The following is a 185,705-nucleotide window of genomic DNA, read 5'->3' as shown; positions in this document are numbered from 1 at the left end:
TAGTAGCCGCTGGCCAGGTTGCCTTCGAGCTTCTCGACGCTGCCGCCGGTGAGCACTTCGGCGCCTTCCTGCTGGGCGATGTCGAGGTAGGAGAGGATCTTCTCGTACTGCTGCTGGGAAGCCTGGGCGCCGACCATGGTCTCGGTGTCCAGCGGGTCGCCGCGCTTGATCGCCCTGACCTTTTTCAGCACCTCTTCCATGAACGCCGGGTAGATCGACTCCTGGACCAGCGCGCGGGACGGGCAGGTGCACACCTCGCCCTGGTTGAAGAAGGCCAGCACCAGGCCCTCGGCGGCCTTCTCGATGAACGCCGGCTCGGCCTGCATGATGTCTTCGAAATAGATGTTCGGGCTCTTGCCGCCCAGCTCGACGGTGGAGGGAATGATGTTCTCCGCCGCGCACTTGAGGATGTGCGAGCCGACCGGGGTGGAACCGGTGAAGGCGATCTTGGCGATGCGCTTGCTGGTGGCCAGGGCCTCGCCGGCCTCCCTGCCGAAGCCCTGGACGACGTTGAGCACGCCCGGCGGCAGCAGGTCGCCGATGAGTTCCAGCAGCACGCAGATGCCCAGCGGGGTCTGCTCGGCCGGCTTGAGCACCACGCAGTTGCCGGCGGCCAGCGCCGGGGCCAGCTTCCAGGCGGCCATCAGCAGCGGGAAGTTCCACGGGATGATCTGCCCGACCACGCCCAGCGGCTCATGGATGTGGTAGGCCACGGTGCTGTCGTTGATCTCGGCGGCGGAGCCTTCCTGGGCGCGGATGCAGCCGGCGAAGTAGCGGAAGTGGTCGGCGGCCAGGGGAATGTCGGCGTTGAGGGTCTCGCGCACGGCCTTGCCGTTGTCCCAGGTCTCGGTGACGGCGAGCAGTTCCAGGTTCTGCTCGATGCGATCGGCGATCTTCAGCAGGATGTTCGAGCGTTCCTGCACCGAGGTGCGGCCCCAGGCGTCGGCGGCGGCGTGGGCGGCGTCGAGGGCCTTGTCGATGTCCTCGGCGGTGGAACGGGGGAACTCGGCGATCGGCTGGCCGTTCACCGGCGAGGTGTTGGTGAAGTACTGGCCCTTGACCGGAGGCACGAACTCGCCGCCGATGTAGTTGCCGTAGCGGGCCTTGAAGGAAACGATGGCGCCTTCGCTACCGGGATGGGCGTAACGCATGATGGTATCTCCTGGCTCTTGTGCTTATTAGGGGAGGACGCGCTGTCGCGCTTGTCGTAAGCCTGGAGCAAGGGCCGGGCCAGAGTGGCGAAAGGCCCGGAGTAGAGCGTCCTGGAGGTTTCGCAGGGGAGCTTGCGAATGCTCCCTGTCACGCAGGCGGGACGCTCGTGAGTGACACTCTGTACCGTTTTTGGCGCAGCGCATGACTCATCGGTCAGTCCGTCGTTGCATTGCGCCCCGGCCTGTTGGATGCTGCACCGATAGCCGTCCGGAGAGTCGCGGACCGATCCACCGCGCCCAGGCAAGAGACGGCCCGTCCCTCGCGGAGAACCATAACAATGCCTGCCAGTTCCATGAGCCGCCACGCGCGGCAAGTGCTGACCGTCGCCCAGGGCAAGATCCCGCCGGGCGGCCCTGCGACCGATCCGTCCATCGCCCGCTCCTGGCTGCGCTGCCTGGAACAGCACCATCTCGATCCCGGCCAGCCGATGGCGCCGATGGTGCTGGAGCACGCGCGCATGCTCGAACGCCGCGAGCGCCTGCAACAGGTGCTGGAGATCGCCGATGGCGAGATGCACAGCCTCTACCAGCAGCTTTCCGGCAACGACCATGCGGTACTGCTCACCGATGCCCGCGGGGTGATCCTCAATTGCGTCAACGCCGACGCCCAGCGCCAGACCTTCGAACACGCCGGCCTCTGGCTCGGCGCCGACTGGAGCGAGCCCTGCGAAGGCACCAACGGCATCGGCACCTGCGTGGTCGAGCGGCAGGCCCTGACCATCCAGCAGGAAGAGCACTTCCGTAGCCGCCACACCGGCCTGACCTGCTCGGCGAGCCCGGTGTTCGATCCGCAGGGCGAGCTGATGGCGGTGCTCGACGTGTCTTCGGCGCGCCAGGAAGTCTCGCGGCAGAGCCAGTTCCACACCATGGCGCTGGTCAACCTGTCGGCGAAGATCATCGAGGGCTGCTATTTCCTCCGTCGCTTCGAGGGCTCCTGGCTGCTGCGCTTCCATGTCCAGGGCGACTATGTCGGCCTGTTCAGCGAAGGGCTGCTGGCCTTCGAGGAAGACGGGCGGATCCGCGCGGTGAACCAGAGCGCGCTGAACCTGCTCGGTTGTCCGCGCCAGCGCCTGCTCGGCCAGCCGGTGGAGACCTTCTTCGATTGCCGTCTCGACGACCTGCTCGGTCGCGCCTCGCCGCAACCCAGCGCCAGCTGGCCGCTGCGCACCCGCGAGGGACGGACCCTGTACGCCATGCTGCGCGGCGCGCCGCGGGCGATACCCCAGGGCCTGGCGGTGCCCACGGCAGCGAAGCCGGCGCCTGCCGCGCCCGGCCTGTGCCTGGGCGACGCCGAGCTGGCCGCCGATTTCCGCCGGGCGCTGAAGGTCTACGCGCGCGACGTGCCGCTGCTGCTCAACGGCGAGACCGGTTCCGGCAAGGAGGCCTTCGCCAAGGCCGTGCACCTGGCCGGCCCGCGCGCGGAACAGGCGTTCGTCGCGCTGAACTGCGCGGCGATCCCGGAAACCCTGATCGAGAGCGAACTGTTCGGTTATCGCGGCGGCAGCTTCACCGGCGCGCGCAAGGAGGGCATGCGCGGCAAGTTGCAGCAGGCCGACGGCGGCACCCTGTTCCTCGACGAGATCGGCGACATGCCGCTGGCCTTGCAGACCCGCCTGCTGCGGGTGCTGGAAGAGCGCCGGGTAGTACCGCTGGGCGGCGAGCCGGAGGATGTCGACGTGCGCCTGATCAGCGCTACCCACCGCGACCTGGCCGGGCTGGTCGCCGATGGACGCTTCCGCGAGGATCTCTACTACCGCCTCAATGGCATGGTCGTGAGCCTGCCGCCGCTGCGCGAGCGCAGCGACCGCGAGGAGCTGCTGGACTACCTGCTGGCCGAGGAAGCCAGGGGCCAGCGCATCCAGCTCGACGGCGAGGTTCGCCAGGGCCTGCTGGCCTACCGCTGGCCGGGCAACGTCCGGCAGATGCGCACGGTGCTGCGGACCCTGGTGGCACTCTGCGAGGACGGCCGGGTCGGCCTGCGCGACCTGCCCGCGGATATCCGCCAGGCCCTGGCGGCGCTGCCGCCCGCCGCAGCGGCGCCCGCCCCGGCCGCGGGCAACAGCCTGGACGACGCCGAGCGAGCCGCGTTGCTGGCGGCGCTGGACGGCCAGCGCTGGCACGTGAGCCGGGTGGCCGAGCAACTGGGGATCAGCCGCAACACCCTGTATCGCAAGCTGCGCCGGCACGGCCTGGTGCGCGGTCAGGCCTGACGGGCGGGACGGCTCCAGGCCCAGGCGGGCCGCCGCGAGGCCGGCGGGAACCCCGCCGGCGCCGCGTCGTCTGATGCCGCGACGCCGGGCGGCCGGCGCCTCCGCTGTGCTAATCTGCCGCCCATTCACAGCGCCTTCGACGGCTTGATCTGCAGGAGTCTGCATGCACATCCACGTACTCGGCATCTGCGGGACCTTCATGGGCTCGCTGGCCGTGCTGGCCAAGGAACTGGGCCACCGGGTGACCGGTTCCGACGCCAATGTCTACCCCCCCATGAGCACCCAGCTGCAAGCCCAGGGCATCGAGCTGATGCAGGGCTACGATCCGGCCCACCTGGAGCCGGCGCCGGACCTGGTAGTGATCGGCAACGCCCTGTCGCGCGGCAATCCGGCGGTGGAGCATGTCCTGAACAAGGGCCTGCCCTACGTTTCCGGCCCGCAGTGGCTGGCCGACCACGTGCTGCAAGGACGCTGGGTGCTGGCGGTGGCCGGTACCCACGGCAAGACCACCACCACCAGCATGCTCGCCTGGGTCCTGGAGCACGCCGGCATGAGCCCGGGCTTCCTGATCGGCGGGGTGCCGCAGAACTTCGGGGTTTCGGCGCGCCTGGGCGGTACGCCGTTCTTCGTGGTCGAGGCCGACGAGTACGACAGCGCCTTCTTCGACAAGCGCTCGAAGTTCGTCCATTACCGCCCGCGCACGGCGATCCTGAACAACCTGGAATTCGACCACGCGGATATCTTCCCCGACCTCGCGGCCATCGAGCGGCAGTTCCACCATCTGGTGCGCACCGTGCCGGGCGAGGGCCTGATCATTCGCCCGAGCGCCGAGAAAGCCCTGGAGCGCGTACTCGGGATGGGCTGCTGGACCCCGGTGCAGACCACCGGCGAAGGCGGCCAGTGGCAGGCGCGCCTGCTCGCCGAGGACGGCTCGCGCTTCGAGGTGCTGTTCGACGGCATCGTCCAGGGCGAGGTGGACTGGCCGCTGACCGGCCTGCACAACGTCGCCAACGCCCTCGCCAGCCTGGCGGCGGCGCGCCATGTCGGCGTGATGCCCAGCCAGGGCGCGGCGGCGCTCAGCGAGTTCCGCAACGTCAAGCGGCGCATGGAGAAGGTCGCGGAGGTCCGGGGCGTGACCCTCTACGACGACTTCGCCCACCATCCGACCGCCATCGCCACCACCCTCGACGGCCTGCGCAAGCAGGTTGGCGCCGATACCCAGGTGATCGCCATCGTCGAGCCGCGTTCCAACTCGATGAAGCTCGGCGCTCATCGCGACGGCCTGCCGGACAGCGTGCGCCAGGCCGACCAGGTGCTCTGGTACGCGCCGCCGAACCTGGGCTGGGACCTGGCCGCCACCGCCGCGCAATGCGCGATACCGTCGCAGGTCTGCGATACCCTGGAGGCGATCATCGAGCAGGTGCGCCAGCAGGCCAGGCCCGGCGCGCAAGTGGTGATCATGAGCAACGGCGGCTTCGGCGGCTTGCACGGCAAGCTGGCCGCGGCGCTGGCCGAGTGAGGGGCGCGATGAGCGGTCCGGAACGCATTACCCTGGCGATGACCGGCGCCTCCGGCGCCCAGTACGGCCTGCGCTTGCTCGATTGCCTGGTGCAGGAAGAGCGCGAGGTGCACTTCCTGATCTCCAAGGCCGCGCAACTGGTGATGGCCACCGAGACCGACGTGGCCCTGCCGGCCAAGCCGCAGGCGATGCAGGCCTTCCTCACCGAATATTGCGGTGCCGCCGCCGGACAGATCCGCGTGTTCGGCCAGAACGACTGGATGGCGCCGCCGGCCTCCGGCTCCAGCGCGCCCAATGCCATGGTGATCTGCCCGTGTTCCACCGGCACCCTGTCGGCGGTCGCCACGGGGGCCTGCAACAACCTCATCGAGCGCGCCGCCGATGTCGCCCTGAAGGAGCGCCGGCCGCTGGTGCTGGTGCCGCGCGAGGCGCCGTTCTCCAGTATCCACCTGGAAAACATGCTCAAGCTGTCCAACCTCGGCGCGGTGATCCTGCCGGCGGCGCCGGGCTTCTACCACCAGCCGCAATCGGTGGAGGACCTGGTGGACTTCGTCGTCGCGCGAATCCTCAACACCCTGGGGATTCCCCAGGACATGCTGCCGCGCTGGGGGGAACAGCACCTTGTCAGCGACGAGTAGGGTGCTGCTGCTGGTCCTGGCGGTGCAGTTGGGCGGTTGCGCCACCGTGCGCACCCTGGATGCGGCCAAGCCAGGGGCGCCGGTGGTCTACGCCGGCACCCGGCTGGACTGGTACAGCCTGCACGGCGGCTGCTGCCCGATGGAACGCTTCGGCGCGGAGGCGCCGGCCCATCCGGGGCTCGACCTGCCGGGCAGCGCGCTGCTGGACACCCTGTTGCTGCCGTTCTCGCTGGCCACCGCCATCGGCCTCAACCTCGGCGTCAGCGGCGGCATGTAGGGCGGGACCCGCCCCAGGCTCATTTCCCCAGCTTGCGCAGTTCGTCGGACTCGACGATGCGCACGCCCTTGCCTTCCTCCAGCGCCAGGCGCCAGAGCGCGCGGGCCAGGTCGCAGGCCTCGATGCCGTGGTACTTGCCGGGAAGGATGCGGGCGATCGGCGCGGCGAGGATCTCGGCCAGGCGGAATTCCTCGCGCGGGCCGAACAGCAGCGATGGCCGGGCGATGGTCAGCTGTGGCCAGCCCTGTTCCTGCAGGGCCTGCTCCAGTTCGCCCTTGACCCGGTTGTAGAAGATCGACGACTTGGCGTCGGCGCCCAGGGCGCTGACCACCAGGTAATGCCGGGCGCCCATTTCCAGCGCGCGCTTGCCCACCGCCAGCGGCAGGTCGAAATCGACCGCGCGGAAGGCTTCCTCCGAGCCGGCTTCCTTGATCGTGGTGCCGAGGCAGCAGAAGGCGGTATCGATGCTGCCGTTGAGTTGCGGCAGCAGCTCGGCCAGCGGGCCGACCGGGTTGTCCAGCCGCGGATGCTCGGCCAGCGCCTTGCGGGCAGGGGCGATGACCTTGGCCAGGGTCGGCTCGCTCAATATCCGATCCAACAGGTGCTCGCCGGTAAGACCGGTCGCGCCGGCGAGCAGAACGCGCTTGGGCGTCGAGTGCATGTGTGTTTCTCCCCTTCCACACCAATGAGCGTAGTGCGCGGCGTATCTATTTGCCCGTCGCGCCCTCGCCGGTTTTTCCTTCCCGGGACGCGAGCGCGCGCTCGGCTTGCTGCCCCCGCAGCGTCCGCCAGTGCGCGAGCACGCGTTCCGGTAACCAGGCTTGCGGTTCCGAAGCTTCGAAACCTTCCTCCTTCTCCCTTTGACGCACTTCCTCTTTCGCCAGTTCGAACGCTTTGGACAGATCGTCGGTGCGGTTCAGCGCATTGGCCAGCAAGGCGCGGCCGAAATAGGTGAAGTCGGCGTCGTCGGAACAGCCGAACGAGACCCGGTCGGCACGCGCGGCGGTCAGGATCAGGGTACGTTCGTCCTTCAGCGGCGGGATGAAGCCCCCGCTGTAGCAGGCCGATACCACCAGCACCTTGTCGCGCTGGCGCAGCGGCGCGAGCAGTTCGGCCAGTTCCGCGGCCGGCAGGTCGCCGAGGTTCAGGCCGGGCATGTCCAGGGCCAACTGGTGGTCGCTGGAGCCGTGGCTGGTCAGGTAGATGAAGACCAGGTCTTCCGGCCCGCTGCGTTCGGCCAGGGTGCGCACGGCGCGGGACAGGCTTTCCCGGGTAGCCAGCGGGCGGTCGCCGAAGTGGTCGCGGTGGTTGACCAGGCGAATCACGCCACGAGCGGCGAAACGCTGGCCGAGCAGGTCGCCGGCGTAATCGGCCTCGCGCAGGAACACGCCCTGGCGGCCATCGCCGCCCAGGCTCAGGGCATAGAGTTCGCTGGCCGGCGTCGAGGCCGGGATCTTGCGCAGTTCTTCGTCGAGCAGGCGACCCTGGGCCAACAGGCCGATCTCCAGGGTGTCGGGCAGGGCCTTGCCGGCGGCGTCGCGGATGCGCTTGCCGTCGGCCCAGAGTCCCTGCTCGCGGCTGCCGTCGGCGCGGTCCAGGGTGCCTTGGCCGGCATAGGCGCCAGCGGCGAAGCCGCCTTCGTAGCGGGTGCCGTCCAGTTGTTCGAGCAGGCCCTGGCCATGGAAGCGCCAGAACTGGAAACCGCCGCGGTAGCGGCTGCCGTCGGCGCCGAGAAGCTCGCCGGGGCCGTTCAGCGCGCCTTCGCTGAAGCGGCCGATCCAGACATCGCCGCTGGCGCTTTCGTAGCGCCCCTGGCCATGGAACTGGTTGTCCTTGAACTGGCCGACGTAGCGGTCGCCATCGGGCCCGCTCCAGCGCCCCTTGCCGTTCAGTTGCCCGTCGCGGAAGGTACCGGCGTACTGGTTGCCCTGGCTGTCGCTGAAGCTGCCTTCACCTTCCAGGCGACCCTGGCGGAAGCTGCCCTGGTAGCGGCTGCCATCGCTGCCGTCCAGCGTGCCCTGGCCGCTGTACAGGCCCTTGCGGAAACCGCCGCGGTAGCGAGTGCCCTGTTGTTCCAGGCTGCCTTCGCCATCGAACAGGCCCTGGCGGAAGCCGCCCTGGTAGACACTGCCATCGGCCATCGCCAGGCGTCCCTGACCGTCGAACAGGCCGGCCGCGAAGCCACCGCTGTAGCGGCTGCCGTCGGCACCTTGCCAGGTGCCATGGCCGTGCAGCAGGCCATGCTCGAAGCGGCCGGCGTACCAGGCGCCGTTGTCGTAGTCCAGCCGGCCCTGGCCTTCCAGGCGCCCGTCCACCAGCTCGCCGCGATAGCGCGCGCCGTCCGGCAGGCGCGCATCGGCCGGGAGCAGCGGTTCGCCCTCGCCGCAGGCGGCGAGCAGGATGACCAGGGCGGAGCAGAGCGAGAGAGACCTGGCGGGGCGAAGCATGCGGCGTTCCCGATGAGTGGTTCGGTCCGAGGGTGGAGGGGAGACAGTGTGGCGGAAAAATCGTTGCCTGGCAGTAGGGTATTTCCCCTGCCGGCCCAGAGCGCCCCCGCGAGCGGGGGCTTTTGGAGGGGGGAGAGGGGCGCGAAGGCGCCTGGCCGTCAAGCGAACGGCAGCGCTCGCTGGGGCGGGCTCAGACGAAGCAGAGGCTGAGGGTCTCGGCGATGTAGGCGGGTTTCTCCTGGCCTTCGATCTCCAGGGTGGCGCGCGCCTTGATCAGCCACTGGCCGGGATTCTTCTCGTTGACGTCGAGCAGGGTCAGGCCCAGGCGGACCCGCGAGCCGACCCGCACCGGCTGGATGAAGCGCACCGTATCGAGGCCGTAGTTGACCGCCATCTTCAGTCCTTCGGGCAGCACCAGCAGGCCTTCCATCAGCTTCGGGATCAGCGACAGGGACAGGAAACCGTGGGCGATGGTGCCGCCGAAGGGCGTCTTCGCCGCTTTCTCCGGATCGACGTGGATGAACTGGTGGTCGCCGGTGCATTCTGCGAACTGGTCGACCCGCTCCTGGTCGATGGTGAGCCATTCGGAATGGCCGAGATCCTTGCCGACATGGTCCTTGAGCGCTGCTACGGGTACGAATGGCATAAGTCCTCCGGGAGGATGGCTGTTGTTCTCGAGGTGCAGGAAGATCAGCACGCGTTGGCGACCGGGTCAAGAAACCATCGGCCTGGCGAATATCGCGTCATGCGGTGCCGCGACTGCGACTGATGGATAGGCGAGGAGCGTGCCAATGTCCCGGCGGGCTGGGCATAATGGTCGGCCCTTGCTGGAGGTGCCCATGTTGCTTCGTGGTCTGACCTGGCTGGTGCTGTTCCAGTTGCTCGGCACAGGTCTGAACGTTCTGTTGTTGCCCATGCTGCCCGGTCCGATCATCGGCCTGGTGCTGCTGTTCGGTTATTTCCTGGCGCGTGGCGAGGTCGGCAAGCCGCTCAACGAGGCGGCCGGCTCGTTGCTGCGCTACCTGCCGTTGCTGCTGGTGCCGGCGGCGGTCGGGGTGATGGCCTATGCGCGGGAGATCGCCGCCGATTTCTGGGCCATCGTCGGCGCGCTGGTACTGTCGTTGGTGCTGTCGTTCCTGTTCGCCGGCTGGATGATGCAGAAGCTCATCGATCGCCAGCAACGTCGCCGGGAGGAGTCCTGATGGCCTGGCAGGCCGCCCTCGAGGCGGTGATCCACCATCCGCTGTTCGGCGTCGGCGTGACCCTGGGCGCCTACCAGTTGGCCCTGGCCGCCTATGAACGGACCCGCTGGGTGTTCCTGCAGCCGGTGCTGGTATCGATGCTGGTGGTGATCGGCGTGCTGCTGCTTTGCGGCATCGACTACGACGAATACAGTGCCAGCGCCAAGGTCCTGACCATTCTCCTCGGCCCCGCCACGGTGGCCCTGGCGGTGCCGCTGTTCCTCAACCTGCGGCGTATCCGCCAATTGTTCTGGCCGACCCTGCTGACCCTGGTGGTCGCCGGTACGCTGGCGACGGTGCTGGGCATCGCATTCGGCTGGCTGTTCGGTGCCGAGCCGCGGATGCTGATGAGCATGGCGCCGAAGTCGGTGACCTCGCCGATCGCCATGCTGGTGGCCAGCCAGATCGGCGGCGTGGCGGCGCTGGCCGCCGTGTTCGTACTGATCACCGGGGTGCTCGGGGCGATCCTCGGGCCGGAGCTGCTGCGCGCCATCGGCGTCCGGCACCCCGCCGCGCAGGGCATGGCGCTGGGCATGACGGCCCACGCGGTGGGCACTTCGCGGGCCTTGCAGGAAGGCGAGGAGTGTGGTGCCTTCGCCGCCCTGGCGATGAGCCTGATGGGCGTTGCCACCGCAGTGCTGCTACCGTTGGCGGTAGCGCTGGTTGCCTGACGATGCCCGAGGAGTCGCGATGAAGTTGCCGTTGTTCCCCCTCAACGCCGTGCTGTTCCCCGGTTGTCGCCTGGACCTGCAGATCTTCGAGGCGCGCTACCTGGACATGATCAGCCGCTGCATGAAGCAGGGCACCGGTTTCGGCGTGGTGACCATCGGCGAAGGGCGGGAGGTCGGCGAAGCGCCGAGCCGCCTGGCGATGGTCGGCTGCGAGGCCTCGGTCCGCGACTGGCAGCAGCGCCCGAACGGCCTGCTGGGCATCCGCGTGGAGGGCGGTCGGCGTTTCCAGGTGCTGTCGGTGGAGGTCCAGGCCGACCAGCTCAGCGTCGGCGAGATCGAGTGGTTCGAAGACCTGCCGGAGCAACCCCTGACCTACGAACACAACGATCTCGCCGCGTTGCTCAGCGTGCTGGCCGAGCATCCGATGGTGGCCGCGCTGGAGATGGGCGGCGAGCCCGGCGGCCAGCAGGACCTGGCCAACCAGTTGGCCTACCTGCTGCCGTTCGATACCGAACGCAAGCTCGAACTTCTCGCCCTGCCCGACGCGCAGATGCAACTGGCGCGGATCCAGGTGCTGCTGGAGCACCTGCAGGGCGAGTTGGGTATCGACTGAGCGCCAACCCTCACAGCGGCCGGTAGCGCGCAATGGCTTCCGGCAGGGCCCAGCCGGCGGCGATCGCCAGGGTCGCCACGCAGACCGGCAACAGCAGCCACCAGACCCGCTGCGGCAGCGCCGGCAGCGACTCGCGGCGCTGGCTCAGCCACAGGCTGGCGGCGCAGACCGTAGTGGCGAGCAGGGCGCCGGCGACGATGTCCGACGGCCAGTGCACGCCAAGGTAGACCCGCGACAGGGCGATGCTCAGCGACGGGATCACCGCCAGCAGTACCCAGGTCAGGCGCCAGCGCGGCGGTTGCTGGCGGCTGGCGAGGACGCCCAGGGTGAGGAAGAAGGCGAAGGACGCCGAGCTGTGCCCGCTGGGGAAGCTGAAGCTGCTCAGCGGTTCGGCCAGCACTTCCGGGCGGGCGCGGGCGAACAGGGTCTTCAGGGTCTGGTTGGCCAGCGCGGTACCCACCAGGGTGCCGATGGCGAAGATGGCCGGACGCCATTGCCGGGTCAGCAGGAGGATACCGCCGAGCAGCGCGCCGGCGATGAACTGGGTGCGGAAATCGCCGAGCCGGGTGACCACCACCATCACCGGGTTCAGGTCGGCGTTGCGATGCTCCTGGACCAGCGTCATCAGGCCCTGGTCGAGGTCCTGGAGGTACGGCCAGGCGACGGTCATCGCCAGCAGCAGGACCAGGCTCAGCGCGGCCGCCACAGCGGTTGCCCAGCGTTTGCGTCGCAGGCTGGCCTGGACTACCACGCCGACCAGCACCGCCAGGCAGGCCGCGACGATCCCGGCTTCGCTCCAGAAGCCTTCCGGCAACGGCAGGCGCAGGGCTGCGCCGGTGGCCCAGCCGGGCAACAGGTAGGCGACCGCCCAGCCGGCGGCGGCGATCAGCGAAACGCCGAGAAAACGGCCGAACGGCATGTCGAGCATGCCGGCGACCATTGGCAGCATCGGCCGCAGGGCGCCGATGAAGCGGCCGACCAGCAGGCTGGCGATACCGTAGCGCTCGAAGTACACCTCGGCGGCGGTGATCCACTGCGGATGGCTGCGCAGGCCGGGCAGGCGGCGGATGTTCTGGTGGAAGCGGCGGCCGATCCAGTACGAGCTGAGGTCGCCCAGCACCCCGCCGGCGTAGGCCAGCAGCAGGGTTTCGCCGAGGCTGAGGGCGCCGCTGCCGGCGATCACCGCGACGCCGAACAGCAGCACCACGCCGGGCAGGACGATGCCGACGATGGCCGCGCATTCGAGGAAGGCGATGAGGAAGATGGCCATCCCCAGCCACTCGGGGTTGGCGGCCATCCAGGCGTTGAAGCTGTCGAGACTCATTGCAGGTGCGGGTCCTGGTGTCCGAGTAGATGATAGTCGCGCCCGGCGACCTGGCCGCGGCGCAGTGGGTTGCGGGTGCAGAAGGCGGCGAAGGTGGCATCGACGAAACGGTACGGCAGGTGTTCGTCGCGCCCCTTCGGAATGCCCAGCCGAGCGGCCTGGATCACCTGGCTGGGGCGCTCGCCGACATCGTCGACGAACAGTCGCTGCGGGTCGAAGCGCTGCGCGTCCCACTCCGGCACCTTCAGCCCCATGGCCTTGCACAGCAGGGTCTGGCCGGCGCACAGGCGGCCGATCTCGCGGGGCCGGCCCTGGCTGTCCGGGTTCAGGCTCTGCATCCGCTCCAGCGCCGCGTGGTCGCTGATGCGATCCAGCCAGGGATGGCCGGACTTGATCAGCACCGCATTGCCCGGCCCGCCGGCGCTGAAGTTCAGCGAGTCGCCGCCGCGCGCGTAATACATATAGATGTGCCCGCCGTCGAGGAACAGTGCCTTGCGCTTCTCGGTGTAGCCGAGCGAGGCGTGGCTGCCTTTCTCCTCCAGGTAGTAGGCCTCGGTCTCGATGATTCGCGCCGCCAGCCAGAGATTGCCCTGGCGATGGCGGATCACCTTGCCCAGCAGCTCGCGGGCGACCAGCAACGCATCGCGGTCGAAGAAGGTGTCGGGGAGTGGCCGGGCGTCGGGCCAGGGCAAACTAAGGATGGGATCGCGGGACATGGGATTGTCGCTGGGACCATGGCAGTCATAGGCTGGCGAATGATAACAACAAGAGCCTGAATCATGGTTGAACGAGAGCGTGTCGACAGTGCCCACATCACGCCCAGCGCCCATTACACCGGCTACGTCTGGTTCCGCCATCGACTCGCCGAACCGGCCTTCGCCACCGTCTTCGGCCGCTGGGTACACGGCTTCGTCGCGCCGATCAACTGGGGCGCGCAGCTCGGTTTCGGGCTGAACATCGAGGATTTCCTGTTACAAAGACACCTCATGATCGACGCGCGCCTGACCCAGGCCGTCGAACGCGAGGGAGTGGTCCAGGTGGTGGAAATGGCCTGCGGGCTCTCGCCGCGCGGGCGACGCTTCCGGCAACGCTATCCACAGTTGCGCTACCTGGAGGCCGACCTGCCGCCGATGGCCGCGCGCAAGGCGGCGCTGCTTCGCGAGCAGGGTTGGCTGGGCCCGGAGCACGCGGTGGCGGCTGTGGATATCCTCGCCGAGGACGGCGAGCGCAGCCTCGCCGCGCTGTTCGCCGGGCTCGACCGCGAGCGCCCGCTGGTGGTGATCACCGAGGGGCTGGTGAACTATTTCCAGCGCCCGGTGATCGAGGCCTTCTGGAGTCGCCTGGCGACCGAACTTAAACGCTTCCCCCAGGGCACCTACCTGACCGACCTCTATCCCGATCTCCGCGAGCACCCGCGCTACCGGCAGATCCGCTGGGGAGTGGGGATCATCGGGCGGCTGACGCGGGGAAGCTATCCGTTGCACTACCGCAATGCCGCGGAAATCGAGGCGGCCTTCGCCCGCTGCGGCTTTGCCTCCACCCTGGTGCTCGACCCGCAGCGCGAAGGCGCCGCCCTGGGCTTGCCGCAGGGACGCCTGCCGAGCCTGGTGCGGGTGATCGAAAGCCGCACGGCATAGCCGCCTCTCAGGCGACCTCCGCTCGCTGCCAGGCGGCGAGGAGGTCGGCCAGTCCGGCGCTGGCCGCCGGATCGGAGTGCGGGAAGATGAAGGCGAAGCCGCCGGCGGTCGAACGCAGGGGCAGGATGTCCAAGTCCGCCAGGCCGTCGTAGCACAACCGCCAGCCGCGTTGCGGGCGGGATTCGGGCAGCTCGGCGTGCAGCCGCCCGCCGAAATAGCCGAGTTCCACCAGTTCCGCCGCATAGACGCCGAGCTGCGGATGTTCCAGCCGAGCGTGCCCCTGGGCTGGCCGATGGCGGACCTCGAAGCGTCGCTCCAGGCCGAGCAGGCGCGTGCGCGGGATCCGCGTGCTGCCCTCGGCGCGCTCCGGCAGCGCCTCGCCGCGCAGGAACGGGCCGTAGAGCCGGGCGCAGGCCTCGCGTCGTTCGAACTGGGCAAGATGGTCGGCGTCGTGGATCAGGGCGAACTCGGCGTTCCCGCAGGCATGGGCGAACACCGCATGTTCCCAGGGCTGGGTGAAATGGTCGTACTCGCCGGCGAGCACCAGGGTCGGGCAGGTCGGGTGCCGCTCGAAGCCGCCGAAGGCCAGCAGGCGCCGGCTATTCTGCCGGTAGCGTTCGATCTCCGCCGCGGTCAGGCGTTGCAACTGGCGCAGCATGGCCTTGCGAAACACCGGGGAGACGCCGGTACGTTCCAGCTGTAGCGGGTTGATCAGGCCGGTCAGTACGCCGTGGGCGAAGGCGCTCTGGTCGCCCTCGTCGAGCCGGGCCAGCGCTTCTTCCAGCAGCAGACGCGCACCGGGGCGGCCGAATGCGGTGATGCCGGCCAGTAGCAGGCGCGCGCAGCGGCGCGGATGGCGGGCGGCGAACAGCGCGGCCAGGGCCGAGCCGTAGGACAGGCCGATGGGCATCAACGGCGGCAGGCCGAGCCGTTCGGCGAAGGCCGCGATCAGGTCGGCGAGGTCTTCCAGGCTCAGTTCCGCCGCCAGTTGCAGGTTGCCGCCCTGGCTCGGCAGGTCGAGCAGGATCACCGGGTGCTCGGCGAGCAGTTCGCTGACCTCGCCGGCGAACGAACGGAAGCTCTGGAAGGCGCCGCCCAGCAGGAGCACCGGCGGGCACGGGTCGTCGGCACGGGCGGCGAAGGCCTGGTAGCGCAGTTGCCAGCCGTCGAGGAGGAGGATATCCGGTTCGCTGCTCAGCGACTGCGCGCTGTAGTCGGTACGGTAGCGCATGGCGAGGCCCCGCGGTGTGTGCGTCGTTATTGTTGTTCTGCCGAGCGGGTGCCGGTGGGTGGCAGCGGCCAGGCTCGCTTCGAAGGTAAACAGAGGTAGCAATTTTGTTTACCTATCCTTCGGCCGGCGCCTGCGCCCGGGTGTCACCGTCTCGCGCACAGGCCCAGGCGCAGCGGGGCCGCCGCGTTACCGCCGGGGGCCGCGGAACGCACTGTCTACCGACCGGCTGTTGCGGCTGGGCGCGCCGGGGCTGGCTCGCTATAATCGCGCATTTCCCTGACGCCAGATGCCGAGACCATGACCGAGTCCGTCCTCGACTATATGAGCCGCCTTGGCCGCGATGCCCGCGCCGCCTCGCGGTTGCTCGCGCGCGCCGCCACCGCGCAGAAGAACCGCGCCCTGCTGGCCGCGGCCGATGCGCTGGACGCCGCCCGCGCGGAGTTGTCCCACGCCAACGAGCAGGACCTCGCCGCCGGCCGCGCCAATGGCCTGGAGCCGGCGATGCTGGACCGCCTGGCGCTGACCCCGGCGCGCATCGACGACATGATCGAGGGCCTGCGCCAGGTCGCCACGCTGCCCGACCCGATCGGCGAGATCCGCGACATGCGCTACGTGCCCTCGGGCATCCAGATCGGCAAGATGCGCGTGCCGCTGGGTGTGGTCGGGATCATCTACGAGTCGCGGCCGAACGTGACCATCGACGCCGCCAGCCTGTGCCTGAAGTCCGGCAACGCGACCATCCTGCGCGGCGGCTCCGAGGCGATCCACTCCAACCAGGCGATCGCCCGCTGCATCCAGCAGGGCCTGGCCGAGGCCGGCCTGCCGGCCGCCGCCGTGCAGGTGGTGGAAACCACCGACCGCGCCGCGGTCGGCGCGCTGATCAGCATGCCCGAATACGTCGACGTGATCGTCCCGCGCGGCGGCAAGGGCCTGATCGAGCGCATCAGCCGCGAGGCCAAGGTGCCGGTGATCAAGCACCTGGACGGCATCTGCCACGTCTACATCGATGTCGCCGCCGACCTGGACAAGGCGATTCGCGTCGCCGACAACGCCAAGACCCAGCGCTACGCGCCGTGCAACACCATGGAGACGCTGCTGGTGCATGCCGGTATCGCCGAGCGGGCGCTGCCGCCCCTGGCCACGATCTACCGCGAGAAGGGCGTGGAACTGCGCGGCGACGCCGCGACCCGTGCGCTGCTCGGCGCAGACGTGCTGGAGGCTACCGAGGAGGACTGGCGTACTGAGTACAACGCGCCGATCCTGTCGATCCGCATCGTCGACGGGCTGGACGCGGCGATCGAGCACATCAACACCTACGGCTCGCAGCACACCGACGCGATCATTACCGAGAACTTCAGTGATGCGCGGCGTTTCCTCGCCGAAGTGGATTCCGCTTCGGTGATGGTCAACGCCTCGACCCGCTTCGCCGACGGCTTCGAGTACGGCCTCGGCGCCGAGATCGGGATTTCCACCGATAAGCTGCACGCCCGCGGTCCGGTCGGCCTGGAAGGCCTGACCAGTGAGAAGTACGTCGTCTTCGGCGACGGTCACGTGCGCACCTGATGGGCAAACGTATCGGCCTGTTCGGCGGCACTTTCGACCCCGTGCATATCGGACATATGCGCAGCGCCGTGGAAATGGCCGAGCAGTTCGCCCTCGACGAACTGCGCCTGCTGCCCAATGCGCGGCCGCCGCACCGGGAAACCCCGCAGGTGTCGGCCGCGCAGCGGTTGGCGATGGTCGAGCGGGCGGTGGCGGGAGTCGAGCGATTGACGGTCGATCCCCGCGAACTGCAGCGCGACAAGCCGTCCTACACCATCGACACCCTGGAGTCGGTGCGGGCGGAACTGGCGGCCGACGACCAGTTGTTCATGCTGATCGGCTGGGATGCCTTCTGCGGCTTGCCGACGTGGCACCGCTGGGAGGCGTTGCTGGATCACTGCCACATCGTCGTGTTGCAGCGTCCGGATGCCGACAGCGAGCCGCCGGAGTCGCTGCGCGACCTGCTGGCGGCGCGGAGCGTGGCCGACCCGCAGGCCCTGAAAGGGCCGGGCGGGCAGATCACCTTCGTCTGGCAGACGCCGCTGGCGGTGTCCGCCACCCAGATCCGCGCGCTGCTGGGTGCCGGACGCTCCGTGCGTTTCCTGGTGCCGGACGCGGTATTGAACTACATCGAGGCGCACCACCTGTATCGTGCGCCACACTGATAAAGAAACAGAGACCGACTCAATGCAAACCGAACAACTCGTCCAAGTGGCCATCGATGCCCTGGAAGATCTCAAGGCCCAGGATATCGTGACCCTCGATGTGCGGGACAAGACCAGCGTCACCGACTACATGGTGATCGCCTGCGGCAGTTCCAGCCGCCAGGTCAAGTCGCTGGCTGACAACGTCCTGACCAAGGCCAAGGAAAACGGCGTCAAGCCCCTGGGCAGCGAAGGCCTGGAGTCCGGCGAATGGGCGCTGCTCGACCTGGGCGACGTGGTGGTCCACGTGATGCTCCCGGCGACCCGCCAGTTCTACGACCTGGAGCGCCTGTGGCAGGGCGCCGAGCAGAGCCGCGCCCAGCACCAGCCGGAAGAGTGACGCCGGCATGCGGTTGCGCCTGATCGCGGTTGGCTCGCGCATGCCTCGCTGGGTCGAGGAAGGCTGGCAGGAATACGTCAAGCGCCTGCCGGCCGAGCTGTCCCTCGAACTGGTGGAGATCCCGCTCAACACCCGCGGCAAGAACGCCGACGTGGCGCGCCTGATCCGTCAGGAAGGCGAGGCCATGCTGGCGCGCGTGCAGCCGGGGGAACGGGTGGTGACCCTGGAGGTCGAAGGTCGGCCCTGGAGCACCGAGCAACTGGCTCGCGAACTGGATCGCTGGCGTCTCGACGCACGCACCGTGAATCTCATGGTCGGCGGCCCGGAAGGGCTGGCGCCGGAGGTCTGCGCGCGCAGCGAGCAGCGCTGGTCGCTGTCGCCGTTGACGCTGCCGCACCCGTTGGTGCGGATCCTGGTCGGCGAGCAGATCTACCGGGCCTGGACCGTATTGTCCGGGCACCCCTACCACAAATAGTCCCCAGTCCCGATGCCGCAGCCGATCCACCTGAAAGACCACGAGAAAGACGCCCGCCTGGTGCGTCGGCGCGTCATCGTCGGGGCGGTGGCGGTGGTCTTGCTGACCCTGGTGCTGGTGGCGCGCATGTACCACCTGCAGGTGACCCAGTACGAGTACCATTCGACGCTGTCGGAGAACAACCGGGTCCATGTGCAGCCGATCCCGCCGACCCGCGGGATCATCTTCGACCGCAACGGCGTGATCATCGCCGACAACCGGCCGAGCTTCAGCCTGACCATCACCCGCGAACGCACCGAGGACCTGCAGAAGACCCTCGACACGCTGGTGGAGATCCTCGGCCTGACCGAGGACGACCGGGCCATCTTCGAGAAGCGCATGAAGCAGGGGCGGCGTCCGTTCGAGCCGGTTCCCATCATGTTCGAACTCAACGAGGAACAGATCGCCCGCATCGCGGTGAACCAGTTCCGCCTGCCGGGCGTCGACGTGGCGACTCAGTTCGTCCGCCACTACCCGCTGAAGGAGCACTTCGCCCATTCGGTCGGGTATGTCGGGCGGATCAACGAGCAGGAACTGAAGAACCTCGACCCGATCAACTACAGCGGCACCCACCATATCGGCAAGACCGGCATCGAGCGCTTCTACGAGAGCGAGCTGCATGGCACGGTTGGCTACGAGGAAGTCGAGACCAACGCCCGCGGGCGGGTGCTGCGGGTGCTCAAGCGCACCGACCCGATTCCCGGCAAGGACATCGTCCTGAGCATCGACAGCCGCCTGCAGGAGGCCGCCGAGAACGCCCTGGCCGGGCGGCGGGGCGCCATCGTGGCGATCCAGCCGTCCACCGGCGACGTGCTGGCGATGGTCAGCCAGCCGAGCTACGACCCTAACCTGTTCGTCACCGGCATCAGCTTCAAGGCCTATGCCGAGCTGCGCGACTCCATCGACCGGCCGCTGTACAACCGCGTCCTGCGCGGGCTCTATCCGCCGGGCTCGACGGTGAAGCCGGCGGTGGCACTGGCCGGCCTCGACGCCGGGGTGGTCACGCCGACCTCGCGGGTCTTCGACCCCGGCTACTACCAGTTGCCCAACTACGACCACAAGTACCGTAACTGGAACCGCTACGGCGATGGCTGGGTGAGCCTGGAGTCGGCGATCTACCGGTCCAACGACACCTATTTCTACGACCTCGCGCACAAGCTGGGGATCGACCGCCTGCACGCCTTCATGAGTCGCTTCGGTTTCGGCCAGAAAGTCGCCCTGGACATGTTCGGCGAAGCCGACGGGCTGATGCCCTCGCGCGAATGGAAGCGCAAGACCCGCCGCCAGGTCTGGTACCCGGGGGAGACCCTGATCCTCGGCATCGGCCAGGGCTACATGCAGGCGACGCCGATCCAGTTGGCGCAGATGACCGCGCTGCTGGCCAACAAGGGCCACTGGATCCGCCCGCACCTGGCCAAGACCATCGACGGCCAGCCGCCGGTCGACCCCGACCCGATGCCCGACATCGTGCTGCGCGACCCGGCCAACTGGGACCGCGTCGACTACGGCATGCAGCAGGTGGTGCATGGCGCCCGCGGCACGGCGCGCAAGGTCGGCGCCACCTCGGCCTACCTGATCGCCGGCAAGAGCGGTACCGCCCAGGTGGTGGCGATCAAGCAGAACGAGCGCTACGACCGCTCCAAGCTGCTCGAGCGGCACCGCGACCACGCCCTGTTCGTCGGCTTCGCGCCGGCCAACAACCCGCAGATCGCGGTGGCGGTGATGGTGGAGAACGGCGAGTCCGGCTCCGGCGTCGCCGCCCCGGTGGTCAAGCAGGTGATGGACGCCTGGCTGCTCGACGAGCACGGCAAGCTCAAGGCCGAATACGCGGAACCCGTCGCGCCGCTCGCGGCGGCGGTGGCCAAGCCCGAACCCACGGCAGCCGAGCCGGAGGCGCCCGCCCTTGAACAGTAACTTCGACCGCACCCTGTCCAACGAAGACGTGATGCGCCGGCGCGCCAGCCTGTTGCAGCGCCTGCACATCGACGGGATTCTCCTGCTGCTGTTGCTGATCCTCGGCGCCACCGGCCTGTTCGTCCTCTATTCGGCGAGCGGCAAGAGCTGGGACATGCTGATGAAGCAGGCCACCTCGTTCGGCCTGGGACTGGGCATGATGGTGGTCATCGCCCAGATCGAGCCGCGCTTCATGGCCCGCTGGGTGCCGCTGGGCTACCTGGTGGGGGTCGCGCTGCTGGTGGTGGTCGACGTGATCGGCCACGACGCCAAGGGGGCGACGCGCTGGATCAACATCCCCGGGGTGATCCGCTTCCAGCCCTCGGAGTTCATGAAGCTGCTGATGCCGATGACGGTGGCCTGGTACCTGTCCAAGCGCAACCTGCCGCCGGGGCTCAAGCACATGGTGATCAGCCTGGCGATCATCATCACCCCGTTCGTGCTGATCCTGAAACAGCCCGACCTCGGCACCGCCATGCTGATCCTCGCTTCCGGCGGCTTCGTGCTGTTCGTCGGCGGCCTGCGCTGGCGCTGGATCGTCGGCGCGGTGTCGGCGGCGGTGCCGATCGCAGTGGCGATGTGGTTCTTCATCATGCACGACTACCAGAAACAGCGGGTGCTGACCTTCCTCGACCCGGAAAGCGACCCGCTGGGCACCGGCTGGAACATCATCCAGTCGAAGGCGGCCATCGGTTCCGGCGGGGTATTCGGCAAGGGCTGGCTGCTGGGCACCCAGTCGCACCTGGATTTTTTGCCGGAAAGCCACACCGACTTTATCATTGCGGTCCTCGGCGAGGAGTTCGGCCTGGTCGGCGTCTGCCTGCTGCTGGTGCTCTACCTGCTGCTGATCAGTCGTGGCCTGGTGATCACCGCCCAGGCGCAGACGCTCTACGGCAAACTGCTGGCCGGTGGCATCACCATGACGTTTTTCGTTTATGTCTTCGTGAATATCGGTATGGTGAGCGGGTTGTTGCCGGTGGTGGGGGTACCACTGCCTTTCATTAGTTATGGCGGAACTTCGCTGGTTACCCTGTTGTCAGGGTTCGGGGTTCTGATGTCGATCCATACCCATCGGAAGTGGATCGCCCAGGTTTGAGACCAAGAGTGAAGAACGCAATGCAAGTACTGCGTACATGGGCGGCCAGGGGCGTCCAATGGGTCGGCGTAGCCGGCGTCATTGGCCTGTCCGGGGCGGCCCAGGCGGGGGACTACGACGGCTCGCCGCAAGTGGCCGAGTTCGTCAGCGAAATGACCCGCGACTACGGCTTCGCCGGAGAGCAGCTGATGGGGCTGTTCCGCGACGTGAACCGCAAGCAGTCGATCCTCGATGCGATCTCGCGCCCGGCCGAGCGGGTCAAGCAGTGGAAGGAATACCGGCCGATCTTCATCAGCGACGCGCGCATCAGTCGTGGTGTCGACTTCTGGAACAAGCATGCCGAAGACCTGGCGCGGGCAGAGAAGGAATACGGCGTGCCGGCCGAGATCATCGTCTCGATCATCGGCGTGGAAACCTTCTTCGGCCGCAACACCGGCAGCTACCGGGTGATGGACGCGCTGTCCACCCTCGGCTTCGACTACCCGCCGCGGGCCGACTTCTTCCGCAAGGAGTTGCGCGAGTTCCTCCTGCTCGCCCGCGAACAGCAGGTCGACCCGCTCAGCCTGACCGGCTCCTACGCCGGCGCCATGGGCCTGCCGCAATTCATGCCGAGCAGCTTCCGCGCCTACGCGGTGGACTTCGACGGCGATGGCCACATCAATATCTGGAGCGACCCGACCGACGCCATCGGTAGCGTCGCCAGCTACTTCAAGCAGCACGGCTGGGTCACCGGCGAGCCGGTGGTCTCGGTGGCCGAGATCAACGACGAGAGCGCCGAGAGCGCGGTGACCAGGGGCGTCGACCCGACCATGAGCCTGGGCGAGCTGCGTGCCCGCGGCTGGCGCACCCATGATGCGCTGCGCGACGACCAGAAGGTCACGGCGATGCGTTTCGTCGGCGACAAGGGCATCGAGTATTGGGTCGGTTTGCCGAACTTCTACGTGATCACCCGCTATAATCGCAGCGCCATGTATGCCATGGCGGTTTATCAGCTGGCGGGCGAGATTGCCCGCGCGCGAGGTGCCCATTGAGCAAGCGTGTCCGCTCCTCCCTGATCCTGCCCGCCGTCTGCGGCCTCGGGCTGGCGGCCGTGCTGTTGAGCAGTTGCTCCAGCAAGGCGCCCCAGCAGCCGGCCAGGCAGGCGGGCATTTCCGGGCCGGGCGACTATTCCCGTCCGCATCGCGACGGCGCCCCCTGGTGGGACGTCGACGTGTCGCGGATCCCCGATGCGGTGCCGATGCCGCACAACGGTTCGGTGAAGGCCAACCCCTACACCGTGCTGGGCAAGACCTACTACCCGATGAACGATGCGCGGGCCTACCGGATGGTCGGCACCGCGTCCTGGTACGGCACCAAGTTCCACGGCCAGGCCACCGCCAACGGCGAGACCTACGACCTCTACGGCATGACCGCCGCGCACAAGACCCTGCCGTTGCCGAGCTACGTGCGGGTGACCAACCTGGACAACGGCAAGAGCGTGATCGTCCGCGTCAACGACCGCGGCCCGTTCTATTCCGACCGGGTCATCGACCTGTCCTTCGCCGCGGCGAAGAAGCTCGGCTATGCCGAGACCGGCACCGCGCGGGTCAAGGTCGAAGGCATCGACCCGGTGCAGTGGTGGGCCCAGCGCGGCCGGCCGGCACCGATGGTCCTGGCGCAGCCCAAGCAGGCGGTGGCCCAGGCCCCCGCTGCGACGCAAACTCAGGCGGTGGCGATGGCCCAGCCGATCGAGACCTACACCCCGCCGCCGGCGCAGCACGCGGCCGCCGTGCTGCCGGTGCAGATCGACTCAAAAAAAAACGCTTCATTACCAGCCGATGGCCTGTATCTCCAGGTGGGCGCCTTCGCCAACCCGGATGCAGCGGAGCTGCTGAAGGCCAAGCTGAGCGGCGTGACGGCTGCGCCGGTGTTTATCAGCTCGGTCGTACGCAACCAGCAGATTCTGCACCGGGTGCGGCTGGGACCGATCGGTTCGGCGGACGAGGTTAGCCGCACCCAGGACAGCATCCGCGTGGCCAACCTTGGCCAGCCGACGCTGGTACGCCCCGACTGAGCGCCTACTCACGCAGGGAATTCCCGCAAGGGATTGTTTGACCATTGGTAGAACCAGAGAGACGGATGAACATCACCACTATCGCGAAACGCTTGTCACTGCTTGTCCTGTTCATCGCCCCTACGGCTGGCTGGGCTGCTGAATCCATGGTTCCGGCGCCGCCGCAACTGGCCGCCAAGTCGTACGTCCTGATGGACGGCGAGAGCGGCCAGGTTCTGGTCGAGAACAACGGCGACCAGCGCCTGCCGCCGGCCAGCCTGACCAAACTGATGACCGCCTACATCGCCACCAAGGAGATCGAGGCCGGCCGCATCGGCGAGAACGACCTGGTCACCGTCAGCGAACATGCCTGGCGCACCGGCGGTTCGCGGATGTTCATCAAGGTCGGCAGCCAGGTATCGGTGAGCGACCTGCTGCATGGCATCATCATCCAGTCCGGCAACGACGCCAGCGTCGCCCTGGCCGAGCATATCGCCGGCAGCGAAGACGCCTTCGCCGACATGATGAACACCACCGCGCAGAAGCTGGGCCTGACCAACTCCCACTTCATGGACGCCACCGGCCTGCCCAACCCGGACCACTATTCCTCCGCCCGCGACATGGCGGTGCTGGCCCGCGCGATCATCTACGGCGAGCCGAGCCACTACGCGATCTACGCGCAGAAGGAATTCCTCTGGAACAACATCAAGCAGCCGAACCGCAACCTGCTGCTGTGGCGCGACAAGACCGTCGACGGCCTGAAGACCGGCCACACCGACGAAGCCGGCTACTGCCTGGTGGCTTCCGCGGTACGCGACGGCCAGCGCATGATCGCCGTGGTGTTCGGCACCAACAGCGAGCAGGCCCGCGCCGCCGAGACCCAGAAGCTGCTGACCTATGGCTTCCGCTTCTTCGAAAGCCGCAACTTCTACAAGAAGGGCACCGAGCTGACCAAGGGCCTGGTCTGGAAGGGTTCCGAGCATGAAGTGAAAGCCGGCCTCGCCGAAGACCTGACCATGACCCTGCCGCGCGGCCAGATGCAGAAGCTGCAGGCCAGCATGGTCCTGGAGCCGCAGCTGATGGCGCCGATCCAGCAGGGCCAGGTGATCGGCAAGGTGGAAGTGAAGCTGGACGACAAGGTCATCCGCAGCGCCGACCTGGTCGCCCTCAACGCCGTCGAGGAGGGTGGTTTCTTCCGCCGCCTGTGGGATAGCATCCGCCTGTTCTTCTACGGTTTGTTCAACTGACCGACCGGCGCCCGCCCGCTCACGAGGCCAGCGGGCGCCCGTCCCCGCGGACCACGGGTCCGCCGCCGCCATGACCGATACCCCTGACGTTCAACCCCCGAAAATCGAATTCCCCTGCGAGCGCTATCCGATCAAGGTGATCGGCGACGCCGGCGAAGGTTTCTCCGACCTGGTCGTGGAAATCATCCGGCGCCACGCGCCGGATCTCGACGTCGAGACCCTGGTGGTCCGCGACAGCAGCAAGGGGCGCTTCCTCTCGGTGCAGGTGCTGATCACCGCCACCGATGTCGACCAACTGCAAGCCATCCATAACGACCTGCGCGCGACCGGACGCGTGCATATGGTGCTCTGATGGGACTCGAGCTGGGCTTCCGTGAGCTCGGCGAGGTTCCCTACGAACCGACCTGGCATGCCATGCAGCGCTTCGTTGCCGAACGCGACAAATCGGTAATGGACGAAGCCTGGCTGTTGCAGCACCCTGCGGTCTTCACCCAGGGGCAGGCCGGCAAGGCCGAGCATGTGCTGTTCCCCGGCGACATCCCGGTGATCCAGGTGGATCGCGGCGGCCAGGTGACCTACCACGGCCCCGGCCAGTTGGTCACCTACCTGCTGCTCGATGTCCGTCGCCTGGGACTGGGCGTGCGCGAGCTGGTCAGCCGGATCGAGCAGAGCCTGATCGGCCTGCTGGCGTCCTATGACGTGCAGGCCGTGGCCAAGCCGGACGCGCCGGGTGTCTACGTCGACGGGGCGAAGATCGCCTCCCTCGGCCTGCGCATCCGCAACGGCTGTTCCTTCCATGGCCTGGCGCTGAACCTGGACATGGACCTGCGACCGTTCCAACGAATCAATCCCTGCGGCTACGCCGGGATGCCCATGACCCAACTGCGCGACCTGGTTGGGCCGGTGGATTTTGCCGAGGTGTGTACCCGATTGCGCGCTGAGCTCGTCTCACGCCTTGGCTACGCTGAACAGAAGACCCTTACGGGCGGGATCGAACTGACATGAGCACTGTTGTGGAGAAGTCCGGAGAAGCCAAGCCGGGCAAGGTGGAAGTCGGCGTGAAGCTGCGCGGCGCGGAAAAGGTCGCGCGGATTCCGGTGAAGATCATTCCCACCGAGGAACTGCCGAAGAAACCCGACTGGATCCGCGTGCGCATCCCGGTTTCCCCCGAGGTCGACCGCATCAAGCAACTGCTGCGCAAGCACAAGCTGCACAGCGTCTGCGAAGAGGCGTCCTGCCCGAACCTGGGCGAGTGCTTCTCCGGCGGCACCGCGACCTTCATGATCATGGGCGATATCTGCACCCGGCGCTGCCCGTTCTGCGACGTCGGCCATGGCCGGCCGAAGCCGCTGGACGTCGACGAGCCGACCAACCTGGCCATCGCCATCGCCGACCTGCGGCTGAAGTACGTGGTGATCACCTCGGTGGACCGCGACGACCTGCGCGACGGCGGTGCCCAGCACTTCGCCGACTGCCTGCGCGAGATCCGCAAGCTGTCGCCGGGGATCCAGCTGGAAACCCTGGTGCCCGACTATCGCGGTCGCATGGACATCGCCCTGGAGATCACCGCCAACGAGCCGCCGGACGTGTTCAACCACAACCTGGAGACGGTGCCGCGCCTGTACCGCTCCTCGCGGCCGGGCTCGGACTTCGAGTGGTCGCTGGACCTGCTGCAGAAGTTCAAGCAGATGGTTCCGCACGTACCGACCAAGTCCGGTCTGATGCTCGGCCTGGGCGAGACCGACGACGAGGTCATCGAGGTCATGCAGCGGATGCGCGAGCACGACATCGACATGCTGACCCTCGGCCAGTACCTGCAGCCGTCGCGCAACCACCTGCCGGTGCAGCGTTTCGTGCATCCGGACACCTTCGCCTGGTTCGCCGAGGAAGGCGAGAAGATGGGCTTCAAGAACGTCGCGTCCGGTCCGCTGGTGCGTTCGTCCTACCATGCCGACCAGCAGGCGCACGGCAACAAGATCGGCTGATCGACGCCGCGCCAATGCCTTCCGACGCCGCGTCCCTGCACAGGGACGCGGCGTTTTTCATTGGGCAGCCACGAAGCCTCTTCGGACGTAGGACGAACAACCGCTTGCGGTTATCCGCCGGCGCGTAGGTGAATGCCGTTTGCGCTCATCCCTGCGCGGTAACGAAGCGACTGCGCTGGCCGAGCTGCCGCACCGCCTCGATCAGTGCCTCGGCCGCCAGGCTGGATTGGCGCGAGAAGGCGTAGAAACGCGCCTCCGGCAGCGGCGGAAAACCCTGTTCCGGGCCCAGTTCGCGCAGCCCCTCGCGCATCTGGCTGCGCGCCACCACCGTCACGGCGAAACCGGCCAGCGCGGCGGACAGGCAGCCGGCCATGCTGGCGCTCTCGAACACCAGGCGCCAGGGACGCGCAGCGGCGCCGAGGGCTGTAATCGCCGCTTCGCGGTAGACGCAGGGTTCGGGGAACAGCGCCAGCGGCAGCGGTTCGCCCACGGGCAGCTCGATCGCGGTCGCCGCGGCCCAGACCAACGGTTCCTCCCAGAGCAGTTCGCCGTCGTCTCCGACCCGCCGGCACTGCTTGCCGAACACCACGTCGGTGCGCCCCTGGGCCTGCTGGCGGAGCAGGTCGGTGGTGATACCGACCTTGAGTTCGATGGATGCTTCGGGGTGCCAGCGGCGAAAGCGTTGCAGGACGCGTGGCAGCCAGGCGCTGGCGAAGTCCTCCGAAGCGCCGATGCGCAGGCGGTCGCGGATCGGCGTGCCGTGCAGCCTGGCGCGGGCCTCGCGCTCCAGCTCGACGATATTGCGGGCATAGGCGTAGAGCGTCTCGCCCGCCTGGGTCAGCTCCAGGCGGCGAGTGGTGCGGCTGAGCAGGCTGACGCCGGCTGTCTGTTCCAGGCGCTTGATATGCCCGCTGACTGCGGAGGGGGTGAGCGCGAGATTGTCTGCGGCGAGGGCGAAACCGCCGCTGTCGACCACTTCGAGAAAGGTACGCAACAACACGATATCCAGGGATTGGGAGGTGGGGACGGCAAGCTCCATGAGGTCTTCCATTCATCTCGTTTCATGAATAGTAGACGCTAACTATTCATGAATCATCCTTGGCAAGCGTCCTAGGATGTCCCTTCGCTTTCTCTTGGAGAGGTCCGATGAGCCGCTATGCCTTCGTTTCCACCGATGTCCTGGATATCGCCTACCTGGAGTGGAATCCGCAGGGGGCGCGCAGCGCCGTCTTGTTGCACGGTTGGCCGGACAGCCCGCATGCCTGGAAAGACCTGGCGGAGTCCCTGGCGGACGCCGGCTATCGGGTGCTGGCACCAGCCCTCCGGGGATTCGCCCCGACCCGCTTCCGCGATGCGTCTACTCCGCGCAGCGGGCAACTGGCGGCTCTGGCTTGCGATCTGCTGGCATTCGTCGACGGCCTGGCATTGCAGCGTCCCCTGCTGGTCGGCCATGACTGGGGTGCCCGCGCGGTGGCCAGTGCCTGCGGACTGCGCGAGGGCTTCGCCTCGCACCTGGTGATGCTCTCGGTGGGGTACGCCAGCAACGATCCGCAGCAAGTTCTTTCCCTGCCGCAGGCCCGTAGCTTCTGGTACCAGTGGTTCATGGCCACGCCACGCGGCGAGCGCGCGCTGCGCGAGGAGGGCGAGGCGTTCGCCCGGCAGATGTGGGACACCTGGTCGCCGCCGGGATGGTATGCCGAGCGCGATTTCCAGGAGGCCGCCCAGGCCTTCTCCGGGCCGGACTGGGTCGCCGTGGTGCTGCACTATTATCGGCATCGCTGGGGCTTCGTCGCGGGGGAGCCGCGCTACGGGGCGGCGGAACAGCGCTTGCTCCCGGCACCGCGCCTGGCGCTGCCGACCCTGGTGCTGCACGGCGGCGCGGATGCCTGCACCCACCCCGACGGCTCCCGCGGACGCGAGCACTACTTCAGCGGGCGTTACCAGCGGCTGGTGCTGGAGGGCGTCGGCCATTTTCCGCAGCGCGAGGCGGCCACCCAGGTGGCGGACGCTATCCTGCGGTTCTGCGCGGATGACTAGGTTCTGGACGCCGCAGCGGCGGATAACGCCCATGGCGTTATCCGCCCTACGAACCGGTGTGCCGCGAGCGGTCGCGGCGGACGTGGGGTCGTAAGCTCCGCCGGCGGCCCTATGGCGTCCGCAGGCGGTCGAGCAGCGCCTGGGTCGGATAGCCGTCCGCCGGCCAGCCGAACTCCTGCTGGCAGGCGCGGATCGCCTTGCGCGTATTGGCGCCGATGATGCCGTCCACCGCGCCCGGATCGTGTCCGCGGGCGGCCAGTTGCCGTTGCAGCTCGATGCGCTGCGAGCGGCTCAGCGGAACATCCTCCAGTGGCCAGGCGCCGACTATCCGGCCGCCGCCCTTGAAGCTGTCGGCGAGCAGGCCGACGGCCAGGGCATAGGCACTGGAGTTGTTGTACTTGAGGATGGCGCGGAAGTTGTGCAGCACCAGGAAGGCCGGGCCGCGGTGCCCGGCCGGCAGCAGCAGCGAGGCCTGTTCGCCGGAGAGCCCGGAGGGCAGGGGGCCGCCGTTGACGCCTTGTACGCCCATCCCTTGCCACTCGCCCAGGGGCTTGCGGATGGTGAGTTCCGCCAGGGAATAGTCGAAGCCTGCCGGCAGGCGGACTTCGAACCCCCAGGGTTGTCCGGCGATCCAGCCGGAGGCTTTCAGGTAGTTGGCGGTGGAGGCCAGGGCGTCGCCGGGCGAGCCCCAGATGTCACGCTTGCCGTCGCCGTCGAAGTCCACGGCATACTGGTTGTAGGTGGTCGGGATGAACTGGGTCTGGCCCATGGCGCCGGCCCAGGAGCCGATCATGAAGGAGGCCGGAACGTCGCCGTGCTGGAGGATCTTCAGGGCGGCGAGCAACTGGGCGTGGGCGAATTCCGGGCGGCGTCCTTCATAGGCGAGGGTCGCCAGGGAGCGGATCACGTTCTTGTTGCCCATGTGCGAACCGTAGTTGCTCTCCATGCCCCAGATCGCCACCACCGCATCCGCATCCACCGCATAGCGCGCGTCGACTTCGCCGAGGATGCGCGCGTGCTGCGCCAGGCGCGCCTGGCCCTGGCGAACGCGCAGCGGATCGAGGGCGCCTTCCAGGTATTTCCATACCGGCCGGGTGAATTCCGGCTGGCTGCGGTCGGCTTCGACCACGGCGGGATCGGGCTCGACCCCGGCGAAGGCGCGATCGAAGGTCTGCGCATCGATTCCACCGGCCAGCGCCTGTTGACGGAAGGCGTCGCGCCACTGTTCGAAGCTCTGCCCAGGCTGTGCCTCGCTCGGCGCGCCAGCGGACACCGAGGCAGCCGTGCCGGCGCCGGTGAAGGGCGCCTTGGTCTGCAGGGGAGCGGAAGGCTGGTTGTATTCGATTATCGGGTTCTTCTGCGCGCAGGCACTGGAGAGGCCAAGCCCCATGGCGACGACGGTGCTGCCCAGCAGCCCGCTCACCTTCAGCAGGGCGGATCGTTCGGGGTTACGCATTGCTCTCCTCAGCAGGGTCCTCGGGACGGGCCACCTTAGCACGCCGGCCAGAACGCGTCTGCCGTCGTTGGACGCGCCGGCAGGGCCCCGGGTTCGCCAATACGGTTCCATCGGCTTCGACATAGGTTCGGTCACTGTCGGGCGGCCAATGGTTTCGTCCGTACCGCTCCGCCGCCTGTCGAAGCCTCGCGGCGCACCCGAGTCGGGATCGGCGACGGGCCGCGCGGCATGCTCGAGGCCTTCGACTTCTTCTTCCTGGCCTTCGTTCTGCGCGACATGGCTACCCGCTTCGGCGTCGGCATCGAACGCCCGAGCCTGGTTCGTGCGCTGCAATGGCCAGAGGGTTGCCAGTCGGCCGCGCGGGATGTCGAGGCCGCGGATCATGATGGAGGAACCATTGGCTTTTCGCCCAACCCGATGGGGCCAGGGCTTGCGCGCCGACGATAGTGTGCCCATGGGCGGCAGGCTGGCGGTGGGGTTGGTCTTGTCGACGGGCTTCGGGCGGGGTAGGCGGGGCGCGTGGGTGAGGAGGGCATTGCGGGAGGATGGACCAGCGGCTGTTTCAGGCCGCCATAACGAAAGAAGCCTCCCAGTTACGGGAGGCTTCGCGGCGGTAGCTGCCTTTGCCTTTCTTCGCCTGTTCCTGGCGGCTGCGGAACAGTGGCTGGGCGACCAGGGATTTGGCCTTGTTCGGCCGCTTGCTTTTCTTTGCCATGGCATAGGTCCTCGAAGGTGATCGGGCTGGCGCTCGCCAGCGCGCGCATCATCTGCCTGTCGCCGCGGATTGTCCAGTGCCGGTTGCGCCTTCAGGCTGCCGGCAGGCCGAGGCGCTGGCCGGCGAGGGTCAGGGCGAGAAGCGAGAGACCGCTCCAGGGGCTGCCGGGTGCCTGTCCCTTGATCTGCGCGTCGATCAACTGGGCATCCCGCAGCATCTGGTTCCAGCGGCTGCTGGAGTGGCGTTGCAGGGCACGGGTCAGCAGCGGACGGCGCTTGTCCCAGACCGGCGGACGCGCCTGGGCGAAGGCTTTCTCCAGCGGGATGCCCTGGCCGTATTGCTGGGACAGGCCAGCCAGCAGGCGGATCTCGCGAGCCAGGCCCCAGAGGATCACCGGCGGCTCGATGCCTTCGCCGCGCAGTCCTTCCAGGATGCGCAGGGCGTGGGCCGCTTCACCGCCAAGGGCAGCGTCGATCAGGCCGAAGACATCGAAGCGTGCGCTGTCGGCGACCGCGGCCTGTACGGTGGCGGCGTCGATCTGGTTGCCCTCGGCAAGCAGCTTGAGCTTTTCGATTTCCTGGGCGGCGGCGAGCAGGTTGCCTTCCACGCGCGCGGCGATCAGCTCCAGGGCTTCGGGGCTGGCGGACAGGCCGGCCTGGGACAGGCGCTGGCGAATCCACTGCGGCAACTGGTGGACGTCGACCGGCCAGACCTGGATGAACTGCGCGGCGTTGCCATCGATCAGGGCCTTGGCCCACTTGGTCTTCTGCGTGCTGCCATCGAGCTTGGGCAGGCTGAGCAGGAGCACGGTGTCTTCCGGCGGCCGTTGCAGGTATTCCTGGAGAATCGCCGCGCCTTTGTCACCGGGCTTGCCGGAGGGCAGGCGCAGTTCGATCAGGCGCTTCTCGGCGAACAGCGACAGGCTGGCGCCGGCCTCCAGCAGCAGGCCCCAATCGAAGTTGGCTTCGGCATTGAATACCTGGCGCTCGCCGAAGTCGCGCTCGCGGCAGGCCTGGCGAATGGCATCGCAGGCTTCCTGGCAGAGCAGCGGTTCATCGCCGCTGACGACATAGACGGGCGCCAGGGGGCCCTGGAGGTGCTTGGCGAGTTGCGCGGGAGTCAGCTTCATAGGAGAAGACGGGGCCGGCGAAACCGGCCCCGGGGCATCACGGGGTGGGGAACTCGATCGGCGACTGCTGCGGCTCGGCGGCGCGGCGCTGGCGCTCCGCCTCGTCGGCGGCGCGCAGGGCTTCGGCTTCCGCCTTGGCCTTGGCTTCTGCCTGGCGCTGGGCTTCGTCGAGTTGCGCCGGGGTCAGCGCCTGGAGGCGCATGGACAACTGCTGGATCAGGTCGCGCCGCATCTCGCTGCGCAGCTGCGCGGCTTCCTGGTCGGAACCGATCAGGTTGTTTTCGTCGTGCACGTAGACCTTCTGCACCTGTACCTGGTTGCTCATCAGGACCAGGTCGTTGGAGCCGACGATCTCGTAGTTGATCGTGTTGGTCAGCTCGAACTCCGCGCCGCGCGCGGAACCGGTGTAGCTGACGGTGCGCTGCTGGTTGTCCTCGCGGACCAGCACCAGGTGGTAGGGCGCGTTGCTGGTGACCTTCACGCCGCTGTTTTCCAGGGTTTCCTTCAGTTCGCGCACGGTCGGGCCGTAGGCGTTGCGCGCGGACACGTCGATTTCCTTGAGCGCGAATTGCGCATCGCCCAGGCCGCGCAGTTGGAAGCCGCAGGCGGCCAGCAGGGTGGTCATACCGATCAGCGCGGCGCTGGTCAGGATACGTTTCATCAAGCTTCCCTCACTCCTGTTGATCAGCGCCCCCGGATGGCCGGGGGCGTCCAATGGAATCGCGTATCAGTTGGCGACGATGTTGACCAGTTTGCCCGGTACCACGATGACCTTGCGGATGCTCAGGCCTTCGGTGAAACGCAGCACGTTCTCGTTGGCGCGCGCGGCGGCCTCGACATCCTCGCGGCTGGCGCTGGCGGCCACGTCGATGTGCCCGCGCAGCTTGCCGTTGACCTGCACCACCAGTTGCAGGGTGTCCTGCACCAGTGCGCTCTCGTCGACGCTCGGCCAGCGCGCATCGATCACCGCTTCGGCATGGCCGAGCTGGCCCCAGAGCACGTGGCAGATGTGCGGAGTGATGGGCGCCAGCAGCAGGACCACGGTTTCCAGGCCTTCCTGGATCAGGGCGCGGTCCTGGGCGTCCTGGTTCGGCGCCTTCTCCAGCACGTTCATCAGGGTCATCACCGCGGCGATGGCGGTGTTGAACTTGTGGTGCTGGCCGACATCCTGGCTGGCCTGCCTGATCGCCAGGTGGATGGTGCGGCGGACCTGCTTCTGCGCGTCGCTCAGGGCGGCGACGTCCAGCGCGCCGGGGAGGCCGGCGCTGACATGGGCGTGAGCCAGGCGCCAGACGCGGCGGAGGAAGCGGTTGGCGCCCTCGACGCCGGCGTCCGACCACTCCAGGCTCATGTCCGGCGGCGAGGCGAACATCATGAACAGGCGGCAGGTATCGGCACCGTACTGGTCGATCATCGATTGCGGGTCGACGCCGTTGTTCTTCGACTTCGACATCTTCTCGGTGCCGCCGATCTCGACCGGCTGGCCGTCGCTCTTCAGGCGCGCGCCGACGACCTTGGCCTTGGCGTCACGCTCGACCTCGACGTCGGCCGGGTTGAACCAGTCCTTGCCGCCGTTGGCGGTGGTCCGGTAGTAGGTATCGGCGACCACCATGCCCTGGGTCAGCAGGTTCTTGAACGGCTCGTCGCTGCCGACCAGGCCCTCGTCGCGCATCAGCTTGTGGAAGAAGCGCGCATAGAGCAGGTGCAGGATGGCGTGCTCGATGCCGCCGATGTACTGGTCGACCGGCAGCCAGTAGTCGGCCGCCTTCTTGTCCAGCATGCCGCCTTCGAACTGCGGGCAGGCGTAGCGGGCGAAATACCAGGACGACTCGACGAAGGTGTCCATGGTGTCGGTTTCGCGCTTGGCCGGCTGGCCGCATTTCGGGCAGCTGCATTCGTAGAATTCCGGCATCTTCGCCAGCGGCGAACCGGAGCCGTCCGGTACCACGTCTTCCGGCAGCACCACCGGCAACTGGTCGGCCGGCACCGGGACGTCGCCGCAAGCCTCGCAGTGGATGATCGGGATCGGGCAGCCCCAGTAGCGCTGGCGGCTGATGCCCCAGTCGCGCAGGCGGAACTGGGTGCGCGCCTGGCCCAGGCCCTTGGCCTCGAGGTCGGCGCCGATGGCGTCGAAGGCGGCCTGGTAGCCGAGGTTGTCGTACTTGCCGGAGTTGACGGTGAGCACGGACTCGTCCTTGGCGCCGTACCACTCCTTCCAGACGCTGGACTCGAAGTCGTCGTCGCCCTCGACCTTGGCGATCACCTGGCGGATCGGCAGGCCGTACTTGTTGGCAAACTCGAAGTCGCGCTCGTCATGGCCGGGCACCGCCATCACCGCGCCTTCGCCGTAGTTCATCAGCACGTAGTTGGCGACCCATACCGGCAGCTTGTCGCCGGTCAGCGGGTGTTCGACGAACAGGGAAGTGGCCATGCCTTTCTTCTCCTGGGTGGCGATGTCGGCCTCGGCGACGCCGCCGCGCTTGCATTCGTCGATGAACGCCTGCAACTGCGGGTCGTTCTGCGCGGCCTGGGTGGCCAGCGGGTGTTCGGCGGCGACGGCGACGTAGGTGGCGCCCATCAGGGTGTCCGGACGGGTGGTGAACACCTTCAGTTGGCCGGCGTGGCCGATGGAGGCCTGGTCGTAGGGGAAGCCGATCTCCATCCCGCGCGACTTGCCGATCCAGTTGCGCTGCATGGTCTTCACCTGCTCCGGCCAGCCGGGCAGGTTGTCGAGGCTCTCCAGCAGTTCCTCGGCGTAGGCGGTGATCTTGAAGTAGTACATCGGGATCTCGCGCTTCTCGATCAGCGCGCCGGAGCGCCAGCCGCGTCCGTCGATCACCTGCTCGTTGGCGAGTACGGTCTGGTCGACCGGATCCCAGTTGACCGTGCCGTTCTTGCGGTAGATCACCCCTTTTTCGAACAGGCGGGTGAACAGCCACTGCTCCCAGCGGTAGTAGTCCGGCTTGCAGGTGGTGACCTCGCGGCTCCAGTCGATCGCCAGGCCGAGGCTGTCCAACTGCGACTTCATGTAGGCGATGTTGTCGTAGGTCCAGGCCGCCGGGGCGACGTTGTTCTTCATCGCGGCGTTTTCCGCCGGCATGCCGAACGCGTCCCAGCCCATCGGCTGCAGCACGTTGCGGCCCTGCATGCGGTGGTAGCGGCTGATCACGTCGCCGATGGTGTAGTTGCGCACGTGGCCCATGTGCAGCTTGCCGCTCGGATACGGGAACATCGACAGGCAGTAGAACTTCTCCTTGTCGGGTAGCTCCCTGACGAGGAAGGACTGGTGTTCTTTCCAGTAGTTCTGGGCCTGGGTTTCGATCTCGAGTGGCTGATATTGCTCGTGCATGGCGCTACTTAGACGTGACTGTTCGAAAGCCTCGTAGCATACATGACCCCCACTCCTGTCGATAGCCCGCGCCGTTTGTCGCCGGGGGCGGTTCAGCCGAACGGGAACGCTAAGCTTGCCCTATGGGCCGTCGATGGCTGGCTGCCCAGTGGTACCTTCAGAGGTGTTCGATGGCTGAGCTGCAACGCGCGAGTGTGACGGGAGGTGGGCTGTACGAGAGGCTGCTGCAGCGTCTCGCCCTGGCTCTGGATGAAGCGGATACGGCCGAGCGCCTGCGTGACGAGCATCCCACGGAGCTTGAGTTGCGTGGTTTGAGCGAAGCGGAGATGGGGCTGATACGCGCCTATCTCGACCAGGACCTGCACTGGTTGCGCGGCTGGCATGCGGCCGCCGAGGAGCTGGCGCTGCTCGAGCGCCAGCCCGGCAGGACACCCCGGCCGCCCCGGCCGCAACCGCCGGCGCCGCGTCGGCACGTCTCGTTGAAACAGCGGCAACTGCTCTGTGCGCTCTGCGGTGCGCCGGTGCAGTGGAGCAAGGGGCATGGCGTGTTGCCGTGCGGCCATTGCGGCTCGCAACTGTTCCGTTCGGGCAACGACCGCTAGGGTCTCCTTCCGGGAAGTTTCGCCAGGCGTCGCGCAATCCTTTAGATTGCCTCTTCCGACAGGGAGGGGGCGATGCCGATCCGTTATTTCTTCAAGCAACTGCTGCTGCCGCCGGGCGGCCTGTTGCTGCTGCTGTTTTTCGCTTTCTGGTGGCGCACCAGCCGACCGCGGCTGGCGCGGCTGTGCGGTGTCTGCGGGTTCTTCGGTCTGTGGCTGATGAGCATGCCGCTCAGCGTGGAGTGGATGGGGCGCTGGCTCGAAAGCGAACCGGCCCTACTGGCGGAGGATCTGCCGGGCCTGGCGCAGCGCGCCGACGCCATCGTCATCCTCGGTGCCGGCCGGCAGACCAACGACCCGGCCTGGGGCGACGATGCGCCGAGCCTGCTGGCGGCCGAGCGGTTGCGCTATGCCGCGCGGCTGGCCAAGACCTCGGCGCTGCCGGTACTGATCAGCGGCGGGTTGCATTACGGACGCCCGCCCAGCGAGGCGGCGCTGATGGCCAATGCCCTGCTGCAGGACTTCGGCGTGCCGACGCGCTGGCAGGAAGGTCTCAGCCGTACCACCTGGGAAAACGCCACCCTGAGCGCCCCGCAGTTGCGCGAGGCCGGCGTGCGCCGGGTGGTGCTGGTGACCCAGGCCTGGCACATGCAGCGGGCACGCTGGAGCTTCGAGCGCCAGGGGTTCGAGGTGATCCCGGCGCCGGTCGGCTTCCTCGGCGGGGCCAACCTGCGGCCCTTCGGCGGCTGGCTGCCGGAAGCGCAGGCCTTCTGGCAGAGCGGCATGCTGCTGAACGAGGCGATCGGCCTGGTCGGCTATCGCCTGTTCTACCGCTGAGACGCAACCGGCGCCGCAGGGGCGCCGGTCTTTCCAGGAGGGGCTGGTTTCAGCCGAACAGGCGTCGCTCCTGCGGACGCAACTGGCGGCCGAGCAGAGCCCATAGCAGCAGCACGCCGGCCAACCCGGCCAGCGGCCAGACGCGGTATTGCAGATAGGGCGTCAGGCCCTGCATGGGAATCACCTCGCCGCGCAGGATGCCCTGCTGGAACTGCGGGATCTGCCGGACGATCCGGCCATAGGGATCGATCAGGCCGGTGACGCCGTTGTTGGTCGCGCGGATCATCCAGCGACCGCTTTCCAGGGCGCGCATCTGCGCCATCTGCAGGTGCTGCAACGGGCCTATGGAAGTGCCGAACCAGGTGTCGTTGCTCACTGTCAGCAACACCTGGCTCTGCGCCGCGAGCGCGGCGGCGAACTCCGGGTAGACCACTTCGTAGCAGATGTACGGGGCGATCTCGTAGCCCTTGGCCTTGAGCAGCGGCTGGTCGGCCGGGCCGCGAGCGAAGTCGGACATCGGCAGGTCGAAGAAGGCGATCAGGCCGCGCAGCAGGTCCTGCAGCGGTACGTACTCGCCGAACGGCACCAGCTTCTGCTTGAGGTAGGTGCCCGCGCCTTCGCCGACCACGGTGATGCCGTTGAAGTAGCGACTCTTGCCGTCGGTGAGACGTTCGCGCACCGGGACCCCGGTGATCAGCGCAGCGTTCTTCTCGTCGGCGACCTGGCCCATGGCGCCGAGGTAGCCGCTGGCCATGTCCTGGAGAATCGGCACCGCGGTTTCCGGCCAGACGATCAGGTCGACGTCCTGCTGCGGCAGGCTCAGGTCGCGGTAGAGGTCGAGTTGCGCGCGGACCTGATTCGGGTCCCATTTCAGCTCCTGGGCGATGTTGCCCTGGATCGCCACTACCCTCAGCGGTTCGCCGGCCGAATGGGTCCAGGCGTGGCCCTTGAGATAGAGGCCGGCCGCCCACGGGCCGAGCAGCAGGACCAGCCCCAGAAGCAGGCTGGCACCGTGCGGGAAGAGGCGCGGCAGGTTCACCAGCAGGGCCGCGCTGAGGGCGATGACGAAGGAGGACAGCCATACGCCACCCACCGGCACCAGCCCGGCCAGCGGTCCCTGCAACTGGCTATAGCCGGCGTAGAGCCAGGGGAAACCGGTAAGGAACCAACTGCGGAACAGCTCCAGTGCCAGCCACAGGGCGGCGAACGCCAGGGCGTCGCCCAGCGGCGCGTTGTCGCGGCGCAGGCAGCGCGCCCACAGCCAGGCCGGCAGGGCGAAGAAGAAGGCGACGCCGGCGGTGAAGCCGAGCATGAGGAAGCTCGCCAGCGGCACCGAGGCGGCGCCGTAGTCATGGATACTGACGTAGATCCAGCTGGTGCCGGCGCCGAACGCGCCGAAACCGTACCACCAGCCGCGCCACAGGGCGGACTTGCCGGGAAGGCCGCGCAAGCCGAGATAGAGCAGGGCGATCGAGAGGATCGCCAGCGGCCAGTAGTCGAAGGGCGCCAGGGCCAGGGGGGTGAGCGCGCCTGCGGCGAGTGCCAGCAGGTGTCCGGGCCAGCCGGGACGAGAAATCCAACGCATCGAATGTCCTTAGAGCCTGTTCAATGTCCGACTGCGCAGACCGGGGCCGCCTTCGGCTGCCGGACGGCAACGTCCGCGGCGACAGGGGAGTCTGGCGCAAGGCGCAAGAGTAAAGGAGGGGCTGGCGAGACGCCAGAAGGACGGCGCGGGAAGATGCCCCCTCCGCCGCGGCGGAGGGGGCGCGCTCAGTTCTGCAGGGGAGACAGGCGCAGCAGATGGACGCGGCGGCTGTCGGCGTTGAGTACGCGGAAACGGAACTCGCCCAGCTCGACCACTTCGTTGCGCTTGGGCAGGTGGCCGAAGGCGCTCATCACCAGGCCGCCCACGGTATCGAATTCCTCGTCGGAGAATTCCGAGCCGAAGAAGTCGTTGAAGGCGTCCACGGGGGTCAGCGCCTTGACGATGAAATCGCCGCTGGGCAGCGGCTTGATGTAGCTGTCCTCCTCGACGTCGTGCTCGTCCTCGATATCACCGACGATCTGTTCCAGCACGTCCTCGATGGTCACCAGGCCGGCCACGCCGCCGTATTCGTCGATGACGATGGCCATGTGGTTGCGGTTGGCGCGGAATTCGCGGAGCAGCACGTTGAGGCGCTTGGATTCGGGGACGAAGGTAGCCGGACGCAGCAGTTCCTTGATGTCGAAGGGACGCTCGTCGTTGTGCAGGATCAGTGGCAGGAGGTCCTTGGCCAGCAGTACGCCCATGACGTCGTCGAGGCTTTCGCCGACCACCGGGTAGCGCGAGTGGGCGGCTTCGATGATGGCCGGAAGGAATTCCTTCGGCGTCTGGGTCGAGCGGATGCTCATCATCTGCGAGCGCGGCACCATGATGTCGCGCACCTGCAGGTCGGCGACCTGGATCGCCCCCTCGACGATGGACAGCGCCTCGCTGTCCAGCAGCTTGTTGTCGTGGGCATCGCGCAGCAGCTCGAGTAGCTCCTGGCGGTTTCTCGGCTCGTGGGCAAAAGCCTGGGTGATCTTGTCCAGCCAGGACTTGTGCCCGTTGCTCGATCGGTCTTCGCTCATTTTTCCTTGCTCGGTGGCTCTTCGTCGTCGCAGGCGTACGGATCGGGATGACCCAGTTCCGCCAGCAATTCACGTTCCAGTGTTTCCATTTCTTCCGCTTCGGCGTCGTCGATGTGGTCGTAGCCGAGCAGGTGCAGGCAGCCGTGGATCACCAGGTGGGCCCAGTGGGCCTGCAACGGCTTGCGCTGTTCCAGGGCTTCGCGGGCGACCACCGGGGCGCAGATCACCAGGTCGCCGAGCAGCGGGATATCGAGAAGCTCGTCCGGGACATCGGCGGGGAAGGACAGCACGTTGGTCGCGTAGTCCTTGTGCCGGTAGGTGCTGTTCAGTTCCAGGCCTTCGGCCTCGTCCACCAGGCGGATGGTCAGCTCCGACTCTGGACGCTGGCGCAGGGCCAGTTCGCACCAGGCGCGGAACTGCGCTTCGGAGGGCAGGTCCGGGGCGGCGCTGGCGACCTGCAGGTCGAGCTCAAGCGGCATCGTGACCGCCCTTGCCCGTTCCCTCGACCGGCCGCACCTGGCCTTGCTGGCGGCTCTCGTGGCGCTCGTAGGCTTCGACGATACGCTGCACCAGCGGGTGGCGGACCACATCCTTGGGCTTGAAATGGGTGAAGCTGATGCCGGGGACGTCCTGCAGGACCTCGATCACGTGCTTGAGGCCGGAGCGGGTGCCGCGGGGCAGGTCGACCTGGGTGACGTCGCCGGTGATCACCGCGGTGGAGCCGAAGCCGATCCGGGTGAGGAACATCTTCATCTGCTCGACTGTGGTGTTCTGGCTCTCGTCGAGGATGATGAAGCTGTTGTTCAGCGTGCGCCCGCGCATGTAGGCCAGCGGCGCGACCTCGATGACGTTGCGCTCGATCAGCTTGGCCACGTGTTCGAAGCCGAGCATCTCGTAGAGCGCGTCGTAGAGCGGGCGCAGGTAGGGGTCGATCTTCTGCGACAGGTCGCCGGGAAGGAAACCGAGCTTCTCGCCGGCCTCGACCGCCGGGCGCACCAGCAGGATGCGGCGGATCTGCTCGCGCTCCAGGGCGTCGACGGCGCAGGCCACGGCGAGGTAGGTCTTGCCGGTGCCGGCCGGACCGATGCCGAAGTTGATGTCGTGGTCGAGGATCGCCTTGACGTAGCGCTGCTGGTTGGCGCCGCGCGGGCGGATGTGCGCCTTGCGCGACTTCAGGGTGACCTGCGGCGCGCTCTGCAATTCCTCGAGGTCTTCCAGGCCGGACTCCTGCAGGTACAGGTGCACGGTGTCGGGGGTGAGATCGGTGCCGTTCTGCGCCTCGCGGTAGAGACGCTGCAGCAGGCGTTCGGCGACCTTGGTCCGGCGCGGTTCGCCGGCCAGTTCGAACTGGTTGCCGCGGTTGCGGATCTCGATGTCGAGGCGTTTCTCGATCTGGTGGAGATGCTCGTCGAACTGCCCGCAAAGTGTCGCGAAGCTGCGGGCGTCGAACGGCTCGAGGATAAAGCGATGAAGTTCCTGGGGGGCGTTCAAGGTGTTCTGTCGTACTCGCCAGTGGCTGATTGATAGGGAAGAGAATAACCGCTGGATATCGTCGCGCAAAGTTGCCGTATCGCGGCGGCGCTTTCCCGGTTCCCGCTGAAACGTTGGTGCACCGTGGCGGCGGGAAGGTTCAGCGAGCCCGCCGTACGGTCGTCGGCCTCAATGCAGGGTGCTGTCGATCAGGGTACCGCGCAGCGAGTGCGGCAGCGCGTCGTCGATGTGCACCTGGGCGAACTGGCCGATCAGGCGTGGATTGTCGCAGCGGAAGTTGACGATCCGGTTGTTCTCGGTACGCCCCTGGAGCATGCCCGGGTCCTTCTTCGAGAAGTCGGTGACCAGGATCCGCTGGGTGCTGCCGACCATGCGCCGGCTGATCTCGTAGCCTTGCTGGTGGATGCGGCTCTGGAGGATCTGCAGGCGCTGTTTCTTCACTTCTTCCGGCAGGTCGTCGGCGAGGTCGGCGGCGGGCGTGCCGGGCCGCGCGCTGTAGATGAAGGAGAAGGAGAAGTCGAAGCCGACGTCCTCCACCAGCTTCATGGTCTGCTCGAAGTCCTTCTCGGTTTCGCCGGGGAAACCGACGATGAAGTCGGAGCTGATGCAGATGTCCGGTACCGCGGCCTTCAGCTTGCGGATACGCGACTTGTATTCCAGCACGGTATGGTTGCGCTTCATCGCCGCCAGCACGCGGTCGGAGCCCGACTGCACCGGCAGGTGGATGAATTTCACCAGCTCCGGCACCTCGGCGTGGGCCTGGATCAGCGCGTCGGAGAATTCCAGCGGGTGCGAGGTGGTATAGCGGATGCGCTCGATACCGTCGACGGCGGCGACCACCCGCAGCAGTTCGGCGAAGTCGGCCAGGCGGCCATCGTGGGTCAGGCCGCGGAAGCCGTTGACGTTCTGTCCCAGCAGGGTGACTTCGCGGACGCCGTTCTCGGCCAGGTGGATCACTTCGGCGATCACGTCGTCGAATGGTCGGCTGACTTCCTCGCCGCGGGTGTAGGGCACCACGCAGAAGCTGCAGTACTTGCTGCAGCCTTCCATCACCGAGACGAAGGCGGTGGGGCCATCGACCCGCGGTTCCGGCAGGCGGTCGAATTTCTCGATTTCCGGGAAGGACACGTCGACCTGCGGCTTGCGCGTGCTGCGCGCGGCGTCGATCATTTCCGGCAGGCGGTGCAGGGTCTGCGGGCCGAAGACCACGTCGACATAGGGCGCGCGCTCACGGATCGCGGCGCCTTCCTGGCTGGCCACGCAGCCGCCGACGCCGATCACCAGGTCGGGATTCTGCTGCTTCAGCTCGCGCCACATGCCGAGCTTGGAAAACACCTTTTCCTGGGCCTTCTCGCGGATCGAGCAGGTATTGAGCAGGATGACGTCGGCCTCGGCGGCGTTTTCGGTCACCTCGAGGGCTTGGTGTTCACCGAGCAGGTCCGCCATTCGCGACGAGTCGTACTCGTTCATCTGGCAGCCGTGGGTTTCGATGAAAAGCTTCTTGGCCATGCGCTTCGTCGGACAGTTCGAAAAGGACCGCGCATTATAGAGGGCGGGGCCCCCGGTTCCTAGCGTTGCTGGCCGAAAGGCTGTGCTATGATTCGCGCCCTTCATTTTCCGGCATTGCTTTCCCCGCCATGAACAAGCGCGAAAACCCCATCTACAAGGTGATTTTCCTCAACCAGGGCCAGGTCTTCGAGATGTATGCCAAGCAGATCTACCAGAGCGATCTGTGGGGCTTCCTGGAAATCGAGGAGTTCGTCTTCGGCGAGCGCACCCAGGTGGTGGTGGACCCCAGCGAGGAGAAGCTCAAGGCGCAGTTCGAAGGCGTTCTGCGCAGCTTCGTGCCGATGCACGCGATCGTCCGCATCGACGAGGTCGAGCGCCTGGGTACGCCGAAGATCAGCGAGGCCAAGGGCGCGGGCAACGTCATGCCGTTCCCCATGCCGATGCCCGGCAAGAGCGACTGATTCGCGAAAGGGACGTCAGGGCAGCGGCGCGAAGGGCGTGACGCCGCCGGCAGTCTGCAGTTCGATCAGGTAGTTGCGGAAGATCTGCCCCAGCACCCGGGTGGCGATGTCCAGTTCGTCGCGGTTCATCTGCTCGGCTACCAGGTCGGCGCTGTCCAGGGCGTCCTCGGCGCCGTTCACCGCTGCCATCTTCAGCACGATGTAGGCCTGTACGTTGTTCGCCGGAACCCCTTCGCCACGGAAGAACATGGTGCCGAGGTGGTACTGGGCCTGGGCATGGCCCTGTAGAGAAGCTTTCTCGAACCAGTTGAGGGCGGCCTGGAGGTCGCGCGGGATGCGCTCGCCGTCGTAGAAGAATTCGCCCAGTTCGTATTGCGCCTCGGCGTCGCCGCCATTGGCGACCTGCTGGCAGGCGGCGAGCGCCTGTTGCAATTCTTCGGGAACGGTGTTCAGCGCGCAGCGGCCGGTCGCTGGAATCAGCAACGAGTTGCCTCCCGCCTGCGCGAGCAGCGGCTGGAGGATCAACAGGCAACCCAGGGCGAGGGTGCGGCCGGTACGGAACATGAGGGGAAGACACCTCCTGGATCGGGGCGGGCAAGGGCTGCCCGGCCAACGAAATGCGCTGACCCTCACATTATGAAATAAGCCGACGCCTCCTTACAAAGTCTTTACTGTCTTTTCGGGAACTTTGTCGGCGCGTTTATGCATTTCGGCTAGGAAGGCGTTCCGGCGGGGAGGAGGGCGGCGCCTGGGAAGGGCGCCGCGAAGAGGATCATTTCAGCGCGGCGAAGGCTTTTTCGGCGGCGTTCAGCGTGATTTCCAGCTCCTTGTCGCCATGGGCGATGGAGGTGAAGCCGGCCTCGAAGGCGCTAGGCGCAAGGTACACGCCACCGTCGAGCATCAGGTGGAAGAAGCGCTTGAAGCGCTCGACGTCGCTGGCCATCACGTCCTCGAAGGTGACGATGGCGTCGGCGCCGCTGAAGTACAGGCCGAACATGCCGCCCGCCTGGGTGGTGACGAAGGGGATGCCGGCGGCATCCGCGCGCTGTTGCAGGCCGTCGAGCATGCGCGTGGTGTAGGCGGTCAGTTCGTTGTGGAAACCGGGGCGGCTGATCAGGCGCAGGGTGGTCAGGCCGGCGGCCATTGCCAGCGGGTTGCCCGAGAGCGTGCCGGCCTGGTAGACCGGGCCCAGCGGGGAAATCTGCTGCATGATCTCGCGCTTGCCGCCGAAGGCGCCCACCGGCATGCCGCCGCCGATGATCTTGCCGAAGGTCGACAGGTCCGGGGTGACCCCGTAGTAGGCCTGGGCGCCGCCGAGGGCGACACGGAAGCCGGTCATCACTTCGTCGAAGATCAGCACCACGCCGTGTTCGTCGCAGGCTTCACGCAGGCCTTCGAGGAAGCCCGGCGCCGGCGGCACACAGTTCATGTTGCCGGCAACCGGCTCGACGATGATGCAGGCGACCTCCTTGCCGACTTCGCCCAGTGTCTTGCGCACCGCCTCGATGTCGTTGAACGGCAGGGTCAGGGTGTGCTTGGCGAAGGCTGCCGGAACGCCCGGGGAGTTCGGCACGCCGAAGGTCAACGCGCCGGAGCCGGCCTTCACCAGCAGGCTGTCGGAGTGGCCGTGGTAGCAGCCTTCGAACTTGATGATGCTGTCGCGCCCGGTGTAGCCGCGGGCCAGGCGGATGGCGCTCATGGTCGCCTCGGTGCCGGAGCTGACCATGCGCACCATCTCCATCGACGGCACCATGGAGCAGACCAGGTCGGCCATTTCCACTTCCAGCGCGGTCGGCGCGCCATAGGACAGGCCGTGGTCGAGCTGCCGGCGCACCGCGTCGAGCACGTCCGGATGGCTGTGGCCGAGGATCATCGGGCCCCAGGAGCCGACATAGTCCACGTAGCGCTTGTCGTCCTCGTCCAGTACATAGGCGCCTTCGGCGTGCTTGAAGAACAGCGGGGTGCCGCCGACGCTCTTGAAGGCGCGCACCGGGGAGTTGACCCCGCCGGGAATGTGTTTCTGGGCGTTGTTGAACAGCGTTTCGGAACGGGACATGGCTAGTTCTCTATCTCTCGGGCGAGGCGCGGAGGCGTCAGGCAGGTTCGAACAGGGCGCTGAAGGCGCGGGCGCGGCGTTCCACCTCGGCGGCGGACGCGGCGGCGAACAGCGCATGGATCACGGCGACCAGATCGACGCCGCGGGCGATCAGGCCGGGCGCGGTGTCGAGGCTGATGCCGCCGATGGCGGTGATCGGCAGGTGCAGGCGCGGCCGGGCCTGGTCGAGCAGTTCGACGCTGGCGGCGGGGGCGCCGGGTTTGGTGCTGGAATTGAAGAAGCGGCCGAAGGCGACGTAGCTGGCGCCCTCGGCCACCGCCTGCTCGGCCAGCTCCAGCCGGGCGTGGCAGGTGGCGCCGATGATCGCCTGGCGGCCGAGCAGGGCGCGCGCCGCCGACAGCGAACCGTCGGTCTGGCCGAGGTGCAGGCCGACGCCCAGGCGCGCGGCGAGTTCGGCGTCGTCGTTGACGATCAGCTGCGCGCCGTGGCGTTCGCAGAGTTCGCGCAGGCTTTCCGCCTCGCGCAGGCGCCGCGCCTGGTCGCTGGATTTGTCGCGGTATTGCAGCAGGCGCGCGCCGCCGCGTAGCGCGGCTTCGACGTAGGGCAACAGGCGGCCGTCGTCCAGTAGCTGGCTATCGGTGATGGCGTACAGGCCGCGCAATTTCATCGGCTGGCTCTCAGTGACAGAAGTCGGTGGGCAGGCGGCGTGGCACGTATTGGCCGTGGCCCGGACTCTCGGCGTCGCGCAGGGTCCGCCAGGTGTAGTCGAGGGCGCTCTGCACGGCGCCGTGCAGTGCTTCGCCGAGGGCGATGCGACCGGCCAGGGCGCTGGCCAGGGTGCAGCCGGAGCCATGGTAGCTGCCGGGCAGGCGCTGGCAGGTGAAGGTGCGGCGGCTGCCGTCGCGGCTGTACAGGCGATTGTGCACTTCGCTTTCGTCGCCGTGTCCGCCGGTGATCAACAGGTGCTCGCAGTGTTCCAGCAGGCGCTCGGCGCACTGGTCGGCGCTGCCCTCGGGCAGGTCGGCGAGCAGGCGCGCTTCCGGCAGGTTCGGCGTGGCGATGGTGGCGCGCGGCAGCAGCCGCTCGCGCATGGCGAAGCCGACGTCGCCCTTGCCCAGCGCACCGCCGCCGCCGGCGCGCAGCACCGGATCGCAGACCACCGGCAAGTGCGGGTGGGCGGCGAGGATCTCGGCCACCGTGTCGACCATCTCCAGCGAACCGAGCATACCCAGCTTGACCGCCGCGACGGGCAGGTCGGCGAGTACGGCGTTGGCCTGGGCCAGCACCCACTCGCGGTCGAGGACGCGGAAGTCGCTGACGTTGACGGTGTCCTGCACGGTCAGCGCGGTGACCGCCGGGGCGGCGTGGCAGCCCTGGGCGAGCAGGGCTTCGATGTCGGCTTGCAGTCCGGCGCCACCACTGGGGTCGTGACCGGACAGGCAGAGCACTACGGGGCGGGAAGTCGGTGTTTTCATGGCGCGTGAGCTTACCACTAAAAGCGCTCCGTGGCGGCTGCGCGGACGACCTTTCGGGCGCCGCGCCCGGGCCCTGCGTGACACGTCCCGGGCCTGATGTGGCGTGGCGTGTGCTAAAGTTCGGCGAATATTCATACAACGCTCGCCAAGGGCGGACCATGACGAGGGAGGTGGGGCTCCCGGTCCGTTCGAGGAGCACTGCGGGGCATCATGCGGCACTGGCTGATTCTCTTTCTTCTTGCGTTGCCGTGCCTGGCGGGTGCGGTGAGCTTCAACGAGCAGGTCGAGCGCCTGCCGCTGGGGCAGTCCATCGACGTGTTCGAGGACGTGCGCGGTAGCGCCGATATCAACGACATCACCTCGCGGGCCATCGACAGCAGCTTCCGCCGCCATGACAAGGACGTGCTCAATGCCGGCTATTCGCGCTCGGTGTTCTGGTTGCGCCTGGACCTGGACTACCGGCCGGTCGCCTCCAGCGATCCGCGCACCTGGCTGCTGGAGCTGGCCTATCCGCCGCTGGACAAGCTCGACCTCTACCTGCCCGATGGCCAGGGCGGCTACCGCCTCGCCCAACGCACCGGCGACACATTGCCGTTCGCCAGTCGGCCGATCCGGCAGAACAACTACCTGTTCGAACTCGGCCTCGAGCCGAACAAGCCGCAGCGTGTCTACCTGCGGCTGGAAAGCCAGGGATCGATCCAGGCGCCGCTGACCCTGTGGTCGCCCAAGGCCTACCTGGAGGAGCAGCCCGAACGCATCTATGTGCTCGGCATCATCTATGGTGTGCTGCTGGTGATGCTGATCTACAACCTGTTCATCTTCCTCAGCGTCCGCGATACCAGCTATCTCTACTACATCCTCTATATCGCTTCCTTCGGGCTCTACCAGGTCTCGGTGAACGGCGCCGGCATCGAGTACTTCTGGCCCGACAGCCCCTGGTGGGCGAACGCCGCCACGCCATTCCTGATCGGTTCGGCGGCGCTGTTCGGCTGCCAGTTCGCGCGCAGCTTCCTGCATACCCGCGACCACAGCGTGTGGGTCGACCGCGGCCTGCTGGCGCTGATGGCGGTCGGCGCGCTGGTCATGCTGATGGCGCTGACCATGAGCTACGCCGTGGCCCTGCGCCTGGCCACCTACCTGGCGCTGGCCTTCACCGGCCTGATCTTCGCCGCCGGCATCCTCGCCTGGCTGCGCGGCATGCGCGTGGCGCGCTATTTCATCATCGCCTGGACCGCCTTCCTTCTCGGCGGCATCGTCAACACCCTGATGGTCCTCGGCTACCTGCCGAACATGTTCCTCACCATGTATGCCAGCCAGATCGGTTCGGCGCTGGAGGTGGGCTTGCTGTCGCTGGCGCTGGCCGACCGGATCAACGCGATGAAGGAGGAGCGCGCGCGAATCCTCCAGGAGTCCAGCCGCAAGCTGGAAGCGCTGAACCAGGAACTGGCCAACAGCAACCGCCTGAAGGACGAGTTCCTCGCCACCGTCACCCACGAACTGCGCACCCCGATGAGCGGGGTGATCGGTTCGCTGGAGCTGATGCAGACGGTGCCGATGGACGTCGAACTCGCCGAGTACCAGCGCACCGCCGCCGGTTCGGCGCGGGACATGATGCGGATGGTCAACGACATCCTCGCCCTCATCGAACTGCAGGCCGGCAAGCTCTACCCGCGCCGCGAGCCGTTCAGCCTGCGCGGCCTGTTCGACAGCCTGCGCGCGCAGTACGCGCCGCGCGCCGAGGAGAAGGGCCTGCGCTTCGCCCTGCAACTGGACGACAGCCTGCCGGACACCCTCGAAGGCGATGCCGGCAAGCTGGCCCAGGCGTTGGGCTACCTGGTCGACAATGCGATCAAGTTCACCGCCAGGGGCAGCGTGACCCTGCGCGTCGCCGCCGGGCGTACCCATGACGGGGTGGCGCTGCGGGTGGAAGTGATCGACACCGGCATCGGTTTCGACATGGCCGCCGGCAGCGACCTCTACCAGCGTTTCGTCCAGGCCGACAGCTCGTTGACCCGTGGCTACGGAGGCCTCGGCATCGGCCTGGCGCTGTGCCGCAAGCTGGTGGAACTGCTTGGCGGCGAGCTGACCCACGAGTCCCGGCCGGGGCAGGGCAGCCGCTTCCTCCTGCGCCTGCAACTGACCCAGCCGGCCCAGGGCCTGGCGCCGCCGCCGCGGCGCGCCGGCGGGCAGGCGGTGCGGCGTCCCGAGGAGTGCACGGTGCTGGTGGTGGAGGACAACGCCATCAACCAGTTGGTGACTCGCGGCATGCTGCTCAAGCTCGGCTACCGGGTGCGCACCGCCGACAACGGCAGCGAGGCCCTGGAGTTGCTGGCGCGCGAGCGGCCGGACGGCGTACTGCTCGACTGCCAGATGCCGGTGATGGACGGCTTCGCCACCTGTCGGGCGATCCGCGCGCTGCCCGGCTGCGCGGAACTGCCGGTGCTGGCGTTGACCGCCCACAGCCACAGCGGCGATCGCGAGCGCTGCCTGGCGGCGGGCATGAGCGACTACATGGCCAAGCCGGTCAAGTTCGAAGAGTTGCAGACCCTGCTGCACGATTGGCTGCTGTGCCAGCCGATCGTCACCAAGTCCGCCTGAAGCCTTTCCGCGGCTGGCTGAAATGCCGGCCTGCGCGACCTGTATGTCTCTTTAGGCAAAGCCTGAAGCGTGATTCACTGGGAAAAAGTGAATCCGGATTCAGTCATGGTCTATCGTGTCACCGAACGCCGCCTGCAACGCGATTCCGCGCTGCGCGAGCGCATCCTCCAGCTAGGCCTGCGGCGTGTCGCGGAGGGCGGTTTCGCCGCGCTGACCATGCAGGCCCTGGCCGACGACGCGGGGATCGCCACCGGCAGCCTGTACCGCCACTTCCGGGGCAAGGGCGAGCTGGCGGCGGAAATCTTCCGCCGCGCCAGCCAGCGTGAGGTCGATGCCCTGGCCGTGGTCCTGCGCGGTCCCGGCGCGCCCGCCTGGCGCCTGGCCGAGGGCTTGCGGCGCTTTGCCGCGCGCGCCTGGAGCAGCCAGCGGCTGGCCTTCGCCCTGATCGCCGAGCCGGTGGATCCTGAAGTCGACGAGCAGCGCCTGCGCTATCGCGAGGCCTACGCCGCACTGTTCGTCGAACTGCTCGAGGAGGGCCGGCGCAGTGGCGCATTCCAGCTTTCCCTGGTGCCGCTTGCCGCGGCCTGCCTGGTCGGGGCCATCGCCGAGGCGCTGGTCGGCCCCTTGTCTCCCCCGGCGCGCGCCGCTCGCGACAGCGGCCAGCCGGAACCGAGTCTGGAGCCGGTGAGTACGGCTCTGGTGAACTTCTGCCTGCGCGCGGTGGGCGCGCCTGTCTGCGAGGAACCCTCATGAACCTGCACCAGTACGCCGAAACCCACGAAGTGACCAACCAGGTACCGTCGCTGGATGGCGCCAACCTCTACCGCCTCGACCTGCCTCTCCAGGAGTGGGTGCGTCGCTACCAGGGCGGCTGGGCCGAGGAGCGCCTGCAGCGCTACGGCGAGCTGGCCGGCGGCCCGCTGATGGCGGCCGGCTTCCTGGCCAACCAGCACAAGCCGGAGTTCCATAGCCACGACCGCTACGGCAACCGCGTCGACCTGGTGGAGTTCCACCCCGCCTACCACGAGCTGATGCGCGCCGCCATCGAACACGAACTGCCCTCGCTGCCCTGGACCGACCCGCGCCCCGGCGCCCAGGTGGCGCGGGCCGGGCTGTCCTACCTGCACAGCCAGGCGGAGGCCGGCACCGGTTGCCCGTTGACCATGACCTACGCCAGCGTGCCGGCGATTCGCCTGCAGGCGGACCTGGCCGAGAAATGGCTGCCGAAGATCCTCTCCCGCGAGTACGACCCGCGCAACGTGCCGATGGAGCAGAAGGCGGGCGTCACCATCGGCATGGCGATGACCGAGAAGCAGGGCGGCACCGACGTCCGCGCCAATACCACGCGGGCCTACCCGGTGGGGATTCCCGGGCCGGGGCAGGCCTACGAACTGGTCGGGCACAAGTGGTTCTGCTCGGCGCCGATGTGCGACGCCTTCCTCACCCTGGCCTACACCGACAAGGGCCTGACCTGCTTTCTGCTGCCGCGCCACCGGCCGGACGGCAGCCGCAACCAGTTCTACATCCAGCGCCTGAAGGACAAGCTGGGCAACTGGTCGAACGCCTCCAGCGAAATCGAGTATCGCGGCGCCCTGGCCTGGATGGTCGGCGAGGAGGGCCGTGGCGTGCCGACCATCATCGAGATGGTCGCCATGACCCGCTTCGACTGCATGATCGGCTCCAGCGCATTGATGCGTCAGGCGTTGACCCAGGCTGCCCACCACTGTGCCTACCGCAAGGTCGGCGGGCGGGTGCTGGCCGAGCAACCGCTGATGCAGAACGTGCTCGCCGACCTGGCCCTGGAAAGCGAGGCGGCGCTGGCCCTGACCCTGCGCATGGGGCATGCCCTGGACCGTGCCCACGACGAGCAGGAGGAGAAGTTCGCCCGCCTGGTCACCGCGGTGGGCAAGTACTGGATCTGCAAGCGTGCCCCGGCGATGATCAACGAAGCCTCCGAATGCATGGGCGGTGCCGGCTACGTCGAGGAAACCATCCTGCCGCGGCTGTACCGCGAGGCCCCGGTGAACTCGATCTGGGAAGGTTCCGGCAACGTGCAGTGCCTGGACGTGCTGCGTGCCCTGTCGAAGGAGCCGGGGGTGCTCGACGCGCTGTTCGCCGAACTGGGCGACGGCCATGGCGACGCCCGTCTCGCCGCGCACATCGGCAACCTCAAGGCGGCCTTCGCCGACACCGCCGACATCCAGTACCGCGCCCGCCAGCTCACCGAGGACGTGGCGATCGCCTTGCAGGCCAAGCTGTTGCTGGAAGCCGGCAACTCCGCGGTGTCCGACGCCTTCATCGGCAGTCGCCTGGGGGACGGCGGGCGGGTCTACGGCACCCTGCCGCGCGGCGTCGAGGTCGAGGCGCTGTTGGCTCGCGCCACCCCGCACCTGGCCTGAGGCGCGTCGCGATGCAGGCGCATCCGCGCTACCGGGAGCTGGTCGAGCAGGGCTTCGCCGCGGCCAGTTTCGTCGGCGACCTCGGCATCCGTCCGCTGGACTGCGGGCCGGGTTGGGTCGAAGCGGGGCTGGACATCCTGCCCCGCCACGCCCAGCAGAACGGCTTCATCCATGCCGGGGTCCAGGCGACCCTGGCCGACCATGCCGCCGGGGCCGCCGCTGCGACCCTGGTGGAGGAGGGGCAGACGGTGCTGACCCTGGAGTTCAAGCTCAACCTGTTGCGCCCGGCGCTTTGCCAGCGCCTGTTGTGTCGCGCCGAGGTGCTCAAGGCCGGGCGCCAGGTGACGGTGGTCGAGGCCGAGGTGTTCGCCGAGCGGGACGGTCGGCGGCACCTGTTCAGCAAGGCCACCGTGACCATGGCGGTGGTGGCGCTGGCCGAATGAGGTAACGGGAGAAAAGCGCTGTGTTTTCCTGTCGGTACAGGCAAGATGTTTTCCATGCGAACCGACAGGAAGCCCACCATGAGTATCGATTCCGACGACGGGTTCGTCGTCGCCCGCACGGCCGAGGAGGCCGTCGACCGTCTTGCCGAGCTGCACCGCCAGGCCACCGCGGCGCTGAGCCAGGCGCTCAAGCGCTACATCAAGGAGCGCATCGAGCCGAGCGAGGCCGAGCGGCAGAACTTCCACTACCCGCAACTGCGCATCGGCTACCGCTGCCAGGGCGAGGTGCCGTCCACCACCCGCGCCTACGCCAAGGTCCAGGTGCCGGGCGAATACAGCGTCACCGTCACCCACCCCGACGCCTTCCGCAAGTACCTGCTGGAACAGTTGCGTCCGCTGATGGACGATTTCACCGTGCAGGTGCAGGTCGGCCCGAGCCAACAGGACATCCCCTATCCCTACGTGGTCGAGCAGGGCGATGAGCTGGCCGGCTCCGGGGTGACCGCCGCCGAGCTGGCGCGGGTGTTCCCCAGCACCGACCTGTCCGCCGCTTCCGACGACATCGCCGACGGCCTCTACGAATGGGAACGCGCCGACCAGTTGCCGCTGGCGCTGTTCGACGCCGCGCGGGTGGACTTCTCCCTGCGCCGCCTGGTGCACTACACCGGCAGCGACTGGCGCCACGTGCAGCCGTGGATCCTGCTGACCAACTACCACCGCTACGTCGACCAGTTCATCCGCCTCGGCCTGACCCGCCTGCGCGAGGACCCGCGCTTCGTGCGCATGGTCCTGCCGGGCAACGTGATCATCGAGCGCGGGATGGACGAAGGCGAGGCCAACGCCATCGTCGCCGGGGTGGTCTGGCATCGCTACCAGATGCCGGCCTACCACCTGATCGCCGCCGATGGCGACGGCATCACCCTGGTCAACATCGGGGTCGGCCCGTCCAACGCGAAGAACATCACCGACCACCTGGCGGTGTTGCGTCCGCACTGCTGGCTGATGATCGGCCACTGCGGCGGCCTGCGGCAGTCGCAGACCATCGGCGACTACGTGCTGGCGCACGCCTACATGCGCCGCGACGGCATCCTCGACCGCGCGCTGCCGCCGCACATCCCGATCCCGGCGCTGGCCGAAGTCCAGGTCGCCTTGCAGGAAGCCGCCGCCGAAGTCACCGGCGAGCGCGGCGAGTCGCTCAAGCGACGCTTGCGCACCGGCACCGTGCTCACCTACGACGACCGCAACTGGGAGCTGCGCTGGGCCCAGGAGCGGCCACTGATCAACCTGGCGCGGGCCATCGCGGTGGACATGGAGAGCGGCACCATCGCCGCCCAGGGCTACCGCCTGCGGGTGCCCTACGGCACGTTGCTGTGCGTCTCGGACAAGCCGCTGCACAGCGAGATCAAGCTGCCCGGCTCGGCCAACGCCTTCTACGAGCGCGCGGTGAACCAGCACCTGCGGATCGGCATCGCCGCCCTCGACCTGTTGCGCAGCCAGCTCAACTCGCTGCACTCGCGCAAGCTGCGGAGTTTCGACGAGCCGCCGTTCCGTTGATCGGACGCGCCCCGGTTTCCGCGCGGAAACCGGGGTTCGCTTCTACGCCTCGCGGCGCCGAGGCCCTACAATGATGGCCCTTCGCCCTGCGTGGAACCGCGGCGCCTTCTGCCGGTCGGAACGACCACGCCTGCCATCGATGTGAGCCCCATGCCGTTCAGCGCCCCCACTCATCTCAGCAACCCGCTCCGTCGCTTCGCCCGCCGCCTGGTGCCCGATGCCGCGCCGGAAGTGGCAGCGCCGTTGCCGATGCCGGAAAGTCTGGCCGGCGAACCGTGGTTCTCGGTCGGTCGGGCGGTCGACGCCCTCGGCGGCGAGCGGGTCGACGGCTGGATCCTGGAAGAATGGCGCGGCCTGGCCCTGCGCGCGCGTTTCAGCGCTTGCTGGCGCGATCCGCGCGGCAACCTGTGGAATGTCCTGCCGCAGGCGGGCGCGATCGCTTTCCTGGCCGACCCGCAGCGGCGCTACGAAGGCGTGCCGCTGGCCGACCAGTACCAGGCGCTCAGCCGCGATGTCCTGCTGGAAGACTACCTCGGCCTGCGGCGCCAACTGGCCCGCGCCGGCCTGGACGACGAGGCCCGCGAGCGCCTGGCCGGGATGGCCGCGCGCCTGGAAAGCTGGCTGGCCCTGGGCGGCCGTGGCGACCAGGCTTGTCCGTGCGGCAGCGGCAAGCGCTACCGCAACTGCTGCTCCCGCCTGGTGGCCTCGGCCTCCTGAGCGACGTTGCGCGGTGCGACGCGCCACTGCTCGCCGGGTTTCGGCGTGCCGAAGGTCGCCGGGTCCACGCCTTGGCTGCGCAGCGCCGCCTGGAGCGCCTTGGGCGGGTCGTCCTGCTGTTCGTCGGTGAGATTGAAGGTACCGAAGTGGATGGCCATGCTGGTCTGCGCCTGCAGCGTGCGATGGGCCTGCACCGCGTCGTCGGGATTCATGTGGTGGTCGCGCATGAACCAGCGCGGCTCGTAGGCGCCGATCGGCAGGGCGGCGAAACGCATCGCCCCGAAGCGCTGGTGGATCAGCCCGAACTCCGGGCCGAGCCCGGTATCGCCGGGAAACAGCAGCGGGCCGTCCGGCGAGTCGATGACGAAGCCGAGCCAGAGCGTGCGGTTGGTGTCGCTGCGGGTGCGCGACGACCAGTGCTGCACCGGTACGCCATGCAGCGTCAGGCCAGCGCCCAGCGGCACGGCCTGCCACCAGTCGATCTCCACGACGTCGGCGAAACCTGTCTGGCGGATCAGCCCGGCGTTTCCCAGGCCGCTGACCACCTTGGCCGTCGGCCAGCGCCGGTGGAGCTGGCGCAGGGTTTCCAGGTCGAGGTGGTCGTAGTGGTTGTGGCTCACAAGCACCAGGTCGATCGGTGGCAACTGGTCGAGCGTCAACCCGGGCGGATGGTGGCGCTTCGGGCCGATGAAGGCGAGCGGGCTGACCCGTTGCGACCAGACCGGGTCGGTGAGGATGTTCAGGCCGCGGTGCTGGATCAGCAGGGTGGCGTGGTTGATGTAGGTGACCCGCAGTTCTTCGCCGCGGGCGCGCTCGTTCACCCTTGGCGGCGTTGCCGTCGGCGGCAGGGCGACCCACGGGCGTTGCGGCGGGCGGTTCCACTGCCACTTGAGCAGGTCGCGCAGGCTCTTGTGCGCGGTCGGCTGGATATTGCGGAAACGTTCGCCGTCGAAATGGTCCGAAGGCGGACCCTGATAGGCGCTGCCAGCGCAGCCGGCCAGGGTCAGCAGGCTGATCAGCCAGGTGGGACGCAGGGAGGGCATGAGGGGATGCTCTTGCGGTCAGGCTCTCGGACAACCTAGCATGCCGCCCGGTACCCCGATCAAGCCAACTCGTTTCCAGTCATGTCCCGTCCCCCGCGTCCTTCCCCGCGTCATCCCGTCCGCCCTGCGCCACGCCGGGTGGCCAAGGCGCCGCCGAGCGAGCCGAAGCTGCTGCTGTTCAACAAGCCGTTCGACGTACTGACCCAGTTCAACGACGAGCAAGGGCGTTCGACCCTCAAGGACTTCATCCCGGTGCCGGGCGTGTATCCGGCCGGGCGCCTGGACCGCGACAGCGAGGGCCTGTTGCTGCTGACCAACGACGGTCGCCTGCAGGCGCGCATCGCCGACCCCCGGCACAAGCTGCCGAAGACCTACTGGGTGCAGGTCGAAGGTACGCCGGACGAGGAGCAATTGCGGCGCCTGCGCGAGGGCGTGACGCTCAACGACGGCCCGACGCTGCCCGCCGAGGCGCGTCTGCTGGATGAGCCGACGTTGTGGGAGCGGGTGCCGCCGGTGCGTTTTCGCAAGTCGGTGCCGACCCACTGGCTGGAACTGGTGATCCGCGAGGGGCGCAATCGCCAGGTGCGGCGGATGACGGCGGCGGTGGGCTTGCCGACGCTGCGGCTGGTGCGGGTGCGGATCGGCCCCTGGAGCCTGGACGGCCTGGGCCTCGGGGAATGGCGGGAAGTGCCGGCGCGGCTGGACTGACGAGAGGGGCGTCGTCCAGCGGGCGCGGAACGATCAGTAGTACGACTTGATCACGGCGATGCCGCGACCCATCACGTCGCGCCAGGCGTCGCGGGTCTCGGCGTCGCAGTCGCGGTCGTGCTCGGCGACCGCCATCAGCAGGGCGTCCAGCCACAGGTCGTAGAGTTCCGGGCGGATATCCAGCGCGGCGCGCGAATGGCTGGCGCCGAGTGCGCGCAGCTTGCTGTCGGACATGCCGCGGGCGTACATCACCAGGTTCATGATCCCGGCACGCAGCAGGTGTTTCTGCGCAGTCATGTCGGTGGTGGCGAACTTGGCGCGAATCTGCGGGGAACTGGCAAGGAAATGCCGGTAGAAATCATCGAAGAATCCGGTGCTGGCACAGCAGCGTCCATAACTCTGCATGACGCGGTCGGCGGCGTTCATGGCGACTCCCTTGTTCTAGGCAATGGCAAGGCGAGCCGGCCCCGTTGGCCGGGGCCGGCGGATGATTACGAGTGGTTGGATGACGCGCGTGGCGCCGGGGTTACATGCCCGCGCCTTCGAGGCTGCCGATGACCAGGCCCTTGATGATGAAGCCCAGTACGCCCAGGCCGAGGGCGAAGAACAGGATCAGGGTTCCGAACTTGCCGGCTTTCGACTTCTTCGCCAGGTCCCACACGATGAAAGCCATGAACAGGATAAGCACGGTCACCAGACCGGTCATCATCCACTCTTCGAACAGTTCGGGATCCATTGGCAACCTCCGGATTTTCAAGCAAACGAAGTCCGGCTCGCGGTCGGACGGAGCGTGCCATGGGGGGCGGGCAAGGCGTTTATCGTTCTACGAGCAGGCTGCTCTTTATATGCGGGGGCCACGCGGGCATGACAACTGAAACAGGCTGCCGATTATACGGCATGCCGCCTGTTCCGTGTCATGTCCCAGGTCTCGCTACGATCAATCGCGCAGGTGCTCCAGCGGCAGTTCGGTACTCGCCAGCACCTGGTTGAGGACGAAGCTGGAGCGCACGCTGGAGACCCCCTCGATGCGCGTCAGGGTACCCAGCAGGAGCTTCTGGTAGTGGTCCATGTCCGGCACCACGACCTTCAACTGGTAGTCCGCGTCCATCCCGGTGACCAGGCTGCACTCCAGCACTTCCGGGCATTTGCCGATGACTTCCTGGAAATGTTCGAAGCGTTCCGGGGTGTGTCGATCCATGCCTATGAGGACGAAGGCGGTGAGGCTCAGGCCGAGTTTCTTGCGGTCCAGCAAGGCTACCTGGCGGACGATGTAGCCGTCGTCCTCGAGCTGCTTGACCCGTCGCGAACAGGGCGATGGCGACAGGCCTATCCGTTCTGCCAGTTCCTGGTTGGAGATGCGTGCGTCGCGCTGGAGTTCTTCGAGGATACGCAGGTCGTAGCGGTCGAGTTTGTTCATGGCGAGGATTTCTTTCAGGTTGATTGCCATTGGCAAGGTGAATTTGAGTGATTTATTGCGCAATCAAGGTTCTGGTGAGCAATGTTAGCAATCATTGGTCGCGCCTGGCGACGTATTCTTTTACCCAGATTCACGGCCCGGACATCTCGTCCATCACGGCTCGCCCAATCAGGCCAGCCGTGGCCGCCGACCCTACAGGGTTGCGCCGGCCTCCGGGTTGCACACCGCCCAGAAGGTGGAGTGAGGTGAGCCGTCGCCAACAGCGCCGAGCCAGGACAGTTACCCCAGAAGGGAGGTCGACGGGCCTCCCTTTTTCTTTGCCCGCGATCCGGCCCGTGCCGCGCTTTTACCCATTCTTTACCCGGCGTTTACCCACCCTTGGCGGAAAACGGCGGAAAGTCGTTCCCGGGATCATTCGAACGTGGCCGGGCGACCAGGCCCGGGGCGAGGCAGACGATGAACGGTGGATGGTGGCGAATGCTCGGGGTGGGCGCTCTCTCGCTGAGCCTGTGCGTCCAGGCGCAGGCCGACGACGGCCGAGGGGGACGCGGCGGACCCGGCGGCGAGCGCGGTGTTGCCCACGGACAACCGGGACCTGGCCGCGGCGAAGCGTACGGCGGCAGTTGGGGACCGCATCCCGACTGGCGTCCGGGCCGGGTGGTGGAGGCCTTGCCGCGCGGACACCTGCGGGTGCCCTATCGCGGCGGCGAGTATTTCTTTCTCGACGGCTACTGGTACCGACCCGACGGCCCGCGCTATGTGTTGGTCGTGCCGCCCCGCGGGGTGCGCGTCCGCAGCCTGCCGCCCTATGCGGAGCAGGTCTGGCTGGGCAGCGTGCTGTACTTCCTTGCCGCCGGCACTTACTACCTGTGGCATGCCGACACCCGCGAGTACGAAGTGGTCAGCCCGCCGCCGCGGGCAGCGGGACCCGTTTATCCGGTCAGCGGGCCGGCCGCCAGCTACGACGTGGTGGCCTACCCCGCGCGCGGCCAGGGGCCCGACCAGCAGAGCCGCGACCGCTACGAGTGCCACCGCTGGGCGGTGGGCGAGAGCGGCTTCGACCCGGCGGGGGCGACCTACGCGCCGGCCGCCGAGGTCGCCAACGGCTACCGCCGGGCCATGGCCGCCTGCCTGAGCGGGCGCGGCTACAGCGTCAACTGACGGTTTCCTTGCCGACCACTTCCTGTGGGTCGGCATGGATCAGCACCTCGGCCTTCGGGTATTCGCGCTTGATCGCCAGCACTGCGCGGTCGGTCAGGGCGTGGGCCACCGACAGGCTCAGCTCGCCGGGCAGTTCGAGGTGCAACTGGACGAACCAGTGGTTGCCGGAGATCCGCGTGCGCACGTCGTGCGCGCCGAGCACTCCCGGCACGCTGCAGGCAAGTTCGCGCATGCGCTCGCTGATGTCGGTGGGCAGTTCCCGGTCCATCAGGATCGACACCGACTCGCGAGCGATCTGCAGGGCGCTCCAGAGGATGTACAGGGCGATGCCCAGGCCGAACAGGCCGTCGCTCTGCGGCCAGCCGTAGCGGGCCAGGAGCAGTGCCACGAGGATGCTGGCGTTGAGCAGCAGGTCCGAGCGGTAGTGCAGCGAGTCGGCGCGTATCGCGGTGGAACCGGTGCGGCGGATGACGTGGGTCTGGAAGGCCAGGAGAAGGGCCGTGAGCAGCAGCGACAGCAGCATCACCGCGATGCCCCAGGTGGCCGCGCCGAGGGGCTGCGGGTCGCGCAATTGCTCGACCGCCTGGATAGCCACCAGCACCGCGCTGGCACCGATGAACATGGCCTGGGCCAGGCCGGCCAGGGCCTCGGCCTTGCCGTGGCCGTAGCGGTGGTCGTCGTCGGCCGGGCGCAGCGAATAGTGCACCGCCAGCAGGTTGAGCAGCGAGGCGGCACTGTCCAGCAGGGAGTCGGTGAGGCCGGCGAGCAGGCTCACCGAACCGCTCAGCCACCAGGCGATGGCCTTGCCGATGACCAGGGTGACGGCGACACCGAGCGAGGCCAGGGTGGCCAGGCGCAGCAGGCGGGCGTGGGGGGAATCGGGACTCATGGGGCGCTTCTGGCAGAAGGGACGGCGCCACTGTAAACCAACCGGGCGGCGACCGGGCACTGACGCACGGTCGCGCTCGGAGGGTGGATCAGGCGGCCGGCTTCAGGCCATAGGCCGCCAGTTGCTCGACGCTGCCGCTGTGGCGGATCAGGCGCGGGTCGTCGAGCGGCAGTTCACGGCCGATCTCGCGTTCGAGGATGGCCTTGAGCTTGCGGTTGTCGACCTTGCCGTCCGCGCCGACGGCATCCTTGAGCACTTCCGGAGCGACCGAGTACTTGGCGTCGGGCAGGTATATGGCGCCGGTGGCGAAGTCGACGCCGAAGGCGATCAGGCCGGGGATGATATAGAACAGCAGGCCGATGGCGTCGAAGGCGACGATGGCCGGATCGATGCGACCGTCGATCTGGCCGCGTCGCTCGGGGTAGAACAGCGTACCGCAGGCCGACAACTGGCTCAGCAGGGCTGCACTGAGAACGGCACAGGAAACGCGGGTGGCAAGGCGCATGTATGACCTCCGGGTGAACATGACGGCGAACTATAGCAATCGACCAGCGTTCGGCAATCTTCTGCCGCGACGATGACGATAAGACCGCCGAAAGCGCCCGCCGGTTCGCCGGTATACTTCGCCGGTCAGTCCGGAGCCAGCATGATTTCCCTACCCATCGACGCCGTTGTTCCCGCCCTGCGCCAGGCCCTTGGCGCACAACACCAGGCCGTTCTGGAAGCCCCGCCGGGCGCCGGCAAGACCACCCGCGTGCCGCTGGCCCTGCTCGACGAGCCCTGGCTCGCCGGCCAACGCATCCTCATGCTCGAACCGCGGCGCCTGGCGGCGCGGGCCGCGGCCGAGCGGCTGGCCGCCGAGCTGGGCGAAAAGGTCGGCGAGACCGTCGGCTACCGGATCCGCCTGGAGAGCAGGGTCGGCCCGAAGACCCGCATCGAAGTGGTCACCGAGGGTATCCTTGCCCGTCGCCTGCAAGACGACCCGGCGCTGGACGGTGTCGGCCTGGTGATCTTCGACGAATTCCACGAGCGCAGCCTGGATGCCGACCTGGCCCTGGCGCTGACTCTCAATGGCCGCGAACTGTTGCGCGACGAGCCGCCGCTGAAAGTGCTGGTGATGTCGGCGACCCTGGAGGGCGAGCGTCTTGCGGCGCTGCTCGGCGAAGCGCCGGTGGTGCGCAGCGAGGGCCGCATGTTCCCGGTGGATATCCGCTGGGGACGGGCGGCGCAACCCGGCGAGTTCATCGAGCCGCGGGTGCAGCAGGCGGTGCTCCAGGCGCTGGCGGAGGAAAGCGGCAGCGTGCTGGTCTTTCTTCCCGGCCAGGCCGAGATCCGCCGCGTTCACGAAGGCTTGCGCGAGGCCCTTGGCGGTCGCCCCGAGGTGCTGCTCTGCCCGCTGCATGGCGAGCTCGACCTCGCCGCCCAGCGCGCCGCCATCGAGCCGGCGTCGCGGGGCACGCGCAAGGTGGTGCTGGCGACCAACATCGCCGAGACCAGCCTGACCATCGACGGCGTGCGGGTGGTGATCGACGCCGGCCTGGCGCGGGTGCCGCGCTTCGATCCGGGCAGTGGCATGACCCGCCTGGAGACCCAGCGCATCTCCCGCGCCTCCGCTACCCAGCGTGCCGGCCGCGCAGGGCGCCTGGAGCCGGGCGTATGCTACCGCTTGTGGTCGGAGAGCCAGCATGAGCAGTTGCCTGCCTACGGCACGGCGGAAATCCTCCAGGCCGACCTGGCCGGGCTGGCCCTGCAACTGGCGCGCTGGGGCGTGGCGCCGGAGGAGCTGGCCTGGCTCGACGCGCCGCCCGCGGCAGCCTACGCCCAGGCCCGCGACCTGCTCGGGCGACTGGGAGCGCTGAACGCCAGCGGCGCGCTGAGCGCCCATGGCCAGGCGATGGCCGAGTTGCCGACCCATCCGCGCATTGCCCACCTGCTGCTGCGCGGCCAGGCCCTCGGCCTTGGCGAACTGGCTTGCGACGTAGCGGCGCTGCTCGGCGAACGCGACATACAGCGTGGCGGCGGCGCCGACCTGCACAGCCGTCTCTCTCTGCTCGCCGGCGAGGCCCGCGCCGGCGCTTCGCGCGGCGCGGTACAGCGCGCCCGGCAACTGGCCCGGCAGTTCCGCGGCTATCTGCGCGGCGCCGCCAGCGAGGCGGTCGTCGATCCCGGCCATCCGCGCTGGCTGGGTTGCCTGCTGGCCTTCGCCTATCCCGACCGCATCGCTCGCCAGCGCCGCGCCGGCGGCGGCGACTACCGGCTGGCCAATGGACGCGCTGCGCAGTTCGGCGAACCGGACAGCCTGATGAAGCAGCCCTGGCTGGTGATCGCCGATCTGGGCAGCCGCCAGGGCCAGCGCGAAGAGCGGATCTACCTGGCCGCCGAACTTGATCCGAGGTTGTTCGATACGGTCCTGGCGGAGCAGGTCAGCCAGCGCGACGAACTGCAGTGGGACGAGCGCGAAGGCGTGCTGCGCGCCGAGCGCCAGCGCCGGGTCGGCGAACTGGTGCTGTCCAGCGAGGCGCTACCCGGCCTCGACGAAGCGGCGCGCAGCCAGGCGCTGCTCGGCCTGGTCCGGCGCAAGGGCCTGGAGTTGTTGCCCTGGACCCCGGAACTGCGCCAGTGGCAGGCGCGTATCGGCTTGCTACGCCGGCTGGACCTGGAAGACAAGGGTGAGAGCGAGTGGCCGGACGTCAGCGACGCCGCGTTGCTGGAACGGCTGGAGGAATGGTTGCCGGCCTACCTCGGCAAGGTCACCCGCCTGGCTCACTTCGCCAACCTCGACCTGGCTTCGATCCTCGCCGGGCTGTTGCCCTGGCCATTACCGCAGCGTCTCGACGAGTGGGCGCCGAAAACCCTGGAAGTCCCCTCCGGCTCGCGCATCCGCCTGGACTACAGCGAAACCCCGCCGATCCTCGCGGTGCGCCTGCAGGAACTGTTCGGCCTCGGCGACACTCCGCGCATCGCCCAGGGCCGCCTGGCAGTGAAGCTGCACCTGCTGTCTCCCGCGCATCGCCCGGTACAGGTGACCCAGGACCTGGCGAACTTCTGGCGCAGCACCTATGCGGAAGTCAGGAAGGACCTGAAGGGACGCTATCCGAAGCTATTCCATAAGTTAGACCCTTGGGTTGAATCGCTTAACAACAAAAAGATTGACAGGTAGCGATTGTAAACTGACGCATAACATATAGGATTGACTGATTCATCAGGGGGGGCGAATGTCCTACACCAATCCGCGTCACGAAGGTCGTCTGATTCTCATCCCGAATTTGCAGGATGCCTTCGCTATCCTGCATGTCAGTGAAGCGCCTCGCGGCTCTATTGAGTCAGCGCTTGAGGGGGCTGAATCCAATCTGCTTTATAAATGCGATGAAGTCGGTTCAGGGAATGACCGTGCCCTGTTCAATTTCCCATTTTTGTTTAGTGCTAATGGCAACCCTTGGCACGAAGCGAACGACTACTTGCTGAGTCTCATGCGTGATAGGGCTCCTGCAAGTCGACGCACTGATGATGTTAGGCGTCGTGCCAGTAAACTGTTGGATTACCTCCTATTCTGTGAGGATAACAATCTGGATTGGCTCGACTTTTCCGGTGCCCGTCCTTCGCTTCGCCCGACTTACAAGTACTTCTATCACCTGATTAAAGAAGGCCGTCGCAGTAATCAGGTCATCAATCAATATACCGCTGCGGTCTATCACTTTTATAAGTACGTTTCCGAGCATTGGCATTACCTCGATCTAAAGCGTGTTGATACGATCAAGCAAGTGCGGCTTATCGTGCAGAGCCCAAAAGGCGCGAAAATCATCGATGCTGAAAAGCGCAGCCAAACGCGGCGTACGCCGCCTAGTAGCTCCGTTCCTTTGGGATTCGTGCGTGAAGATGGCGAGGATCTTCGACCTCTCTCCAATCTTGAGTTAGGCGCGCTTTTGGAGGCCATTAATGAAAAGAAATGGTCAACGATTGAGCGGTTGATTCTTCTCACGTCTCTGATGACTGGAGCTCGTAAGCAAAGTGTTTTGACCATACGCTTGAAGCATTTGAAAGGATTTACAGAAGACAAACTAGTGCCGGAATGTGCCTATAAATTGCATGCCGGCCCGCGCACAGGCATTGATACGAAATTTGACAAAACTCAAGTTCTGTATGTTCCAAAGCAACTTGCTGAAGAATTGGTCACGCTTGCACGTAGTCCGATGATGAGGAGACGGCGGGAAAAATTTCGTGCTCAATTAGAAGTCAGTCATCCCGGTCTGTTGATAGAAGAGGACGATATGTATTTGTTTCTCTCCGATCAAGGCAATTGTTATTACATGGCTTCAAATGATCCGCGTTACGCTATTGTTAGGTCGCCACAGACAGGGCAGGTGACGGAAACAATAAAGCGAAAATTGCAGAGTACAGCTTCTAGCCAATTTCCAAAAGATTTTACATATCACTGGCTGCGAGCGACTTTTGCCTATCAACTCTACCAGCGCCTGCAACCGTTGGTTCAAGAAGGCGTTTTGAAATTAGGGGAGGATATTGATTTTATTCAAAAACGTATGCATCACGAGTCTAGGGAAACAACTGAAAACTATCTAAAGTTATTCAATATGACTCACGAAAAAGTCATCGCCCAAGAGGTGTGGGAGAAGAAATTGTTTAACGGTAACTACGAAGTCATGAAATTGACGGTCCAAGAATGAGTAGTCGGCAGCTGTTAGAGCATCGCGAAAATACAAAAATTATTACGCTAAATGAGTTGGTTCAGGAGTTTTCCGAACCTGAGCGTTTGCGATTGCAGCTGACCGTTAAGGTTAAAAAGAAGCCGTTAGATATTGGTAGTTTTGCATATCTCATTCGTGGTAAGAATAAAAGTGTTCATGATGATCGCGGGACGCCATTGGTGATTGAGTCGTTCGTTGAAAGTCGTCGTGAGCTGATTGTGAGAGTTTTGGAGTCTTTTGTCGGTCTGCGTGATAAGTCAGTCTTGGCAAATTTCTTCCATACCGAATATTTTATTGATTGGTTGAACGCTGAGGGTTACCGAGAAATATTTTCCAGTAGCGTGGATGCTCAAAAGGCATATCGAGATTATACAGCGCATCTAAATCAAAAAATATCCGATAAAAAGCTGAAGCCCCGGACCGCGTCAAGCTACCAAACTAGAGCATCCAGCCTGATCAAATTACTTTATCCAGATAATAGTGTCCATATTCTTGCTGGTGCAGTAAGGATTGTTCCAGATAGAGGTTCTGCAACAGCAGGCGCTGCTCATGTCGAGTTGTATAGAGATGTTTGCTTTGCCATTGCCCAGCAGTGCAGTGATTTTATCTTGAATAAAAAACCTTACCCGCTCGTGGTTGGAGTTAGAGATTATGAAGTTGTTATATTTCCGTCCAACCGAGGCGCGAGCAGCCCATTTAAGGATGCTGCTCCTTCATATAACTCAGCTGAGCGGCGAATTGCTACGGCCGAAGAATACTTCGCGGCCTTCGAGAGGCTTGGCCGAAAAAAGCCGAGAAATTATAATGTCGCGCGCGAACTAAGAAGCTCCCAGGCATCTTTGGATGCGGCTAATGAAGATGGGCGCAACTGGCATCGTCTTAATCTAGCGAGTCTTGCGGCGAAAGCCTATGCTATCCTTTTTTTTATGATTACAGGTGCCACTCCGGCTGAATTTGAGCAGTTTAGTTACGAAGACGCACTCAAAGTTGAAAAGTCCCCTCTCAAGAAAGAGTTGTCGGCTGTGAAATTTCGGGCTGGCGGAAAGTCAACGCTTTACAACATTGGGCGGGGCTCGGGTTTGTCGCTGCTGAAAGAGTATTTAAAGCTGCGTGCGTGGATTTTGGATGGTGCGAGACATGAGCGACTATTCTTTGCAATGCCTACGTCTGGTCAGCTTAGAACTTGCAAAAGCTTTGGTGATCTTAACGTGACAAGCTCCTTAGAAAAATTTTATGAGTTTATTAGCGGGGTCTTTCTTGATCCGACTGTACCAAGACTTTCAACTCGTAAAATACGCAAGCACAAAAGCACTGAAATGCACTCTGCACGTTTGTCGCCGTCCACGGTAGCGGCATCCCTCAATCACACCGAAGCGGTGAATCTTTCTACCTATGCAGAGGCAACACCTGAACAGCAGCAATCCGAGTTCAGCCTGTTTTGGGATGCAATACGCCACGCTGCTCATGTTGTGCGTGAGCGAAGCCGCAAGGCTGTAGCAAGTAGTGTCGCAATAGCGGCGGGTCACTGCGAGGATTTCAATAAGCCGACGTCTGCCACTGATGTGGGATTGATTATAGAGCCGAACTGCCGCACCCAATATGGTTGTTTGTACTGCGAAAACTATTTATGTCACGGCGATGAGGAGGATCTGCATAAAATTCTGAGTTTGCAATACGTGGTCAATGCCGTGCGTAAATCGGCCCCCGATGCAGCGCATACTGAGGCACTTTTCAAAGAGTTATCTATCCGGATCGAGTTTATAGTCGATGCTCTTAGTGAGCGCTCTAGCTCGGTGAAACAGACAGTCGAAAAGGTTAAAGCTAAGGTGTTTGAATACGGCGAGTTAACTAAGTTTTGGGAAGTCCGGTTGGGTCGCTATGAAAAAATGGGGATCGTATTTTGAGTGCTGCTGTTCAGTCGATAGGTAGTCTTTTTTCTAGCGGCCAGTTTCCAGTCACCAGCCAGCCAGATAGTGCGGCTCAGCTGTATGGGAAGCCCGCGTCGGATTTTGTTATCTGTCGCACTGAGTATGGCAATGCAACGGCAGTGTACGGCGAGTCTGTATGGGACTTTAACCCGTACAGGCTGAGTGCAAAAAAAATTGGCCGAATACGCTTCGATATGGTGTTCGGTGATTATGGTCATGATCAGCAAGCGCTGATCGAAGAAGCCAAATATCTTCTGTATTGTCTTATTTATTTCGCTGGCGGTGGGCGGATTGGTAAGCTGAGTGCATCTACGATTATTTCATATTGGGTTGTGCTGCGCATCGCTATGAAGTTCTGCTATGCGCAGAAAAAGAAGTCAATGGTTGGTGTGCTGTCCTTGCAGCAGCTTTTTACCGTGCCTGTTTATCTAGCGGCTTTTGTTAGTGAAAGTAATTTTGACAAGACGGTTCTTAGTGGGATATTGCACGGATTGATTAGTGTGGGCGAGGAACGCCTAGGGTATGTTGTGCTGAATCCAAGAGTTTTTGATTTGAGAAGACCTGATTCTAAACAGCATCCGGTAATTCCGACACGCCTTTATTTGAATTTAATAAATATTTGTGGCGACCTGCTCGATCATCTTTACTTGGGTGTTGGGAATATTGATTCATTTATATCGTGCTTTGCTGATGAGTATTTCGGTCTTACTCCGCACCGTCAAAAATCTTTGGGGGTTGGTGGTAAGTCGCGCTATCGCCCCGGTATTCAGCAAGCAATAGAGGAATATGGTCTGGCTGCGGTTTTTGTCGGTGAGTTTGCCTGTTCCGAAAAGAGAAAGCTGCAGCGAGTCCTTCTCAAGATGCAGTATGTGGTGAGAATGGTGATACACCTATATACCGGCATGCGTGATCAAGAGGTGATGCGTATGTCTTATAACTGCTTATCTGATCAAGTCGTGAGATGTTCAGTGGTTGATGATCAAGGTTTTATGCGCGATCAACCGCAATCAGTACACATATTATCGACTACCACGAAGTTTAGCGGTTACAAGAAAGAAAGCGCATGGTTCGCGGCAGGCGAAGTCGTCAAGGCGGTCGAGGTTGGCCAGGCGATTTGTCGTGGTTTAGCCCGGCTCTATAGGATTGAACTGGATGATCGTTGTCCGCTATTCATCAATCCGTCCGTCCTGTGTAAAACGAAGAATTGTGCAGAAGTTGGTGTAACAGACTTTACATTGAGAGCAACGATGGGCAGTGCTTTGAAATCCTTATCGATTCAATCAGAGGATTTACAAGAGTTGGCTCAGAGCGACCCTTCTCGTGACTTTTACAATGAGCCAGATTTTGCAGTAGGCCAGCCCTGGCCGCTGACTAGCCATCAATTCCGACGTTCGTTGGCCTTCTATGGAAGCAGTAGCGGCTTTCTCTCGTTACCGACTCTGCGAGCGCAGTTCAAGCATATGACCATTCAGATGGCGCGCTATTATGCGAATGGCTTTGATAACTTGCGCACCATTTTTGGCTACTATGACGAGAAGAAAATAGACTTCGTGCTACCATATAACCACTTTGCTTTCGAGTTCCAGATGGCCATGCCGATGTCGGTGGCCAATCAGTTGATTGCAGATCTGCTGTTCAAAGAAGAACCGCTGTTTGGTGGCACCGGTTCATACATGCAGAGGCAGAAAGAACGTGTTGAAGCTGGCGAGATAAAGATTGAAGATATTCGTGCCGATACAGAGCTTCGGGTGAAGAACGGTGCAATTAGCTATCGGCCAACGCTACTCGGTGGTTGCACCAAGGTGGGCCGCTGCGATTCCTTCATGCTCGGTGACTATACTGAATGTTTGTCCTGCGAGGGTGCGATTATCAAGCCCTCCAGGTTAAGTGCGGCCATTGAGGATGCGAAAAACGAGTTGTCAAACTACGCAGAAGACTCAGGCGAATATCAAATTGTGAAGGGCGATATTGAGCGCCTAATGGTTTTCAAGACTCGCCTGATCGACACTGTGGAGCTTTAGTCATGAAGTCTGGTGAAGGAATAAGCAAGGGGGTTGGTGCCTGTCAGGAAGCTTTGCAGCGCCTTCTCGATGGGAAGCCTTTTATGCCCGAGCATGTAGGGCTAGACCTATCCAAACTTACCGCGAGCATCGTCAGTCATGAGGCTGGATTTGACCGTGGTTATCTGAAAAAGTCTCGCAAAACACATTTGCCATTACTCGCAAAGATCGAGGCTTGTCGTGCTGAGGCTGACAAGGGCTGCGGCTCATCAAGTGGTAAAAGCATTAAACGTTTAGCAGATAAAGTTTTGTTTTTAGAAAAAGAGCTGGCGATGGTCAGTTCGCAGCGTGATCGAGCGCTTACACAGAACCTCCAGCTATGGGCGCGCGTGAGAGAACTGGAACTAGCTGAGCGTCAGAACAAGTCACGCCGGGTTCGGCTACATCATTGATAGATTTACGCCTCCTCGACAGCATCACAAGCGTCGGGGAATGTTCTAGCTAGTAGTCTGGATAATGAGGTTAGGGCCGACAGCATTAATGCAATTTCAAGCCTTCTTGAGCGCCAGCGTCGATCAGGTGGGCTAAAGCTCTGACGCCTGAGGCAGTAGGCCGCATGGATCGCATGCAAGCACGCTTGCGATGCGATACAGCTTCTCGACGGTGATGTTGACCTCGCCACGTTCGATCCGCCCTACGTAGCTGCGGTCGATATTGCACGCCAGCGCCAGTGCATCCTGGGAAATCCGGCAGGCCTTCCTCTGCACTCGGATGCGTTCCCCTAACGCTTTCGCCAACTTATCCATGACCGTCTCAATTCAACTTGAGGCGGCACTATCGTGCGTTTGCGGACGCACAGGCCACGGATTATAATCCGCATTTCTTTCGCGCTAACTCTTCTGGTGCCTCAATGAAATCGGCCTCGTTTATCTTCGACAGGCGTCTGTATGAGCTGCTTCAGGAGCCAGGGCGTACAACCTTTACGACCCGTGAACTGCGCGATGCCTATGCTGCTCGCCTGAATGGCACACATTTCCGTATCGCCGATGTGCGACGCTATGTGTATGAGCAGATCCGTCGACTAGTGCGCGCGGGCTGGGTTGCACTGGACGAGGACCGTCGTGTCCGAGGACAGGTCTACCACCTGCAGCCGATTCCGGCACACCTACAACTGGAACTGATCGACAACGGTTTTGAGAGCAGCCTTATGGCTGCCGGAGTGCCCGAACCAGACACGGCGGTACGCGACGTGGAGGCTTTGCCGGCCAATACGGATTTGCAGTTGGAGGCGCTCCACAAGGAAATCCGCTTGGACTTTCTCACTTCAATGGGCGAGGCAGAGCGATTCAAGCTGCTTCTGGACGAGATGCCGCATTTGCGCGACAAGGTTGAAGGCGATTACCTGGAGGCCAGGGATCGCAGTTCTCGCCTTCTGGGCCATTTACGCGCCATAGAAAAGACCCTCAAAACGCTCGCAGCGCCACGATGAGCAGATCGCTACGCAGCTGGCAGAACAGCTGCATCACCAAGGCGTTGGAGCACCTTACCGTCACGCAGCACTTCTTCTGCCAGGCAACGCCGGGAGCCGGGAAGACGCGCATGGCCGCGGAGCTGACCAGCCGACTGCTTCAGCAGGACAGAATTGACCTGGTGCTGTGCTTTGCGCCGTCCTGCCAGGTCGTGGAGGGTTTTCGTTCGACTTTTTCGGAAGTGCTAGGCAGACGTCTCGATGGCCAGATGGGTGCCGTGGGGGCGGCCTATACCTATCAGGCCATGGAATACCGTGATGAGGGATTCTGGCAGCTTCTTGATGACTACCGGGTGCTTGTGGTCTTCGATGAAATCCACCATTGCGCCGGCCACGATCCGCTCCTCAGCAATGCCTGGGGGCAGCAGATACTGCACCGGATACAGGATCGCGCTGTCTTCACGTTGGCCCTGTCTGGCACGCCCTGGCGTTCGGACGACAAGGCCATTGCCTTGGCTCGCTATTCGTCGCCCGAAGGGCATTTGATCTGCGATTACCGCTATGGCTTGAAAGACGCCATTGCCGACGGCGTGTGCCGATCCCCTCGCATTGTGTTGCTCGATAATCAGAAGGTGAAACTCACTGAAGAACTTGGCGCGGATAGCTCCGTCAGGCTGTTTCCCAGCATCGCCAAGCTTTTGGGGGAGTCACCTGTCACCTATGAGGAACTGCTGCGCCATGACGACGTGATCAATCCAATCCTCGACCTTGGCTACAGCAAGCTCAACGAGCTACGCCAGATCAAGCCTGATGCCGCCGGCTTGGTGGTGGCTACCGACATCGAACACGCTCAGCAAATAGCCCAGGCTCTGGAAACAATGGGTGAAGAGTGCCGTATCGTGACCAACAAAACCCCGGATGCGCAGCAAGTGATCAATGCATTCCGCAGCAACACCTGCCGCTGGATTGTCGCCGTAGGAATGATCAGCGAAGGCACCGACATTCCACGCCTGCAAGTGTGCTGCTATCTCAGCCGTATCCGCACCGAACTGCATTACCGGCAAGTGCTGGGACGGGTACTGCGACGCACAGGTGAATCGGATGACCAGGCTTGGCTATTCATGCTGGCAGAACCGAAGCTTCAGGGCTTTGCGGAGCGAATTGCAGATGACTTGCCGGATGACCTGGCCGTTTTGAGAGATGTGCAGATGCCTGGATTTAATCCAGACTCAAGGCCTGAACCGATGGGTGCTTCGGGCCATGTCAAGGGTATCGGCGATGCTGGGTTAGGTGGCGCAGAACCTGGTATTGGGTCGCAGGCTACGAACATCATTTCGCTGGGTGGCTTTGCAAATGAGCCCGCTTACCAGGTCAGCTTTTCCCAGCATTACCGGCAGCAGCTACTGGCTTGTTTCTGATGCTCAGCCAGTCGAGGCTGCTCGAATGATGCCGGTGTGCATGAATCCATAACCGGCCGGTGCCGCGTGGAACGTAATCGTGAGGTGCGTATGGAGGTTAGGTCGCAGGCATTGGTCGATGTCGTTGAGGATGTGATCTGCGACGTGTGCCGCTCTGGAACTCGTATCCCTGGCTATGGCCTTCAATACGGCAAGCTTGAAGCCCAATGGGGATATGGATCACAGCATGACGGAAAGCACTATCGGGTGCATCTCTGCGAGCCCTGCTTTTTCAGGGTGCTGAGTGGATTGCGTCGGGAGTGTATGGTCAATGGCATGTTCGATGATGAGCAGCCATTTTCCTCTGAGGATTTTGGCTTGGTCAGCAAGGGTAACTACTGGGAAAAGAGCTGATGACAGGACTGCGGCTGAGCGATCTTCTTGAACCCGTCATGCAGCTTGCTTACGAAGCAGGCCTACTTATTGAGTCAGAGCTTAATAGACCAGACGGCCCAAGGGGCAGTGGCTTTAAGGCAGACGTCGATGTTGAAATCGAGGTACTTCTGCGACAGCGACTGAAGCACATCCTTAATTGCGATTTTGTCGGAGAAGAAACGGGCTGCGAGCTATCAGGCCACCCATTTAGTTGGGTTGTTGACCCCAATGATGGAACAGGCGACTTCCTCAATCGTCGGCCGGGCTCTGCCATTTCTATCGGATTGCTGCATAACGCAACGCCAGTGCTGGGCGTGGTTTACGCCCCCGTCACGCCTAGTGGTCCTGACTGCATAGCATGGGCTGAGGGTGCACCGGCTTTACTGCGTAATGGTCGTCCCGTGAATAATGACCTGCAATCTGCGATCTTGGGTAAGCGTCCAGCCAAGTCACCTTCCGAACTCCAGCATTAAGGGCGATGGTGTCCGCGTATTTTTAAGCGGACGCGTTCGTCCTTAACGTTAGGATTTCCATGCGCCAACGAAGCTCTTACCCCGAACCGTTCAAGGTCCAGGTCGTTCAGGAATGCCTACAACCGGGTGCGACCGTCTCCAGCGTTGCCATCCGCCATGGCATCAACGCCAACGTCATTCGAAAATGGCTACCGCTTTACCGAGATCAGCTACCCGCGGCGTTGCCGGCGTTCGTTCCATTGAGGGCTACGCCCAAACGGCCGACTGCAGCATCGGTGATTATTGAGCTATCGCTTGGCGAGCAGTCAGTCACAGTGAAATGGCCAGTGTCCGATCCTGACGGCTGCGCCCGCTTTGTCCGGGGGCTTGCCCCGTGATCCGCATCGATAGCATCTGGCTTGCCACTGAGCCGATGGACATGCGCGCCGGCACCGAGACCGCATTGGCCCGTGTAGTGGAGGTATTCGGTGCGGCGAAGCCGCACTGTGCTTATCTGTTCGCCAACCGCCGCGCCAACCGCATGAAAGTGTTGGTGCATGACGGTGTAGGGATCTGGCTGGCCGCGCGGCGATTGAACCAGGGCAAGTTTCACTGGCCAGGCATCCACCGCGGCTCGGAAGTTGAACTCGACACCGAGCAGCTTCAGGCTTTGGTGCTCGGTTTACCTTGGCAGCGGGTTGGTGCAGCCGGTGCGATCACAGTGCTGTAGCGCCGGCCATTAGCCCATCGCTTTATCTGCGCTGATCGCCTGCTCTGGCACAATCAGCGGCATGACTTCCTCGCCCAATCTCGACCAACTGACACCTGGTGGTTTCGTCGGGGATGCGCTCCAGGTTCAGCCCGGCAAACTGGCGCAGGATCGTGGTTTCGTACAGCGCTTCCTCCATCGCTGGATCGCTGTAGCCGAACCAGTTCTGCAGCAGATGCACACGCAGCATCGCCATCAACGGGTAGGCCGGACGGCCACCTTCACCCTTCGGATAATGTGGCTCGATCAAAGCAATCAAGCCCTTCCACGGCACCACCCGATCCATCTCGATCAGGAACAACTCCTTGCGGGTTTGCTTGCGCTTGCCAGCGTACTCGGCGTCGGCGAAGGTCATCTGCTTCATCGGGAAACTCGGTGGGTGGGGTCGCGGTATTTTGCCAAATCAGAAAGTCTTTTTCAGAGTTTCCCTAGGCTGACAAGCCAAGCGCTGGATCGCAACCATCCATCACCTTATCCAGCTAGATCTGCCTCCTCCAATAAGTGCCGCACAAATCCCGGCGGGTGCAGATTTCCGGGAGGTTTGCGCCAGATCAGTTGGAGACGCTTTTCAAGCCCCGGGATGGGAAGAGCTACCAGCGCGCCACTGCGAACTTCGTCTTGTACTGCGGAAGCCATCACCAACGACACGCCGAGTCCCGCCCTCACTGCTTGTTTGACTGCCTCGGTGCTGCCTAGCTGCATACCGCTGCGAGGCACGCCCAGTTCGCCAAAGTATTCGGTCAGAAGCCGTCCGGTACCGCTACCCGGTTCACCTCCCAGCATCGGCAGGTCCACCAGACGATCACGTTCTATGCACCCTGCTTCAGCCAGCGCATGGTCGGGGCTGACGATAAGCACCAGCGGCTCGACCCGCCAGAGGCGGTGTTCGAAGTCGGGGTGAGGTAGCCACCATTCCATGATCGCGGCGTCGAGCTGGCCCGCCAGTAGCTGGTCGGCCACATCCGGGTTGGCGGCGATGCGCAGATCCACCTCGCCCCTCTCATTTGCGGTCGTCAGATAGTTGCGCACGAATGGCAGGAGAAGGTAGGTGCCGATGTTGGAGCTGGCCCCGACGCGCTCACGATTGCCATGCAGGGCTTCTAGCGCCCGGGCGTGCATGTCGAGCAAGGCGGTCGCATGCGGCATGAAGGCCAGCGCCCGTGTGGTAGGCTGGCAGCCGCTACGACTGCGCTGCACCAGCGTTACGCCGACCTGCTCTTCAAGCTTCTGCAAGTGCTGCGACACCGTCGGCTGGGCCAGCCCCAACGCCCTCGCCGCGCTCTGAAAACTGCCTGTTTGAACGATCGCTACCAGGCTCTTCAGCCAGACCGGATTCAACATGCGGCAGGCTCGGCCTTGGGCAGACGGTTCGCAGCGTTGATTGGGCGCGCACCTGCCAATGCCTGGATGATGTTCTGCGCTGCACAACGTTCAATCTCCAGGCGCACCGCGCGCACTGCCGACCCTATGTGCGGAGTGAACAGCGTATTCGGATGCGCGAGCAGCGCAGGATCGATCAGCCGCGGCCGGTCCGCGCGAGCCCAGTCTTCCATTTCGAATACATCCGCCGCATACCCGCCGAGCTGGCCTCGCTCAAGCGCCGCGAGCACGGCGGCTTCATCCACTACCGAACCACGACAGGGGTTTACAAGCAGAGCGCCCGGCCGTACGAGGGCAAGCAGCTCGGCGTTGACCAGATGCTGGGTATCGGCATTCAAGGGAAGCGCCAGCAGGATGAAGTCCGAGCTGGCGAAGAGTTCGCTGCACGCCACCCGGCGCAGGCCGAGCCGTTGCTCGGTTTGTGTATCCAGAGCCTTCGCCTCGTGGTACTGCAGGGTCGCGCCCCATCCCTGCAAGCGATCAGCCATGGCCAGTCCGATGGCGCCCATGCCAAGGATGCCGACCGTAGCGTTATCCAGCCCCGTGCCGTAGAACTGTGGTTGCCAGCCCTGGAACTTGCCAGAGCGGACGAACGCATCTGCTGCCCGCAGATGCCGCCCCAGCCCCACCGCCAGTCCGATCGCCAGCTCGGCAGTCGGGACCGTCAACAGATCAGGCACGAAGGTCAGCCAGACCCCGCGGGCAGTACAGGCGTCCACATCGAAATTGTCGAAGCCCTTGAGCGCGCAGCCGACTACACGCAGCTCAGGGCAGGCTTGAAGAAAGTCTGCATCGACCCGATCGGGCATGAACGCCATCATCGCCTGAGCATCGCGGCAGCGGCGCAGAATTTCCTCGCGCGGCAGCGTGCTGTCGGTCTGGTTGGTCATCAGCTCGCAATGTGGCGCCAGCAGTTGCAGGATCTCATCGTGTACTCGGTGAGTTATAACGAGTTTCGGCAGCATGGTTTGTCCTATTTGAAACGTTTGCGCAGCACGCCACTGAAGGCGTCTACTAGCGTGACCATGGCCAGGATGACCAGCAGGATTGCTGCAACCTCCTGGTACTGCATGATGCGCAGCGAGCCCATGAGTTCGAAGCCGATACCGCCGGCGCCAACCATGCCCATCACGGTGGAGGCGCGAAAGTTGTATTCCCAGCGGTAGATCGCCACGTCGGCGAACTGCGGCGTCACCTGTGGCAAAACCGCGTGCAGCAGCACTTGCATCGGCGTAGCCCCCGCCGCCCGAGCGGCTTCCACCGGCGCTTCGTCGACGTGCTCGATGGCCTCGGCGAAGAACTTGCCGACCATGCCGACCGAATGCAGACCCAGGGCAAGCACGCCCGGCAAGGCGCCGAACCCTACGGCTGCAACGAAGATGATGCCCATGATCAGCTCCGGCACCGACCGCAGGGCATTGAGCAGCACCCGGGCAACACCGAACACAAGGGGGTGCGGCGCCGTATTGCGCGCTGCAACGAAGGCCACCACCAGCGAGAACACCACTGCGATGGCCGTACCGGCGATGCTCATCGCCAAGGTGTCGATCAAGGGGCGAATCCAGCTTCGATAGCCCGAAAAGTCTGGCGGCATGGCCTCGCCTGCCAGGGTCGCGATGGAGGGCAGCCCGTTCAGCAGCGTGGTGGCATCGAGCAGCCCCACGTACCAGCAGGCCAACAGCACCACTCCGAATACAATCGCCACCTGCCCCAGCTGGCGCCACCAACCGAGGCCGAAGCCTCGAAGGATGTGCTCGCGTTGCTCTGCAGGCAGCGCCTGCACGTCGTAATGAGTAGACATATCGGTGCTCACATCGTGGCGAAGTCGAGGCCGAGCAGCGATCCCATGTTGCGGATCACATCGTAGTCGGCGTCGGTGATTGGCGCGAAGGCCTCGGCCTTGAAGTTGCGCAGCACTTCGGGATCGTCGATACCGACGAATACATCCCGCACCTTGGTTTTCAGCTCGGGGCTCAGGTTCGAGCGCATCGCCCAGGGGTACTGGGGGTATTCGCCGCTGTAACCAAGTACTTTCACCTTGCTCGGATCGATTAGGCCACGTTCGACTGCGTGATTGAAAATTACCTCCGACAGCCCACCCGCATCGGCGTTGCCGTTCGCCACGTTGACGGCAACGGCGTCATGCGTGCCCACAAAATGTTGTTCGTAGTCCTGCCCACCCGTCAAACCGGCCGTCTCAAGAAGCACGGCTTTGGGAATCAAATGGCTGGACGTCGATGCCCGGTCACCATAGGCCATCTTCTTGCCCTTAAGGTCGGCATACTCATTCACGCCTGACGCCACATTGGCGATAATCACCGAGCGATAGGTCGGCTTGCCGTCGATGACCATGGCAGCGAAGGGCTCGATGTCGCTTTTGCTTTTGGCCATGACGTAGGACAGCGGACCGAAATACGCCAGGTCGATACGGCCAAAGCGCATCGCCTCAATCATCGAGGAATAGTCGGTGGTTACGATCAGCTGCACCTTCTTGTCCAGATGCTCTTCCAGATAATCCTTCAGCGGCTGGTTACGCTTGATCAGCTCGGAGGCGTTTTCGTCCGGCAGCAGGGCAACCTTTAGCACATCCGGATCGGCATCGGCCGCTAGGGCGGACAAACTTGAAACAGCGGACAGCAAGCAAGTCAATAAGAGCGCGGATAAGCGTTTCATCGGGACATCTCCAGTGAAGGTTCGAGCATGACAGGTGGTTCAGCCGGAGCATTCGCTGGCTGAGTCGTAGAGCGGCCTGCATAGATGCGCTCAAGCTGCGCATCGGTGAGTTCCGAGGGCGCGGCATCGAAAACGATCTGAGAATCGGCCAGCCCGACGACGCGATCGGCGAAGCGGCGGGCATATTCGAGTTGATGCAGCGAAACGATGGCGGTGATGCCGTCTTCCTTGCAGATGTCGCGCAGCAATCCGAGAACACGGACCGAAGTGGCCGGGTCGAGACTGGCTACCGGCTCATCGGCCAGAATGATCGCCGGCTGTTGCGCTAGCGCACGCGCGATGCCTACCCGCTGCTGCTGGCCACCGGACAGTTTGTCCACCCGGCTTAGCGCCTTGTCTGCCAGACCGACCCGAGCGAGGCAACTGAGCGCAATCTCCTGATCGGCACGCGGCAGAGGAAACAGCGAGCGGAGCGTGTTGTGAAAGGCCAGCCGACCGGTAAGCACATTAGCCAGTGCGCTTTGACGTTCGATTAGCTGGTGGTGCTGAAAGATCATGGCGGTACGCCGACGATGCTGACGCAAGGCCGAGCCGCTGCCGAGTTCACCGAGTTCGCTGGTGACACTGCCGCCAGTGGGCGTGACGAGTCGATTGAGACTACGGAGCAAGGTCGACTTGCCTGCGCCCGAGAGACCAAGCAGCACGGTGAACTCACCACGCCGAAATGCAATCGAGGTATCGCGTAGGGCTGTCACGCCGCCTGGATAGACGACGCTCAACCGGTCGACCCGCAGCACGGCGTCCTGTATCGGATGGGGCGTCATTTGATCACCTTTCGCAATATTGCTGGCCGCACAATTGCGGTTCGCGATGCAAAGGGTAGAAATTCCTTGTTAACGCACTGTTTCTAAAGGATGACATTTCGATGAATACTTCGAATCTGCCGTAGCGGGGCGGCAAGCGAAGCCGTGGAAGAACGGGCGCAACGTAGCGTCTTTCTTCACGCGGGATACAGGAGGCTTTGATTGATACTGCTGCGGATTCGCTACAGTAACGTTGGGCCAGAACGTAATGCCATCCAAGCAAGAGAGCGCACACTAGGGAAACTCTGAAGAAGACTTCCAGATTTTGGCAAAATACCCGGATTCCACCCACCGAGTTTCCCGATGAAGCAGATGACCTTCGCCGACGCCGAGTACGCTGGCAAGCGCAAGCAAACCCGCAAGGAGTTGTTCCTGATCGAGATGGATCGGGTGGTGCCGTGGAAGGGCTTGATTGCTTTGATCGAGCCACATTATCCGAAGGGTGAAGGTGGCCGTCCGGCCTACCCGTTGATGGCGATGCTGCGTGTGCATCTGCTGCAGAACTGGTTCGGCTACAGCGATCCAGCGATGGAGGAAGCGCTGTACGAAACCACGATCCTGCGCCAGTTTGCCGGGCTGAACCTGGAGCGCATCCCCGACGAAACCACCATTCTCAACTTCCGCCGCTTGCTGGAGAAACACGAGCTGGCGGCCGGCATCCTCGCTGTCATCAATGGCTCTGGGCGACCGCGGCCTGTCGCTGCGCCAGGGCACCATCGTCGATGCAACGCTGATCAATGCGCCCAGTTCGACCAAGAACAAGGACGGCAAGCGCGACCCGGAAATGCACCAGACCAAGAAGGGAAACCAGTATTGTGTGTCACGAACACAGGTCAGATGACCTGTGCTGCTGTGCCGAAGATGGAAGTAGGCCTTCCGAAGTCGGCTTGCAGGAGCGGACTTCAAACCACCCGGTGCTGCTGCATCCAAAAGGTGTGGTGGTGAGCGACCGAGGAAAAGTCATCCCTGAGGATGGCAGGTGAGTATGGAGAAGATGAGCGAAAGCAAACCGTCCGATGACGCATCGTTATGCCCAAGGTGCTGCCGAAACTGAGGTGGAGTACTGGCTTCAGGACAAGTCGGGGCGTTACCTGCTTACGGACCCGATGGCAGCCGGTGTATAGGCGGCATGATCTTCATACAGGCTTTGGTACGGAACGTGAGAACCTTGTTCCAGATGCGAAGGAAAATGACAAATGGCCAACACCATGAGGAAGAATACCGATGCTGGAACGAGGGGCGGAGCTTCCCGTAGTAGCGATGAAGCCTCTGTAATGGAGGTGGAGCGAAGGGGCGGCGTTATCCGGCCGACGAGCGTTGCCAACCTCCGGGGATGAGTGGCGTGAGCTCGGCGAAACCTTATGACATAGCGAAACGCACGGTATGGGACGCCTACCAGCAGGTCAGGGCCAACCGCGGTGCTGCCGGCATCGACGATGAAACCATCGCCGATTTCGAGCGGGATCTGTCTAAGAATCTCTACAAGCTGTGGAATCGGATGTCGTCGGGGTCGTACTTCCCGCCTCCGGTCAAGCAAGTAGAAATTCCCAAGGCATCGGGAGGCACGCGCAAGCTGGGAGTGCCCACGGTTGGTGATCGTGTCGCGCAAACCGTGGTCAAGCTTCTCATCGAGCCGGAGCTGGACTCGATCTTCCACTCGGACTCCTATGGGTACCGGCCGGGACGATCAGCGAAGCAGGCGGTGGCGATCACGCGTGAGCGCTGCTGGCGATACGACTGGGTGGTGGAGTTTGATATCAAGGCAGCCTTCGATCAGATCAATCATGGGTTGCTGATGAAGGCGGTGCGCCTGCACATCAAGGAGGACTGGATACTTCTGTACATCGAGCGGTGGCTGGTTGCGCCGTTCGAAACGGATGACGGCATGCGCGTCCCACGCGAACGCGGCACCCCGCAAGGTGGAGTGCTCAGTCCCCTCCTGATGAATCTGTTCATGCACTATGCCTTCGACACCTGGATGCAACGTACCAGCCCCAACTGCCCGTTTGCCCGCTACGCCGATGATGCGGTGGTGCACTGCCGCAGTCGAAAGCAAGCGGAGTACGTGATGCGCTCCATTGCTTCACGGCTGGCTGCCTGTGGCTTGACGATGCACCCGGAGAAATCGAAAGTCGTGTACTGCAAGGACAGTAACCGTCGCGCAGGTTATCCGCATGTGAGCTTTACCTTCCTCGGCTTCACCTTTAGGCCGAGGAAGGCGCTCAGCAAACAAGACCAGCTCTTCACGAGCTTCCTTCCGGGAGCGAGTGCGGATGCCTTAAAGCGGATGCGGCAAGCGGTACGCAGGTGGCGACTCAATCGCCAAACCCACGTGACGCTGGTCGACGTGGCTCGGCTCTACAATCCAGTGATACAGGGGTGGTGGCAATACTATGGCTCGTTCTATCGGACAGCCATGCTTGGCATCTTCCAGCACATTGACCGCGCGCTTGAACGCTGGGCCCGACGAAAATACAAGGCCCTTCATAGGCGCAAGCGGCGCATTAGCCAATGGCTGGACAAGATGCGGACTGTGGTACCCCGGCTGTTTCATCACTGGCGAGTGACCGGGCAGCAAGGTTGGATAACGGGAGCCGTATGACGCGAGAGTGTCACGTACGGTTCTGCGAGCGGCTGCGGGGGCAGTTCCCGCGGCCGACTCACCATTTCGGCAGTGCGACCTGAAAGTCGCATGGGTTTCTGTTCCGCAGGTTAACGCCCGACGGAACCGACTGTTCCACCACTCGTTCCCTACCCAGACAGGCGTGGCCGGTAACAGCCGGGTCTGAAGCTCTGGGGACAATGTAACCGCCGATATTTCGGTAGGTCGAACCGCGAGGCCAGACTGAATCTGCCAGCATCAAGGCGGAGAGGCGCTAGGGATGAACAGGTACCCGCCAACTGCACGGGGGTGATGGTGCTCGCTTGGCGACTGGCTTCTTGCTGGAGGTTAGAGATTGCTTCGGCAATTGCCTTGGTCTGAGCCACATAGCTGCCGGATAGGTTGGCAATCACAATGCAGCAACGCGGTAACTCCAGAGCGGCGCTCATCAGGCAGCTGAGTGTGTAGGTGCTCACGGTAGCCAGCGTACCGCCGCCGATGACAGTAGTGCTCGCGTTTTCAAGGTAGGGCGGCAACTCATCGAGCATGATCAGGGTCGGTTTGTCCCCGATAATTTTCTTCCAGCCAGCCTGATCGACCGCGCGAGGGCCATTGACCCAGTAGGGCTTGATGGCTTCCTCTTCGCCTAGTTGGGTAGTCGCGAATGATGGGGTTGAATGTGCATGCCTGCTTGACTGTCTTGAGCATCTGCTCGACTCCCTGAGAAATACTTAATCGTTGCTCGACTGACTGGAGGGTGGGGTGGGCTGCGGAATGGAAAGCTCCTGACTCACCTGCTGCAGAAACCACTCACGCATGGTCAACCCACGCGCCTTGAGTGCGGCGTAGATCTGCTGCTTTTGGGCAGGATCAACCTCGATCACAACGCGATTGCTAGTTTTCATAGGCATGGGCACCTGGCTTAGGTTTGTAACGTGACGTGATGTTATGTTCGAAGGGGAGGGGCTGGAAGCCCTGGCGTACATTAATTTATTTTCTCTTTTAGGAGCATCTTGAGGTAGGCCCCCGTGGCCTGGCCGTTACTTCTGCCAAGTACTAAAAACGGGGTACCGGCCGGTCATCATGGCCTTCGACTGCTCAGGGTTAAGATCCTGTTGTTGCTCCTGCCAGTTGCCTGATCAGACGAAACGTCCCCGGTATGAGCGGCGGGCTGCTAGTCCAGATGCCGACTCGCCTGGGGACCAGCCCGAATTACACCGGGACTTATGGGCTGAGTGGGCAGCTATCGCAGGAACCACAGCAAGGCTTGCCGTGCATGGAGTCCCAATATTGCCGCTCAGCCTCTTCCCAGTCCCGCAATGCGAAAGCCAGTTCGGTAGCCTGCTTTGCATGGTCATGGCAGCGTCGAATTCGTTTAGGACGGCGGCGTCCATACAGGCCGCAGAAGCAGCGCCTTTTTTGGTTGATTACCCGCCGGGACTTTTCCCACACGCTAAACAAAGGCACTGTTCCGGAGATCACATCCAAGATAGGTCGCTCTTTGGACTTTCTGCGCTTGAGCCCTAGCTGATTTACCGCAAGATCGTTAGCGATTTTGCCACTGATTGCGCTCGCAGCCTTCTGCGCTCGCAGTTGATGTCGAGCTGCGTCGCCGTGTGCCCACGCGGAACCATTCGGCCATCTGCGCAGAGTGCGAGCGCGCTCTTGAAGCTTTAGGTATTTGTAGATTGTCTCAAGCCAGGCACGAGCGGACGGCTCGTCTGAGACAGGAAGCGGATTGGCGCCCGCGTAAAACAGACAGAACGTACCATCATAATTGATGTGCCGTTCCGGGCAAAAGCCTGGCAAGTGATGTGGTGTGCTTTCGCGTGCTTCTATCCATTCACCGTCTTGGCGTAAATGCAGCTTGTAGGGGAGCGTTCTCCCGTCCACCAGCCGAATCGGAAGATCAAGCGTTGCTGTCTGCGGAACGGATGTTACACAGGTACCCCCGAAATCTGGGGCGACCTGTGCAATCAGGTCGAGCGCTGTGCTCAACGGCTGCCGTCTACTTTCTGGCGGGAGTGGGGCTGCACCTGACGCTCATCTGCGCGAATGATGGCGGCGGAACCCGCATAGGCTTCCGAGCGAGCTTGCTTCGCAGATGCGTCCCCATCATCTGCCAGGGCTTCGGTAGCTTCGTTGTAGTCCAGGTGTGATGTCTTACGACTCTTCCCAAACAGGTTCTGCACAGCTTTCGATGCTGCGTCGTAAGCTACTTGCCCGATCGCGGTTTCCACCCCCGAACACGCGCATTGGCGTTTCTCAGACTCGATCACGCTACGCCCGATAGCGCACCTAACTCTATTACCCTTGGCGCCCAGGCGCGTGACGGCTATTGGGCCCAGATCGAAGCCAATCGCGAGGCCGAGGTCGCCGGTTTCAATACCTTCGGCGTTCAGCCGCTCAATTGCGAGATTGAAGCTGCTGCGCAGTGCACCTGCTAGCCGTGTGGCCTCGGATACTGACTTCTCTTCGTCAGTAGTATGCGCGGTGCCGTCACAGGATAGGGCTTGCACGCAGTCTCCGATGAAGCGCACCCGGCGCCCTTCGAAGTCGGAAGTCACGACCCGCTCCAGCTCGGAGCGGATGACATGCAAAGTCCGCACGACATCGTCGGTCTTCTCGTTGATGTGATCGGCCACGTAGGCTGTGAAGCCATCAATATCGGCGTAGAGGCTCACCATCTCCTGTCGCTTCGAGTTGGCCGGAGTCAGCGAGTAAATGTCCATATCACGCAGGGGTGGGGTTTGGCGGGAAAACTGGTAACCGCCAATGGGGTTCTTTTTCAGATCCTCACGCCACTCCTCGACGATCTCGTCGGACGTGACATCCAGCTTGGCCGCATCCTGACATGCCTTGATCTCTATCGCGGTTAGGGCAGATTTTTCCGGCTCATCGCTTTCCGCAAGGCCGATGGCCTTACGAGCATTGTTGGTCAGATAGATACCCCTGGCCTTGTTATTACTGGCCAGTTTCGCGGCATGGTTCGCTGGATCGCCCAGGAACAAGGGTTCGCGGTACCCGCTGCGGCCATTGTTTACAGCAAGAGCTAGGCCGGTATCGATGCCAATTCGAACCTTGGCTGCTGGGATTTGCTCATCGTCGTCGCCCGTCTCTGCAAGCACGTCAATGATCAATTGCGCAGTCGCAACGGCGCGTTGAACACGCTTGGTCTCAGCGCCGGACTCAGTGTTGTACGGCTTAGTGAAAAGGGAGTGCAGCCGCTGACTGTGGAAGTCGACGCGGCGCGCATCAACCTTGTTGAGAATTCGCTTGACTGCCCGGTAGTGCTGGTCAAGAAAGCGCAGCGTGCGCTTGTGACACTCTGTGCCCTCGACTGCAGTGATGTTCAGCATGTCCTCGAGATTCATGATGTCCGCATACATGTGGACCCCATCCACGCGGTACGCGGTACTGGTAGGAATCGATTCCAACGACATGTCGCGCACGTAATCCTTGATGGTGATTTCCTCAACATCAGCGATCTTCTGGTCTATGTGTTTTGCAGCGCGATCATGGTTCCAGCTCTTGCTCATCGATCACTCCTTCGGGTGATTGGGCGCGCTGCAATGCGGTAGGCAAGCGCATGCCAAATTTGCTTGTTGACAGATATCCGTTACTTCGGTCCTAGCTTGTTGAAAATGGTGCGTAGCTGATTGCAGGCTGGAGATAGGCTGGAGGGCAGCTGGTCTTCACTTTTCGTTAGGCGATATCCGATGGTTGTCAGCCCTTTCAGATCTGACGGCAGATGTACCTCGTCACCCCTAGGCTCAAGAAGGAAGGTTCGTGCCCTGCCAAGTCGTCCTACGAACAGGCCAAGCTCGAAAATGACGTTGTCGCGCGGCGTATTCTTGGTTTCCTCGCGCATTGTGACGGAGTCGTCCGGCTGTGCGATTGCGATGGCAAAATCGCACTCGTCCAGTTGCTCTTCGAGGCTTTCAAGGGCGTACTGCGATGCGCGGAAAACGCCTTGTGTCCAGGTCTTTACGAAGAACTTGTCGTGCTCAAGGTTATTCTCGATTGCCCGGGCAATAGGGAGTGCCTCGACCGAGCAAATGATGAATACGTGGGATGACTGATGGGCAGGAAGCACCATGTCGTTTCGCTGGTGTAGTCGATCGACCAGTTGCCGAGTGACCTGTCGCCAAACCGAGGGATACGCGTCCGCAATGGACTTGAAGTCTGCCGCGCTGACCTTCAAGACAATCGAGGGCTCGGTGGCCAGTACAGTAGCAGAGCGCTTCGCTGTTGGGACCAGAGCAGCCATTTCTCCGACGTGATCGCCGCCCCCTCGTGTTGCGACTTCACGATCATGGACCTTCACCTGGAAATGCCCTGTGATGATGAAATAAACCTCGGAGTCCTCCGCGTCCTCGGTAATGAGCACAGCATCCTTAGCGATCTCCTCCAGCGTTCCTACCTCTGCGAGGCGGCGTGCTAGGTCTTGATTTCCGAGTACCAGCTTCTGCTCAAGCAGTACTTCCTCAAGAACGGCGCGGCCTGACGGCCCTTCAAAGCGATCGATCAACTTCCCAGTAGTCATGATGGTGAGCATTCCCTTGCGAAGAGGTTGCGGGGGCGTTCACAGAGAAATGGGGACGTGCGTCACCCTTTCAAGGGGCGCTGAAGAAAAGATCTGGGCATGGCGGGCGCTCAGGGACGCAGGTTCAAACTCTGTTTGATTGCATTCGGGAGTAGTGGGCCGAATGTTCAGTGTCAAACATTTTGTGCTGTAAGACCTGACGTGCTCTGGTACACCTGTCAAACCTTCTCTTGATTGGCGTCAGTTTTTGTCAATCAATGGGGGTGAGTTTGACGGTCAATGGGGAGTCGCCGAAATAGCATCATAGGTAGGGATTACGGGCGATTTGGCGGTGTCAATCGAAGGAACGTAATTTGATACCTCACATTATTGGCCGGACGACCCGCTGGTGGCCGAGGCCACTGCCCGGGCCAAGCCACGCAAGTAGTCGACGGCGCTCAGAGCACCCGGGTCAGGTCGTCGTCGAGGAAGTGCCGGAAACTCAGGCGCTGGCCGTCGGCGAAGTCGAAGTGGCTGTCCAGGGTCGGGCCGTTGAGGACGAACTCCAGGGCCAGCAGGCGCACACCGACCAGGCCGCGCTGCCGGCCGAGGTCGTGCAGGCGGTACTCGCCCGGGCCTTCGTCGTTCTCGCAGGGCCGCGGCGCTTCGCCGCTGCGCCAGAACACCGTCTCGCCCTCGAAGTAGAGGCGATACCAGCGTTGCTCGAACTGCAGGTAGACCACGTTCACCGGATCGGCCGGACGGCCTTCCCACCACCATTCCTGGATCAGCAGCGACTGGCAGACCTGTCCGCGCAGGGCGGGCTGTTCGCCGTTGATCGTGCAGCAGGGGATGGCGGTATGCATCGGGCTCCTCCTCCGGGGTCGGTTCACAGCAGGGACAGGTCGGCGCCGTCGCTCCGCAACTGGTCGTAGGCCTGGTCCAGGCGGTCGCGCAGCGCTTCGGCGCCGGGAATGTGGCGCGAGACGATCATCCGCAGCGGCAGGCGGTACAGTTCCTGGCTTGCCAACGCCTGGCGGCTGGCCGCTTCCACCGGCGCCTGGTAGTCGAGCAGGTAGTCGCCGCGCCCGAGTTCGAGCATGCGCAAGGCGGCGTGGTGGGTGCCGGTGCGGTACAGGCGCAGGTGCAGGTTGGGGTCCTGGATGAAGTCGGTGACCGGTTTCCAGTAGCTGTAGCCGCTGATCAGGATCAGCCGGCGTCCGGCCAGGTCCTGGGGAACCCGCGGTGCCGGCTGGTGCGCCGGGTAGTACAGGTTCAGGCTGACGTGGCCGAGCACGCGCCGCGCCTGGAGGGTGTCGGCGGCCAGCTCCGGCTTGGCCGCGCCGGCCCACAGCGCCACGCTGCCATCCTGCAGCCCCAGGTACAGGCGCGCGCTGGGCAGGGCGCGGAACGCCGGACGATAGCCGGCCCGCTCCAGCAGCAGGCGGACCAGGCGGGCGCCGGAACCGGCGGCGTGGCCATCCCGGGCGGTATAGATGTAGGGGGGGAATTCGTAGTAGCCGACGTTCAACGACGGCCTTGCGTCCTGCGCATGGAGCTGCGGGGCGGCCAGCAGGGCGAACGCCAGCAGCGCGAGCAGGGGCGTTGTGTTGCGTAGGGGCATGGTGTGCGGCCTTGCCGTTTTTTGTTGTTATGAATGGGGGCGAAGCATGCGGCGCGCCGGGCCGCTTGTCCAGCCCGGCGCGCGCCCGGTCAATGGGGCAGCAGGAAGCGCGCGGCGAGCGGCAGGTGGTTGGAGATCTGCAGCGTATCGCTGCGCCGGACCCGGGCATCGAGACGGGTCAGCGAGGGGCTGTGGAACAGGTAGTCGAGGGTCCGATCCGGCCCCTGGACCCGTGGGTCGTTGGGGAAGTGCGTGTACCAGCGAACCTGGTCGACGCCACTGGCCTCTTCCAGCGACGGCACCATCGGGAAGCGCCCGCTCAGGACGGCCAGTTCGCTGTCTTCCCGGTAGGGCGCGCGCAGCGGCGCCAGCAGGTAGGGATACTGGCCGGGCGGCAGCAGGTTGAGGTCGCCGCCGAGCAGCCAGGGCGTGCGCCTGGCCTGCAGTTCGTCGAGCAGCGTACGGGTGGTCTCGACCTGGCGCTCGAGGGTGTCGTCGTTCGCCTGCGGGCGGTCGAAGCGGGCGTTGAGCACGGCCAGCTCGCCGCCGCCGTCGATCGGCAGGTGGCTGACCAGGATCGCCGGGCGCGGCCCGAACAGGCGGTCGAACAGCCCGCCGTCGCGTGGCGGCAACTGGCGCCGCTCGGCGCTATCGATGCGATAGCGGCTCAGGGTGGCCTGCTTGCGGCCGACGCTGCCGAAGATGTGCGGCGTCGGCACGAAGGCCGACTTCCACTCGTAGGCCTGGGCGCTGCAATGGTAGAGATCGTTGATGCGCTCCTGGATCAGTGCCAGTTGGTCCTGATCGTCGGTGGCGCTGGAGCCGTCGTCGATCTCCTGGAGCAGGACCAGGTCCGGCTGCTCGTCGCGGATCACCCGGACCACCTCGTCGAGGGTGAACGCCAGGTCTTCGGCGGTGGGACGCTGGTCCGGGCCGGTGGCATCCGGCAGGTCGTCCCAGAAGACGTAGCGCTTGCCGGCCAGGTACTGGATGTTCCAGGTCATCACCTTCAGGGCCTGCCCCGGCTTCAGCGCCGGCGCGGCGCCCTGGCAATGCAGGGGCGCGGCTTCACGATCGGCGGGTTGCCAGCTCAGCAGGTAGCTGGCGAGCAGGGCGCCGCCGACCAGCAGGAGCAGGCCGACGAACAGCAGGTTGCGTAGACGGGGCAGTGACATCGCAATCGAGACTATGCTGGAAAGGACCAGAGCATAGAGCTTGCCGCCGCGCATTTCACCCTTGCCGGTCGAATTGACGCAAGGGTTCGCGTTTTTTCGAGCGGGAGGGTATCGCATGCCGCGCAAGGTATTCAGCAGCCAGGCCTACCGCCACAAGGTGGTGCTGGTCAGTGGTGGTTGTTCCGGCATCGGTCGCGCGCTGGCGCTGCGTTTCGCCCGGGCCGGTGCGCGACTGGCGATCCTCGACCTCGACCAGGCGGCGCTGGACAGCCTGGTCCAGCACCTGCGCGACCACCTCGGCGGCGAGGCGCTCGGCCTGCGCTGCGACGTTGCCGACGCCGATGCGGTGGAGCGTGCCGTGGCGCTGGCGGTGGAGCGCTTCGGCGGCATCGACGTGCTGGTCAACAACGCCGGCATCACCCACCGCGGTACCTTCGCCGAAACCGGCCTGGGGGTTTTCCGCAAGGTCATGGCGGTGAACTTCTTCGGCGCCGTGCATTGCACCCGCGCGGCGCTGCCGAGCCTGCTCGAACGGCGCGGGCAGATCGTCGTGCTCAGTTCGCTGACCGGTTTCGCCCCGTTGCTCTACCGCAGCGCCTACAACGCCAGCAAGCATGCCTTGCACGGTCTGTTCGATACCCTGCGGATGGAGCTGGAAGGCACCGGCGTCAGCGTGACCCTGGCCTGCCCGGGATTCACCGCCACCGACCTGCGCAAGAACGCGCTGGTCGGCGATGGCTCGGTGACTCGCCAGCCGGTGCAAGTGCTGGGCAGCCAGGTGGCATCGCCGGTGGAGGTCGCCGAGGCGATCTTCCAGGGCGCCGCGCGGCGCCGGCGCCTGCTGGTGCTGTCCAACGTCAACTGGCGGGCGCGGCTGCTGGCGCGCTTCTTTCCGCGTCTCTTCGAAAAGCTGCTGGTGCCGCGCCTGTCGGGACTCAAGCCGCAACCCTGACGGCGCTCAGTGGGCGTGGTCGTGGGCGTCGAAGCCCTGGCTCATGTCCCAGTAGGAGGCCTCGACCTTGTGCCCGTCGAGGTCGCGGATGAAACACCCGTAGTAGGGCTCGCCGTAAAGCGGACGCGGGCCCGGCGCGCCCTCGTCGCCTGCGCCGGCGGCCAGGGCCGCGGCGTGGAAGGCGTCGACCTGGGCCTTGCTGTCGGCGAAGAAGCCGACGTGGCTGCCGTTGCCGACGCTGGCGGGACGGCCGTCGATCGGCGCCTGCACCCAGAACTCCGGATAGAGCTTGCCGTAGGCCACGGCGCCGGGGTATTCGAGGATCACCTTGCAGCCGAGGGCGGCCATCACCGTGTCGTAGAAGGCTCGGGCACGGGGAAAGTCGTTGGTGCCGATGGACAGGTGGGAAATGCAGCTGGGGTTGGCCGATTCGTCGCTCATGGTCCGTTCCTCGAGGCAGGGCTCGTCAAGCATAGGCCAGCGCGGCGAATCGGCGCGCGGCGCCGTTCACATCCCGTTGCGTGGCGCCGGACCGAGGCTGTAGATGCGGAAGGCGACGATGGTCAACAGCAGCTGGAAGAACCCGCTGAGCGTATGCAGGGCGACCCGCAGCACGACAGCGTCGCCGGCCGAATCGGCGAGCCAGGCTTCCAGGCTCCAGACCGGCAGCAGGATCACCAGCGAACAGGCGAGGATCAGGAAGAATCGCCCACGGGTGAACTCGAAGCTTTCCCGCAGCGCCTGCAGCGGACTACGGCCGCGCAGCACCAGGCAGAATTCGGCGAAGGCCAGCTTCACCATGACGAAGATGCCCGGCAGGATCAGCAGCGACAGGCCGAGCACGATCAGCAGCGAAGTCAGCGCCGCGAGTAGCGCGAAGGCTGGCCACAGGCGCAGCGCGGCGCTCCACAGCTGGCCGACGCGAGGCCGCTCGTCGCGCCCGCGCGCGTCCATGAACAGGATCAGGGCTGCGGTGTAGAGCGGGTAGAAGAGCAGTCCGGCGACCAGGCTCCAGGCGCCCATCTGCTGGGGGCCGACGGCTTCGTCGATCTGCTGCTGGAGCAGGCTTTCGAGGAATATCCAGGGCAGGCAGAGCGGCACCAGGGTGGTCAGGTGGCGGGTGAAGAAGAACCAGGCGTCACGCAGCGGCAGCAGAGGATTCATTGCGGGTCGGCAGATCGGATACGAGCCCGCGACTCTAACCCAGCCGGCCGCCGAGGCCAACGCCTGGCGGCCGCCGTTGCCGATCAGGCCGCTTCGCGGGCCTGGGCCTGCTCCAGTTCGCGGACCAGCGGCAACACGTGCTTGCCGAAATACTCCACTTCTTCGTGGAAGTGCAGGAAGGCCGACAGCACCAGGTCGACCCCGGCCGCCTTCAGCGCGACGATGCGTTCGGCGATCTGCCGTGGCGTGCCGATCAGGTTGGTCTTGAAGCCGTCGTTGTATTGCACCAGGTCTTCGAAAGTGGATTTGGCCCAGTTGCCATCGCCCTCCGGCGAGGCCTTGCCGGCCTGTTTCACCGCGTCGCCGAAGGCGTTCACCGCCTCGTAGTCGGCCTTGGCGATGATCTCGTCGAGCACCGCCCGCGCTTCCTCCTCGGTGTCGCGAGCAATGATGAAGGCGTTCACTCCGACCTTGACCGAATGGCCGTTGGCCGCCGCCTTGGCGCGGATGTCCTCGACCTGGGCGCGGATGCCGTCGATGCTGTTGCCGTTGGTGAAGTACCAGTCGGACACGCGCGAGGCCATGTCCCGTGCCGCCCGTGAGCTGCCGCCCTGGAAGATTTCCGGGTGCGGCTGCTGGATCGGCTTGGGTTTCAGGGTGTAGTCGTGGAAACGATAGAAATCGCCCTTGAAGGTGAAGTTTTCCTCGGTCCAGATGCCTTTCAGCACGCGGATGAACTCCTCGGAGCGCCGATAGCGTTCGTCGTGCTCCAGCCAGGGTTCGCCGATGCCGGTGAACTCTCCCTTGAACCAGCCGCTGACGATGTTCACCGCGACCCGGCCATTGGTCAGTTGGTCGATCGTCGCCAGTTGCTTGGCCACCACCGCCGGATGCCAGGGGCCAGGCAGGATCGCCGCGATCACCTTGAGCTTCTCGGTGGCCGCCAGCAGGGCGTGGCTGATGGCCACCGACTCGTGCTGGTACTCGGCGCCGTAGCCGGCGGTGAAGCGGATCTGCGAGAGGGCGTAGTCGAAGCCGTTGCGTTCCGCCAACTGGGCCAGCTTGCGGTTGTAGTCGATGTCCCAGCTGGTGCGCTGCTCGATCTTGCTCACCACCAGGCCGCCGCTGACGTTGGGGACCCAGTAGGCGAAGCGGATCGGCTGTTGCTCTTGGCTCATCGGGGGTATCTCCGGGTAGGGGCGTGGTCCGGTGTCTATGAAGGAACCGTGCCATCCCGGATTCATGTTTTCGAATCAATGGCTTATGGGGGGTATGGCGGAACCGGCCTGTCTTCTGCCGGACAGCCCTGTTGTCCCGCTGTTGCCCGGCAGACAGTCAGGCCGGCAAGCGCTGCAACAGTTCGGCGGCGCGCAGTACCACGGCGTACTCGCCGTGCAGGTTGGCCAACGCCATCGCATGTACCTCGTCGGCGCTGCGCGGGGTGCCGTGGAAATCGGGCTTGGCGAAGGTGAAGCAGGCGTCGGCCACTACCCAGGTCTGGAAGCCGAGGTTGCCGGCGCTGCGTGCGCTGGCTTCCACCGAGTTCTCCGTGGCTACCCCGACGAGCGCCACCTGGTGGATGTCGCGGACATGGAGCCAGCGTTGCAGGCCGCTGTTGACGAAGGCGTCGGGAACGTTCTTCTCGAACACCGCCTCGTCGTCGCGCGGCGCCAGCGCTGGCTGGAACTCCACGCCGGGCTGGCCGGGCGCGAAGGGCGAGCCGGGCTGCCGGGAAATGTGCCGGACGTGCACCACCGGCCAGCCGGCGGCGCGCCAGGCGGCAAGCAGTTCGACGATGCGCGCCTCGGCGCCGGGATTGTTGCGCGGCGGCAGGTCGTCGCGCTGCATGCCGCGTTGCAGGTCGACGATCAGCAGGGCGACCTGGGGCCGTGCGGAGCGCTGGGTGTGGTCATTCATCGGGAATTCACCGGAGGAACTTGAGATCGTGCAGGGTGCTCCAATATTTCCCTTTGGTGCAATCCATCCTTCCTTCTCGAAATGCAGTCGAGGCGTGCGATGAAATCCGATGAGAAAACCCTGATCGACGGCCTGTTCAGCCGCCTGCGCGAGGCCGAGGGGCAGTCCGCTCCGCGTGACGCCGAGGCCGAGGCGCAGATCAACCAGCACCTGGTGCGGCAGCCGGCGGCGCCGTACTACATGGCGCAGGTGGTGCTGATCCAGGAAGCCGCGCTGAAGCGCCTCGACCAACGGGTGAAGGAGCTCGAGGCGCAGGTCGCCCAGTTGCAGCAGAGCCGTCCGAGCAGCGGCGGCTTCCTCTCTGGCCTGTTCGGCGGCGGCGTGCGCGACGAGCCGGCGCCGAGCCAACCGGGGCGCCCGGCGGGCTGGGGCGAGACGCGTTTCTCCAATCCGGCGGCGGGGGGCGGCGACATGCGTCCGGGTATGGCGCCCGCCGCGGCGGCCGCGCCTTCGCGGGCCAGCGGTTTTCTCGGCGGCGCGTTGCAGACGGCCGCCGGGGTCGCTGGCGGGATGCTGGTGGCCGACCTGCTCACCGGCATGTTCCGCCACAGCCAACCGCAGGAAATCGTCGAGGTGATCCAGGACGTCCCGGTGGATAACCTCGACGCCAGCCAGTTTGCCGATCCCGAGCCGGCGACCGAGCGTTTCGCCGATAGCGACTATCCCACCGACGGCGGTTTCGCCGATGGCGATTTCAGCGATAGCGACTTCAACGACGACTCCAGCTTCCTCGGCGACGACGATTTGTTCACCTGACCGTTAGGGTTGCGGGCCGTGGGCTGCGATAATGGTGGCCCACTGCCGTCGTTCCGGAGTTCCCCTTGAGTCGTCCCGAGTCGCCCGCGGCGAAGAAGATCGCTGTCTTCGCCGATGTGCAGAACCTCTACTACACCGTGCGCCAGGCCTACGGCTGCCATCTCAACTACGCCGCCCTGTGGGCAGACATCGCTCGCGGCGGGAGCATCGTCGAGGCCTATGCCTACGCCATCGACCGCGGCGACCCGCGTCAGCAACAGTTCCAGCAGATTCTGCGCAACCTCGGTTTCACGGTGAAGCTGAAGCCCTACATCCAGCGTGCCGACGGCTCGGCCAAGGGTGACTGGGATGTCGGCATCACTATCGACGTACTGGATGCCGCGCCGCGGGTGGATGAAGTGGTGCTGCTCTCCGGTGACGGCGACTTCGATCTGCTGCTGGAGAAGGTCATCCGCGCCCACGGCGTCGTGGCTACGGCCTACGGGGTGCCTGGCCTGACCGCCAACGCGCTGATCCGCGCGGCGTCGCGCTACGTGCCGATCGAGGGCGGACTGCTGCTCAAGGGCTGACCGGCCGCGCGCCAGAGGACGATGGGAGACGGCGAATCCGCTAGAATGCCGTCCGTTTCCTTTTTTCCGAGCCGCTCATGACGTTCGCTTCCCTCGGTCTGCTCGACCCCCTGCTCAAGGCCCTCGAAGGGCTCGGCCACGGCACGCCCACGCCGATCCAGGCCCAGGCCATACCTCCGGCGCTCAAGGGCCGCGACCTGCTCGCCGCAGCACAGACCGGCACCGGCAAGACCGCCGGTTTCGCCCTGCCGTTGCTGCAGCGGCTGACCCTGGAGGGGCCGCAGGTCGCTGCCAACTCGGTGCGCGCACTGGTCCTGGTTCCGACCCGCGAACTGGCCGAGCAGGTCCACGCCAGTATTCGCGACTACGGCCAGCACCTGCCGCTGCGTACCGCGGTGGCCTACGGTGGGGTCAGCATCAACCCGCAGATGATGAAGCTGCGCAAGGGGGTGGATATCCTCGTCGCCACTCCCGGGCGGCTGCTCGACCTGTATCGGCAGAACGCGGTGAAGTTCGCCCAGCTCCAGGCGCTGGTGCTGGACGAAGCCGATCGCATGCTCGACCTCGGTTTCGCCCGCGAGCTGGACGAACTGTTCGCCGCGCTGCCGCGCAAGCGCCAGACCCTGCTGTTTTCCGCGACCTTCTCCGACGCCATCCGCACGCTGGCCCGCGAACTGCTGCGCGACCCGCTGTCCATCGAGGTCAGTCCGCGCAATACCGCGGCGAAGAGCGTCAGGCAATGGCTGGTGCCGGTGGACAAGAAGCGCAAGGCCGAGCTGTTCTGCCACCTGTTGCAGGCCAATCGCTGGCGCCAGGCGCTGGTCTTCGCCAAGACCCGCAAGAGCGTCGAGGAACTGGTCGGACTGTTGCAGCGGCAGGGTATCGCCGCCGACTCGATCCATGGCGACAAGCCGCAGCCGGCGCGGCTGCGCGCCTTGCAGCGGTTCAAGGCCGGCGAGGTAGACCTGCTGGTAGCCACCGACGTGGCCGCGCGTGGCCTGGATATCGAGGAAATGCCGCTGGTGGTCAACTTCGACCTGCCGATCGTCGCCGAGGACTACGTGCATCGCATCGGCCGTACCGGCCGTGCCGGTGCCTCCGGCCAGGCGGTGTCGCTGGTCTGCGCCGACGAAGTGGAGCTGCTGGCGGCGATCGAGACACTGATCGGGCAGACCCTGCAGCGCCGCGAGGAGCCCGACTTCGAGCCGGAGCACCGGGTGCCGCAGACCGCGCCGGGCGGCGTGGTGCTGAAGAAACCGAAGAAGCCGAAGAAACCCAAGGCCGCGGAGAGCGCCGGCAAGCCCGGCAAGATCCACTTGGGCAGTTGGTTCGACAGCAGCGCGCCGACGGTCAAGGCGGTGCGCAAGGCGCCGGGCTTCGGCGCGGGCGCGGCGGGCAAGCCGAAGAAGCGGCCGTCCGGCAAATAGCGAGGCGCTGGCGTACTGGCCTCTAGCCCCTGCCGCGCAACCAGGCCGCCGCGCCGAGTCCGGCTACGCGCCCGCTGGCGAAGCAGGCGGTCAACAGGTAGCCGCCGGTGGGCGCCTCCCAGTCGAGCATTTCCCCGGCGCAGAGCACACCGGGCAGGCCAGCGAGCATCAGGTTGCGGTCGAGCGCCTCGAAGCGCACGCCGCCGGCGCTGCTGATCGCTTCGTCCAGCGGACGCGGGCGCAGCAGCGTCAGCGGCAGGCGCTTGATCGCCGCCGCCAGGCGGGCCGGCTCGGCATAGGTGGCGGCGGGGGTGAGTTCACGCAGGAGGCCGGCCCGAACCCCATCGATGCCCAACTGGCTGCGCAGGTGATTGGCCATCGACCTGGAACCGCGCGGGCGAGCCAGGGCTGCCTCGATCTGCTCGCGACGCCTGTTCGGCAACAGGTCCAGCCATACTTCGGCCGATCCCTGTGCCTCGATCCGTTCGCGGATGGCGGCGGAGAGGGCATAGACCAGGCTGCCCTCGATACCGTCGCGGGTCACGACGAATTCGCCCTGGCGCGGCGTTTCGCCCGCCAGTCCCATGGCCACCGGTTTGACCGGAGCGCCGGAGAACTTGTCGCGAAACAGCTCGCTCCAGCCGCCGATCTCGAAACCGCAATTGCTTGGCCGCAGGGGCTCGACCTCGACGCCGCGTGCCCGCAGCAGGGGCACCCAGGCGCCGTCGGAGCCCAGGCGCTGCCAACTGCCGCCACCGAGCGCCAGGATCACGGCGTCGGCCCGTATCGACAGGCGCTCGGCGGCGCTCTGGATGTCCAGCGTACCGTCCGCGTTCCAGCCCAGCCAACGGCAGCGGGTATGGATGAGCACGCCTTGCTCGCGCAGGCGCTTGAGCCAGGCACGGAGCAACGGCGCGGCCTTCATGTCGGAGGGGAACACCCGGCCGGAACTGCCGACGAAGGTGTCGATACCCAGGCCGTGGATCCAGGCGCGCAACGCATCCGCGTCGAATTCGCCGAGCAGTGCGGCGATTTCCTTCTGGCGCCTGCCATAGCGGCCGAGGAATTGTTCCCTGGCCTCGGCATGGGTGATGTTCATGCCGCCGACGCCCGCGAGCAGGAATTTCCGGCCGACCGAGGGCATGGCGTCGAACACTTCCGTGCGTACGCCCGCCTGGCTCAGGACCTCCGCGGCCATCAGGCCTGCGGGACCGCCGCCGACGATGGCGACCTGGGGGGAAGGGGAGGATGCTTGACTGGGCATGTGGACGACGAGCGAGACCTGGGGAAACCGGCGTGCAGTGTAACCGAGGCGAAGACCGCCTCCGAGCCTTGTCGATGCCACCTGGTCCGCTCGCCGTGCGCCTGGTCAGGAACTGATCAACCGTCGGGAGGCCAGGCACGATGCGCTGCACGGAGCGTTTTTCGCACCTTATCCACAGGCGGTTCCACATGCTTTGTGGAAATCCGCTGACGCTCGTCGCGTGGCAGGAGCGGCTTCCGGTCGCGCTTGCCCGAAGGTGCCCTGGGCCTGGGCTTCGACAGCGAAGCGCCAGGTCAGTGGATCAGCGAATTGCGCTTGGCGAACTCCGCGAGGTCGACCAGCGAACCCAGGCCGAGCTTCTGCAGCAGGCGGGTCTTGTAGGTGCTGACGGTCTTGTTGCTGAGGAACAGCTTCTCGCCGATGGCCTTGTTCGAATAGCCCATGGCGAGATGCTGGAGGACGATCATCTCGCGGTCGGAGAGCAGGCCGATAAGCTCGCTTTCGGAAATGCGCTCCGGCGGGGTGCCGAGGGTATCGAACGTGAGCGAAGGAAAGAACGTGTAGCCAGCAATCACGGCGTTCAGGGCGTTGATCAGGTTGTTCAGGTCTTCTTCCTTGTTGACGAACCCACGGGCGCCGACCTGGATGCAGCGCTTGCAGAACGCCTCTGCGGATTGTGAAGTGAGTACCAGCACCTGGGTGCGCAGTTCCAGGGACTTGATCCGCGAGATCACGGTCAGGCCGTCGAGCTTGGGAATGCCGATGTCGAGAATCACCACGTCCGGTTCGTGCTCCCGGACCAACTGGATGGCATCCACGCCATTGTCCGTCTCGGCCACCACCTGCAAACCATGCTTTTCCAGCAGGACGCGCACGGCGAGGCGGATGACGGGGTGGTCGTCGACGATCAGGACGGTATGCATAAATTCGATTTACCTTGAGGGACCGGGGCAGGGTCGGGATTCGATTTCCCGGGCGCTGCCGCCGGTGGTCATCCATGTTGGGCGCTAGGCCGAGATCGCCGTCCAGAATAGCCTGTTGAGGCGGGGCGATTCGGTTTTTCATGTGGAACCATGCTAATCCAACCGAACCTCCAAATCAGTAGGAAAATTCCCACAAAACATGGGGACTTGTCCCATAGGTCTAGTAAGGGAAACACAGCAGTATATCGCCGGTATTTCCTGGAAACCCTGTGTGGACCGTGATGAATGATTTGAATGTTCTGGTGTTGGAGGATGAGCCTTTTCAGCGCCTGGTAGCCGTCACAGCCCTGAAGAAAGTGGTGCCCGGATCGATCCTCGAAGCGGCGGACGGCAAGGAGGCGGTGGCGATCCTGGAGTCCTGCGGACACGTCGACATCGCCATCTGCGACCTGCAGATGAGCGGCATGGACGGCCTGGCGTTCCTTCGCCACGCAAGCCTGAGCGGCAAGGTTCATTCGGTGATCCTCAGCAGCGAGGTGGATCCCATCCTGCGCCAGGCCACCATTTCGATGATCGAGTGCCTGGGCCTCAATTTTCTCGGCGACCTCGGCAAGCCATTCAGCCTGGAGCGGATCACCGCCCTGTTGACCCGCTACAACGCTCGTCGCCAGGACCTGCCGCGACAGATCGAAGTCGCCGAGCTGCCCTCCGTGGCGGACGTGGTGCGCGGCCTCGACAACGGCGAGTTCGAAGCCTACTACCAGCCCAAGGTGGCCCTGGATGGCGGCGGCCTGATCGGCGCCGAGGTCCTGGCACGCTGGAACCACCCGCATCTCGGCGTATTGCCGCCGTCGCATTTCCTCTATGTGATGGAAACCTACAACCTGGTCGACAAGCTGTTCTGGCAACTGTTCAGCCAGGGTCTGGCGACGCGCAGGAAGCTGGCGCAGTTGGGGCAGCCGATCAACCTGGCGTTCAACGTCCATCCTTCGCAACTGGGTTCGCGTGCGCTGGCCGAGAACATCTCGGCGTTGCTGACCGAGTTCCACCTGCCGCCCAGTTCGGTGATGTTCGAGATCACCGAGACCGGGTTGATCAGCGCTCCTGCCAGCAGCCTGGAGAACCTCGTGCGTCTGCGGATCATGGGCTGCGGCCTGGCGATGGACGATTTCGGCGCCGGCTATTCGTCCCTCGACCGGCTCTGCGAGTTTCCCTTCAGCCAGATCAAGCTGGACAGAACCTTCGTCCAGAAGATGAAGACCCAGCCCAGGAGTTGCGCCGTCATCAGCAGTGTCGTGGCGTTGGCGCAGGCGCTGGGAATTTCCCTGGTGGTGGAAGGGGTGGAGAGCGACGAACAACGGGTACGCCTGATCGAACTCGGTTGCTCCATAGCCCAGGGCTACCTGTTCGCCCGGCCGATGCCGGAACAGCACTTTCTCGACTATTGCTCCGGATCCTGACGCCGCCGCCCTGGCCTCGGCTGCCGCTAGCCGAACGCCGGGCCTCGCGCCGGACGCGTTTCCTTTCCATACAACTGCCGGCCCTGCCGCACAGACCTTTCATGCGATCAAAACTATTCCTACTGTTCTTCTGCCTGCTGCTGTCGGGCGGACGCCTGTTCGCCGTCGAAGCGCATCCGTCCCTGACGCTGTTCAGCCAGTTGCGCATCGAGCACGAGGACATGGCGATCGCCGAGGACGACTGGGCCTGGCTGCGCCACAAGGGTCACCTGAGGCTCGGCGCGGCGCTGGACGAGACCTCGCCCTTCAACGTCCGGCTCGACGACGAGAACTACGAAGGCATAACGGCGGACGTCGCCACGCTGGTCGGGCAGTTGCTCGGCATGCGCATCAAGGTCGTGAGCTTCGATACCCATGCGGATGCCGTGGCGGCGCTCGCTGCCGGAAAGATCGACCTGCTTGGCAGCCATTACAGCTCGGCGGGCGATTCCTCCCTGGTGCTCAGCCAACCCTATGCCCGTGATCGATTGGCGGTGTTCAAGCGGATGGGGGAAAAGCGCAACTCGCCGGAGGATCTCGCCGGACTCAGCGTGGCGGTGGCCCGGGAGCATGTCGGGGAATTGCGCCAGCGTTTCCCGCGGGCGCGTTTCGTGGTCTTCGGCAGCCATGACGAGGCCGTTGCCGCGGTGGCTTTCGGACATACCGACCTGTATCTCGACGATGTGCTCAGCGCCTACCACCGGATCAATCGATCCTATTACGGCTACGTGAGGTTCGAGCGGTTTGCCGATGCCCGCCTGGAAGGGGGCTACGGCTTCCTCCTTCGTCGCGGCGATACGAACCTGTTGCGCGTCGTCAACTCGGCCATCGGCGCGATCAACCAGGACCGTCTCGAAAGCATCGCCAGGCGCTGGGTCGGCAGCGGCTCCCTGCCAACGGGCCAGCGTATCGCGCTGACGCCGCAGGAGAGCCGCTGGATCGCTCGCCACCCGGTGGTGCGGTTGGTCATCAACGACGACCTGGCGCCGCTGGCCTTCTTCAATTCCGACGAGACCTTCTCGGGCATCGCCTCCGACCTGCTGGACATGATTTCCCGCCGCACCGGCCTGCATTTCCAGGTCACGCCTCGCAGTGGCGGCTTCCCCGAGCAGATCGGCGTATTGGCCAGGAAGGAGGCGGACCTGGCGATCATGAGCCGCAGCAGCAAGCGCGAGGAAATGCTGCGTTTCACCCGATCCTTCCTGTCCACCTCGTACGTCCTCGTCACCCGGGCGGACGACAAGGGACGCGCGGAGAGCCCCGGAAGCCTCGACGGCAAGCGCATAGCGATTCCCGCCGGCCATGTGGGCATGCAACAGGTGCGCGAGCGCTATCCGCAGGCCACGATGGTGGAGGTCGGCGTCGCGCTGGATGCCATGAACCTGGTCTACGAAGGACGGGCCGACGCGGCGGTGGTGCCGCTGGTCACCGCTCGCTACTACATCGTCCGGTTGTTCCGCGAGAGGCTGGCGATCGCCGACCTGGTTCCCATCGGCGCGGCCACCGCCCACTTCGCCGTTCGCCGAGGCGACGCCGAACTCCAGTCGATTCTCGACAAGGCCTTGCTGAGCATCTCGCCGGACGACCTGAGCGATATCGTCAATCGCTGGCGCTCGCCGCCGGGGATGAGTGGCCAGACCTGGGTCGACTACATCCTGGTGATCACCGAGATCCTGGCGATCGCAGCGGCCTTGCTGCTGTTCTGCCTGGGCTGGGTCACTTATCAGCGCCGGCAGATCAGGGCGCGCGCGCGGGTCGAACAGGCGCTCAGCGACCAGTTGCGGTTCGTCGAGGCCCTGACCGACTGCATGCCTCCGCCGCTGTATGTGCGCGATGTCAACGGACGGATGCTGTCCTGCAACCGCAGCTACTTGCAGAGCGTCGGCCTGAGTTCCGAGGAGGTGATGAACCGCACCGTGCTCGAGCTGCCCATGGAAAACTTCGAGACCGCTCCGGAGTTCCATCGCAGCTACCTGATGGCCATGCGCGAGGGCAGGACCATCGAGGCGGTCTACCCGGTGGCGCTGGGCGGCCGGGAGCGCTGGATCGACCACTGGATCCAGCCGTTCCGCGATTCCAGCGGGACCATCCGCGGTGTCATCTGTGGCTGGCTGGACATCACCGAGCACCGCCAGTTGATCGATGAGCTGGAAGAGGCGAAGAACCTGGCCGACGAAGCGAGCCGGGCCAAGACCACCTTCCTGGCGACCATGAGCCACGAGATACGCACGCCGATGAATGCGGTGATCGGCATCCTCGAACTGGCGCTCAAGCGTGCCGAGACCGGTCGGGTGGACCGTTCCAGCATCGAGATCGCCTATGCCTCGGCGAAGAGCCTGCTGGAGCTGATCGGCGATATTCTCGACATCGCCCGCATCGAGTCCGGTCGCCTCAGCCTGTCGCCGAAACGGGCCAACCTGCGCGAGCTGGTGGAATCGGTGGCACGGGTGTTCGAAGGCCTGGCCCGGCAAAAGCGCCTGAGCCTGGTGCTGGAGATCGACTCGAGCATCAACGGCGACGTACTGCTGGATGCCATGCGCTTCAAGCAGATCCTCTCCAACCTGGTCAGCAACGCGATCAAGTTCACCGACGAGGGCTCGATCCGCATCCGCATCGATGGCCGCCAGGTGGAGCCGTCGCTGTTGCAGGTCAATCTCTGTGTGGAAGACACCGGCATCGGTATTTCCCTGGGCGACCAGCAGCAGTTGTTCCGGCCTTTCGCCCAGGTCAACCGCAACCTGCAGAACACCGAGGGCACCGGGCTCGGCCTGGTGATCTCGCGCTCGCTGTGCGAAATGATGGGAGGGCGCCTGGTGATGAGCAGCGAGCTGGGGCAGGGTACGCGGATCGACGTCGAGCTGCGCCTGCAGGTGCTGGAACCGATCGTCGAGAACGTGCGGGCGATCCCGCTCGGCAGTCGCCAGGCGCGGCGGTTGCAGGTGCTGGTGGTGGACGATCATGCGGTCAACCGGCAGATCCTCCATCAACAGCTGAGCTTCCTCGGTCATGACGTGGAGGAAGCGGAGAACGGCCTGAACGCTCTCAACCTCTGGCATGGGCAACCGTTCGACATGGTCATCACCGACTGCCACATGCCGCTGATGAGCGGCTCCGACCTCGCCCGCTCGATCCGCCAGGAGGAGCGCGAGAATGGCGAGGAACCGGTGGTCATCATCGGCCTCACCGCGGACGCCCAGCCGGAGGAGATCGAGCGCTGCATCCAGGCTGGAATGAACGAGTGCCTGATCAAGCCCATCGGCCTCGATGTTCTCGAGGAGCGTCTTCTGGCCCTGGGCTTCGCCGACGACGACCTGCCCGTCACCATCGACGCCGAACCCGTCGCGATACCGTCGGACCCCCGTCTCTACGACCTGGATTCCCTGCATGCGCTGACCGGCGGCGAGCCGACGATGCTCAGGCGGCTACTCGATGAACTGCTGACCAGCAACCGCAAGGACCTGGAGACCCTCGAGGGACTGGTGCAACGCCAGGAGACCGGCGAACTGGCCGAGCTGGCGCATCGGATCAAGGGCGCGGCGAGGGTGGTGCGTGGCGAGCAACTGGTGGAAAGCTGCCGGCGCCTCGAGGATGCCTGCCTCAGCCCGAACGCCTCGTTCGCCTGGGTGGAGGAGTGCGCCGTTGGGGTGAAACTGGCGATCCTCGCCCTGGACGAGAGTCTGGTGGAAGAGTGCACGGATTGACGTGGCTTGCGCCCGTTGCCCGGGCGGTAAACCAATCGTCATCGCTTTGCCCGAGGATCGGGCATGTCCAGGCGCGGAAAAGACTACACTCCGGTTGGGTAGCCTTTTCCGCGAAGCCTGACCAAAGATCGGAATACCGCCCTCGCGGGCACCCCAGCCGATTCCTGCGGTCAGATAGTCCTTCTGGAGTGCGTTGAACGAAAGGAACCAAGCGATGGCCGACCTGACCAGCCTGAGCATCGAGCATCTGCGCTCGCCACGGCTGTATACCCACCGTCTGATCCTGCGGCCCTGGCTGGTGCAGGACCGAGCCAGGTTCGCCGAGCTGAATGCCGACCCGCGGGTGATGGAGTTCTTTCCGTCCTGCCTGGATCGCGCCCAGAGCGACGCGTTGCTGCGCCGCATCGACGCGCACTTCGCCGAGCACGGTTTTGGCTGGTGGGCGCTGCAGGTCAAGGGCGGCGATCCTTTCATCGGCTACGTGGGGCTGGAGGTCGTGGACTTCGATGCGCCCTTCGTACCCGCGGTGGCCATCGGCTGGCGTCTCGCCGCCGAGCATTGGGCGGAGGGCTTCGCCCACGAGGCGGCCGAGGCGGCGCTGAGCTACGCCTTCGATACCCTTGGCCTGGACCAGGTGGTGGCTTTCACCGTACCGGCCAACGAGAACTCCCTGGGACTGATGGAGCGCCTGGGGATGCATCGCGATCCCACCGACGACTTCGAGCATCCCGACCTGCCTCCCGGCCACCGCTTGCGGCATCATGTGCTGTACCGGTTGACGCGCGAGGACTGGCTTCGCAGATGAGTCGGCCGTTTCCGAAAAGGCCTCCCATGAACGCGAACCTTCCCCCTTCCGCCATTTCCGAACTGCATGGCCCGCGCCTGCTGCTGCGCGCCTGGCGCGACAGCGACCGCGAGGCGTTCGCCGAGATGTGCGCCGACCCGCGGGTAATGGAATTCTTCCCCAGTGTGCTCGACCGCGCGCAGAGCGACGCCTTGGTCGATCGCGTCCAGGCGCATTTTGCCGAGCGTGGCTACGGGCCCTGGGCCCTGGAGCTGCCGGGCGAGGCGGCGTTCATCGGATTCACCGGCCTGTTCGACGTGACCATGGACGTGCACTTCGCCCCGACCGTGGAGATCGGCTGGCGCCTGGCGCCCGCCTACTGGGGCCGTGGATTCGCCCGCGAAGCGGCGGAAACCGCCTTGGACTTCGCCTTCGAGCGGCTGCGCCTGCCCGAGGTGGTGGCCTTCACCACGCCGCCCAACCGCCGCTCCTGGGGCTTGATGGAGCGCCTGGGCATGCGTCGCGATCCGGCCGAGGATTTCGACCACCCACTCCTGGCAGCGGATCACCCGATGCGCCGGCATATCCTCTATCGCGTCGACGCGGCCCGCTGGGCGGAGCGGTGAACATGGGCGACGGCGGCGGCGAGGTGCTCGCCTACCATCGCCTCAGCATGCATCGCCCGGAGCGCTACGCACCCGGTCCCGGCGGACTGGACTGGGCGACCCAGCCGGCGCCGTTCCGCCAGTACCGGGGCTGCCGGCAAATCGAACTGCTGCATCGGCCGCTGGAGGAGTCGCCACCCTACGACGGGGTGTTTTCCGGGCCGGCGGCCGCGCCCTCCCGGCTCGATCGCCGCAGCCTCTCGCAGATGCTCTACGACGGATTGGCGCTGTCGGCCTGGAAGGAGGCCGGCGGTGCTCGCTGGGCGCTGCGGGTCAATCCGTCGAGCGGCAACCTGCATCCCACCGAAGCCTACCTGCTGCTTCCCGGCGGTACCCTGGAGCCGGCGCCGCTGCTCGCCCACTACCGTCCCGACAAGCATGCCCTGGAGGTGCGCGGCGAATTGCCGGCGCCGCTGGCTTCGCTGCTGGATGACTGCTTGCCGGCCGGCGGCTGCCTCCTGGCATTGACCAGCGTGCCCTGGCGCGAGGCCTGGAAATACGGTGAGCGAGCCTATCGCTACTGCCAGCATGACCTCGGCCACGCGCTGGCCTGCCTCTCGATCGCCGCGGCGATCCAGGGCTGGGAGATGCGCCTGCTGCGCGGCGTCGCCGAAAGCGCACTGGACGGCCTGTTCGGCCTCGACCGGGACGGCTTCGCCGAGTGCGAGAGCGTCGACGCACTGTTCTGGATCGGGCCGGCGCTCACGCAGGAGCCTTCCCTTTCGCCGCGCCTGTGCGAAGGGCTGGCGGCCCTGCCGTTGGCCGGCGCGCCGAACCGGCTGTCGCGGGAGTACCGGGACTGGCCGGAGTTGCAGCGGATACATGGGCTATGCCGGGCGCCGCGCCTGCCGGCACGCCCGTGGAGGGTCGCACCGGGCGAGCCCGGCAACGACAACCCCGGCCTGCCGCTGCGACCGCTGCTGCATCGGCGGCGTAGCGCGCAGCGCATGGACGGGCGCGCCGGCATCGATGTCGGGCTGCTGCGGGCCTGGCTGCGCAGGCTGCTGCCGGAGCGCTCGCCGGTGCCTTTCGCGGTCACCGGCGAGGCCGCGCGGGTCGATCTACTGCTGTTCGTCCATCGCGTCCGGGGCCTGGTGCCGGGGTTGTACTGGCTGGACCGCAGCGGCCTGCGGCGGCCGCCGATGCGCGAGGACTTCCTCTGGCAGCACGTCGATCCGGAGTTGCCGCTGTACCTGTTGCAGGAAGGCGATGCGCGCGCGCTGTCGGCGTATCTCTCCTGCCAGCAGGACATCGCCGGCGACGGCTGCGTCGCGCTCGCCATGCTCGCCCATCTCGGCGCGGCGCTCGAAGAAGGTCCCTGGTGCTATCCGCGGCTGTACTGGGAATGCGGGCAGGTCGGCCAGTTGCTCTACCTCGAGGCGGAGGCCGCCGGGCTGTCTGGGACGGGTATCGGCTGCTACTACGACCCCCTGGTGCATGAGCTGCTTGGACTAACGGATGAGTCCATGGCCAGTCTCTACCATTTCACCCTCGGCCGCGCGGTGTGGGACACTCGTCTTTGCAACATGCCCGCGTACCCGGCCTTGCGCCGCGACTAGCCCGTCGACAGCCCGAATTCGAGGAAACACCCCATGACCCAGATACTGGACAACCTGGTGGCTTTGCTGAGCCTGGAACCCATCGAGGAGAACCTGTTCCGGGGCATGAGCCAGGATCTCGGCTTCCGCCAGCTCTATGGCGGCCAGGTCCTGGGCCAGGCACTGTCGGCGGCCAGCCAGACGGTGGAGGACGATCGCCACGTACACTCCATGCACGGCTACTTCCTGCGTCCCGGCGACGCCAGCATGCCGGTGGTCTACCAGGTGGACCGGGTGCGCGACGGCGGCAGCTTCAGCACCCGCCGGGTCACCGCGATCCAGAAAGGCCAGCCGATCTTCACCCTGAGCAGCTCCTTCCAGTACGACGAGGAAGGTTTCCACCACCAGATCGAGATGCCCGAGGTGGTCGGCCCGGATAACTTGCCCTCGGAGCTGGAGCTGACCCGCCAGCGCGCCGAGCGGATTCCCGAGCGCATCCGCGACAAGCTGCTGTATCCGAAGCCCATCGAGATTCGTCCGGTCACCCAGCACGACCCCTACGACCCGCAGCCCGACGAACCGGTGAAGTACCTCTGGTTCCGCGCCGACGGCAAGCTGCCGGACGTCCCGGCGCTGCACAAGTACCTGCTGGCCTACGCCTCGGACTTCGGTTTCCTTACCACCTCGATGCAGCCCCATGCCGTTTCGGTGTGGCAGAAGACCATGCAGGTCGCCAGCCTCGACCACGCCCTGTGGTTCCACCGCGACCTGCGCGCGGACGAGTGGCTGCTCTACGCCATCGACAGCCCCTGGGCCGGCAACGCACGCGGTTTCGTGCGCGGCAGCATCTTCAACCAGAGCGGCCAACTGGTCGCCTCGTCGAGCCAGGAAGGCCTGATCCGCAAGCGCGAGGACTGGGCGTGAGGCTGGCCGACATCCGCCACTGGGTGTTCGACATGGACGGCACCCTGACCCGGGCCGTGCACGACTTCCCGGCGATCCGCCGAGCGCTGGACATCCCCGAGCAGGACGACATCCTGCTGCACCTCGCCGCCCTGCCCGAGGCCGAGGCGGCGGCCAAGCACGCCTGGCTGCTCGAACACGAGCGCGCCCTGGCCGAGGCCGCGCGGCCGGCGCCGGGCGCACTGGAACTGGTGCGCGAGTTGCAGCGGCGCGGCATGCGCCTGGGCATCCTGACCCGCAACGACCACCAGTTGGCGCTGATCACCCTCGAAGCGATCGGCCTGGGCGGCTGCTTTCCCACCGAACACATCCTCGGGCGCGGCGAGGCGCGGCCCAAGCCGGACCCGGACGGCCTGCTGCGCATCGCCCGACGCTGGAACGTGACGCCGGCGGAGCTGGTGATGGTCGGCGACTACCGTTTCGACCTCGACTGCGGACGCGCCGCGGGGAGTCGCACGGTGCTGGTCAACCTGCCGGAAAACCCCTGGCCGGAGCTGGCCGACTGGCACGCTGCCGATTGCCATGCGTTGCTCGAGCAACTGCAAACGCCGTAGGAATATCCGGCGGAAAACCTCAAGGGCGGCAGCGCCAGCGGCTCCCCGAAAACGAAAAAAGCGCAGGAGGCCAGGCTCCTGCGCTTTTTTCCTGCGCATCCGTGCGGGATGCGGCGGCCGTTATCAGCCGTTGATCGCGTCGGTCAGCGCCTTGGCCGGAACGAACTTGGCTACACGCTTGGCAGCGATCTCGATCGCCTTGCCGGTCTGCGGGTTGCGGCCGGTGCGCGCGGGACGCTCGGAGACCTTCAGCTTGCCGATACCCGGCAGGGTGATTTCGCCATCGTTCTCCAGGGCGTCCTTGACGATCTCGGCGAGCTGGTCGAGCGCGCTGCGAACGGTGGTCTTCTGCGCGTCGATGGCTTCGGCGATGTCCTGGATCAGTTGGTCTTTGGTCAGTGCCATGGTGGTGTAGCTCCTTGGTGAAAGACTGCGCGAGGGGCCTCGCACAGAAACGGGCGTGATTTTAAACAGCTTGGCGCGAATAAGGTTCCCTTTTCTCCGCTTATTTGTTTCCTCGCACGACGCGCATGACAGAGCCGTTACAGAGGTTTTCGCGGCTGTCCGGAATGATGCCGGCGTCGGTTGCCCGATGCACCCTCATGGTTCTGCCAGGGGCGCATGCCTCCGGTTCTTAGTTAAGGATTATTGGTTATTTATGGGTAATGGTTTCATCCATTAGGGTTATAAGCAGGACATCCCGTCCCTTTCCATCACCGGAGCCTGCTTCCCTCGCGCCAACGCCTGGCCCTCGCTCCCCGTTCGAGGTGCCGCATGAGCGAAGCCCGGCTCCACTCGCCCGACCCCAGGACACCGCGACCCATGGCCGGTTGGGCGGCAAGCCTGCGCGACAGCGGACTGCTGGCGCTGGCAGTGCCGCGCGCGTTCGCCGGGCTGCTCGCCTGCCTGCGCCGACAGGCCCTGGAAGCCCGTCTGCTGGGCGCTGCCCTGTAGGGACGGGGTTGCATGGAGCAAGGGCGGAAGGGCATCCGGGTGCGCATTCGCGCTCATAAACTAATTCCAAAATATTATTTATATCGCGTTTTTTATATCTGTAATCTGCATCGCACCGGACCACCGGACTCGCTGTCGCCACCCATTGCCCGTCCCTGGTCCGTTCTCCTCCGGAGCGCGGCACCGTTGCCTCCGAGGTTCGCCCGATGAAACGCCCGAATTCCCTGCACCGCCTGGTGGCAGCCCTGGCCCTTGCCGGCCTTTCCGTCGCCGCCCAGGCCGCCGACATCACGGTCGGCTACCAGACCGGCATCGACCCGACCAAGGTGCCCCAGGCCGATGGCCTGTACGAGAAAGCCATCGGCGAGAAGATCGACTGGCGCCGCTTCAACAGCGGTCCGGAAGTGATCGCCGCGCTCGCCTCCGGCGATCTGCAACTCGGCAACATCGGGTCCAGCCCGCTGGCAGCGGCGACCTCGCGCAAGCTGCCGATCGTCGCCTTCATCGTTTCCGCGCAGATCAACGCCGCCGAGGCGCTGGTGGTGCGCAATGGAAGCGGGATCGGGAAACCCGAGGACCTGGTCGGCAAGACCATCGCTACCCCGTTCGTTTCAACCTCCCACTACAGCCTGCTCGGCGCCCTCAAGCACTGGCAGATCGATCCGTCCAAGGTGAAGATCGTCAACCTCAACCCGGCCGAGATCGCTGCCGCCTGGCGTCGCGGCGACATCGACGGGGCCTTCGTCTGGTCGCCGGCGCTGGGCGAGATCAAGAAAAGCGGCAAGGTCCTCACCGACGCCGCCGAAGTCGGCCAGTGGGGCGCGCCGACCTTCGAGGTGTGGGTGGCGCGCAAGGACTTCGCCGAGAAGCATCCTGAAATCGTCGCCCGCTTCGCCCGCGTCAGCCTCGATTCCTTCGCCGACTACAACGCGCACAAGGCCGAATGGACCGCCGACTCCGAGCCGGTGAAGAAGATCGCCCGGCTGACCGGCGCCGATCCCAGGGACGTCCCCGAACTGCTGGCCGGCTCGACCTTCCCGGAAAGCCAGGCGCAACTGTCCGCCGACCTGCTCGGCGGCGGCACCGCCAAGGCTATCGCCGGCACTGCCGAATTCCTCAAGGAACAGAAGCGCGTGCCGGCCGTCCTCGGCGACTACTCGCCCTACGTCAGCGCCGGCTTCGTGCGCCAGGCGGAGCAGGTCCAGGTCGGCCAGCGCTGAATTCCGCGACTCCGCCCCGGCCTGTCGGAGCGGAGGCTTTCTTACCCTACGGAGGGCAGAACACATGAGCCGTCTGACGGCCGAGGCGATCAGCCTCTCATTCGAACAGCGCGGCCAGCGCCGCGCCATCCTCCGCGATCTCAGCCTGGGCCTGGCCAAGGGCGAGTCGCTGGTGGTGCTGGGCCCGTCGGGCTGCGGCAAGTCGACACTGTTGAACATCCTCGCCGGTTTCCAGACGCCGGACCAGGGACGCGTGCAGATCGACGGCCGGACACTCGAAGGGCCCGGCGGCGAGCGCGGCGTGGTGTTCCAGGACGACGCCCTGATGCCTTGGCTCAACGCCCTCGACAACGTCGCCCTGGGCCTGCGCATTCGTGGCCTGGGCAAGGCCGAGCGCACCGCGCGGGCGCGCCAGGTCTTGCAACTGGTGGGCCTCCAGGAGTACGCCGAGCAATCCGTCGCCCAGCTCTCCGGCGGCCAGCGGCAACGCCTCGGGCTGGCACGCGCGCTGGCGGTCGAGCCGGACTTCCTGCTGCTCGACGAGCCGTTCGGCGCGCTCGACGCGCTGACCCGCGAACGCATGCAGGTGCTCCTGCTGGACCTGTGGAAGCAGACCGGCAAGGGCCTCTTCCTGATCACCCACAGCGTCGACGAGGCCCTGTTCCTGGCTACCGACCTGGTGGTGATGGACGGTCCGCCAGCACGCATCGTCAAGCGCCTGCCGGTGGACTTCGCGCGGCGCTACGCCGCCGGCGAAACGGTGCGCTCGATCAAGGCCGATCCCGAGTTCGGCCGTTTGCGCCAGGCGTTGCTGGACGAATTCCTCGATGTCGCGGAGGCCGAACATGCCCACTGATACCCTCGGACTCGCCGCCGCCAAGCCTGTCCCGCGCAAGCGGCGCCTGCCCGGCGACCGTCGGCGCTGGGCCGCCGGCGCCAGTGTGCTGGCCCTGGCCCTGCTGTGGTGGGCGGCGACCCGTTTCGGCTGGGTCGACGTGCTGTTCCTGCCGGCGCCCGAACAGCTCTTCGAAGCCCTGCAACGGCTATGGCAGGAGGGCTACCTCGATGCCAGCCTGCTGCAACACGTCGGCACCAGTCTGCTGCGGGTGCTCCTGGCGCTCGGCGCGGCGGTGCTGACGGCGATCCCGCTGGGCGTGCTGATGGGCCTCAACCCCTTGGCCGGAGCGGCCCTCGATCCGCTGGTGGAGTTCTACCGGCCGATCCCGCCGTTGGCCTACCTGCCGTTGATCGTCATCTGGTTCGGCATCGGCGAGCTGAGCAAGGTGCTGCTGATCTACCTGGCGCTGTTCGCGCCGCTGCTCATCGCTACCGCCGCCGGCGTGCGTCGCGTCGACCGATCGCGGGTGCAGGCGGTGCGCTGCCTGGGGGCCAGCCGCTGGCAGGTGGTGCGCTACGTGATCCTGCCGAGCGCCTTGCCGGAGGTCCTCACCGGCCTGCGCATCGCCCTCGGCGTCGGCTGGTCGACCCTGGTCGCCGCCGAGCTGATCGCGGCCAACCGCGGCCTCGGCTTCATGGTCCAGTCCGCCGCGCAATTCCTCGCCACCGACGTGGTGGTGGTCGGCATCCTGCTGATCGCCGCCATCGCCCTGGCCTTCGAACTGGGGCTGCGTTGGGTCCAGCGGCGCTTCGCCGCCTGGGGTTGAGCGCGAGAGTCCCGAGTCATTTCCGAACCGACCTTCACCCACGCGGCGAAGGCCGGAGCGAGGGCGCGCAGGGCGCGCCCGCAACCTGCCCGACGAGTAGCACGACATGAGCCTGACCATCCAACCCATCAGCCCGGCCCTGGGCGCCATCGTTTCCGGCATCGACCTCGGCGCGCCGCTGGACGACGCCGGCCAGCGGGCCATCGAGCAGGCCCTGCTCGAACACCAGGTGCTGTTCTTCCGCGACCAGTCGCTGGAACCCAGGAGCCAGGCGCGCTTCGCCGCCCGCTTCGGCGACCTGCACATCCATCCGATCTACCCCAGCGTGCCGGGGCATCCGGAGGTCATCGTCCTCGACACCGCGGTCACCGACGTGCGCGACAATGCCATCTGGCACACCGACGTGACCTTCCTCGAGACCCCGGCGCTGGGGGCGGTGCTCGCCGCCAAGCAATTGCCGCCGTACGGCGGCGACACCCTCTGGGCGAGCAGCACGGCGGCCTACGAGGCGCTGTCGGCGCCGCTGCGGCGTCTGCTGGACGGCCTCACGGCGACCCACGACATCGGCAAGTCCTTCCCCCGCGAGCGCTTCGGCGTCACCGAGGCCGACCTGGCGCGCCTGGAGGAGGCCCGCCTGAAGAATCCGCCGCGCTCGCATCCGGTGGTGCGCACCCATCCGCTCACCGGGCGCAAGGGCCTGTTCGTCAGCGATGGCTTCACCACCCGCATCAACGAACTGGAGCCGGCCGAGAGCGATGCGCTGCTGACGTTCCTCTTCGCCCATGCCACGCGACCTGAATTCACCGTGCGCTGGCGCTGGCAGGAAAACGACGTGGCGTTCTGGGACAACCGCGTGACCCAGCACTACGCGGTGGACGATTACCGGCCACAGCGGCGGGTCATGCATCGCGCCACCATCCTCGGCGACAAGCCCGTCTGACGCCACCGCGCGCGGGCTTGCTCCGGCGGCCCGCGCCGGCAACTGTGCGTTCCGCCAGCTTTTCCTCTCGAAAAGGTCGCCTCTGCGACATTCGCTGTCGCGTCCCGGCGTGCCGCTCTCGCCTAAGCTTGGCGGGTCAATTGTTTCGAGAGTTTTCATCCATGCAAGAACGCATTCCGGATGAGCTGACCCTGCCAGAGCTCACCCTGCGTGGCCTGATCCTCGGTGCGCTGATCACCGTGGTCTTCACCGCCTCCAACGTCTACCTCGGGCTGAAGGTCGGCCTGACCTTCGCCTCGTCGATCCCGGCGGCGGTGATCTCGATGGCCGTCCTGCGCTACTTCTCCGGCGCCAACATCCTCGAGAACAACATGGTGCAGACCCAGGCCTCGGCGGCCGGCACCCTGTCCTCGATCATCTTCATCCTTCCCGGCCTGCTGATGATCGGCTACTGGAGTGGCTTCCCGTTCTGGCAGACCGCGGCGATCTGCTCCATCGGCGGCATTCTCGGGGTGCTCTATACCATTCCGCTGCGCCGGGTGATGGTGGTGCAGAGCGAACTGCCGTATCCGGAAGGGGTGGCGGCGGCGGAAATCCTCCGGGTCGGCAGCGACGGCGCCGAGGACGAGGAAGACGTCCGCGCGCCGCGCGCCGCCGGCAACGCACCGGGCCTGTACGACATCCTCGGCGGCGGCCTGGTGGCGGCGCTGTTCAGCCTCTGGAGCAGCGGCTTCAAGGTCCTCGCCGAAGGCTTCAGCGTCTGGCTCAGCGCCGGGCAGGCGGTGTTCCGCCTGTCCACCGGTTTTTCCCTGGCGCTGGTCGGTGCCGGTTACCTGATGGGCATCACCGCCGGCATCGCGATCCTCATCGGCGTGGTGGTCTCCTGGGGCGTCGCGGTGCCGCTGCTGACCGTCAATAGCGTGCCGGCCGACGGCCAGAGCCTGTCGGACCTGGCCACCCAACTGTGGAGTTCGCAGGTGCGCTTCCTCGGCGCCGGCACCATCGGCGTGGCCGCGCTGTGGACCCTGGCGACCCTGTTCAAGCCGATGGTGCGGGGCGTCTGGGCCTCCCTCGGGGCAGTGCGCGGCAATAGCCAGGCGAGCAGCCTGCGCACCGAGCTGGACATGCCGGCCAAGTGGATCCTGCTGATCGCCGGGATACTGCTGGTCTCGCTGTTCATGGTCTTCAGCCACTTCCTCGGTGCCGCCGCGCCGGACATGGCCAGCCCGCAGTTCTGGAGCCTGGTGGCGGTATGCGTGGTGTTCGCCTTCTTCTTCGGCTTCCTGATCGCCGCCGCCTGCGGCTACATGGCCGGCCTGGTCGGTTCGTCGAGCAGTCCGATCTCGGGGATCGGGATCATCGCGGTCATCCTGGTGTCGTTGCTGATCCTCGGCTTCGGCAGCATCGAGGGCGGCCTGCTGGACCGCCAGAACGGCAAGCTGGCGATCGCCCTGGCGCTGTTCACCACCTCGGTGGTGCTGGCCATCGCGGCGATCTCCAACGACAACCTGCAGGACCTCAAGACCGGCTACCTGGTCGGCGCCACGCCCTGGCGCCAGCAGGTCGCGCTGATCGTCGGCTGCATCGTCGGCGCGCTGGTGATCCCGCCGGTACTGGAACTGCTCTACAGCGCCTACGGCTTCACCGGGGCCCTGCCGCGCGAGGGAATGGACCCCGGCCAGGCCCTGGCCGCGCCGCAGGCGACCCTGATGACGGCGATCGCCAGCGGGATTTTCCACGACGCGCTGAACTGGAACATGATTCTCATCGGCGTCGCCCTGGGCATCGCCCTGATCCTCGTCGACCTGCTCCTGCGCCGTACCGGCAAGGCCTGCCTGCCGGTGCTGGCGGTGGGCCTGGGGATCTACCTGCCGCCGACCATCGGCATGACCCTGGTGGTCGGCGCGCTGATTTCCTGGCTGCTGGAAAATGCCCTGAAGAAGCGTGCGGCGGCGGCCGGGGTCGACGAAGAGACCTATGCCGAAGAGCCGAAGCGACGCGGCGTGCTGCTGGCCTCGGGGCTGATCGTCGGCGAGAGCCTGATGGGCATCCTGCTCGCCGGGGTGATCGGCGCCACCGGCGAGGACGCGCCGCTGGCGCTGGCCGGCGCCGGCTTCGCGGGCATCGCCCAGTGGCTGGGACTGGTGGTATTCGTCGCGATCTGCGTGCTGTTCTACCGGCGAGTGCTGGCGCGCTGAGGGATTCGCGGCTGCACGGGGATGGGATGTTGCCGCTAGCGTCATTCCCTGCGGTCAGGGACGGAGGATGAGGGAAGGGGCGCCCTGCGCGCCCCCTTTTCCTGCACTCAACGCACCAGGTGCAGGAACTGCAGGTGCCGCTCGTACTGGTCGAGCATGTCGTTGATGATCTGCTCCTTGGTGTAGCCCATCAGATCGTAGTCCTGGCTACCTTCGGCGAGATGCACTTCGGCACGGAAGTAGCGGCGGTTCTTCAGGTGCAGGCCGCCCATGCCGGCACGCGCGAAGGACGGCGTGAAGTAGCCGCGCATCAGCACCTGGTAGAGGAACCGATGCTGCTCGCCATGACCGATCTCCAGGCTCAGCGAGGCGTTGCCCGGGTCGAGCTGGGCGTCCACCGCCAGGCCCTTCTCGCGGAACACCTCGGAAACCTCGCTGATCGCCGGGCGCACCACGTCGTTCATGAAGCGGTACACCTCGTCCCGCGAGGGGAAGTGCACGGCCTGCGACAGGCGTCGCTTCCAGCCGCCGGAGCGCTTGCCGTTGCCGCTCATCAGCGGCGCCAGGGAGTGGCTCCGCGCCCGCTGGCGCTGCGACTCCATGTAGAAGGCCTTGTGCAGGCCCCACATCATCAATAGCAGGATCAGCGAGAAGGGCAGGGAGGTCAGCACCACCGCCGACTTCAGCGCGTCGATGCTGCCGGCGAACAGCAGCCCTCCGGTGACCAGCGCGGTGACCGAGCCCCAGAACACCCGCAGCCACTTCGGTCCGTCGTCGTCGGCGCTGCCGCCGTGGGCGGAGAGGGTGGAGAGGACCACGGTGCCGGAGTCCGCCGAGGTGACGAAGAAGACGAAGCTGACCAGCACCGTGACGGTGATCACCGCGCGGCTCCAGGGGTAGTTCTGGAGCATCTGGTAGAGGGCCATCGACGGCTGCTCGATGGCCACCCGGCCGAGTTCGCTGGCGCCGCCGAGGGCCTGCTCCAGGGCGCTGTTGCCGAAGATCGACATCCACGCCAGGGTGAAGCCGAGCGGGATGAACAGCACGCCGAAGACGAATTCGCGGATCGTCCGGCCGCGCGAGATGCGCGCGATGAACAGGCCGACGAAGGGCGCCCAGGCGATCCACCAGGCCCAGTAGAACACCGTCCACGAGCCCAGCCAGTCGCTGGGGCCGCCGTAGGCGTAGAGGTCGAAGCTCTTGCCCGGCAGGTGGCCGAGGTAGTCGCCGACGTTCTGCACCAGGGTGTTGAGCAGGTGCTGGGTCGGACCGGCGAACAGCACGAACAGCAGCAGGCTGCAGGCCAGCAGCATGTTGATGTCGGAGAGGATGCGGATGCCCTTGTCGACCCCGGAGACCGCCACCGAGATCGCCGCGCCCATCATCAGCACGATGAGCGCCATCTGCACCGGGTGGGTATGCGGGATGGCGTACAGGTAGTCCAGCCCGGAGTTGAGCTGGAGCACGCCGAAGCCCATGTCGGCGCCGAGGCCGAACACCGTGGCGATGATGCCGAAGCAGTCCACCGTGTAGCCGATCGGCCCGTTGATGCGCTTGCCGATCAACGGGTAGAGCGCCGAGCGCAGGGCCAGCGGCAGGTTGTGGCGGTAGGCGAAGTAGGCCAGGGCCATCGCCACTAGGGCGAACACGCCCCAGCCGTGCAGGCCCCAGTGCAGGAACAGCAGTTCCATGGCCTGTCGCGCGGCTTCCTGGGTACCGGCCTCGCCTTGCGGCGGCTGGAGGAAGTGGGTCAGCGGCTCGGATACGCAGAAGAAGAACAGGGTGATGCTGATGCCGGCGGCGAACAGCATGCCGGCCCAGGACAGGTAGCTGAATTCCGGCTCGTCGTGGTCGGCACCGAGCTTGATCTTGCCGTAGCCGGAAAGCGCGGTGACCACCACGAAGATCAGGTACAGCGTCATCGCCAGCAGGTAGTACCAACCGACGGTCTGCGAGGCCCAGGTCTGTGCGGCCAGCAACCATTCGCCGGCGCGCTGGGGGAAGCCGATGACCACCGCGGCGAACAGCAGGATCAGGATCGCCGCACCGTAGAACACCGGGGGATTCATGCGGATGGGCGTGGGGGTGGAGGGGGGGGCGGAGGGCGATTGTGCGTCAGTCAAAACAGGCTGGTCTCCTCGTCCTTAATTTGATCAAGCGTTCAATATAAACACGATCGAGGGCTCGGGAGCCAATCCTTCGGACGTATGGGAGCCTTCGGCGCCGCGCTTTTCCCGCACGTTCGCCGAAGGATTCCTTCAGTTCGCCGCCAGTCCCAGGCGCCGCCTTCCCGCCTCCTCGTCGCCGCCTGCCTGCTCGGTGGCCAGTTGCAGGAGCAGGGCCTGTACCTGCTCCAGCGACGGCGCTCCGACTTGGCCGAGCAGGCGCCGCAGACCGGCCAGCGATGGGTCTGGCGTTGCCCCGCCAAAATTCAGATGCTGCGGCAGGATTTCTTCCTTGTCGCTGACCAGCAGGGCGAAGTGGACGACGTTTTCCAGTTCGCGGATGTTGCCTGGCCAGGGATAGCTCTCGAGGATCCGCTGGGTCTCCACGCCGATGGCCGGCACCGGCAGGTCCAGGCGCTGGGCATAGACACCGACGAAGTATTCCGCCAGCGGCAGGATGTCTCCCGGACGTTCGCGCAATGGCGGCAGGCTCAGGCGGCCGTCGTGCAGGTACTGCTGCAGGCCGGCCAGGAACTTGCCGGCGCGCACCGCCTGGTCCAGGTCGACGCTGGTGGCGGTGACCAGGCGCACGTCATGGGGAATCGGCTGCTGCGCGCCGACCCGCAGCACCTCGCGTTCCTCCAGCGTCTGTAGCAGCCTGGCCTGCAACGTCAGCGGCAGGTCGCCGATCTCGTCCAGGTACAGGGTGCCGCCATTGGCCGAACCGAACCAGCCGGCGCGGCTGCCGACCGGGCCGTTGTGGGCGCCGGGGGCGTAGCCGAACAGCTCGGCTTCGGCGTGGTTGCGACTGAGGGCGCTGCAACTGACCGCGACGAACAGACCGGCGCGTTCGCTGTGGCGGTGGATCTGCCGGGCGAGCAGCTCCTTGCCGGTGCCGGTCTCGCCTTCGATCAGCACCGGCTGGCCCTGCGGCGCGAGGCGCTCGAGTTCTTCGCGGACCCGGTGCGAGCGTGGGTCGAAGAACACCAGGGCCTTGGCGCGGATGCTCAGCGGACTGCGGTCGGCGTCGGGGAAGGTCAACGGCGCGGGGCGTGGTTTCTCGCTCATGGGTAACTCCTTGACGGCACGGGGCGCCTCCAGCGCCTGCGCCGCGACGACGGACCGGGACGGCTGCGGGCGGGGGCCGTTGCGGAAAAAGAAACGCCGGTGCAAGCCATGCGACACCGGCGTGAACAAGGGGCGCTGCAACGGCGCCCAGCGTGGGAGTCGGGACGGGCTGGGGTCAGAAGGCCGGGACCACCGCGCCGGCATATTTCTTCTCGATGAAGGCTTTCACTTCCGGGCTGGTCAGCGCGGCGGAAAGCTTCTTCAGGGCGTCGCTGTCCTTGTTGTCCGGACGCGCCACCAGGTAGTTCACATAGGGCGAGTCGCGGTCTTCCAGGACCAGCGCGTCCTTAGCCGGGTTGAGCTTGGCCTCCAGCGCGTAGTTGGTGTTGATAAGGTCCAGGTCGACCTGGTCCAGCACGCGCGGCAACAGGGCCGATTCGAGTTCCTTGAACTTCAGGTTCTTCGGGTTCTCGGCGATGTCCTTGGGCGTGGCCAGGGCGTTGTTCGGGTCCTTCAGCTTGAGCAGGCCGGCCTTCTGCAACAGCAGCAGGGCGCGCCCGCTGTTGCTGCCTTCGTTGGGGATGGCGACGGTGGCGCCGTCGGGCAGCTCGGCCAGCGACTTGTATTTCCTCGAATAGCCACCGAAGGGTTCGACGTGTACGCCGACCACGGTGACCAGGTTGGTGCCCTTGCCTTTGTTGAAGTTCTCCAGGTACGGCAGGGTCTGGAAGTAGTTGGCGTCCAGGCGCTTCTCGGCGACCTGCACGTTGGGCTGCACGTAGTCGGTGAACACCTTGATCTGCAGGTCGACGCCTTCCTTCGCCAGGGTCGGCTTGATCAGCTCAAGGATTTCCGCGTGGGGGATCGGCGTGGCGGCGACGATGAGCTTTTCCGCGGCGCTGGCGGAAACGCTGATGACGGAGGCCAGGGCAGTCAGCAGGAGCAGTTTTTTCATTCTTCGATCCTTGTAGGGCGATGTCCGCCGCTGCGCGCAGGGCGGTGAAGGAGGGGCGCCAACACGCGAGGGGCGGCTTGAAGGGGAGAGTAGCGACTCTTTTTATTCCATAAAAATATTATTTGTTTATTTTTATATTCCATGAATGAATATGCGAGGACTGAGGCAATTTGTCTCGCGACAACCGACCACAGCAGGACGGTCTAGGCTAACGGGTAAGATTTTCGTACCGAATTGCTCTGCATCAAGGCGGGCGGTTCGGGAATCTGCTTGCGACCCTTCCCGCATTCCTGCCATCCAGGGCTGCGGTCGCTTTCCAATGACAAGAACGATAGCTGAAGGATGTGTTCCAAAACCTTGCGTCGCGTTGCGCGTGAGGAAGCACGGCCGAATCCGCACGTAAGCCGGAAGGGCCGAGAACCTGAAGAGGAGTTGCCATGTTCGGATTGGAGGCTATCGACCTTGCCCGCATCCAGTTCGCGTTCACCGTGTCCTTCCACATCATCTTCCCGGCGATCACCATCGGGTTGGCCAGCTACCTGGCCGTACTGGAAGGCCTCTGGCTGAAAACGAACGAAGAGGTCTACCGCGACCTCTATCATTTCTGGTCGAAGATTTTCGCGGTCAACTTCGGCATGGGCGTGGTGTCCGGGCTGGTCATGGCGTACCAGTTCGGCACCAACTGGAGCCATTTCTCCGACTTCGCCGGGTCCATCACCGGTCCGCTGCTGACCTACGAGGTGCTCACCGCGTTCTTCCTCGAGGCCGGTTTCCTCGGGGTCATGCTGTTCGGCTGGAACCGCGTGGGACCGGGCCTGCATTTCTTCGCCACGGTGATGGTGGCGATCGGCACGCTGATCTCGACGTTCTGGATCCTCGCTTCCAACAGCTGGATGCAGACCCCGCAGGGCTTCGAGATCGTCGACGGCCGGGTGATCCCGGTGGACTGGGTGGCGGTGATCTTCAACCCGTCGTTCCCCTACCGCCTGCTGCACATGTCGGTCGCCGCGTTCCTCGCCACCGCCTTCTTCGTCGGCGCCTCGGCCGCCTGGCACCTGCTGCGCGGGCGCGACAACCCGGCGATCCGCAAGATGCTCTCGATGGCCATGTGGATGGCGCTGATCGTCGCCCCGGTACAGGCGCTGATCGGCGACGCCCATGGCCTCAACACCCTGGAGCACCAGCCGGCGAAGATCGCCGCGATGGAAGGCCACTGGGACAACAGCAGCGGCGAGCCGACCCCGCTGATCCTGTTCGGCTGGCCGGACATGCAGCGCGAGGAAACCCGCTTCAAGGTGGAGATCCCGGTGCTCGGCAGCCTGATCCTCAAGCACAGCCTGACCGAGCCGATCCCGGCGCTGAAGGACTTCCCGCCGGAAGACCGGCCGAACTCCACCGTGGTGTTCTGGTCGTTCCGGATCATGGCCGGCCTCGGCATGCTGATGATCCTGGTCGGCGTCTGGAGCCTGTGGCTGCGCTGGCGCGGCCAGGACAAGCTGTTCAACTCGAAGGCCTTCCTGCGCCTGACCCTGCTGATGGGACCGTCCGGCCTGATCGCGATCCTCGCCGGCTGGTTCACCACCGAGATGGGCCGCCAGCCCTGGGTGGTCTACGGGCTGATGCGCACCGCCGACGCCTCCTCGGCGCAGAGCGTGACGCAGATGAGCCTGACCCTGCTGACCTTCGTGGTGGTGTACTTCTCGCTGTTCGGCGTCGGCATCGGCTACATGATGCGCCTGGTGCGCAAGGGCCCGGTCACCCATGAGGGACGCGAGACCAACCCGGGAGGCGCCGGGCAGAAGCGCACGCCGGCGCGGCCGTTGTCGGCCGCCGGCGAAGGTTTCGACGAAGAGCACGACGGCCACGCGCAAGCGGCCGACCGCGACCAGGACAAGAGGAACTGAGACATGGGTATCGATCTTCCCCTCATCTGGGCGGTCATCATCATCTTCGGCATCATGATGTACGTGGTGATGGACGGCTTCGACCTGGGCATCGGCATGCTCTATCCGTTCTTCAAGGACAGCGGCGACCGCGATGTGATGATGAACACCGTGGCGCCGGTCTGGGACGGCAACGAGACCTGGCTGGTGCTGGGCGGCGCGGCGTTGTTCGGAGCCTTCCCGCTGGCCTACGCGGTGGTCCTGTCGGCGCTCTACCTGCCGTTGATCTTCATGCTCGTCGGGCTGATCTTCCGCGGCGTCGCCTTCGAGTTCCGCTTCAAGGCCAAGCCGGCCAAGCAGCACATCTGGGACAAGGCGTTCATCGGCGGTTCGCTGGTGGCGACCTTCTTCCAGGGCGTGGCGCTGGGCGCCTTCATCGAAGGCATCCCGGTGGAGAACCGCAGCTTCGCCGGCGGTTCGCTGGACTGGATCGCGCCGTTCCCGCTGTTCTGCGGCCTGGCCCTGATCGTCGCCTACACCCTGCTCGGCTGCACCTGGCTGATCATGAAGACCGAAGGCCGCCTGCAGGAGCGCATGCACGACCTGGCGCGCCCGCTGGCGCTGGTGCTGCTGGCGATCATCGGGGTGGTCAGCCTGTGGACGCCGCTGGCCCATGCCGAGATCGCCGCACGCTGGTTCAGCCTGCCGAACCTGTTCTGGTTCCTGCCGGTGCCGATCCTGGTCCTGGTGACCTTCTATGCGCTGCTGCGCTCGGTGGCCAACAACGACCACGTGAAGCCGTTCGTGCTCACCCTTGTGTTGATCTTCCTCGGCTACAGCGGCCTGGGGATCAGCCTGTGGCCGAACATCATCCCGCCGGCGGTGAGCATCTGGGAGGCCTCGGCGCCGCCGCAGAGCCAGGGCTTCATGCTGGTCGGCGCGCTGTTCATCATTCCCTTCATCCTCGGCTACACCGCCTGGAGCTACTACGTGTTCCGCGGCAAGGTGAAGCACGGCGATGGCTATCACTGAGGAGGCGCCGCATATGGTCCGTACGCCGAGTCATCCCGAACGAGATAGCGCGGCCAAGCCACCGCTCTGGCGACGCCTGGCCTGGCTGGCGGGTATCTGGACCGCCAGCGTGCTGGCCCTGGGCGTCGCCGCCTGGCTGATGCGCCTGTTCATGAGCGCGGCGGGGCTGGGCGTCCCGCACTGATCGACGATCCCATCCGGGCGCTCCGGCGCCCTTTTCCGAGAGCCCTCCGCTGGAGGGCTTCTTTTTGTCCGCCGATCCGCCAGTGCTTGGTGTTGCGCCGTAGGGCGTCAATCCTCGCGTTCCCGCCTTGCACCATCCGCCCTACGGGAGCCTTGGCGGCGGATGCGCCCTAGCGGCGCCTTGGTAGGGCGAATGACGCCGCAGGCGTTATCCGCCGATTCGCGGTTGCTTGGCGTTGCGCCGTCGGGCATCAGTCCTCGCGGCCCCTGACCCGTGCCAGTTGCTCCAGTCGCCCCAGGTAGTCGCGCGGGGTTTCGCCGAGCAGGCGGCGGAACATGCTGCTGAAGGCCCGCGTACTGCCGTAGCCGAGGTCGCGGGCGACCACCTGCACGCTGTCGCCGGCCAGCAGGCGCGGCAGGGCTTCGGTCAGGCGCAGTTGCTGGCGCCACTCATGGAAGCTCATCTGCAATTCCTGGGCGAACAGCCGCGCCAAGGTGCGCGAGCTGGCGCCGACCCGCAGGCCCCAGTCATCGAGGGTCAGCCCCAGTTCCGGCTGTTTCAGCAATGCCTGGCAGATCGCCTGCAAACGGCGGTCGCGGGGCATCGGCAGGTACAGCGGCATCCGTTCGAGGTTGGCGATCTCGCTGAGGATCAGCCCTTGCAGGCGCTGGCGGAAGTCGTCCAGGCGCGGCTGGCTCTCGAGGTGGATGGCGCGCAGGATCATTTCCCGCAGCAGCGGCGTCACCGCCAGTACGCAACAGTCGTTTAGCGGTGTCGGTGTTTCGGGTTGCTCGATGAACAGGGTGCGCATGTGCACCTCGCCGGACATGAATATCTCGTGCTCCACCCGGGGCGGAATCCATACCGCGCGGGTCGGCGGGATCACCCAGGCGCCGTGGTGGGTGGCCAGGCGCATCAGGCCGCGAGCGGCGTAGAGGAACTGCGCCTGCGGGTGGAAATGCCGCCCCAGGTGATGGCCGTCGGGGAAGTCGAGGGAGATGGCGGCCAGCAGGCCGTCCGGGCGGTGCTCGATCAGCATGTCCGTTTCGATGACCTCGCTGTCCTGTCTGCGCTTTTCGGTCAACCTATCATGGCCGGGTCATGACGCCCATTCCTCACCGACCATTCAGGCCGCACGCCATGAACCGACCTCGAACCGTTATCCGCTTCATCAACGCCGCGCATGTCATCGACCACATGTTCATGCTGATCTTCCCCGCCGCCGTGCTCGGCATGGCCGGCAGCTTCGACCTCGACTACGCCGGTCTGATCGGCCTGTCGCTGGGCGGTTTCATCGCCTTCGGCGCCTGTTCGCTGCCGGCCGGCTGGCTGGGCGATACCTGGAGCCGGCGGCGGATGATGCTGCTGTTCTTCTTCGGCATCGGCGCCGCCGCGCTGCTCACCGGGCTGGCCGGTAGCGTACCGATGCTGGTGACCGGGCTGACCCTGATCGGGGTGTTCGCCGCGATCTACCACCCGGTCGGCACCGCGATGTTGGTGGCACACGCGGAGAACCGCGGCCGCGAGATCGGCATCAACGGCATGTGGGGTAACCTCGGGGTCGCCTTCGCCGCGCTGCTTACCGGCTTTCTCACCGCGCACTTCGGTTGGCGTGCGGCGTTCATCCTGCCCGGCGGGGTGGCCATCCTGCTCGGCATCGGCTTTTTCTTCTGCGTGCGCGAGGAGCCATCGCCGCACCTGTCGGCCAAGGCCGCGGCGCGTGGCGAGGACAGCGAGGGTCTGTCGATGCGCCGGGTGTTCGGCGTGCTGGCGCTGGTCACCGCCACCGGCGGGGTGGTGTTCAACGCCAGCACCGTGACCTACCCGAAGCTGTTCCAGGAGCGCCTGAGCGACTTGCTGGCGTCGCCGCAGACCCTTGGCGTGGTGGTCAGCCTGGCCTATGCCTTCGGCGCGGTGGCGCAACTGATCATGGGCCGCCTGATCGATCGCCTGAACCTGAAGTTGCCGTTCGTCTTCCTCACCTTCTGCCAGGTGCCGCTGCTGCTGGCCCTGGCCTACGGCCACGGCAGCGCAGTGGTGCTGTTCGGCGCGCTGTTCATGTTCGCGGTGTTCGGCCAGGTGACGGTGAACGACGCGATGGTCGCCCACTTCGTCGCGCCGCAGTGGCAGGCGCGGGTCTTCGCCCTGCGCTATTTCCTGTCGTTCGGTGCCAGCGCGGCGGCGATCCCGATGATCGCCTACCTGGAGCCACGGCAGGGGCTGCTGGGGTTGTACCTGGTGCTGGCGGGCTTCGCCGCGCTGACCTTCGCCGCGGCGCTGGTGTTTCCGCGTCCGGCGCGCAGCGCCGCGGTGGGCGCCTGAGGAAGAGGGCGCCCGGACAGCACGAGCCGGCCGGACGCCGATGGCTCAACGCCGTATCAGAGCAGTTCGACCGCCACGGCGGTGGCTTCGCCGCCGCCGATGCACAGCGAGGCGACGCCGCGCTTGCCGCCTTTCTGGCGCAGGGCGTTGATCAGGGTGAGGATGATCCGCGAGCCGGTGGAGCCGACCGGATGGCCCTGGGCGCAGGCGCCGCCATAGACATTGACCTTGGCATGATCGAGGCCGTGTTCGCGCATGGCGAGCATGGTGACCATGGCGAAGGCTTCGTTGATCTCGAACAGGTCGACGTCGTCCTTGTTCCAGCCGGTCCTGGCGAACAGGTTGGTCATCGCGCCGATCGGCGCCAGGGTGAACTCGCTCGGGTCCTGGCTCTGGGTGGCATGGCCGACGATTCGCGCCAGCGGCTTCAGGCCACGGCGCTGGGCTTCCTCGGCGGTCATCAGGACCAGCGCGGAGGCGCCGTCGGAGATCGAGCTGGCATTGGCGGCGGTGATGGTGCCGTCCTTGCGGAACGCCGGCTTGAGGCTCGGGATCTTCTCCAGGTTGGCGGTCAGCGGTTGCTCGTCGTCCTTCACCACGCTCTCGCCCTTGCGGCTGGTGACGGTGACCGGGACGATTTCCGCCGCCAGCGAGCCATCGGCGATGGCGGCCTGGGCGCGCTTGAGCGATTCGATGGCATAGGCGTCCATCTCCTCGCGGGTCACGCCGTACTTGTCGGCGGTCTCCTGGGCGAACGAACCCATCAAACGGCCGGTGCGGGCGTCCTCGAGGCCGTCGAGGAACATGTGGTCCTTGATCTCGCCGTGGCCCATGCGCAGGCCGCTGCGGGCTTTCTCCAGGACATAGGGCGCGTTGGACATGCTTTCCATGCCACCGGCGACCATCACCTGGTTGGTGCCAGCCTTGAGCAGGTCGTGGGCCAGCATCACCGCCTTCATCCCCGAGCCGCACAGCTTGTTGATGGTGGTGCAGCCGGTGGCGGCGGGCAGGCCGGCCGCCAGCGCGGCCTGGCGGGCCGGGCCCTGCTTCAGGCCGGCGGGCAGGACGCAACCCATGATCACTTCCTGTACGTCCTCGGCGGCGATGCCGGCGCGCTGCACCGCTTCGCGGATCACGACGGCACCCAGGTCGACCGCGGAAACGCCGGTCAGGCTGCCCTGGAAGCCGCCCATGGGAGTACGGGCGCCGGCGACGATGACGATATCGGACATGGAACGTTACCTCTTGTTCTGGATAGGGTCTGAACGATTCAGTGGGCGGATTCTATCTTGTGACCGGGAGGCTCCGAAAGGTCACGGGGCAAATCACTCTTTTGACTGATGAACAAAGCCCGCCGACGGCTCTAGAGTCGGCCTCATCCTGACAACGAACCCGCTCCCAGGTGTACGCCCCATGCTGAAGACCCGTCTCATCCCGGCCGCCGCCGGCGCTTATCAGTATCCGTTGCTGATCAAGAGCCTGATGCTTTCCGGCCGTCGTTACGAAAAGAGTCATGAAATCGTCTACCGCGACCAGGTGCGCTACAGCTACGCCACCTTCAACGAGCGCGTCGCGCGCCTGGCCAACGTACTCAGCGAGGCCGGGGTGAAGGCCGGCGACACGGTGGCGGTGATGGACTGGGACAGCCATCGCTACCTGGAACGCATGTTCGCCATCCCGATGATCGGGGCGGTGCTGCATACCATCAATATCCGCCTCTCCCCGGAGCAGATCCTCTACACCATGAACCACGCCGAGGATCGCTTCGTGCTGGTGAACAGCGAGTTCGTCCCGCTCTACCAGGCGGTGGCGGGGCAGCTGGCCACGGTGGAGCGGACCATCCTGCTCACCGATGGCGCGGAGAAGAGCGCGGAACTGCCCGGCCTGGTCGGCGAATACGAGTCGCTGCTGGCCGCGGCCAGCCCGCGCTACGACTTCCCCGATTTCGACGAGAACTCCATCGCCACCACCTTCTACACCACCGGCACCACCGGCAATCCGAAAGGTGTGTATTTCAGCCACCGGCAACTGGTCCTGCACACCCTGGCGATGGCTTCGACCATCGGCAGCCTGGACAGCATCCGCCTGCTCGGTACCAGCGACGTGTACATGCCGATCACCCCGATGTTCCATGTCCACGCCTGGGGCACTCCGTACGTGGCGACCATGCTCGGGGTCAAGCAGGTCTATCCCGGGCGTTACGATCCGGAACTGCTGGTCGAACTGTGGAAGCGCGAGAAGGTCACCTTCTCCCACTGCGTGCCGACCATCCTGCAGATGGTGATGAACGCCAGGGCCGCCCAGGGCGTGGACTTCAAGGGCTGGAAGGTGATCATCGGCGGGAGCGCGCTGAACCGCTCGCTCTACGAGGCGGCCAAGGCGCGCGGCATCCAGCTGACCGCCGCCTACGGCATGTCGGAGACCTGTCCGCTGATTTCCTGCGCCTACCTCAACGACGAACTGCTGGCCGGAAGCGAGGACGAGCGCACCACCTACCGGATCAAGGCAGGCGTGCCGGTGCCGCTGGTGGATGCGGCGATCATGGACGAACAGGGCCGCTTCCTCCCGGCCGACGGCGAATCCCAGGGCGAGCTGGTGTTGCGCTCGCCATGGCTGACCCAGGGGTATTTCCGCGAACCCGAGCGCGGCGAGGAGTTGTGGCGCGGCGGCTGGATGCACACCGGCGACGTGGCGACCCTGGACGGCATGGGCTTCATCGAGATCCGCGACCGCATCAAGGACGTGATCAAGACCGGCGGCGAGTGGCTGTCCTCCCTGGAGCTGGAAGACCTGATCAGCCGCCATCCGGCGGTACGCGAAGTGGCGGTGGTCGGGGTGCCCGATCCGCAATGGGGCGAGCGCCCGTTCGCCCTGCTGGTGGTGCGCGAGGGCCAGCAACTGGACGCCCGTGGCCTGAAGGAGCACCTCAAGCCTTTCGTCGAGCAGGGCAACATCAACAAGTGGGCGATCCCCTCGCAGATCGCGGTTGTTACCGATATTCCCAAGACCAGCGTCGGCAAGCTGGACAAGAAGCGCATCCGTATCGAGATCGCCCAGTGGCAGGAAGCCGGCAGCGCCTTCCTGTCGACCGTCTGACGGGGCTTTCCTACACCGCTGAAACGCCCGGAGGCCAAGCAAACGCTTGGTCTCCGCGTTTTCGCGACCGCCCGGTCATTCTCCATCCGCCGCAAAGGCGCGAGCCAGAGTGGTTGCGCCGCGCAAATCACACTTTCGAGGGATCAAGCGGCAGGCAGCGCTAGCTATAGTCCACGCACTCATAACAAAAAACACACATGGAGTAGCGTCGATGACAACCCGTAATCCGTTCTCGCGTCGGGCCCGGTTGCCGTTGGCCGTCAGCCTGGCTTCCTCGCTGGCGGCTCCGGCCTTTGGGGTGACCTTCAACATCGGGGAAATCGAAGGTTCCTTCGACTCGGCGTTGTCGGTCGGGGCCAGCTGGTCGACCGCCAAGCCGAACAAGAACCTGATCGGTGTGAACAACGGCGGCAAGGGACTTTCCCAGACCTCCGACGACAGCCACTTGAACTTCAAGCGTGGGGAAACGTTCTCGAAGGTCTTCAAGGGCATCCATGACCTCGAGCTGAAGTACGGCGATACCGGTGTGTTCCTGCGCGGCAAGTACTGGTACGACTTCGAACTGAAGGACGAGCACCGCGAGTTCAAGGACATCGACGACAGCGGCCGCAAGACCCTGGCCAAGTCCTCCGGCGCCGAACTGCTCGACGCCTTCATCTACCACAACTATGCCATCGGTGACCTGCCGGGCAGCGTGCGCCTGGGCAAGCAGGTGGTGAACTGGGGCGAGAGCACCTTCATCCAGAACGGCATCAGCGCCATCAACCCGATCGACGTCACCGCCTTCCGCCGGCCCGGCTCGGAGATCAAGGAAGGCCTGATCCCGGTGAACATGTTCTACCTGTCGCAGAACCTCACCGACAACCTGTCCGCCGAAGGCTTCTACCAGATTGAGTGGGACCAGACGGTGGTCGACAACTGCGGCACCTTCTTCTCCCAGCCGGACGTGGTGGCCGATGGCTGCGACCAGAACCTGGCGGTGCTGACCAACAACAAGGCGTCCATCAACCTGCTCAACAACGTGCTCGCCGGGGCTGGCCTGAGCGTTACCCCGTCGCCCTGGGACGAGGGCATCCTGGTCCGCCGCGGGCCGGACCGCGACGCTCGCGACAGCGGCCAGTACGGCTTCGCCCTGCGCTACTTCGCCGACGAACTGAACACCGAGTTCGGCGCCTACTACATGAACTACCACAGCCGCCTGCCGATCTTCAGCGGCCAGGGCGCCTCGGCCAGCACTATGGCGGCGATCAACGACCTCGCCACCCGCCTCGCCGCGATCAACCCGGCACTGGCCGCCCAGGCCGCGGCGGCGGCCACCGCCGGCAACTCCAGCTACTTCATCGAGTACCCGGAAGATATCCGCATGTTCGGCCTGAGCTTCTCCACCACGTTGCCCAACGGCACCGCGTGGAGCGGCGAAGTCAGCTACCGGCCCAACGCGCCGGTGCAACTGAACACCACCGACATCCTCTTCGCCGGCCTCGACCCGGTGAGCATCGGCGGCAACCGCCCCTACGACAACGCCTCGGTGCTGAACGGCCAGGCCGGGCAGGACCTGCACGGCTATCGGCGCAAGGAGATCACCCAACTGCAGACCACCCTGACGCACTTCTTCGACCAGGTGATGGGCGCCGAGCGCCTGACCCTGGTGGGCGAGATCGGCTGGACCCACGTCGGCGGCCTGGAAAGCACCTCCAAGGCACGCTACGGGCGTGACCCGGTCTTCGGACCGGGGCCGCTGCCGGGGACCATCTCCGGCCTGGCCAGCTGCCAGGCGCTGAACGTCAGCACGCTGGGCACCGCCGAAGCGAACAACGTCAGCCGCTACTGCGAGAACGATGGCTATACCACCTCGGACGCCTGGGGTTATCGCGCCCGTGCGATCTGGGACTACAACGACGTGTTCATGGGCGTGAACCTCAAGCCCAGCGTGGCCTGGTCGCACGACGTCGATGGCTATTCGCCCGGCCCCGGCGCCAACTTCGAGGAAGGCCGCAAGGCGGTCAGCCTGGGGGTGGACGCGGAGTACCAGAACACCTACACCGCGAGCCTCTCCTACACCAACTTCTTCGACGGCAAGTACACCACCGTGGACGATCGCGACTTCGTCGCGCTCAGCTTCGGCATGAACTTCTGATGTACGCCGGCCCGGTGCGAACCGGGCCGGCGAGCAGGACTTAACGAGGACGACGAGCGAATGAAAACAACGAAGATTCTTCTGCATACCGGTGTACTGGCCCTGAGCCTGCTGGCCACCCAGGTGATGGCGGCGGTATCCGCCGACGAGGCGGCCAAGCTCGGCACCAGCCTGACTCCGTTGGGGGCGGAGAAGGCCGGCAACGCCGACGGCAGCATCCCCGCCTGGGACGGTGGCCTGGCGACCAACGCCGGCAGCGTCGACAGCCGTGGCTTCCTCGCCAACCCCTATGCCAGCGAGCAACCGCTGTTCACCATCACCGCGCAGAACGTCGACCAGTACAAGGACAAGCTGACTCCCGGCCAACTGGCCATGTTCAAGCGCTACCCGGATACCTACAAGATCCCGGTATACAAGACCCACCGCAGCGCCACCGTCCCGGCGGCGGTGCAGGAGGCGGCCAAGCGCAACGCCACCACCACCAAGCTGGTGGAAGGCGGCAACGGCCTGGAGAACTTCGATACCGCCAACCCGTTCCCGATCCCGCAGAACGGCCTGGAGGTGATCTGGAACCACATCACCCGCTACCGCGGCGGCAGCGTCCGGCGCCTGGTGACCCAGGCCACTCCGCAGGTCAACGGCTCCTACCAGCTGGTCTACTTCCAGGATGCCTTCACCTTCCGTACCAACCTGAAGGACTACAACCCGAACAAGCCGAGCAACGTGCTGTTCTACTTCAAGCAGCGGGTCACCGCGCCCTCGCGCCTGGCCGGTAACGTGCTGCTGGTCCACGAGACCCTCAACCAGGTCAAGGAGCCGCGCCTGGCGTGGCTCTACAACGCCGGCCAGCGCCGCGTGCGGCGGGCTCCGCAGGTGTCCTACGACGGTCCCGGCACCGCGGCCGACGGCCTGCGCACCTCGGACAACTTCGACATGTACAACGGTGCGCCGGACCGCTACGACTGGAAGCTGGAAGGCAAGAAGGAAATCTACATTCCCTACAACAGCTACAAGCTCGACGATCCGAAGATCAAGTACAGCGAAATCGTCAAGGCCGGCCACATCAACCAGGACCTGACCCGCTACGAGCTGCACCGCGTCTGGCATGTGGTCGCGACCCTGAAGCCGGGCGAGCGGCACATCTACGCCAAGCGTGACTTCTACATCGACGAGGACACCTGGCAGGCCGCCGAGATCGACCATTACGACGGTCGCGGCACCCTGTGGCGCGTGGCCGAGGCGCATGCCGAGCAGTACTACGACAAGCAGGTGCCCTGGTACGCGGTGGAAACCCTCTACGACCTGCTCTCCGGCCGCTACCTGGCGCTGGGCATGAAGAACGAGGAGAAACAGGCCTACGACTTCAACTACAGCGCTTCGGAAAGCGACTACACCCCGGCGGCGCTGCGCCAGGAAGGGGTACGCTGAGAAACGGCGTTCCTAGCCACGAAGAAACCGGCCTTGTGCCGGTTTCTTCGTTTCCGCGGGCGGCGTGCCGCTCCGGCCGTCAATTCATTACAAAGTGTTTTCCCGCCTCGCCCGCGGATTCCGTCGTCGCCATCCTCCCGGCGGGCACCTGTGTGGCCGGGAAACGTTTGCCGCGCCTGGACCGCGCCGGGAAACCGGTCTTTCCTTGGTTATCGAGCTGAAGCGCCGGTGCGCTATTTCGTCCGAGCCGATGGATAGTGCTTCAAATAGCCATCACTTGTGGTTAGTCTCCGGAGCGTTCACGCCCCATACATAAACCAAGAAACCGGGTGATGACTGACTTCTCGCGTACCTTCTCGGGCACTCCATCCGCCGTCCTGCCGACGGCCAACCGCTTTTTCCGCCCCCCGCTGCCGTCGGCCCATGTGGCGCGCCCGCGTCTTTGCCGTCGACTACGCGACGGACTGGACGGTCGCCTGCTGCTGATCGCTGCGCCCGCCGGATTCGGCAAGAGTTCCCTGGCCATCGAGTTCTGCGAAAGCCTCGACCCGCGCTGGCAGAGCCTCTGGCTGGGACTGAGCAGCCGCGAGAGCGATCCCGGACGTTTCCTCGAACGCCTGCTCGATGGCTTGCGACAGTACCACCCGACCCTGGGCGAAGAGGCCCTTGGCCTGCTGAAGATGCGCCAGCGCCACCAGCCGTTCGCCTTCGAGACCTGGCTCGACGACCTGCTCGACGAACTCGGCCCCTGCCTGGACCCGCAGCGTCCCCTGCTGCTGGTGCTGGACGACTACCACCTGGCCCAGGGCGCGGTGCTCGACCGCTGCCTGCAATTCCTCCTCAACCACCTGCCCGAAGGCCTGGTGCTGCTGGTCACCAGCCGGCAGCGGCCGGACTGGCACCTGGCGCGCCTGCGCCTGTCGCGGCAATTGCTCGAACTCAGCGAACAGGACCTGCGCCTGACCGCCGAGGAGAGCGGGGCGCTGATGGCCGCCAGCGGCCTCGAACTCGACGAGGACGCGCTGGACGCGCTGCTCGAGCGCAGCGAAGGCTGGGTCGCCGGGCTGCGCCTCTGGCTGCTGGCGCGCGGCGATCCAGAGGAGCAGGTCAGTCCCGGGGTACACGGCGCCGACGAGCTGATCCGCGACTACCTGCTGGAGGAGGTGATCGAGCGGCAGCCGCCCGAGGTCCAGGCGTTCCTCGCCCAGACCGCGCGCTTCGAGCGCTTCTGCGCCGAACTCTGCGATACCGTGCGCGAGGCCGGCGACAGCGCGGCGATCCTCGACCACCTGCAGCAGCACCAGGTCTTCCTCGTGCCGCTGGACGAAAACGGCCAGTGGTTCCGCTACCACCACCTGTTCTCCGACCTGCTGCTGGCGCGTCCCTTGCCCGACTTCGGTCCGTCCGCCGGCTCCCTGCACCTGCGCGCCTGCGGCTGGTTCAGCCGCCATGGCCTGCTCGACCAGGCGGTGGAGCAGGCGCTGCGCGCCGGCCAGCCGGACGTGGCGGCGAGCCTGGTGCAGAACCTGTCGGAAGAGCAACTGCTGGCGGAGCAGAACATCGCCACCCTGCTGCGCTGGAAGATGGACCTGCCGGACAGCCTCCTGGCGAGCACGCCGCGCCTGATCCTGCTGTACGGCTGGGCGCTGGCGCTGGCCTGCCAGTTGGATGCCGCGGAAGAACTGGCCGGCCAACTGGCGCGTTTCCTGCCGGCGCCGGACGAGTCCGCGCAGCGCGACCTGCTGGCCCAGTGGCAGGCCCTGAGCGGGGTGATCGCGCGCGGCCGCGGCGATATCGACAAGGCCGAGGCGCACTGCCGCGAGGCCTTGCAGGACCTCGCCGGGGAGCGCTATGGCACCCGCCTGCAATGCCTGTCGACGCTGAGCAACCTGGCGGTGACCCGTGGCGACTTCTGGCAGGCGCGCAACTACAACCGCGACGCCCTGGAGTTCGCCCAGCGCTACGGCAACCCGCTGTTCGAGGCACTGGTCCATTACGACCGCGCCCGCGTCCTCCAGGCGCGCGGCGAGGTGGCGCGCGCCGAGGAGGAGGTGCGCCAGGGCCTGGAACGCCTCCAGCACCTGCCGGCGCAACGCCGCTATGCGGTGCGCGGGCGGCTCCTGCTGTACCGCGGCTACCTGCGCAGCCTGGCGCTGCAGCCGGACGAAGCGCGCAAGTGGATCAAGCAGGGAATCGAGGAAACCCGCAGCTGCCGGGATGTCAGCCTGGTGATCGGCTATTGCGTCCTGGCCAGCCTGGAAGGGCGCCTGGGCAACTACGCGGCGGCGTTCGCCCGGCTTGGCGACGTCGAGCGGTTGATGCATGCCTGGGATATCCCGCCGATCTACTACCTGGCGGCGATCACCCTGATCAAGTGCGAACTCTGGCTGGCCCAGGGCCAGACCGAACTGGCCGGCGTCTGGCTACAGCGCCTGGGCGGCACCTACGGCGGGCAGGCGGCCACGCCGCCGGAATGCAGTCCGCTGCTGCCGCTGCATGTGGAGTTGCTCCAGGCCGGCCTGGAGCGCCGCGAAGGACGCCCGGAGGAAGCAGCCCGGCGCCTGGACCGGCTGGCCCGCTCGACGCGGGAGAACGGCGCGTTGTTGCCGGCTCGCCTGGCCCTCGGCCAACTGGCTGCGCTGCACCTGGAGCAGGGCCGCGAGCGCGAGGCGCTGGCGACCCTGCAACAGGCCATGGAGGGCGCAGTCGGCGGAGCCTTGCTGCCGCTCCACGAATTGCTCGTGCAGCAGCCGGAATGGTTGCGCGAACAGTTGCAGCGCTTCCCTGCCTGTCCCGGCGCCCAGCGCATGCGCGCGCTGTTGCCGGAGCCGCCCGCCGAGCCCGCGGGCGGTGCGGGCGAGGTGCTCAGCGGGCGCGAACTGGCGGTGCTGGAGCTGATCGCCCAGGGGTTGTCCAACCAGGAGATCAGCGAGCGGCTGTTCATCTCGCTGCATACGGTGAAGAGCCACGCCCGCCATATCAACGACAAGCTCGGCGTCGAGCGTCGCACCCAGGCGGTGGCGCGGGCCAAGCACATGGGGTTGTTGCGCTAGGCGCGCCACCCCATGTGCCTGGCGTGCTGGCTCAGGGCTTCCAGCGTCGCAGGAGCAGGGCGTTGCCGACTACGCTGACGCTGGAGAAGGCCATCGCCGCGCCCGCCACCATCGGGTTGAGCAGGCCGAAGGCCGCCAGCGGGATGCCGATCACGTTGTAGATGAAGGCCCAGAACAGGTTCTGGCGGATCTTCGCGTAGGTCCGCCGCGAGATGTCCAGCGCCGCCGGCACCAGGCGCGGGTCGCCGCGCATCAGGGTAATGCCGGCGGCGTGCATGGCCACGTCGGTGCCGCCACCCATGGCGATGCCGACGTCGGCGGCGGCCAGCGCCGGGGCGTCGTTGATGCCGTCGCCGACCATCGCCACCACCCGGCCCCGGCCTTTCAGCTCGGCGACCGTGGCGGCCTTGTCCGCCGGCAGCACTTCCGCGTGTACGTCGTCGATGCCCAGGGCCTTGGCCACCACCGCCGCGCTGCCGCGGTTGTCGCCGGTGATCAGGTGGCTGTGGATATCCCGTTCGCGCAGGGCCTCCACCGCTTCGGCGGCGCCGTCCTTGAGGCTGTCGCCGAAGGCGAACAGGCCGAGCACGCGTTTCTCCGGAGCCAGTTCCAGCAGCCAGGACAGGGTGCGGCCCTCGGCCTCCCAGTCCGCGGCGGCACTCGCCAGCGCGCCGGGCTTGAGTTCCTGCTCGTCGAGCAGGCGGCGGTTGCCCAAGGCCAGCCGGCGACCCTCGACCTCGCCCTGGATGCCGCGACCGCTGAGGGCCTGGCTGGCGTTCACCGGCGGAACCTCCAGGTCGCGCTCGGCGCAGCGCTCGAGCACGGCCTTGGCCAGCGGGTGCTCGCTGCCGCGTTGCAGGGCGCCGGCGAGCCTGAGCAGTTGCTCCTGGTCGTCGCCGCCGAGGTGGATGATCTGCGGTCGCCCGGAGGTCAGGGTGCCGGTCTTGTCGAAGGCCACGCTGGTGACCGCATGGGCGACTTCCAGGGACTCGGCGTCCTTGATCAGGATGCCGTGGCGCGCGGCCACGCCGGTGCCGGCCATGATCGCGGTCGGGGTGGCCAGGCCGAGGGCGCAGGGGCAGGCGATCACCAGCACCGCCACGGCGTTCACCAGGGCCTGCTCCAGGCCGACCCCGGCGACCAGCCAGGCGCCGAGGGTGACCAGTGCGATGAGGATCACCACCGGGACGAAGACCTGGCTGACCTTGTCCACCAGCTTCTGGATCGGCGCCTTGGCGGCCTGGGCGTCTTCCACCAGGCGGATGATCTTCGCCAGCACCGTTTCCCCGCCGAGCGCGGTGGTGCGCAGGAGCAGGCGGCCTTCGCCGTTGATCGCGCCGCCGGTGACCTTGTCGCCGGGAGCCTTGGGCACCGGCAGGCTCTCGCCGGTGATCAGCGCCTCGTCGGCGTGGCTGCTGCCGTCGAGCACCTCGCCGTCCACCGGGAAGCGTTCGCCGGGACGCACCACCACCTCGTCGCCGAGGCGCAACTCGGCGATCGCCACCTCTTCCTCGCGACCGTCGCGCAGGCGCACCGCGCGCTCCGGGCGCAACGCCTCGAGGGCGCGGATGGCGCTGGCGGTCTGGCGCTTGGCGCGGCTTTCCAGGTACTTGCCGAGGAGGATCAGGGCGATCACCACGGTCGAGGCTTCGAAGTAGAGGTGCGGCATGTGGCCGGGCGGGGCGGTCAGCCAGAGGTAGACGCTGAGGCCGTAGCCGGCGCTGGTGCCGAGGGCGACCAGCAGGTCCATGTTGCCGGCACCGGCTTTCACCGCGCGCCAGGCGGAGACATAGAAGCGCGCGCCGATGACGAACTGCACCGGGGTCGCCAGGAGGAACTGCGCCCACGGCGGCAGCATCCAGTGCAGGCCGGCCCATTCCACCAGCATCGGCAGCACCAGCGGCAACGCCAGCAACAGCGCGGCGATCACCCACCAGCGTTCGCGGCGCAGGCGGCGCTCGGCATCGTCCTGGCGTGGTTGCCCCGCGTCGAGCAGGCGGGCCTTGTAGCCGGCCTGTTCCACCGCCTGCAGCAAGGCCTGGCTGTCCACGGCGCCGAGCAGGTCGAGGTGGGCGCGCTCGCTGGCCAGGTTGACGCTGACCTCGCGTACGCCGGGCACCTTCTTCAGCGCCCGCTCGACCCGGCCGACGCAACTGGCGCAGGTCATGCCCTCGATGGACAGTTCCAGGCTGCGCGCCGGAACCTGGTAGCCGGCCTGCTCGACCGCCGCCACCAGGGCCGGCAGGCTGTCCGCCGGGGCCTGTACGCGGGCCTGCTCGCTGGCCAGGTTGACCGAGGCGGCCGCGACCCCGGGCACTTTCTTCAGGGCTCGTTCGACACGGCCGGCGCAGGACGCGCAAGTCATGCCGCTGACCGGCAGATCGAGCTCGGTTAGCGTGGCGCTGTTCATGAGTCCTCCTTGGAATGGACAGAAGTGGCACCGCAGGCGCCCTGGGAGGCGCCGGTGAGATCTGTCGCCAGGTTCAGCCTTGACATCGTGTCAAGGTCAAGCCCCGGATTCATACAGGAAGGCGGCGCAGGGGGCAGTGGCGGCTTTATGTCGCAGGAGCAGGGGGGAGGGGGAATGGCGCTGGAAAACCGTTGCGGCACGGAAAAGCGGAGGGTTTTCACAGGGGTGGGACCGATAACACTAGACCTCGCGAAGGGCTGCGCCAAGGTATTTCGTCGCTTGCGGAAAAAAAACCTGCTGATGACGAAAAGTACTTTTTACCGTCATATTTTTTGCGGTATTTGTGGAACCGTAGACCGCCGAACCCTGCAGCACAGGTGGCGGCCCCGGCCCTCACCTCTGCTGTCAGGCTCTCCCCACCGGAAGAGAGAAGGCGGCTCGCCCCCCGGCGGAGCGCCGACCCGGCATTCCGTCGCCAGGCCCTTAGCAGAAGGTGATCGCGTATGGATGACCACGGACGTTCCCGCCCCACCCAGCCCACCCTGTACGTCCTCGATACCAATGTCCTGATCCACGATCCGAATGCCCTGTTGAACTTCCAGGAACACCGCGTCGCGATCCCGATGACGGTGCTCGAAGAGCTGGACAAGCTGAAGACCGGAAAGCACACCATCGCCGCCGAGTGCCGCCAGGCCATCCGCCTGATCGACCAGGTCCTCGGCGAGGCCACGCCCGAGCAGGTCGAGGGAGGGGTACCGATCCAGCGTGGTAAGAACGGCCCCAGCGGCAGCCTGTCGATCCTCATGAGCAAGCGTGCCGAGCCCATCACCTGGCTGCCGGAGCACCTCAACGACAACAAGATCATCAACCAGTTGGTCGAGCTGAAGAGCCGCCACAGCGGCGTACGCGTGGTGCTGGTGACCAAGGACATCAACATGCGCCTGAAGGCGCGCGCCTGCGGGGTGGACGCGGAGGACTACCACACCGACCAGTTGATCGACGACGTGGCCCTGCTGTCGCGCGGCTACCATTCCCTCGCCGGCTCTTTCTGGGACCGCGTGAGCAAGGTCGAGACCCGCCAGGACCACGGCCGTACCTGGCATCGCGTGCAGCTCACCGACAACCTGCCGGCGGTGCACATCAACGAGTTCATCGTCGACGAACAGGGCTTCGTCGGCTGGATCAAGGGCATCCAGCAGGACGAGCTGACCATCCTCGACCTGCACCAGGAGCCGCTCCTGCACCAGGAAGCCTGGGGCCTGCGGCCACGCGACGTGTACCAGTCGCTGGCGCTGTACGCGCTGCTCGACCCGGACATCCACCTGGTCAACCTGTCCGGTGCCGCCGGTTCCGGCAAGACCATCCTGGCGCTCGCCGCGGCCATCGAGCAGACCATGGTCAGCAAGCGCTACCGGCGCATCATCGCCACCCGCAGCGTGCAGGGCCTGGACGAGGACATCGGCTTCCTGCCCGGCACCGAGGCGGAAAAGATGGAGCCCTGGCTCGGCGCCATCACCGACAACCTCGAAGCGCTGCACATGGACGACGAATGCACCCACGGCAGCGTCGACTACATCCTCAGCAAGGTGCCGTTGCAGTTCAAGTCGCTGAACTACATCCGCGGTCGCAGCTTCCAGCAGAGCCTGATCCTCATCGACGAATGCCAGAACCTCACGCCGCACCAGATGAAGACCATCATCACCCGCGCCGGCAGCGGTTCGAAGGTGATCTGCCTGGGCAACCTGGCGCAGATCGACACGCCCTACCTGTCCGCCACCAGCTCCGGCCTGACCTACCTCACCGAACGCTTCAAGGACTTCCCCCACGGCGTGCACGTGACCCTGCAAGGGGTGCCGCGCTCGGTGCTGGCGGAGTACGCCGAGGCGCATATGTAACCACGCGGCGTCGCAGGCGTTGCGCTGCGCCCGGCCTCGAGCCGGGCGCAGCGGCTGGCGTTCACGGATCTGCAACATGTCCTAGACTTCGGGCTCCAGTTCCGGGAGTCCGCCGCATGGCTTTCGCCGCATCCGTGATTCGCACCGTTTCCGGCCTCGAAGTCGAGGTCATGCATGCCTATGCCAGGATCGTCGAGGGTACCGACCCGGAAGCGCTGCACGATCTGCGCGTCGCCGCCAGGCGCCTGCGCAGCCTGTTGAAACCGTTGCGCCTGGGGGCTCTGGCCGAGGACCTGGATCGCGCGGCGAAAGCCCTCGGGCAGGCCACCAATCCGATCCGCGACATGGAAGTGATGGCGGCCGAGCTGGAGCGCCATGGCCTGCTGATTCCGGCTTCGCTGCGCAGGCAGGCGGTGCTCCGCTGGTATCGGCAGGCAGGGAGCAGTCCACAGATCAAGGATTTGCTGGACGCGCTGGACGCCTGGCCGGACGGTGTCCGGCGGGCGATGACGGAAGGTCGCCTCGACGATCTCGAGGCGGAGGCGAGCAAGCGAATCAGGCACCAGTTGCGCAAGCTGCTGGCGGCGCTCGACGATCCCGGACACGATCTTCACGACATCCGCCTGTTGGTGAAGCGCGCGCGTTATTCGCAGGAGGCCTACCCGGACCTCTGCCCCCTGCCGGGAAAGGTGCTCGACACGCTGAAAACGCTACAGACCATGCTGGGGGATTGGCACGACCACCAGCAATGGTGCCTCAGGGCCGAAGAGCAGGCCGACCTGCGCCCCCTGAGCGCGGAATGGCGCAGGTCCGAGGCCGCCGCCCTGGACCGGGCCGAGGAATCCGTTCGGCGCCTTGCCAGGTTGCTGGGGAAAGCCATCGGCCGCACCTGAGCGGGTCGGCTACCTGGCCTGGCGGATTATCCGGGGCTTGGGCGAACCGGGCAGCGCGTGGGGGGCTTCGATCCGCTCGCGCAGTTTGCGCAGATATTCCCGACCTTCCCGTTCGGTATGGAAAGGGATGCGATAGGCGCCGACCAGGACGATCCATCCGCCCTTGGTCGAAGGGTGCATTCGCAGTTGCATGGGGCACCTCCCTGTGGGCCCTGTCCAGCGCTCCCGGCGCGGTATAGGTATTGACCAACGCTAGTCGAGCTTTCTCGACGTCGTCATCAAACCTTCATCTACCTGTCAGGACTGGCAGGTCGCCGGGAGGCACGGCGACTGGGGCGTCGCTGGTGGCGCGGCTCAGGAGCGTTCCCCATGGGGGCGGTTCTTCACTGCCAGGAACAGCCGGACCCGGTCGTTCAGCTCCTGCAGGACATGGCTGAATCCTTCCAGGCCTTCCTGGAGGGTCGGGTCGCTGCAGCTCCAGGCGAGGGTCTGGGCGGAGTGCGGCAACTGTGCGAGTTCGTCGGTGTCTTTGTCGCAGAGGTCGATGAGATAGTCGAAGGACTCCCCGGCGAAGGTCTCCAGCGGCTTGCTACTCAACCCTTGGGTCGGGATGCCGGCGTGTTCGAGCACGCTCAGGGTGCGCGGGTCGACGCCAGCGGGGCGCACGCCGGCGCTGAACGCGGCGAAATGTTCGCCGTCGGTGTGCCGCAGGATGGCCTCGGCGATCAGGGAGCGGGCGTCATTGGCGATACAGACGAAGAGTACGCGCAGTCGGTCCGTCATCTTTCCGTTCTCCGGAGCGGGAAGCCTGTTGCGATCTTAGTCCGATCGTCACGGACCGGCAGGGCTGTCAGGAAAATTTCACCGGGTGGTCATTCGCCAACGAGGGCATACCTCTTTCTGTATACAATCATTCCCCTTCAGAATCCGGCCAAACCATCCCCGCTCGCGTCCCAGGGCTTACAATGACTGGCCAGTACCCTTCCATCAGGAGCACCCACGTGCTGACCCATCTCGATTCCCAGGGCCGCGCCAACATGGTCGACGTCACGGAAAAGGCCGTGACCTCCCGTGAAGCCACGGCCGAGGCCGTGGTGCGCATGCGCCCGGAAACCCTGCAACTGATCCAGGACGGCGGCCATCCCAAGGGCGACGTCTTCGCCGTGGCACGGATCGCCGGCATCCAGGCAGCCAAGCGCACCCACGAACTGATCCCGCTGTGCCATCCGCTGCTGCTCACCAGCGTTAAGCTCGAACTGCAGGCCGAGGCGCCGGACGCCGTGCGCATCCGCGCGCGTTGCCGGCTGGCCGGGCAGACCGGCGTGGAGATGGAGGCGCTCACCGCCGCCAGCGTCGCGGCCCTGACCATCTACGACATGTGCAAGGCGGTGGACCGCGGGATGGTCATCGAGCAGGTCCAGTTGCTGGAGAAGCTCGGCGGCAAGAGCGGCCACTACCGCAAAGAGGAGGAAGGGCAGGCATGATCCGCGTGCAGTATTTCGCCCGTTACCGCGAAGCCCTCGGCATCGACGGCGAGCAGTTGAACTGGGACGCCGGGCTGGCGACCCTCGGCGCCTTGCGCCAGCTCCTGGTGGAGCGCGGCGGGGTCTGGGAGCGTACCCTCGGCGAGCAGAACCTGATGTGCGCGCGCAATCAGGAACTGTGCGGCCTCGACGAGCCGTTGCAGGACGGCGACGAAGTCGCCTTCTTCCCCACCGTCACCGGAGGTTGAACCCATGGCCATCCGCGTCCAGCAGGCCGCTTTCGATCCGGGGCAGGAGCTTAACGCCCTGCATGCGCAGAACGTCGGCATCGGCGCGGTGGTCGGCTTCGTCGGCTACGTGCGCGACTTCAACGACGGTCGCGAGGTCGGCGGGATGTTCCTCGAACATTATCCGGGCATGACCGAGAAGGCCCTCGGCAAGATCGCCGCCGAGGCCGGGCAGCGCTGGCCGCTGCTGCGCCTGGAGATCCTCCACCGCATCGGCCGCCTGGAGCCGGGCGAGCCGATCGTCTTCGTCGGTTGCGCCAGCGCCCACCGGCAGGCGGCGTTCGACGCCTGCAACTTCGTCATGGACTACCTGAAGACCCGCGCGCCGTTCTGGAAGAAGGAAGACACCGCTGAAGGCCCGCGCTGGGTCGAAGGCCGCTGCAGCGACCAGGCCGCCGCGCAGCGCTGGGAGGAGTGACGGCTACCTCCTCGCGCCGCCGGCTTACCTCTTCGGAGGAATAGCCAGCCGGGGGGCCGCGGTTCAGGCTGAGGCATCGCCCGTTCCGAGGACCCCCTTCCATGAGCCACCTGGCCACCTCCACCTTCCAGCCGCTGAACATCGCCATCCTCACCGTCAGCGACACCCGTACCCTGGAAACCGATAGTTCCGGCCAGACCCTCGCCGACGCGCTGCTGGCCGCCGGTCATCGCCTGCACCAGCGGAGCCTGAAGACCGATGACATCTACCAGATCCGCGCGGTGGTCTCGGCCTGGATCGCCGACCCCGAGGTACAGGTCGGCCTGATCACCGGCGGCACCGGCTTCACCGCGCGGGACAACACCCCGCAGGCGGTCGGGCCGCTGTTCGAGCGCGAGGTCGAGGGCTTCGGCGAACTGTTCCGCCAGGTCTCGCAGCGCGAGATCGGCACTTCCACCATCCAGTCGCGGGCGCTGGCCGGGCTCAGCAACGGCACCCTGGTGTGCTGCCTGCCCGGCTCGCCAGGCGCCTGTCGCACCGCCTGGAACGAGATTCTCCTGGCGCAACTGGACAGCCGCACCCGCCCGTGCAATTTCGTCCCGCACCTGAAGACCCCGCCAGCCGTGGCGCCGGTGGCCGGCTGCGGGTGCCGCTCGTGAGCGCTTGCGCCTGCGATGGCGGCCAACTGCGCCCGCTCGACGAGGCGCTGGCCGAACTGCTGGCGCGCGCGCCGCGCCCGCCAGCCTGCGAGAGCCTGGCCCTGGAGCGGGCGCTGGGACGAGTGCTCGGCGAGGACCTGCTGGCGCCGATGGACCTGCCGCATTGGGACAACAGCGCGATGGATGGCTACGCCTTGTGCTCCGCCGACCTGCCGCGCAGCGGCGGCAGCCTGACGGTCGGCGCGCGGATCGCCGCCGGCGACACCCGCGGCATGAGCCTGCCGCTGGGCCAGGCGGCGCGGATCTTCACCGGCGCGCCGCTGCCGACCGGCGCCGACTGCGTGGTGCCGCAGGAACTCTGCGTGGTCGACGGCGAGCGCGTGCAGTTGCCGCCGGTGAGCGCCGGCCAGCATGTGCGCCGGCGCGGCGAGGAGTTGCGCCGCGGCGCGCCGGTGCTGCGTGCCGGACAGCGCTTGCGCCCGCAGGAACTCGGCCTGCTGGCGAGTCTCGGCGTCGCCACGGTCTCGGTGCGTCGGCGCTTGCGCATCGGCCTGCTGAGCAGCGGCGACGAATTGCGCGAGCCCGGCCAGACACTGTTGGCCGGGCAGATCTACAACGCCAACCGTTACTGCATCGGCGCCTTGCTGCGCGGCCTCGGCTTCGAGGTGCACGACGAGGAAGTGCTCGCCGACGAACTGGTGGCCAGCCGCGATGCGCTCAGCCTGGCGGCCTCCGAATGGGACGCGCTGGTCACCAGCGGCGGGGTCTCGGTAGGCGAGGAAGATCACCTCAAGCGCGCCATCGCCGAACTTGGCGAGGTCAACCTGTGGCGCCTGGCGATCCAGCCGGGCAAGCCGTTCGCCTTCGGCTCCGTGGCCGGCAAACCTTGGCTGGGCCTGCCCGGCAACCCTGCGGCGGCGCTGGTCACCGCATTGCTGGTGGCGCGTCCGTTCCTGCTTCGCCAGCAGGGACTGTTCGACGTAGTGCCGCGGCCGCTGCCGCTGCCGGCGGCCTTCGACTGGCCGCAACCGCGGGCGCGTCGCCAGTACCTGCGGGCGCGGCTCGATGAGCGGGGGCGGGTGGAAATCCACCCGCAGCAGGGCTCGGCGATGCTGCTTGCCGCCAGTTGGGCGGACGGGCTGGCGGTGATCGAGCGCGGCGCCACCCTGGGCGTGGGTGATGCGATCGACTTTCTGCCGTTCTCCGCACTGATGGCCTGAGGCCTTCTTGATCCCGGTCAAGCGCCGACCGGGAGCGTCTTTCTAGAGTGTGGCGCTTGTGCCCCGGGGTTGCCCACTGCCGCGGAGCGCGTTTTTCGCCAGAGGAGCAACCCCATGCAACTGGTCTGTCCGGCGGGCAGCCTGCCCGCCTTGAAGTCGGCCCTGCGACAGGGCGCCGACGCCATCTACGTCGGTTTCCGCGACGACACCAACGCCCGCCATTTCGCCGGCCTCAACCTTGACGAACGCCAGTTGCAGGAAGGCCTGCGGCGAGTCCACGAGGCCGGGCGGCAGCTCTACGTAGCGGTCAACACCTATTCCAGCGCGCAGGGCTGGGAGCGCTGGCAGCGCGCGGTGGACCAGGCCGCCGACCTCGGCGTCGATGCGTTGATCGCCGCCGACGTGGCGGTGCTCGGCTATGCCGCGAAGCGTCATCCGCGGCTCAACCTGCATCTGTCGGTGCAGGGCTCGGCAACCAATGCCGCGGCCCTGGCCCTCTATCACGAACGCTATGGCATCCGTCGCGCGGTCCTGCCCCGCGTGCTATCGCTGGCGCAGGTACGCCAGGTGGCGGCCGGCAGCCCGGTGCCGGTGGAGGTGTTCGCCTTCGGCAGCCTGTGCATCATGGCCGAGGGCCGCTGCCACCTGTCCTCCTACGTCACCGGCGAGTCGCCGAACCTCTGCGGCGTCTGTTCGCCGGCCAGGGCGGTGCGCTGGAGCGAGGAACCGGAGGGGTTGACCTCGCGCCTCAACGAAGTGCTCATCGACCGCTACGCCGCCGGCGAGGCGGCCGGCTACCCGACCCTCTGCAAGGGCCGTTTCCTGGTCAATGGCCAGCGCTTCCATGCGCTGGAGGAACCGACCAGCCTGAACACCCTGGACCTGGTCCCGCAGCTGGCGGAAATCGGCGTGGCGGCGGTGAAGATCGAAGGCCGCCAGCGCAGCCCGGCCTACGTCGAGCAGGTCACCCGGGTCTGGCGCCAGGCGCTGGACAGCTACGCCAGCGCGCCGGGCGCCTATAGCGTGCAGCCGCAATGGCAGCGCGCGCTGGCCGGACTTTCCGAAGGGCACCAGACCACCCTGGGCGCCTATCACCGTTCCTGGCAGTGAGGACCGCCGCGATGAAACTGAGCCTGGGACCGCTGCTGTTCTACTGGGACAAGCGGCAGATATTCGATTTCTACGCCGAGATGGCTAGCCAGCCGCTCGACGTCATCTACCTCGGCGAGACCGTCTGCGCCAAGCGCCGGGCGCTGTCCCTGAACGATTGGCAGGCGCTGGCCCGCGAGCTGGCGCAGGCGACCCGTGCCGAGCTGGTGCTCTCCGGGCTGGCGCTGATCGAGGCCGCTTCGGAGCTGTCCAGCCTGCGCCGGCTATGCGAGAACGGCGAACTCCGGGTCGAGGCCAACGACATGGCCGCCGTCTATTACCTCAGCCAGCGCGGCGTGCCCTTTGTCGGCGGTCCGGCGCTGAACCTCTACAACGGTCATGCCCTGGCCGAACTGTATTCCTGGGGCATGCGCCGCTGGATTCCGCCGGTGGAAGTCTCCGGCAAGCTGCTGCGCGGGGTGCTCGACCAGGCTGCGCAGCTGGGCCTGGAGCAATTGCAGACCGAGGTCTTCGCCTACGGTCACCTGCCGCTGGCCTACTCGGCGCGCTGCTTCACCGCGCGGGCGGAGAACCGGCCCAAGGACGACTGTCAGTTCTGCTGCCAGCAGTATCCCGAAGGTATTCCGCTGCTCAGCCAGGAGGGCGAGGCGCTGTTCACCCTCAACGGCATCCAGACCATGTCCGGCAAGGTCAGCAACCTGCTGGCCGACTACCGCTCGCTGGAACATAGCGGCGCCGACCTGCTACGCCTGAGCCCTCGGGCGCAGGGCATGGCCGAGGTGATCGCGGCCTTCGACCGGGTACGCCAGGGTGCCGCTCCGCCGCTCGCCGTGGAAGGCTGCAACGGCTACTGGCACGGCCGGCCGGGGATGCTGCGGGCAGAGGAGGCGGGGCTATGCTGAACCGCCAACGCCTGCTCCTCGGCGTCGCCGGACGCCTGTTGCCGCTGGCGGCGAAGGTTCCGCGCGGGCTCCAGCACCTGGTCCTGCAACGGGTCGCCAACCGGCTGTTCGCCCAGCCGCTGGAGGAGGGCGCCTTCGACCTGCTGGAAGGTCGCTGGCTGCGCCTGGAAGTCAGGGACCTCGGCGTCGGCTGGTGCGTCACCCGGGTACCCGGCGGCCTGCGCCTGGTCGAACGGCCACGGGCCAGCGTGACCATCCGCGGCGACTGGCGCGACTTCCTGCTGCTGGCCAGCCGGCATGAGGACCCGGATACCCTGTTCTTCCGCCGCCGCCTGGTGATCGAGGGCGACACCGAGCTGGGCCTGGCGGTCAAGAACCTCCTCGACAGCCTCGATCCGGAGCACCTGCCGCCCTGGTTGTGGAACGCCGTGGAACGGGCCGGGCGGGCAGTGCAGGAGGAGCGCGGCGAGGCGCCCCAGGGGCCGGTCCAGGGGGCGCGGGGCGGCTGAGATCGGTGGAAAGGGGCGTATAGCGACGCCAAGGCCGCTGGGCGCGCCCCTCCGATTGGGTGTATTCCCTGAAGCCTGAAACTCACTGAAGCTCTTTTCAGCGAGGCAACGCCCGGTTCGTTGCCGCATGGGCGGCGCGGAGCGAATGGGCGTTTCCCCTGACCAAACGGATAGCCTGTCTGTCCCCGTAACGCCCCTGTCAACTTGCCCCGGTAAACCGGACCTTCGTGAAGCCTGCGGAGAACTCCGGTATGAGTGGGATGGACCTCAAGCGCCGCCGCGTCGTGCAAGGCCTGGGCGCTGGACTGCTGTTGCCGGCGCTGGGCGCGCCGGCGGTGATCGCCTCGCCCAAGGCGCGGCCGAAGCTGACCGATGGCGTGCAATCCGGCGACGTGCAGGGCGACCGCGCGCTGGTCTGGAGCCGCACCGACCGCCCGGCGCGGATGATCGTCGAATGGGACACCCGTAGCGTCTTCAGCGAGCCGCGTCGGCTGGTCTCGCCGGTCACCGACGAGCGCCTCGACTACACCGCGCGCATCGACCTGCGTGGCCTGCCAGCCGACCAGTCGATCTTCTACCGGGTGCGCTTCGAGGATGCCCGCGACGGCAGCCTGAGCAAGCCCTGGTTCGGCCACCTGCGCAGTGCGCCGAGCGAGGCGCGCAATATCCGTTTCGTCTGGAGCGGCGACACCTGCGGGCAAGGTTTCGGGATCAATCCGGATATCGGCGGCATGCGTATCTACGAAGCCATGCGCCGGCGCCAGCCGGATTTCTTCCTGCACAGCGGCGATACCATCTATGCCGATGGGCCGATCCCCGAACGCATCGAGACCGAGAGCGGGCGCATCTGGCGCAACCGGGTGACCGAGGCCAAGAGCAAGGTCGCCGAGACCCTCGACGAGTTCCGCGGCAACTACCGCTACAACCTGCTCGACGACAACCTGCGCCGCTTCAACGCCGAGGTGCCGCAGATCTGGCAATGGGACGACCACGAGACCACCAACAACTGGTCCTCCAGCAAGCAGCTCGACGAGCGCTACCAGGTGAAGGACATCGACGTGCTGGCGGCCCGCGCGCGCCAGGCGTTCCTCGAATACGCGCCGCTGCGCTTCCAGCGCCAGGGGCGCGACGGGCGGATCTACCGCAAGGTCGCCTACGGCCCTTTGCTCGACGTGTTCGTCCTCGACATGCGCAGCTACCGCGGCGGCAACAGCGCCAACCTGCAGGCGCGGCGCAGCGCCGCCACCGATTTCCTCGGCCGTGAACAGTTGCAATGGCTCAAGCGCGAGTTGCGCGGTTCGCGCGCGCAGTGGAAGGTGATCGCCGCCGACATGCCGATCGGCCTCTGCGTGCCCGATGGCAAGGACGCCCAGGGCCGCGACCGCTGGGAGGCCATCGCCAATGGCAACGACGGTGCCGCCCTCGGCCGCGAGCTGGAGATCGCCGACCTGCTGCGCTTCGTCCAGCGCGCCGGGGTGCGCAACACCGTCTGGCTGACCGCCGACGTGCATTACTGCGCAGCCCACCACTACAGCCCGGAGCGCGCCGCGTTCAAGGACTTCGCGCCGTTCTGGGAGTTCGTCGCCGGGCCTCTCAATGCCGGTAGTTTCGGACCCAACGCGCTGGATGGCACGTTCGGCCCGCAGGTGATGTTCCAGAAGGCCCCGCTGGTCCAGAACAGTTCCCCCTTCGCCGGCTACCAGTTCTTCGGCGAGGTGGAGATCGATGCGCAAAGCCGCGCGCTCACCGTCACCCTGCGCGACCTCGACGGCGAGCCGGTGTTTTCCCAGGAACTGCAACCCGACGGCGCCTGAGCCGCGGCGACCCCATTCCGATAAAGGAGTATCCCGATGCACCCCTTGCGTAACGCCGCCCTGCTGGGCGGCCTGGCCCTGCTGGGCCTGCCGGTGGCCAACGCCGCCGAGCTGATCATCTCCGAGTATGTCGAAGGCAGCGGCAACAACAAGGCGCTGGAGTTCTACAACAGCGGCAGCCAGGTCCTCGACCTCTCCGCCTACCGCGTCGAGTTCTATTTCAACGGCGCCAGCGCGGCGGGCCGCAGCATCGACCTGAGCGGCAGCCTGGCGCCGGGCAAGACCTTCGTCCTCGCCAACGGCGTGGCCGACCCGGCGTTGCTGGCGCTGGCCAGCCAGCGGGTGGAAGGCAGCTGGTTCAATGGCAACGACGCGGTGCTGCTGCGCCGGCGCAGCGGCGAGATCCTCGACAGCCTCGGCCAGGTCGGCTTCAACCCCGGCACGACCTGGGGCAGCGGCGATGTGCAGACCCTCGACCGGAGCCTGGTGCGCAAGGCCGACATCCGCGACGGCGACAGCGATCCCAGCGACGCCTTCGACCCGGCGGCGCAATGGCTGGGCTACCCGCGCGACACCTTCGCCAACCTCGGCCAGCATGGCGCTGGCGAGCCCGGCGGCGGCGAGGAGGTCGGCCTGCGACCGATCCACGAGGTGCAGGGCGCCGGCGCCGAAAGTCCGCTGGTGAACCAGCGGGTCGCCATTGAGGGCGTGGTGGTCGGCGACTTCCAGAACGCCAGCGAGCTGAAGGGCTTCTACGTGCAGCAGGAAGATGCCACGGTGGACGGCGACCCGGCGACCTCCGAAGGCATCTTCGTCTACGACGGCGGCAACGGCAGCGACGTCAAGCTCGGCGACCGCGTCCGGGTGACCGGCCAGGTCCGCGAGTTCAACGGCCTCACCGAACTGGTCGGGCCGCTGCAGGTCAGCGTCCTGGCGAGCGGCGTGGCCTTGCCGACGCCGGCCGGCATCAGCCTGCCGCTGGCCAGCGCCGATGCGCTGGAGCGCTACGAAGGCATGCGCGTGCAGCTCCGCCAGACGCTGACCGTCAACGAGGTCTACAACCTCGGCCGCTACGGCGAGGTCCTGCTGTCCTCCGGCGGCCGCCAGATGACTCCGACCAACGTGGTGGCTCCCGGCGAACAGGCCAAGGCCATGCAGGCGCGCAACGACCTCGACCGGATTCTCCTCGACGACGGCCGCAGCGGGCAGAACCCCGACCCGATCCGCTACCCGGCGCCGGAACTGAGCGCCTACAACAGCCTGCGCGTCGGCGACCGCACCAGCGCCATCGACGGCGTGCTCGACTACTCGGCCGGCAGCTACCGTATCCAGCCGTTGCAGACGCCGACCTTCGAGGCGGCCAATCCGCGTCCGGCCCAGCCGGCGGTGGAAGGGCGCCTGCGGGTGGCCAGCTTCAACGTGCTCAACTACTTCAACGGCGATGGCAAGGGCGGCGGTTTCCCCACCTCGCGCGGAGCCAACACGGCCGAGGAGTTCCAACGGCAGAAAGCGAAGATCGTCGCGGCGATCCTCGCCTCGAAGGCGGACATCGTCGGCCTGATGGAGATCGAGAACGACGGCTACGGCGAGTTCAGCGCCATCGCCGACCTGGTCAACGGCCTCAACGCCAGCCTGCCCCAGGGCCAGCGCTATGCCTTCGTCAACCCGAACCGGGCGAAGCTGGGCAGCGACGAAATTGCCGTGGGGCTGATCTATCGCGGCGACAAGGTCCGCACCTATCGATCCGCGGCGGTGCTCGACAGTTCGGTGAACCCGGAGTTCGACGATACCCGCAACCGTCCGACCCTGGCCCAGACCTTCCAGGAGATCAATGGCGGCGAACGCCTGACCATCGCGGTGAACCACCTGAAGTCGAAGGGCTCGGCCTGCGACGGCGACCCGGACACCGGCGACGGCCAGGGCAACTGCAACCTGACCCGGGCGCGCGCCGCCCAGGCCCTGGTGGACTGGCTGGCGGGCGATCCGACGGGCGCCAAGGAACCTGACCGCCTGATCATCGGCGACCTCAATTCCTATGCCAAGGAAGACCCGGTGAACGTCATCCGCGGCGCCGGCTACACCGACCTGGTGGCGCGTCAGGCGGGCGCAGGAAAGGGCTACTCCTACGTGTTCTCCGGGCAGTCCGGCTACCTCGACCACGCCCTCGCCAACGCCAGCCTGGCGCGCCAGGTACGCGGCGCGGTGGAGTGGCACATCAACGCCGACGAGCCCCGGGTGCTGGACTACAACGTCGAGTTCAAGACCCCTCGGCAGCAGGACAGCCTGTACAACGCCGAGCCGTACCGGGCCTCCGACCACGACCCGGTGGTGATCGGTATCGACCTGCGCCGGGTGGCGATGAAGAAGCACCGCAGGTAGGCAGCGGATAGCGCCCGTGGCGTTGGTCGCCATGCAGAAAGGCCACCCGAGGGTGGCCTTTCTGCATGGCACATGGGCCTGGTAGGGCGAATAACCGCCTGCGGTTATCCGCCGTCGTGGCGGGATATCGGCGGATAACGCCGGTGGCGTACTCGCCCCACGGAACGGAGCCCCCTCCAGGGTGGCCTTCCAGTGTGGCACGTGGGCCTGGTAGGGCGAATAACCGCTTGCGGTTATCCGCCGTTGTGGCGGGATCTCGGCGGATAACGCCGGTGGCGTATTCGCCCCACGGAACGGAGGTCACTCCAGGGGGGCCTTGCTGCGTGGCACGTGGGCCTGGTAGGGCGAATAACCGCCTGCGGTTATCCGCCGTTGCGGCGGGAGGTCGGGGATAACGCCGGTGGCGTATTCGCCTTACGGAACGGAGGCCCCACCAGGTTCGTACGTCGTCAACCGCGCAGCGGCGGCAGGTAGCCCAGTTCCATCAGCTTGATGTCCGCTTCGCCGACGCGCTCGAAATGTTCGCGACGGGTTTCGTCCATCGGTTCGCGGCCGTTCAGCAGCAGGGTGCCACGGCCGGGAATGTCGACCAGCTCCGTAGCCGCCGGGAAGTCCGTGGCCCTTAGCGGATGCGGGCAGAAGCCGATCCAGCCGATGCTGCGGCGGTCCGGGAAGGTCCGCTGGTGTACGAAGTACGCATGCGGAGCGAGCATGCCCCAGGTCGTCTCGGGCCAGATTTCCAGCGCCGCGAGGAAGATCGCGACGAAGGAGGAAGCCGGTGCGTCGAACACCTGCAGCAGGCTGCCGGCATCTTCCAACTGGAGCCTGGTCGAGACGGCCCTGCCGCTGGCCTCGTAGTCCAGCGACAACCCGCCCTTGAGCGGATCCTCCTCGCCGTTCCATAGCACCAGTTCCACCGCCCGGGTGCGTCGGTCACGCGACAGGGCCTTGGCGAGATCCTGGCGGTGCTCGGTGACGTTGTGGCTGAGGGCATCGCGCAGGGAGTCGCCGCACAGGTACCAGTTCTCCAGCACCGGATGGAGGGGCGCGAGGGCATCGAGGAAGCGCTCTATCCGTTGCAGGTGCTGGTCGTCGTCCAGTTCGAGGAGCCGTGCCGGATCGAAGTACAGCTCGAATATGTAGCGCCTGAAAGCCTTGGCGTCCGTCATGCGCAATACCCCGGGTTCTCTTCGCAAAACCTTTTCATCTCTTCCTGTTCCTTCGCGCGGGTTTCCTGGTAGTCGTCGTGCTCGTCCGTTCCCGGCATCGGATTCCAGAATGCCTTCAGGTTGGCCAGTCCCATGCGCAGGTACTCCGCGGCGCAGTACTCGTAGACGATCCGCTGCAGGAAGTGCCATTCGACGAACACCGGCGGGGTCGGTCGGGCCTTGTCGCTGTGGACCTCGGCCTTCTGTAGCAGGTCCGACTTCACCTTGGCCCGCGCCCAGGGCCTGGGCACGCCGAGCAGCGGGACGAACAGGAAGGCGTAGTTGGCCTTCGCCTCCAGCAGGGTGCAGCGCGGCTCGTCGAAGCCGTCCCACCAGGTGCCGCTCCAGAACCATTCGTGGGGAAACGGGAAATTGGTCACCCACTGTTGGTAGCGCGCGGACAGGTCCGACATGCTGTGGCCCTTGCCGTTATTGGCGATGGCCATTTCGCCCCGGGACGGCGGGCACTCCACGCAGTCCTTGTCGCGGCCCTGGCTCTTGCTGCAATCGCGCTCGGCTTCCCGGGTCCGGTCGCGGCTCAGCGTGCCGGTCTCGGTCCTGGGCAGGGTCTGCGGAACCGGCATCGGACGCGGTACCGGCCTGGGCAGCGCGCCGGGGGCCGGTCGCGGCAGCGGGCGCGGCGCCGGCATCGGCAAGTGCGGCCGGGGCGGCGCGGGTAGTTCGAAGGGCAGCCGCGGACCCATGCGGGGCAGCGGTCGGAAAAGCGCGCCTATGCCGCTCATGCCGGTCTCCCCGAGGTTTCGTACGCGCGCCATTTCTGGCTGGCCAGGCGAAACTCGACGATCCGTTCGTAGTCCTGGAAGCGTTGTTCCGGGCTGTCAGCCAGCGGCCGGCGCATGTGCGCGAGAAACGCCGGCGTGTCCTGGAAGCCGGGGAAGGCCAGGCCGTGCAGGAGAAAGCGTTCGATCGTCCCGGGCTCTTCGATACCCAGTTCCAGCGCCGTCGCGCGCAGCTCGCCGAGTTGCCGGATGGCGGGCAGCAGGCCGCGTCGTTCGAGCCAGGCGGGAGCCTCCCGGCGTACCTCCAGCAGGACCCGCTCGATGACTTCGTCGTCGCGGACCCGTTGCAGGCGATCCAGTTGGCCGGCATCCAGTTCAAGCATCGGCGGTTCGCTCCGTTTCCCGGTCATAGACGAGGTAGCCGCCCTGCAGGGGCTGCCAGACCTGCCAACGCTCCAGCGGCGCCATCACTTGCGTCCATTGCCGCGCGGTCATGACCTGCTCCAGCGCCCGGCGCACTTCCGGGCTGTAGTAGCGCAACAGCGCCCGGCGGCCGTCGGGCATGCGGGTGAAGAGCAGCCCGGCGAAGTGTTTCGCGAGGTTTTCGAAGGACGCCCGGCTCCACAGCCAGGAGGTCATGGGCGAGCGGCGGTCCCAGTCGCGCAGCCAGCCGAGGAATTCGCCCGATGACGAAAGCGGGGCGCTGTCCATGAATTCGATCAGGACCGGCCCGGCATGGGCGATTTCGTCCAGCTCGCTCCCGGCCAGCAGCCAGCGCGAGCGGATTTCCCCCGCGGCCTTTTCCAGGCGGGTGTCCAGGGTCAGGTAGCGGGCGCCGTCCGCCAGGGCGAACAGGCGGCTGTCCGGCGTAGGCGCCGCGAGCGCCGGCTGGAGCCGGCTCACGGTGCGCCGCCGAGGCTTTCCAGGGGCACCAGGGCCTGGTTGCGGCGTGCCGCCAGCAGCAGGCATTGCAGGCACAGCTTCGGTGGGGCGAGGGCGAGAGCGGGTGCGCCGCCGCTGTTGCCGATCAGCACCGTGCCCGCGCCGCCGACCACCAGGTTGCCGTGGGTGCCGACGCTACCTACCACGGTGGCGGGCTTGCCGTTGATCAGTACGTTGGCGATGACGTTGGCGCTGAGGGTAGCGCCGCAGGCGGTGGCGTCGCCCTGGCGGGCGGCGGACCGATGGTCGAAGAAGACGTCGGGCGAGCCGCCGACGATCGGGTTGCTGCCGTGGCCCGGCAGCGGACACGCGGTCGGATCGCCCAGGCGCGCAGCGGGTTTGCCGCTCATGCTCAAGTCCCTATGAGATAAACCCTGGCACTCTGCCGTGCCACTCGGGGGCGGACAACCTATCTGAACTGCTCAGGAGGCACCTTCGGAAACGGCTTGGGCAACCGCGTCCTTGCCTGGTTGCGCTTGAAGGGATTTCCTACCTGGAAGTCTCGTCACCCGCCTGTGAAAGGCGCAGGTGTACGGAGCGATGGGGAGGGGGAGCCTAGGAGGAGGGAAGGAGGGAAGGAGGTGTTTCGCGCAGCGTCGCGTTCGCTTCGTGCGCAGGGGCTGTCTGCCGATACCGCGCTGGAGCGACGGATAGCCGCGATAGGGTTATCCGCCCTGCGCCGAGGCCGCCGCGGGAGGAGACAGGGAGGTTGTCCCTGGCTCCTCCCGTGCGATCAGTGATGCTCGCGCGTCGCCCGGAAGCGGATGTCCGGCCAGCGTTCTTCCATCAGGCTGAGGTTGACGCGGGTCGGCGCCAGGTAGGTGAGGTGCCCGCCGCCGTCCACGGAGAGGTTCTCGAAAGCCTTGTCCTTGAACTCCTTGAGCTTCTTCTCGTCGTCGCACTCGATCCAGCGTGCCGACCAGACGTTGATCGCCTCGTAGGCGCACTCGACCTTGTATTCCTCCTTCAGGCGGCTGGCGACCACGTCGAACTGCAGCACGCCCACCGCACCGAGGATGATGTCGTTGTTGCGCTCGGGGAAGAACACCTGGGTCGCACCTTCCTCGGCCAGTTCCTGTAGGCCCTGGCGCAACTGCTTGGACTTCAGCGGGTCTTTCAGGCGCACGCGGCGGAACAGTTCCGGGGCGAAGTGCGGGATGCCGGTGAAACCGAAGTTCTCGCCTTCGCTGAAGGTGTCGCCGATCTGGATGGTGCCGTGGTTGTGCAGGCCGATGATGTCGCCGGCATAGGCCTCTTCCAGTTGCTCGCGCTCGGAGGAGAAGAAGGTCAGCGCGTCGGCGATCTTCACGTCCTTGCCCAGGCGCACGTGGCGCATCTTCATGCCTTTCTCGTACTTGCCCGAGCAGATGCGCATGAAGGCGATGCGGTCGCGGTGCTTGGGATCCATGTTCGCCTGGATCTTGAACACGAAGCCGGAGAACTTCTCCTCGGTCGGCTCCACGCTGCGTTCGTGGGTGGCGCGCGACAGCGGCTGCGGCGCCCAGTCGACGATGCAGTCGAGGACCTGGTCGACGCCGAAGTTGCCCAGCGCGGTGCCGAAGAACACCGGGGTCATCTCGCCCTTGAGGAAGGCGTCCTTGTCGAATTCGTGGCAGGCGCCCTGCACCAGCTCCAGCTCCTCGACGAAATTGTCGTAGAGATCGCCGAGGTGGGCGCGGGCTTCGTCGGAGTCGAGCTTTTCGATGACCTTGGTCTCGATGCGCTCGTGGCCGTGGCCCGGGACGTAGACGATGATCCTGTCGTCGGCCAGGTGGTAGACGCCCTTGAAGTCCTTGTAGCAGCCGATCGGCCAGGTGATCGGCGCGGCCTTGATCTTCAGCACCGCCTCGATCTCGTCGAGCAGCTCGATGGGGTCGCGGATGTCGCGGTCGAGCTTGTTGATGAAGCTGACGATGGGCGTGTCGCGCAGCCGGCAGACTTCCATCAGGGCGATGGTCCGCGGTTCGACGCCCTTGCCGCCGTCGAGCACCATCAGTGCCGAGTCCACCGCGGTCAGGGTGCGGTAGGTGTCTTCGGAGAAGTCTTCGTGGCCGGGGGTGTCGAGCAGGTTGATCATGTGCTCGCGGTAGGGGAACTGCATCACCGAGGTGGTGATGGAGATGCCGCGCTGCTTTTCCATCTCCATCCAGTCGGACGTGGCGTGGCGGTCGGACTTGCGCGACTTCACGGTACCGGCGACGGCGATCGCCTTGCCCATCAGCAGGAGCTTCTCGGTGATGGTGGTCTTACCGGCGTCGGGGTGGGAAATGATCGCGAAGGTACGGCGCTTCGCGACTTCGGCGGCCTGAGTGGTCATGGATGCGTGCCTGCTGGAATCCGTTGGCGTGGGCGCGGGACGGCCCGGAAAAACGCGGGATTATAGCGGTAAAACGCGGCGCGTCGGGATGCCTGTCATCCGGCGATCGATGGAATTGCCGGTGGACAGCGAACTTGTCGCAGTCGTGCCGTTCCAAGCAGCCAGCGGCGGCCACCGCCGGATAGACTGCTTTCATTTCACCCGATCGAAGGAAATCACCATGAACGGAGTATCCAGACTGCTCTCCCTGGCGTTGCTGGGCGCGGCGCTGCACTGGGCGCCGGCGCAGGCCGAGGAGCAGCCGCGGCTGTTCGAACTGCTCGGCCAGCCCGGCTACAAGGCCACCTGGCACGCCATGTTCAAGGGCGAGAGCGACGTGCCGAAATGGGTTTCCGACGCCAGCGGCCCGAGTTCCCCGTCCACCAGCCTGAGCCTGGAGGGCCAGCCCTACGTCCTGGCCAACAGTTGCAAACCCCACGATTGCGGCAACAACCGCCTGCTGGTGGCGTTCCGTGGCGACAAGAGTGCCGCCTACGGGCTGCAGGTGAGCCTGCCGGACGAGCCCGCCGAAGTCATGCAGACGCCGAGCAAGTACGCCACCTATCGCTGGTACGGCGAACCCTCCAGGCAGGTCCGCGAGCTGCTGATGAAACAGTTGGAGAGCGATCCGAACTGGAAGTGACGCCGGGCCTGAGGGGGACCAGGCCCGGCGGCGGGAAGGGCGGATGATCGCTGGCGATCGTCCGCCGTTGCGCCATGCGCTCCCGCGGTCTTCCTTCAGAAACCGACCGAGGCCTGTACGTACAGGGTGCGCGGCTGGCCGACGTAGAGGCCCTTGTTGTTGTCGTCGAACGAGCGGGTGTAGTAGCGGCGATCGAACAGGTTCTTCACCCCCAGGCCGAGCTTGAGGTCGTTCAGTTGCGGGCCGAAGTCGTAGGTGCCGCGCGCGCTCCAGACCATCCAGCCGGCGATCCGCCCGGTGCTGCCGTCGGCGCTTTCGCTCTCGGTGTTGGCGTTGTCGGCGTACTGGCTGGTCTGGAAGCTGCCGTCGAGGTTGTAGCTCCAGGCGCCGGTGCGGTAGTTGGTGCCAAGGGTGCCCTTGTGCTTCGAGGAGAACGGCACCTGGTTGCCCTTGTTCGGCCCGTCCTCGCGAATGCTCGCGTCGACGTAGGCGTAGCTGGCATAGACGTCGAAGCCGGAGAGCAGCGGGTCGAGATCGGCCAGGTCGTAGGCGATCGCCGCCTCGATGCCCTTGTGCCGGGTCTTGCCGCGGGCGGTCACGCTGTCGGTCTGCTGGTTACTCTCGTACTGGTTGTCGAAGTTGATCAGGAAGGCGCCCAGTTCGGCGCGCAGGATGCCGTCGTCGTAGCGGCTGCCGAGTTCCCAGGTGCGGGCCTTCTCCGGCTCGATGTCGCCGCTCTGCACCGCCTTGCCCATCTGGCTGTACTGCACGGTGCCGAACGAGCCCTCGGTGTTGGCGTAGAGGTTCCAGCTCGGCGTGAGGTGGTAGATCACGTTGAGCGCCGGCAGCGAGGCGTTGTAGCGGCCGCTGTCCTTGCTGTTCTTCAGCAGGTTCTTCTGTTCGGAGTCGATCTTCTCGTAGCGGATGCCGGGGGTGATGGTCCAGTTGCCGATATCGATGCGATCGTCGATGTAGAACGCGTTGGCTTCGGTGCTGCCGCGGGTGTCGCGGTCGTTGCGGCTGCCGGTGCTGGGTAGCTGGCCGCTGTCGGCGCGGGTCCAGTAGCGCAGCTCGTGGCTGGCTTCGTTGACGTAGCGGTGGCCGATGCCCACTTCGTGGCGACTTTCGCCCAGCTCGAAACCCTGGCTGAAGCGGGTTTCCAGGCCTCGCACCCAGTATTCGCGCGGCGACAGGGTGAGGTTGCGGCCCTGGTCGAGGTAGCCGCTGCGCAGGGTCTTGGTGAAGAAGCCGGTGACGTTGAGCTTCTGGCTGGCGTTGGGGGTGTATTCGTAGCTGGCGCTGGCCAGGGTACGGCGGCCCCAGAACTTGTCGTAGGGACGGGTCGACTGGTACGGATCGTCGCGGTAGGCCGCGGCGCTGAGGCCGCCGGGCATGTCGGCCTCGCCGTCGTAGTACTGGGTCATCGCCGAAAACGCGTGTTCGTCGCTGGGCTGGAAGCGGCCCTTGAGAATCAGGTCGTCGATCCGCGTATCGCTGTGCTCGCGCCAATCGCCGCCGCGGGTGCCGGAGTAGAGCAGGGCGCCGCCGAGGCCGTTGGCGCCGGTGCCGCCGATCAGCACGTTGTGGGTGGTCTTCAGGCCGTCCTGGCTGGAGCTGGGGCTGAGTTCGCTGTGCACGTCGAGCTTGGTGGCGAAGTCCTCGGGGATCGCACGGGTCACGAAGTTGACGATGCCGCCGACGTTCTGCGGCCCGTAGCGCACCGCGCCGCCGCCGCGAACCACGTCCACCGCGTCCATGTTGCCGATGGACACCGGCGCCAGCGACAACTGTGGCTGGCCGTAGGGGGCGAAGGGCACCGGGATGCCGTCCATCAGCACCGTCGAGCGCGACGCCAGGCGCGGGTTGAGGCCGCGAATGCCGAAGTTCAATGCCAGGTCGTGGCTGCCGGTGCCGTTGTTGAGCGGCGCGCTGACCCCGGGAATGCGCTCCAGCACTTCGCGGGTGCTGGCCGCGCCTTGGGCCTGGAACTGCTCGCGGCGGACCACGTCGCGCGCACCGGGATGCTCGAAGACGTCGGCGGCGCTGGCGTCGGCCAGCCAGTCGCCGACCACGGTGAGCGCCTGCAGGTTGGCCGGGTCTTCCACCGGCAGCGCCTCCAGGGTGTAGGCGCCGTCGCCGCGGGCGCGCGCCTCCAGGCCGGAGCCGGCGAGCAGGGCGGCCAGGGCTTCCTCCAGGGTGTACTCGCCGTCCAGCGCCTGGCTGCGCCGCGCGGCGGTCTGTTCCGGGCTGAAGGCGATCAGCACGCCGGCCTGGCGGCCTAGGTGGTTCAGCGCCTGCTCCAGCGGCTCGGCGGGCAGCCGGTAGTACTGGCGGGCATCGGTGCGGATCTCGGCGGCGCAGGCGCTGCCGGCGGAAACCAGGACGGGACCGCCGAGGCAGGCGAGGAGCAGGGCGCGGCTGAGCGGCGACAGGGCGCGTGACGGGGACATGAGGGACACTCCAGTGGATCTTTCGAGGTTGGCTTTCCTCCTCTGTCACGCGAGGTGGGGAAAAAGGCTCAGGTGCGCGGAAATATCTTTCCGCTCATTCGCGCGGGTGCACCCCGACCCAGTAGCGGGTGACGCGCCGTACCTCCACGGGCAGCACCGCCGGCAGGGTGGCGAGGATCCGCTCGCTATCGTCCAGCGGATAGCTGCCGGAAATCCGCAGGCCGCCGATGCGCGGGTCGCAGCCCAGCCGGCCGGGGCGGTAGCGCGCGACTTCGGCGAGGAATTCGTCCAGGCGCATGCCGGCGGCCACCAGCATGCCGTCGGTCCAGGCGCCGCTGCCGACCGGCAGCGGCTGCGGAGCGCCGAGTCGCTCGCGGTCGAAGTCCAGCTGCCGGCCGCTGGGCAGCAGCAGGCCCTGGCCGGCGTGGTTCTCCACCTGCACCGCGCCTTCGTGGACGGCGACGCGGGTGCGTCCGGCGAACTGGCGCACGTCGAACCGGGTGCCCACCGGTCGCAGCCGGCCTTCCGCGCTGTACACGTGCAGCGGGCGCGGGTCCTGGCCGGTGCTGAGCTGGATTTCTCCGCGCAGCAGGAGCAGGCGCCGTTCGCCGGCATCGAAGCGGACATCCACCGCCGTGTCGCTGTTCAGCTCGAGGCGACTGCCGTCGGCCAGGGCCAGGCGCCGGCGTTCGCCGACGCCGGTGGCATAGTCGGCGCTCCAGCGCTGCAGGCTGCCGCTCTCGCGCAGGCCCCAGGCGCTGCCGCCGGCGGCCAGGACCAGCAGCAGGGTCTTCAGCGCGCGCCGGCGTTGCGGCGAATGCGGTGCGTTGATGGCGGCCAGGGCCAGTGGCGTGCCTATCCCGGCCAGGCGCTGGTTGACCGCCTCGATGTGGCGCCAGGCCTGCTCGTGTTCCGGGGCCGCCTGGCGCCAGCGCTGCCAGGCCTGGCGCAGGCGTTCGTCGTCGGCGCCGCCCTGCAGCTCGACCAGCCAGCGCACGGCCTGTTCGGCCACCTGCGGCGGCACCTTGGGTGCGGCGGGCAGGCTCATGGCAGCTCGGCGAAGTAGCAGCGTTGCGCAGCCTTGAGCATGTAGCGCTTGACGCTGCTCAGGGAGATGCCCAGCTGCGTGGCGATCTCGGCGTAGCCCAGGCCGTCGAGCTGGGCCAGCAGGAAGGTCTCCTTGGCCAGCGGCGGCAGGCCGTCGAGCAGGCGGTCCAGCTCGACCAGGGTCTCCAGGACGATGGCGCGGGTCTCTTCGCTGGGGACTTCCCGCTCGGGCAGGCTGGCCAGGGCTTCCAGGTAGGCGCGCTCGACGTCCTGGCGGCGGTAGTGGTTGCACAGCACGCGGCGGGCGATGGTGGTGAGGAAGGCGCGCGGTTCGTCGATGCGCGCGGCCTGGCGCGAAACCAGGACCTTGACGAAGGTGTCCTGGGCCAGGTCGGCGGCGTTCTGCGGGCAGCCGAGGCGGCGCCGCAGCCAGCCCGTGAGCCAGTGGTGGTGGTCGCTGTAGAGGGTATGCAACGCGGCCGCATGGGCGAGGTCGGCGCTCGACACCTGGACATTCCCGGAGCAGAAGGATTAACGAATGATAATAGTTATCATTTTATGCTGCGGGAATGCCTGCCTACAACCGCAGGCTGTCGGCGCCTGGCTTTCAGGAGGCTTTCAGGGCGGCGCGGTACTGCCCCGGGGTGGCGCCATGGGCTTCGCGGAAGCGCCGGTTGAAATGGCTCGGACTGGCGAAGCCGCAGGCCAGCGAGACCTCCTGGAGCGACTGCGCGGAGTACGCCAGCAGGTCGCGGGCCCGCGCCAGGCGTCGTTCCAGCACGTAGCGGTGCGGCGGCAGGCCGAAGGAGACGCGGAACATGCGCGCGAAGTGGTACTCGGAGAGCGCCGCCAGCTCCGCCAGCGACCCCAGTTCCAGCGGCTGCTCCAGGTGGCTTTCGATGTAGTCGGCCAGGCGCCGCCGCACGTGCGCGGCCAGCCCGCCCTGCCAGCGTACGTCGGTACGCCTGCCGCACCCGGTGAGCAGCAGGTGGTCCACCGCCTGGTGGGCGAGGCTGGTGCATAGCAGGCGCTCGCCGGGTTCGTTCCAGTCCTGTCGTTCCAGGGTCCGGCACAGGGCGGCCAGCGGCTCGTCCTGGATGTAGGTGCGCTCCTCCAGTTGCAGGCTGCGTGGTTCGCAATCGAGGGTGCGTACCGCCGCGCCGGCCAGGCGTTCCGGGCTGATGTACAGGTGCATGAAGCCCAGGCCGCGTGTCACCGCCCAGTCGGAGTGGTGTTCGGCCGGCATCACGCAGAAGCGGTCGGGGCCGCCATAGAGCCCGGGACGATCGCGGCGGAAGGTCTGCCAGCCGCCCTGCAGGTAGAGCGACAGGGTGTGATGGCCGGGGTCGCTGTAGCCGAGGATCTCCGCTTCGTCGCGGTACCAATGGGCGAGCGCCAGGCCGTCGCTGAGCGTGCTGCTGCGCAGCAGGCGCGCATTGGAGGTCCGGTCGAGGGTGCGGAATACCTGGAAATCGCTGGGTTGGTGCATGCCGGCCATGCTACCCGCGCCCGGACGCTGCCGCGAGAGGCGGCGGATGAAAAGCGCAAGAATGGACAATGGTCGCGCCCGGCTTCGCCCGCAGACTGACGGCATCCTGTCGTTGCGGAGTCGCCATGAATCTTTCGCTGTACCTGCTCACCGTGCTCATCTGGGGCACAACCTGGATCGCCATCAAGCTGCAGATGGGCCCGGTGGCGATCACCCTGTCGATCGCCTACCGCTTCGCCCTGGCGGCGCTGGTGCTGTTCGCCGTGCTGCTGCTCGGCCGCCGCCTGCAAAGGCTCGACGCACGGGGCCAACGCCTGTGCATGGCCCAGGGCGTATGCCTGTTCTGCCTGAACTTCATCTGCTTCTATACCGCCAGCCAGTGGATTCCCAGCGGCCTGGTGGCCGTGGTGTTCTCCACCGCCACCCTGTGGAATGCGCTGAACGCCCGCCTGTGGTTCGGCCAGCGCATCGCGTCGAACGTGATGGCCGGTGGCGGTCTCGGCCTGCTCGGCCTGGGGCTGCTGTTCTGGCCGGAATTGGTGGGTCACCAGGCCACCCCGGAAACCTTCTACAGCCTCGGCCTGGCCCTGCTAGGCACGCTGTGCTTCTCCACCGGCAACATGCTTTCCAGCCTGCAACAGAAGGCCGGCATCCGCCCGCTCACCGGCAATGCCTGGAGCATGCTCTACGGCACCCTGATCCTCCTGGCGCTGTGCTTGTTCCAGGGCGTGCCGCTGAATTTCGACTGGAGCGCGCGCTACGTCGGCTCGCTGCTGTACCTGGCGATCCCCGGCTCGGTGATCGGCTTCACCGCCTACCTGACCCTGGTCGGGCGCATGGGCCCGGATCGCGCCGCCTACTGCACCGTGCTGTTCCCGGTGGTGGCGCTGAACATCTCGGCCTTCGCCGAGGGCTACCGCTGGACCGCACCGGCGCTGGCCGGGTTGGTCCTGGTGATGCTCGGCAACGTCTTGGTGTTCCGCAAGCCGAAGGCGCCGGCGCTGGCCGGGCCGGCGCGCTCGACCTAGCGGAGAGCGAGGCGCGCTCAGCCGCGTCGCCACACCTGTGGATTGACCAGGTCCAGCGGCCGCTCGCCGCGCAGGGCCGCCTCGAAGTTCTGCAGCGCCCGCTCGGCCATGGCCCGGCGGGTCTCGTGGGTGGCCGAGCCGATGTGCGGCAGGGTCACCACGTTGTCCAGGGCGAACAGCGGCGATTCGGCCAGCGGTTCCTTCTCGTAGACATCCAGGCCGGCGCCGAGGATGCGTTTCTCCCGCAGGGCGGCGACCAGCGCGGCCTCGTCGACCACCTGGCCGCGGGCGACGTTGACCAGGATCGCCGAGGGCTTCATCAGGCCCAGTTCGCGCGCGCCGATCAACCGCCGGGTCTGCGCTCCCAGCGGCACCACCACGCAGACGAAGTCGGCCTCGCCGAGCAGTTCGTCGAAGCCGAGGAAGCGCGCGCCGAGTTCCTGTTCCAGTTCCGGCTTGCGGTTGTTGCCGTGGTAGAGCACCTGCATGCCGAAGCCGAAACGGCCGCGCCGGGCGATGGCCGCGCCGATCCGGCCGAGGCCGAGGATGCCGAGTTTCTTGCCATGCACATCGGTGCCGAACTGCGGGGCGTCGACGGTGCGCTTCCAGTTCCCGGCCTTGACCCAGGCGTCCAGCTCGGCGACCCGTCGCGCGGCGCTGATCAGCAGGGCGAAGCCGAGGTCGGCGGTGGTCTCGGTGAGGACGTCGGGCGTGTTGGTGAGAGCGATGCCGCGGCGGTTCAGGTAGTCCAGGTCATAGTTGTCGTAGCCGACCGAGACGCTGGAGATGACTTCCAGCTGCTTCGCCTGTTCCAGTTGCCTGGCGCCGAGCGGCCGGCCGACGCCGATCATGCCGTGGGTATCGGGCAGGGCGGCGGCGTACTGGGCGTCGATGTCGCCCTGTTTCGGTTCGAGCACGCGGACGTTGAACTGGCGTTGCAGGCGTTCGAGATGCTCGGGGGCGAGGCGACTGAAGACGAAGACGTTCTTTTTCATGACGGGACTCTGCAAGCGGGAGCGAAAGCGCCGACCATACCACCGCCATCGAAGCGGCGGGCAGGGGCCCGCCACTGGGCGGGCGATTATCGGCTCAGGAGGGTCTTCCGAGTTCCAGGCCCAGCTCCACCAACGCCGCTTCGTCGCGCTGGAGCAGGCCGGGCAGGCTTTCCTTGAGGTATTCCACCCAGGTCTTGATCTTCGCGTCGAGATACTGCCGCGAAGGGTACAGCGCATAGACGTTGAGCTGTTGCAGGCGGTGTTGCGGCAGGACCCGCACCAGGGTGCCCTTGCCCAGGTCCTCGATGGCCGAATACACCGGCAGGATGCCGATGCCCAGCCCGGAGCGGATCGCCTCGGTCATGGCGTCGCCGACATTGACCTGGAACGGCGAGGCGCCGATGGAGACCATTTCCTGGCCGTTGGGGCCGTCGAACAGCCAGCGATCCAGCGGCACCACCGGGCTGACCAGGCGCAGGCAGTCGTGGCTGGCCAGCTCCGAAGGCTCGCTCGGCGTGCCGTTCAGGCGCAGGTACTCCGGCGAGGCGCAAAGAATGCTGTAGGTCTCGCCGATGCGCTGGGAAATGAAGCCGGAATCGGGCAGCTCGGAGGCCACCACGATGGCCACGTCGAAGCCCTCGTCGAGCAGGTCCGGCACGCGGTTGGCCATGGTCAGGTCGAAGGTCACGTCGCGGTACTGCTGGCGGTAGCCGGCGATGGCGCGGATCACGTAGTGCTGGCCGATGCCGGTCATCGAATGCAGCTTCAGCTTGCCGGCGGGACGGGCATGGGCGTCGCTGGCTTCGGCCTCGGCTTCCTCGACGTAGGCGAGGATCTGCTCGCAGCGCAGCAGGTAGCGCTGGCCGGCCTCGGTGAGGGCGATGCGACGAGTGGTACGGTTGAGCAGGCGGGTGCGCAGGTGCGTCTCGAGGTTGGCCACCGCCCGCGAGACATAGGCGGTGGTGGTGTTGAGCTGCTGGGACGCCGCGGTGAAGCTTCCGGTTTCCGCCACGCAGACGAAGGCTCGCATGTTTTGCAGGGTGTCCATCGACGGGGCCTCCTAGGCACGCGCAGAAGTGTGTCAGATTGTTGCGAGGGCGGATTATTTCACATTACGCAATAAACAATCGCACTTGAGCCAGCTTATCAGCAGCCGCCAGCCTCTTAAAATTCATCGGCCCCCGGGCGCACGAACGCTCGAGCGGGTTGAACGGCGCCCGTACCGTTCAAATTCCGTGCTTCGCCCCTCCAGGATCAGACAACGTGCCGCGTGCTCTCAGGAAGGAACTGACCTTGGTCGGCTCCTTCGTCGGTTTTCTCGTCGTTTTCTCCGCAATATCCGGTTGTGTCAGTACAGGCGATATCGCCCCCCAGGCCGCCACGCTCGACGCCAACGCCCTGGCCACCGACCATGCGATCCAGGCTGCCGCCCGCGAGGCCGGCTGGCCGCAGGCGCAGTGGTGGAAGGTGTATGCCGATCCGCAGCTGGACGCCTGGATCGAGAAGGCGCTGGACGGCAATCCAGGCCTGGCGGTAGCCCATGCGCGGGTACGCCAGGCGAAGTCCATGGCCGGGCTGGTGGAGTCCATCGAGTCGCCGCAGATCGAGGGCAAGGGCTCGCTGGTCCGCCACCGCTGGCCGGACGACTATTTCTACGGCCCCGGCGACCTGGCGCGGACCACTTCCTGGAACAACTCCACCGAGATCGGCCTGAACTACAAGATCGATCTCTGGGGGCGCGACCGCAGCGACAGCGAGCGCGCCGTCGACCTGGCCCACATGGCCGCCGCCGAGGCGCGCCAGGCGCAGCTCGAGCTGGAGGGTAACATCGTGCGCGCCTACGTCCAGCTCTCGTTGCAGTACGCCGAGATGGACATCGCCAAGGCCATGCTGCAACAGCAGCGCGACATCCTCGCCCTGGCCCAGCGTCGCCTGCGCGGCGGCATCGGCACGCATTTCGAGGTCAGCCAGGCGGAAGTGCCGCTGCCCGAGACCGAGCGCCGCATCGAGGTGATCGACGAAGAAATCCAGCTCACCCGCAACCTGCTCGCCGCACTGGCCGGCAAGGGCCCGGGCGAGGGCCGCACGATCCGCCGGCCAAGCCTGAACCTGGCGGCGCAGCCGAGCCTGCCCAGCGCCTTGCCGGCCGAACTGCTCGGTCGCCGCCCGGATGTGGTCGCCCGCCGCTGGCAGGTCGCCGCCCTGGCCAAGGGCGTGGACGTGGCGCGCGCCGACTTCTACCCCAACGTCGACCTGATGGCCTCGGTCGGCTTCAGTGCCGTCGGCGGCGGCATGCTGGAGTTCTTCCGCAGCGCCAAGTACACCTACAGCGCCGGCCCGGCGGTGACCCTGCCGATCTTCGACGGCGGCCGCCTGCGTTCGCAGTTGGGCGAGGCGGCGGCCGGCTACGACGCGGCGGTGGAGCAATACAACCAGACCCTGGTGGATGCGCTGAAGAACATTTCCGACCAGTTGATCCGCCTGCATTCGGTGGACATCCAGAAGGACTTCGCCGCGCAATCGGTGGCTTCCGCGCAGAAGACCTACGATATCGCCACCCTGGCCTACCAGCGCGGCCTCACCGATTACCTCAACGTGCTCAACGCGCAGACCCGGCTGTTCCAGCAGCAACTGGTCCAGGAGCAGGTGCAGGCCGCCCGGCTGGCCGCCCATGCCAGCCTGCTCACCGCCCTCGGCGGCGGCGTCGGGGCCGGCGCCGATACGCCGGCGCAGCGGAAGCTGGCGCCGGAGAACGTCCCGGTCAGAGCGGTATCTTCGCGATGAGTGGCCGCTCCGCTGGTTTCGCCCTGCCCAGCCGCGACGCGTGGCGGCGCGCGCTGGCCGAGTGGGCGCGCAGCGACGGGGCGACCTGGATCTACGTGTTCAAGGTGCTCTGCGCGGCCTTCCTGACCCTCTGGCTGGCGATGCGCCTGGAGTTGCCGCAACCGAGCACGGCGACCATCACCGTGTTCATCGTCATGCAGCCGCAGAGCGGCCAGGTGTTCGCCAAGAGCTTCTACCGCATCCTCGGCACCCTGGTCGGCCTCAGCGTGATGGTCACCCTGATCGCCCTGTTCGCCCAGGAGCGGGTGCTGTTCCTGCTCAGCTCGGCGATCTGGATCGGTCTCTGCACCGCCGGGGCCGCCCGCTACCGTGACTTCCGCTCCTACGCCTGCGTGCTCGCCGGCTACACCGCGACGCTGATCGGCATCCCCGCCACCAGCCATCCGGAAGGCGCCTTCATGCAGGCGATCTGGCGGGTCCTGGAAATCAGCCTGGCGATTCTCTGCTCGGGCGTGGTCAGCGCGGTGATCATGCCGCAGACCACCAGCGCGGCGATGCGCAATGCGCTGTACGTGCGCTTCGGCCTGTTCGCCGCGTTCGTCCTCGACAGCCTGCGCGGGGTCGGCGGGCGCGAGCGCTTCGAAAGCAGCAACGTGGCCTTCGCCGCCCAGGCCGTGGGCCTGGAGACGATGCGCGCGGCGAGCGCCTTCGAGGATCCGCACATGCGCCTGCGCAATGGCCGGCTGATTCGCCTGAGCAGCGAGTTCATGGCCATGAATACCCGTTTCCACGCCCTCCACCAACTGCTCGAACGCCTGCGCGCGCAGGGCTCCACCCAGGTGCTGGAAGCGTTCGAACCGTGCCTGGAGGAAATCACCGGGCTGCTCGAGGAGATCCGTGGCCGCGCCGTCACCGACCATGACGCCGAGCGCTTCGCCCAGCGCCTCGCCGACTGCCGCGAACGCCTGATGGCGCGCATCCGCCAGGCGCGCGGAGAACTGCTGGCGCGGGAGCCGGGCGAAGAGGCGCGGCTGGACTTCAATACCGCCGCCGAGCTGCTCTACCGTTTCGCCGAGGAGATGCACGACTACGCCCTGACCCATGCCTCGCTGGCCGCCCACCGCCACGAGCGCGAGCAGTGGAAGGACGCCTTCACCGCCAAGGCCAACGCGGTGGCGGCGGCAGTGGCGGGGATGCGCACCGGGTTGATGATCCTGCTGTTCGGCTGTTTCTGGATCTACAGCACCTGGCCCAGCGGCGGCACCTTCGCCCTCAACGCGGTGGCGGTCTCGGCGTTGGCCTCGGCGGCGCCGAACCCGAAGAAGGTCGCCATGCAGATGGCCATCGGCACCATGGCGGCGGCGCTGCTCGGCTTCAGCGAGATGTTCTTCGTCTACCCGCACATCGACGGTTTCCCGCTGCTGTGCCTGGTGCTGGCGCCGGTGTTCGCCCTCGGCGCGTTCATCTCCTCGCGGCCGCAGTGGGCCGGCTACGGTCTCGGCCTGCTGGTGTTCTTCTGCTTCGGTTCGGTGCCGGCGAACCTGACCGTCTACGACCCGGCCCACGTGATCAACGAGTACATCGCCCTGATCCTCTCGATGCTGCTCTCGGCCGCGGCCGCCGCGGTCATTCTGCCGCCCAACAGCGCCTGGCTGTGGAAGCGCCTCGAGCGCGACCTGCGGATGCGCGTGGTGTTCGCCATCAGCGGCAGGAGCAGGGGGCTTGGCTCGGCCTTCGAAAGCGGCACCCGCGACCTGCTGAACCAGGCCTATGGCGTCGCTGCCGGGCGCCCGGACGTGCAGCGCGGCCTGCTGCGCTGGATGTTCCTGGTGCTCGAGGTCGGCCACGCGATCATCGAGCTGCGTCGCGAGCAGGAGCGCCTGCCGGACGAACCCTGCTACGCCGAGGCCATGCCCTGGCGCCAGGCGATCCGCGCCATGGGGCGCGCCCTGATCCGACTGTTCGTGCGCCCTGGCGCGGAGAACCTGGAGCGCGCCCTGGCGGCCGTCGACCAGGCCATCCACGCGGCCAGGCACACCGACGAACCCTGCGCGCCGCACTTCGACAGCTCGCCGCTACGGCGGGTGCGCAGCTACCTGCACTTCATCCGTTCTTCCTTGCTCGCGCCGACCTCGCCGCTGACCGAACTGGCCGGTCGGACGAGCGGCCAAGGTACCGTCCATGCCTCGTGAAATCGCCATCCATGGGGTCTACATGCCGACCCTGACGCTGTTGTTCGTGATCGCCGCGGCGCTCACCTGGGGCCTCGACCGGATCTTCGCCTCGGTTGGCCTGTATCGCTTCACCTGGCACCCGGCGCTGTTCCGGGTCAGCCTGTTCGCCTGCCTGTACGGCGGCCTGTCCCTGACCATCTACCGCTGAGGCGGTAGCGCACCTCTTCGTTATCGTGAGCCGACCATGACCTTGAAATCCGTAATCAGCCTGCTGGCGACCCTGCTGATCCTGCTGGTCGCCGTATTCATCGGGCGGACCCTGTGGGTCAACTACATGGACACCCCCTGGACCCGCGACGGTCGCGTGCGCGCCGACGTGATCAATGTCGCCGCCGACGTTTCCGGGATCGTCGTCGACGTCCCGGTGCGCGACAACCAGTTGGTGAAGAAAGGCGACCTGCTGATGCAGATCGACCCCGACCACTACCGCATCGCGGTGAAGCAGGCCGAGTCGCTGGTCGCCTCGCGCAAGGCGACCCTGGAGATGCGCCAGCTGAACGCCCGGCGGCGCGCGGAAATGGATGAGATGGTGGTCTCCCGAGAAAGCCGCGACGACGCCCACAACACCGCCGCCGCGGCGATGGCCGACTACGAGCAGGCCAAGGCCCAGCTCGACGCCGCGCGCCTGAACCTGGAGCGCACCCGGGTGGTGGCGCAGGTCGACGGCTACGTCACCAACCTCAACGTGCACCGTGGTGACTACGCGCGGGTCGGCGAGGCGAAGATGGCGGTGATCGACAAGAACTCCTACTGGGTCTACGGCTACTTCGAGGAAACCAAGCTGCCGTACATCCGCGAAGGCGACCCGGTGGACATGCAGCTGATGAGCGGCGAACACCTCAAGGGCCACGTGGAAAGCATCGCCCGCGGCATCTACGACCGCGACAACCCGGAAAGCCGCGAGCTGACCGCCGACGTCAACCCCACTTTCAACTGGGTGCGCCTGGCCCAGCGCGTGCCGGTGCGGGTACACATCGACGAAGTGCCGGACGGCGTGCTGCTCTCGGCGGGGATCACCTGCACGGTGATCGTCAAGCCGCAAGGGCGCGACGACCAGGCCTCGGCGGCGCACGCGCCGGGGCGGGCCGGTTGAGTGAAAGAGGCATGGAGAAGCCCGGCGGATGCCGGGCTTTTTCGTTTCGGCGGGGCGGAAGAGGGCGCCACTCGCCAGGAATACGCTGCGGTTGGCGGCTGCCGGCGGTGAATATCCACCCGGCGGCCTACGCTCCGACCTGTTCGGCCGGCGACACGATCAGGCCCTTGCCGCCGCGCGAGCGGCCGGAGCTGAGGTAGTCGGCGATGGATTCCTGGGTGACCTCGCCGAGGAACTGCTGGTTCGGGTCGAGCACCGGCAGCCAGGAGCTGTTGAACTCGTACATCCGCGACAACAGGATGCGCAGGTGCTCGTCGTGGCTGGCGGTGACCCGGAACGGGGTGACGAACGGTTCGCAGGTGCCTTCCTGGCGGCGCAGGTCCTTGCGTCGCACGTAGCCCAGGCCCTTGCCCTGGTCATCCACCACGATCAGGTAGCGCCGGTCGTTCTCGTCCATCAGTTCCAGCGCCTCGGCCACCGGGGTCTGCGGCCGGGCGGTGACCAGGCTGCTGTCGGCGGCGTCCTCGGCGCGCACCAGGAGCAGGCGCTTGAGCGTGCTGTCCTGGCCGGTGAAGGCGCTGACGAACTCGTCCGCCGGGTGCGCCAGCAGGGTATCCGGGTGGTCGTACTGGAGCAGCCGGCCGCTCTTGAACACCGCCACCTTGTCGCCCAGCTTGATGGCTTCGTCGATGTCGTGGCTGACCATGATCACGGTCATGCCGAGCTTGCGCTGCATCTCGAAGAACTCGTTCTGGATCGACTCGCGGTTGATCGGATCGACCGCGCCGAACGGCTCGTCCATCAGCAGCAGCGGCGCGTCCGCCGCCAGCGCGCGGATCACCCCGACGCGCTGCTGCTGGCCGCCGGAGAGTTCGCGCGGGTAGCGTTGCAGGTACTGCTTGGGCTCCAGCTTGACCATGCTCATCAGCTCGCGGGCCTTCTCCTTGCAGCGCGCCTTGTCCCAGCCGAGCAGGCGCGGCACGACCATGATGTTTTCCTCGATGGTCATGTTCGGGAACAGGCCGATCTGCTGGATCACGTAGCCGATGTGGCGACGCAGGGTGACTTCGTCGAGGTCCGCGGTGTCCTGGCCGTCGATCAGCACGCGGCCGGAGGTCGGCGGGATGATCCGGTTGATCATCTTCAGGGTGGTGGTCTTGCCGCAGCCGGAGGGGCCGAGGAAGACGCAGATCTCGCCTTTCTCCACGGTCAGGCTGACGGAATCGACGGCGCGGAACTCCTTGCCGTTCTTCTGGGTGAAGGTCTTGCTGAGCTTGTCCAGTTCGATCATGTTCGGCTCCTGTCAGTGCGCGCTGGCGCGCAGTCCCTTGGGGGTGAGGATGCGTTGCAGCCATTGCAGCAGCAGGTCGGCGACGATGGCCAGGAGGCTGACCAGTACCGCGCCGACCACCAGCATCGGCATGTTGCTCTGGCTGATGGAAGTGAGGATCAGCACGCCCAGGCCGCCGGCGCCGATCACCGCGGCGATGGTCATCACGCCGATGTTCATCACCACGGCGGTGCGTACGCCGGCGAGGATCACCGGCACCGCGAGGGGAATGTCGACCATCCGCAGGCGTTGCCAGAAGGTCATGCCGATGCCCTTGCCGGCCTCGCGGATGCCCGCTTCGACGCCGGTCAGGGCGAGGTAGGTGTTGCGCAGGATCGGCAGCAGCGAATAGAGGAACACCGCGGTGATCGCCGGCAGCGGCCCGAGGCCCTGGCCGAATACCGAGTAGACCGGCATCAGCAGGCCGAACAGGGCGATCGAGGGGATGGTCAGCATCACCGTGGCGGCGCCCTGCAACGGGCCGGCCAGCCACGTGAAGCGGGTCATCAGCACGCCCAGCGGCACGCCGACGAGGATCGCCAGGCCTACGGCGACCAGTACCAGCAGCAGGTGCTGGAGGGTGAGCTGGCCGACCTGGGACCAGTCGAGATGGGAAAGCACGCTGAAGAAGTCCATTACTGGCTACCTCCCTGGCCGGCCTGGCCGTCGTCGAGCAGGCGGTGTTCGCGGAGGAAGTCGGCGGCGACCTTCTGTGGCGTCTGCTGCTCGATATCGACCCGCGCGTTGAGCGCCTGCATGGTGGCGTCGTCGAGCCGCTCGATGATCGGATCGAACAGCGTGGCGAACTCCGGATGGCGTTGCATGACCTCCTTACGCACCACCGGGGCGGCGTTGTAGAAGGGGAAGTACTGCTTGTCGTCCTTCAGCACGCGCAGCTTGAAATCCTTCAGGCGGCCGTCGGTGGTGTAGACGAGGCCGAGGAACACCTGGCGGTTCTTCAGCGCGGTGTAGACCAGCCCGGCGTCCATCTGGCGGATGTCGTTGCGGGTGAAGTGCAGGCCGTACAGCTCGCTCATGGGGCCGAGGCCGTCGGGGCGGCCGGCGAACTCCGGGTCCATGGCGAACAGGTGGGTGCTCCCGGGCTCGGCCTCCTGCTGTTCGGCGAGCACCCGCGCGAGATCGCTGACGCTCTGGATGCCCAGGCGCTCGGCCTGTTCCTCGGGCATGGCCAGGGCATAGGTGTTGTTGAAGCGGGTCGGCTTCAGCCAGACCAGGCCCTGGGCTTCGTCGAGTTGCTTGACCCGGCGGTAGGAAGCCGCGGCGTCGAGCTTCTCGTCGATGTGGTTGTAGACGATCAGCGACGAGCCGGTGTACTCCCAGACGATATCCAGCTGGCCGCTTTCCTGGGCGGCGCGGGCCAGGGTGCTGCCCAGGCCGGTGGTGACCGTCACGTCGTAGCCGCGCTTCTGCAGGAACTGCGCGGTGATGGCGGTGAGGATGCGTTGCTCGGTGAAGGTCTTGCCGCCGATGCGCAGGGTTTCCGCCTGCGCCAGGCCGGCGGCGAACAGGCCGGCGCAGGCCAGGCAGAGTGAGCGGATCAGTCGGTTCATCAGGCCTCCTTGGCGGTCAGGCCGCGTTCCAGGAACATGCGGCTGAACAGCACCACCAGGGCGTCCAGCAGCAGGGCGAGGAGCGCCGTGCAGGCGGCGCCGAGCAGCAGTTGCTGGTGGTTGTTCAGGTAGATGCCGGGGAAGATCAGGCTGCCCAGGCTGTTGGCGCCGATCAGGAACGCCAGCGGCGCGGAGCCGACGTTCAGCGCCAGGGCCACGCGCACGCCGCCGACGATGATCGGCACCGCGTTCGGCAGTTCCACCCGCAGCAGCACCTGGTTGGGCGTCATGCCGATGCCGGTGGCGGCTTCCTTCAGCGCCGGCGAGACATTGCGCAGGCCCTCGTAGGTGTTGCGCACGATCGGCAGCAGCGAGGCGAGGAACAAGGCGAGGATCGCCGGGCCGTTGCCGATGCCGATGATCGCCAGGGCGATGGCCAGCACCGCCAGCGGCGGGATGGTGTTGCCGACGTTGAACACCTGCATCAGGCGTTCGGCCTGGGCCTGCATGCCGGGACGGCTGAGCAGGATGCCGGCCGGCACGCCGACCAGCAGGGCGGCCGCCATCGAACTGAAGACCAGCACCAGGTGGGCCTGCAAGTAGAACAGCAGGTCCTCGCGGTAGTGGAGGATGGTCGCGGGGGTGATCCAGTGGATCAGCAAGGCCAGTACGGCGGCTGCGGCGCAGAGGCCGAGCAGGGCCTTGCCACAGGTTTTCACCATGGTCGGGACTCCCTTCGGAATGAGCGTTGGCTACGCTGTCGGGCGCTTCGTCGAAGCGCGGAAACGGGCCGGAAATCAAAGGCTTCGGATGGGCACCGAATTGCCGACCCTGAAAGGGTTGACCGTTCGTCGTTCGCGGAGGTTCAACGAAACGGCCATGCTTGTGCCATGACCGGGCCTGGGCAAGCGGCCGCAGCCGCCGTCTCGCCTGGGCTGGCGGCGAACGAAGAAATTTTCCCGGGGGAGCGGGCGAGAAGGGCGTTGCCGCGTCGGCGGCGCGCCATGCACCGTATCGGTGCGCTCGACGCCCAGGGCTTTTCTGCGGTTATGATGCGGGTTCCGAAATTTTCTCGGGCTTTTCCAGACATTCGCACCCCACGGTTCACGGATCGGCCTTTTGGGGTAGGTGTTTTACCTTCTGCTAAGGGAGTACCCCGCGTCATGCTCGATCTCGTCGCGGCATTCATTGCCTTGACCACCTTGCTCACCTACGTCAACTACCGCTTCATCCGCCTGCCGCCGACCATCGGCGTGATGGCCACGGCGCTGGTGTTCTCGCTGATCGTCCAGGGTCTGTCGGAACTGGGCTATCCGATCCTCGAGGTGGAGATGCAGGAAATCATCCGCCGCATCGACTTCTCCGAAGTGCTGATGACCTGGTTTCTGCCCGCGCTGCTGTTCGCCGGCGCACTGCACGTCGACCTCTCCGACCTGCGCAGCTACAAGTGGCCGATCGGCCTGCTGGCCACCGCCGGGGTGCTGATCGCCACCTTCGTCATCGGTGGCCTGGCCTACTACACCTTCCCGCTGTTCGGCTGGCAGGTGGATTTCATCTACTGCCTGCTGTTCGGCGCGCTGATCTCGCCGACCGACCCCATCGCCGTGCTCGGCATCCTCAAGTCCGCCGGCGCGCCGAAACCGCTGGCGACCACCATCGTCGGCGAGTCGCTGTTCAACGACGGCACCGCGGTGGTGGTGTTCGCCATCATCCTCGGCATCCTCCAGCTCGGCGAGGCGCCCACGGTCAGTGCCACGGCGATCCTCTTCGTCCAGGAAGCCATCGGCGGCGTGCTTTTCGGCGCGGTGCTCGGCTACGGCGTGTTCGTGATGATGCGCGGCATCGACCAGTACCAGGTGGAGGTCATGCTGACCCTCGCCCTGGTCATCGGCGGCGCCGCGCTGGCCGCGCGCCTGCACGTATCGGCGCCGATCGCGATGGTGGTGGCCGGGCTGATCATCGGCAACCACGGACGCCACTACGCGATGTCGGACGAGACCCGGCGCTACGTGGACAAGTTCTGGGAGCTGATCGACGAGATCCTCAACGCCCTACTGTTCGCCCTGATCGGCCTGGAGCTGCTGCTGTTGCCGTTCTCCTGGCTGCACGTGGCGGCGGCCTTCGCTCTCGGCGGCGCGGTGCTGGTCTCGCGCCTGCTCACGGTGGGGCCGGCGATCCTGGTCCTGCGCCGTTTCCGTGGCGCCAACCGGCAGGTACCGGCGGGCACCATCCGCATCCTGGTCTGGGGCGGGCTGCGCGGCGGCGTCTCGGTGGCGCTGGCGCTGTCCCTGCCGCTGGGGCCGGAGCGCGACCTGATCCTCAGCCTGACCTACATCGTGGTGCTGGTATCGATCCTGCTCCAGGGGCTTTCCATCGGCCCGCTGGTGCGTCGTATCTACGCCGGCCAGCCGCTGGAGAAAAGCGAGGGGGCGCACTGAGCGCAGCCTTCGTAAGGCGAGCGCCCGCCGTCATGGCGGGCGTTTTCGTTGGCGGCCATCAGGCGCTGTCCTGTGGCGCTTCGTTGCGATGGGTGCCGCGCAGGTTCATCGCCGCCAGGCAGACCTGCAGCAGGATCAGCGCATAGGCCTGGGCGTACAGGCCCCAGGCGATCCACAGCAGGTTGCTGGCGAGGAACACCCAGAAGCCGACCTTGCGTCTTCGCCGGTGCGCCGACGCCACCAGCCAGGCGGCCACCACCGTGACCAGCATGGCGGGCCATTGCAGGTAGTCCAGCCAATGCATGCGCGCATCCTTTTTCCGACCTTTGAGGGGTCAGACCAGCCCTGGCGCGGCAAAGTGCGGTCGGATCGGATAGCCGTGCAGCAGCGACCTGACCCGTTCCTCGTCGAGCGCCCCGTTGAACTCGGCGCCCAGGGCTTCGCGGTGGATGCCGGTGGCGCCCAGCCAGAGGGTATCGATGCGCGCGGCGAGGGCGCCGGGGACGTCGGTCACCAGCGAGTCGCCGACGAACAGGATGTGCCGCGCGCCGCGCGCTTCCAGTTGCCGCTGGGCGATGCGGAAGGCCGCCGGGTCGGGCTTGCCGTACCAACTGACCTGGCCGCCTTCCTCGCTGAACAGCTCGGCGAGCATGCCCGCGCCGTATACCGTGCGGCCGCCGGAAACCACCACGCGGTCCGGGTTGGCGCAGAGGAACGGCAGGTCGGTGGCGCCGCGCAGGGGCGCGAAGCGCTGTTCCAGTTCTTCCTGGGGAAAGCTGCCGACGCCGACGATCAGCGCCGCCTGGGTGATGTCGTCGACGAAGCGCTCGCGGATTTCCGCCGGCCAGCTCTGCTGGGCCAGGCCGACGCCGGCCAGGTAGATACCGCCACGCCGGTATTCGGCGGTTTGCAGCAGGGCGTCGATAGTCAACTGGCCGGACGTGGTGATGCCGGCGAACCAGTCGCGCCGGATGCCCAGGCGCTCGAGCCCGGCGCTCATTTCCACCACGCTGCTGGACGAGTTGCTGAGGAACCAGACCGGGCGGCCTTCGGCGTGCCGCCGGGCGAGCCAGGCGAGGGCGCCGGGGAACGCCTCGGCGCCGTCCATCACTACGCCCCAGAGATCGAGAAGGAAGCCGTCATAGTCGGCGCAGAGCGTCTCCAGTTGCGCATGGTCGAGCAGGCGGGTGCTGGTGGCGGCGCTGAAGCGCGGGGAGGTCGGGGCATCGCTCATGGGAGTCTCGTCGCGGCTGTCGAAGTGGGCCGCCGCGTGCGGCGGCGAGTCCCAAGGGTGCCAAACTTGCGTGACGGGACCAAGCCTTTCGGCCCTGCGCGTGTTTACGGCCGGTCGAGCGCCTGGGCCATCCACTCGCGCACATGGCAGAGGGCGAAGCGCGATGGGCTGCATTCGCCGTTGGCCATCGCCAGGCGCAGGCCGTCGACGTCGGCGCCGCGCACATAGGCGCTGGCGTCGCGCATGTCGTCCTCGTCGCCGAACCCGCCGCGCTGCATTTCCTCCAGCGCGGCCTGCTTGTCCCAGCCCTGCACGACGATGCGGTACATGGCGGCGAACAGTCCGGTGCGGTTGTTGCCGTGCTTGCAGTGCATCAGTACCGGGCCTTCGCGCTCGGCGGCCTGCAACTGGCGGAGGACGCTGAGCACCTCGGCGTCGTCGACCCGGTCGGCGTGGGTCGGCAGGCTGACCACCCGCACCGGAGCCTGGCCCAGCCAGGCGCGGTCGTCGTCCTTGATGAAGCTGACCACCGTCTTCACCTGCAGGCGTTGCAGCAGCGCGACGCTCTGTGCGTTGGGCAGCGCGCTGCGATAGAGGGTGGGGCTCATGCGGTAGAGGTTGATCGACGGGTCGACCGCTTGCGCCCAGGCTGGCGAACGCGGGGCGGCAGTCTCGGCGGCATGCAGCGGGCCGCCGAGCAGGAAGGCGCCGAGCACGGCGGCGAGGAGCAGGCGGAGCCAGGCGAGCGGTGAACGGTGCATGTCGGCCTCGTGCGGTGGGTGGCCAACACTAGGCGAGGGCGGGTCAAGCCGAGCTGAAGAGAATGTGAAGAATTCGTTGAGGCAGCTTCACCCGTCAGCGCAGGAAGAATCCATAGACCCTGCCGGAGAAGAACACCAGCAACAGCGCCGGATAGCACAGGTAGTGCAGCACCACGATGAGCAGTGCCGCCGGGCTGGGATCGCCTTTCAGCGAGGCGAGGCCGACCAGTAGCAGGTAAAGGACCCCGAGCACTCCGCCATACAGGGCGACCAGGCGCAAGCGCTCGCCCCAGGTCGGCCAGCGCCGCTGCGCGCGGGCGAACCACCAGGCCAGGCCGCCGGCGACCAGCGCGGCGATCAGCAGGCTGGCCGGCAGGCCGCCGAAGCGGACCACCCCGCGCAGCAGCACGTTGAGCAGGATCGCCGCGGCGATCCCGGCCAGGGCGTAGTAGCGGATGGGTACGGCAAGGCGGTCGCCCATGGCGGTATCTCCTGGCGGTTTCAGAGGCGCGTGTCGAGACCGAAGCGCTTCTTCAGCAGCCGCTCCAGCAGGCCGCGCGGTAGCCAGCGGGCCAGCGCCGGCAGGGCCCGGCTGCCATTGCCGATGCGCACCAGCGGCGGGCGCGGACGGCGCTGCACGGCGGCTAGCAACTGGCGGGCGAAGTCTTCGGCGGACGTGGGATTGTCCTGGGATGCCGCGGCGCGCGCCTGGATCTGCCGGCGCAACGGCCACCAGGGCGAGCGTTCGTCGACCACGCTGTCCAGCTCGCGGCTGGCGCTGGCGCCGAAGTTCGAGGCGATGGCGCCCGGCTGCACTTCCAGCACCTCGACGCCGAACGGTGCCAGCTCCAGGCGCAGGGCATCGCTCAGCGCATGCACCGCGGCCTTGGAGGCGCAGTAGGCGCCGGCGAAGGGCGTGACCAGCACGCCGGAGACGCTGCCGACGTTCACCACCAGGCCGGACTTGCGCCTCAGTAGCGGGAACAGTGCGCGGGTCACGCCGACCACGGCGAACACGTTGGTCTCGAACTGCCGGCGCATGGCGTCGACGCCGCCGTCCAGCAGCGGACCCATGGCGCCGTAGCCGGCGTTGTTGACCAGGACGTCGAGGCCGGCGGCTTCGACTTCCAGCTCCTCGGCCAGACGGGCCAGCGCGGCGGCGTCGTTGACGTCCAGTTGCACCGCCTGGAAGCCGGCCTCGGCCAGGGCGCGCACGTCGTCTTCCTTGCGTGCGCTGGCCCAGACCCGGTAGCCGGCGCGCTGGAAGGCGTCGGCGAGGGCGCGGCCGATGCCGCTGGAGCAGCCGGTGACGAAGGCGACGGGTTGGCTCATGGGGCGGCGTTCCTTGGCTGGGAGTTGGAAGGAGGGCGGCCTACCGTACTGGATTCGCCGACCGCGGAAAACCGCCCGAAGGCTCGGTCAGGCGTCCTTGCGCGCGATCCGCAGCGCCAGCGGCATGCGAACCCTGCGTGTCGAGGTCGGCTCGCCCCAGAGCGCGGCGACCCGTTGCAGGGCCTGGCGCACGAAAGCGTTGCCCTGCGCCTCGCGGCACAGGCGGCTGGCCGACCAGGTGGCCATGTAGTCGAACAACCGGGCCAGGCTCCATTGTTGCTCGATGACGAAGGCCGGCGCGGGGAGTTCGCCCAGCGGCAGCTCGACATCCCGGTAGGCGTTCCACAGCAGGCGGTTCTGTTGCGCCCAGTACGGGCCGATCGGGCGCAGGTATTCCTCGTCGATGGCGGCATCGATCTGCGCGTCGATGCTGAACCAGCCGTAGCCCCAGGCGGCGAACACGCCGCCGGGACGCAGCACGCGCAGCAGCTCGCGGTTGAAGCGCGAGTGGTCGAACCAGTGCCAGGCCTGGGCTACGCAGACCAGGTCGAAGGCGGCGTCGGGATAGTCGGTGGCTTCGGCGTCCTGCACGCTGTAGCGGATACCCGGATGGACAACGGCGTGTTCGATCTGCTGCGCGCTGGTGTCGCTGGCGAGGACTTCGCCGAAGTGCTGCGCCAGGCCGAGCGCGGCCTGGCCGGTACCGGTGGCGCAGTCCCAGGCGCGCCGGCGCTGGCCGCAGAGCCCGGCGAGATGGCGGTAGAGCGCATCGGGATAACGCGGGCGGGCGCTGGCGTAGGCAGCGGAGCCCTGGTCGAACAGACGGCGGGTTTCCATCGGGTCCTCCCTCGGTCAGTTGCCGAAACGCCCGTCCAGGCGTTCGGCGCGGAATTCCAGGGTGCTGGCGCGATAGCCCGGACGCAGCGGCGGCAGCGGCAGGCAGTCGTGCCAGCTGTCGCCGCCGAGCAGGGCGTTCGGCGCCCGGTAGCGCGGGCTGTCGAAGCTGGTGTCGGCCAGGTTGACGCTGTCGCCGGGGCGGTAGGCGGCGATCCTCCAGCGTAGCTCCAGCAACGGACGGTCGCTGCCGTTCTTCAGCTCGACCGCCAGCGGCCGGTCCACCGGACAGCGTTCCGGCGCATAGCTCAGGCGCAGTTCCTGGCGTTGCAGGTGGCGGCTTTCGTCGTTGTCCTGCCAGATCACCCAGGCCGCCACCAGGCCCAGCCCGGCGAGAGCCGCCAGGGAGACCGGCAGGGCCTTGGCCGGGTATCGGACGAGGAGGATGACCCAGGTGAGAACCAGCAGCGCACCGATCAGCATTGAAATGTCCTTTCTTCGAAGCCGAGGGGACATCCTAGCGCACTGCTGCGTATCGCAGGCGGTACGGGCACGCTTACGCGGCGGAGGCGCCGCGATATGCGCGAGGGAGGCCGAAAGGCGGGCGGCAGGCTGGGGATAGCCGCCGCCCCCGGCCGCGCCGTCATTCGCAGCGGCGCTTGCCGCCCGGCGTCAGCAGACGCTCCAGCTCGACGAACAGGCGCTCGGCGTCCTGCGCCTCGCAGTCCTCGCCGTAGCGCTTCTTCAGGCCGTGTTCGCTGAGGGTCAGGTGCAGGGTCGGGACTACCTCGTGGCGCGCCAGGCAGCCTTTCACGCAATGCAGCGGGCAACCGTCGAGGGCCAGGATCGGTCGCCCGGAGCGGGCCCGGCGGACCAACAGCGGGACGTCGCCGCCGACTCCGGCGATGCAGGACATCTCCGCCAGCCGGGCGCGATCCAGGCGCAGCGCGAGATCGTTGGCCAGTTGCGCCACGTTGGAGCAGCCGGAGCAGGCGTAGACCAGGGGAAGGGGATCGTCGGGGCTGCGTTCGAACATCATGACGGGCGCCTCGTGGAAGGAAGCCGCCAGTATCGACGCAGCGCCGCGGTGGATTTCTTGACCGGAATCAAGCCCGCGCGCGGCTCACACCAGGTCGTTCTCCACCGCCCACACCGCGGCCTCGACCCGCGAACGCATGCCGAGCTTGTGCAGCACCCGCTTGACATGGACCTTCACCGTGCCTTCGGTGATGTCCAGCTTTCGCGCGATCATCTTGTTGCTGTAGCCGTGGGCGATCTGGCGGAGGATCTGCCGTTCGCGCTCGGTCAGCTCGTCGAGGCTCTTCGAGCGGTCGTCGCCCCGCAGGGCCTGGGCGAGGATCTGGGTCAACTGCGGGCTCAGGGTCATCTGTCCGGTGGCGGCCTGGCGGATGTGCTCGAGCAGGCGCTCCGGCTCCATGTCCTTGAGCAGGTAGCCGTCGGCGCCGGCGCGCAGGACGTTGACCACGTCGCCCTTGTCGTCGGACACGGTGAACACCACGATGCGTGCGTCGACTCCGGCCTCGCGCAACGCGCGCAGGGTGTCCAGGCCGTTCATGCCCTTCATGTTCAGGTCCAGCAGGATCATGTCCGGGTCCAGCTCGGCGGCCAGGTGCAGGGCTTCCTCGCCGCTGCCGGCCTCGCCGACCACGCTGAGGTCGTCTTCCAGTTCGAGCAACTGGGCGACGCCCTTGCGCATCATCGGATGGTCGTCCACCAGCAGCAGGCGAACCGGTTCGTCGGCGGTGGCTGGCATGTCCGTCATGGGGTCGGCTCCTTGGCGGCGGAGGGTTGCAGGGCGGTCGGCACGAAGCTGAAGAGCACTCGCGTGCCGTGGGGCGCGCGCGCTTCGAAGCGCAACTGGCTGCCGAGGGTCTGGCCGCGCTCCTGCATGATGGTAAGCCCATAGTGGCCGCTGCGGTTCTGCTGCGGATCAAAGCCGACGCCATCGTCCTCGACGGCGATGCTCACCTGGCCGTCGGCCTGGCTGCTCAGGCGCACCCAGGCCCGTTGCGCCTGCGAATGGCGAACCACGTTGGAGAGCGCCTCGCGGACGATCTGCAGGACGTGGATTTCCTCGTTGGGGCTCAGCGGCACGTGTTGCAGGCGGTTGTCCAGTTCGATCGCCACCTCGCCGCGCTCGCCGAACTCGGCCACGGCGTTCCCCAGCGCGGCTTCCAGGCTCGGCTCGTCGAGGCTGAGGCGGAAGGTGGTGAGCAGTTCGCGCAGTTGCCGGTAGGCGCCGTTGAGGCCTTCGCGCAGTTCGTCGAGGGTGTCCTCGATCTTCTCCGCCGGCGCCTCGCGCTTGAGCAGGGTGCCCAGGCGGCTGACCTGGATCTTCAGGTAGGACAGCGACTGTGCCAGCGAGTCGTGCAGTTCACGGGCGATGGTGCCGCGCTCGGCGAACAGGGCCAGGCGGCTTTCCTGTTCCTGTTGCAGGGACAGGGCGAAGGTGCGGGCGATGTTGTCGCAGAAGGTCTCGATCAGTTGCTGCTGCCAGTTCTCCAGGCGGCCGCTGCGGCTTTCGATGAACAGTTCGCCGAAACGGTGGCCGGCGATGGACAGGGGCTGCATCAGCAATGGCTGGGCCAGGGACGAGGGTTGGTCGCAGGCGCTGGCCTGCTCGCGGCAGCTACCGCAGTCGCCCTGCAGGCAGAAGTCCGCCGGGCGCTCGGTGGTGGTCAGCGAACTGTAGGCGCGCTCGACCCCGTCCTTGTTCAGGCAGAGGGTCACGCGGCCGGCGTCTAGCACTTTCTCCAACTGGTTCAGCAGCGGTTGCAGGGTGCGGCTGTCGTAGGGGTTCTCGCCCAGCCGGCGGGCACTGGCGTAGAGCAGTTCGAGGCGCTGGTGGCTCTGCGAGAGGGCGCGGGTCTTGTCCTCCACGCGCTCTTCCAGGTCGCCGTAGATGCTCTTCAGCTCGCCGGCCATCTGGTTGAAGCGCTCGCCCAGTTGCGCCAGTTCGTCCTCGCCGCTGTAGGTGACCCGCGCGTCCAGCTCGCCGCGGCCCAGGCGGCGGGCGGTGCTGGTGAGTTCGCGCAGCGGGCCGATGACGTGATAGCTGAGGTCGTAGAGGGTGACGAACACCACCAGCAGGCTGAGGAACAGGCACAGGCCCTGCACCGTGCTGAGCAGTTGCGAGCGGCGCTCGGCCTTGGACTGGAGGATGCCGACGAAACGGTCGATGTCGCCGACGTAGGCGTCCAGCACGGCGCGTCCGGGCAGCGCGCGCGGGTCCAGGCGCGCGAGGCCCTCGCGCAGCTCCTGGTGCAACTGGCGGATCGGGTCGTCGGCGTCCTGGCGTTGCAGCAGGCGGCGGATGTCGCCGCTGTCGAGGCGTTCGCCGAGGGTCCCGAGCAGCGCCTGGCGGCCTTCCAGGCTGGGCTCCAGGGCGACCCGGTAGGTGAGCATGCGCAACGAGCCGGCGTGGTTGATCACCGCGGCGTCCTGGTGCGTGTAGTCGGCGAAGAGCAGGGCGCTGAACATCCCGATCAGCGCCAGCGATACCAGCAGGGTGAGGTAGCAGCCGAAGCGGACTACCAGGGAGCGGCGCAGGATCGGCTTTCCGGCCCTGTCACTACCTCCAAAGAATCTGTCCCGCTGGTCAGCGTCCGGCGCGGTCGCCTTGTTCATGTGAAAAGCCTTTTAAAACAGTGGGTTGCGCAATAATTCAGGCCATACCTCTTTCGAGGTAGGGGCGCGCATCTAGGCACGGAACGGCCGGTATTTCATTGATTCCTATCAAATTTGCATAGGAACACCTTCCCTAGGCTCTCGCTGAACGCTGTCCGTGCAGAGAGTTTAGCCATGGCTTCCCTACGTCAGAAACAGTACTCCGTCCTCGGTATGAGTACCTTGTCCTTCGCGGTGAATTTCGCCGTGTGGACGATGTTTTCGATCATCGGCATCCGTATCAAGGACGAGCTTGGCCTGAGCGAATCCCAGTTCGGCCTGATGGTCGCCCTGCCGATCCTCACCGGCTCCCTGGTGCGCCTGCCGCTGGGCCTGATCACCGACCGCTTCGGCGGCCGCATCGTGTTCTTCATCCACATGCTGCTGGTGGCCATCCCGATCTACGGCCTGGCCTTCGCCAGCCAGTACTGGCACTACCTGGTGCTCGGCCTGTTCGTCGGCCTGGCCGGCGGCTCCTTCGCGGTCGGCATCGCCTACACCTCGGCCTGGTTCGAGAAGGAGCGCCAGGGCACCGCGATGGGCATCTTCGGCGCCGGCAACGCCGGCGCGGCGATCACCAACCTGGTGGCGCCGATGATCGTGGTCGCCTTCGGCTGGCGCATGGTGCCGCAGGTCTACTCGGTGGCCATGCTGGTCACCGCCGTGCTGTTCTGGCTGTTCACCTGGACCGATCCGGCGCACCTCAAGGGCGCCGCCGAGGCCAGCCAGCGGCCGAGCCTGGCCAAGCAACTGGCGCCGCTCGCCGAGCTGCGCGTCTGGCGCTTCGGCCTGTACTACTTCTTCGTCTTCGGCGGCTTCGTCGCCCTGGCCCTGTGGTTGCCGAAGTACTACATCGCCGAATACGGCCTGGACCTGAAGACCGCATCCTTCATCACCATGCTGTTCACCCTGCCGTCCGGCCTGATCCGCGCCCTCGGCGGCTGGTTCAGCGACCACTACGGCGCGCGCTCGGTGAACTGGGGCGTGTTCTGGGTCTGCCTGGTGTGCCTGTTCTTCCTCTCCTACCCGCAGACCACCATGACCATCCACGGCATCCAGGGCGACCTCAGCCTGGGCATCGGCCTGAACGTCTGGCTGTTCACCTTCCTGGTGTTCGTCGTCGGCATCGCCCAGGGCTTCGGCAAGGCCAGCGTGTACCGGATCATCCACGACTACTACCCGAGCAACATGGGCACCGTCGGCGGCATGGTCGGGGTGATCGGCGGCCTCGGCGGCTTCTGCCTGCCGATCCTGTTCGGCTACGCCGCCGACCACATCGGCGTGCGCTCCTCCTGCTTCATGTTGCTGTTCGGCCTGACCGTGGTCTGCATGGTCTGGATGCACTACGCGATCAAGCAGCAACGCCGCATCGACGGCCAGGCCGCCTCGGCCGACGTCGACCTTCCTCCCACCCTTCCCACCCACTCCTGAGGTAATGCCGTCATGGGCATGATCGCCAATACCCAACTGAAAGCCGCACGGGGACCGCTGCTGCTCGACTGGCGCCCCGAGGACCCCGAGTTCTGGGCGCGCAACGGCAAGCGCATCGCCAGCCGCAACCTGTGGATCTCGATCCCCGCGCTGCTGCTCGCCTTCGCCGTGTGGATGATCTGGAGCACGGTGACCGTGCGCCTGAACAGCGCCGGCTTCGCCTTCAGCAACGACCAGCTGTTCCTGCTCGCGGCGCTGCCGTCGATCTCCGGCGCCACCCTGCGGGTGTTCTATTCGTTCATGGTGCCGATCTTCGGCGGCCGTCGCTGGACCGCCCTGAGCACCGCCTCGATGCTGATCCCGTGCATCTGGCTGGGCTTCGCCGTGCAGGACCCGAGCACCCCGTACTGGGTGTTCGCCCTGATCGCGCTGCTCTGCGGCTTCGGCGGCGGCAACTTCGCCTCGAGCATGTCCAACATCAGCTTCTTCTATCCGAAGAGCCAGCAGGGCACCGCCCTCGGCCTGAATGCCGGGCTCGGCAACCTCGGCGTCTCGGTGATGCAGTTCGCCGTGCCGCTGGCGGTGGCCGGCGGCCTGTTCGGCGCCTTCGGTGGCGAGCCGCAGCAGCTCGGCGACGGCGGTCGCCTGTGGCTGCAGAACGCCGGCTGGATCTGGGTGCCGTTCATCGCCGTGGTATCGGTCGCGGCCTGGTTCGGGATGAACGACATCGCCGACGCCAAGGCCTCGTTCCGCGACCAGGCGGTGATCTTCAAGCGCAAGCACAACTGGCTGATGTGCTGGCTGTACGTGGCCACCTTCGGCTCGTTCATCGGCTTCTCGGCCGGCTTCGCGATGCTCAGCAAGACCCAGTTCCCCGACATCAACCCGCTGCAATACGCCTTCCTCGGTCCGCTGGTGGGCGCCCTCAGCCGGCCCCTGGGCGGCTGGCTGGCGGACAAGTTCGGCGGCGCGCGGATCACCCTGTGGAACTACGCACTGATGATCGGCGGGGTGTTCACGGTGATCGCCTTCCTGCCGGGCGACGGCGGCCAGGGCAACTTCTTCGGCTTCCTTGGCGCCTTCATCCTGCTGTTCTTCTTCGCCGGCATCGGCAACGGTTCCACCTTCCGCATGATCCCGGTGATCTTCCGCAACGAGTGGGCCCGGCGGGTGCGCGACGGCCAGGCCGACGAAGCCGGCGCGGCGCGCAACGCGAGCATGGAGTCGGCCGCGGTGATCGGCTTCTCCGCCGCCATCGGCGCCTTCGGCGGGTTCTTCATCCCGAAGGCGTTCGGCACCTCGCTGCACATGACCGGCAGCGCCGAGGGCGCCCTCTACGTGTTCATCGCCTACTACCTGAGCTGCATCGTCGCCACCTGGTGGTGGTACGCGCGCAAGGGTGCGGAGAGTCCCTGTTGAGTCCGTCGGCAGCAGCCCGCGGCAACCCCTGATTAGCGTTGTAACGCCCGGCACAGACCGGGTGAGGAGATCAAGATGAGTCACCTGCTCGACCGCCTGCAGTTCTTCAAGAAGAAGCAGGGCGAATTCGCCGATGGCCACGGCGAGACCAGCAACGAGAGCCGCGCCTGGGAAGGTGCCTACCGGCAGCGCTGGCAGCACGACAAGATCGTGCGCTCCACCCACGGGGTGAACTGCACCGGTTCCTGCTCCTGGAAGATCTACGTGAAGAACGGCCTGATCACCTGGGAAACCCAGCAGACCGACTACCCGCGCACCCGTCCGGACCTGCCCAACCACGAGCCGCGCGGCTGCCCGCGCGGGGCCAGCTATTCCTGGTACATCTACAGCGCCAACCGCCTGAAGTACCCGAAGGTGCGCAAGCCGTTGCTCAAGCTCTGGCGCGAGGCGCGGGCGCAGCACGGCGACCCGGTGAACGCCTGGGCCAGCATCGTCGAGGACGCCGCCAAGGCGAAGAGCTACAAGAGCCAGCGCGGCCTGGGCGGCTTCGTCCGTTCGAGCTGGGACGAGGTCACCGAGATCATCGCCGCGGCCAACGTCTACACCGCCAAGACCTACGGTCCGGACCGGGTGATCGGCTTCTCGCCGATCCCGGCCATGTCGATGGTCAGCTACGCCGCCGGCGCCCGCTACCTGTCGCTGATCGGCGGGGTCTGCCTGAGCTTCTACGACTGGTACTGCGACCTGCCGCCGGCCAGCCCGCAGATCTGGGGCGAGCAGACCGACGTGCCGGAGTCGGCCGACTGGTACAACTCCAGCTACATCATCGCCTGGGGCTCCAACGTGCCGCAGACGCGGACCCCGGACGCGCACTTCTTCACCGAGGTGCGCTACAAGGGCACCAAGACCGTCTCCATCACCCCGGACTATTCCGAGGTGGCCAAGCTCACCGACCTCTGGCTCAACCCCAAGCAGGGCACCGACGCCGCGCTGGGCATGGCCTTCGGTCACGTGATCCTGAAGGAATTCCACCTCGACCGGCCGAGCGCCTACTTCGTCGACTACTGCCGCCAGTACACCGACATGCCGATGCTGGTGTTGCTGGAAGAACACGCCGGCGGCGCGTTCAAGCCGACCCGCTACCTGCGCGCCGCCGACCTGGCGGACAACCTCGGCCAGGACAACAACCCCGAGTGGAAGACCATCGCCTACGACGAGCGCAGCGGCGGGCTGGTCTCGCCCACCGGCGCCATCGGCTATCGCTGGGGCGAGTCAGGCAAGTGGAACATCGCCGAGCTGGACGGCAGGAGCGGTGACCAGACGCGCCTGCAACTGTCGCTGCTCGATGGCCCGGAACATGCCTGCGAGGTGGCCTTCCCGTATTTCGCCGGGCAGGAGCACCCGCACTTCAAGGGCGTCGCCAACGACGAGGTACTGCTGCGCCGGGTGCCGTTCCGCGAGATCGTCGCGGCGGACGGCAAGCGCCTGCGGGTGGCCACCGTCTACGACCTGCAGATGGCCAACTACAGCATCGACCGCGGCCTGGGCGGCGACAACGTGGCGACCTCCTACGAGGACGCCGACACGCCCTATACCCCGGCCTGGCAGGAGCGCATCACCGGCGTTCCGGCGGCGCGCGCGACGCAGGTCGCCCGCGAGTTCGCCGACAGCGCCGACAAGACCCGCGGCAAGGCGATGGTGATCATCGGCGCGGCGATGAACCACTGGTACCACATGGACATGAACTACCGCGCGGTCATCAACATGCTGATGATGTGCGGCTGCATCGGCCAGAGCGGCGGCGGCTGGGCGCACTATGTCGGCCAGGAGAAGCTGCGCCCGCAGACCGGCTGGGCGCCGCTGGCCTTCGGCCTGGACTGGAGCCGGCCGCCGCGGCAGATGAACGGCACCAGCTTCTTCTACCTGCACAGCTCGCAATGGCGCCACGAGAAGCTGTCGATGCACGAGGTGCTGTCGCCGCTGGCCGACGCCAGCCGCTTCGCCGAACACGCCCTGGACTACAACATCCAGGCCGAACGCCTCGGCTGGCTGCCGTCGGCGCCGCAACTGAACCGCAACCCGCTGCGCATCGCCGCCGAGGCCGAGGCCGCCGGCCTGCCGGTCGCCGACTACGTGGTGCGCGAACTGAAGAGCGGCGGCCTGCGCTTCGCCAGCGAATCGCCGGACGATCCGCAGAACTTCCCGCGCAACATGTTCATCTGGCGCTCCAACCTGCTGGGCTCCTCCGGCAAGGGCCACGAGTACATGCTCAAGTACCTGCTCGGGGCGAAGAACGGGGTGATGAACGATGACCTCGGCAAGGCCGGCGGTCCGCGTCCCACCGAGGTCGACTGGGTCGACGACGGTGCCGAGGGCAAGCTCGACCTGGTCACCACCCTGGACTTCCGCATGTCCTCCACCTGCATGTACTCGGACATCGTCCTGCCGACCGCTACCTGGTACGAGAAGGACGACCTCAACACCTCCGACATGCACCCCTTCATCCATCCGCTGTCGGCGGCCACCGATCCGGCCTGGGAAGCCAAGAGCGACTGGGAGATCTAC

173 protein-coding genes and 4 pseudogenes (1 of these 177 cut by a window edge) are annotated in these 185,705 nt (G+C 66.2%); 94 read left to right on the top strand and 83 right to left on the bottom strand.

Annotation, left to right across the window (positions count from 1 at the left end; all coding sequences use genetic code 11):
• Positions 1 to 1,151: aldehyde dehydrogenase family protein (locus AC4OR5_RS18995; RefSeq protein ID WP_272825068.1), on the bottom strand; the 1,151-nt coding region annotated here is incomplete at its 3' end.
• A 338-nt stretch (positions 1,152 to 1,489) separates the two neighbouring features.
• On the opposite strand from AC4OR5_RS18995, the gene eatR reads away from it, so the two are divergent.
• From eatR to AC4OR5_RS18975, 4 genes are all read left to right on the top strand, one after another.
• Positions 1,490 to 3,421, top strand: a complete 1,932-nt coding sequence (eatR, locus tag AC4OR5_RS18990; RefSeq protein ID WP_023125310.1) for a sigma-54-dependent transcriptional regulator EatR — start codon at positions 1,490 to 1,492, stop codon at positions 3,419 to 3,421.
• Positions 3,422 to 3,584: 163 nt separating this feature from the next.
• On the top strand, positions 3,585 to 4,940 hold the full coding sequence (mpl, locus tag AC4OR5_RS18985; RefSeq protein WP_003093229.1) for a UDP-N-acetylmuramate:L-alanyl-gamma-D-glutamyl-meso-diaminopimelate ligase: 1,356 nt from the start codon (positions 3,585 to 3,587) through the stop codon (positions 4,938 to 4,940).
• Positions 4,941 to 4,948: 8 nt separating this feature from the next.
• Entirely contained in the window at positions 4,949 to 5,578 is a 630-nt protein-coding gene (gene ubiX, locus AC4OR5_RS18980) for a flavin prenyltransferase UbiX (RefSeq protein WP_003093227.1), read from the top strand.
• A complete protein-coding gene (locus AC4OR5_RS18975) occupies positions 5,562 to 5,855 on the top strand; it encodes a YceK/YidQ family lipoprotein (protein WP_023094415.1) in 294 nt (97 codons plus the stop codon). The genes ubiX and AC4OR5_RS18975 overlap by 17 nt, the downstream gene beginning before the upstream one ends.
• Positions 5,856 to 5,874: 19 nt before the next feature.
• On the opposite strand, the gene AC4OR5_RS18970 is transcribed toward AC4OR5_RS18975, so the two are convergent.
• The 3 genes from AC4OR5_RS18970 to AC4OR5_RS18960 all read right to left on the bottom strand — a co-directional run bounded on the left by AC4OR5_RS18970 (position 5,875) and on the right by AC4OR5_RS18960 (position 8,948).
• A complete protein-coding gene (locus AC4OR5_RS18970; RefSeq protein ID WP_003093223.1) occupies positions 5,875 to 6,516 on the bottom strand; it encodes an oxidoreductase in 642 nt (213 codons plus the stop codon).
• 46 nt (positions 6,517 to 6,562) lie between these two features.
• Complete coding sequence (locus tag AC4OR5_RS18965) at positions 6,563 to 8,302, bottom strand: C13 family peptidase (protein ID WP_058160773.1); 1,740 nt, start codon at positions 8,300 to 8,302, stop codon at positions 6,563 to 6,565.
• 190 nt (positions 8,303 to 8,492) lie between these two features.
• A complete protein-coding gene (locus AC4OR5_RS18960; protein WP_023105916.1) occupies positions 8,493 to 8,948 on the bottom strand; it encodes a MaoC family dehydratase in 456 nt (151 codons plus the stop codon).
• Positions 8,949 to 9,141: 193 nt separating this feature from the next.
• On the opposite strand from AC4OR5_RS18960, the gene AC4OR5_RS18955 reads away from it, so the two are divergent.
• The 3 genes from AC4OR5_RS18955 to AC4OR5_RS18945 are packed head-to-tail and all read left to right on the top strand — an operon-like array spanning position 9,142 to position 10,827.
• Positions 9,142 to 9,504 carry a CidA/LrgA family protein gene (locus tag AC4OR5_RS18955; protein WP_058160771.1) on the top strand — a complete coding sequence of 121 codons (363 nt, stop codon included), beginning with the start codon at positions 9,142 to 9,144 and terminating at the stop codon, positions 9,502 to 9,504.
• Complete coding sequence (locus AC4OR5_RS18950; protein ID WP_003093214.1) at positions 9,504 to 10,214, top strand: LrgB family protein; 711 nt, start codon at positions 9,504 to 9,506, stop codon at positions 10,212 to 10,214. The genes AC4OR5_RS18955 and AC4OR5_RS18950 overlap by 1 nt, the downstream gene beginning before the upstream one ends.
• A 19-nt stretch (positions 10,215 to 10,233) precedes the next feature.
• A complete protein-coding gene (locus tag AC4OR5_RS18945; RefSeq protein WP_003093212.1) occupies positions 10,234 to 10,827 on the top strand; it encodes an LON peptidase substrate-binding domain-containing protein in 594 nt (197 codons plus the stop codon).
• 10 nt (positions 10,828 to 10,837) lie between these two features.
• On the opposite strand, the gene AC4OR5_RS18940 is transcribed toward AC4OR5_RS18945, so the two are convergent.
• Together AC4OR5_RS18940 and AC4OR5_RS18935 are read right to left on the bottom strand one after the other, a co-directional pair.
• Positions 10,838 to 12,151, bottom strand: coding sequence for a bifunctional DedA family/phosphatase PAP2 family protein (locus AC4OR5_RS18940; protein WP_003093210.1), 1,314 nt, complete (start codon positions 12,149 to 12,151; stop codon positions 10,838 to 10,840).
• Positions 12,148 to 12,867, bottom strand: coding sequence for a DNA-3-methyladenine glycosylase (locus tag AC4OR5_RS18935; protein WP_058160769.1), 720 nt, complete (start codon positions 12,865 to 12,867; stop codon positions 12,148 to 12,150). Before AC4OR5_RS18935 ends, AC4OR5_RS18940 begins: the two co-directional genes overlap by 4 nt.
• A 63-nt stretch (positions 12,868 to 12,930) precedes the next feature.
• On the opposite strand from AC4OR5_RS18935, the gene AC4OR5_RS18930 reads away from it, so the two are divergent.
• On the top strand, positions 12,931 to 13,788 hold the full coding sequence (locus AC4OR5_RS18930) for a class I SAM-dependent methyltransferase (protein WP_003093206.1): 858 nt from the start codon (positions 12,931 to 12,933) through the stop codon (positions 13,786 to 13,788).
• A gap of 7 nt (positions 13,789 to 13,795) precedes the next feature.
• On the opposite strand, the gene AC4OR5_RS18925 is transcribed toward AC4OR5_RS18930, so the two are convergent.
• Complete coding sequence (locus AC4OR5_RS18925; protein ID WP_003110375.1) at positions 13,796 to 15,019, bottom strand: alpha/beta fold hydrolase; 1,224 nt, start codon at positions 15,017 to 15,019, stop codon at positions 13,796 to 13,798.
• Positions 15,020 to 15,316: 297 nt separating this feature from the next.
• Between AC4OR5_RS18925 and AC4OR5_RS18920 the strand changes: the two genes are divergently transcribed.
• The 12 genes from AC4OR5_RS18920 (at position 15,317) to lipA (ending at position 26,432) form a co-directional block, all read left to right on the top strand.
• Entirely contained in the window at positions 15,317 to 16,582 is a 1,266-nt protein-coding gene (locus AC4OR5_RS18920) for a glutamate-5-semialdehyde dehydrogenase (protein ID WP_003100303.1), read from the top strand.
• Positions 16,582 to 17,226, top strand: a complete 645-nt coding sequence (gene nadD, locus AC4OR5_RS18915; RefSeq protein ID WP_003093199.1) for a nicotinate-nucleotide adenylyltransferase — start codon at positions 16,582 to 16,584, stop codon at positions 17,224 to 17,226. Before AC4OR5_RS18920 ends, nadD begins: the two co-directional genes overlap by 1 nt.
• A 22-nt stretch (positions 17,227 to 17,248) precedes the next feature.
• Positions 17,249 to 17,605: a ribosome silencing factor gene (rsfS, locus tag AC4OR5_RS18910; protein WP_003100305.1), complete on the top strand. Its 357-nt coding sequence runs from the start codon at positions 17,249 to 17,251 to the stop codon at positions 17,603 to 17,605.
• A 7-nt stretch (positions 17,606 to 17,612) separates the two neighbouring features.
• A complete protein-coding gene (gene rlmH / locus AC4OR5_RS18905) occupies positions 17,613 to 18,080 on the top strand; it encodes a 23S rRNA (pseudouridine(1915)-N(3))-methyltransferase RlmH (protein WP_003093193.1) in 468 nt (155 codons plus the stop codon).
• A gap of 12 nt (positions 18,081 to 18,092) precedes the next feature.
• A complete protein-coding gene (gene mrdA / locus AC4OR5_RS18900) occupies positions 18,093 to 20,033 on the top strand; it encodes a penicillin-binding protein 2 (RefSeq protein ID WP_003093191.1) in 1,941 nt (646 codons plus the stop codon).
• Positions 20,034 to 20,064: 31 nt separating this feature from the next.
• Positions 20,065 to 21,168: a rod shape-determining protein RodA gene (gene rodA / locus AC4OR5_RS18895; RefSeq protein ID WP_003114090.1), complete on the top strand. Its 1,104-nt coding sequence runs from the start codon at positions 20,065 to 20,067 to the stop codon at positions 21,166 to 21,168.
• A gap of 8 nt (positions 21,169 to 21,176) precedes the next feature.
• Entirely contained in the window at positions 21,177 to 22,199 is a 1,023-nt protein-coding gene (mltB, locus tag AC4OR5_RS18890; RefSeq protein ID WP_003132500.1) for a lytic murein transglycosylase B, read from the top strand.
• Positions 22,196 to 23,221 (top strand): septal ring lytic transglycosylase RlpA, encoded by a 1,026-nt coding sequence (gene rlpA / locus AC4OR5_RS18885; RefSeq protein ID WP_003093184.1) that lies wholly within the window; start codon positions 22,196 to 22,198, stop codon positions 23,219 to 23,221. Before mltB ends, rlpA begins: the two co-directional genes overlap by 4 nt.
• Before the next feature lie 65 nt (positions 23,222 to 23,286).
• Positions 23,287 to 24,447, top strand: a complete 1,161-nt coding sequence (locus tag AC4OR5_RS18880; RefSeq protein ID WP_003093182.1) for a D-alanyl-D-alanine carboxypeptidase family protein — start codon at positions 23,287 to 23,289, stop codon at positions 24,445 to 24,447.
• A 70-nt stretch (positions 24,448 to 24,517) separates the two neighbouring features.
• On the top strand, positions 24,518 to 24,799 hold the full coding sequence (locus AC4OR5_RS18875) for a DUF493 domain-containing protein (RefSeq protein ID WP_003093179.1): 282 nt from the start codon (positions 24,518 to 24,520) through the stop codon (positions 24,797 to 24,799).
• Complete coding sequence (gene lipB, locus AC4OR5_RS18870) at positions 24,799 to 25,452, top strand: lipoyl(octanoyl) transferase LipB (RefSeq protein WP_003093177.1); 654 nt, start codon at positions 24,799 to 24,801, stop codon at positions 25,450 to 25,452. Before AC4OR5_RS18875 ends, lipB begins: the two co-directional genes overlap by 1 nt.
• A complete protein-coding gene (gene lipA / locus AC4OR5_RS18865; protein ID WP_003119196.1) occupies positions 25,449 to 26,432 on the top strand; it encodes a lipoyl synthase in 984 nt (327 codons plus the stop codon). The genes lipB and lipA overlap by 4 nt, the downstream gene beginning before the upstream one ends.
• Before the next feature lie 145 nt (positions 26,433 to 26,577).
• On the opposite strand, the gene AC4OR5_RS18860 is transcribed toward lipA, so the two are convergent.
• Positions 26,578 to 27,471 carry a LysR family transcriptional regulator gene (locus tag AC4OR5_RS18860; protein ID WP_073650782.1) on the bottom strand — a complete coding sequence of 298 codons (894 nt, stop codon included), beginning with the start codon at positions 27,469 to 27,471 and terminating at the stop codon, positions 26,578 to 26,580.
• 107 nt (positions 27,472 to 27,578) lie between these two features.
• On the opposite strand from AC4OR5_RS18860, the gene AC4OR5_RS18855 reads away from it, so the two are divergent.
• Positions 27,579 to 28,469, top strand: coding sequence for an alpha/beta fold hydrolase (locus AC4OR5_RS18855; RefSeq protein WP_003110378.1), 891 nt, complete (start codon positions 27,579 to 27,581; stop codon positions 28,467 to 28,469).
• 109 nt (positions 28,470 to 28,578) lie between these two features.
• Here the strand turns inward: AC4OR5_RS18855 and AC4OR5_RS18850 are convergent, their stop codons facing one another.
• A complete protein-coding gene (locus tag AC4OR5_RS18850; protein WP_058160767.1) occupies positions 28,579 to 29,925 on the bottom strand; it encodes a lytic murein transglycosylase in 1,347 nt (448 codons plus the stop codon).
• Between the two features lie 228 nt (positions 29,926 to 30,153).
• Here AC4OR5_RS18850 and AC4OR5_RS18845 point away from each other — a divergent pair, with 228 nt between their 5' ends.
• On the top strand, positions 30,154 to 30,372 hold the full coding sequence (locus AC4OR5_RS18845) for a hypothetical protein (RefSeq protein ID WP_003093170.1): 219 nt from the start codon (positions 30,154 to 30,156) through the stop codon (positions 30,370 to 30,372).
• A gap of 115 nt (positions 30,373 to 30,487) precedes the next feature.
• Here the strand turns inward: AC4OR5_RS18845 and arfA are convergent, their stop codons facing one another.
• The 4 genes from arfA to leuS form a co-directional block, all read right to left on the bottom strand.
• Entirely contained in the window at positions 30,488 to 30,640 is a 153-nt protein-coding gene (arfA, locus tag AC4OR5_RS18840; RefSeq protein ID WP_003093169.1) for an alternative ribosome-rescue factor A, read from the bottom strand.
• 91 nt (positions 30,641 to 30,731) lie between these two features.
• Positions 30,732 to 31,769 carry a DNA polymerase III subunit delta gene (gene holA, locus AC4OR5_RS18835; protein ID WP_003132512.1) on the bottom strand — a complete coding sequence of 346 codons (1,038 nt, stop codon included), beginning with the start codon at positions 31,767 to 31,769 and terminating at the stop codon, positions 30,732 to 30,734.
• A 37-nt stretch (positions 31,770 to 31,806) separates the two neighbouring features.
• Positions 31,807 to 32,430, bottom strand: coding sequence for an LPS-assembly lipoprotein LptE (locus AC4OR5_RS18830; protein ID WP_079381387.1), 624 nt, complete (start codon positions 32,428 to 32,430; stop codon positions 31,807 to 31,809).
• Positions 32,431 to 32,496: 66 nt separating this feature from the next.
• Complete coding sequence (gene leuS, locus AC4OR5_RS18825; RefSeq protein ID WP_058160766.1) at positions 32,497 to 35,118, bottom strand: leucine--tRNA ligase; 2,622 nt, start codon at positions 35,116 to 35,118, stop codon at positions 32,497 to 32,499.
• Between the two features lie 170 nt (positions 35,119 to 35,288).
• On the opposite strand from leuS, the gene AC4OR5_RS18820 reads away from it, so the two are divergent.
• Positions 35,289 to 35,720, top strand: coding sequence for a hypothetical protein (locus AC4OR5_RS18820; protein ID WP_003137702.1), 432 nt, complete (start codon positions 35,289 to 35,291; stop codon positions 35,718 to 35,720).
• Positions 35,721 to 35,792: 72 nt separating this feature from the next.
• On the top strand, positions 35,793 to 36,554 hold the full coding sequence (locus tag AC4OR5_RS18815) for a YdcF family protein (RefSeq protein WP_003093163.1): 762 nt from the start codon (positions 35,793 to 35,795) through the stop codon (positions 36,552 to 36,554).
• A gap of 49 nt (positions 36,555 to 36,603) precedes the next feature.
• Here AC4OR5_RS18815 and lnt read toward each other — a convergent pair whose 3' ends face one another.
• From lnt to miaB, 5 genes are all read right to left on the bottom strand, one after another.
• Complete coding sequence (gene lnt, locus AC4OR5_RS18810) at positions 36,604 to 38,139, bottom strand: apolipoprotein N-acyltransferase (RefSeq protein WP_058160764.1); 1,536 nt, start codon at positions 38,137 to 38,139, stop codon at positions 36,604 to 36,606.
• 185 nt (positions 38,140 to 38,324) lie between these two features.
• Positions 38,325 to 39,164 (bottom strand): CorC family transporter, encoded by an 840-nt coding sequence (locus tag AC4OR5_RS18805; RefSeq protein ID WP_003093161.1) that lies wholly within the window; start codon positions 39,162 to 39,164, stop codon positions 38,325 to 38,327.
• Complete coding sequence (gene ybeY, locus AC4OR5_RS18800; RefSeq protein ID WP_003093160.1) at positions 39,161 to 39,643, bottom strand: rRNA maturation RNase YbeY; 483 nt, start codon at positions 39,641 to 39,643, stop codon at positions 39,161 to 39,163. The genes AC4OR5_RS18805 and ybeY overlap by 4 nt, the downstream gene beginning before the upstream one ends.
• Positions 39,633 to 40,655, bottom strand: a complete 1,023-nt coding sequence (locus tag AC4OR5_RS18795) for a PhoH family protein (RefSeq protein ID WP_003093159.1) — start codon at positions 40,653 to 40,655, stop codon at positions 39,633 to 39,635. The genes ybeY and AC4OR5_RS18795 overlap by 11 nt, the downstream gene beginning before the upstream one ends.
• A 168-nt stretch (positions 40,656 to 40,823) precedes the next feature.
• On the bottom strand, positions 40,824 to 42,164 hold the full coding sequence (gene miaB, locus AC4OR5_RS18790) for a tRNA (N6-isopentenyl adenosine(37)-C2)-methylthiotransferase MiaB (RefSeq protein WP_003093158.1): 1,341 nt from the start codon (positions 42,162 to 42,164) through the stop codon (positions 40,824 to 40,826).
• Between the two features lie 128 nt (positions 42,165 to 42,292).
• On the opposite strand from miaB, the gene AC4OR5_RS18785 reads away from it, so the two are divergent.
• Positions 42,293 to 42,625, top strand: a complete 333-nt coding sequence (locus tag AC4OR5_RS18785) for a DUF1820 family protein (protein WP_003093157.1) — start codon at positions 42,293 to 42,295, stop codon at positions 42,623 to 42,625.
• Between the two features lie 15 nt (positions 42,626 to 42,640).
• On the opposite strand, the gene AC4OR5_RS18780 is transcribed toward AC4OR5_RS18785, so the two are convergent.
• The 4 genes from AC4OR5_RS18780 to AC4OR5_RS18765 all read right to left on the bottom strand — a co-directional run bounded on the left by AC4OR5_RS18780 (position 42,641) and on the right by AC4OR5_RS18765 (position 46,156).
• Positions 42,641 to 43,189: a tetratricopeptide repeat protein gene (locus tag AC4OR5_RS18780; RefSeq protein WP_003093155.1), complete on the bottom strand. Its 549-nt coding sequence runs from the start codon at positions 43,187 to 43,189 to the stop codon at positions 42,641 to 42,643.
• A 208-nt stretch (positions 43,190 to 43,397) separates the two neighbouring features.
• The gene (hemL, locus tag AC4OR5_RS18775; protein WP_003132522.1) at positions 43,398 to 44,681 is read right to left on the bottom strand and encodes a glutamate-1-semialdehyde 2,1-aminomutase; all 1,284 of its coding nucleotides are present in this window, start codon (positions 44,679 to 44,681) and stop codon (positions 43,398 to 43,400) included.
• A 37-nt stretch (positions 44,682 to 44,718) separates the two neighbouring features.
• Positions 44,719 to 45,348: a thiamine phosphate synthase gene (thiE, locus tag AC4OR5_RS18770; RefSeq protein WP_023105926.1), complete on the bottom strand. Its 630-nt coding sequence runs from the start codon at positions 45,346 to 45,348 to the stop codon at positions 44,719 to 44,721.
• Positions 45,349 to 45,358: 10 nt separating this feature from the next.
• Positions 45,359 to 46,156, bottom strand: a complete 798-nt coding sequence (locus tag AC4OR5_RS18765) for a hydroxymethylpyrimidine/phosphomethylpyrimidine kinase (protein WP_003100335.1) — start codon at positions 46,154 to 46,156, stop codon at positions 45,359 to 45,361.
• A gap of 210 nt (positions 46,157 to 46,366) precedes the next feature.
• Between AC4OR5_RS18765 and ladS the strand changes: the two genes are divergently transcribed.
• From ladS to AC4OR5_RS18735, 6 genes are all read left to right on the top strand, one after another.
• Positions 46,367 to 48,754 (top strand): hybrid sensor histidine kinase/response regulator LadS, encoded by a 2,388-nt coding sequence (gene ladS / locus AC4OR5_RS18760; protein WP_003093145.1) that lies wholly within the window; start codon positions 46,367 to 46,369, stop codon positions 48,752 to 48,754.
• Positions 48,755 to 48,859: 105 nt separating this feature from the next.
• Positions 48,860 to 49,507 carry a TetR/AcrR family transcriptional regulator gene (locus AC4OR5_RS18755; protein ID WP_003093144.1) on the top strand — a complete coding sequence of 216 codons (648 nt, stop codon included), beginning with the start codon at positions 48,860 to 48,862 and terminating at the stop codon, positions 49,505 to 49,507.
• On the top strand, positions 49,504 to 51,153 hold the full coding sequence (locus tag AC4OR5_RS18750; RefSeq protein WP_003122024.1) for an acyl-CoA dehydrogenase family protein: 1,650 nt from the start codon (positions 49,504 to 49,506) through the stop codon (positions 51,151 to 51,153). Before AC4OR5_RS18755 ends, AC4OR5_RS18750 begins: the two co-directional genes overlap by 4 nt.
• Before the next feature lie 11 nt (positions 51,154 to 51,164).
• Complete coding sequence (locus AC4OR5_RS18745; protein WP_003093139.1) at positions 51,165 to 51,596, top strand: PaaI family thioesterase; 432 nt, start codon at positions 51,165 to 51,167, stop codon at positions 51,594 to 51,596.
• A gap of 54 nt (positions 51,597 to 51,650) precedes the next feature.
• On the top strand, positions 51,651 to 53,150 hold the full coding sequence (gene amn / locus AC4OR5_RS18740) for an AMP nucleosidase (RefSeq protein ID WP_003119204.1): 1,500 nt from the start codon (positions 51,651 to 51,653) through the stop codon (positions 53,148 to 53,150).
• 150 nt (positions 53,151 to 53,300) lie between these two features.
• Complete coding sequence (locus AC4OR5_RS18735) at positions 53,301 to 53,867, top strand: SEC-C metal-binding domain-containing protein (RefSeq protein ID WP_016254302.1); 567 nt, start codon at positions 53,301 to 53,303, stop codon at positions 53,865 to 53,867.
• On the opposite strand, the gene AC4OR5_RS18730 is transcribed toward AC4OR5_RS18735, so the two are convergent.
• On the bottom strand, positions 53,825 to 54,910 hold the full coding sequence (locus tag AC4OR5_RS18730) for an MBL fold metallo-hydrolase (protein WP_003119208.1): 1,086 nt from the start codon (positions 54,908 to 54,910) through the stop codon (positions 53,825 to 53,827). The two genes, AC4OR5_RS18735 and AC4OR5_RS18730, sit on opposite strands and share 43 nt — an antisense overlap.
• A 138-nt stretch (positions 54,911 to 55,048) precedes the next feature.
• Here AC4OR5_RS18730 and AC4OR5_RS18725 point away from each other — a divergent pair, with 138 nt between their 5' ends.
• A complete protein-coding gene (locus AC4OR5_RS18725) occupies positions 55,049 to 55,618 on the top strand; it encodes a pseudouridine synthase (protein WP_003114324.1) in 570 nt (189 codons plus the stop codon).
• Positions 55,619 to 55,651: 33 nt separating this feature from the next.
• Here the strand turns inward: AC4OR5_RS18725 and AC4OR5_RS18720 are convergent, their stop codons facing one another.
• From AC4OR5_RS18720 to AC4OR5_RS18710, 3 genes are all read right to left on the bottom strand, one after another.
• Positions 55,652 to 56,044 (bottom strand): globin, encoded by a 393-nt coding sequence (locus AC4OR5_RS18720; protein WP_003093127.1) that lies wholly within the window; start codon positions 56,042 to 56,044, stop codon positions 55,652 to 55,654.
• Positions 56,045 to 56,144: 100 nt separating this feature from the next.
• The gene (locus AC4OR5_RS18715; protein WP_003093125.1) at positions 56,145 to 56,354 is read right to left on the bottom strand and encodes a DUF2788 domain-containing protein; all 210 of its coding nucleotides are present in this window, start codon (positions 56,352 to 56,354) and stop codon (positions 56,145 to 56,147) included.
• A gap of 201 nt (positions 56,355 to 56,555) precedes the next feature.
• Positions 56,556 to 57,035 carry an Lrp/AsnC family transcriptional regulator gene (locus tag AC4OR5_RS18710; RefSeq protein ID WP_003106063.1) on the bottom strand — a complete coding sequence of 160 codons (480 nt, stop codon included), beginning with the start codon at positions 57,033 to 57,035 and terminating at the stop codon, positions 56,556 to 56,558.
• A gap of 477 nt (positions 57,036 to 57,512) precedes the next feature.
• Between AC4OR5_RS18710 and AC4OR5_RS18705 the strand changes: the two genes are divergently transcribed.
• The gene (locus tag AC4OR5_RS18705) at positions 57,513 to 58,196 is read left to right on the top strand and encodes a DUF6515 family protein (protein WP_058160471.1); all 684 of its coding nucleotides are present in this window, start codon (positions 57,513 to 57,515) and stop codon (positions 58,194 to 58,196) included.
• Here AC4OR5_RS18705 and fieF read toward each other — a convergent pair.
• The gene (gene fieF, locus AC4OR5_RS18700) at positions 58,189 to 59,085 is read right to left on the bottom strand and encodes a CDF family cation-efflux transporter FieF (RefSeq protein ID WP_003093118.1); all 897 of its coding nucleotides are present in this window, start codon (positions 59,083 to 59,085) and stop codon (positions 58,189 to 58,191) included. The genes AC4OR5_RS18705 and fieF overlap by 8 nt on opposite strands.
• A gap of 88 nt (positions 59,086 to 59,173) precedes the next feature.
• The gene (locus tag AC4OR5_RS18695) at positions 59,174 to 59,590 is read right to left on the bottom strand and encodes a hypothetical protein (RefSeq protein ID WP_003093116.1); all 417 of its coding nucleotides are present in this window, start codon (positions 59,588 to 59,590) and stop codon (positions 59,174 to 59,176) included.
• 141 nt (positions 59,591 to 59,731) lie between these two features.
• On the opposite strand from AC4OR5_RS18695, the gene hrpB reads away from it, so the two are divergent.
• The 5 genes from hrpB to AC4OR5_RS18670 are packed head-to-tail and all read left to right on the top strand — an operon-like array spanning position 59,732 to position 68,168.
• Positions 59,732 to 62,245, top strand: coding sequence for an ATP-dependent helicase HrpB (hrpB, locus tag AC4OR5_RS18690; RefSeq protein ID WP_116271292.1), 2,514 nt, complete (start codon positions 59,732 to 59,734; stop codon positions 62,243 to 62,245).
• Positions 62,246 to 62,300: 55 nt separating this feature from the next.
• Entirely contained in the window at positions 62,301 to 63,767 is a 1,467-nt protein-coding gene (locus AC4OR5_RS18685; RefSeq protein ID WP_003132541.1) for a site-specific integrase, read from the top strand.
• A complete protein-coding gene (locus tag AC4OR5_RS18680) occupies positions 63,764 to 65,692 on the top strand; it encodes a hypothetical protein (protein WP_003132543.1) in 1,929 nt (642 codons plus the stop codon). Before AC4OR5_RS18685 ends, AC4OR5_RS18680 begins: the two co-directional genes overlap by 4 nt.
• The gene (locus AC4OR5_RS18675) at positions 65,689 to 67,737 is read left to right on the top strand and encodes a hypothetical protein (RefSeq protein WP_003132545.1); all 2,049 of its coding nucleotides are present in this window, start codon (positions 65,689 to 65,691) and stop codon (positions 67,735 to 67,737) included. The genes AC4OR5_RS18680 and AC4OR5_RS18675 overlap by 4 nt, the downstream gene beginning before the upstream one ends.
• A 2-nt stretch (positions 67,738 to 67,739) precedes the next feature.
• Positions 67,740 to 68,168, top strand: coding sequence for a hypothetical protein (locus AC4OR5_RS18670; protein ID WP_010562495.1), 429 nt, complete (start codon positions 67,740 to 67,742; stop codon positions 68,166 to 68,168).
• A 132-nt stretch (positions 68,169 to 68,300) separates the two neighbouring features.
• On the opposite strand, the gene AC4OR5_RS18665 is transcribed toward AC4OR5_RS18670, so the two are convergent.
• Entirely contained in the window at positions 68,301 to 68,522 is a 222-nt protein-coding gene (locus tag AC4OR5_RS18665; protein ID WP_010562496.1) for a helix-turn-helix domain-containing protein, read from the bottom strand.
• A 104-nt stretch (positions 68,523 to 68,626) separates the two neighbouring features.
• Between AC4OR5_RS18665 and AC4OR5_RS18660 the strand changes: the two genes are divergently transcribed.
• The 6 genes from AC4OR5_RS18660 to tnpB all read left to right on the top strand — a co-directional run bounded on the left by AC4OR5_RS18660 (position 68,627) and on the right by tnpB (position 72,198).
• Positions 68,627 to 69,205 (top strand): VspR family transcription factor, encoded by a 579-nt coding sequence (locus tag AC4OR5_RS18660; RefSeq protein WP_003127304.1) that lies wholly within the window; start codon positions 68,627 to 68,629, stop codon positions 69,203 to 69,205.
• Positions 69,202 to 70,602 (top strand): DEAD/DEAH box helicase, encoded by a 1,401-nt coding sequence (locus AC4OR5_RS18655; RefSeq protein ID WP_003127305.1) that lies wholly within the window; start codon positions 69,202 to 69,204, stop codon positions 70,600 to 70,602. Before AC4OR5_RS18660 ends, AC4OR5_RS18655 begins: the two co-directional genes overlap by 4 nt.
• A 90-nt stretch (positions 70,603 to 70,692) precedes the next feature.
• The gene (locus AC4OR5_RS18650; protein ID WP_003298444.1) at positions 70,693 to 70,995 is read left to right on the top strand and encodes a hypothetical protein; all 303 of its coding nucleotides are present in this window, start codon (positions 70,693 to 70,695) and stop codon (positions 70,993 to 70,995) included.
• Positions 70,995 to 71,489: an inositol monophosphatase family protein gene (locus AC4OR5_RS18645; RefSeq protein WP_017340928.1), complete on the top strand. Its 495-nt coding sequence runs from the start codon at positions 70,995 to 70,997 to the stop codon at positions 71,487 to 71,489. The genes AC4OR5_RS18650 and AC4OR5_RS18645 overlap by 1 nt, the downstream gene beginning before the upstream one ends.
• 59 nt (positions 71,490 to 71,548) lie before the next feature.
• Entirely contained in the window at positions 71,549 to 71,866 is a 318-nt protein-coding gene (tnpA, locus tag AC4OR5_RS18640) for an IS66-like element accessory protein TnpA (RefSeq protein ID WP_010562498.1), read from the top strand.
• Positions 71,863 to 72,198 (top strand): IS66 family insertion sequence element accessory protein TnpB, encoded by a 336-nt coding sequence (tnpB, locus tag AC4OR5_RS18635; RefSeq protein WP_010562499.1) that lies wholly within the window; start codon positions 71,863 to 71,865, stop codon positions 72,196 to 72,198. The genes tnpA and tnpB overlap by 4 nt, the downstream gene beginning before the upstream one ends.
• Positions 72,199 to 72,295: 97 nt before the next feature.
• Here tnpB and AC4OR5_RS18630 read toward each other — a convergent pair.
• From AC4OR5_RS18630 to phnC, 6 genes and pseudogenes are all read right to left on the bottom strand, one after another.
• Positions 72,296 to 72,601: pseudogene (locus tag AC4OR5_RS18630) on the bottom strand (IS5/IS1182 family transposase); the annotation flags it as partial.
• Positions 72,602 to 72,708: 107 nt separating this feature from the next.
• Positions 72,709 to 73,578: a LysR family transcriptional regulator gene (locus AC4OR5_RS18625; RefSeq protein ID WP_003127731.1), complete on the bottom strand. Its 870-nt coding sequence runs from the start codon at positions 73,576 to 73,578 to the stop codon at positions 72,709 to 72,711.
• Positions 73,572 to 74,582, bottom strand: coding sequence for a phosphonate dehydrogenase PtxD (gene ptxD, locus AC4OR5_RS18620; protein WP_003127732.1), 1,011 nt, complete (start codon positions 74,580 to 74,582; stop codon positions 73,572 to 73,574). The genes AC4OR5_RS18625 and ptxD overlap by 7 nt, the downstream gene beginning before the upstream one ends.
• An 8-nt stretch (positions 74,583 to 74,590) precedes the next feature.
• Positions 74,591 to 75,418 (bottom strand): phosphonate ABC transporter, permease protein PhnE, encoded by an 828-nt coding sequence (phnE, locus tag AC4OR5_RS18615; RefSeq protein ID WP_010466252.1) that lies wholly within the window; start codon positions 75,416 to 75,418, stop codon positions 74,591 to 74,593.
• Between the two features lie 8 nt (positions 75,419 to 75,426).
• On the bottom strand, positions 75,427 to 76,290 hold the full coding sequence (phnD, locus tag AC4OR5_RS18610; RefSeq protein WP_010562501.1) for a phosphate/phosphite/phosphonate ABC transporter substrate-binding protein: 864 nt from the start codon (positions 76,288 to 76,290) through the stop codon (positions 75,427 to 75,429).
• Positions 76,287 to 77,114 carry a phosphonate ABC transporter ATP-binding protein gene (gene phnC / locus AC4OR5_RS18605; protein WP_003118432.1) on the bottom strand — a complete coding sequence of 276 codons (828 nt, stop codon included), beginning with the start codon at positions 77,112 to 77,114 and terminating at the stop codon, positions 76,287 to 76,289. Before phnC ends, phnD begins: the two co-directional genes overlap by 4 nt.
• A gap of 342 nt (positions 77,115 to 77,456) precedes the next feature.
• Here phnC and AC4OR5_RS18600 point away from each other — a divergent pair.
• Both AC4OR5_RS18600 and ltrA read left to right on the top strand, forming a co-directional pair.
• Positions 77,457 to 77,967, top strand: a pseudogene (locus AC4OR5_RS18600) (IS5-like element ISPst7 family transposase); the annotation flags it as partial.
• A 519-nt stretch (positions 77,968 to 78,486) separates the two neighbouring features.
• Positions 78,487 to 79,755, top strand: a complete 1,269-nt coding sequence (gene ltrA / locus AC4OR5_RS18595) for a group II intron reverse transcriptase/maturase (protein WP_010562502.1) — start codon at positions 78,487 to 78,489, stop codon at positions 79,753 to 79,755.
• A gap of 731 nt (positions 79,756 to 80,486) precedes the next feature.
• On the opposite strand, the gene AC4OR5_RS18590 is transcribed toward ltrA, so the two are convergent.
• The 4 genes from AC4OR5_RS18590 to pycTIR all read right to left on the bottom strand — a co-directional run bounded on the left by AC4OR5_RS18590 (position 80,487) and on the right by pycTIR (position 84,301).
• A complete protein-coding gene (locus AC4OR5_RS18590) occupies positions 80,487 to 80,660 on the bottom strand; it encodes a hypothetical protein (protein WP_016712140.1) in 174 nt (57 codons plus the stop codon).
• 319 nt (positions 80,661 to 80,979) lie between these two features.
• Complete coding sequence (locus tag AC4OR5_RS18585; RefSeq protein WP_073624886.1) at positions 80,980 to 81,753, bottom strand: E2 domain-associated cysteine-rich protein; 774 nt, start codon at positions 81,751 to 81,753, stop codon at positions 80,980 to 80,982.
• Complete coding sequence (gene pycC / locus AC4OR5_RS18580; RefSeq protein WP_003127475.1) at positions 81,750 to 83,294, bottom strand: Pycsar phage resistance system uridylate cyclase PycC; 1,545 nt, start codon at positions 83,292 to 83,294, stop codon at positions 81,750 to 81,752. The genes AC4OR5_RS18585 and pycC overlap by 4 nt, the downstream gene beginning before the upstream one ends.
• An 80-nt stretch (positions 83,295 to 83,374) precedes the next feature.
• Positions 83,375 to 84,301 (bottom strand): Pycsar phage resistance system effector protein PycTIR, encoded by a 927-nt coding sequence (pycTIR, locus tag AC4OR5_RS18575; protein WP_010562503.1) that lies wholly within the window; start codon positions 84,299 to 84,301, stop codon positions 83,375 to 83,377.
• 364 nt (positions 84,302 to 84,665) lie between these two features.
• Between pycTIR and AC4OR5_RS18570 the strand changes: the two are divergent.
• Positions 84,666 to 84,728, top strand: a pseudogene (locus AC4OR5_RS18570) (hypothetical protein); the annotation flags it as partial.
• A gap of 10 nt (positions 84,729 to 84,738) precedes the next feature.
• Here AC4OR5_RS18570 and AC4OR5_RS18565 read toward each other — a convergent pair.
• From AC4OR5_RS18565 to AC4OR5_RS18555, 3 genes are all read right to left on the bottom strand, one after another.
• The gene (locus tag AC4OR5_RS18565) at positions 84,739 to 85,146 is read right to left on the bottom strand and encodes a hypothetical protein (RefSeq protein WP_003093113.1); all 408 of its coding nucleotides are present in this window, start codon (positions 85,144 to 85,146) and stop codon (positions 84,739 to 84,741) included.
• Positions 85,147 to 85,169: 23 nt separating this feature from the next.
• Positions 85,170 to 85,904, bottom strand: a complete 735-nt coding sequence (locus AC4OR5_RS18560) for a substrate-binding periplasmic protein (RefSeq protein ID WP_015502380.1) — start codon at positions 85,902 to 85,904, stop codon at positions 85,170 to 85,172.
• An 89-nt stretch (positions 85,905 to 85,993) separates the two neighbouring features.
• Positions 85,994 to 87,133: an endonuclease/exonuclease/phosphatase family protein gene (locus tag AC4OR5_RS18555; protein WP_003110387.1), complete on the bottom strand. Its 1,140-nt coding sequence runs from the start codon at positions 87,131 to 87,133 to the stop codon at positions 85,994 to 85,996.
• Positions 87,134 to 87,194: 61 nt separating this feature from the next.
• On the opposite strand from AC4OR5_RS18555, the gene AC4OR5_RS18550 reads away from it, so the two are divergent.
• On the top strand, positions 87,195 to 88,031 hold the full coding sequence (locus AC4OR5_RS18550; protein WP_003093110.1) for an SDR family oxidoreductase: 837 nt from the start codon (positions 87,195 to 87,197) through the stop codon (positions 88,029 to 88,031).
• Positions 88,032 to 88,037: 6 nt separating this feature from the next.
• On the opposite strand, the gene AC4OR5_RS18545 is transcribed toward AC4OR5_RS18550, so the two are convergent.
• The 4 genes from AC4OR5_RS18545 to AC4OR5_RS18530 all read right to left on the bottom strand — a co-directional run bounded on the left by AC4OR5_RS18545 (position 88,038) and on the right by AC4OR5_RS18530 (position 91,112).
• Positions 88,038 to 88,472, bottom strand: a complete 435-nt coding sequence (locus tag AC4OR5_RS18545; protein WP_004351586.1) for a VOC family protein — start codon at positions 88,470 to 88,472, stop codon at positions 88,038 to 88,040.
• 66 nt (positions 88,473 to 88,538) lie between these two features.
• The gene (locus AC4OR5_RS18540) at positions 88,539 to 89,195 is read right to left on the bottom strand and encodes a DUF7847 domain-containing protein (RefSeq protein ID WP_003093108.1); all 657 of its coding nucleotides are present in this window, start codon (positions 89,193 to 89,195) and stop codon (positions 88,539 to 88,541) included.
• A gap of 83 nt (positions 89,196 to 89,278) precedes the next feature.
• Positions 89,279 to 90,373, bottom strand: a complete 1,095-nt coding sequence (gene sfnG, locus AC4OR5_RS18535; protein ID WP_003093107.1) for a dimethylsulfone monooxygenase SfnG — start codon at positions 90,371 to 90,373, stop codon at positions 89,279 to 89,281.
• Between the two features lie 157 nt (positions 90,374 to 90,530).
• The gene (locus AC4OR5_RS18530) at positions 90,531 to 91,112 is read right to left on the bottom strand and encodes a cysteine hydrolase family protein (RefSeq protein ID WP_058156807.1); all 582 of its coding nucleotides are present in this window, start codon (positions 91,110 to 91,112) and stop codon (positions 90,531 to 90,533) included.
• Between the two features lie 99 nt (positions 91,113 to 91,211).
• Here AC4OR5_RS18530 and AC4OR5_RS18525 point away from each other — a divergent pair, with 99 nt between their 5' ends.
• From AC4OR5_RS18525 to rhlE1, 3 genes are all read left to right on the top strand, one after another.
• Entirely contained in the window at positions 91,212 to 91,928 is a 717-nt protein-coding gene (locus tag AC4OR5_RS18525) for a DUF2076 domain-containing protein (protein ID WP_058156806.1), read from the top strand.
• A gap of 65 nt (positions 91,929 to 91,993) precedes the next feature.
• Positions 91,994 to 92,497 carry a LabA-like NYN domain-containing protein gene (locus AC4OR5_RS18520; protein ID WP_003093104.1) on the top strand — a complete coding sequence of 168 codons (504 nt, stop codon included), beginning with the start codon at positions 91,994 to 91,996 and terminating at the stop codon, positions 92,495 to 92,497.
• A gap of 77 nt (positions 92,498 to 92,574) precedes the next feature.
• Positions 92,575 to 93,924 (top strand): RNA helicase RhlE1, encoded by a 1,350-nt coding sequence (gene rhlE1, locus AC4OR5_RS18515; RefSeq protein ID WP_019485124.1) that lies wholly within the window; start codon positions 92,575 to 92,577, stop codon positions 93,922 to 93,924.
• A gap of 22 nt (positions 93,925 to 93,946) precedes the next feature.
• Here the strand turns inward: rhlE1 and AC4OR5_RS18510 are convergent, their stop codons facing one another.
• Both AC4OR5_RS18510 and AC4OR5_RS18505 read right to left on the bottom strand, forming a co-directional pair.
• Positions 93,947 to 95,188 (bottom strand): TIGR03862 family flavoprotein, encoded by a 1,242-nt coding sequence (locus tag AC4OR5_RS18510; RefSeq protein WP_071536192.1) that lies wholly within the window; start codon positions 95,186 to 95,188, stop codon positions 93,947 to 93,949.
• A gap of 293 nt (positions 95,189 to 95,481) precedes the next feature.
• On the bottom strand, positions 95,482 to 96,111 hold the full coding sequence (locus AC4OR5_RS18505; RefSeq protein WP_003093094.1) for a response regulator transcription factor: 630 nt from the start codon (positions 96,109 to 96,111) through the stop codon (positions 95,482 to 95,484).
• A 281-nt stretch (positions 96,112 to 96,392) separates the two neighbouring features.
• Between AC4OR5_RS18505 and rocR the strand changes: the two genes are divergently transcribed.
• From rocR to AC4OR5_RS18470, 7 genes are all read left to right on the top strand, one after another.
• Positions 96,393 to 97,571, top strand: a complete 1,179-nt coding sequence (gene rocR / locus AC4OR5_RS18500) for a two-component system response regulator cyclic di-GMP-specific phosphodiesterase RocR (RefSeq protein WP_003106013.1) — start codon at positions 96,393 to 96,395, stop codon at positions 97,569 to 97,571.
• Positions 97,572 to 97,672: 101 nt separating this feature from the next.
• Positions 97,673 to 101,311 (top strand): transporter substrate-binding domain-containing protein, encoded by a 3,639-nt coding sequence (locus tag AC4OR5_RS18495; RefSeq protein WP_058160474.1) that lies wholly within the window; start codon positions 97,673 to 97,675, stop codon positions 101,309 to 101,311.
• 214 nt (positions 101,312 to 101,525) lie between these two features.
• Entirely contained in the window at positions 101,526 to 102,116 is a 591-nt protein-coding gene (locus tag AC4OR5_RS18490; protein ID WP_003110394.1) for a GNAT family N-acetyltransferase, read from the top strand.
• 26 nt (positions 102,117 to 102,142) lie between these two features.
• Positions 102,143 to 102,721 carry a GNAT family N-acetyltransferase gene (locus AC4OR5_RS18485; protein ID WP_058160475.1) on the top strand — a complete coding sequence of 193 codons (579 nt, stop codon included), beginning with the start codon at positions 102,143 to 102,145 and terminating at the stop codon, positions 102,719 to 102,721.
• Positions 102,722 to 102,723: 2 nt separating this feature from the next.
• The gene (locus tag AC4OR5_RS18480; protein WP_058160476.1) at positions 102,724 to 104,319 is read left to right on the top strand and encodes a SagB/ThcOx family dehydrogenase; all 1,596 of its coding nucleotides are present in this window, start codon (positions 102,724 to 102,726) and stop codon (positions 104,317 to 104,319) included.
• 33 nt (positions 104,320 to 104,352) lie between these two features.
• The gene (gene tesB / locus AC4OR5_RS18475; RefSeq protein ID WP_003093084.1) at positions 104,353 to 105,222 is read left to right on the top strand and encodes an acyl-CoA thioesterase II; all 870 of its coding nucleotides are present in this window, start codon (positions 104,353 to 104,355) and stop codon (positions 105,220 to 105,222) included.
• Complete coding sequence (locus AC4OR5_RS18470) at positions 105,219 to 105,815, top strand: HAD family hydrolase (RefSeq protein WP_023084002.1); 597 nt, start codon at positions 105,219 to 105,221, stop codon at positions 105,813 to 105,815. Before tesB ends, AC4OR5_RS18470 begins: the two co-directional genes overlap by 4 nt.
• Before the next feature lie 123 nt (positions 105,816 to 105,938).
• Here the strand turns inward: AC4OR5_RS18470 and AC4OR5_RS18465 are convergent, their stop codons facing one another.
• Positions 105,939 to 106,265 carry an HU family DNA-binding protein gene (locus tag AC4OR5_RS18465; RefSeq protein WP_224791587.1) on the bottom strand — a complete coding sequence of 109 codons (327 nt, stop codon included), beginning with the start codon at positions 106,263 to 106,265 and terminating at the stop codon, positions 105,939 to 105,941.
• A 324-nt stretch (positions 106,266 to 106,589) separates the two neighbouring features.
• Here AC4OR5_RS18465 and AC4OR5_RS18460 point away from each other — a divergent pair.
• The 6 genes and pseudogenes from AC4OR5_RS18460 to AC4OR5_RS18435 all read left to right on the top strand — a co-directional run.
• A pseudogene (locus AC4OR5_RS18460) lies at positions 106,590 to 106,712 on the top strand (acyl-CoA dehydrogenase); the annotation flags it as partial.
• A 263-nt stretch (positions 106,713 to 106,975) separates the two neighbouring features.
• The gene (tauA, locus tag AC4OR5_RS18455; protein ID WP_023435981.1) at positions 106,976 to 107,989 is read left to right on the top strand and encodes a taurine ABC transporter substrate-binding protein; all 1,014 of its coding nucleotides are present in this window, start codon (positions 106,976 to 106,978) and stop codon (positions 107,987 to 107,989) included.
• A 64-nt stretch (positions 107,990 to 108,053) separates the two neighbouring features.
• Positions 108,054 to 108,845, top strand: coding sequence for a taurine ABC transporter ATP-binding protein (locus tag AC4OR5_RS18450; RefSeq protein ID WP_003093072.1), 792 nt, complete (start codon positions 108,054 to 108,056; stop codon positions 108,843 to 108,845).
• Positions 108,835 to 109,653 (top strand): ABC transporter permease subunit, encoded by an 819-nt coding sequence (locus AC4OR5_RS18445; RefSeq protein WP_003093070.1) that lies wholly within the window; start codon positions 108,835 to 108,837, stop codon positions 109,651 to 109,653. The genes AC4OR5_RS18450 and AC4OR5_RS18445 overlap by 11 nt, the downstream gene beginning before the upstream one ends.
• A 106-nt stretch (positions 109,654 to 109,759) precedes the next feature.
• On the top strand, positions 109,760 to 110,593 hold the full coding sequence (gene tauD, locus AC4OR5_RS18440) for a taurine dioxygenase (protein ID WP_058160477.1): 834 nt from the start codon (positions 109,760 to 109,762) through the stop codon (positions 110,591 to 110,593).
• A gap of 161 nt (positions 110,594 to 110,754) precedes the next feature.
• The gene (locus tag AC4OR5_RS18435; protein ID WP_023105943.1) at positions 110,755 to 112,791 is read left to right on the top strand and encodes an OPT family oligopeptide transporter; all 2,037 of its coding nucleotides are present in this window, start codon (positions 110,755 to 110,757) and stop codon (positions 112,789 to 112,791) included.
• A gap of 107 nt (positions 112,792 to 112,898) precedes the next feature.
• On the opposite strand, the gene betT is transcribed toward AC4OR5_RS18435, so the two are convergent.
• From betT to AC4OR5_RS18420, 3 genes are all read right to left on the bottom strand, one after another.
• Positions 112,899 to 114,860 carry a choline BCCT transporter BetT gene (gene betT / locus AC4OR5_RS18430; protein ID WP_003119234.1) on the bottom strand — a complete coding sequence of 654 codons (1,962 nt, stop codon included), beginning with the start codon at positions 114,858 to 114,860 and terminating at the stop codon, positions 112,899 to 112,901.
• A 189-nt stretch (positions 114,861 to 115,049) separates the two neighbouring features.
• Positions 115,050 to 116,024 carry a sigma 54-interacting transcriptional regulator gene (locus AC4OR5_RS18425; RefSeq protein ID WP_034033811.1) on the bottom strand — a complete coding sequence of 325 codons (975 nt, stop codon included), beginning with the start codon at positions 116,022 to 116,024 and terminating at the stop codon, positions 115,050 to 115,052.
• A 175-nt stretch (positions 116,025 to 116,199) separates the two neighbouring features.
• Complete coding sequence (locus AC4OR5_RS18420; protein WP_003093057.1) at positions 116,200 to 116,979, bottom strand: MetQ/NlpA family ABC transporter substrate-binding protein; 780 nt, start codon at positions 116,977 to 116,979, stop codon at positions 116,200 to 116,202.
• Positions 116,980 to 117,416: 437 nt separating this feature from the next.
• Between AC4OR5_RS18420 and cioA the strand changes: the two genes are divergently transcribed.
• The 3 genes from cioA to AC4OR5_RS18405 are packed head-to-tail and all read left to right on the top strand — an operon-like array spanning position 117,417 to position 120,078.
• Entirely contained in the window at positions 117,417 to 118,883 is a 1,467-nt protein-coding gene (cioA, locus tag AC4OR5_RS18415) for a cyanide-insensitive cytochrome bd quinol oxidase subunit I (protein WP_003093054.1), read from the top strand.
• A 3-nt stretch (positions 118,884 to 118,886) separates the two neighbouring features.
• Positions 118,887 to 119,894, top strand: coding sequence for a cyanide-insensitive cytochrome bd quinol oxidase subunit II (gene cioB, locus AC4OR5_RS18410; RefSeq protein WP_003093053.1), 1,008 nt, complete (start codon positions 118,887 to 118,889; stop codon positions 119,892 to 119,894).
• 13 nt (positions 119,895 to 119,907) lie between these two features.
• Complete coding sequence (locus AC4OR5_RS18405) at positions 119,908 to 120,078, top strand: DUF2474 domain-containing protein (protein ID WP_003093052.1); 171 nt, start codon at positions 119,908 to 119,910, stop codon at positions 120,076 to 120,078.
• A 250-nt stretch (positions 120,079 to 120,328) separates the two neighbouring features.
• On the opposite strand, the gene AC4OR5_RS18400 is transcribed toward AC4OR5_RS18405, so the two are convergent.
• A complete protein-coding gene (locus tag AC4OR5_RS18400; protein WP_058160478.1) occupies positions 120,329 to 121,117 on the bottom strand; it encodes an AraC family transcriptional regulator in 789 nt (262 codons plus the stop codon).
• Positions 121,118 to 121,218: 101 nt separating this feature from the next.
• Here AC4OR5_RS18400 and AC4OR5_RS18395 point away from each other — a divergent pair, with 101 nt between their 5' ends.
• Positions 121,219 to 122,400: an MFS transporter gene (locus tag AC4OR5_RS18395; protein ID WP_023092464.1), complete on the top strand. Its 1,182-nt coding sequence runs from the start codon at positions 121,219 to 121,221 to the stop codon at positions 122,398 to 122,400.
• 56 nt (positions 122,401 to 122,456) lie between these two features.
• On the opposite strand, the gene AC4OR5_RS18390 is transcribed toward AC4OR5_RS18395, so the two are convergent.
• Positions 122,457 to 123,632: an acetyl-CoA C-acyltransferase gene (locus AC4OR5_RS18390; protein ID WP_003137737.1), complete on the bottom strand. Its 1,176-nt coding sequence runs from the start codon at positions 123,630 to 123,632 to the stop codon at positions 122,457 to 122,459.
• Between the two features lie 181 nt (positions 123,633 to 123,813).
• Here AC4OR5_RS18390 and AC4OR5_RS18385 point away from each other — a divergent pair, with 181 nt between their 5' ends.
• From AC4OR5_RS18385 to AC4OR5_RS18370, 4 genes are all read left to right on the top strand, one after another.
• Positions 123,814 to 125,496 (top strand): fatty acid--CoA ligase, encoded by a 1,683-nt coding sequence (locus tag AC4OR5_RS18385; RefSeq protein ID WP_491952834.1) that lies wholly within the window; start codon positions 123,814 to 123,816, stop codon positions 125,494 to 125,496.
• A 211-nt stretch (positions 125,497 to 125,707) separates the two neighbouring features.
• The gene (locus tag AC4OR5_RS18380; protein WP_003093045.1) at positions 125,708 to 127,633 is read left to right on the top strand and encodes a DUF1302 domain-containing protein; all 1,926 of its coding nucleotides are present in this window, start codon (positions 125,708 to 125,710) and stop codon (positions 127,631 to 127,633) included.
• A gap of 60 nt (positions 127,634 to 127,693) precedes the next feature.
• The gene (locus tag AC4OR5_RS18375) at positions 127,694 to 129,061 is read left to right on the top strand and encodes a DUF1329 domain-containing protein (RefSeq protein WP_003103009.1); all 1,368 of its coding nucleotides are present in this window, start codon (positions 127,694 to 127,696) and stop codon (positions 129,059 to 129,061) included.
• Positions 129,062 to 129,393: 332 nt separating this feature from the next.
• A complete protein-coding gene (locus tag AC4OR5_RS18370; protein ID WP_017002544.1) occupies positions 129,394 to 132,114 on the top strand; it encodes a winged helix-turn-helix domain-containing protein in 2,721 nt (906 codons plus the stop codon).
• A 31-nt stretch (positions 132,115 to 132,145) separates the two neighbouring features.
• Here the strand turns inward: AC4OR5_RS18370 and copA1 are convergent, their stop codons facing one another.
• On the bottom strand, positions 132,146 to 134,524 hold the full coding sequence (gene copA1 / locus AC4OR5_RS18365; RefSeq protein ID WP_003110791.1) for a copper-translocating P-type ATPase CopA1: 2,379 nt from the start codon (positions 134,522 to 134,524) through the stop codon (positions 132,146 to 132,148).
• Positions 134,525 to 135,027: 503 nt separating this feature from the next.
• Between copA1 and AC4OR5_RS18360 the strand changes: the two genes are divergently transcribed.
• Positions 135,028 to 136,419, top strand: a complete 1,392-nt coding sequence (locus AC4OR5_RS18360) for a PhoH family protein (RefSeq protein ID WP_003093038.1) — start codon at positions 135,028 to 135,030, stop codon at positions 136,417 to 136,419.
• A gap of 116 nt (positions 136,420 to 136,535) precedes the next feature.
• Positions 136,536 to 137,312: a CHAD domain-containing protein gene (locus AC4OR5_RS18355; RefSeq protein WP_003110790.1), complete on the top strand. Its 777-nt coding sequence runs from the start codon at positions 136,536 to 136,538 to the stop codon at positions 137,310 to 137,312.
• Between the two features lie 9 nt (positions 137,313 to 137,321).
• Here the strand turns inward: AC4OR5_RS18355 and AC4OR5_RS18350 are convergent, their stop codons facing one another.
• Complete coding sequence (locus AC4OR5_RS18350) at positions 137,322 to 137,504, bottom strand: hypothetical protein (protein WP_034029697.1); 183 nt, start codon at positions 137,502 to 137,504, stop codon at positions 137,322 to 137,324.
• 162 nt (positions 137,505 to 137,666) lie between these two features.
• The gene (locus tag AC4OR5_RS18345) at positions 137,667 to 138,095 is read right to left on the bottom strand and encodes an arsenate reductase ArsC (protein WP_003093032.1); all 429 of its coding nucleotides are present in this window, start codon (positions 138,093 to 138,095) and stop codon (positions 137,667 to 137,669) included.
• A gap of 218 nt (positions 138,096 to 138,313) precedes the next feature.
• Here AC4OR5_RS18345 and moaC point away from each other — a divergent pair, with 218 nt between their 5' ends.
• The 10 genes from moaC (at position 138,314) to AC4OR5_RS18295 (ending at position 148,094) form a co-directional block, all read left to right on the top strand.
• Positions 138,314 to 138,796, top strand: coding sequence for a cyclic pyranopterin monophosphate synthase MoaC (gene moaC, locus AC4OR5_RS18340; protein WP_003093030.1), 483 nt, complete (start codon positions 138,314 to 138,316; stop codon positions 138,794 to 138,796).
• Positions 138,793 to 139,044: a molybdopterin converting factor subunit 1 gene (moaD, locus tag AC4OR5_RS18335; protein ID WP_058156798.1), complete on the top strand. Its 252-nt coding sequence runs from the start codon at positions 138,793 to 138,795 to the stop codon at positions 139,042 to 139,044. Before moaC ends, moaD begins: the two co-directional genes overlap by 4 nt.
• Positions 139,045 to 139,048: 4 nt before the next feature.
• Positions 139,049 to 139,501: a molybdopterin synthase catalytic subunit MoaE gene (moaE, locus tag AC4OR5_RS18330; RefSeq protein ID WP_003093025.1), complete on the top strand. Its 453-nt coding sequence runs from the start codon at positions 139,049 to 139,051 to the stop codon at positions 139,499 to 139,501.
• 101 nt (positions 139,502 to 139,602) lie between these two features.
• The gene (gene moaB, locus AC4OR5_RS18325) at positions 139,603 to 140,160 is read left to right on the top strand and encodes a molybdenum cofactor biosynthesis protein B (protein WP_034026233.1); all 558 of its coding nucleotides are present in this window, start codon (positions 139,603 to 139,605) and stop codon (positions 140,158 to 140,160) included.
• A complete protein-coding gene (locus AC4OR5_RS18320) occupies positions 140,157 to 141,380 on the top strand; it encodes a molybdopterin molybdotransferase MoeA (RefSeq protein ID WP_003137745.1) in 1,224 nt (407 codons plus the stop codon). The genes moaB and AC4OR5_RS18320 overlap by 4 nt, the downstream gene beginning before the upstream one ends.
• Before the next feature lie 114 nt (positions 141,381 to 141,494).
• Positions 141,495 to 142,490 (top strand): ubiquinone anaerobic biosynthesis protein UbiU, encoded by a 996-nt coding sequence (gene ubiU / locus AC4OR5_RS18315; RefSeq protein ID WP_003093020.1) that lies wholly within the window; start codon positions 141,495 to 141,497, stop codon positions 142,488 to 142,490.
• Positions 142,491 to 142,501: 11 nt separating this feature from the next.
• A complete protein-coding gene (locus AC4OR5_RS18310) occupies positions 142,502 to 143,392 on the top strand; it encodes a U32 family peptidase (protein ID WP_003137748.1) in 891 nt (296 codons plus the stop codon).
• Positions 143,386 to 143,901 carry a ubiquinone anaerobic biosynthesis accessory factor UbiT gene (ubiT, locus tag AC4OR5_RS18305; protein ID WP_003104247.1) on the top strand — a complete coding sequence of 172 codons (516 nt, stop codon included), beginning with the start codon at positions 143,386 to 143,388 and terminating at the stop codon, positions 143,899 to 143,901. Before AC4OR5_RS18310 ends, ubiT begins: the two co-directional genes overlap by 7 nt.
• Positions 143,902 to 144,152: 251 nt before the next feature.
• The gene (locus AC4OR5_RS18300; RefSeq protein WP_023105950.1) at positions 144,153 to 145,715 is read left to right on the top strand and encodes an alkaline phosphatase D family protein; all 1,563 of its coding nucleotides are present in this window, start codon (positions 144,153 to 144,155) and stop codon (positions 145,713 to 145,715) included.
• 36 nt (positions 145,716 to 145,751) lie between these two features.
• A complete protein-coding gene (locus AC4OR5_RS18295; protein ID WP_015502394.1) occupies positions 145,752 to 148,094 on the top strand; it encodes an endonuclease/exonuclease/phosphatase family protein in 2,343 nt (780 codons plus the stop codon).
• A 449-nt stretch (positions 148,095 to 148,543) separates the two neighbouring features.
• Here the strand turns inward: AC4OR5_RS18295 and tsiT are convergent, their stop codons facing one another.
• The 6 genes from tsiT to AC4OR5_RS18265 form a co-directional block, all read right to left on the bottom strand.
• Positions 148,544 to 149,263: a type VI secretion system immunity protein TsiT gene (gene tsiT, locus AC4OR5_RS18290; protein ID WP_033995510.1), complete on the bottom strand. Its 720-nt coding sequence runs from the start codon at positions 149,261 to 149,263 to the stop codon at positions 148,544 to 148,546.
• On the bottom strand, positions 149,260 to 150,045 hold the full coding sequence (gene tseT, locus AC4OR5_RS18285; RefSeq protein ID WP_003104240.1) for a type VI secretion system effector protein TseT: 786 nt from the start codon (positions 150,043 to 150,045) through the stop codon (positions 149,260 to 149,262). The genes tsiT and tseT overlap by 4 nt, the downstream gene beginning before the upstream one ends.
• Complete coding sequence (locus AC4OR5_RS18280; protein WP_003132626.1) at positions 150,042 to 150,425, bottom strand: hypothetical protein; 384 nt, start codon at positions 150,423 to 150,425, stop codon at positions 150,042 to 150,044. Before AC4OR5_RS18280 ends, tseT begins: the two co-directional genes overlap by 4 nt.
• On the bottom strand, positions 150,418 to 150,945 hold the full coding sequence (locus AC4OR5_RS18275) for a DUF4123 domain-containing protein (RefSeq protein WP_031692434.1): 528 nt from the start codon (positions 150,943 to 150,945) through the stop codon (positions 150,418 to 150,420). Before AC4OR5_RS18275 ends, AC4OR5_RS18280 begins: the two co-directional genes overlap by 8 nt.
• Positions 150,942 to 151,334, bottom strand: a complete 393-nt coding sequence (locus AC4OR5_RS18270) for a PAAR domain-containing protein (RefSeq protein WP_022579764.1) — start codon at positions 151,332 to 151,334, stop codon at positions 150,942 to 150,944. The genes AC4OR5_RS18275 and AC4OR5_RS18270 overlap by 4 nt, the downstream gene beginning before the upstream one ends.
• 383 nt (positions 151,335 to 151,717) lie before the next feature.
• On the bottom strand, positions 151,718 to 153,301 hold the full coding sequence (locus AC4OR5_RS18265; RefSeq protein ID WP_003093004.1) for a peptide chain release factor 3: 1,584 nt from the start codon (positions 153,299 to 153,301) through the stop codon (positions 151,718 to 151,720).
• A gap of 220 nt (positions 153,302 to 153,521) precedes the next feature.
• On the opposite strand from AC4OR5_RS18265, the gene ivy reads away from it, so the two are divergent.
• Positions 153,522 to 153,983: a lysozyme inhibitor Ivy gene (gene ivy / locus AC4OR5_RS18260; RefSeq protein WP_003093002.1), complete on the top strand. Its 462-nt coding sequence runs from the start codon at positions 153,522 to 153,524 to the stop codon at positions 153,981 to 153,983.
• Between the two features lie 95 nt (positions 153,984 to 154,078).
• Here the strand turns inward: ivy and fecA are convergent, their stop codons facing one another.
• The 4 genes from fecA to mdrR1 form a co-directional block, all read right to left on the bottom strand.
• The gene (gene fecA / locus AC4OR5_RS18255) at positions 154,079 to 156,433 is read right to left on the bottom strand and encodes a TonB-dependent Fe(3+) dicitrate receptor FecA (RefSeq protein WP_031638706.1); all 2,355 of its coding nucleotides are present in this window, start codon (positions 156,431 to 156,433) and stop codon (positions 154,079 to 154,081) included.
• Between the two features lie 94 nt (positions 156,434 to 156,527).
• Complete coding sequence (locus tag AC4OR5_RS18250; RefSeq protein ID WP_003119249.1) at positions 156,528 to 157,481, bottom strand: FecR domain-containing protein; 954 nt, start codon at positions 157,479 to 157,481, stop codon at positions 156,528 to 156,530.
• Positions 157,478 to 157,987 carry a sigma-70 family RNA polymerase sigma factor gene (locus tag AC4OR5_RS18245; protein WP_003092999.1) on the bottom strand — a complete coding sequence of 170 codons (510 nt, stop codon included), beginning with the start codon at positions 157,985 to 157,987 and terminating at the stop codon, positions 157,478 to 157,480. Before AC4OR5_RS18245 ends, AC4OR5_RS18250 begins: the two co-directional genes overlap by 4 nt.
• A 100-nt stretch (positions 157,988 to 158,087) precedes the next feature.
• Positions 158,088 to 158,969, bottom strand: a complete 882-nt coding sequence (mdrR1, locus tag AC4OR5_RS18240) for an efflux pump transcriptional regulator MdrR1 (protein WP_003132628.1) — start codon at positions 158,967 to 158,969, stop codon at positions 158,088 to 158,090.
• 125 nt (positions 158,970 to 159,094) lie between these two features.
• On the opposite strand from mdrR1, the gene AC4OR5_RS18235 reads away from it, so the two are divergent.
• On the top strand, positions 159,095 to 159,997 hold the full coding sequence (locus AC4OR5_RS18235) for a DMT family transporter (protein ID WP_058160524.1): 903 nt from the start codon (positions 159,095 to 159,097) through the stop codon (positions 159,995 to 159,997).
• A gap of 17 nt (positions 159,998 to 160,014) precedes the next feature.
• On the opposite strand, the gene AC4OR5_RS18230 is transcribed toward AC4OR5_RS18235, so the two are convergent.
• Together AC4OR5_RS18230 and AC4OR5_RS18225 are read right to left on the bottom strand one after the other, a co-directional pair.
• Entirely contained in the window at positions 160,015 to 160,992 is a 978-nt protein-coding gene (locus AC4OR5_RS18230) for a 2-hydroxyacid dehydrogenase (RefSeq protein WP_003137762.1), read from the bottom strand.
• Positions 160,993 to 161,086: 94 nt separating this feature from the next.
• Entirely contained in the window at positions 161,087 to 162,040 is a 954-nt protein-coding gene (locus tag AC4OR5_RS18225; RefSeq protein ID WP_003092994.1) for a LysR family transcriptional regulator, read from the bottom strand.
• Between the two features lie 245 nt (positions 162,041 to 162,285).
• On the opposite strand from AC4OR5_RS18225, the gene AC4OR5_RS18220 reads away from it, so the two are divergent.
• From AC4OR5_RS18220 to AC4OR5_RS18205, 4 genes are read left to right on the top strand one after another with little or no spacing between them, the layout of a single operon-like run.
• Positions 162,286 to 163,776 (top strand): efflux transporter outer membrane subunit, encoded by a 1,491-nt coding sequence (locus tag AC4OR5_RS18220; protein WP_058160523.1) that lies wholly within the window; start codon positions 162,286 to 162,288, stop codon positions 163,774 to 163,776.
• Entirely contained in the window at positions 163,773 to 165,968 is a 2,196-nt protein-coding gene (locus tag AC4OR5_RS18215; RefSeq protein WP_058160522.1) for an FUSC family protein, read from the top strand. Before AC4OR5_RS18220 ends, AC4OR5_RS18215 begins: the two co-directional genes overlap by 4 nt.
• Positions 165,958 to 166,158, top strand: coding sequence for a DUF1656 domain-containing protein (locus tag AC4OR5_RS18210; protein WP_003082823.1), 201 nt, complete (start codon positions 165,958 to 165,960; stop codon positions 166,156 to 166,158). Before AC4OR5_RS18215 ends, AC4OR5_RS18210 begins: the two co-directional genes overlap by 11 nt.
• A gap of 36 nt (positions 166,159 to 166,194) precedes the next feature.
• Positions 166,195 to 167,103, top strand: coding sequence for an efflux RND transporter periplasmic adaptor subunit (locus AC4OR5_RS18205; protein ID WP_009313419.1), 909 nt, complete (start codon positions 166,195 to 166,197; stop codon positions 167,101 to 167,103).
• Positions 167,104 to 167,230: 127 nt separating this feature from the next.
• On the opposite strand, the gene AC4OR5_RS18200 is transcribed toward AC4OR5_RS18205, so the two are convergent.
• The 4 genes from AC4OR5_RS18200 to AC4OR5_RS18185 are packed head-to-tail and all read right to left on the bottom strand — an operon-like array spanning position 167,231 to position 170,726.
• A complete protein-coding gene (locus tag AC4OR5_RS18200; protein ID WP_058160521.1) occupies positions 167,231 to 168,394 on the bottom strand; it encodes an ABC transporter ATP-binding protein in 1,164 nt (387 codons plus the stop codon).
• Between the two features lie 12 nt (positions 168,395 to 168,406).
• Complete coding sequence (locus AC4OR5_RS18195) at positions 168,407 to 169,069, bottom strand: ABC transporter permease (RefSeq protein ID WP_003092985.1); 663 nt, start codon at positions 169,067 to 169,069, stop codon at positions 168,407 to 168,409.
• Positions 169,069 to 170,004 (bottom strand): glycine betaine ABC transporter substrate-binding protein, encoded by a 936-nt coding sequence (locus AC4OR5_RS18190; RefSeq protein WP_023092470.1) that lies wholly within the window; start codon positions 170,002 to 170,004, stop codon positions 169,069 to 169,071. Before AC4OR5_RS18190 ends, AC4OR5_RS18195 begins: the two co-directional genes overlap by 1 nt.
• Positions 170,004 to 170,726 carry an ABC transporter permease gene (locus AC4OR5_RS18185; protein WP_003092982.1) on the bottom strand — a complete coding sequence of 241 codons (723 nt, stop codon included), beginning with the start codon at positions 170,724 to 170,726 and terminating at the stop codon, positions 170,004 to 170,006. Before AC4OR5_RS18185 ends, AC4OR5_RS18190 begins: the two co-directional genes overlap by 1 nt.
• Positions 170,727 to 171,167: 441 nt before the next feature.
• On the opposite strand from AC4OR5_RS18185, the gene AC4OR5_RS18180 reads away from it, so the two are divergent.
• Positions 171,168 to 172,442 (top strand): cation:proton antiporter, encoded by a 1,275-nt coding sequence (locus AC4OR5_RS18180; protein ID WP_003092979.1) that lies wholly within the window; start codon positions 171,168 to 171,170, stop codon positions 172,440 to 172,442.
• Between the two features lie 58 nt (positions 172,443 to 172,500).
• Here the strand turns inward: AC4OR5_RS18180 and AC4OR5_RS18175 are convergent, their stop codons facing one another.
• From AC4OR5_RS18175 to narX, 10 genes are all read right to left on the bottom strand, one after another.
• Positions 172,501 to 172,746, bottom strand: a complete 246-nt coding sequence (locus AC4OR5_RS18175) for a YgjV family protein (RefSeq protein ID WP_003092978.1) — start codon at positions 172,744 to 172,746, stop codon at positions 172,501 to 172,503.
• 30 nt (positions 172,747 to 172,776) lie between these two features.
• Positions 172,777 to 173,676, bottom strand: a complete 900-nt coding sequence (locus AC4OR5_RS18170; RefSeq protein ID WP_003137765.1) for a TIGR01459 family HAD-type hydrolase — start codon at positions 173,674 to 173,676, stop codon at positions 172,777 to 172,779.
• Between the two features lie 104 nt (positions 173,677 to 173,780).
• Positions 173,781 to 174,437, bottom strand: a complete 657-nt coding sequence (gene tpbA, locus AC4OR5_RS18165) for a tyrosine phosphatase TpbA (protein WP_003111594.1) — start codon at positions 174,435 to 174,437, stop codon at positions 173,781 to 173,783.
• 94 nt (positions 174,438 to 174,531) lie between these two features.
• Complete coding sequence (locus AC4OR5_RS18160) at positions 174,532 to 174,918, bottom strand: hypothetical protein (protein ID WP_003113771.1); 387 nt, start codon at positions 174,916 to 174,918, stop codon at positions 174,532 to 174,534.
• Positions 174,919 to 174,938: 20 nt separating this feature from the next.
• Positions 174,939 to 175,769 (bottom strand): SDR family oxidoreductase, encoded by an 831-nt coding sequence (locus AC4OR5_RS18155; protein ID WP_023089427.1) that lies wholly within the window; start codon positions 175,767 to 175,769, stop codon positions 174,939 to 174,941.
• Positions 175,770 to 175,856: 87 nt separating this feature from the next.
• Positions 175,857 to 176,606: a class I SAM-dependent methyltransferase gene (locus AC4OR5_RS18150; RefSeq protein ID WP_003092974.1), complete on the bottom strand. Its 750-nt coding sequence runs from the start codon at positions 176,604 to 176,606 to the stop codon at positions 175,857 to 175,859.
• A gap of 15 nt (positions 176,607 to 176,621) precedes the next feature.
• Entirely contained in the window at positions 176,622 to 177,086 is a 465-nt protein-coding gene (locus AC4OR5_RS18145) for a hypothetical protein (protein ID WP_003092973.1), read from the bottom strand.
• 160 nt (positions 177,087 to 177,246) lie between these two features.
• Complete coding sequence (gene anvM, locus AC4OR5_RS18140) at positions 177,247 to 177,642, bottom strand: anaerobic/virulence modulator AnvM (RefSeq protein WP_003092971.1); 396 nt, start codon at positions 177,640 to 177,642, stop codon at positions 177,247 to 177,249.
• Positions 177,643 to 177,726: 84 nt separating this feature from the next.
• Complete coding sequence (gene narL / locus AC4OR5_RS18135) at positions 177,727 to 178,386, bottom strand: two-component system response regulator NarL (RefSeq protein WP_009313427.1); 660 nt, start codon at positions 178,384 to 178,386, stop codon at positions 177,727 to 177,729.
• Positions 178,383 to 180,251 carry a two-component system sensor histidine kinase NarX gene (gene narX / locus AC4OR5_RS18130; protein ID WP_023105968.1) on the bottom strand — a complete coding sequence of 623 codons (1,869 nt, stop codon included), beginning with the start codon at positions 180,249 to 180,251 and terminating at the stop codon, positions 178,383 to 178,385. The genes narL and narX overlap by 4 nt, the downstream gene beginning before the upstream one ends.
• A 174-nt stretch (positions 180,252 to 180,425) precedes the next feature.
• Between narX and AC4OR5_RS18125 the strand changes: the two genes are divergently transcribed.
• From AC4OR5_RS18125 to AC4OR5_RS18115, 3 genes are all read left to right on the top strand, one after another.
• Complete coding sequence (locus AC4OR5_RS18125; protein ID WP_003129535.1) at positions 180,426 to 181,721, top strand: nitrate/nitrite transporter; 1,296 nt, start codon at positions 180,426 to 180,428, stop codon at positions 181,719 to 181,721.
• A 12-nt stretch (positions 181,722 to 181,733) separates the two neighbouring features.
• Complete coding sequence (gene narK2 / locus AC4OR5_RS18120) at positions 181,734 to 183,140, top strand: nitrate/nitrite transporter NarK2 (protein ID WP_003092963.1); 1,407 nt, start codon at positions 181,734 to 181,736, stop codon at positions 183,138 to 183,140.
• Positions 183,141 to 183,215: 75 nt separating this feature from the next.
• Positions 183,216 to 185,705, top strand: partial view of a nitrate reductase subunit alpha gene (locus tag AC4OR5_RS18115; RefSeq protein ID WP_003092960.1) — the 5' portion only. Its footprint extends 1,296 nt past the window's final position; the window shows 2,490 of its 3,786 coding nt (coding positions 1-2,490); its start codon is at positions 183,216 to 183,218; the stop codon falls past the right edge of the window.

The sequence above is a fragment of the Pseudomonas sp. YA1 genome, from assembly GCF_058680555.1.
The sequence above is the reverse complement of the archived record's forward strand: the minus strand, read 5'-3'. Positions and strand labels throughout refer to the sequence as shown.

Bases quoted from the DNA above. Each gene is read 5' to 3' on its own strand.
- eatR (WP_023125310.1), top strand. From the start codon at position 1,490: ATGCCTGCCAGTTCCATGAGCCGCCACGCGCGGCAAGTGCTGACCGTC.
- mpl (WP_003093229.1), top strand. From the start codon at position 3,585: ATGCACATCCACGTACTCGGCATCTGCGGGACCTTCATGGGCTCGCTG.
- ubiX (WP_003093227.1), top strand. From the start codon at position 4,949: ATGAGCGGTCCGGAACGCATTACCCTGGCGATGACCGGCGCCTCCGGC.
- AC4OR5_RS18970 (WP_003093223.1), bottom strand. From the start codon at position 6,516: ATGCACTCGACGCCCAAGCGCGTTCTGCTCGCCGGCGCGACCGGTCTT.
- AC4OR5_RS18965 (WP_058160773.1), bottom strand. From the start codon at position 8,302: ATGCTTCGCCCCGCCAGGTCTCTCTCGCTCTGCTCCGCCCTGGTCATC.
- AC4OR5_RS18960 (WP_023105916.1), bottom strand. From the start codon at position 8,948: ATGCCATTCGTACCCGTAGCAGCGCTCAAGGACCATGTCGGCAAGGAT.
- AC4OR5_RS18955 (WP_058160771.1), top strand. From the start codon at position 9,142: ATGTTGCTTCGTGGTCTGACCTGGCTGGTGCTGTTCCAGTTGCTCGGC.
- AC4OR5_RS18950 (WP_003093214.1), top strand. From the start codon at position 9,504: ATGGCCTGGCAGGCCGCCCTCGAGGCGGTGATCCACCATCCGCTGTTC.
- AC4OR5_RS18945 (WP_003093212.1), top strand. From the start codon at position 10,234: ATGAAGTTGCCGTTGTTCCCCCTCAACGCCGTGCTGTTCCCCGGTTGT.
- AC4OR5_RS18940 (WP_003093210.1), bottom strand. From the start codon at position 12,151: ATGAGTCTCGACAGCTTCAACGCCTGGATGGCCGCCAACCCCGAGTGG.
- AC4OR5_RS18935 (WP_058160769.1), bottom strand. From the start codon at position 12,867: ATGTCCCGCGATCCCATCCTTAGTTTGCCCTGGCCCGACGCCCGGCCA.
- AC4OR5_RS18930 (WP_003093206.1), top strand. From the start codon at position 12,931: ATGGTTGAACGAGAGCGTGTCGACAGTGCCCACATCACGCCCAGCGCC.
- AC4OR5_RS18925 (WP_003110375.1), bottom strand. From the start codon at position 15,019: ATGCGCTACCGTACCGACTACAGCGCGCAGTCGCTGAGCAGCGAACCG.
- AC4OR5_RS18920 (WP_003100303.1), top strand. From the start codon at position 15,317: ATGACCGAGTCCGTCCTCGACTATATGAGCCGCCTTGGCCGCGATGCC.
- nadD (WP_003093199.1), top strand. From the start codon at position 16,582: ATGGGCAAACGTATCGGCCTGTTCGGCGGCACTTTCGACCCCGTGCAT.
- rsfS (WP_003100305.1), top strand. From the start codon at position 17,249: ATGCAAACCGAACAACTCGTCCAAGTGGCCATCGATGCCCTGGAAGAT.
- rlmH (WP_003093193.1), top strand. From the start codon at position 17,613: ATGCGGTTGCGCCTGATCGCGGTTGGCTCGCGCATGCCTCGCTGGGTC.
- mrdA (WP_003093191.1), top strand. From the start codon at position 18,093: ATGCCGCAGCCGATCCACCTGAAAGACCACGAGAAAGACGCCCGCCTG.
- rodA (WP_003114090.1), top strand. From the start codon at position 20,065: ATGCGCCGGCGCGCCAGCCTGTTGCAGCGCCTGCACATCGACGGGATT.
- AC4OR5_RS18880 (WP_003093182.1), top strand. From the start codon at position 23,287: ATGAACATCACCACTATCGCGAAACGCTTGTCACTGCTTGTCCTGTTC.
- AC4OR5_RS18875 (WP_003093179.1), top strand. From the start codon at position 24,518: ATGACCGATACCCCTGACGTTCAACCCCCGAAAATCGAATTCCCCTGC.
- lipB (WP_003093177.1), top strand. From the start codon at position 24,799: ATGGGACTCGAGCTGGGCTTCCGTGAGCTCGGCGAGGTTCCCTACGAA.
- lipA (WP_003119196.1), top strand. From the start codon at position 25,449: ATGAGCACTGTTGTGGAGAAGTCCGGAGAAGCCAAGCCGGGCAAGGTG.
- AC4OR5_RS18860 (WP_073650782.1), bottom strand. From the start codon at position 27,471: ATGGAGCTTGCCGTCCCCACCTCCCAATCCCTGGATATCGTGTTGTTG.
- AC4OR5_RS18855 (WP_003110378.1), top strand. From the start codon at position 27,579: ATGAGCCGCTATGCCTTCGTTTCCACCGATGTCCTGGATATCGCCTAC.
- AC4OR5_RS18850 (WP_058160767.1), bottom strand. From the start codon at position 29,925: ATGCGTAACCCCGAACGATCCGCCCTGCTGAAGGTGAGCGGGCTGCTG.
- AC4OR5_RS18845 (WP_003093170.1), top strand. From the start codon at position 30,154: ATGCTCGAGGCCTTCGACTTCTTCTTCCTGGCCTTCGTTCTGCGCGAC.
- arfA (WP_003093169.1), bottom strand. From the start codon at position 30,640: ATGGCAAAGAAAAGCAAGCGGCCGAACAAGGCCAAATCCCTGGTCGCC.
- holA (WP_003132512.1), bottom strand. From the start codon at position 31,769: ATGAAGCTGACTCCCGCGCAACTCGCCAAGCACCTCCAGGGCCCCCTG.
- AC4OR5_RS18830 (WP_079381387.1), bottom strand. From the start codon at position 32,430: ATGAAACGTATCCTGACCAGCGCCGCGCTGATCGGTATGACCACCCTG.
- leuS (WP_058160766.1), bottom strand. From the start codon at position 35,118: ATGCACGAGCAATATCAGCCACTCGAGATCGAAACCCAGGCCCAGAAC.
- AC4OR5_RS18820 (WP_003137702.1), top strand. From the start codon at position 35,289: ATGGCTGAGCTGCAACGCGCGAGTGTGACGGGAGGTGGGCTGTACGAG.
- AC4OR5_RS18815 (WP_003093163.1), top strand. From the start codon at position 35,793: ATGCCGATCCGTTATTTCTTCAAGCAACTGCTGCTGCCGCCGGGCGGC.
- lnt (WP_058160764.1), bottom strand. From the start codon at position 38,139: ATGCGTTGGATTTCTCGTCCCGGCTGGCCCGGACACCTGCTGGCACTC.
- AC4OR5_RS18805 (WP_003093161.1), bottom strand. From the start codon at position 39,164: ATGAGCGAAGACCGATCGAGCAACGGGCACAAGTCCTGGCTGGACAAG.
- ybeY (WP_003093160.1), bottom strand. From the start codon at position 39,643: ATGCCGCTTGAGCTCGACCTGCAGGTCGCCAGCGCCGCCCCGGACCTG.
- miaB (WP_003093158.1), bottom strand. From the start codon at position 42,164: ATGGCCAAGAAGCTTTTCATCGAAACCCACGGCTGCCAGATGAACGAG.
- AC4OR5_RS18785 (WP_003093157.1), top strand. From the start codon at position 42,293: ATGAACAAGCGCGAAAACCCCATCTACAAGGTGATTTTCCTCAACCAG.
- AC4OR5_RS18780 (WP_003093155.1), bottom strand. From the start codon at position 43,189: ATGTTCCGTACCGGCCGCACCCTCGCCCTGGGTTGCCTGTTGATCCTC.
- hemL (WP_003132522.1), bottom strand. From the start codon at position 44,681: ATGTCCCGTTCCGAAACGCTGTTCAACAACGCCCAGAAACACATTCCC.
- thiE (WP_023105926.1), bottom strand. From the start codon at position 45,348: ATGAAATTGCGCGGCCTGTACGCCATCACCGATAGCCAGCTACTGGAC.
- AC4OR5_RS18765 (WP_003100335.1), bottom strand. From the start codon at position 46,156: ATGAAAACACCGACTTCCCGCCCCGTAGTGCTCTGCCTGTCCGGTCAC.
- ladS (WP_003093145.1), top strand. From the start codon at position 46,367: ATGCGGCACTGGCTGATTCTCTTTCTTCTTGCGTTGCCGTGCCTGGCG.
- AC4OR5_RS18755 (WP_003093144.1), top strand. From the start codon at position 48,860: ATGGTCTATCGTGTCACCGAACGCCGCCTGCAACGCGATTCCGCGCTG.
- AC4OR5_RS18750 (WP_003122024.1), top strand. From the start codon at position 49,504: ATGAACCTGCACCAGTACGCCGAAACCCACGAAGTGACCAACCAGGTA.
- AC4OR5_RS18745 (WP_003093139.1), top strand. From the start codon at position 51,165: ATGCAGGCGCATCCGCGCTACCGGGAGCTGGTCGAGCAGGGCTTCGCC.
- amn (WP_003119204.1), top strand. From the start codon at position 51,651: ATGCGAACCGACAGGAAGCCCACCATGAGTATCGATTCCGACGACGGG.
- AC4OR5_RS18735 (WP_016254302.1), top strand. From the start codon at position 53,301: ATGCCGTTCAGCGCCCCCACTCATCTCAGCAACCCGCTCCGTCGCTTC.
- AC4OR5_RS18730 (WP_003119208.1), bottom strand. From the start codon at position 54,910: ATGCCCTCCCTGCGTCCCACCTGGCTGATCAGCCTGCTGACCCTGGCC.
- AC4OR5_RS18720 (WP_003093127.1), bottom strand. From the start codon at position 56,044: ATGAACGCCGCCGACCGCGTCATGCAGAGTTATGGACGCTGCTGTGCC.
- AC4OR5_RS18715 (WP_003093125.1), bottom strand. From the start codon at position 56,354: ATGGATCCCGAACTGTTCGAAGAGTGGATGATGACCGGTCTGGTGACC.
- AC4OR5_RS18710 (WP_003106063.1), bottom strand. From the start codon at position 57,035: ATGAACAAACTCGACCGCTACGACCTGCGTATCCTCGAAGAACTCCAG.
- AC4OR5_RS18705 (WP_058160471.1), top strand. From the start codon at position 57,513: ATGCTCGGGGTGGGCGCTCTCTCGCTGAGCCTGTGCGTCCAGGCGCAG.
- fieF (WP_003093118.1), bottom strand. From the start codon at position 59,085: ATGAGTCCCGATTCCCCCCACGCCCGCCTGCTGCGCCTGGCCACCCTG.
- AC4OR5_RS18695 (WP_003093116.1), bottom strand. From the start codon at position 59,590: ATGCGCCTTGCCACCCGCGTTTCCTGTGCCGTTCTCAGTGCAGCCCTG.
- hrpB (WP_116271292.1), top strand. From the start codon at position 59,732: ATGATTTCCCTACCCATCGACGCCGTTGTTCCCGCCCTGCGCCAGGCC.
- AC4OR5_RS18685 (WP_003132541.1), top strand. From the start codon at position 62,301: ATGTCCTACACCAATCCGCGTCACGAAGGTCGTCTGATTCTCATCCCG.
- AC4OR5_RS18680 (WP_003132543.1), top strand. From the start codon at position 63,764: ATGAGTAGTCGGCAGCTGTTAGAGCATCGCGAAAATACAAAAATTATT.
- AC4OR5_RS18670 (WP_010562495.1), top strand. From the start codon at position 67,740: ATGAAGTCTGGTGAAGGAATAAGCAAGGGGGTTGGTGCCTGTCAGGAA.
- AC4OR5_RS18665 (WP_010562496.1), bottom strand. From the start codon at position 68,522: ATGGATAAGTTGGCGAAAGCGTTAGGGGAACGCATCCGAGTGCAGAGG.
- AC4OR5_RS18660 (WP_003127304.1), top strand. From the start codon at position 68,627: ATGAAATCGGCCTCGTTTATCTTCGACAGGCGTCTGTATGAGCTGCTT.
- AC4OR5_RS18655 (WP_003127305.1), top strand. From the start codon at position 69,202: ATGAGCAGATCGCTACGCAGCTGGCAGAACAGCTGCATCACCAAGGCG.
- AC4OR5_RS18650 (WP_003298444.1), top strand. From the start codon at position 70,693: ATGGAGGTTAGGTCGCAGGCATTGGTCGATGTCGTTGAGGATGTGATC.
- AC4OR5_RS18645 (WP_017340928.1), top strand. From the start codon at position 70,995: ATGACAGGACTGCGGCTGAGCGATCTTCTTGAACCCGTCATGCAGCTT.
- tnpA (WP_010562498.1), top strand. From the start codon at position 71,549: ATGCGCCAACGAAGCTCTTACCCCGAACCGTTCAAGGTCCAGGTCGTT.
- AC4OR5_RS18625 (WP_003127731.1), bottom strand. From the start codon at position 73,578: ATGTTGAATCCGGTCTGGCTGAAGAGCCTGGTAGCGATCGTTCAAACA.
- ptxD (WP_003127732.1), bottom strand. From the start codon at position 74,582: ATGCTGCCGAAACTCGTTATAACTCACCGAGTACACGATGAGATCCTG.
- phnE (WP_010466252.1), bottom strand. From the start codon at position 75,418: ATGTCTACTCATTACGACGTGCAGGCGCTGCCTGCAGAGCAACGCGAG.
- phnD (WP_010562501.1), bottom strand. From the start codon at position 76,290: ATGAAACGCTTATCCGCGCTCTTATTGACTTGCTTGCTGTCCGCTGTT.
- phnC (WP_003118432.1), bottom strand. From the start codon at position 77,114: ATGACGCCCCATCCGATACAGGACGCCGTGCTGCGGGTCGACCGGTTG.
- ltrA (WP_010562502.1), top strand. From the start codon at position 78,487: ATGAGTGGCGTGAGCTCGGCGAAACCTTATGACATAGCGAAACGCACG.
- AC4OR5_RS18590 (WP_016712140.1), bottom strand. From the start codon at position 80,660: ATGAAAACTAGCAATCGCGTTGTGATCGAGGTTGATCCTGCCCAAAAG.
- pycC (WP_003127475.1), bottom strand. From the start codon at position 83,294: ATGAGCAAGAGCTGGAACCATGATCGCGCTGCAAAACACATAGACCAG.
- pycTIR (WP_010562503.1), bottom strand. From the start codon at position 84,301: ATGACTACTGGGAAGTTGATCGATCGCTTTGAAGGGCCGTCAGGCCGC.
- AC4OR5_RS18565 (WP_003093113.1), bottom strand. From the start codon at position 85,146: ATGCATACCGCCATCCCCTGCTGCACGATCAACGGCGAACAGCCCGCC.
- AC4OR5_RS18560 (WP_015502380.1), bottom strand. From the start codon at position 85,904: ATGCCCCTACGCAACACAACGCCCCTGCTCGCGCTGCTGGCGTTCGCC.
- AC4OR5_RS18555 (WP_003110387.1), bottom strand. From the start codon at position 87,133: ATGCGCGGCGGCAAGCTCTATGCTCTGGTCCTTTCCAGCATAGTCTCG.
- AC4OR5_RS18550 (WP_003093110.1), top strand. From the start codon at position 87,195: ATGCCGCGCAAGGTATTCAGCAGCCAGGCCTACCGCCACAAGGTGGTG.
- AC4OR5_RS18545 (WP_004351586.1), bottom strand. From the start codon at position 88,472: ATGAGCGACGAATCGGCCAACCCCAGCTGCATTTCCCACCTGTCCATC.
- AC4OR5_RS18540 (WP_003093108.1), bottom strand. From the start codon at position 89,195: ATGAATCCTCTGCTGCCGCTGCGTGACGCCTGGTTCTTCTTCACCCGC.
- sfnG (WP_003093107.1), bottom strand. From the start codon at position 90,373: ATGAGCCAAGAGCAACAGCCGATCCGCTTCGCCTACTGGGTCCCCAAC.
- AC4OR5_RS18530 (WP_058156807.1), bottom strand. From the start codon at position 91,112: ATGAATGACCACACCCAGCGCTCCGCACGGCCCCAGGTCGCCCTGCTG.
- AC4OR5_RS18525 (WP_058156806.1), top strand. From the start codon at position 91,212: ATGAAATCCGATGAGAAAACCCTGATCGACGGCCTGTTCAGCCGCCTG.
- rhlE1 (WP_019485124.1), top strand. From the start codon at position 92,575: ATGACGTTCGCTTCCCTCGGTCTGCTCGACCCCCTGCTCAAGGCCCTC.
- AC4OR5_RS18510 (WP_071536192.1), bottom strand. From the start codon at position 95,188: ATGCCCAGTCAAGCATCCTCCCCTTCCCCCCAGGTCGCCATCGTCGGC.
- AC4OR5_RS18505 (WP_003093094.1), bottom strand. From the start codon at position 96,111: ATGCATACCGTCCTGATCGTCGACGACCACCCCGTCATCCGCCTCGCC.
- rocR (WP_003106013.1), top strand. From the start codon at position 96,393: ATGAATGATTTGAATGTTCTGGTGTTGGAGGATGAGCCTTTTCAGCGC.
- AC4OR5_RS18495 (WP_058160474.1), top strand. From the start codon at position 97,673: ATGCGATCAAAACTATTCCTACTGTTCTTCTGCCTGCTGCTGTCGGGC.
- AC4OR5_RS18490 (WP_003110394.1), top strand. From the start codon at position 101,526: ATGGCCGACCTGACCAGCCTGAGCATCGAGCATCTGCGCTCGCCACGG.
- AC4OR5_RS18485 (WP_058160475.1), top strand. From the start codon at position 102,143: ATGAACGCGAACCTTCCCCCTTCCGCCATTTCCGAACTGCATGGCCCG.
- AC4OR5_RS18480 (WP_058160476.1), top strand. From the start codon at position 102,724: ATGGGCGACGGCGGCGGCGAGGTGCTCGCCTACCATCGCCTCAGCATG.
- tesB (WP_003093084.1), top strand. From the start codon at position 104,353: ATGACCCAGATACTGGACAACCTGGTGGCTTTGCTGAGCCTGGAACCC.
- tauA (WP_023435981.1), top strand. From the start codon at position 106,976: ATGAAACGCCCGAATTCCCTGCACCGCCTGGTGGCAGCCCTGGCCCTT.
- AC4OR5_RS18450 (WP_003093072.1), top strand. From the start codon at position 108,054: ATGAGCCGTCTGACGGCCGAGGCGATCAGCCTCTCATTCGAACAGCGC.
- AC4OR5_RS18445 (WP_003093070.1), top strand. From the start codon at position 108,835: ATGCCCACTGATACCCTCGGACTCGCCGCCGCCAAGCCTGTCCCGCGC.
- tauD (WP_058160477.1), top strand. From the start codon at position 109,760: ATGAGCCTGACCATCCAACCCATCAGCCCGGCCCTGGGCGCCATCGTT.
- AC4OR5_RS18435 (WP_023105943.1), top strand. From the start codon at position 110,755: ATGCAAGAACGCATTCCGGATGAGCTGACCCTGCCAGAGCTCACCCTG.
- betT (WP_003119234.1), bottom strand. From the start codon at position 114,860: ATGAATCCCCCGGTGTTCTACGGTGCGGCGATCCTGATCCTGCTGTTC.
- AC4OR5_RS18425 (WP_034033811.1), bottom strand. From the start codon at position 116,024: ATGAGCGAGAAACCACGCCCCGCGCCGTTGACCTTCCCCGACGCCGAC.
- AC4OR5_RS18420 (WP_003093057.1), bottom strand. From the start codon at position 116,979: ATGAAAAAACTGCTCCTGCTGACTGCCCTGGCCTCCGTCATCAGCGTT.
- cioA (WP_003093054.1), top strand. From the start codon at position 117,417: ATGTTCGGATTGGAGGCTATCGACCTTGCCCGCATCCAGTTCGCGTTC.
- cioB (WP_003093053.1), top strand. From the start codon at position 118,887: ATGGGTATCGATCTTCCCCTCATCTGGGCGGTCATCATCATCTTCGGC.
- AC4OR5_RS18405 (WP_003093052.1), top strand. From the start codon at position 119,908: ATGGTCCGTACGCCGAGTCATCCCGAACGAGATAGCGCGGCCAAGCCA.
- AC4OR5_RS18400 (WP_058160478.1), bottom strand. From the start codon at position 121,117: ATGCTGATCGAGCACCGCCCGGACGGCCTGCTGGCCGCCATCTCCCTC.
- AC4OR5_RS18395 (WP_023092464.1), top strand. From the start codon at position 121,219: ATGAACCGACCTCGAACCGTTATCCGCTTCATCAACGCCGCGCATGTC.
- AC4OR5_RS18390 (WP_003137737.1), bottom strand. From the start codon at position 123,632: ATGTCCGATATCGTCATCGTCGCCGGCGCCCGTACTCCCATGGGCGGC.
- AC4OR5_RS18385 (WP_491952834.1), top strand. From the start codon at position 123,814: ATGCTGAAGACCCGTCTCATCCCGGCCGCCGCCGGCGCTTATCAGTAT.
- AC4OR5_RS18380 (WP_003093045.1), top strand. From the start codon at position 125,708: ATGACAACCCGTAATCCGTTCTCGCGTCGGGCCCGGTTGCCGTTGGCC.
- AC4OR5_RS18375 (WP_003103009.1), top strand. From the start codon at position 127,694: ATGAAAACAACGAAGATTCTTCTGCATACCGGTGTACTGGCCCTGAGC.
- AC4OR5_RS18370 (WP_017002544.1), top strand. From the start codon at position 129,394: ATGACTGACTTCTCGCGTACCTTCTCGGGCACTCCATCCGCCGTCCTG.
- copA1 (WP_003110791.1), bottom strand. From the start codon at position 134,524: ATGAACAGCGCCACGCTAACCGAGCTCGATCTGCCGGTCAGCGGCATG.
- AC4OR5_RS18360 (WP_003093038.1), top strand. From the start codon at position 135,028: ATGGATGACCACGGACGTTCCCGCCCCACCCAGCCCACCCTGTACGTC.
- AC4OR5_RS18355 (WP_003110790.1), top strand. From the start codon at position 136,536: ATGGCTTTCGCCGCATCCGTGATTCGCACCGTTTCCGGCCTCGAAGTC.
- AC4OR5_RS18350 (WP_034029697.1), bottom strand. From the start codon at position 137,504: ATGCAACTGCGAATGCACCCTTCGACCAAGGGCGGATGGATCGTCCTG.
- AC4OR5_RS18345 (WP_003093032.1), bottom strand. From the start codon at position 138,095: ATGACGGACCGACTGCGCGTACTCTTCGTCTGTATCGCCAATGACGCC.
- moaD (WP_058156798.1), top strand. From the start codon at position 138,793: ATGATCCGCGTGCAGTATTTCGCCCGTTACCGCGAAGCCCTCGGCATC.
- moaE (WP_003093025.1), top strand. From the start codon at position 139,049: ATGGCCATCCGCGTCCAGCAGGCCGCTTTCGATCCGGGGCAGGAGCTT.
- moaB (WP_034026233.1), top strand. From the start codon at position 139,603: ATGAGCCACCTGGCCACCTCCACCTTCCAGCCGCTGAACATCGCCATC.
- ubiU (WP_003093020.1), top strand. From the start codon at position 141,495: ATGCAACTGGTCTGTCCGGCGGGCAGCCTGCCCGCCTTGAAGTCGGCC.
- AC4OR5_RS18310 (WP_003137748.1), top strand. From the start codon at position 142,502: ATGAAACTGAGCCTGGGACCGCTGCTGTTCTACTGGGACAAGCGGCAG.
- ubiT (WP_003104247.1), top strand. From the start codon at position 143,386: ATGCTGAACCGCCAACGCCTGCTCCTCGGCGTCGCCGGACGCCTGTTG.
- AC4OR5_RS18300 (WP_023105950.1), top strand. From the start codon at position 144,153: ATGAGTGGGATGGACCTCAAGCGCCGCCGCGTCGTGCAAGGCCTGGGC.
- AC4OR5_RS18295 (WP_015502394.1), top strand. From the start codon at position 145,752: ATGCACCCCTTGCGTAACGCCGCCCTGCTGGGCGGCCTGGCCCTGCTG.
- tsiT (WP_033995510.1), bottom strand. From the start codon at position 149,263: ATGACGGACGCCAAGGCTTTCAGGCGCTACATATTCGAGCTGTACTTC.
- tseT (WP_003104240.1), bottom strand. From the start codon at position 150,045: ATGAGCGGCATAGGCGCGCTTTTCCGACCGCTGCCCCGCATGGGTCCG.
- AC4OR5_RS18280 (WP_003132626.1), bottom strand. From the start codon at position 150,425: ATGCTTGAACTGGATGCCGGCCAACTGGATCGCCTGCAACGGGTCCGC.
- AC4OR5_RS18270 (WP_022579764.1), bottom strand. From the start codon at position 151,334: ATGAGCGGCAAACCCGCTGCGCGCCTGGGCGATCCGACCGCGTGTCCG.
- AC4OR5_RS18265 (WP_003093004.1), bottom strand. From the start codon at position 153,301: ATGACCACTCAGGCCGCCGAAGTCGCGAAGCGCCGTACCTTCGCGATC.
- ivy (WP_003093002.1), top strand. From the start codon at position 153,522: ATGAACGGAGTATCCAGACTGCTCTCCCTGGCGTTGCTGGGCGCGGCG.
- fecA (WP_031638706.1), bottom strand. From the start codon at position 156,433: ATGTCCCCGTCACGCGCCCTGTCGCCGCTCAGCCGCGCCCTGCTCCTC.
- AC4OR5_RS18250 (WP_003119249.1), bottom strand. From the start codon at position 157,481: ATGAGCCTGCCCGCCGCACCCAAGGTGCCGCCGCAGGTGGCCGAACAG.
- mdrR1 (WP_003132628.1), bottom strand. From the start codon at position 158,969: ATGCACCAACCCAGCGATTTCCAGGTATTCCGCACCCTCGACCGGACC.
- AC4OR5_RS18235 (WP_058160524.1), top strand. From the start codon at position 159,095: ATGAATCTTTCGCTGTACCTGCTCACCGTGCTCATCTGGGGCACAACC.
- AC4OR5_RS18230 (WP_003137762.1), bottom strand. From the start codon at position 160,992: ATGAAAAAGAACGTCTTCGTCTTCAGTCGCCTCGCCCCCGAGCATCTC.
- AC4OR5_RS18225 (WP_003092994.1), bottom strand. From the start codon at position 162,040: ATGGACACCCTGCAAAACATGCGAGCCTTCGTCTGCGTGGCGGAAACC.
- AC4OR5_RS18215 (WP_058160522.1), top strand. From the start codon at position 163,773: ATGAGTGGCCGCTCCGCTGGTTTCGCCCTGCCCAGCCGCGACGCGTGG.
- AC4OR5_RS18210 (WP_003082823.1), top strand. From the start codon at position 165,958: ATGCCTCGTGAAATCGCCATCCATGGGGTCTACATGCCGACCCTGACG.
- AC4OR5_RS18205 (WP_009313419.1), top strand. From the start codon at position 166,195: ATGACCTTGAAATCCGTAATCAGCCTGCTGGCGACCCTGCTGATCCTG.
- AC4OR5_RS18200 (WP_058160521.1), bottom strand. From the start codon at position 168,394: ATGATCGAACTGGACAAGCTCAGCAAGACCTTCACCCAGAAGAACGGC.
- AC4OR5_RS18195 (WP_003092985.1), bottom strand. From the start codon at position 169,069: ATGGACTTCTTCAGCGTGCTTTCCCATCTCGACTGGTCCCAGGTCGGC.
- AC4OR5_RS18190 (WP_023092470.1), bottom strand. From the start codon at position 170,004: ATGAACCGACTGATCCGCTCACTCTGCCTGGCCTGCGCCGGCCTGTTC.
- AC4OR5_RS18185 (WP_003092982.1), bottom strand. From the start codon at position 170,726: ATGGTGAAAACCTGTGGCAAGGCCCTGCTCGGCCTCTGCGCCGCAGCC.
- AC4OR5_RS18180 (WP_003092979.1), top strand. From the start codon at position 171,168: ATGCTCGATCTCGTCGCGGCATTCATTGCCTTGACCACCTTGCTCACC.
- AC4OR5_RS18175 (WP_003092978.1), bottom strand. From the start codon at position 172,746: ATGCATTGGCTGGACTACCTGCAATGGCCCGCCATGCTGGTCACGGTG.
- AC4OR5_RS18170 (WP_003137765.1), bottom strand. From the start codon at position 173,676: ATGAGCGATGCCCCGACCTCCCCGCGCTTCAGCGCCGCCACCAGCACC.
- tpbA (WP_003111594.1), bottom strand. From the start codon at position 174,437: ATGCACCGTTCACCGCTCGCCTGGCTCCGCCTGCTCCTCGCCGCCGTG.
- AC4OR5_RS18160 (WP_003113771.1), bottom strand. From the start codon at position 174,918: ATGGGCGACCGCCTTGCCGTACCCATCCGCTACTACGCCCTGGCCGGG.
- AC4OR5_RS18155 (WP_023089427.1), bottom strand. From the start codon at position 175,769: ATGAGCCAACCCGTCGCCTTCGTCACCGGCTGCTCCAGCGGCATCGGC.
- AC4OR5_RS18150 (WP_003092974.1), bottom strand. From the start codon at position 176,606: ATGGAAACCCGCCGTCTGTTCGACCAGGGCTCCGCTGCCTACGCCAGC.
- AC4OR5_RS18145 (WP_003092973.1), bottom strand. From the start codon at position 177,086: ATGCTGATCGGTGCGCTGCTGGTTCTCACCTGGGTCATCCTCCTCGTC.
- anvM (WP_003092971.1), bottom strand. From the start codon at position 177,642: ATGATGTTCGAACGCAGCCCCGACGATCCCCTTCCCCTGGTCTACGCC.
- narL (WP_009313427.1), bottom strand. From the start codon at position 178,386: ATGACGGACATGCCAGCCACCGCCGACGAACCGGTTCGCCTGCTGCTG.
- narX (WP_023105968.1), bottom strand. From the start codon at position 180,251: ATGAACAAGGCGACCGCGCCGGACGCTGACCAGCGGGACAGATTCTTT.
- AC4OR5_RS18125 (WP_003129535.1), top strand. From the start codon at position 180,426: ATGGCTTCCCTACGTCAGAAACAGTACTCCGTCCTCGGTATGAGTACC.
- narK2 (WP_003092963.1), top strand. From the start codon at position 181,734: ATGGGCATGATCGCCAATACCCAACTGAAAGCCGCACGGGGACCGCTG.